The organism is Microbispora triticiradicis, from assembly GCF_005864065.1.
Classification (GTDB): Bacteria; Actinomycetota; Actinomycetes; order Streptosporangiales; family Streptosporangiaceae; genus Microbispora; species Microbispora triticiradicis.
On the sequence record NZ_VANP01000002.1, the window covers coordinates 343,660 to 574,345 of the forward strand.

The following is a 230,686-nucleotide window of genomic DNA, read 5'->3' on the forward strand; positions in this document are numbered from 1 at the left end:
AGGATGTCGCGGATCTCCTTGGCGCTGGAGGCGTTGAACAGCTCCGCCTGGGCGCCGGCGGATTTCTTAGCAGGGGGCATTGGGGTGGCCTTCTTCCTTCAGACAGTGCGGGGTGCGGGCAGAAGCGTGAGGGTGCCGTCGGCGAGGCCGGCGGCGGTAAGGCGGTCCATATCCTCCAGGGCGCTGACCTGCGCCCGCAGGATCGAGTCGCGCCGTCCGATCTCGCTGAGCAGAGTGTCGTATCTTTCCGCCTCGTCCGAGGTGAGATCTGGAATAAGCAGGTCTTCGAGGCGCCGGGAGGCTCGTACGGCTCCGTTGACGCGACCGTGTTCGGCGGCCGCAGCCCGCAGTAGCGCAGCCAGCACCCGGGGACGCACCGGACGTTCGGCGTCGGGCCGAGCCCGCAGGATGCGCGCCGGGTAGGCGACCACGCAGAGCCCTTCCTCGTCGACGTACACCCCGAAGTCGGGGCTGGTCGTGACGATGACGTCTCCGGGCCGGGTAAGGTTTGCATGCTCGTACGCCGCCGTGAACAACAGGGGGTCGATGCGCCGACGGCCGACGGTCGCTACACCGAGAACCTCGGCGGGGCCCAGGACGGCATAGCCGCTGTCGGTGTCGGAGATGAGGTGCTCGTCCCTGATGCGGTGACCGGGAAGCCGGCGTAGACGGCGGTCCTGCAGCATGCGCCCGATCCTGGTGCGCCGTACAGGCTGATCCTCCGGACGCAGAACCGCGTGCGCACGTAGCCCGGCATCGCCATCGATATCCCGTCGGACCTGCTCGGCCAGCTCGCTCAGGCGGATCTCCAGCTGGGAGATGCGCTCGGGCCGCTCCATCACGGCACGGGTGTAACGGCTCTCGTGCGGCCGGTGCTGCGGGGTGAAGGCGGTGCCGGGCCGTTCGTCGAGAACCTTGACCGGCAGGATCACCGCGTGCCGTGGGGCGTGCCGGCGGTCCTCCTGCCAGCTCGCTGATCGGAAGATCTGCACATCTTCGACGAGCGCGTCGAGAGTCTGCTCGGTGAGTGGCTGGGCGGAGAGGTCGGCGAGCAAGACCAGGCCGTGCCGCTCCTTGTGCGGTGTCCGGTTGAGCACCCACAGGGCAGTGCGGTAGCCCGGGCGGTAGGGGAACGTTCCGTCCGGCAGACTAATCGCCGCCTTGAGCAGGCCGTCTGTCAGGAACGATCGGCGAAGCCGGTCCGCGTCGCTGTGCGGAGTGAGCGGGCGGACCAAGGCGTCGGCCGGGCCGAGAACGACCGCGGTGCGGCCCGCGTCGAGCAGGTCGGTGAGTGCCTGGACCCGATCGAGCACGCTCTGCGCGTCGCGAATCTCGGCGGGTTCGTACGGCAGTGCGCACAGCACGACATCGGGGTCGCCCCAGTCGTTGAGGGCGAGTTCCGACCCCACCGTCACGTCCAGCTGGAACTCGTAGACCTCGCGCACGAGCATCCGGCGACGTACCAGGCGGGCGAGATTCACATCGGGGTCGGCGGCGAGGTAGGTGTGCCCGGCGCCGGATGCGGCCTGCGCGTGCATGGCGGCCAGCAGATCACCGCTGCGCGCGTACGGCGTGGCGAGAATCGCGCCGTCTTCCATCTCGGAGATCCCGCAGAGCCCGGGAAGCGCGCGGGTGAGCACGGGCGCGGGCTCGTCAGCGACCAACTGGTCGGCGCCCAGGCGGCGGCGCGCGTCTAGCACCCACTCGAAGGCTTCGGCGGGCGTGTACGCCGCCTCGACCAACTCATCGGCGAGTGCCGAGAGAGCCGTACCGACGCCCTCCGCGTCAGGCACCGCGCGCAGTTCGGCCAGGAGGAAGGTGTCATCGGCGTCGAGACGGGCGGCCTGCCGCAGCAGGGACAACCAGTCGAAGCCGGAGAGCGGGGCGTCCTGCTGCTGCCGCAGGCAGATGAGCGCGGTGAGTCCGCCTATCAGGAGGTGAGAGGGAAGCCGGTCGCGCCAGCCCGTCAGGGTGTGCAGCGCGAGTTCCGAGCGGAGCTTGCGGGCATCCGCGTTTCCAAGCCCGGTGGCCAGCAGCCAGGCGACCACCGCTGACCCGTCGAAGAGCGGGCGCCCGCCCTCTCTCGCCACCGGCTCGGGGAAGGTGTCGGCGTGCCGGCGAGCCCATGTGGTGGGCACCGGCCGCTTGACTCCGGCGAGCGCCGCGATCTCGGCGTAGGAGATCCGCCAATGGACGTCCTCGGGCACTGGCACAACCTCCTCCCCACCATTTGCACTGCGGCTGGTTGTGAGCCGACGTGATCGACACCCTAGCGGCAGAGAAGGAGTCATAGATAAGAAATGCTGATAAGGGAAGTTATCAAGCATCTCTATCTCTGAAGCCCGGCAACTTTGTCATAGTCCTCCACCAGCGGCCCGCCGAACTCAGCCCCGCCGAGGGGAGTCAGGCCGCTGGCTTCCCCTACCGCGAGAGGACGACAGTCATGTCTCATCCCGGTCCGACCCCGCCCTTCGGCCCGCAGCCCCGCCCGCCGTATCAGCCGCATCCCCCTGTGCACCTGAGAGGCCAGATGCCCGGCGGCAACAGCTCCGGTGGGTGGCACCCCGCGGCCGCTCACATTCCCCAGCCTTCCAGAGGTGGCAGGCGCTGGCTGTCGTACGGCGTGACGGCCCTGGTCGCGCTGGTCGTCGGCATCGGTATCGGCGCTGGCGGCAGTGCGGAGACGAAGGGTGCCGCCGGGCCGCAGCCCGCCGTGACGGTGACCGAAGCAGCCGACCCCGCGCCCACGGTTACGATCACGGAGACGGTGACCTCGGAGGCCGAGCAGCCGCAGGAGACGGGGGAGAGCGGCCCCGCAACGACCATGGCAGGTGACGGCCAGTACCTCGTGGGGGAGGACATCAAGCCCGGCACGTACAAGACGGCGGGCACGGACGGCGGCTTCGCCTGCTACTGGGCCCGGCTGAGGAACGCGTCGGGCGAGTTCAGCGCGATCACCGCTAACGACAACATCAAGGGCCCAGCGCGCGTGACGCTCAAGAAGGGCGAGTACTTCGAGACCAGCCGTTGCCACCCCTGGAAGCGTGTCGGGTGAGTTCCGTCATGATGCCGATCCTGCTTGCCCTCGCCTTCGCCGCGGTCGCCTACCTCGTTGCCCGCAGCCGTACCGCCTCCGAGCGAGCCGACCTGAAGGTCGTCCAGGAGCAGCATCGCCAGGCCCAGATGCAGATGGACGATCTCCGTTCGGAGCGCGACAAGGCGCAGAAGCGCGCCGCAGACCTCGAACGGGAGCACACCGCCACCCTGACCGAGCTCAAGACTCTCGGAGAGCGCTCCGCCGGGCTGGAGACGGCCCTGGACGCGGCTCGTATGGAGCTGCGGCGTCACGAGGTTGAGGGCGAGGGCATGAGGCTGTCTCTCGAGGCCGAGCGGAAGCGGTTCGCCGAGACCGACCGAGCGCTCCGCGAGGCCCAGTTGCTGATCGCGTCGCTGGAAGCCAAGGAGACCGAGCTTCGAGACGAGATTCAGCGGCTCAAGGAGCAGCTCAGCGAGCTCTCGGCGCAGAAGCAGAGCCTCCAGGAGCAGGCCACCCGGCTGGAAGCCGTACGCAAGGAGCTCGATGAGACGCGGGAGCAGAACAACCGGCTGCTGGAGGAGACGCTCCGCGCCACTGCCGCTGACATGCTCAAGCAGTCCCAGGACGAGCTGGTGACGCGGGCGGAGGCGACGCTCGGCGCGGTCAGCAAGCCCGTCAAGGACCAGCTGGCCCAGATGGACCAGCAGCTCAGGGACTTCGGCACCACCAGGGCCACCGCCGAGGCCAAGCTCGACCAGCAGTTGGTCACCCTGACCGAGGAAGGAATCCGGACGCGCCAGGAAACCCGCAAGCTGGTCGAGGCGCTGAAGAAGCCGCAGGTCCGCGGGCAGTGGGGTGAGATGCACCTCAAGCGGGCTGCGGAGCTGGCCGGCCTCGTTGAGCACTGCGACTTCGACCTGCAGGTCCACATCGTCGATGAGGACACGCGGCAGCGGCCCGACATGCTGATCCACCTGTCCGGTGGCAAGCACGTGATCGTGGACGCCAAGGTCCCGATGGACGCGTTCATGAGGGCGATCGAAGCGAGCGACGAGGCTGAGGCGGGCAGGCACTGGGCTGACCACGCACGGCAGCTGCGCAAGCACGTGGATGCCCTCGGGAGCAAGGAGTACTTCCGTAACGTCGCCTCGCCGGAATTCGTCGTGCTGTTCGTGCCGAGCGACGCCTTCCTCCAGCCGGCGCTGGACCACGACCCGACCCTGCTGGAATACGCCGTCAACAAGCAGGTCCTGATCGTCACGCCTACCTCGCTGATCGCCATGCTGCGCACGGTCGCCTACGCCTGGACCCAGGCCGCGCTGCAGAACAACATGAAGCAGGTGTACGAGCTCGGCCGTGAGCTCTACGACCGGCTGGCGGTCATGGGCGGCCACCTCGACAAGCTCGGCAGGGCGCTCGACCGGTCGGTCAAGACGTACAACGAGGCCGTGGGTTCGATCGAGGGCAGGGTCATGGTCACCGCCCGTAGGCTCCACACGCTCAAGCTGGTGGAGACCCAGTTGCTCGAACTCCGCGCTGTCGAGCAGACGACGAGGCATCTCGGCAGCCCCGAACTGATCGAGTCCGCGGCGGCCGAGCGGTCCGTCCGCGCTCTCCCCGTGTCAGCTACCGATGACGCTCCTGACGTGGACGCTGTCCTCTGATCATTCCGACATTGGACAGGCCGTATCCGGGGATCTAGGGCGACATCGAAGCGCTCGCCGTTGGCGCGGCGTGCTCGGCTCGTTCCGCGGAACCGGCCCTGGCGGCTCACCGCGCACCGGCTTGTTCGCGGGGCGTTCTCGTTCTCCGGAGTCGCCCGCTGAAAGCGAACACCCCTTTTCCGGGATGATCTCCGTGAATATGGTGGGCTCGACGTTGCGACGGAGGCTGTTCGGGTGGAGTCGGGGAAGCGGTTCGGACGGCGGCCGCGGCGAATGCGGCCGGAGGCGGAACCCGCTGCGCCGAGCTCCCCTCCGGCGCCTCCGGAGGCCGGACCACCTCGCCGCCGGGGAGACTGGCTGCGGCTGTACGGCTGGCTGGCCGCCATCATGGCCGCGGTTCTCGTCGGCGGTTACCTCCTCTTCGCCGCTGGGCCGCCGACCGAGGCCGAGTTACGCGACCAGGCCCGGCTGACGGGGAAGAAGAAGCTCCTGATCGGGGTGAAGGACGACACCCCGGGCATCGCGGTGCGCGACAGGACCGGCGCCTTCTCCGGCTTCGACATCGACATCGCCTACATGATCGCCGGTGAGCTCGGTTTCCGGCCCGATCAGGTGGAGTTCCTGTCCATCGAGACCGAGGACCGGGCCCGCCGCCAGGCCACCGACGCCGACGGGAACTTCGTCACCGTCGACCTCGTGGTGGCGACCTTCAGCATCACCGCCAAACGGCTGCAGGATCCGTCGGTCGGCCTCTCCAGCCCCTATCTGTTCACCGAGCAGTCGGTGGTGACACGGGCCGATCACGCCCGGGTGACCTCACTCGGCCAGCTCGCCGGCGAGAAGGTCTGCACGCTCGGCACCTCGACCTCGGAGGGCCCGCTGGCCGAGAGCGGCGCCAGGGTGACCGCGGAGAACAAGATCAGTGCCTGTTTCGAGGGGCTGGAGGACCACCTGTACGACGCCGTCAGCACGGACGCCGCGATCATGGCGGGATTCGTCGCCAAGTCCGGCGGGAAGCTGAGACACCACGACATCGGGCTGGAGACGACCGAGATGTGGGCGGTGAACACGGGCACCAACACCGCCCTGCGCACCCTGGTCGAGCTTGCGTTGTACCGCTCCTACGCCGACCCGCAGAACAGGATGTGGGAGGACGCCTACGACCGGCACATCCGTCCGCTGCTGGCGGCCAATCCCGGGGTGAACGTGGCCCAGAGCACCCAGCCGTGCCTGAAAGCGCCGCAGGTGCGCCGGTGGCCGTGGGAGCGAGCCCTTTCCGCCGATGGCTGCTGAGGCCGGGGGGACGCCAAGGGTCCGCGCGCCGCAGCGCAACCAGGAGTGGGTGCTGACGCTCCTGCCCGCCTTCCCGCTGGTGCTGCTGGTGATGCGGCTCTGGTACGCCAGCAGGCAGGACACGCAGACCCTGCTGCTGCTCGTGCAGTACGTCAGCCCGCTCGGCCTGCTCACCACGGTGCTGCTGACGCTCGTGTGGGTGCTGCCCGCCGTGGTGCTGGCCGGCCGGGTGCTCGGGCCGCTCTACCGGCTCAGCACCCGTCGCTCCTTCTGGGTGGCGCGGGCCGCCGACCGGGTGCCCGACTGGGTGGTCGCGGTGGCCGTGGGCGTCGGGCTGCTCGGCTGGCAGCTCCGTTTCTTGCCGACCCTGCTCATGCTCACGCTCGCGGTGGCCGGGCTGACCGTGCGGGAACGCCGCCCGCTGGACCGGACGTGGATCCGGGCCGTCTGCCTGGTGGTGCCGGTGGTCTCCGGCGTCCTCGTCCTCCTGCTGTTCCGCCCGGCGATCATGCAGGCGCTGGCGCAGCGTGACGTCGCCACGCTGATCCTGCTCACCGCGCCGCCCGTGCTCGCCCCGCTGGTCACCGGGCCGGTCCCCGCATCCGCCGCGCCGTTGGTGGTGCACGGCCTGACCTGGACGCTCGCCGTGCTCTTTCCGCTGGTCGCCGGAGTGGTGGTGCTTCGGTCGCCGATCCTGCCGCTCACGGCCATGGAGATCGCCACCAAGCCGAACGGCGGGGCCGAACAGGTCACGATCGGCTACGTGATCGCCAGCGACGACCGTCTCGTCACCATCCTCGAACGCTCCGGCGCGGTCCGTTTCGTACGCAACGACCTGCTGGTCTCCCAGGTGCTCTGCCCGGAGCCGGGCGCGGTCCCGCACACCACCGTCGACCTCCACCAGTGGAACGTCGAGCGGAGCGCCCTTTCCTGGCTGGCTCCCGCGCCTGTGCCGATCCCGCCCGACTCCCGCTGCGAGGGCCGTCCGGCGTCACCGGCCGACCTCGCCCCCGGCGAGGCCGCGGACTCCGGGGCAGGCCCGCGCCGCTGACGACACCTCAGGTGATCGCGGGTGCGCCAAGAGTCCGGCGGACGGCGTCGCGGAGCCAGCGGTGGGCTCCGTCGGCGGCGTGACGGGGGTGCCAGGCCATGCCGATGGTCAACGGCGGCAGCGGGAGGGGAATGTCGAGGAGGCGGAGGCCGAGGGCGCCGGCGGGGTCGGTGAGGGGCGAGGGGCCGGCGCCGGGGGGTGCGGTGGGGATGAGGCAGACGACGTCGCTACGGGCGGCGAGGGTCATCGCCGCCAGGTGGCCGGGAAGGACGGCGACGACCCGCCGGTGGAGGTTCCGCTCGGCCAGGGCGGTGTCGAGGGGGCCGGTGAACCGGCCGCGGCGGCTGACCGCGACGTGCTCGGCGGCGGCGAGCCGGGCCGGGGTCAGGGTTCCTTCGGTGAGGGGATGACCGGGCCGGACGGCCGCCGCCATCCGGAGGGTGACCAGCTCTTCCACCCGGGTTTCGGGGTCGACGTGGTCGATGGATCCGATCTCCAGGTCGATGCGGCCGTCGCGGAGGGCCGGCCCGGCCTCCAGCTCTTCGGCCCGGAACCGCAACGAGACCCCTGGCGCCTCCTGCCGGGCCCGTCGCAGCAGTCCCGGAGCCAGCGCCGCGCCGACGAGGTCGGCGGTCTGCAGGGTGAAGGTGCCGCGCAGGGTGGCGGGATCGACGTCGGCGCCGGGGGTGAGCAGTGCTTCGAGGCGGCGCACCACCGCGGCGGCTTCGTCGCGCAGGGCCTGGGCGCGGGGGGTGGGGACCATGGCCTGCCCGGCCCGGACCAGAAGCGGGTCCTGGAGGATGCGGCGGAGGCGGGCCAGGGTGCGGCTCATGGCGGCGGGGGAGGTGCGCAGGCGGGCGGCGGCGCGGGTGACGCTCTGCTCGGCCAGCAGGGCGTCCAGCGCGACGGCGAGATTGGCGTCGATGATCGGCTCTGAGCTGTTCACCAGCGTAATTCCATTTCAGGCAATGATTCCATGCTGAAGTTCCCATTGTGGCAACACTGCGGCCCTCCGCAGGATTGGAGGCGTTCCGATCCGACGCGACCCACGAGGTTCTCATGATCGTCATTACTGCTCCGACCGGGAACATCGGCCGCCGGCTGCTGTCCCTGCTCCTGGAGTCCGCCCCCGCCCGTGGTGAAGAACTGCGCGTGGTCGTGCGCGACCCCGCCAGGCTCCCCGGCCCGGTACGCGAACGCGTCGAGGTGGTCACCGGCTCGCACGGCGATGCCGAGGTCGTCGACCGGGCCTTCGAGGGCGCCGACGCCGTCTTCTGGCTCGTCCCCCCGGACGCCTCCCTGACCCCCGCGGACGCCTACTGCGGCTTCACCCGCCCCGCCGCGAAGGCGCTCGCCGCCCACGGTGTCGGCCATGTCGTCGGCGTCTCCGCGCTCGGCCGCGGCACCCCGGTCGCCGGGCGCGCCGGACTCGTCACTGCGTCACTCGACATGGACGACCTCATCGCGGGCACCGGCGTCGCCTACCGGGCCCTGGCCTGCCCCTCCTTCTTCGAGAACCTTCTGGAGGAGGCCGGCTCGATCCGCCAGAAGGGCGTCTTCACCGACGTCGTCGCCGCCGACCGCAGGGCCCCCCTCGTCGCCGTCGCCGACATCGCGGCCGTCGCCGCCCGTCTGCTGCTGGACCGCTCCTGGACCGGCACCGGCAGCGTCCCCGTCCTCGGGCCGCGGGACCTTTCCCCGAACGACCTGGCCCGCATCATGACCGAGCAGTTCGGCCGTCCCGTCCGTTACGAACGCCAGTCCCTCGACGACCTGCACGCCACCCTCGCCGGATACGGCCTCAACGAGGCGTTCGTCCAGGGCGTCGTCGACATGAAGCGGGCCAAGGACGACGGCCTCGACGCCGGTGTCACCCGTACGCCGGACACCGCCTCCCCCACCACCTTCGAGCAGTGGTGCGCCCGGACCCTCAAGCCCGCCGTCCTCGCCTGCCGCCTGCCGGCGCATCCGTGATGCCCACCAGACCGAGACCACCTGCCACCACAAAGGGAGCACATCATGCCCGCTGAGACGACCGAACCGCCGATCACCGCGTTCATGCTCGTCAAGACCACGCCCGAATGGCTCGCCATGACCGTCCGGGAACGGGCGGACGCCTTCGCCACCCAGGTCGTCCCCGCGATCGAGGCCAGGACCACCGGCGTCCGGTCACGCTTCTACGACACGGAGTTCTACTCCGCGCGCGTCACCGACGTCTGGGTCTGGGAGGCGGACGACCACCACGCCTATCAGCTCCTCATCGACGCGCTGCGCGAAACACCTTTCTGGGACCGCTACTTCGAGGTCGTCGACCTCCTCGTCGGCGTGGAGAACGGCTACGCCCGCACCTACGGCCTCGACCCCGTCGCCACCGTCACCACCTGACACACCGGCACAGCCGCGTGTTCACACGAGAGCGAATCCGAGTGCTTCGGCGGCCTGCGCCTGAAAGCGATCGCGGCTGGCGAAGCCGAGCTTGTCTCCCTCTTCCTCCAGAAGAGGAATCGCCGCGATCTCGGCCATGGCGAGGTGAATCGCGTCGAGCGCACGCAACGCATGGGCATAGACGATCTCGGTGGCGCGCTGTTCGACCGCCTCACGTGGAGCGGCGAGCAGCGTGACAGGACCGTCTTCGCCAAGGTCGGACGACAGAACCGCGAGAGTTCCGTCCAGGTCCATCAGCCGTTGCGTGCGTGCCGCGCGCACCAGAACGCCGGTCACTTCAACCACCGTCAGCGTTCCTGTCACCAATAGATGATCAGGATCGTCCAGAAGCTCACGAGCCCGGCCATGACCAGGCTCGTCACGAAGGTAGGCGCAGGCGAGGACGGAGGAGTCGACGTAGGTGAGCATGGTGGCGGTCAGCGACCTTCGGCCCAGAGCCGGTCGAGTATGGGGCCGATACCCTCGGTCGTCTCCAGAGCGCGCTCGCGGTCAGCGCTGGTCACCCGTTGCGTCTCAGGAACACAACCTTCCGCGAGGACGCCCAGGCGGCGGGCCCGGGCGCGCAGTTCCGCCCGTGCGTCGAGCGTCTCATCGGCGACGCCCTTCGCGAGGATCTCTGCGGCGGTCGCGTTGATGGATCGGCCGGTGCGGTGAGCTCGGCGCGTGATACGCCGATGAAGGTCGTCATCGATCCGAAGCAGTAGTTGTTTCACCCTTCGATGCTATCAATGATGGTCGCAGTAGTGATATCACTTGCCCCTGCCTGACTCCGCTTGTTTTCTGCTGGTCGCGGCACTGCCGGCGGGCCGTGAGCGCGGTTCCGGAGCGTCATGGACATCAAGGGTGGGTTCTCATGCGGCGTTAATCGAGGGCTCAGGGCGGTCCCATCAGGGGTCGCGAGCGTGGGGCCATGAGCGTAACGATGGTGTCCGGGCCGGAGGCGGGGTCGGCCCGCCGGACCCGGCTGGTCGAGGTGGTCGTCCCCGTCCACAACGAGGAGCGTGTGCTGGCCGCGAGTGTGCGGCGGCTGCACGGCTACCTCGCCCGCGAGTTCCCGTACGGCTTCCGCGTGACGATCGCGGACAACGCGAGCACCGACGCCACGTGGCGGATCGCCGGGCGGCTGGCGGGCGAGCTGCCCGGGGTGCGGGCCGTGCACCTGGACCGCAAGGGCCGGGGCCGGGCCCTGCGGAGGGTGTGGGAGGCCAGCGAGGCCGACGTCGTCGCGTACATGGACGTCGACCTGTCGACCGACCTGGACGCGTTCCTGCCGCTCGTCGCGCCGCTGCTGAGCGGGCACAGCGACCTGGCGATCGGCACCCGCCTTTCTCCCTGGGCCAACGTGGTGCGCGGCCCGAAGCGCGAGATCATCTCGCGGGTCTACAACCTGCTCCTGCGGTCGCTGATGGGCGTGCGCTTCTCCGACGCGCAGTGCGGCTTCAAGGCCGTCCGCACGGAGGTGGCGCAGGCGCTGCTGCCCGCGGTGCGCGACGAGGAGTGGTTCTTCGACACCGAGTTGCTGCTGCTCGCGGAGCAGCATGGCCTGCGCATCCACGAGGTGCCGGTCGACTGGGTGGACGACCCCGACAGCCGGGTGGACATCGTCAGGACGGCGGTCGGCGACCTGCGCGGCATGTGGCGGGTCGCCCGCGCGAGCCTGCGCCGTCCGCCGGCCCGCCCGGTCACCACGTCCATCAGGAGGCAGATCCCGGCGTTCGCGGTGATCGGTCTGATCAGCACGGCCGCCCACCTCGCGCTGTTCTGGACGCTGCGCGCCGTCCTGCCCGCCGTGATCGCCAACGCGGTCGCGTTGCTGGTGACCGCGGTGGCCAACACCGCCGCCAACCGGCGCTTCACCTTCGGCGTACGCGGCCGGGCGGGGGCCCTGCGGCACCACCTGGGCGGGCTCGTCGCCTTCGTCGCGGGGCTCGCGCTGACCAGCGCGGGCCTGACCGCGCTGCCCGCCGGGGCGCCGCGGGCGGCCGAAATGGCCGCCGTGATCGTCGCGAACGGCCTCGCCACGCTGCTGCGCTTCCTGCTCCTGCGATCCTGGGTCTTCGCGCCCGGCAAGGACTCCCGATGACCGTGCTCGCCACCATGACCCCGATCGGACACCGGGCCTCCGCCGGCCGTGTGCCGCCGCTCCTGCGCTGGGGCAGGTGGGCCGTCCTCGTCCTCGCGGCCGTCCTCCACACCTGGGCGCTCGGTCGCAACGGGTACGCCAACGACTACTACGCGGCCGCGATCTACTCCGGCACCCGAAGCTGGAAGGCGTTCTTCTACGGCGCGCTGGACGCCGGGTCGTTCATCACCGTCGACAAGCCGCCGTTCGCGCTGTGGGTCATGGGCCTGTCGGCCCGGATCTTCGGCTTCGGCACGTGGAGCATGCTGCTGCCGCAGGCCGCGGCCGGAGTCGGGTCGGTGGCCCTGGTCGGCTCGGCCGTACGGCGGTCGCTGCGCGGGCTCGGCGAGCGCGCGGCCGGGGTGGCGGCCCTGCTGGCGGCGCTGGTGATGACGCTGACGCCGATCACCGTCGCCATCAACCGGGACAACAACCCCGACACGATCCTGGTGCTCCTGCTGGTGGCGGCCGGGTGGTTCTGCCTGGAGGCGACCCGCACCGGGCGCCTGCGCACGCTGCTGATGGTCGCCGTGCTGGTGGGCCTCGCCTTCAACACCAAGATGCTGCAGGCCTACCTGGTGCTGCCCGCGTTCGCCCTCGCCTACCTGTACGCGGCGCCGGGGCGGCTCGTACGGCGGATCGGGCGCCTGCTCGCCGCCGGAGCGGTGCTCGTCGTCTCCAGCGGATGGTGGATGGTCCTGGTCGACCTGACCCCGGCCTCCTCCCGGCCGTACATCGGGGGCAGCACCGACAACAGCGTGTGGGACCTGGTGATCGGCTACAACGGCCTCGGCCGCGTCTTCGGCGGCGCGGGCGACGGCGGGCCGGCCCGGCTCCCCGCGGCGGCGTCCGGCGACCTGCCCGAGGGCCTCACCCGGGCCTTCGGCGGCGGCCCGGGAGGCGGCCCGGGAGGCGGGTTCGGCGGCACGGCGGGCGCCGGGCGGCTGTTCAACGACGTCATGGCCGGGCAGATCTCCTGGCTGCTCCCGTTCGCCGCGGTGGCGCTCGTCTGCGGCCTGCTCCTGGCCGCCCGGCACACGTACGGACCCGCGACCCGGCCCGTCCGCGCCGCGCTGCTGCTCTGGGGCGGCTGGCTGCTGGTCCACTACGCCGTGTTCAGCTTCTCCAGCGGCACCTTCCACCCCTACTACACGACCGCGATGGCTCCCGCGATCGCCGCGCTGACCGGCGCCGGCGGCGTGCTGATGTGGCGGGCGGCCCGTACGTCCCGGGCCTGGCGACCGGTCCTGGCGGCGGCCGTCGCCGCGACGGGCGCCTGGTCGTTCGCCGTGCTGCGCCGTACGCCGGAGTTCGTGCCCTGGCTCGCCTGGACGATCGCGGGCGTGACGGCGATGGCCGTGCTCGCCCTGGTGGCCTCGGCGTTCGTCCCCGTGAAGCGAGACGCGGACCCCGACGCCGGGCGCGGACGCCGTGCGGCCACGTGGGGCGCGGCGGTGGCACGGGTCACGGCGCTCGCATCGGCCGCGGCGGTCCTGGCCGGGCTCGCCGGACCGGCGGCGTACGCCGTGACGCCGCTCGGCACGGCGGTGAACGGCACCAACCCCACCGCAGGCCCCGCGACCGGGAGCGGCGGGGGCCCCTTCGGCGGGCGCGCTGGCCTCTCCGGTGGCCCTCCCGGCCAGGGCACACCGCCCGGGCGGCCGGAGGACGGGACGGACGGACGGCTGGGCGGGCGGATGGGCGGACCTGGAGGCACGGGCGGGGCCGTGGACGCCGAGATGGCCGCCTACCTGAAGCGGAACAAGGGCGGTGCCACCTGGCTGGTCGCCGTGGGGAGCGCGCAGAGCGCCTCCTCGCTCATCCTGTCGGCCGGAGAGCCGGTCATCGCGATGGGCGGCTTCACCGGCTCCGATCCCGCGATGACCGTGGACCTGCTGAAGAGGTACGCCGCGGACGGCAGCCTGCGGTACGTCCTGCTCGGCGAGGGACGCGGACCCGGCGGCGGGGCCGACTCGTCCGTCACCGCCTGGGTGAAGGCCAACGCGACCCTCGTCCCGGCGTCCGAATACGGGGGAACCGGGACAAGCACCCTCTACCGCCTGAGCTGAGCGCGTACGAGCACCGATACCCAGGGCCGATATCGGGACCGGACGCGTTCGGCCGCCACCTTCGCGGGTACGGGAAGGGCCTCTCGATGACGAAAGGACGATCACCCATGGACACGGAGGCCTTCATCGCCCTCCTGAACGAGGACCTGGAGAGCGAGTACCGCTCGATCGTGCAGTACGTCCAGCACGCGGCGACGATCAAGGGCGCGCAGTACCTGTCGATCATCGAGGAGCTCAAGCAGCACCTCGGCCAGGAGCTCAACCACGCGAGCACGCTGGCCGAGCAGATCGACTTCCTCGGCGGCGTGCCGAGTGTCCGCGTTCCCGAGATCCCGGTCGCGACCGACAGCGCGCAGGCGTTGCGGCTCGACCTCGAACTGGAGCAGGAGCAGCTGCGCCGCTACCGCGAGCGGGTGGAGCAGGCCCAGCAGCTCGGCCTGAGCGACGTCGCCGAGGCGCTGCGCCCGCTGCTGCAGCAGACGCAGGACCACGTCATGGACCTGCAGACCGTGCTGGGCGAGTGACGGACGGCATACCGGCGGATGAGGCGCGCGGGCTCGCGGCCGGGACGGGTCGCGTCGCCCGTGCGTCCGGCGCGTCCGCCAGGGCGGCGGTGCCTCGGCGAGGGGTCACGAGGTGTGCGCATCCGCAGGGGCGGCCCCTCCGCCGAACATCGTGACCGCGGTCTCCCGGCCTGTCGCCTGGTTCTCCGCGACGTAGGGCCGCAGTTCCTCCTCGTACGCGGCGAACGCGGTCGTGTGATCGCCGCCGGCCGAGGCGAGGGCGCGCGCCAGGGTCCGGGCACCGATCAGCGCCTGTGAGGTGCCCATGCCGCTGGTCGGCGCGGCGCAGTACCCCGCGTCGCCGACCAGCGCGACCCGGCCCGCCGACCAGTGGTCCAGATGGACCTGGCAGGTCGAGGAGAAATAGAAGTCGTCGGCCTCGCTCATCGCCTCCAGCAGCCGGGGCACCTCCCAGCCGCGCCCGGCGAAGGCGGCGCGCACCGCCTGCTCCTGCTCGTGCCGGGGCCGCCGGTCGAGCGCGGGAGAGGCGGTGGAGAAGGAGAGGCTGACTGTGAGCCGGTCTGCGTCGCCCGTGCTCAGCAGGAAGATCGCCCGGTCCGCGCCATGCTGCAGTATTCCGCTCCGGCGGAGTCCGAGGTGGTTGACGGTGCTGAAGCCGGCACCGGAGAGGCCCAGGTGCCGCAGGGCGCCGGGGGGCGAGCCGAAGGCCAGCCGTCTGACCTTCGAGTGCACGCCGTCGGCGCCGAACACGAGGTCGAACTCGCGGGTGGCGCCGCGTTCGAACTCGGCCGTGATCCCGGACTCGCGCTCGGTCAGCGCGCTGATCGAGTCGTCGAACACGTACGTCACGTCGCCCGCCGTGACGCGGTGCAGGATCCGGGTCAGCTCCCTCTTGGGCACCTCCAGCTCGCCGGCGAAGGCCTCGGCGGGCAGCCGCCCGATCTCGGTGCCCTCCTCGTCGACGAGGAGGGTGCCGCTCATCCTGGTGTCGTGTTCGCGGAGCTCGGACAGGATGCCCATCTCGTCGAGAACCTCGAACGCCGCGCCCCGGAAGTCCACGGCGTACCCGCTGTCGCGGAGGTCCGGTGCGCGCTCGACCACGGTCACCTCGTAGCCGTCGCGCCGCAGGAAATAGGCGAGGGCGGGTCCGGCCACGCTCGCCCCGGAGATCAGAACCTTCGTCGCTGTCATGGCACGACCGTAGCCGGGTCTTGTCCATTTGGTCAAACCATTTGGATAAGCCAAATGGGCAATCGATCTCGTATGCTGCTCGGCATGGGAAACCGAGAGGATCTGCTGGCCGGCGCCAAGCGGTGCCTTGTCGAACGCGGCTGGGCGCACACGACCGTCCGGGACATCGCCTCGGCCGCCGGAGTCAGTCACGCCGCCATCGGCTACCACTTCGGCTCCAAGGACGCCCTGCTCACGCAGGCTCTGGTGGAGGCGGTCGACGAGCTCTCCGAGGAGCTGGCCTCTCGCACTCCGTCCGACAGGCCCGAACAGCGCTGGCAGGCGCTGATCGACAGCTTCACCACGCACCGGGCGCTGTGGGTGGCCCAACTCGAGGCCGCGGTGCGGGCCGAGCGGTCACCGGAGGTACGCGAACACCTCGCCAGGGGGCAGCGGGAAGGACGCGAAGGGCTCGGCGGCTCGGTGCCGCTCGCCCTGTTGAGCGGTCTGATGCTGCAGTGGCTGGTGGATCCGGATCACGCGCCCGGCGGCGCGGAGGTGATCGCCGGGCTTCGCTCGCTCGCCACTCAGCTCTGAAGGGCTCCGGGCGCCTGACGCGGCGCCACGGGGCGCGCGGCCCGGCGGGCGGGAACGCGATGCGTGGGTCCGCGCGGCGGGCGGGTGGCGTGGAGTGTGGGTCAGCGCGGCTGGTGGAGGGTGTAGTCGTCGAGGGCGCGGACGATCAGCGCCCTCGCGTCGTCCCTGAAGGCCGCCGCCTCCCAGAACTCCTCGAACGCCCGGGCGTAGAAATCCACCTCGCCGGCGTCGCGCAGCAGCAGGTCCCTGGTGCCGGTGGCCACCCCCACCAGGGCGTTGTCGTAGATCCAGAACGAGTTCGTCAGCGCGGACGGCAGCGGCGCCTCGAACGGCAGCAGGCCGAACTCCACGTTCGGCAGCGTCGTCACCGCGATCAGCCGGTCGAGCTGGCCGCGCATCACGTCGGGCGGCGCCAGCCGGTAGCGCAGCACCGACTCGGGCATGACGAACCGGAACCGCCGCGCCGGGTCGTACAGGATCTCCTGGCGCCGCATGCGGACCCGGATCGCGTCGTCCACGTCGGCGGTCGACTTGTACAGCCGCCTGAGCTTCCCGAAGACGTGCCGGGCGTACTCGGTGGTCTGCAGCAGCCCGATCACCGCCCCGGGCTCGAAGGCCCGGAACAGGAGGGTGCGCGTCTCCAGGTCGCGGATGTCCTCCTGCAGGGCGGCCAGGCCGTTCCGGTGCCGCTGCCGCCAGGAGTCCTGCCGCTCCTGGAGCCCGGCCGCCTGCCTGACCAGCGCGTCGATCGTCTGCGGGTCGGCCTCCACGGCCTTCCCCCACGCGGCCACGTCGTCCTCGGAGGCGGTCTGGCGGGCGTTCTCGATGCGCGAGACCTTCGACGGCTGCCAGTGGAGCCGCTCGGCGAGGTCCTTCCCGGACAGGCGGGCGTTCTCCCGCAGCCGGCGTAGCCGGACCCCCAGGTCCATGCGGGCTTGATGGAAACCGCTCACTTCCACCTCCGCATGCGGGCGGTCCTGCGATTGCGCAATCCTAGTGCGGGAGCGGCACGAGGCAGTTCAGGGCGGGACCGGCACGCGGACCGCGCGCAGGCGTTCCCCGAGCGCCTTGGCCTGCGCGTCGAGGAGCGGGCTCGCGGCCACGCCCCTGCCCAGCAGACCGTGGATCACGAAGTTGAGCGCGTGCAGGTTGGGCAGCGCGAACCGCTCCACCGGCAGCCCGCCGATCTCCGGCAGCAGTTCCCTGAGCCGCTCCACGGTCAGGAACGCCGCGAGCCACGGGTAGCGGGCGGGGTCGCGCACCCAGACGCCGAGATTGGCGTCACCGCCCTTGTCGCCCGACCGCGCGCCCACGACCCGGCCCAGCGGCCGGACCGGCCCGGCCGTGAGATCACCCGCGTACGGCGGTGCCGCCTGGTGATCCGTGACGCCGCCGGTCGGGCCGTACGCGTCAGGGGAGACCAGCGGCCCGGGCGGCGCGTACGGCACCTCGATGCGGACCCCGCCGACGGTCACGACCGGGAGCACGGCACGGGCGTCGACCGAGGAAGGCCAGTAGACGCCGTAGGGGGAGGCGTCGGCGGGCGGCGTCAGCCCGAAGAAGCCGGGGTAGCTCGCCAGGCCGGTCTCCACCACCGCCGAGGAGAACGCCCGTCCCGCCTTGCGGGCGTCGGAGTCCATGACCGTGATCCGCAGCAACGCGGTCCCACCTGTGTCCGCGGCCGTGCCCGGCTCGTACGCGTGCGGGCCGAGGGGGGTCAACTCCACGTGGACCTGGTCGAAGGAGTCCCGGGGCACGCGGGCCCAGATCGCCTCCTGCGCGGCCCGGGCCTTCGCGGCGATGTCGAGGCCGGTCAGCACCAGCGTCATCGTGTTGCGGTAGCCGCCGACGTAGGTGACCGCCACCTTCAGCGTCTCCGGCGGGGCCTCACCGCGTACGCCCGTGATCCTGACCCGGTCGGGCCCCTCCTGCTCCAGGTGGACGGTGTCGAACCGGGCCGTCACGTCGGGGCCGAGGTAGCGGGGCGAGGCGATCTCGTAGAGCAGTTGCGCGGTCACGGTGCCGGTCGAGACCAGCCCGCCGGTGCCCGGGTGCTTGGTGATGACGCTCGACCCGTCCGCGTACAGCTCGGCGATGGGGAAGCCGCAGTCGGGGAGGCCGGGCACCTCCTCGAAGAAGGCGTAGTTGCCGCCGGTCGCCTGGCAGCCGCACTCGATGACGTGCCCGGCGACGACGGAACCGGCCAGCGGGCCGAGGTCGCCGGGCCGCCAGCCGAACCACCACATGCCGGGCCCGGTGACCAGCGCCGCGTCGGTGACCCGCCCGGTGACGACGACGTCGGCGCCGTGCTCCAGCGCCACCGCGATCGGCCGTCCGCCCAGGTAGGCGTTCGCGGTCAGCGGAGTCTCCCGCAGGATCTCGCCGGTGCCGGCGTTGACCGGCGGCCCGGCGAGCGGCATGAGATCGTCGCCGGTGACGTGGGCGACGCTCGCGCGCAGCCCCAGCCGGTCGGCCAGGGCGGACACCGCCTCCGCGCAGCCGGCCGGATCGAGGCCGCCCGCGTTGGAGACCACCCTGATGCCCCGGTCGAGGCAGGTGCCGAGGACCTGCTCCATCTGGGTGAGGAAGGTGCGGGCGTAGCCGGGGCGGCCCTTGAGCCGGTTGCCGGCGAGGATCGACATGGTGAGCTCGGCGAGCCAGTCGCCGGTCAGGACATCGATCGGCCCGCCCTCGACCATCTCCCGCGCCGCCGAGAGCCGGTCGCCGTAGAAGCCGCCGCAGTTAGCGATCCGCAGCGGTCCCGGTCGCCCGGCCCCGGCCGTCATCGCGCGGCTTCCGCGCCCGCGATATCGGAGGGGACCCAGGCGGCGGGGCGTTTCTCGGCGAAGGCCCGGATGCCCTCCCGCCCCTCCTCCGAGGTGAACCGCTCGGCCGACAGCGCGGCCATCTCCCGCAGGCCCTCCTCGATCGGCATCAGCGGCACCTCGCGGACGAGCCGCTTGGTGATCGCGAGCGCCTCGGGGCCGCCGCGCAGCAGCATGCCCGTGTAGTGCGCCACCGTCGCGTCGAGGTCCTCCTCGGGTACGGCCCGGGTGAGCAGCCCGATCTCCACCGCGCGAGCGGCGGTGAAGACCTCGCCGGTGAGGAGGTACTCGGCCGCGGCCCGGGGCTCCAGGCGGCGCAGGCAGGTGGCCGCGATCATCGCGGGGACCACCCCGAGCCGCACCTCGGTGAACGCGAACGACGCGCTCGCCGGGGCGATCGCGAAGTCGCACGCCGCCACCAGGCCGAGGCCGCCCGCCCTGGCCGTGCCGTTGAGGCGGCACACGACCGGCTTCGGGCTCTCCCAGATCCGCAGCATGACGCCGGGGAACGACGTGGTCACCGGCGCCCCGCCCGCGCGCTGCTCCTTCAGGTCCGCCCCGGCGCAGAACACCGGCCCGGCGCCGGTCAGCACGATCACCCGTACGGCGGGCTCGTCCAGCGCCCGGGACAGGGCCTCGTCGAGCTGCGCGAGCAGCCGGGACGACAGGGCGTTGCGGTTGTGCGGCGAGTCGAGCGTGATCGTGGCCACGCCACCCGCCTGCTCCCACCGCACGAGATCCCCCGGCGCCCCCGCACTCGCCGACGCCCCTGCCGACGACTCCGTGCTCGCGGGGGCCGCCGCATCCGCTGTCGCCTCCATCCCCTCCGGGGGCCGCGCGCCCGTGGGCGCACCCGCTGCGATCTGCGGGTGTCGCGACGGCTCGCCGGTCGCGTTCATCGCTGCTCCGCCTCCCCCCGCGGAGCCGCGCCCGGATCTGAGCCCGAGTCCGGGCCGGGAGCCACGACCGCACCGCCACCCGCGGCCGTGCCCGGGTCCACGCCCGAAACCGTGCCGCTCAGAGCCGCGCCGCTCGGAGCCGTGCCCGAGTTCGCGCCTGGGTTCGCGCTTGGGTCCGCGACCGGAGCCGCGCCGCCCGGAGCCGTGCCCGTGCCCGGCTCCGGGCCGCCGGCGTCCGGCGGGAGGTCGCCCCACGTGTCCGTCTGGGCGTTCTCCCCGGTGCCGTCGCGGCCCGCCGCCAGGCCGCCCGCCGGGTCGGTGGCGGCCACAGGTGTCTGGCCGGGGGCCGGGGCGCCCGTAGTGTCCGCAAATGCATCCCACGGCTCGACGCCGGCCGAGTTGTGATCCTCGTTGCGGGCCTCGGCGGGGGCTCCCTCGCGGGCCTCGACATCGGGCCTGGTCTCGGGCCTGGTCTCGGGCCTGACATCGGGCTTGGTCTCGGGTGCGGGTTCGATGTCGGCGAGGGGCACGCCCGCCTCGACCCGCGCGCCGGGCACCACGTGCAGGGCGGCCACGGTGCCGGAGGCGGGGGCCACGATCAGGTGCTCCATCTTCATCGCCTCCAGCACGACCACCGGCTGCCCGGCCTCGACCACGTCGCCGGGCTTCACCTCGACACGCAGGACCGTACCCGGCATCGGGGCGGGCAGTGCTCCCGGCGACACCCGCGCCGCGGGCTCGGGCAGCCGCTCCACCGGGGTGAGCCGGACCGGCCCGAGAGACGAGTCGACGTGCACCACGCCCGGATAGACCGCCACCTCGAACGCGTGCCGCAGGCCTCCCGTCTCCAGCACCACCCGGCCGGGGTCGGCGGACACCAGGGCGACGTCCTCGAAGCCCTCGGCCCGCAGCCCGTCCCTGCTCAGCCGGTAGGTGATCTCCAGGCGGCCGCCGTCCTCCGTGTCGTACGCCGTGCGCCGGGGCTGGGAGGGCACGTTGCGCCAGCCGCTCGGCAATCCGCCGAGCACCCCGTCGCGCCGCGCTTCCGCCCGGTTCGCCGCCGCCCCGGCGAGCGCCGCCGCGAGGGCCGACAGCCGTACGGCCCCGGGCCCGGCGAGCGACGCCGGAACGGGCCGCCGGTCGAGGAACCCGGTGTCGAGCGCGCCGGACAGGAAGTCCGGATGCCGCAGCACGCCCACGAGGATGTCGCGGTTGGTCGTCAGCCCGTGGATGCGGGCCCGCGCGAGCGCGTGCGCCAGCCGCCGGGCCGCCTCCGCCCGGTCCCCGCCGTACGAGACGACCTTGGCGAGCATCGGGTCGTAGTGGACGCCCACCTCGCCGCCGGAGACCACGCCGGAGTCGAGCCGCAGCCGGGCGCCGAGGCCGAACTCCCCGTCCACGCCGGGGATCTCGAAGCGGTGCAGCACGCCGCTCTGGGGGCGTCCCTCGGCGTCCTCCGCGTACAGGCGGGCCTCGATCGCGTGGCCCACCGGGCTCGGCGGCAGCGCGGCGAGCCGCGCGCCCTCGGCCACCTCGATCTGCAGCCGGACCAGGTCGACCCCGTACACGCACTCGGTCACCGGGTGCTCCACCTGCAGGCGGGTGTTCATCTCCAGGAAGAAGAAGCCCTCGTCCGACACGAGGAACTCGACGGTGCCCGCGCCGGTGTAGCCGATCGCGCGGGCGGCCCGGATCGCGGCGTCGCTCAGCTCCCGGCGCAGTTCGGGGGTGACGGCGGGGGAGGGGGCCTCCTCGATCACCTTCTGGTGACGGCGCTGGATGGAGCACTCCCGCTCGCCGAGGGCCCAGACCGTGCCGTGCTCGTCGGCGAGGATCTGCACCTCGATGTGGCGGGCGCCCTCCTGCAGCGGTTCGGCGAACAGCGTGCCGTCGCCGAAGGCCGACAGGGCCTCGCGGCGGGCCGACGCGACCGCCTCGGCGAGCCCGGCCTGGTCGCGCACCACCCGCATGCCCCGCCCGCCGCCGCCCGCCGACGCCTTGACCAGCACGGGAAACGTGAGCTGAGGCGGGGCGTCCGGGGACAGCGGGATGGTCGGCAGGACCGGCACCCCGGCCTCGGCCATCAGCGCCTTGGCCTCGATCTTCGTGCCCATCGCGGCGACGGCCTCGGGTGACGGGCCGATCCAGGTCAGACCGGCGTCGAGCACGGCGCGGGCGAAGCCGGCGTGCTCGGACAGGAAGCCGTACCCGGGATGCACCGCGTCGGCCCCCGAGCGGCGGGCCGCCTCGATCACGCGGTCCGGGTCGAGGTACGCCAGCGGGGCGCCGAGCCGTACGGCCTGGTCGGCCTCGGCCACGTGCGGCGCGTCCGCGTCGGCGTCGGAGAAGACCGCGACGGTCTCCACACCCAGCTCACGGCAGGTGCGGAACACCCTGCGGGCGATCTCCCCGCGGTTCGCCACCAGCAGCCGCCCGATCATGACCCACCCCCATGGAAGCCGAAGAGCATGCCCGTCACATCCGGAAGACGCCGTAGCCGGCCCGCCCGGGGTCAGGAGCCCCCGCGACCGCCGACAGGCACATCCCGAGCACCGTGCGGGTGTCGCGCGGGTCGATGACCCCGTCGTCGTAGAGGCGGCCGGACAGGAAGAAGGCCGCCGACTCCGCCTCGATCTGCGTCTCGACCGCCGCGCGCATCGCCGCGTCGGCCTCCTCGTCGTAGACCTGCCCGCGCGCCTCGGCCGCGGCCCGGCCGACGATCGACATCACCCCGGCGAGCTGGGCCGGGCCCATCACGGCCGACTTCGCGCTCGGCCAGCTGAACAGGAAACGGGGGTCGTAGGCCCGCCCGCACATGCCGTAGTTGCCCGCGCCGTAGGAGGCCCCCATCACGATCGTGATGTGGGGCACGGTCGAGTTGGCCACCGCGTTGATCATCAGCGAGCCGTGCTTGACGATGCCGCTCTGCTCGTACTCCCTGCCGACCATGTAGCCCGTCGTGTTCTGCAGGAAGACGAGCGGCGTGCGGGTCTGGTTCGCGAGCTGGATGAACTGCGCGGCCTTCTGCGACTCGGCGCCGAACAGCACCCCCTGGGCGTTGGCGAGGATCCCGACCGGGTGACCGTGGACGCTCGCCCAGCCGGTGACCAGGCTCGGCCCGTAGAGCGGCTTGAACTCGTCGAAGTCGCTGCCGTCCACCACCCGGGCCAGGACCTCGCGGGGGTCGAAGGGGACCTTCAGGTCCTCCGGCACGATGCCCAGCAGTTCGTCCTCGTCGAACAGGGGAGCCGGGTAGTCGCGGGCGGCGGCGTGCCCGGCCTTACGCCGACCGATCCGCCGCACGATCCGCCGGCCGATCCGGAGCGCGTCGTGCTCGTCGGCCGCGAGGTGGTCGGCCAGGCCGGAGGCGCGGGCGTGCATCTCCGCCCCGCCCAGCGACTCGTCGTCGGACTCCTCGCCGGTCGCCATCTTCACCAGCGGCGGGCCGCCGAGGAAAACCTTGGCGCGCTCCCGCACCATCACGACGTGGTCGCTCAGACCGGGGACGTAGGCCCCGCCGGCGGTCGCGTTGCCGAAGACGAGCGCGATCGTCGGAATCCCGGCGGCCGACAGCCGGGTCAGATCGCGGAACACCTGCCCGCCGGGGATGAAGATCTCCTTCTGCGTCGGCAGGTCCGCGCCGCCCGACTCCACCAGGTTCACGTACGGCATGCGGTTGCGCAGCGCGATCTCGGCGGCCCGCAGCGTCTTGCGCAGCGTCCAGGGGTTGGACGCGCCGCCGCGCACGGTCGGGTCACTGGCCGTGATCACGCACTCGACGCCCTCGACGACCCCGATCCCGGTCACCACGCTCGCGCCGACGGGGAACTCGGTGCCCCAGGCGGCCAGCGGGGACAGTTCGAGGAACGGCGCGTCGGGGTCGACCAGCAACTCGATCCGCTCCCGGGGGAGCAGCCCGCCGCGCTCGCGGTGCCGCTCGACGTACTTCGGCCCGCCGCCCGCGACGGCCTTCGCCTGCTCGGCCTCCAGTTCGGCGAGCTTCGCCAGCATGGCCTCGCGCCGCGCGCCGTACTCGGCGCCGGAGGGGTCCAGCCGGCTCACGAGCACGGTCATGGCGCCACCGAACCGACTTGTGTCACGGTGAGAACCTCCGGTTGGTCCGCGATCACGTCAACGAGCCGAGTCTGCCACCGGGCGGTGACATTCGTGCCGCACACTCCTGGCCGGCCGTGGTTCGGCCGTGGTTCAGCCGCGGTTCCGCGGGGTCAGCCGCAGTGGGACCACGCGCTGCTCCAGGAGGCGCCCCCGTACCCGCCGCCCCAGATGACGCACCTGCCCTTGGCGGGCAGCCGGAGCGGCCCCGCGTACACGGTGTAGGCGCCGGCGTCGGCGGCCGACGCGCCCCCCTTCACCTTCAGCACCACGCTCATTCTGATCTTAGCGGGCATCGTGTAGCGAGAGAGCGTGATCACACAGTTGCGGCCGGTGGAGGCGTTGTAGAGCAGGTACGTCGTCGCCTGCCCGCCGTACGAGTGGGAGTCGACGACGGCGAAGCCGGTCCCGCACACGCCCTTGGCCGTGTACGGGTTGGGTTTGGGCGCGGCGGTCTTCGTGGGAGTCGCCTTCGCCGTCGGGCTGGGTCTGGGCGTCGCGGTGGCCTTCGTCGGGGCCGGACTGGCCTTCGCCGTCGGAGGGGCCTCCGTGGGCTCCGCCGCCGGTCCGGTCGCCGTGGGCGACGGCCGCGCCCGGCGGCCGTGCGCGGGCGAGGCGGCGGGCTTCGCGGTCGCACCGGGTCTCGCATCGGGTCTCGAACCGGGCCTCCGGGTCGCGGAACCCGGCGACGGACTCCCGGTCCGGTGTCCCGAGGGAGTCGCCAGGTCGGACGGCGGCGGGATCGGCGGTTCGGCGGGCGCGGACGCCGCCTGGCCGGGCGCCTCCGTCGCGGTGGTCTCGCTCCCGGCCGCCCGCAGGGAGACCCAGGACGGCGCCAGGAAGGCCGCGGCCACCAGAGCGGGCACCCCGATCCCGGCCGCCGTCCAGGTCAGCACCGTACGCCGGGGTCTCCTCGCCGCCGCGGGCACGGTGACGTGCCCGGGGGGAGCCGCGGCCCGCGCAGGGGGCAGCGGGGGCGGCGGGGGAGTGAGATGGGCCTGCCCGGTGAGGCGCGAGACGACGTCCTGGGCGGAGGGCCGCGGCGCGGGGTCCTTCGACAGGCAGGCGGCGACGATGTCGCGCAGGGGTGCCGCGAGGTCGCCGAGGTCGGGCTCGTCGCGCAGGATGCGGGTGATGACCGAGGGGATCGAGTCCGCGCCGAAGGCGGGTCTGCCGGTGGCGGCGAACACCATCGTGACGCCCCAGGCGAAGATGTCGGCCGGGGCGCCCGCCGTGCCGCCCGACAGCACCTCGGGGGCCAGGTAGGCGGGAGTGCCGATGGACGCGCCGGTCGCGGTGGCCTGCGGCGAGTCGAACGCCCTGGCCACCCCGAAGTCGATCACGACCGGCCCCTCCGGGCCCATCAGCACGTTGGCCGGCTTGAAGTCGCGGTGGGTGATGCCCGCGCGGTGGATGGCGGCCAGCGCCGTCGCCGTGCTGATGGCGAGCCGTTCCAGCGCCGCTCCCCGGCGCGGGCCCTCCCGGTCCACCAGTTGCCGGAGCGACGGGCCCGGCACGAACTCGCTGACGATGTACGGCTGGTTGCCGGCGAGGTCGGCGTGCAGCACGGGGGCGGTGCAGAACGGCGCGACCCGCTGCGCCAGCGCCACCTCGCGCAGGAAGCGCTCCCGCGCCTCGGGATCCGCCGCCAGCCGCGTGTGCAGCAGCTTCACCGCGACCTGTTCGCCCTGCGGGCCGTGGCCCAGGAAGACGACCCCCTGGCCGCCCTCCCCGAGCCGGTCGACGAGCGTGAACGGGCCCAGGCGGGCCGGGTCCCCAGCCTCCAACGCCACCATCGCCCCCGATTACCCCGATAACCCCACCAACGGTGCCAAACGCTACCGGATCGGGAACGGCCGTCAGATGGCCTTGCCGGGGTTGAGGATGTTCAGCGGGTCGAAGACCTGCTTGATGCCCTGGTGCAGTTCGGCGGCCACCGGGCCGGTCTCCAGGCCGAGCCAGCGCTTCTTCAGCAGCCCGACGCCGTGCTCGCCGGTCAGCGTCCCCCCGAGGGCGAGCGCGGCGCGGAACACCTCGTCGGCCGCGGCCCAGACCTCGGGCGGCGGCTCGGCCAGGCCGCGGTCGAACACGAACACCGGGTGCACGTTGCCGTCCCCCGCGTGGGCGACCGTCGAGATCAGGACGCCGTGCCGGGCGGCGGTCTCCTCGATCGCGGTGATCATCTCGGGGAGCGCCGACCGGGGCACGCACACGTCCTCCACCAGGCACTGGCCCAGGCGCTCCTTGGCCGGGTAGGCGAGGCGCCGGACGCCGACGAGCTCGGCGGCCTCCTCCGGCGTGGACGACACCGCGACGAACGACGCCGCGGCGCACAGCTCCGCCATCCGGGCGGCGGACTCGTCGGCCGGGCCCTCCGCCTGCGCGATGAGCATGGCCCTGGTGGACGGCTCCAGCCCGATGTTCTTCCAGTCGTCGATGGCCCGCAGGGTCGTACGGTCGAGCAGTTCGAGCATCGACGGCTGGCAGCCCTCGGCGATGATCGCGGCGACGGCCGCGGCGGCGTCGCGCAGCGAGGTGAACTCGGCCGCGACGGTGGACAGTTCGCGCGGCGCCCGCCGCAGCCGCAGCGTGGCGGCGGTGATCACGCCGAGCGTGCCCTCCGAGCCGACGAACAGGCCGGTCAGGTCGTAACCGGTGACCCCCTTCATGGTGCGGCGGCCGGTGTTCAGCACCCGCCCGTCGGCCAGCACCACCTCCAGCCCGAGCGCCGAGTCGCGGGTCACGCCGTACTTGACGCAGCGCAGGCCGCCCGCGTTGGTCGCCAGGTTGCCGCCGATCGTGGAGATCTCGTACGACGAGGGGTCGGGGGCGTACATCAGCCCGTGCGCGCGGGCCGCCCGGTCGAGGTCGGCGGTGATGACCCCGGGCTCCACGACGGCGATCTCGTCCTGCGGCGACAGCTCCCGAATCGCGGTCATCCGCGCGAGGGAGAGGACCACGCAGCCGTCCACGGCCGTCGCCCCGCCCGCCAGGCCGGTGCCGGCGCCGCGCGGGACCACCGGCACCCGGTGCGCGCTCGCCCAGCGCAGCGTGGCCACGACGTCGTCGCGCGACTGCGCGAGCACCACGCCGAGCGGCTTGCCCGGCGGTGCGAACGTGCGGTCCCGCGCGTAGGCGTCCATGACGTCGGGGTCGGTGAGGACGAGCCCGTCCGGCAGCGCGGAGGCCAGCCCGGAGGCCGGCGCGGAGGTCGCTTCGGTCACGTCTGGACTGTACGACATGACCGGATATTGGGTCGCAACCGGAATTACTAACGGATATTGGTACACATCACATTTTGACAACCATGCATGGCGGCTCTTTACGATCCCTTTACCCCCTCGTCTAAGGTCCCGCATGCGCGCTCATCCCGGCGCGCTGTGCATGGTGTCCGGGGAACCCGGACGGGAAGGGATCTCGTTGTCCAAGAGAATCCGGCGTCTCGCCGCGATCGTGCCCGCGCTCGGGCTGGCGGCAGGAGGTCTGGCCGCGGCCGGTGCGGCGGCGGCGCCTACGGCGGGCTACCAGCCGTCGGCCACCGACCATTACATCAACTACGCACCGCCGCGTGTGCAGGGCGACTTCACCACCACCGAGGAGAAGGTCCCGCCGAAGGGGGCCAAGCGCACCGCCGCCCTCGCCGCGGCGATCGACCACAAGTTCGCGGCCGGCAACCCCGTCGCGGCGCGCGTGCTGGCGCAGCACGAGAAGCAGGCGATCAGGACCGGCAAGAACCCCTTCGACTTCATCTACAAGAAGGCGAAGACGACCCGCACCGCCAAGCTGCTCACGCTGCTGGTCGAGTTCAACGACCAGGCCAACGACGACTTCTCCGGCTGGTCGCACCCGAAGACGACCGACGACGTCAACGACTGCGTGACCGAGCCGGCCGGCACCAAGCTGAACGGCCCGCTCCACAACCACATCCCCAACCCGGCGACGGCCGGTGGCGGGGGCAAGGACAACAACTCGATGTGGGTGGCGGACTTCAACACCGCTCACTACAACAACATGCTCTACACCTCCAAGGGGATCACGACCCGGGTCCGGCCGGACCTGAAGGACCCCCGGGACGGCAAGAAGGGCATCGACATCTCCGGCTCCACCATGAAGAACATGTACGAGGAGCTGTCGAAGGGCGCCTACACCGTCACCGGCGAGGCCGTCGGCTGGCTGAAGGTCCCGCACTCCGAGGCGTGGTACGGCGCCGGCAAGTGCGGCACCTACCCCCAGGACATGACCGGCCACCCGGACAACCCGCGCGGCGCCGCCCAGCTCGCGGTCGACGCGGTCGACACCCTGGTGAAGACGAACCCCTCGTTCCCCTGGGCCGACTACGACGTCGAGGACGTCTCCGACGCCGACGGCGACGGGAACTTCGACGAGCCCGACGGCGTCATCGACCACCTTGTGCTGATCCACGCGGGCGAGGACAAGTCCGGCGGCGGCGGCAACGAGGGCACGTTCGCCCTGTGGGCCCACTCCAGCGACGTGGCGGGCGGCTACACGATCCCCGGCACGAGCAAGAAGATCTCCAACTACATCCTCCAGCCCGAGGACTCCGGCGTGGGCGTGTTCGCCCACGAGTACGGCCACGACCTCGGTCTGCCGGACCTGTACGACACCACCGGCGCGGGCGACTCCGACGTCGACTTCTGGGACCTGATGTCGAGCGGCTCGCACTCCGGGCCGATCTTCCAGTCCCTGCCGACGCACATGAGCATCTGGGACAAGTGGGTGCTCGGCTGGGCCAACCCGAAGATCATCGAGCCGGGCGCGGCCAAGCAGCTCGCCGTGATCGGGCAGGCCTCCCGGACGCCGAAGGGCACCGAGGACGGCGTACGGATCAACCTGCCGGACAAGCTGAACATCATGTCCACCCCGCACAGCGGGTCGAACATGTGGTGGTCCAACAGCGACCAGAACTGGGCCGACCAGAAGCTCGTCCGCACCGTCGCCGTGCCGGCCGGCTCGGACGTGAAGTTCCGCTGGTGGAGCGACTGGGGCATCGAGGCCGACTGGGACTACGGCTTCTTCGAGGTCTCCGCCGACGGCGGCGCCACCTGGGCCGAGCAGAAGATCTTCGACGAGGACGGCACGCTCGTCAGCACCGGTGACGACTACACCGACCCCAACGGCCGCATGAAGGACTACGGCGGCAAGAAGTACGGCCTGACCGGCGAGAGCGGCGGCTGGCACCACCTGTACGCCGACCTCGCGCCGTTCGCCGGCAAGACCGTGCAGATCCGCTTCCGGTACAACACGGACGCGGCCTCCGTGGAGCGCGGCTGGTTCAACGACGACTTCTCGGTCACCAACGGCGCCACGGCGGTCTGGACCGACGACGTCGAGGGCGGCGCCAACGGCTGGACGACCGTCAAGGGCACGTTCACCGACACCACCGGCGGCGGCTGGATCATCCACCCCGGCCGGGTGCAGGCGGCGCAGTACTACCTCGCCGAGTGGCGCAACTTCGACGGGTTCGACCAGGGCCTGAAGTACGCGTACGACACGACCTGGCTGCGCGACGGCGCGTGGAAGGTCGAGAAGATCGCCTACAACGCCCCGGGCCTGCTCGTCTGGTACCGCGACACCTCGCAGGGCAACAACAACGTGTCCGACACGACGTTCGACCTGCCGTCGGTGGGCCCGAAGGGCCAGCTGCTCCTCGTCGACTCGCACTACGAGCCGCTGCGCCGTACGGGCGAGGCGGCGGCGCACGACCCGAGCACGCTGAAGAACCTCCCGTCGCGCCCGCAGTCGTCGAACGCCGCGTTCAACTTCGCCGGAACGTACCCGTTCAAGGAGTGCGTCGAGGGCGAGCCGTTCACGGAGTACTGCACCTCGTTCGGCAAGCAGCCCGCGGTGAAGGAGTTCACGGACGCCAAGGGCTGGTACCCCGGCCTGGAGCTTCGCGACGGCAGCCTGTACTACCGCCACCGCGACGCCTCCGTGGTCATCCCGTCCAAGGACAACCAGCCGTACTCGACCAGGATCGTCAACCCCGACGGCACGCCGGCGACCGACCTCTACGGCACCGACATCGGCGGCGCGATCCTCGGCAGCGGCAACCCCGGTGACGAGGGCAAGCAGCTCGGTGTGCAGATCAAGCTGGTCAGCCCGCTTCCGCTCAACCTGGGTGCGGTCGTCCAGATCACTCCCGCCAAGAAGTAACGGCCGCCGGGTGGCGTGACGCCACCCGGCAGCCCGTGGTGTGGCCACAGTGCATGGTCACAGTGCATGGTCACGAGCCCTGCCACGGTGCATGGTCACGGTGCCCGGCCGCCGTCCGTTCATGGACGGCGTGCCGGGCACGTCCATGCCGGGGGGCGTCCCGGCGTCCCGATCCGGGGCCGGGAACGGCCGGCGGCGATGCGCGCCCGCGCCCGGCGGCCCCTAGCATGTCAGCGTGCGGAGCAAGGCGGATCACACCGCGGCCATCCACCGGGACCGGAAGGCCGCCGTCGTCGTGAACACCAGGTCCAGGCGAGGCCGCCGCCGTTACGCGGAGGTGCTGCGGCTGCTGAAGGACGGGGACTTCCGGCTCACCGGCGTCCATCCGGTGACCGACCCCTCCCGGCTGCGCGACGTGCTCACCCGCGCGCTCGACGCCGGGCCCGACCTCCTCGTGGTCGGCGGCGGAGACGGCACGCTGAGCAGCTCGGTCAGGCACGTGGCCGGCCGCGACGTCGCCCTCGGCGTGCTGCCCCTCGGCACCACCAACAACTTCGCCCGCAGCCTCGGGCTGCCGCTCGATCTCGCCGGGGCGATCGGCGTGTTCAGCGGAGGCAAGGTGGCCGACATCGACCTCGGGATGTGCGGCGACCGGCCGTTCGCCAACCTCGCGAGCTTCGGCGTGTCGGTCGAGGTGGCCGGCACCGTCAGGCCATGGGTCAAGCGTATGCTCGGCCGGGCCGCCTACCCGCTGACCGCGCTCACGATCCTGCCGGGGCACCGGCCGTTCCGCGCGTACATCACCGTTGACGGCAAACGCCACGAGCTGCTGACCCACCAGCTCAACATCGCCAACGGGCGGTTCCACGGCGGCTGGCAGATCGCCAGGGACGTCAGCATCGACAACCGCAGGCTGGTGGCCTACCAGCTCGGCTCGGGCAAGCGGCTGCGGCTGCTCGGGGAGACGCTCGTACGGGCGACCACCGGCAAATGGACCAGCCTCGCGGGCGGCCCGTTCGTCACCGGCCAGGAGATGCTGCTGGAGACCGACCCGCCGCTGGCCGCCGACATCGACGGCGAGGTGCGGCTGCGTACCCCGCTGGTGCTGAAGAGCATCCCCAACGGACTGCGGGTGATGGTCCCGCAGGACTTCGTGGACACCTGATCCGCTACGCGTCCTCCTCGGCGGCGAAGGCCCGGTAGGCGGGCCGCAGCAGGTCGAGCAGCGGGATGTGCCTGGCCTTGACCGGCGGCGGGTCCAGCGCGCGCAGCAGCAGGTCGGAGGGCGAGCCGGGATCGGCCGGCGGGCCGAGGCGGGCCGGCGAGACGCCCGAATCGTAGAAGTCGCCGACCCGCTCCGCGAACGGGACGTCGGTCACGTCGAGAGGCGCCGGCGTCCCGCCGCCCGTCCCGCCGCCCGTCCCGCCGGTCTGCCCGCCGGTGTGGCGGAGGGCGTCGAGCAGCGTGTCCCTGGCCATGCCCCGCCAGGCCAGCACCAGGAACGGGTCCGCGTCGAACGCCTCGGCCAGCAGGTAGAGCACCGCGGACAGGTGCTTGCAGGGGAACCCCCAGTCGGGGCAGGAGCACTCCATGTCCAGCCCGCGCTCGCCCGGGAAGAGCGGCAGTCCGCACTGCTCGAAGACGTCCTCGATCTCCGGCGGCATCTCCCCGGCGAGCAGCTTGGCGCGGTGCACCGCCCGCGCGCCCAGCGCCCCGGTCAGCTCCGCCCAATCGTCCGCGCCGTACGCTGTAATCCGCACGCGCACGTCGTACGGCTCCGGGCGGGAGCCCTGCACCCTGGCCTTCACCAGGCCGGGACCGAGGTCGAGGTCGAGCACCTGGCCCCGCCGCGCGTACGCGCGCCCCCGGCTCAGCCTGCCCGCGTCGCAGATGAGCTCGAGGACGTCGACGAAACGCCGCGACCACCACTGCTCGCCGATGGATCCCCGCTTCGAGCGCGCCCTGATGCCGCCGTCGACCCTGATGGGCCGCGCGGCCTCGAACCAGCCGTCCCGTCCGGCGGGCACTCAGCTCACCGCCTCGGGGGACAGGCGGAACAGCTCGCGCAGCTCCGCCGTGGACAGCCCGGCGATCCAGTCCTCGCCCGTCCCGACGACGCTCTCCGCCAGGGCCTGCTTGCGCTCGATCATCTCGTCGATCCGCTCCTCCAGGGTGCCCGCACAGATGAACTTCCTGACCTGCACGTTCCGGGTCTGCCCGATGCGGAACGCCCGGTCGGTCGCCTGGTTCTCCACGGCCGGGTTCCACCACCGGTCCACGTGCACGACGTGGTTGGCGGCGGTCAGGTTGAGCCCGGTGCCCGCCGCCTTGAGCGAGAGCAGGAAGATCATCGGCTCGTCATCGGTCTGGAACCGCTCCACCAGCGCGTCACGCGTCTTCTTCGGCAGCCCGCCGTGCAGCCACAGCACCGGGCGGTCGAGCCGCGCCGCCAGGTAGGGCTGCAGCATCGAGCCGAACTCGGCGTACTGCGTGAAGACCAGCGCCTTGTCGCCCTCGCTCACGATCTCCTCGGCCAGTTCCTCCAGCCGGGCGAGCTTCCCCGACCGCCCGGCCAGCCGCGAGCCGTCCTTGAGCAGGTGGGCTGGGTGGTTGCAGACCTGCTTGAGCCGGGTCATCGCGGCCAGCACGTTCCCGCGCCGTTCGATGCCCTCGCTGCCGGCGATCCGGCCCATCATGTCCTCGACCACCGCCTGGTAGAGGCTCGCCTGCTCCGGGGTCAGCGTGCACCAGACCTTCATCTCCATCTTGTCCGGCAGGTCGGAGATGATCGTCTTGTCGGTCTTGAGGCGCCGGAGCACGAACGGTCCCGTGGCCCGCTTGAGCGCGGCGGTCGCCGCCTCGTCGCCGTGCCGTTCGATCGGCTCCTGGTAGCGGTCGCGGAAGGCCCTCGCCGGTCCGAGCAGGCCGGGGTTGCAGAACTCCATGATCGACCAGAGCTCCGCCAGATGGTTCTCGACCGGCGTGCCGGTCAGCGCCAGCCTCGTCCGCGCCGGGAGGGAGCGTACGGCCTGCGCCTGCCGGGCGGCAGAGTTCTTGACGGCCTGCGCCTCGTCGCAGACGACCCGGGCCCAGGTGAACCCGGCGAGGACGTCGCGGTCGCGCAACGCCGTGCCGTAGGTGGTGAGGACGATGTCGGCCGCGGCGACCCGCTCGGCCAGCTCCGCGCCGCGCAGGCGGCCTGAGCCGTGATGGAGGTAGACCTTCAGCGACGGTGCGAACCGGGCGGCCTCCTTCTGCCAGTTGCTGAGCAACGACATTGGGCACACCAGCAGCGTCGCCCCCGCCCGCTCTTCTTCCTCGCGTTCGCGCAGAAGAAGGGACAATGTCTGAAGAGTCTTACCAAGTCCCATATCGTCCGCGAGAATGCTGCCGAGTCCGATTTGGGACATGAAGGTGAGCCAGGCCAGACCCCGCTCCTGGTACGGCCGGAGCGTGCCGTGGAAGGCGGCGGGGGTCGCCACGGGTTCGAGACGGCGGTCGGCCTCGCCGGAGAGCAGGTCGCCGAGCAGGCCGTCGGCGTCCACCCCGACCAGAGGGAGGTCGTCGTCCCCGCCGTGCACCACCTCGCGGACGACCTCGCCGACCGTCATCTGGCCCGATCCGCGCCGCTCCACCGCCTTCAACGCGGCCCCGAGCTGCCGGGCGTCCAGCTCGACCCACTGCCCCCGCAGCCGGACCAGCGGCACCTTGAGCCGGGCCAGCTCGGCCAGCTCCGCCTCGCTGATCGTCTCGTCGCCGACGGCCAGCTCGGCCCGGAAGTCGACGAGCTGCGCCAGCCCGAACCCCTGGTCGGCGGCGGCGCCCGGCCCGGAGCGCGACCGGGCCGTCAGTTTCAGGCCCAGCCGGGCGCGGCCCGCCCACGCGGGGAGCTGCACGCCGAACCCGGCCGACTGGAGGAGCGGCGCGGCGTGGCGCAGGAAGTGGAAGGCGCCCTCGACGTCGAGGTCGACGTGCGCCGGCCGGGCCTCCCGGAGCGCGTCGTCGATCCTCGGATAGAGGCGGGCCGCCCGGCCCAGACCGGCGAGCAGCGTCTCGTCCGGCCGCCCGGGAAGGCCCGGCAGACCGGGCAGGGTCTCGCCCGTCCAGACGAGGGAAGCGGGCAGGTAGAGGCTGGGGTCCTCGGCCGACTTGAGCGCGAACTCCACCCGCCACCTGCCGCCGTCCGCGTGGGCCGCCGTGTCTGTTCCGGTCGCAGCGCCCGTGTGGGCCGCGGCGTACCCGGCGGCGACGGCCGGGCCCGCGACCGGTGCGGAGCCGGGCCGGGGACCGGACACGGGCTCGAACTCCGGCTCGAACTCCGGCTCCGGCTCGGGCTCGTGCTCAGGTTCGGGCTCGACGAGCCGGAAGCACACCCTGACCGGGCCGTCGAGCTGGTGGGCCGCCCGGAACCACTCCTGCAGCGGCCGGGCCAGCGCCTCCGCCTCCTCCCGGCCGGCCCCGGGCAGGTCCGCCTCATCGCCGGTGAGGGCCACCGTCCACCGGTCGGCCAGGGGGGCGCGCCGCCCCGGACGGTGCCCGCCCAGCAGGCGCTCCGGCAGCGCCTGCCGTACGGCGGCGTCGGCCAGGCCCGCCAGCGCCTCCATCAGCACGTGGGCGGACGGGCGCTCCTCCTCCACGGCCCGGCAGACCGGCGGCATCGCGGCGGCGAGCTCGCGGAAGCGGTCGGCGTGCGGGCCGGTCAGCACCGGCCGCCAGCGGGCCGCGTAGCCGCCGTGCTCGGTGACGAGCTGGGGCAGCACCCTGCCCCGCCGCACCAGCTCCCTGGCGTGGGCCGCGACGACCGCGAGATAGCGCAGGGACGGCCCGGGGAGCATGTCGGCGAGGCGGTCGTCCGGTTCCGGCGACTCCGCCGGTGTGTGGGCCGCCTCGCCGAGCGTGGTCAGCAAGCGCATCGCCGCGCCGGCGTCGGCCAGCAGGGCGGGCACCCGCCACGGCCTGATCCCGGCCCGGCGCGCGCGGACCTGCAACCCGGTCTCCGGTGAGGGCAGGGGACCGGACGCCGAACCGGGCAGGAGCAGCACCACCTCACCCAGCGCGGCCTTTCCGGCCGCCTCGGCCGCCGCCTCCCCCCAGCCCGGCAGCGCGGCGACGAGGGCGCTCGCCGGGGCGGCGAAGGGATGGGGCCGGACCTTGGCCCTGGAGGTCACCGGCTCCGCGCCGGCCGTCTCCTCCGCCCAGAGCACAAGCCGCCCGCCGTCCCAGGCCGCGTGTAGCACGAGCACACCGTCTCCTCCCGCCACCCCGGAACGCTAGCAGCGCCTCCGGCGCCGTACGTTCGCTGGAACCTGAGCGTCCAGCGACGACCGGCGACCGGAAATTCCTTGATTACTGATGATCTGTGACGGTTTGTCGTACTGCTGGGGCCGGCCGTCAACCGGGGGGAGTGCCGTCGACCGTGGTGTAGCGGCGCAGGGCGTCGGCGTCGAGCGGAGCCCCGGGAAGGGGTGATCTCCGGTCGGCGCGCAGGCCGTCCAGCATGATCTCCACCATCCGCGCCATGGCCTCCTCGCCGAGCACGGCCGGTGGCGTGTAGACGTGCAGGGTCATCAGCAGGGCGATGTCGCCGGGACCGATGTCGGCGCGCAGTGCGCCGTCCGCCTGCGCCCGCTCGGTCAGCCGCAGGACCGCGGCGGCGACCCCCTGCCGGATCTCCCGCAGGTCGGCGCCGACGCGCAGCCGCTGGTGCAGGAGGGGATCGAGCTTCGCGGCGAGCACGCCCAGCCGCAGGGCGACCGCGCCGCGCAGGAAGCGGCACAGCGCGTGCCACGCGTCCGGCTCCTCCCGCCCGGCGGTCTCCGCCAGGTCCGCCAGGCGGCGGAGGCTCTCCTCGCCGACGGCGCGCAGCAGCGCGTCCCGGTCGGGGAAGCGGCGGTAGAGCGTGCCGACGCCCACGCCCGCCCGGCGGGCGACCTCCTCCAACGGCACGTCGACGTTCTGCTCCAGGAACAGCTCACGGGCCGCGGCGACGATCAGATCCCGGTTGCGGCGCGCGTCGGCGCGCAGCCCTTTCTCCACGGTCACCTCAAGAGGATCTGGACGATTTTCCTCCGGTTAGGATACCGTCATCATGCGGAGGAAATTCCTCCGGTTAGGGGGTGTGTCATGAGCGCGGTGCTCATCTCGGGGGCCGGGATCGCGGGGCCGACGCTGGCCTACTGGCTGGCCAGGAACGGGTTCAAGGTCACGGTCGTGGAACGCGCGGGAGAGGTGCGGTCCAGCGGCAACCCCGTGGACGTCAGGGGAGCCGCCGTCGCGGTCGCCGAACGGATGGGCGTCCTGCCCCGGCTGCACCAGGCCGCCACCGGCACGACCGGGGTCAGCTTCGTCGACGCGGCGGGCAGGCGGGTCGCCCGGATGGACATGCGCGCCGTACAGCGGCCGGGCGAGGTCGAGGTGCCGCGCGGCGACCTCGCGTCGATCCTGTACGAGGCGAGCCGCGACGACGCCGAGTTCCTCTTCGACGACTCCGTCACGGGGCTCGCCCAGGACGAGCACGGCGTGGACGTCACCTTCGAGCGCGCCGGCTCCCGCCGCTTCGACCTGGTGATCGGCGCCGACGGCCTGCACTCGGTGACGCGGCGCCTGACGTTCGGCCAGGAGAACGGCTTCGTGCGCCACATGGGCCTGTACGTCGCGACGACACCGCTCGGCGTCGAGGCGGTGGCCGGGTCCGGCCGGGACATCCTCATGCACAACGCCCCCGGCAAGGCGGTCGCCGTCAGCCCCATGTCCGCGGGCGCGTTCTTCCTCTACCGGAGCCCGGCGGAGCCCGGGTTCGACCACCGCGACACCGGGCAGCACAAGCGGATGCTGACCGCCGCCTTCGCGGACGTGTCCTGGCGGGCGCCGGAACTGCTCGAACGGGTGCGTACGGCCGACGACCTCTACTTCGACTCCGTCAGCCAGGTGCGCCTGCCCCGCTGGTGGAAGGGCAGAGTCGCGCTTCTCGGCGACGCCGCCTCCTGCGTGTCGCTGTTCGGCGACGGCTCCACGCTGGCGATGACGGGGGCGTTCACCCTCGCCGAGGCGCTGGCCGCCCATCCCGGCGATCCCGGCGCGGCCTTCGGCCGGTACGAGGCCGTCCACCGGCGCCTGGTCGAGCCCAGGCAGCGCGCCGTCGGCCAGGCGTCGGCGCTCCTGGCCCCCGCCACGCGAGGCGGCATCCTCGCCCGCAACCTCGCCACCCGCCTGTGGCCCGCCGTGGTCGCCGCCACCCGCCTCAAGCAGGCCCTCGCCCGATGACGCGGACATCCTGAGTTCGCGTACCTTCTCGCCGTCGATGACGGCGGGCGTGCGGCGACGGCGCACCGAGGTCAGGTCGTGGTCAGGCCACGGCTCCGGGGGTGGAGGCCGGAGGTGCGCCAGGTGGCACCGGAGGAGGTGACGGCGAAGGCCTCGTAGCCGTGCAGGCCCTCCACCCAGTCTCTGGCCGCGGCGCCCATGGCGAAGGCGCTCGTGGCGTACGCGTCGGCCAGGGTGAGATCGGGCCCGACCACCGTCACCGAGGCCAGCCCGGCCGCCGGTCGGCCCGTGTGCGGGTCGACGACGTGCGCGCCGCGTTCGGCGGTGCCCGAGGTCGCCACGGCGAGGTCGGTCCCCGACACCACGGCGGCGAGTTCGCCCGGCCGGAGCGGGTGGGCGACGCCGACCCGCCAGGACCGGCCGGGCGCGGGCGAGCCGGACAGCCGGACGTCCCCGCCGCCGTTCACGCAGTGGTCGGCGGCGCCCGCCGCGCGAAGGATGGCCGAGGCGCGCTCGACCGCCCAGCCCTTGACGAGGGCGGAGGGATCGAGGCGGCCCCGGGGATGGAGGGTGAAGTAGCCGTGGGAGACCAGCACGACCGACTCGCAGAGGCGCAGGACGTCCGCCACCTCCGCCGGGCAGCCGGTCAGGGTGATCTCGCCCCGGCTCAGGCGGCTCACCGCGCTGTCCGGCTTGTACGTCGAGAAGACCTCGTCCACGTGGTGCAGCCAGGCCACCGCCTCCGCGACGTACGGCCCGGGGTCGGAGTGGCGCCCGTCGGAGTCGCGGATGTCGAAGGAGAAGACGGTGCCCATGACGTGCTCGATGTGACGCATCAGCGGCCGGCCTTGTCGAGGGCGCTCTGCAGCGAGCGGATGTAGCCGTCGCTGGTGTAGGTGGCGCCGGAGACCACGTCGATCTGGGCCGACCGGGCCGACAGCGCCTCCTCGTCGAGGATCGGCAGCGCCTCGTTGTTGATCTCGATGTCCCGGTGGTTGTTCTGCGGGGCCACCAGCACCCTGATCCCGGCCATCCTCCCGCCGGAGATCACGATCTCCACCTGCACCGGCCCCCACCGGGTGTCGGCGGCGTCACCGGTGACGGTCTTCTCCCCGCTGGTGGCGCCGGCGGTGGCTCCCGCCCCGCTCCAGCCGCCCTGTGTCTCCTGGGACTGTGTCTCCTGGGACTGGGTCTCCTGGGTCTGCGCATCCCGGGGCCCGGAGGAGTCCGGGAATCCCCGGCCGAAGCGGCCCCCGTCCTCGCCCCTGTCCCCGTCGCCGTCGCCGTCGTCGGCCCCGGGGCCGGTCCCCTCGGCCACGGCGGCGGGGCGCGCGGCGGGCGAGATCACCTCATGGGGCTTGAACGACAGCAGCAGCACGAGGCCGACGGCGGTCGCGAGCACGGCCAGAATGGCTCTGCGCATGGAACTTCCAATCCGGGGATGGTTCAGAACTCGAACGATTCGTGGTGGACGCGGCGGCGGGGGACTCCGGCGGCGCGCAGCGCGGCGACGACGGCGGTGGTCATCCCGTCGGGCCCGCAGACGTACGCCTCGTGGTCGCGCAGGCCGGGCACGAGCGCGGCCAGCGTCTCGGGCCTGAAGGGGTCGCCGACGAGGGCGCGGGGGCCGACGCAGTAGTGCAGGGTCGCGCCCCGCGTCGCCGCGATCTCCTCCAGTTCGGCGCGGAGGACGAGGTCTCCCGCGTCACGGGCCCGGTAGAGGAGGGTCAGGTCGCCGGGGGCGGCGGGCAGGGCCTCGAACAGCGCGCGCAGCGGGGTGATGCCGATGCCGCCCGCGACGAGCAGGACCTTGCGCGCGCGGCGCGCCCGCCCGGTGAGGGCGCCGTACGGCCCCTCGGCGAGCACGCGGGTGCCCGGCCGCAGCCCGGCGAGCGAGCGGCTCTGGTCGCCCAGGTCCTTCACGGTGATCCGCAGTTCGCCGTTCCGCGGCGGGGCCGACAGCGAATAGGGGTTGGGGGACCACCACAGGTCCCGGGTCAGGAACCGCCAGCGGAAGAACTGGCCCGGCTCTGCCCGCAGCCGGTCGAGCCGCCGTCCCGTGACGTGGACGCTGACGACGCCGGGCGCCTCCCGCACCACCCGCGCGACCCTGAGCCGGTGGCGCAGGGCCAGCCGTACGGGCGTGAGGAAGCGGTACCAGACCAGCAGCGCCGCGACGCCCAGATAGAGGGCGTACCACGCGACCTGCGCGGGCCGGTCGCCGATGAACTCCTCGCCGGTGGCCAGTTGGTGGCCGAAGGCCAGCCAGGTGGCCAGATAGGTGTAGAAGTGCAGGTGGAACCACGTCTCGTAGCGCAGCTTCGGACGGATCCGGCGGGCGGAGACGACGCCGACGCCCGCCAGGAGCAGCAGCGCCACCGTGGCCTTGAGCACGTCCGGGTAGGTCAGGTTGAGCGTGACCGTCTCGCGCACCACGTCGGTGTGCTCGGTCACCGCGTAACCCCAGGTGATCAGGAGCATGTGGGCGACCGACAGGCCGACCACGTAGCGGCCGCCCATCGAGTGCCAGCGGGCGAGCCGGTCGGCGCCGACCCCGCGCTCCAGCGCCGGGACGCGGGCCATCAACGCCAGCAGGACGGCGATCGCGTACGCGGCGAGCAGCCCGGTGACCCGGCCCGCGTTGGTCAGCCGGCCGTCGAGGCCGGCGACCGCGGGCGTGTGCGCCCACCACAGGCCGGCCACGGCGACCGTCCCCGCGGCGACGACCGCCAGGACCGCCTCCGGGCGGGCGCGCACCCCTCGTGGCGGCGGCTGCGCGTGGCCCGTGGCCGCCGCCCGGCCGGCGAAGGTCGTGGTCAAAGGTGCCTCCCCTTCCTCGTACGCGACTCACGGTGCCAACCGAACCTCTTGTTTTCCTATGAACAGGGGCACGCCGGGAGCCTTCATAGGATTCTCAGAACGTTCTCAGAGGAAGCGCCGGAGCAGTGGGGAGGACCCTGGCATCATCATGCGTACGACATCGAACGGCCTGCCTGATCTGGTCCGCCCCGACGGGACGCCCGTGCGCGTCCTCGTGGTCGACGACGAGCCCGACCTCGTCGAGGTCCTGGGCGCTGTCCTGAAATACGAGGGGTGGGACGTGCGCACCGCCGGCGACGGCGCGTCGGCGGTGCGCACCGCCCGGGAGTTCCAGCCGGACGCGGTGCTGCTGGACGTGATGCTGCCCGACTTCGACGGGCTGGAGGTGCTGCGCCGCCTCCGGACGGAGGCCCCGGACGTCTGCGTGCTGTTCCTCACCGCCCGTGACTCCGTCGAGGACCGCATCGCGGGGATCACCGCGGGCGGGGACGACTACGTGACCAAGCCGTTCAGCCTGGAGGAGGTGCTAGCCCGGCTGCGCGGGCTGCTGCGCCGCGCCGGGATGGCGCGTACGGCCGAGGGTGACCGGCTCACGGTCGGCGACCTCGTGATGGACGAGGACGCCCGCGAGGTGACCCGGGGTGGAGAGCTCGTCGAGCTCACCCCGACCGAGTTCGAGCTGCTGCGCTTCCTCATGCGCAACCCCCGGCGGGTGCTCAGCAAGGCGCAGATCCTCGACCGGGTCTGGTCGTACGACTTCGGCGGGCAGGCGCACGTGGTCGAGCTGTACATCAGCTATCTGCGCAAGAAGATCGACGCGGGGCGCCCCGCCCTGATCCACACCGTGCGGGGCGTCGGATACGTCCTCAAGCCGTGAGAGTACGGGTGGGGCCGCCGCGCACACTGCGGGCCCGGCTGGTCGCCGGGACGCTGGTGCTGCTCGTGCTGGCCTGCGCGGCGGCGGGCACCGCGTCCTCCCTGCTGCTCGAACGGTTCATGGTGGACCGGGTGGACCAGCAGCTCGGCATGCAGGCCGGCCGGTACGCGGCCAGCCTGGAGCACGAGGAGCGCGAGGAGCACCCCCACGGGTACGACGGGCGGAACCCGTTCGCCGAGCGCGGGGACACCCGGGGGCAGGCGCCCGGCACGCTCGGCGTCCGGGTCGTGAACGGCCAGGTGGGCACGCCCGCCGTGGTAGGCCGGGCCGACCCGTCCCTGCCGGCGGCCGACGAGAGGGCGCTGGCCTCCGTGCCGCCCGACGGCGCCGGGCACACCCTGGACCTGTCGCGGCTCGGGCGGTATCGCCTGATGGCCGTGCGGAGCTCCGGCGGGGACGTCCTCCTCACCGGCCTGCCGCTGGCGGACGTGCACGACACGGTCCGCCGCCTGCAACTGGCCGAGATCGCGGTGTTCGCCGTCGTCGTGCTCGTGACCGGCGTCGCCGGGGCCGTGTGGGTGCGGCTCTCGCTGCGCCCGCTGGACCGGGTCGCGGCCACCGCCCGGCGCGTCGCCCGCCTGCCGCTGTCGGACGGCGAGGTGGCGCTGCCCGACCGGGTGCCCGACGAGGACCCCCGTACGGAGATCGGCCAGGTGGGGCTGGCCTTCAACCGCATGCTCGGCCACGTCGGGCAGGCGCTGGCCCACCGCCACGCCAGCGAGGAACGCATGCGCACCTTCGCCGCCGACGCCAGTCACGAGTTGCGCACACCGCTCGCGACCGTCCGCGCCCACGTCCAGCTCGCCCGGCGCGACCCCGCGGAGGTGCCCGGGAGCGTGCGCCACGCCCTGGAGCGCGCCGACGCGGAGTCGTCCCGCATGGGCAAGCTGGTCGACGACCTGCTGCTGCTGACCCGGCTCGACGCGGGCCGGCCGCTCGCCCGTGAGGAGGTGGACCTGACCCGGATGGTGATCGACGCCACCGGTGACGCCCGCGTCTACGCTCCCGGCCACCACTGGCGGCTGGACCTGCCCGAGGAACCCGTGACGGTCCCCGGCGACCCCGACCGGCTGCACCAGGTGGTCGTCAACCTCCTGGGCAACGCCCGCGCGCACACCCCGCCCGGCACGACCGTCACCGTGGCGCTGCGTGATCGGGCGGTACGTGAAGGGGCGGTACGTGAAGGGGCGCCGGGCGGGTCCGGCCCCGGTTCCGGACGGGTCGAGCTGACCGTGACCGACGACGGCCCGGGCATCCCGGCGGACCTCCAGGGCGAGGTCTTCGAACGGTTCGTCCGCGCGGACAGGGGACGCTCGCGCGCCTCCGGCGGCAGCGGCCTCGGGCTCGCGATCGTCCGGGCGGTCGTGGCCGCCCATGGCGGGACGGTCGACGTCGAGAGCCGCCCCGGACGCACCGTCTTCCGGGTGAGCCTGCCCTCCGCGTGACACCCTGCTGACCTCGAACCCCCATTCGAGGGGGTCGTATGAAACATATGTTGCATATGAGGAATACTTGGATGAATGGGGGGCAGGGGGGTCTTTCTGAGCGGGGGTCCCCGCGATAAGAGAGGTGTGCAATGACCGCGACCGCTATCGAGCGCCGCAACCTGGACGGGCTCGCCCATCCGTGGCCTGACGACCGTTACGAGGTCAGGTGCGACAGGGAGAGCCCGTACACCGGTAGCCGTGACCGCTACCACTACGCGAAGAACGCGGTGGAGTCCGCGAAGGCGCTGGAGAGAGCGGGGCTGGCCCGCCGTGTGGTGGTCGTCAGGCTTGCGGACGAGACCGTGATCTACGACCGTGTCGGCGACGTGAACCTGCCGCCGGAGGCCTGGTGACGGGGCCGGCGGACGTGGCTTGGTGAACCGTTTCCGACGTGTCACACGACACAGCGCATGACGACGATCCCCCCGGGAGGAGGCCTCCCGGGGGGATCGTCGTGTGGTTGCCGCCGTCAGGCGCCGGTCATGAGGGCGTGCAGGTGACGGCGGGAGCGGCGCCTCCGCCCCCGCTGGTCAGGAGGCTGAAGACGGTCGAGCCGCCCACCGGGAGGGCGCCGTTGTAGCTCTCGTTGCCGAACGCGTAGATGCCCGGCAGGCCGATCACCGGGAGTGACACGGCTCCTCCGACCCGGTTGACGACGGTGCCGTCGGTGTAACGCACCGACACGCGCCAGCCCTTCATGGCCGACGACCCGCTGTTGCGCACGGTCACCTGCGCGAGTGCGCCGTAGCTCTGCGAGCCACCCCACACGCTGCTGATCACGTAGGTCGCCGTGCAGCCGAGCGAGTCGGCGGCGGCCGGAGCGGCCGTGGCCGCCGCGGTCCCCACGGACGCCAGGGCCAGCGCCGCCGCGGCGATTGTCGTCCTGATCATCGTGCTTTCCTTCCCTCGGTCATGTCCGTATGGATGGTGCCGACTTGCCAGGAGAAAGGTGGATGCCCGCCTTCCCCAGAGAGGGGTCCGACTGGGGAAGGCGGGCGACTGTGGGCGAGCCCGTGGGAGGGGCTACGCGGCTGAGCAGTTGACGGAGGACGGGACGACGCCGGTGCCGTTGCCGGTGAAGCCGAAGCTCGTGGTGGCGCCGGCGGCCAGGTTTCCGTTCCAGGAGAGGTTCTTCACGTTGACGATCGAACCGCTCTGGCTGACGGTGCCGCTCCACAACTGGGAGATGGTCTGGCCGTTCGGGAACGCCCAGGTCACCGTCCAGCCGGAGATGGCCGTGGTGCCGGAGCTCTTCACCGTGACGTCGGCCTGGAAGCCGCCCTGCCAGGAGCTGGTGAGCTTGTACGTGGCGGTGCACGCCTTGTACAGGCTCGGGCTGGGCGACGGCGACGGCGACAACGGCGGCTCGCAGTCACCGGTGTTCGACGGCGGGCAGGTCGGCGTCGGGCTGGGCGACGGGGACGGGGACGGGGACGGGGACGGGGACGGGGACGGGGAGACCGACGGGCTCGGCGAGGGGGAGGGGCTGGCGGACGGGCTCGGCGACGGGGACTGCTCCGTGCCGGGCGCGTTGCCCCAGATCTTGTTCGAGCCCGAGTAGAGCGTGATGTTCTCCACGGTCACCGGCGTGGACCCCGGCGTCGTCGCGACGCCCTTGTACGACCAGTCGTTCGACGGGTCCCACGAGCCCGAGCTGGCGATCCGGAACTGGACCTCGCGCCGCGACTGCGACTGCCCCTGCGGCGCGACTACCTGGCCCGAGCAGTCGATCGTGACGTAGTAGATCTTCCCGGAGAACTGCGTCGGGCCGGTCGGCTGCTTGCACTGGGTGTAGGCCGAGCTCAGCGTGATCTGGCCGGGCGTGGTGTCGCCATCGAGGGTGAAGTAGTAGCGGAACGACCCGTCGCTCAGCGCCCGCGCCGGCCAGGCCGAGTGGTTGACGACGAGCGCCTTGATCTCGGTGAAGGTCGAGCCCGTGGCGTTGACCGACGCCTGCAGGTAGATCTCCGGTCCGTCCGGGGTCTCCGTGCCGGGGAAGCCGGCCAGCGGAGTGCCGCCGTACTCCTTGACCAGCCGGACCAGCGCGCTGGTGAAGCCGGCGTTGTAGTCGGTGGCGACCTCGTTCATCGTGTAGTCGCTGCGGCTGTCGGTGTAGGCGTCGTTGGCCGACGTCGGGCCGCCGACGAGCGCGCCGTACAGGATGTGGCGGCTCTGCGCCGGCTCGCTGAGGTTGTCGGACCAGGAGCCGTGCGCGGTCCGGTGGTGCGGGTTGCGCGGCGGGTTCGCGCCGAAGCCCACCACGAACGATGACTTGCGTGGGTTGTCACCGAGCGCGTAGTTGATCTGGCGGACGGCGAAGTCGTGGTAGCGCGCCTTGCGGGTGGCGTCGGTCAGCCAGTCGCTGTAGACGAGGGCGACGAAGGCGGTGTTGGCCGCGTAACGCAGCGACCCCCACTGGTCGAGCACGGCCTGGCCGCCGGGGGAGTAGGCGACCTTCTGCCCGTTGACGCCGACCGTCCACCAGTCGAGCCAGCGGTTGGCGTCGTCGGCGTACTGCTGCTTGCCGGTCAGCTTCGCGAGCAGCGCGTAGCAGCCGTACGACTTGTCGTCCCAGGCGATCGTCCACTTGTACGACTTGGTCGTCGACTGCGGCTCGGTGCCGAGGTTGGCGTAGTACGACTCGGCCTTCGCGAGGTAGGAGGAGTCGCCGGTGGCGCGGTAGAGCCAGATGGCGCCCCAGACCAGCTCGTCGTTGTACCCGCTCCAGGACTTGTAGTAGCCGGCCGCGTCGGTGATGCAGTCGCTGTACTTGCCCCGCACGGTGTCGGCGAAGGTGTAGAGCTGCTTGGCGTGTGTCAGCAGCTTGTCGGCGTACGTCGCGTCGGTGGGCCGGAAGACCATCGAGGAGGCGGCCATCGCGGCGGCGGTCTCGCCGGCCAGGTCGGAGCCGCCACAGGAGGAGTCGATCTTGTAGGCGGGCCGGGCCATCGGCAGCACCTCGGCCGGTCCCCACCACTTGTGGTCGTCGCCGCCGTTGCCGACCTGCCCGTACAGGACGTTCGGGGAGGGGTGGGCCTTGACGAAGTAGTCGTTGACGAAGCGCAGGTTGTTGAGCAGGTAGGAGATCTGCCCGGACGAGGTGTAGGCGTCGCGGTACTCGACCGCGCCCCACGCCAGCATCGTCGTGCTCGCCGCCATCGGCAGGCCGAACTTGACGTGGTCGCCCGCGTCGAACCAGCCACCGGTCAGGTCGAGGCCGACGTCCTTGCCGTCGTTCAGGGCCGAGTCGCCGCGCCAGGAGACGCGGTTCGTGGACGGCAGCTTGCCGGACTGCTGGGCCTCGTAGAAGAAGAGCGACTTCTGCAGGGCCTCCGCGTAGTTGTACGCCGGGGCCGCCGCGGCGGTGGAGGGGACGGCGGCCGGGACGACCGCCGAGGAGATGATCAGCGCCGCCAGAGCCGGGAACGTACGCCGCATGAAGGTGTGCCTCGCATAGGTGGGGGGGTCGAGGGCGCGGCGGCGGGTCAGGCGCCGCCGCGCCCCGGCTTACTGGGGGTGCGGTGAAGGGTCAGGCGACACCGCACCCCGGCCTACACGGCGTGCTCAGCCATTCGGGAAGAGCAGGCCGTACTGTCCGAGCGCGGTGGCCACGTCGGTCTGCGCCCAGAAGCGGTGGTAGCGGAAGACCGGCGCGGAGCCGCCGTTCAGGTACGACTGGACCTTCGGCCAGTCCGGGTCGTTCTTGTACCAGGACCGGATGGAGATGAAGGTCGAGTTGCTGTTGATCGGGTCACCGTTCGGCATCTTGCCGCTCCAGCCGGACGGGACGTAGATCGGGTCGTCGAGGCGGTTGTAGTCGGTCTTGGTCTCGTTGACCGACACGCCCTTGGCGTCCTGGTTGTTCTTCCAGATGCCGTCCAGGAGAGCCTTGGCCGTGGCCTTGGCCTGGGCGTTGCCCGACTTGGCCGCGTAGAACATCAGGACCTTGGCGTACGAACCGGCCACGCCGATGTCGTCGGTGTAGTCCCGGATGCTCACGTGCAGGCCGGTGTTGGCCGGCGGCATCCCGGTGCCGCTGAAGCTGGCGTCCGGCTGACCGGTCCACACCAGCGTCGAGGGGATCTGGTAGGTGCCGTCGGAGTTCACCGTGGTGCCCGCCAGCGCCCAGGCGACCCACTTGTCGAGGATGGCCTTGGCGTCGGTGTTGCCGCTGGCGTAGTAGAGCTCCGCCACGCGCTCCATGCTCCAGGCCTGGAAGCCGAACCACTGGTTGGACGGCGGGTCGTGGTAGACCGGCTGCCAGTCGTAGGCCATGCCGAAGAACTTCGGCAGGCTGGACGGCGGGGCGGCGTAGTGGCCCTCCCAGCTGTTGGTCGCGCCGCCGGCGATGCCGCCCTCGGCCGACTGCAGCCACTTGTAGAACTGCAGCTGCCGGGTGAGGCTGGTCGACCAGTCGGTGACCGCGGTCGAGCCCTTGGGCTTCAGCGCGTTGACGTTCGACAGCGCCCAGGCCGCCAGCGGGTTCTGGTAACCCGAGTGGTTGTGGCTGGAGCCGATGCGCCACGCCCATCCGGCCGACGTGTCGGTCGCGCCGCCCCAGGCGTAGTACCAGGACAGCAGGTAGTTCGACGCGTTCTTGCCGGTGCCCGCCGGGCAGGAGGTGCTGGTGCAGTTGGGCTGCTTGAAGTACTTGTCGTACATCGAGTAGCGCAGGTAGTCGCCCATCTTCGCCGCGTTCGAGACGGAGGTGGAGATCTGCGACTGCTTGCCCTGCTCGGTCGCCCAGGTCAGCGCCCAGTAGGCGGCCTGGACGGCGCGGGCGTCGGCGTCCGGCGCGTTCGTGTACTTCCACTGCTTCGCGTACGACGCGTCACCGGTGAACAGGTCGAGGAACCCGTTGGGGCCGCCGAACTTGAAGGTGTCGCAGGACGGCTGCGGGATGGTCTCGAAGACCGACTCCTCGGGGCCGCGCTGGTAGGTGTTGATGTACGCCGGCTTGGTGGTGCCGTCGCCGCAGCGGCCGAAGCCGTAGGTGTTGTCGACGTCCAGCAGCCAGTGCATGCCGTAGATGTCGGAGGTGCCGTACGCGCTCTTCAGCTCGTTCGCGATCGGGTCGGTGCCGACGCTGACGCCGCTGTCGAGCTTGGACGGGTACCCCGAGATGTCGTTCCACTCACCCGCGTACGTCGCCGGCTTGCTGGGGTCGTACTTGTCGTTCGTCGGCTGGTCGGCGCGCGCCGGGATGATGTACTTCTCCATCGACTGCCACGCGGTGTTGAACTTCGACCAGTCGCCGGTGACCTTGCCGTACATCGCCTCCAGCCACAGGTAGTAGCTGTAGGCCTCGGACGTCGTCTCGTGGCCCTGGTCCGGCGCCTCCACGAGCAGCGTCTCGACCGAGTGGTACGGCACGCCCTGCGGCGAGAAGTACCCGTTGGCCGGGTCGTGGATCTTGTTGTACATCGTCAGGAAGTTCTTGACGTACTGGTTGTCCGGCCCGGTGCTGGGGCTCGTCGACGGCGACGCGGAGGGGCTCTGCGACGGCGACTGCGAGGGCGACTGCGACGGGGACTGGGACGGGGACTGGGACGGCGACTGCGAGGGCGACTGGGACGGAGACTGGGACGGGCTCACGACGGCCCCGCAGGTCACCCCGTTGACGGAGAACGAGGCGGGCTTGTTGTTGCTGCCGGTCCACGTTCCCTGGAACCCGACGTTGGTCATCGCGCCGGATCCGAGGTTGCCGTTCCACGACATGTTCGTGGCCGTGACGGTGGCGCCGCTCTGGCTCCAGTTGGCCGACCAGCCGTTCGACAGCTTCTGCCCGTTCGGGAAGTTGAACTTCAGCGTCCAGCTGCTGATCGGGTCGCCAAGGTTCTTGATGTCCAGGCTGGCGGTGAAACCGCCGGAGCCCGAACCCCAGGAGTTGAGCGCGTATTGGACATCACAGGCCACGGCGGCGGACGCAGGCGTCTGCGTCAGCCCGACGAGGAGGCCACCGGACACGGTGGCGGCCGCCAGCAGGGCGATCCGTCTCCGCGATCGTGGGAGCGCTCCCGTGCTAAGAGCTCTCGTTCGCATTTGCGGGGGGTCTCCAAAAAGAATAGGGGTGGGAAGCATCGGCTGAAGAAGTGCCAGGTAGCGGATTCGACAGCCGATGCGGGCAGGGGTGGATCTGAACCGATACGATGGGAGCGCTCCCACATCAGGATTGTGGATTGGGCCCCCGGTATGTCAATGACGCGTTGCCGGAGCCTCACCCCGTGGCCGTACGGTGCCGTGAGCCGAGGCCCCTTGCTGGCCTTTTGCCCGCCTGTGACAAAAAACGTGTGCGTACTGAACTGAAACTTTCATCTGTTCCGGTCTCTCCGTTCACCCCGGGGACGGTGGTGGTTAGGGCTCTTGGCTGCGGGTAGGCGCTTCCCAACCTGGAAGGGAGGCAGGCCATGACCATCCAGAAGGAGTCGCCGTCCACGGGCGATCTCGTCCGCCGGCTGTCCGAGGACGTCTCCCGGCTGATCCGCGACGAACTGCGACTGGCGCGGCTGGAGATGACTCGCAAGGGCAAGCGCGCCGGCATGGGCGCCGGCCTGCTCGGCGCCGCCGGCGTCGTCGCGTTGCTCGGCGGGGGTGCCCTCGTGGCCACGGCGATCCTGGCGCTCGCGTTGATCCTGCCGGCCTGGGCCGCCGCGTTGATCGTGGGCGCCGCGCTGCTGGCGATCGCCGGGCTGCTCGCCCTGGTGGGCAAGGAGCAGATGTCCCGGGCGGCGCCGCCCACTCCCGACGAGGCGATGCGCAGCCTCAAGGCAGACATCGACGTCATGAAGGAGAGTGCGCGCAGATGACCGAGACCGACCCCGGTGCGGCCCGGCCCAACGCCGGGACCGTGGGAGTGCACAGACAGGACGTGTCAGAGCCGGTCACCGACACCGAGTCGCTCAACGCCGTACGGCAGGCCAGGCCCGGCCCGGAGCCCGTCGCCGCGGCGCGGGACACGACGGGGGGCACCGAGACCGAGACCGGGAGGAGAGGCGGCGAGCACGACAAGGGCCACGACGAGATCTCGGAGGTGCGCCGGGACATCGAGCGCACCCGCGACGATCTCGGGGACACGATCGAGGCCCTGGCCGCGAAGGCGGACATCAAGGGCCGGGCGCAGGAGCGCATGCACGCGACCATGACGGCGGCGCGGGCAAGGGCCACCGGAGTGGCCGGGCGGGTGCGTGAGGCCGCCCCGACGCACATGCGTGAGGCGGCCGGCCGGGCCGGCGAGCAGGTCAGAACCGGTCCGGGCCTCGTGGCCGCCGCCGGCGCGGTCGCCGCCGCCGGGGGCGCGGTGCTGCTGCTGCGCCGGATGACCGGGGGCAGGGGCCGTACGGCGAAGACCACCGGGCTCGGCGTGCCGATCTTCCTGAGCGGTCCGGGCCTGCTGGGCAAGCGGGGCGTGACGGGCAGGCGGAGCCTCTCCGCGAAGGCCGGCCTGCCCGCGCGGATCCGCCTGTACGGCAGGACCGGCATGCGCGGCCGCCGGGCGATGTCCCGCATGGGTATGCCCGGCAGGAGCATGTTCGGCGGGAAGGGCATGTTCGGCCGCGGGGGTGTCTTCGGCGGAAAGGCCATGTCCGGCCGGAGCGCGTTCGGCAAGGGCATGTTCGGCGGAAAGGGCAAGTTCGGCGGCGCGAGCATGTTCGGGAAGAGCATGCCGGGCAAGGGCATGGCGGGAAAGAGCGCGTTCGGCAAGGGCATGTTCGGCGGGACCCGCGCGATGCGCGGAGGCCGGGTGTTCGCGACCGCGAAGCACAACACGTTCACCCGGAGGTTCGCCCACCGATGACCGACCCCGAGGACGAGCAGGGGCCGCTGGAGAGGCTGTCGCGCCGCGACTGGATCGGAGTCGCCAAGCGCACGGCCAAGGAGTTCAAGGAGGACAACGTCCAGGACTGGGCGGCGTCGCTGACCTACTACGCCGTCCTGTCGATCTTTCCCGGTCTGATCGTGCTGGTGTCGATCCTCGGCCTGCTGGGCCAGGACGCCATCGGTCCGCTGCTCGACAACGTCAAGTCGCTGACGCCGGGGCCGGTCCAGGAACTGCTGCAGACCGGCCTCGCCAACGTTCAGCAGCACCAGGGCACCGCCGGGGTGTTCGCGATCACCGGTCTGCTGCTCGCGCTGTGGGCCGCCAGCGGCTACATGGGCGCCTTCATCCGGGCGACCAACGCCATCTTCGACATCCGGGAGGGCCGTCCGTTCTGGAAGGTCACCCCGCTCCGGGTCGGCCTGACGCTCCTGCTGGTGATCCTGATGGCGGCCTCCGTGCTCGCCGTGACCTTCACCGGCCGCCTCGCCGAGATCGCCGGGGGGATGCTCGGCCTCGGGCCCGCCGCGGTCACGGTCTGGAGCATCGTGAAGTGGCCGGTCCTGGTGCTGCTCGCGGCGGGCATGATCACGCTGCTCTACTACGCCGCGCCCAACGTGCGCCAGCCCGGTGTGCGCTGGCTCAGCCCGGGCAGCCTGCTGGCCGTCGTGGCCTGGGTCGTGGTCTCCGCGGGCTTCGGGCTGTACGTCGCGCGGTTCGGGTCCTACAACAAGACGTACGGCACGCTCGCGGCGGTGGTCGTCTTCCTCATCTGGCTGTGGCTGTCGAACATCGTCATCCTGACCGGGGCCCAGCTCGACGCCGAGCTCCAGCGCGGGCGCAGGATCGCCGACGGCGAGTCCCCCGCGGAGCCGTACGTCGACCCCCGGGACCCCCCGAAGGAGCCCGCCCTCGAAGAGGGCCTGAGCGAGTCCCGCACCGGCTGACGACGCTGCCCATGCCGCGTATGGTTACGGCCGTGGCGGCATGGGGCCGCGCCGCCTGCCGCGTCCTGCCACCGCTGATGGCCGCCGGGCCGCCCGGCCGTGACCTGGGGGAGTGGGCGTGACCGGATCGTGGGCGTGGGATCTGCTCATCGGCGTCGCAGTCGCGCTGCTGGTCACCTGGATCGCTCTGATCGGCATGCTGGCGGTCGTCCGGCCGCGCGGGGGACTGCTGCGTGAGGCGCTGCGGCTGCTGCCCGACGTGCTGCGTCTGGTGCGCCGTCTGGCCGCCGACCCCGATCTGCCCCGCGGTGTGCGCGTGCGGCTCGGACTGCTGCTGGCCTACCTGGCCTTCCCCATCGACCTGGTGCCCGACTTCATCCCCGTCCTCGGATACGCCGACGACGCCATCGTGGTCACCGCGGTCCTGCGCTCGGTCGTGCGTCGCGCCGGTCTGCCCGCCGTACGCCGCCACTGGCCCGGCACCGACGACGGCTTCGCCACCCTGGCCAGGCTGACCGGACTGGACCGGCCGCCCGCCGCCCCGTGACCCGTCACCGGCGTACGGCCCGCGCGTGGCGCGATGCGGCTGACCCGATGCGCGATCCGCGTCATCAGGTCGTTGAGAGTGACGATCTGGCGGCCAGGGTCCACCCTGCGGCCACGGCCATCACGTGATCTCCAGATGTCTTCACAAACTCCAAGTGATCACGTGATGGCCGTTCCATGCCACCTCAACCGCGAAGATCGCTAAGTGTGACTGGAGTACTGAAGGCTGATCTGCCTCCTGAGCAGGGGGCTCTAGAACTCAGGAGACAGGCTGGCCAGCCCCGTGCATGCCGTGCATGAAGCGTCGTAAATGCCAGTTCCTTGAGGGAAAACGGTGCTGGAGTAGCCGTCCGTCTCGGTGGCGTATGCGGCAACGCTCAACAGAGGGTTGCCGCCCGACTGAACCACGCGGTAGCACTTCTTGGATCCGCAGTTATTGTGGACCTTTACGTATCGCACTCCTAGGTTTGTGTTGGTCGACCAGCCCAGAAGCTGAACGCACGATGCAGACCTACTGGTGCTCGCGTTGCCGGTCGCTTCGGCGAGAGCAGGAGCCGCCGCTGCGAGTGATCCCGCAAGTGCTGCGCTTACGAGAATACTTACTGCGAACTTGTTGGGCATTTTTCCCCTTCGAGGATAGATGCAACTGACATCACCCCTTCGGTGATCTCTTCTCTAAATATGCCCCACACCGACCAAAAGGTCGTTGACGATTTGCGTACCCTAGTTGACTACCTCTGCAATGAACGCTTGTGCGAGGCCGGTCCGCACTCGTTGGGCATGGCGTCCGCGCAGTTGATCGCACGCGGAACTCCTCTTGGAGGGCGTTTCGGTGCTCGTGGGCAGACCGCTGGATCACCGAACGCATGGCTGAGGCCGCACCGCAGGCTCGCGGGTGTTCAAATCAGACGCCCTCTCAGTGGCGAGAGCTTCACCAGGCCCGCGTGGGGGTCGGCCGACCGCGATACCTCACCCGGGCGAACAGGCCCGAGTTCATGCGTCAGTGTTCTATTTCGCCATCAAGGCGTCGTTGCCGTTGTCTGCGCGGTTCTTGTCGGTTCATGCACAGCCGTCGTCGTACTGGACGGAATTCCGGTAATCCCGGGGAGACTTGCCGTAGGCGGCGCGGAAGGTCCGGCTGAAGTGCGCTCTGTCGGGGAAACCCCAGCGGGCCGCTATCGAATGGATCGGACGCGAGCGCAGGTGGGGGTCGCCGAGATCGCGCCGGCAGCGCTCCAGCCTCTGCCGGCGTACCCATCCGGCGACGCCGAGGTCCTGGTCGTCGAAGAGTGTGTAGAGGTAGCGGGTCGAGATGTGGTGAGCGGAGGCGATGACGTCCGCCGTGAGGCTGGAATCGCCGAGCCGTCGCTGGATGAAGTCGTGAATCTGCGCGCGCAGAACCTGCCGACGCGTCTCCGGCCCTACGCCGGCGCCGGGCTCGGCATGGAGGTGGTGAGCGCACAGTGCGCCCAGTAGGTCCAGAGTGACAGAGGACAGGCGAGCGGCGTCGGCCGGGGTCAGAGTGCCGGCCTGCCGGGCCGTTTCACGGAGGTGGTTCGACAACAGGGCGCCGATCCCCTCCCGGGCGGGCAGGCGGACCGCGGTGAGCCGGCCGAGCTCGGCGGAGGACTGTGGCAGCGCGTCCCTGGGGATCTGGATGACCATGTGTGAGACGTCGCCGTCGTCGTGGGGGGCGATCCATCCGTGGAAGGGCCGCGAGGTCTCGTAGAACATCAGATCCTGCGGGCCGCATTCGGCTTCCCTGCCGGACTGGGCGAATCGCACTGTGCCGCGGAGCGGAAGCGCCAGGCAGTACGTGCCGGGATCGGACTGCCGGATGCCTTTCCGGGTTCGCTCCACCCGCAACGACGGGTGGGTCAGCGAGGATATCTGTATCGCGCCGAGCTGGAGCACGCGCAGCGTGGCCCGGAAGTCCCTCTCGTGTTCACTGCGGACCATGGTGGGCACATGGGCCTGGCAGGCCATGTCGCGCCACCTCGTGAACCGGTCCGTCACGGGGAGATCCTCACTCCGGAACACCGTTTCCTGCATCGCCGATTCCCTCACCCCGTCAGTCGTGGGCCGCGCCTGCCGGCGACAGTGCCAAAGGCCTGAATCTCCGCGCCGGGCAGGAACACAGCGCCGTCGCCCCGAACGCGGCCATTCTTTTCCGGTGACCCCACACCGGCGCTCCCCCGTTTGCCGATCATCTGATTGACAGCTTCGGCGTGGCACTGGAGCGGTCACAAGGAACGCCGGCCGTCCCGGACACAGCGCGACAGGAGCCCCTGGTCACGGTCGTGTCCGGCGATGGTCCCGGACAGCCCGGACAGGACGCCGCGGTCCGCGGTTGACGCCGACCACAGTCGACCAGAAGCATTGCGGGGATGACTGCGGTAACGGGGGACCCGCGCCAGGCGGGTAGCGCGGCTGAATTCGTCGCTTTACTACGGCAGCTCAAGGAGCGGTCGGGCTTCACGTACCGGCAACTGGAGGAGCGGGCGGCACGCCGAGGAGAGGTCCTCGCGCGCAGCACCGTCGCCGACACCCTGCGCCGGCAGGCGCTGCCACGGACGGAGACGCTGGTCGCCTTCCTCCACGCCTGCGCGCCCGCTGAGGAGGTCGCGATCTGGCTGGAGGCAAGAAGCCGTCTCGCCCGCCAGGCCGCGCCTGCCCGAGGCGACTCGGCCGCCTCGAGCCCGTGCGTGCCGGACGCGTCGCAGCACACGGGGAGAGGTCCGGGCGCCGACCGGCCGGTGGTTCCGCGCCAGCTTCCGGCACCGCCCGCGTTCTTCGCGGGAAGAGCGGATGAGCTCGCTCATCTGGACGAGGCGGCGGAGGACCGGGGTGAGACCGTCGTCATCTCCGCGATCGGTGGTGCCGGCGGCATCGGCAAGACATCGCTGGCGCTGCAATGGGCACACATGCGCCTCGATCGTTTTCCCGACGGGCAGCTCTATGCCGACCTTCGCGGGTTCGGTCCGGAACTGGCGCCGGTGGCGCCACAGGTGACGTTGCGGAATTTCCTTGAGGCACTGGGCGTTCCGCCGGCTTCTGTGCCGAAAGACCTCGACGTGCAGGCGGCGCTCTACCGGAGTGTCGTCGCCGGGCGACGGATGCTGGTCGTCTTGGACAACGCTCGGGACACCACTCAGGTCGTCCCGCTCCTACCCGGCAGCCCCACATGCACCGTGCTGGTGACCAGCCGCCACCGGCTACGAGGCCTCACCGTGACTCACGGCGCGCGCCTGCTGACCCTGGACCTCCTCTCGGCCCGCGAGGCCCGGGACATGCTGGCGGGACATCTGGGCCGACGGCGCGTGGCCGACCAGCAGCAGTCACTTGACACGCTCGTCGAGCACTGCGGCGGCCTGCCTCTGGCGCTGGGCATCGTCGCCGCGAGGGCGGCCGCGAATCCCGCCCATCCCCTTGACGCGCTCGCTCAGGAGCTCCGTGATGCCTCTGCCCGGCTCAGCGCCCTGAGTGCCGGCGAGGCGAGAACCGACCTGCGCGCAGTCTTCTCCTGGTCTTATCACGCGCTGGAGCCCCAGGCTGCGACGGTTTTCGACCTGCTCGGCGCGGTTCCCACCGTGGACCTCGGCCTTGCCGCCGTAGCCGGCCTGACCGCCACACCCTTGGTGACGTGCCGGGAGTTGCTGCAGCAACTGGAGGACACATCGCTGGTGCACCAGTACGTACCGGGCCGGTACCGCATGCATGATCTGGTTCACCTGTACAGCGCGGACGGGGCACAGCCGAGGTCGCGGCGTAAGAGCCGCGACGCGGCGCTGCGCCGGCTGGTCGATCATTACCTTCACACCGCCTACGCGGCGGACCGGCTGCTGGACTCACGCCGTCCACCGGTCGCCCTCGCCCCGCCGTCGGCGGGATGCGCGCCTCAGCCGCTTCGCGACACGGCGGAGGCGATGGCCTGGTTCGACCTCGAACACCCCCGCCTCATCGAGATGCAGCAGGTCGCGATGCGCCGAGGGTGGTATCCGCAGGTATGGCAGCTGGCTCGCACGCTGGTCACCTTTCACGCGCGTCGCAGGCGGAGCCGCGATCAGCTGGCCGTCTGGCAGCTTGCGCTGGAGGCGGCGGAAATAGGAAAAGACCTGGCCATGCAGGCGATGGCGCATCGCTATCTCGGTCAGGCATACACGGCGGAACGCCAGGGCGACGATGCTTTCGAGCAACTTGACCTGGCCCTGGTCTGCGCCAGATCGGGCGGTGTGACGGGGGAGGAGGCCCGAACCCATTACGCGCTCGCGGTGGGGTGGGAACGGTACGGCGACCTGGAACGGGCGCTGGTCCACGCGCGTCAGGCGCTTACGCTCTTCCGGAGTATCTCCGATCTGGTGGAGGAGGCGCGGGCCCTGAACGCGATCGGCTGGATCTGCGCCGGACTCCGGCGCTACGAAGAGGCCGAGGCGAGCTGTCGGCGGGCTCTCGCCCTGTTCCGCCGGCATGAGCATCCGGACGGTGAAGCGGACACCTTGCACAGTCTCGGCCTGATCGCGCAGAGCAATGGGAAACACGCCGAATCCTTGACCTACTACGGTCAGGCATTGACGACGTATCGCGGAGTCGGCAACACCAGAGGGGAGGCGGAATCCCTCGCCAGCCTCGGTGACGTCTATGCCGCGCTCAGCCGATACGCCGACGCCCTCCAGGTCTGGCAGCAGGCACTCGACCTGCTGCAAAGGCAGCAACGGGTCAAGGAAGCTCTCCTTCTGAGGGAGCGCATGGACAACTTCGCCACCCTTGTCTGATCTCCCGTCCATCACGAGGCGGCTCCGGACGTCGCCACTGGCTGAGGGACACTGTGGCCAGGCCGCGTACGCCGAGCCGGGCGCCGACCGCGGGTGCGGACAATGAACAGATCCGGGCCGGCCGGTAAAGGACAGGAGTCCGATTACAAGAATCCATCATTGCTGTAAAGAGCGATTGTTCACGAACGTACGCCGTCATCTCGATTTGGTCTGGCGCGAGAATTTCCGCATGCATGGGCTCATTCTTGGGCGGTGGCAGATTCCTGCCGTGAGAGCACCCCCCACCCAAAGGCAGAGCCCATGGTCAAACGCGCCCTCACCGCCGCCGCCCTGTCCTTCGCCGCGTTACTCGCGTCGCCTCTCCCCGCACACGCCGTGACCCTCGAACAGAAGCTCGCGGCACTGTCCACCTTCACCCAGCCCACCGCCTCCAGCGCCGCCAGCTGGCGCTCGGCCTGGCAGGACCAGGCGGCCTGGGCCGCCTACGCCTTCGACTGGTCGACGGACCTGTGCTCCAGCAGCCCCGACCAGCCGCTCGGGTTCGACTTCAGGATGCCCTGCCGCCGGCACGACTTCGGTTACCGCAACTACAAGGCCGTGAACCAGTTCTCCGGCAACAAGTCGCATGTGGACGACGGGTTCTACTTCGACATGCGGCAGGTCTGCGCGGGCTACTCCGGCGTCAGCAAGAGCACCTGCGACGGCCTCGCCTGGACCTACTACCAGGCGGTCAAGCAGTTCGGCGCGCTGAACGTCACGCAGGACCAGATCGAACGGGTCCAGAAGGACGCTCAGCAGGCCGCGAAGAACGCCCAGGAGTGATCCCCGGCCGGGCTTCCGCCGTACGCCGGCCGCGGGAAGGCGGCCGCGGGAAGGCGGCGGCGGTGCCCGGCCTCCGCGTGGCACGTCCACGGCCCCGTACGTGATCCAGAATGGGTCTCGTGGACGGCTGCGTGTTCTGTGAGATCGTGGCGGGGGAGCGGCCCGCGCGGGTGGTGCTCGACGACGAGGTCGCCGCCGCCTTCCTCGACACCCGCCCGGTGTTCAAGGGGCATGTGCTCGTCGTCCCGCGCGGCCACGTCGAGACGCTCCCGGACCTTCCGCCGGAGGAGGTCGGGCCGTTCTTCGCCCGGGTCCAGGCCGTCACGCGGGCGGTCGAGACGGGCACCGGCGCGGCCGGCACGTTCGTCGCGATGAACAACCGGGTCAGCCAGAGCGTCCCCCACCTGCACGTCCACGTCGTGCCGCGCAACCGCAAGGACGGCCTGCGCGGCTTCTTCTGGCCCCGCGTCAAGTACGACGGCGACGCCGAGATCGCGGACTACGCCGCCCGCATCCGCGCCGCGCTGGACGTCGGCGACTGAGTGAGATGCCGGACCGGACGTTGTCCGTGCGCGCCCTCGCCCGCCTCATCCTGCCGGCCGCTGGCGCACCGTCGACTTCGCCCTGGACGTGCGGCTGTGCGCTCCCGGCCGGTCCGGCTCACGCATCGGTCTGCCTGGGGTGTCCCGCCCCAGCCCGGGTGATCCAGATCGTGCGCTCGCCGTCATCGATCGCGTACCAGATACGTCCACCCGAGGTCGCTTCGTACTGCCACTGCTCCAGCACTACGCCGACCATTTTCACGGTACCGAGGGAGCCCTTGAGCCGGTGCTGACGGCTGTCCACACGACGCGGATTGGCAGTGATGGCCACCCACGCTCGGTCGAGATTCTCGGCGGCGTGGCGAAGGAGATGCGTCCAGCCTTCAGCCGCGCGACGATCAGCGAACCGTACTGTCCAGGGATTCGGCCGCGGGACGTCGTCACCGCGCCCCGGCATCACGAACTCTCGGATGGACGAGGGACCTCGGGACCGTCACCAGGGAAGGGACCCTGCAATTCCCGGGCCAGTTCCGGATCACTCCACACCACGGCAGTCGATCGCCAGGCCGTCAACGCACGCGCGAACGGGAGCAGCTCTCCCGTGTCCGCCCCGGCGATCAGATGGTTGAGCAGCTCGCTCACACAGGCAGGACGCTCAGTGTCCGGAAGCCAGGTGAGCCAGGGGAGTTCCTCGGCCAGAACATCTTCGGCGAGGCTGCTGTTCCGACGCGCGACGATCGCCAAAGCGCGGGCAGCGATGCGCAGGCTGGCCGCACCCGCCTCGAAACGCTCCGCGCGCATCAGTACGAGGTCTTCGTCGTCGCGTCGCTCAAGGATGACGTCGGCGCTGTCGAGGGAGGGAAGCACCTGCGAGGGACCGCGAAGGAAGGCGCTGTAGGGAACAGTTCTCGTACTCATGTGACCAGCATATCTGAAGTAGTTCAGATATGCTGGTCCCCTCCCGGCTCTCGCTGATACCGCACAGCTGGATCTGTAGGACCTGTAGCGCCGGGGCCGACGCTTAAGCCGCGCGGGTGACGGGGGGTAGGCTGCGGCGGCGTGGAACCGGTCGTCACGGCGCTCGTCGTCGCCGTACTCGTCAGTGTGCCGGCCGTCGTGCTCTGGCGGGTCCTGCGCGGGCGGCGCGACCTCGGCAGCAGCCCCGCGGAGCGGGCGACCTTCGAGACGCTGCACACCGCGTCGCTGGCCGCGCCGCCGCTGCGGGCCGGGCTGACCCAGGCCGGCGCGCTCAAGGCGTCGCGGCACCTGCGTGAGCTGCTCGGCTCCCCGGCCATCGCCATCACCAACGGCGAGGAACTGCTCGTGTACGACGGCGCGGGCGACCACCACGCCGCCGACGCGTTCGAGCACGCCGCGGAGACCCTCAAGGACGGCCGCACCCAGGTGCGGGCGCTCGCCTGCGCGCTGCCCGAGTGTCCCGTCCGGCACGCCGTGGTCGTCCCGCTCACCACCGACGACCGGGTGGTCGGCTCGCTCGCGGCGTACGGCGACCACGCCTCGGCCGGGCTGGTGCGGGCGGCGCAGGAGGTCGCGCGGTGGGTCGACTCCCAGCTTGAGCTGGCCGAGCTCGACCGGTCCCGGACGATGCTGATGGAGGCCGAGGTGCGGGCGCTGCGGGCGCAGATATCCCCGCACTTCATCTACAACTCGCTGACCACGATCGCGTCGTTCGTCCGCAGCGACCCCGAGCAGGCCAGGGAGCTGCTGCTGGAGTTCGCCGACTTCACCCGATACTCCTTCCGGCGGCACGGCGACTTCACGACGCTGGCCGAGGAACTGCGGTCCATCGACCGCTACCTCACCCTGGAGCGGGCCCGGTTCGGCGACCAGCTTCTGGTGACGTTGCGCATCGCCCCTGAGGTCCTGCCGGTGGCGGTGCCGTTCCTGTGCCTGCAGCCGCTGGTGGAGAACGCCGTACGGCACGGCCTGGAGGCGAAGCCCGGCGCCGGGCGGATCACGATCATCGCCGAGGACGACGGCGCCGAGTGCGGCATCACGGTCGAGGACGACGGCGTCGGCATGGACCCCGAACGGCTGCGGCGCGCGCTGGCCGGGGAGGACCGCTCGGGGGCGGGCGGCATCGGGGTGGCCAACGTGGACGAGCGGCTGCGCCAGGTCTACGGCGACGAGTACGGGCTGGTCGTCGAGACCGGCCCCGGCGCGGGCACCAAGGTCACCGTGCGGATCCCCAAATACCACCCCGGGGTGTCGGTGCTCTGACACCGTCTCGTGACACGCGCAAACGTTGACTTCCGGTCGTCCTGGTCATCACCCTCTAGAGCATCGGCCGGTGAAAGGGGTGATCGTGAGCGGCCTGCGGGTCCTGGCGGTGGACGACGAGCAGCCCGCGCTGGAGGACGTCGCCTACCTGCTCAGAGCGGACCCCCGCATCGGCGAGGTGCTGACCGCCCGCGACGGCGCCGCGGCGCTCAAACTGCTCGACCGCGCCATCGCGGACGGCAGGCCGGTCGACGCGGTGTTCCTCGACATCCGGATGCGCGGGCTGGACGGAGTGGTGCTGGGCCGGCTGCTGACCCAGTTCACCCGCCCGCCGAAGATCGTGTTCGTCACGGCGTACGACGACCACGCCGTGGACGCCTTCGAGCTCAAGGCCGAGGACTACCTGCTCAAACCCGTACGGCCGGAGCGGCTCGCGGAGGCGATCCGCCGGGTCTGCGGCAGCCGCGGCGAGCCGGGGGAGGGGCCGCAGGCCGACACCATCCCGGTCGAGCTGGGCGGAGTGACCCGGTTCGTGGCCAGCACCGAGGTGCGGTACGTCGAGGCGCAGGGCGACTACGCGCGGCTGCACACCGCGACCGGCAGCCATCTGGTCCGCATCCCGCTGGCGACGCTGGAGGAGCGCTGGGCGTCTGCCGGGTTCCTGCGGGTGCACCGCAGCCATCTCGTCGCGGTCAGGCACATCGACGAACTGCACATCGACTCGGGCAAGTGCGTGGTGCGCGTGGGGGACACGGAGATCCCGGTGAGCCGGCGGCACACCCGGGAGTTACGCGACCTGCTCGTCCGCCGGGCGCGCAAGGGCCAGGCCCGGTGACGGGCAGACCGCGCCGGGTGACGGTGACCAGCCCGCGCACGGCGGCGGCCCGCCGGCGCCGCCATCCGCTCACCCGGGAGATCGACGAGCAGACCCACCTGGGTGAGGTCTACATGCGCTCGCTGGTGCGCACGCAGTTCCGGCTGGCCCTTTTCGTGTGCACGGTGCTGGCCTGCGTGGTGGGCGGGCTGCCGCTGCTGTTCCTGCTGGCCCCGGAACTGCGCGCGGCCGAACTGTTCGGGCTGCCGCTGCCGTGGGTGGTCCTGGCCGGGCTGATCTATCCCGCGCTCGTCGTCGGGGCCTGGCTGTACGTCCGGCAGGCCGAGCGCAACGAACGCGACTTCGCCGACCTCGTGGAGCGCCGGTGAGGACCGTGCGCCGGGTGTGGACCGTGCCGGTGAGCACGGTGCGCCGGTGAGAGAGAACGGAGCGTAGGTGGGCCAGATCGCCGCCGTCGGCGTGGTGCTGCTGGCGACCGTCCTCATCGGCGCGTTCGGCATCCGCATGTCCCGCACCACCTCGGACTTCTATGTCGCCTCCCGCACCGTCTCGCCGCTGTGGAACGCCTCGGCGATCGGCGGGGAGTACCTGTCGGCGGCCTCGTTCCTCGGCGTGGCGGGGCTCATCCTCACGTTCGGCGCCGACATGCTGTGGCTGCCGGTCGGCTGGACCGGCGGCTACCTCGTGCTGCTGGTGCTGGTGTCGGCGCCACTCCGCCGTTCGGGGGCCTACACGCTGCCCGACTTCGCCGAGGCGCGGCTGGAGTCGATGGCCGTGCGGCGGCTGTCGAGCGTCCTCGTCGTGCTGATCGGCTGGCTCTACCTCATGCCGCAGTTCCAGAGCGCCGGGCTGGTCTTCCGTACGATCACGGGGGCGCCGCCGTGGGCGGGCAGCCTGCTGGTGGCGGCGGTGGTGGCGGCGAACGTGCTGTCGGGCGGCATGCGGTCGATCACCTTCGTGCAGGCGTTCCAGTACTGGCTGAAGCTCACCGCGCTGGCCCTGCCGCTGGTGTTCATGCTGATGGCCTGGTGGTCCGGCGGCGCGCCGGGGCTCGCCGCCGGAGACGAGTGGGCGCTGCCGCTGCACGGCCGCGACCACCCGGTGTACGAGACGTACTCGATGATCCTGGCGACGTTCCTCGGGACCATGGGACTGCCGCACGTGCTCGTCCGCTTCTACACCAACCCCGACGGCCGCGCCGCGCGCCGCACCACGCTCGTCGTGCTCACCCTGCTCGGCGCCTTCTACGTGATGCCCGCCGTGTACGGATACCTCGGCCACGTCTACGGCATGCCGGCGGGCGACACCGTGGTCCTCACCCTGCCCGGGCGGCTGGTCGGCGGCCCGGTGGGCGAGTTCCTCACGGCGCTGGTGACGGCGGGCGCGTTCGCGGCGTTCCTGTCCACCTCCTCGGGGCTGACGGTGTCGGTCGCCGGGGTGATCGCGCAGGACATCCTGCGCGGCGGGGTGCGCTCGTTCCGCTACGCGACCGTGCTCGCGGTGGTCGTGCCGTTCGCGCTGGCGGGCGCGGCCAGGTCGCTTCCGGTGGCGACCGTGGTGGGGCTCGCGTTCGCCGTGGCCGCCTCGTCGTTCTGCCCGCTGCTCGTGCTCGGCATCTGGTGGCGCAGGCTGACCACGACGGGGGCGTTCGCCGGACTGCTGGCCGGGGGAGGGCTCGCCTGCGCCGCCGTGGTAGTGACGATCAGCGGCGGCCCGCACACCGGCTGGGCGGGCTCGCTGCTGGCCGAGCCGGCCGCCTGGACGGTGCCCGTGTCGTTCACGGTCATGGTGACGGTGTCGCTGCTGACGCCCTCACGGGTGCCGCGCGGCGTGGCGCGCACGATGGTCCGCCTGCACACGCCGGAGACGCTGAACGTCGACCGCGGCGACTGGCGTCCTCGTCACATGTGACCGGTTTCCCCGCGCCGCCCGGCCGTTGGGCGCGCGCAACCGACCATTCGTCGCATCGTCGCGCCATGTGAACGATCGGGCGGTACGGCTGGGCGACGCGGCGGCCCCCGGGGCTCGTCGGCTGGCGCACCACGCTCCTACGTTGTGGTGATTCAGATCACTTGCCCAAGGAGATCTTGTGACCGTCCAGCACGATCCATCGGTCTATGAACGTATACAGGCGGGTGAGCAGTTCCAGGAGCTGCGTCGCCGCTACCGGTCCTGGGCCTTCCCCATGACCATCGCCTTCCTGGTGTGGTACCTCCTCTATGTGCTTCTGTCCGGCTTCGCCCGGGATTTCATGGGCACCAAGCTGTTCGGCAACATCAACGTCGCCCTCGTCTTCGGCGTGCTGCAGTTCGTCTCGACGTTCCTGATCGCCTGGGCGTACTCGCGGCACGCGGCGGCCAAGCTCGACCCGATCGCCGACGAGCTGCGCGCCGGGGCCGAGAGCCGTGACGAGGTCGGAGAGGGCGCCAAGTGAGTCACGAGACCCTGTCCACGATCCTCTTCGTGGTCTTCGTCGCCGGCACGCTCGGCATCACGTTCTGGGCGAGCCGCAACACCAAGAGCGCGTCCGACTTCTACGCGGGCGGCCGCTCGTTCAGCGGCCTGCAGAACGGCCTGGCGATCGGCGGCGACTACATGTCGGCCGCGTCGTTCCTCGGCATCGCCGGCATCATCGCGCTGTCGGGCTACGACGGCTTCCTCTACTCGATCGGCTTCCTCGTCGCCTGGCTGGTCGCGCTGCTGCTCGTCGCCGAGCTCATGCGCAACTCCGGCAAGTACACGATGGCCGACGTGCTGGCGTTCCGGATGTCGCCGCGCCCTGTCCGCACGGCGGCCGGCGTGTCCACGATCGTCGTCAGCATCTTCTACCTGCTCGCGCAGATGGTCGGCGCGGGCTCCCTGGTCGGGCTGCTGCTGGGCGTCACCTCGCAGACCGGCAAGGTCTGGACGATCATCGCGGTCGGCCTGCTGATGATCGTCTACGTCGTCTTCGGCGGCATGAAGGGCACCACCTGGGTGCAGATCGTCAAGGCCGTCATGCTGATGGTCGGCGCCGCGCTCATCACCCTGCTCGTGCTGGGCAAGTTCGGCTTCAACCTGTCCGGCCTGCTCGGCGACGCGGCCGGCGCGAGCGGCAAGGGTGAGGCGTTCCTCAAGCCCGGCCTCAAGTACGGCACCGAGGCACAGGGCATCTGGGGCAAGATCGACCTGATCAGCCTCGGCCTGGCCCTGGTTCTCGGCACCGCCGGTCTGCCGCACGTCCTCATCCGCTTCTACACCGTGCCGACCGCCAGGGACGCCCGCAAGTCGGTCCTGTGGGGCATCGGCATCATCGGCGTCTTCTACCTGCTGACGCTGGTCCTCGGCTTCGGCGCGGCGGCCCTGGTCCACGGCAAGATCGACAAGTCGGGCAACACGGCGGCGCCGCTGCTCGCGCAGGAGATCGGCACGCAGGTCTTCGGCGACGTCGGCGGCACGGTGCTGCTCGCGGTCATCGCGGCGGTCGCGTTCGCCACGATCCTCGCGGTCGTCGCCGGGCTCACGCTCGCCTCGTCCTCCAGCTTCGCCCACGACCTGTACGCCCACGTGTTCAAGCGCGGCCAGGTGACCGACCGGCAGGAGGTCGTGGTCGCCCGGATCGCCGCCTTCGTGATCGGCGCGGTCGCGATCGCGCTGAGCATCTTCGCCCAGTCGCTCAACGTGGCCTTCCTCGTCTCGCTGGCCTTCGCGGTCGCCGCGTCGGGCAACCTGCCCGCGATCCTCTACAGCCTGTTCTGGAAGAGGTTCAACACCGCGGGTGCGGTCTCGGCCATCTACGGCGGCCTGATCAGCGCCGTGGTGATGGTGATCTTCTCGCCGGTCGTCTCCGGCGCGAAGACGGCGATGTTCCCCGACGTGGACTTCCACCTGATCGCGCTGTCGAACCCCGGCATCTTCTCGATCCCGATCGGCTTCCTGTGCGGATACCTCGGCACGGTCCTGAGCAAGGAGTACAGCGCATCGAAGTACGCCGAGATCGAGGTCCGTTCGCTCACCGGCATCGGCGCCGAGCAGGCCACCGGTCACTGACGCGAGCCACTGACGCGGGTCACTGAGGTGAGCCGCTGAGGTGAGCCGCCGAGGTGACGCACTGACATGGGACGCCGGCCGCACCCCGCCGGCGCCCCCGTACGCCCGGCCGCGAGCCACCCGCCCGCGGCCGGGCGTATGACTGCCCTGTCCCTCGCGTCATGGTGCTGGAGCACCCGCTCTGGTTAGGGTTCGGTCCGTGGACCACCCCCTCCAGACCGCCAAGGCCTGGTCCCGTTCCCGGAGAAGGGCACGCCCGCAGGACGGCGACGCCCGCACCCGCATCCTCGACGCCGCCGAGGAACTGTTCGCGGGCGGCGGCTACGAGGCGACGCCGACGGCGCGGATCGCCGAGCTCGCCGGGGTGCCCAAGGGACTGGTCTTCCACTACTTCCCGCGCAAGATCGACGTGCTGGTCTCGCTGGTGGACGAGCGCACGGTCGTCACGGAGGAGGAGGTCGAGGCCCTGCCCGGCGACGCGGCGGGCACGCTGTCGCGTCTCGCCCGCGGGCTGCCGCTGCGGGCGTCCCCCGCGATGCGGCGCATCCTGTTCCGCGAGGCCGACACCCACCTGTCCGTACGGGAGCGGCTGGGCCGTCTCAACAGCGAGATCATCCGCAGGGCCAGGTTCGCCCTGGAGCTCGCCCTGCCGGGCGGGCGCGGCGACGCCGCCCGGGTGGAGGCCGCCGCCGCCACCTTCGCCGCGGTCCTGCTCTACCAGGAGAGCATCTGCCTGCTCACCGGCCACCACATCGACCCCGACGCGGTGGCGGAGCTGATCGCCAACGCGCTGCACTGATCTGCCGCCGATCCGCCACCGTTCGGCGACCGGTGAACCGTACTCATGAGCCACACCGATGAGCCGCACCGATGAGCCGCACCGCTCGGCGGCGCCGGCTCGCCGGACGTCCTCAGGCGGGCACCTTCTCCTGGCGCCCCTCCGGCTCCTGGCGCTCCTCCGGCGACTCCCGCCCGGGGTTCCCGTGCGGCGGCGCCTCGTCGAGCAGCGCGACGAGCTCGTCCATCGCCTCGCGCAGATGGCCGGTCACACTCCACACGTCCGGCACCCGGGTCGGGCACACGACGACGCCGAAGTCCAGCCGGTCGTCGTACGACGCGCAGGTGATGCTGATCCCGCCGGTGGCGTCGGTGACCACCGACAGCGGGTGGTAGGAGAGCATCCGCGCGCCGCACAGGTAGAGAGGCCGGCGCGGGCCGGGCACGTTCGACACGACGAGGTTCACGCCCGCTCCCGCCACTCCCGCGAGCCGGAACACGAGCGGCGTGGCCAGCGCGGCGAACGCGTTCGGCACCATCGCGCACACGTCGTCCAGCCAGCTGCGGTGGGAGACGGCGAAACGCCGCTTGGCGGCGCCCAGCGCGGCGCGTACGGCCGCGAGGCGCTCCCCGGGACGGGCGACGTCGGTCGCGAGCGGCGTGATCATCGCCGAGATGCGGTTGCCGACCCGCCCGTCCGGCGTGCCGGGCGATGCCGCCGTGGCGCGCAGCGCGACCGGCACGGCGGCGACCAGCGGCCGGTCGGGCAGCGCGTCGTGCGCGAGGAGCCAGCGTCGCAGCGCCGAGGCGCACAGCGTCATGACCACGTCGTTCGGGCCCATGCCGAAGGCCCTGGCCACTCTTCTGACCTCCGCGAGCGGCACCGACCCGAACGCGACCGCGCGCGCCGCCGAGATCGGGCCGTTGAACGGCGTGCGCGGCGCGGCCAGCGGCGGCGTCTCCGGCAGCCGGCGCGGGTCTCCCGCGAGCGCGCGGGCCGCCTGGGCCACCAGCCGCGCGTCGGGCAGCGCCGACAGCACCGGGATCGCGTCCAGGTCGGCGGCGGCGCGGGCGAGCGAGCAGAGCGCCTCCACCGGCTGCACGATCGTCCGGGTGATCGCCCCGGCGAGCATCGCGAGCAGCCCGGGCGGCTGCGGCGGCGCGGGGCTCGGGGACGCGGGTGCGGGCGCCTCCACGAGGCGCGGCTGCGGCGAGGGGTCGAGCAGCGCCGTCAGGATCTCCGACCCCGTCACGCCGTCGATCGCGCAGTGGTGCACCTTCATGTAGAGGGCGACCCGCCCGCCGGCCAGGCCGTGGATGAGGTGCGCCTCCCACAGCGGGCGTCTCCGGTCGAGCCGCCGCGCGTGGACGTCCGCCACGTACGCCGCGAGCTCCCCTTCGCCGCCCGGCGCGGGCAGGGTGGTCTCGTGCACGTGCGCGCCGAGGTCCACGTCCGGGTCGTCGATCCAGTACGGCCGGTCCAGGCCGAAGGGCACGTCGGCCAGCCGCATCCGCAACGGCGCGGCGAGGTGCAGCCGCTCGCGCAGCAGGGTGAGCAGGGCCTCGCGGGTCAGGCCCCCCGAGGGTGAGGAGGACGGGTCGAAGACGGCCACGCCGGCCACGTGAGCCGCGGTCGTCGCCGACTCCACGGACAGGAACTGCGCGTCGAGTGCCGTCAGCTGGCGCATCTCGTCATCCTCCTGGCACTCCTCCCCGGCGCTCGGCGATCACTCGCCTGCGTACCGTGACCATCATGGCAGTGGCGCGTTACCGCCGCATTTCTCCCGGGTGCCGCCGGGGGATGTCGAGGTGTGGCCGTGACCCGGGCCAGACGATCGCGGCCGGTCAGGATTCCCTTGCAACCGGTTACAGCCGCCGCCCCACGAATGGTGATCCGATATGACATGGTTGTTCGAAAGCGCCGGTACAGGCGCATCACTTGGCCATGCGCCACGTGCGGACCGAGGAGAGGACAGAGATGATCTCGGCTGGAGCGGGGACGACCTTCACGGACGGACGACCGGCTCAGCCGCGGGGCGGACCTACGGTCCTGCGCATGATGCTCGGCGGGCAGTTACGCCGCCTCCGTGAGAGCAGGAACATCAGCCGGGACGAGGCGGGGCGGGCGATCCGCGCCTCCAACTCGAAGATCTGCCGGTTGGAGCTCGGCCGCATCCCCTTCAAGCAGCACGACCTGGCCGAACTGCTCACCCTCTACGGCGTCACCGACAGCGCCGAGCGGGAGACGATGCTGGAACTGGCGCGACAGGCCGCCGTGCCCGGCTGGTGGCACCAGTACAACGACCTGCTGCCCAGCTGGTTCGGGCCGTACGTCGGGCTGGAGGAGGCCGCCTCCACCATCCGCACCTTCGAGGCGCAGTTCGTCAACGACCTGTTGCAGACCGAGGAGTACGCCCGCGCGGTCTTCCGCGTGCGCCACAGAAGGGCGTCGATGTCCGACATCGACCGCCGGGTCAGCCTCCGCCTGCGGCGTCAGCGGCTTCTCGACCACTCCGACGGGCCCCGGCTGTGGTCCGTCATGGACGAGGCGGCGCTCCGCCGCCCCGTCGGTGGCCGCGCCGTGCAGCGCGGCCAGATCAAGCGCCTGATCGAGGTCTCCGCGCGCCCGGACGTGACCCTGCAGATCCTGCCGTTCCGGGCCGGTGGTCACGCCGCGGCCGGGGGTTCCTTCACGATCCTGCGGTTCGCCGAGCCCGATCTCTCCGACGTCGTCTACCTGGAGCAGCTGAGTGGCGCTCTCTACCTCGACAAGCAGGAGGACGTCGACGACTACACCGTCGTGATGAGCGAGCTCAGCGTGCAGGCCGAGCCGGCCGCGAACACCGAGTCCCTGCTCCACGCGATACTCCGGGAGATCTGAGGCCGGGGGACCGAGATCTGGTCACCGGCCGCCGAGACGGGCCAGCAGCCGGTCGAGCGGCCAGGTGTTGACGACGTCGTCCGGCGTGAGCCAGGCCCGCTGGGCGATCCCCACGCCGTACCTCTGGTGGGCCAGATGCGGGATGGCGTGGGAGTCGCTGTCGATGGAGAACGTCACGCCGTGGTGGCGCGCGAGCCGCACGAGATCGGAGGGCAGATCGGCTCGGTCGGGATAGGAGTCGATCTCCATGATCGTGCCGGTCCGGGCGGCGGCGCGGAAGACGGCGTCCCAGTCGGCGTCCACCGGAGGCCGCTTGCCGATCTTCCGGGTCGTGGGGTGACCGATGACGTGGACGTGCGGGTTCTCGCAGGCCGTGACGAAACGGCGGGTCATCTCCTCCCGCGACTGGGTGAAGTGCGAGTGCACCGAGGCCACGCAGACGTCGAACCCGGCCAGCACCTCGGCCGGCCAGTCCACCGAGCCGTCGGGGGCGATGTTCAGCTCGCTGCCGTGCAGCAACCGCATGTCCGGATATTTCGCCTGAAGGTCGGCGATGCGGGCCCGCTGGGCGAGGGCCTTGTCGAGCGTCATCCGCTGCATGACCAGGTCGGGCGCGTGGTCGGTCACCGCGTAGTAGGAGTAGCCCCGGGCGGCCGCGGCGGCGACCATGTCCTCCAGCGAGGCGATCCCGTCGGTGAGGTCGGTGTGGGTGTGCAGGTCGCCCCGCAGGTCGCCCAGCTCCACCAGGCGCGGCAGCTCGCCGCGCAGCGCGGCCTCCACCTCCCCGCCGTCCTCACGGAGCGTGGGAGGCACCCACCGCATGCCGAGCGCCTGGTAGATCTCCTCCTCGGTCTCCGACGCGATCAGCCGCTCCCCGTCGAACAGGCCGTACTCCGAGAGCTTCCAGCCCTTCCTGACCGCCATCTCCCGGATGCGGACGTTGTGCTCCTTGCTGCCGGTGAAGTAGACCATCGCGGCGCCCCACGACTCGGCCGGGACCAGCCGCAGATCGACCTGCAGGCCGCGGTCGGTCCGCACCGAGGTCTTCCGCTCGCCCTTCGCGATGACCTCGGTGACGTACGGCTGCCGGGCGAACAGGTCCATCAGGCCGGGGTCGCCGACGGCGAGGACGTCGATGTCGCCGATCGTCTCGCGCATCCGCCGCAGCGACCCCGCGACGGCGATCCTCTCGGCGGGCAGCGAGGCGACGACCCGCTCGGCGAGGTCCGTCGCGATCCCGAGGTGGACCCGGTCGCCCGACCGCTCCATGTGCTCGATGCCCTTGAGCAGGTTCTCCTCGGTCCTGGCGCCGAAGCCGCGCACGCCGCCGAGGCGGCCGGCCCGGATGGCCTCGGCCAGGGCGGCGGGGGAGTCGATGCCCAGCTCCTGGAACAGGAACAGCGCCTTCTTCGGGCCGAGCGAGGGGATCCGGGTCAGCCTGCGCACCCCCTCGGGCACCCGCGCGCGCAGGTCGTCGAGCTGCCGGAAGCTGCCCCGCGCGAGGAACTCCTCGACCTTCTTGGCGATGGCCTCGCCCACCCCGGGGATCGACCGGACGTCGGTCTCGCCGAGGTCTCCGGGGAACCCCGCGATCGACTTGGCCGCCTTCTGGTAGCTGCGCACCCGGAACGCGTCCCCGCCGTTCAGCGCGAAAAGCTCGGCGTACTCCTGCAGCGCCGCGGCCGCCTCGTCATTGGCCCGTCCCATGTCCGCCAGCGTACGGCAGCCGTACGACAGGAACCGGGGCCAGGCGCATGGTCGGAGGGCATGGTCGGAGGCCGGTCACACGCGGGAGAACGGCTCGGCGTACGCGAACGGTCCGCGCGGCGCGGACCGTCCGAAGACGCGCACCTGGAAGAACTCGCCCCAGGACGGGTCCGGCGCCGCGACGCCGTGCGCCGAGGCGGGCTCGAAGCCGAACCGCCTGTAGTAGGCGGGGTCGCCGAGGAGCCCCACCAGCGGCTCGCCGAGCGCCTCCGCCGCCCCGAGCGCGGCGTGCACCAGCGCCGATCCGACTCCCCGCCGCTGGTGGGCGGGATGCACGGACAGCGGGCCGAGGCCGACCACGGGCACGGTCCCCACGTGGGCCCTGGTGCAGAGGACGTGACCCGCGATCCCGCCGTCCGGCGCCGGCGCGACGAGCGACAGCTCCGGCAGCCAGCCCGGGTCCGTACGCAGCTCGTCGAGCAGGACGGCCTCGACCGGCGGCAGGTGCGGCCGGCCCGGGTGGCGGGCCTCCTGGTGCGGAGCGAAGGCGGCGGCGACCACCTCACGCACGGCCTCGGCGTCGCCGGGGTTCTCACGTCGGATCAGCACCCGTACAGCCTGCCGCCCGCCCTCGGCCCCCGGCAACGCATTTCGGTCGTGACCCGCATGCCGCTCCGCGGCGGGCGGCCCGCTAGTACTGCGGCGACCTGGCCTGGTACGGCTCCTGCAGGAAGGCGATCTCCTCCTCGGTCAGCGTGAGGTCCACCGCGGCGAGCGCGTCGTCCACGTGGTGCTCCTTGGTCGCGCCGATGATGGGGGCGGTCACGCCCGGACGGCCGAGCAGCCACGCGAGGGCGACGGTGGCGGGCGAGACGCCCCTGTCGGCGGCGGTCCGCGCCACCCGGTCCAGGATCTCCTCGACGGCCGGTCCACCGTACAGCTGCCGCTGCCGGGCGCCGTCGCCGGTCTGCCGCGCGGTGTCGGCCGCCTGGCCGGCGCGGGCGAGCAGGCCGCGGGCGAGCGGGCTCCACGGGATGAGTCCCACGCCCTGGTCGAGGCACTGCGGGATCATCTCCCGCTCCTCCTCGCGGTCCAGGAGGTTGTAGTGGTTCTGCATCGAGACGAACCGGGTCCATCCGCGCCTTTCAGCGGTGTGCTGGGCCTTGGCGAACTGCCAGGCCCGCATGCTGGAGGCGCCGATGTAGCGGGCCTTGCCGGCCTTGACGACGTCGTGCAGCGCCTCCATCGTCTCCTCGATCGGCGTCTCGTCGTCCCACCGGTGGATCTGGTAGAGGTCGACGTGGTCGGTGCCCAGGCGGGTGAGAGAGGCGTCGACGGCCGACATGATGTGCTTGCGGGACAGGCCCCCGTCGTTCTGACCCTCGCCCATCGGGAAGTAGACCTTGGTGGCGAGCACGTAGTCGTCGCGCCGGGCGAAGATCTTGCGCAGCAGCCGCCCGGTGACCTCCTCGCTGACCCCGGCCGAATACATGTCGGCGGTGTCGAAGAACGTCACCCCGCCCTCGGCGGCCCTGCGGACGATGGGCTCGGCGAGATCCTCCTCCAGGGCCCAGCCGCCCCACTTGGAGGGCTCCCCGTAGCTCATCATGCCGAGGCAGAGCCTGCTGACCTTCAAACCAGTGGTGCCAAGTCGTCCGTATTCCATGTGAGCACCTTATTGCTCCGGCCTGACCTCACCTGGAGGCGTTCCAGGTGTTCGACAGGCCCTGGCCGGTCGGCACAGCCGGGCTGAACCGTACGGGCAGGGCCTCCAGGCTGCGAACCCACAGCGAAGGGCGCCAGCGCAGCGCGTCCGGTTTCACGGCGAGGTAGACGTCGGGCAGCCGGTCGAGGAGGACCTCCACGGCCGTCTTGGCGATGATCCCGCCGAGCTCGGGCGCGGGGAAGGGACAACCGTACTCGCCGTGGCCGAAGGCCAGGTGCGCCCGGTTGGCGCCGGAGCCGGCATGCGCGGCCGGTTGCACCTGCGGATCGGCGTTGGCCGCGGCGACACCGAGCACCAGCATGTCGCCCCGGCGGATGCGCCGCCCGGCCAGCTCGCAGTCCTGCACGGCCCAGCGATTGGGCATGTTCGGCGTGGGCGGGTCCTTCCACAGCACGTCGTTCAGCGCCTCGCCGACGCTGCTGCGGCCGCCCTGCAGGCTCATCGAGAAGTGGTCGTCCATCAGCATCAGCCGCAGGGTGCTGCCGATCCAGTTGGAGCAGTTGTCGTGGGAGGAGATCATCGTCATGATCAGGTCCTGGACGATCTCCTCGTCGGTGACCCGCGCGTGGTGGGCCAGCATGTGCGAGGTGAGGTCGTGGCCCGGCAGGGCGCGCTTGTCGGCGATGAGCCGGCTGAGCTTGCCCAGTATTCGGGTGACCGCCGGGAGGGCCTCCTCGCCCCCGCCCAGCACGTGGTTGACGTCCTCGACCAGCTCCGGCAGGTCGGTCTCCGCCAGCCCGAACAGCCGGGTGATGACCTGAGCCGGAATCCGGTCGGCGTACCGGGAGATGAGGTCGGTCTGGCCGTCCCCGGAGAACTCGTCGATCGCGCGGTCGGCGATCTGCTCGCAGATCAGGGCGAGCTCGGTGCGGTCGACGGTGTCCAGCGCGTCGCTGATGGCGCCGACCCGCCGCTGGTGCTCGGCCCCCTCGGTGTACATCACGGACGGCTGCCATGTCACGTACGGGCGCGCCGGCCAGTCAGGGGGGAGGAGGTCCTGCAGGTTCCAGCGCCTGGGGTCGCGGCTGAACAACCGCGGCTGGCTGGTGACATGGTGCAGCTCGCGATAACCGATCACGTACCAGACGGGCATGCCGTCGAGGAGAACGGGGACGACGGGGCCGTGCTCGCGGCGCATCTCCTGGAACAGCGCGGTCGGGTCGTCGCCGATCAGTGACGCGTGCAGTCGTACGGCATCGGCGTGGTCGGCGTATCCCTCCAGCGGCTCCCGTCTCCGCTCGGCATGCTGCGACGCGGGCGAGGCGGCGGACGGGTCTGTGGGGTCGTGGAGGGGAGGGGAGTTCGTCACGGCATGCTCTCTCGGGCGGGCAGCTGGTCGTAGGTGCGGGTGAGGTGCTCGATGAGCGTGATCAGCACGTGCTTGGACGAGGACCGCTCTCTCGCGTCGCAGTCGATGAGCGGGACCTCGGGCGACAGTGCCAGCGCCTCGCGCACCGAATCCAGGGTGGGCCCGTCGGTGAAGCGGTTGACCGCGACGACGAACGGGGTCCGGTGGTGCTCCAGCCGGTCGATGGAGTACCAGGAATCCTCCAGGCGGCGGGCGTCCACCAGGACGACCGCGCCCAGACTGCCGGCGAACAACTGGTCCCACACGAACCAGAACCGCTGCTGACCGGGCGCGCCGAACAGGTAGAGCACCTTGCTCTCGTTCAGCGTGATCCGGCCGAAGTCGAAGGCCACCGTGGTGGTCGACTTGGTCCGTACCCGGCTGGCGTCGTCGATGCCCACGCTCGCCTGGGTCATGAGCTCCTCGGTGCTCAGCGGGCGGATCTCGCTCACCGAGCCGACCATGGTCGTCTTTCCGGCCCCGAACCCGCCGACGATCACGATTTTCAGGGCGTCCGCGGCGGTCGTGCGTAGCGGCGTACGCGTGGTGGCCGCCATCTGGTCAGAGGTTGTGGAGTGCAACGAGCACCTGCCTGAGGATTTCGGGATCCGGTCGTCCGGCCTGTGCGGCGATCGACGGATGACGGACGGTGATGCGACCGGTGTCCAGCAGGTCGCACAGCAGGATCTTCACCACGCTGACCGGCAGCCGCAGTTCCGCCGAGATCTCCACCACCGCCGTCGGCCGCTGGGCCATCCGCAGGATCTTGATGTGCTCGGACTGCATACCGGGGGTGGGGGCGCACTCGCTGACGATGAGGGAGACGGAGTCGAAGGTCTTCTCATCGGCACTGGTACGCCCACCGGTGACCGTGTAGAGCCGGTCAGGGTCTTCTTGGTCGATGGCTCGCCGTGTCATCCGCGGTCGTCGCTGTTCTCCGCTTGCCGCGGCGCCGCGGTGAGGTACACCCCGATCTGCTCCACCAGTTCGTTCATGTTGTGCGCGATGAGCCCCACCTCGCCGTCCTCCTCGGCCACCACGGCCAGGTGGGCGCCGTCCCCGGCCGGCACGATGAGCAGCAGTCCGCCGGCGAACTCCACCATCGCCTGCCCCGCTCCGATGCCGTCCCCGAACTCGGCGGAGGCGCTCAGCGAGAGGCTCTGGATCCCGGCGGCCAGGGCGGAGAGCTGGTCGGCCCCGTCCCGGCCGAGGCCGGCGGTGAAGCTCATCTTCAGGCCGTCCCTGGTCAGCACCAGCACATGCCTGATCCCCGGGGTCTTCTTCTTGAGGTTCTCCAGTAGCCAGTCGAAGTCACGATCGGTGGTGTGCGAAGCGTCGGTTGTGCTCATAGAAACGACGGGGTGCCCCTTCGGCGCGGGAGGGACGCCCCCTGCCTCCTCATCTGTGAATCCAAAGACGTCCGGTGGTCGGCGGACGCGTGTCAAGAGTCGCCCGGGGCCGGGGGAGGGGCTGAAGGGGAAGTACGCCCACGGCCGCCGGCCTGGCGGAACGCGGCGAACCTCGCAGCCGAGTCGGGCCCCTCGCGCGCGGGCTTGGCCGGCGACGCCTGCCGCGCCCTGGTCGCCTCGGCCAGCGTCTGTCCCCGGCGCCGCCTGGGCAGCAGGTCTTCGGACGCGTCGGCCGGCCCCTCCTGCGCGGGTACGGCCGGTGCCTGCACGGCGGCCTGTACGGCGGCCCGCGCGGGGTGGCGGACCGACGCCTCGGCGTCGGGCGGCACGGTGGCCGACAGGGGCTGCGTGATCAGCAGGCGCGGGATCAGCATCACGACCCCCATGCCACCGCGGGCGGACGACCGGAAGCTGACCGTCAGGCCGTACTTGTCGACCAGGCGTCCCACGACCGCCAGGCCCAGCCGGGTACCGGACAGCGTCCGCAGGTCGAGCGGCTCGGACACGAGCCTGGTGGCGTGCTGCCGCTCGCGCGGGCGCATCCCCAGGCCACTGTCCTCGATCGTGATCACGACGCCTGCGTCCTCCTCGTCCACGTACACGTGGACCTCGGTGCCGTGCGCCGAGAACGTGGCGGCGTTGTCCATCAACTCGGCCAGCGCGTGCATCACGCCCTCGGCCGCGTACCCGGCGACGGCGACGGTGCTGGTGGAGTGCAGCCGGATGCGCCGGTAGGCGCTGATGCGGCCCATCGCGCCGCGCAGGACGCTCTCCATGACGATCGGCCGGGTCCATCGCCGCCCGGAACGGCCGCCGCTCAGCAGCGCGATGTTGTCCGCCAGCCGGCTCATCTGGGAGACGCGATGGTCCAGGTCCAGCAGGTCGGCGAACACCTCCTCATGCTCGCCGTACTGCTCCTCTAGCTCGCGCAGCCGGGCGAGCAGGCTGGTGGCCTGTGCCTGCACCCGGGCCGCGGCCCCGGCGCACGCCGCCATCACGGCGGTGCCCCTGCGCTCGCTCTCGGAGAGCTGCCGCGCCGTCTCGCGCAGCAGGTCGCGTAGCGGGTCCAGCCCCGGCTGGCGGATCTCGGCCAGCGCGGCGCTCACTGACATCCGGTCCGTCTGGATCCGCCGGAACAGCTCCGGCAGCGTGTCGTCGATCAGCCGGGAGATCTCGCTCTCGGTCGCATCGCGGGACACCTCGGCGGCGGCGCGCTCGCGTCCGAGCAGTTCGAGCTCGTGCCCGGCCGCTTCGAGCAGGTGCCGCAGCGGGCCGTCCGGAGGCTGCGGTATCCGGGAGAGCGAGTCGGCGACCGAGGCGCCGTCCCGCACCTGACGTCCCAGCGCGGGCAGCGACTCCTCGGCCGTCCGCAGCGTCTCCCGCTCCAGCCAGGCGAACCGCGCGCCGGCCCACTCGGCCCGCTCACGCAGCCGGCGACCGGTGCCGGCGTAGTGGACGGCGGCCGCGACGGCGCCGGACAGGAGTACGGCCGAGACCCCGCCGACGAGCGCCATAAGCACTCTGGCCTCATAAGGGGCGATGGACATCGCCCACAACCACGCGCAGGCCGTAATGATCACGGTGCCGAGAAAGGCGAGGACCACCAGTTCCCTTGGTGAAAACCTTCTCCGCGCCCGGTGGGGTACATCTACTGACATCGGCGTCCTCGGGGTGGCGGCAGAGCATGACAAGGCCGCGTCGAACCTGCTGTTCTTCCTGTAAGGCGGGACGGCCATGCGGTGCCGTTTCACAGCAGGGCGTGAACAGGCCCATACCGTAGCACCACGTCCACGACTAAGAACAGACAGTCACTCTGGAACCATGTGTTTCAGTTCTAATCAACCACGAGTCAATGCATCCGTTGACTAATACTCACTTTTTGGACATACGTGTATTTATAGTGATGATCTTCCACAGAACATCGAGGCCTCCTACAAGGTACTTTGAGTACCTTAATCGCCGGTCGCAGTGTTAAGGTACGGCGCGTACCCAAAACTGTGACGTACGGAGACCCATGCGTGTGTTCGGCATCAACTACGACGTCGGCTTCTCCACCGGCGGGACGACCACCCACGAACCCTTCGACCCGGACGTCGTGCGCCGCGAGATGCGGATCATCAGGGAGGACCTGCGCTGCGACGCCGTCCGCGTCACCGGAGCGGACCAGGACCGCCTGGAGATCGCGGCACGGCACGCCGCCGAGGCCGGGCTGGAGGTCTGGTACTGCCCGTTCACCAACGGGCCCACCTCCGGCGAACTGCTGGAGCTGCTCGTGGACGGGGCGGGGCGCGCGGAGCGGCTCCGCCGGGAGGGGGCGTCCGTCGTGTACCTCACCGGTTCCGAGATCAGCCTGTTCAACGGCGGATTCCTCCCCGGTGACGATCACGAGGAGCGGCTTCGCGCGCTGGCCGACCCGGAGCGCAGGACGGTCACCATCCCCGAAGCGCGTGCCCGGGTCAACGCCTTCCTCGCCCGGGCCGTCGCCGAGGTCCGCCGCCGGTTCGGCGGCCCGGTGAGCTACGGCTCGCTGCCGTTCGAGGGCGTGGACTGGACCCCGTTCGACGTGATCGCCACCGACGCCGGTTATCTCGACGGGGCCGCCGAGCCCGGCTTCCGTGCCGGGCTGCGCGCGCAGACCGCACAGGGGAAGCCGTTCGCCGTCACGGAGTTCGGGTGCGCCCCCTACCTCGGGGCCGGTGACCGCGCCTCTCGCGGCTACGGGATCGTCGAGTACGACGAGCGCGCGCGCCCGGTCCGCCTCACCGAGGCGGTCGTGCGGGACGAGGACGAGCAGGCGCGCTACGTACGGAGACTCCTCGAGGTCTACGACGAGGAGGGCGTGGACGCGGCGTTCGTCTACACCTTCGCCCGCTGGGACCTGCCGACCTCCGCGGACCCCGAGCGCGACCCCGAGCGGGACTTCGACCTCGCCAGCTACGGCGTCGTCAAGGTCCTCGAAGAGGGCAGCACCGGGACGGCGTACCCGGGACTGCCGTGGGAGCCCAAGGCGGCCTTCCACGCCCTGGCCGAATACGGGCGGGCCAGGGCCGCCGCCCGGGGGACGCGAACCACCTGACGCGAACCGGCCCCGCTGCCGCTCCGCCGGCTCCGTAACGGCGGCCAGGGCGCGCGGGCCGTGACGCTGTCGCGCGTACGGCGCCCACGCATTCGATCTTGCCGCCGGCGGGCGGGGATGACATCGTGAGTGGCATGAACGAGAGAATCGAGTTCGTCTCCGGCCGGTGAGCCTGGCCCGCGAGCGCGGTGCGCTCGACCACCGGCTGTCCCTGTTCGATCACGCGTCCCGCCTGCACGCGCTGACGCCCGACGCGCCCCTTCCCAATGGCGGGCGCCCCTACCCCGACGACGCCGACCACCGAGGTCCCCGGCCTGGCGGCGGCTCCTTCTCCGTCGAGCAGGCCAGAGCCACGCTGGCCGCGGTGCTCCGCGCCCACTTCGACGGCCCCGGTCGCTCCCTCGACGAGCTGCACGAGGACCTCCGCGCCCTGGACGTCCCCGCGTGGGCGATCAGGCCCGACGTCCTGGACGGCCTGCCCTGGCTAGCCACCGAGCCCGCCCGCGAGACGGGCGTCTGGCTGGCCCGGCACGCGAGGGACCGCCGTCCCGCGCTGACCGGCCTGTGCCTGCTGGCGGGCAGGGCAGGCCCGGAGGACGTCCCCCTGGTCCGTACGCTCGGCCTGCTGCGCTGTCTCGGGCCCGTGGCCGTGGCCGTGCTGGAGCCGATCCCCGGCTCTGCCGCGGCGCTGGTGTGGCTGGCGGAGCGGTCGGCACTGCTCACCCTCAGCCGTGCCATCGAGGCGATGTGCCGGGCGGAGGATCCCGTCGCCGTCGCCTGGCTGCTCCGGCACGCCACGGACCAGGATCCCACGGCCGGTGGCCACGCGCTGCGGGTGGCCCAGGCCGTACGCCTCGCGGACGTCCTCGAAGACGACGAGACCGTCGACCAGGCGGTCCTCGTGGCGGGCCGGCTCCTCCAGGCGATGGCCTGGGAGGACTTCTCCACCCTGCGTGATTACGACGACGCCTGCCGGGCCCTCGCGGCCTTCGCCGTACGCGCGGCGGCCGTGCCCCCGGTGCTGGACTCGCTGGCCTCGGCCGCCGCTCTCGCGGAGGACCTGACCAGCGGCCACGCCGCGTGCCTGCCGTGGCGGCCCGGCGTCCGGGAGGCGACGCTGGAGCGGCTGCGCCGCCTGCTCACCTCGGCGCGCGCGGCGGAGGCGCTCGCCGGGGCGGCACGGTCGCCCGACCCGGTGACCCGCCGGCGGGCGGCCTGGGCGCGCCGGGCGATCGCCACCCTGCCGGTCATGCCGCGATTCCCCTCGCGGCTTGCGGGGGACGGGGGAGACCGGCTGGCGGTGCATGTCGTCGTCCCCGATCCGGCGCTGCCGGGCCGCGTGGAGACGAGGCCGCTGGTCAACGGCCGGCCGGTCGTCGCACGGGCGTTCCGCAAGGGCCGGCCCTACCCGCCGGAGCACGTGCTCGGCAGCCTGGAGGCGACCGAGGAGGTCCGGGAGGTACGGCTGGCCGAGGCGTACTGCACCGAGGGGTGCTGTGGGGCCCTCTATGTCACGATCGTCCGTGACGGTGACACGGTCGTCTGGCGCGGCTGGCGCGACCCCGATTCGCCGGCGGTCGAGCTGGAGCCGTTCCGCTTCGGCGCCGGCTCCTACGACGAGGTCGTCGCCCGGGCCGTGGACGATCACGGCTGGGAGTGGCCCGCCCGTACGGTCGCCCGTGAGGTGCGTCGCTCGCTGCGCGAGGATCCCGGCCTCCTGGCGGCGTGGGAGTGCGAAGCGGGCGGAACTTACGCGGAGGCCGACCGGCGGGACGAGATCCAGGTCGTCTTCTGGCATCCGCGTGAGCCGTCGGCCGACGGGGAGGATCAGCCGGACGACGAGCCGTGGGTGCTGCTTCAGTGGACCGTCCTCATCGACGACACGGACGCGGGCGACCAGGCGGCGCGTCTGGTGGACTGGCTGCGCGGCAACGACCCCAGGCCCCACGCCAGGATCGTCGGCGGCAGCCCGGAGTTCGCGGAGAGGCTCGGTCTCCGCTGGCCGGACTGGGACGACGACTACGAGGAGTGAGCGCCGTCCGGGGTGCACCGGTGGGGTGTCAGGTCGGGTGTGGCGGATCCCGGCGAGGCGGCATGGAGCACCAGGTAGCCGTCGTTGTCGTACAGCTGCTCGTAGCCGCAGTCGCGCAGCAGCTGTACGTCGGCCATCTGGGCCGTCCGCGACGAGAACATCGGCTGCGGGCCGCCGGTGTCCGCGATCACCCAGGGAGCGCGTAACGGTATGTCACGCCAGATCACGACCTTGGCGCGGGAGGTGAGGGCTGGGCCGAGCTGGTTGGCGGCCTCGACGAGCGCGCCGTCCGGAATCAGGGCGGCCGCCCCGGCGGCGGCCTCCTGGCGCGGGGTCCCGGAGTAGAACGACGGGCCGAACAGAGTACGCAAGGCGAACTGCGGTATCGACGCGACGGCCGCGATCGCCCCCGTCGTGTGCCCAGTAAAGCGGCCCGAGCAGGGCGAGAATCGGCGAGACGTGGTCACTGAAAATCGGCAGGGGAACGCCGATGTGGTTCCACTGACCCTTGACGAGCGAGCCGGGCAGCATGAATTCCGCGTAGCCGCGCACCACCTGGTCGAAGATGACGAGGTCGTAGACGCCGCTCCGGAAGGTGTGCAGCTCGACGAGCCCGAGAGTGGCGTAGGCGACCCCTGCGATCATTAGCGGGACACGGGACCGTTCACATCGCCGAACAATGCGATTCGTATACGGGCCAGGCTCTTATTCAATTATTAGTAGGACTGATAAGCGTGCCAGGTCAGGTGGCGGTGCAGCTGATCGGGGACGGGACCCGGTTGGCGCCGGACCAGCTCGCGTTGAAGCCGGCCGTCGTCGAGGCGTTCGGGGCCAGCGCACCGTTGTACGTCTCGTTGGCGACCGTCACCGCGGCGCCCGACTGAGTGAAGCGGCCGCTCCAGGACTGCGTGACGCGCTGGCCGTCGGGGAAGGCGAAGGTGACGGTCCACGACGTGATGGCCGCCGTCCCCGAGTTGCGCACCGCGAGCTCGCCCTGGAACCCGCCCTGCCACTGGTTCACGATCCGGTACGTCGCGGAGCACGCGCGCGGGCCGGCCGACGGGCTCGCGGACGGGCTGACGGAAGGGCTGACCGACGGGCTCGGCGACGCGGAGGGGCTGCGCGACGGCGAGGCCGAAGGGCTGGGAGAAGGGCTGGGCGACGAGCCGCCGGCGGGCGGGACGCGGAGGATCCGGTCGTCGTTCGCCGCGGGGGTCCCCCTGCCGTCGCGGTTGCTCGTGCCGACCCAGAGCCACCCGTCCGGCCCGACGGCCACGGCGCGCAGCCGGCCGTACGTGCCCTGGAACTCGGCCACCGGGTTGCCGGTCCTGCTGCCGCCGCTGACCGGCACCGTCCACAGCCGCTTCCCGGCCAGGGCCCCGGCGAAGAGCGTGCCGTTGGCGTACGCCAGGCCGCTGGGCGACGCCTCGGACGTGCTCCAGGTGACGATGGGGTTGCGGAAGCGCGAGTCGGTGCAGACGCCCTCGCAGGTGGGCCAGCCGTAGTTGCCGCCGGGGACGATGTAGTTGAGCTCGTCCCAGGTGTTCTGGCCGAACTCGCTGGCGTACAGCCGTCCGCCCTCGTCCCAGGCGAGCCCCTGGACGTTGCGGTGGCCGTAGCTGTACACGCGCGAGCCGTACGGGTTGTCCGGCGGCACGCTGCCGTCGGGCCGCATCCGCAGGATCTTGCCGCCCAGGCTGTTCAGGTTCTGCGCGTTGGCGGAGGTGCCGGCGTCGCCCGTTGAGAGGTACAGCATGCCGTCGGGGCCGAACGCGATCCGCCCGCCGTCGTGGAACTGGGCCTTCGGCACGCCGGAAAGGAGCACCTGCTGCGTCTGCGGGGCGTTCAGCCTGAACCTGACCAGCCGGTTGTCGGACGCGGCGGTGAAGTAGGCGTAGACCCACTGGTCCTCGGCGTAGGTGGGGGAGACCGCGATGCCGAGCAGGCCCGCCTCTCCGCCGGGCGACACGTTCGGGACGGTCGCCACCCGTACGGGCGACGAACCGGGACGCACCTGCATGATGTTCGCCGTGTCGCGTTCGGAGACGAGGGCGCTGCCGTCCGGGAGGAAGGTCAGTCCCCAGGGCGTCTGCAGGCCCGTGGCGGCGACCTGGGCCCGCGTGAAGTCGAACCCGCCGGTCGCGGCCACCGCCGCCGTCGGGCGGGCCGTGACGAACGCGGCGCCGGCGGCCAGCGCGGCGACGGCGGTCGCGAGCGCCACGGTGGGACGTGCCCTGAGACACGCGCTGAGACGCTCGGTGAGACGCTTGGACATCGATGCTCCCGGGACGGCGGGCCGCCGTGCGGCTCGTGAACCCTGCGGCTGCCTTCGATCGCGTGCAGCCGCCTGCCACTGCGGGACCATGGAATCCACATCGTCGCGCCCGGATCAACCGCGAGGCCGATGTCTTTCGGTGTCGCCCCTCTGATCAGCGCCTACGACGGGCGCCCGCGCGCGGGGCGCCCCGGAGTGCGGGAAACTTTCATGGTGGCACAAGGCTCCGGCAAGTCCCTCACAAGTCACTCAACGTACAAATGCGACGTGAACGACTACGAAATCCGGCGGCCGGCGGTCGCCGACGCGGCGACCGTGCACGAACTGGTCGCCGAGCACGACATCGAGGTGACCGGCAGGCCCGACTGGACGCTCGATGACATCGCCGACACCCTGAAGGAGCTCGACCTGGACCACGACAGCTGGCTGGTCCGCTCGGACGGGCGGCTACTCGGCTGGGGCTACGCCAGGCGCAACGGCGCCAGCGAGAACGTCGACATCGACGTGCAGGCGCGGGAGCCCGGCGCGGCCGCCCTCCTGTGGGACATGGCGCTCGGCCGGGCCGCCGATCTCGCCCGCGAGGCGGGGCACGACCACGCGGTGGTGGACATCAGCCTCTACGAGCAGGACAAGGCCATGCGCGAGGCCGCCGAGCGGCGCGGCTTCGCCCCCGCCACCAGCTTCCACCGCATGCGGGCCGACCACTCCGGCGTACGGCCGGTGTTCCTGCCCGGGGTCGGGGTCGAGGCCGGCGCCCCCGGGCGCGAGGCGGTGCTCCGGACGGCCCATCGGGTGCACCAGGAGGGCTTCGCCGAGCACTTCGGGTTCGTGCCGAAGACGTTCGAGGAGTGGACCGCCGAGATGGAGTCGTCCAGCGCGAACGACTGGGGGCAGCTTCTGCTGGCCCGCGTCCACGGCGAGCCGGCGGCGATGCTGCTCGGGACCGACCATTTCGTGTCCGACGAGAACTGCGGATATGTCCGCACGCTCGCGGTGCGGCCCGGTTTCCGCGGCCACGGCCTCGGGAAGCTGCTGCTCAGCAGAGCCTTCGCCGCCGACGAGCGGCGGGGGCGGGTGGGGACGATCCTGCACGTCGACTCCAACAACGTCACCCCGGCGCTCGGCCTGTACGAATCGGTCGGCATGCGGCCGGTCCTGGTCATTGACGTCTGGCGGGCCGTCGTCCGCCGGTGAGACGGTCTTTCTCACAACTTCGACATCGCTACAGTGAATCAGGAGAAATCGGGCAGAGGCTAGGAGCGATCGAGTGCTGCACGAAAGGCTCGAGGGCGTTTACGACAACATTCTGCGCCGCAACCCGGGGGAGGCGGAGTTCCACCAGGCCGCGCGCGAGGTCCTGGAGAGCATCGGTCCCGCGCTGGGCAAGCATCCGGAATACGCGGAGCAGAAGATCATCGAGCGCATCTTCGAGCCCGAGCGGCAGATCATCTTCCGCGTGCCCTGGGAGGACGACCGGGGCGAGGTGCACATCAACCGCGGCTTCCGGGTCGAGTTCAACAGCGCGCTCGGGCCGTACAAGGGCGGGCTGCGCTTCCACCCCTCGGTCTACCTCGGCATCGTCAAGTTCCTCGCGGTGGAGCAGATCTTCAAGAACAGCCTGACCGGCCTGCCGATCGGCGCGGGCAAGGGAGGCGCGGACTTCGACCCGAAGGGCCGCTCCGACCGGGAGATCATGCGCTTCTGCCAGAGCTTCATGACCGAGCTGTACCGGCACCTGGGCGAGCACACCGATGTGCCCGCGGGGGACATCGGCGTCGGGCAGCGGGAGGTCGGCTACCTGTTCGGCCAGTACAAGCGCATCACCAACCGGTACGAGTCCGGCGTCATCACCGGCAAGGGGCTGAGTTACGGCGGCGTGCAGGTGCGCACCGAGGCCACCGGCTACGGCTGCGCCTTCTTCGTCGAGGAGATGCTCAAGGCGAAGGGCACGTCGTTCGAGGGCAGGCGCGTGGTCGTCTCGGGCTCGGGCAACGTCGCCGTCCACGCGATCGAGAAGGTGCGCGAGATGGGCGGCGTCGTCGTGGCCTGCTCCGACTCCTCCGGCTACGTGGTGGACGAGAAGGGCATCGACCTCGATCTCCTCAAGCAGGTCAAGCAGGTCGAGCGGCGCCGTCTCAGCGACTACGCCGAGCGCCGCGGCGCCGATGCGGCGTACGTCGCCGGGCGCAGCGTGTGGGAGGTGCCCTGCGAGGTGGCGCTGCCGTCGGCCACGCAGAACGAGATCACCGGCAAGGACGCCGAGGCGCTGGTGCGGGCCGGGTGCGTCGCGGTCGGCGAGGGCGCCAACATGCCCACCACGCCCGAGGGCATCCGGGTGTTCCAGGAGGCCGGAGTGGCCTTCGGCCCCGGCCAGGCCGCCAACGCGGGCGGCGTGGCCACCAGCGCCCTGGAGATGCAGCAGAACGCCAGCCGTGATTCGTGGACGTTCGAGTTCTCCGAGCGGCGGCTCCAGGAGATCATGAGCGACATCCACGCCCGCTGCCTCGAGACGGCCGACGCGTACGGCATGCCGGGCGACTATGTGGCCGGCGCCAACATCGACGGCTTCAGGAGGGTGGCGGACGCCATGCTCGCCCTCGGCCTCATCTGAGCACTCACCGAGTGCTCATCGGTTGACCCGGCGGGTGCGCAGGAGGGGAAGCGCGAACCCGCCCGCAGCCAGCGACACCGCGGCCAGCCACAGCGATGTCACCGTGGCGGCGTGCGTGGACGGGGCGAGGCTGAGGAACAGCGTGCCGAAGACGGCCACGCCGACGACCTGGCCGAGCTGGAGCATCATCGCCAGCAGGCCGCTGGCGTCGGCCGCGTCGGCGGGCGCGACCCGGGCCAGCGCCACCGCCATGAGCGGGCTGAACGTGCCCGCCATGCCGGCCCCGATGGCCACGAAGCTGATCTCCAGCAGCGGCTCGCCGTGGCCGCCGCCGGCCAGCGCCGCCGCCAGGGCCAGCTCGCCTGCGGCGGTGACGACGGCGGACGCGACGATCATCGGCCGGTGCAGGCTGGCCGGCAGCCGCTTCCAGTTGAGGCTGGTCAGTCCGAAGGCGGCGGCCGCGGGGATGAACAGGCAGCCCGCCCGCAGGGCGCTGTCGCCGAGGTCGCCCTGCAGGTGGAGGGCCATGGCGAACAGCCAGCCGCCGTACGCCGCCATGACGAGGAAGATGCCGGACGCGGCGACGGCCACCCCGGGGGCGCGCAGCAGGCGGCCGGGGACGAGCGGATGCGCCGCACGCCGCTCCACAAGCAGGAACGCGCAGAACGCGAGAACCGACAGGCCCATCGCGACCCACCCCCACAGCGGCCAGTCCTCCTCGTGGCCGAGCACGAGCGGCACGACCAGCAGGCAGACCGCGAGCGACAGGGTGACCAGGCCGGGCACGTCGAGCCCCTGCTCACGCCGCACGTGTGCGGCGGGCAGCGTCCGGGCGCCGACGGCCAGCAGCGCGAGCCCGATCGGCACGTTGACCAGGAAGACCGGCCGCCAGGCCGTGCCGAACAGGTCGGCGGTCACCAGCAGCCCACCGAGCACCTGGCCGACGACCGCGCCGACCGAGATGACCGTGGCGTAGACGCCGAGCGCCCGCCCCCGTGTGGCGCCGTCGAAGGTGATCTGGATCAGGCTGAGCACCTGGGGCACCATCAGGGCGGCTCCCGCGCCCTGCACCAGCCGGAAGGCGATCAGCACGCCGGTCGACGGGGCGAGCCCGCACATCAGCGACGCGGCCGTGAACACCGCGAGCCCGGTGAGGAACAGCCGCCGGTAGCCGAGCAGCCCGCCGAGGCGTGCCCCGGTGATCAGCAGCATCGCGTACGCCACGGTGTAGCCGGAGATGACGAGTTGCAGTCCAGAGCCGGTGGCCCCGAGGTCGGCGCGCATCGTGGGCGCGGCGACGTTGACGATGGTGGCGTCGAGGACGGCCATGAACTGCCCCGCCAGGATGACGGTGAGCAGCAGACTCGGCGAGGTTCGCCGCGCGGCCGGCGCGCGGGTGGTGACAGTGGTCATGGCGGCAACGATGCGGCCGTCGCGATACCGGTAACGAGAGCCTGCCGATACTGGTACTGACACCACCTGGCAACGCGGGCGCGCACTCGCCAAAATAGGGAGGTGACGACGGGGATTCGCACCAGGAACACCAGGCGTGAGGAGCTCGCGGCCTTCCTGCGCAGCAGGCGCGAGCGGATCCGGCCCGAGGACGTCGGCTTGCCGCCCGGCCTGCGCCGCCGTACACCGGGCCTGCGGCGGGAGGAGGTCGCCCAGCTCGCGGGTGTGGGCGTGACCTGGTACACCTGGCTGGAGCAGGGCCGCCCCATCAACGCGTCGGTGCAGGTGCTCGACGCCATCGCCCGTACGCTGCGGCTGGACGCGGCCGAGCGGGAGCACCTCTACCGGCTGGCGGACCTGCCGGAGATCGCCGATCCGGCGGGCGACGGGGAAGGCCTCGACGCCGAGGTGCACACGATCCTGCGCCAGCTCGACCCGCTGCCCGCGTGCGTCTACAGCGGGCGTTACGACCTGCTCGCCTGGAACGCCGCCTACGGCACGATCTTCGCGTCCGTGGTCGATCGGCCACGGCTCGAGCGTAACGTCCTGTGGCGGGTGTTCACCATGCCGGACTGCTGCTGCCCGCTCGTGAACAAGGACGAGGAACTCCCGCAGATGGTCGCGACGTTGCGGGCGGCCTTCGGCAGGCATGTGGGAGAGCCGGCTTGGACGGGCTTCGTCACCCGGCTGTCGGCGGCCAGCCCGGAGTTCGCCCGAATGTGGGCGATGCATGAGGTGGCCAGACCGGGCGTCCGGATGAAGCTGTTCAAGCACTCGTCGGTGGGTCTGATCCGCCTGACGTCCACCAGCATGGCGCTGGCCGCGCCGCCGGAGACCCGCATCGTGGTCTACACGCCCATGGACGACGAGAGCAGGCAGCGGATCGAATGGCTGGAGGCCCATCCGGAGGTCGCCCACTGCCCGCTGCATGGGGAGCCCGTCCGCGGGTAAAGCCGCAGTCATGGCCTGTCGTATCAGTGAACTCGTCGTCGACTGCCACGACCCCGAGCGGCTCGCCGCGTTCTGGTGCGAGGTGCTCGGCTTCGAGGTCCTCCAGCGCACGGACGGGTGGATCGAGATCGGCCCGCCGGGCGTGGGCTTCGGCGGCCTCCAGCCGACGCTCGTCTTCGCGCCCGTGCCGGAGCGCAAGCGCGGCAAGCTGCGCCTGCACATCGACGTCAACCCCACCGACCGCGACCAGGAGGACGAGCTGGACCGCCTGCTGAAGCTCGGCGCCGTACGGGCCGAGGTGGGCCAGACCGGCGAGGAGCAGTGGCATGTGCTCGCCGACCCCGAGGGCAACGAGTTCTGCCTGCTGCGCCGCCGCCTGTGACCTTCCGGCGGGCCGATGCGGTAGCGTCCGGAGCGTGGCGAGGATCTTCACGCTGGACGAGGCCGGGTCGCTGATGCCCGAGGTGCTGGAGCACGCCCGCGCGTTCGTCGCCGTCCGCGCCGACCTCGCGGAGCTCACCCACGACCTGCGGCAGGCCGGGACCTCCGCTCTGGGCGGCCTCGCCGAGGCCAAGGGCCTGGAGGCGCGGATGGACGAGATCCTGAGCTGGTTCGACGCCGAGGAGATCGAGATCAAGGGCGTCGCCCCGCTGCTCGTCGACTTCCCCGCCGTGCTCGGCGGCGTGTCCGTACGGCTGTGCTGGCTGGAGGGGGAGACCGCCCTCGGCTGGTATCACCGCAGCGACCTCGGCTTCCCCGGCCGCCGCCCGCTGCCCTGACCCCAGGGCTGAGGCGGGCGGCGAGGCTCAGTCCGACAGGTCGTCGAAGCCGTCGAAACCGCCGAAGGCGGCGCCGTACCGGACGCAGACCATGCGGGCCACCGACTCGTGGGCGCCGAGAGGCTCGGCGCAGCCGGCGCCGATGGCCTCGGCCGCCGTCGTGATCCGCTCGCTGTCGGCCTCGGGACCGATGACGTACGGCACCATGGCGAGGCGGTTGGCTCCGATCTTGCGTAGCCGCTCGGCGGCGTCGCGCACCGTCGGCACGCCGTCCAGCGCGGCGGGGACGACGGGAAGCGTCAGGCGGGCGGCCAGCAGGACGGCCGTCGCGTCGGCCCCGCGGGCGGCCTCGTCGCCTCCGGCGGTCGCGACGATGATGCCGTCGACGGGCGAGGAGACGTTGAACAGCCGCATGCGGTCGGCGCGGGCCAGGCCCGCCTCGGACAGCCGTACGTGCAGGGCCTCGGCCAGCAGCGGATGCGGGCCGAGCGGCTCGGTGATCCGCACCGCGGCCCCGCTCTGCGTCACGGCGTCCCGCACGGCGCGCCGGACGCGGGGATGGGGTCCGGTCACGAGCGGCACCACCACCGCCGCCGGTCCGCCGGCCGGCCGCTTGGCCGCGATGTCGGAGAACTCCTTGACGAGATCGGTGCCGCCGTCGGCCAGTGAGACGATGCGAAGGTCGAGTTGCGGATTGTCGATCCGGACGATGGAGGCGACCTCGGCGGCCACGTCCGCGCCCTGGCCCGCCGGATCTCCGGCCCTGCCCGGCACGGCCAGGACCAGGGCGGGCGCGTCGGCCGGCAGGTCGGCCGGCAGCGGCCGTCGGTGGCGGCCGGTCCCGGGCCGGGAGGATCGCTCCCGGGTGGGGAGCTTGGGCGGGTCCTCGTGACCTTCGTTCACATCGGCGGATTCTAGGGCGAAACCGGTCGAAGAGCAGAACCAACGCGCGGCTTGTTGCGGCTTGGTGATCTAGACGTTTACGTCTCGGTTACTTGACGCTGCTGGTGGCCGTCGCTTTGATAAGGGCCGTCCACGCTGAAAACGATTACAGCTCCCCGCGTGCTGCCACGCGTGGACGAGTACACGAGAGTCTTCCCAGAGTGAGGTGGCCGTGACCGAGGGTCCCACGATCACCACGATCGCGCAACGCGCCGGCCTGTCGATCGCATCGGTGTCGCGGGTGCTCAACGGGCTGCCCACACGCGAGGACACGGTGCGCCGGGTCATGCGCGCGGCCGACGAACTCGGCTACGTGCCCAACTCGGTGGCACGTTCGCTGCGCAACCGCCGCACCCACCAGATCGCCTTCGCGCTGTCCGACATCGGCAACCCCGTCTACGTGGCGATGGTGCGGGAGATCCAGGCCGTGCTGAAGGCGGCCGGATACCGCCTGCTGCTCCACTCGACCGAGGGCGACCCGGAGGACGAGGTGTGCGTGCTGCGCGGGCTGCGGGAGCGCTACGTGGACGGCCTCATCATCAGCCCGCTGCGCGGCGTCGGGGCGGAGCACATCGAGGCCGTCACCACGGCGCGGGTCCCCGTGGTCGTCGTCGGCCCGGTGCCGGAGGGCACGCCGGTGGACAACGTGCGGGGCGACTCGCGGACCGGCGTCCTGCTCGCCATGAACCACCTGCACGGCCTCGGCCGGAGGCGGATCGGCCTGCTCAACGGCCCGCTCGGCACCGCGCCGGGCGCGGCCCGCGCCGCCGCCTACCGGGAGGCGCTGGAACTGCTGGGCCTGCCGTACGACGAGAACCTGGTCGAGGTGGGCGACTTCACGCGCGACCGCGGCGCCCGGGCCGCGCGGGCGCTGCTGGCGCGCGCTCCCGGTCTCGACGCGCTGATGTGCGCCAGCGACCTGATCGCGCTCGGCGCCCTCGACGTGCTGCGGGAGCAGGGCAGGGACGTCCCCCGCGACGTCGCGGTGGTCGGCATGGACGACACCGACCTCGCCTCGGTCGCGTGGCCGTCGCTGACCAGCGTCTCGCTCGGCTGGGCCGAGCGTGGCAGGGCCGCCGCGAGGCTGCTGCTCGACCGTCTGCGGGACGGCTCGCTGCCGCCGCGCGTGGTGACCGTGGAGCCGGGCCTGATGGTCCGGTGCTCGACCGGCGGCGGGCCGGCGACCGCGTTCGCCACCCGAGCCCGCGCCCGTGTCCGCGCGCTCGCGCTCGCCGGGGGAGACCGGCCGTGATCTCGGTGTTCGGCAGCGCCAACATGGACCTCGTGGCGTACGTGGCGCAGGCCCCCAAGCCAGGGGAGACCATCACGGGCCGCGCCTTCCGCACGATCCCCGGAGGTAAGGGGGCCAACCAGGCGATCGCCGCCGCGCGGGCGGGCGGGCGGGTCGCGTTCCTCGGGGCGGTGGGCGACGACGCGTTCGGGCCGGGGCTGCGCGCGGCGCTCGCCGGGGCGGGCGTCGACACGCGCGGGGTGCGGACCGTCCCCGGCCCCTCCGGTGTCGCCCACATCGTCGTGCAGGACGGCGGCGACAACTCGATCATCGTCGTGCCGGGGGCGAACGGCGCCCTCACCGGTCCCTCGGCGGAGGACGCGGAGACGATCGGGCGGTCCCGCGCCCTGCTCCTGCAACTGGAACTGCCGATGGAGGCCGTGGTCGCCGCCGCGTGCCTGGCGGGCGCCGTGACGGGCGCCGTGACGGGCACGGAGGTGATCCTCACCCCCGCCCCGGCCGTGCCGCTGCCCGCCGAGCTGCTGGACGCGGTCGGCGTCATCGTGCCGAACGAGCACGAGGCGGCGGTCCTCACCGGCCGGGACGACCCACGCGACGCGCTGGAAGCGCTGCTCGATTTGGTTCCCGAGGTGGTCGTGACGCTCGGCGCCCGGGGCGCGTTGTACGGCTCCCGCGACGGCGTCCGCCTCCACGAGCCCGCCGTACCGGTGCGGGCGGTGGACACCACGGCGGCGGGGGACACCTTCGCCGGCGCGCTCGCGGTGGCCAGGACCGAGGGGCTCGGTCCTGATGGGGCGCTGCGCTTCGCCTCGGCGGCGGCGGCGCTGTCGGTCCGGCGTGAGGGCGCGAGCACCTCGATGCCGCACCGGCCCGAGATCGACCGGCTCGTGCGGGACCGAACGTAAAATCTCCGAATACGGAGTGTGATTGCCGGGTAGCTCTGCGTTGTCATGCGTCAGTGCTTCGCAGAGAAGAGGTATCCGTTGATCAGATCATTGGAGCGCGCCGGGATCGCGGCGCTCGTGACCGCCGCCCTGTTCGCGGCCCCGCTGGTTCTCGCGGCGCCCGCCGCCCACGCCGCCGCCGGACGACCGGCCGGGGACGACGTGTACCGCACCTGGTTCACGAGCCACTCGCGGTGCGTGGCAGAGGGCCAGGGCGGGATCGACCGCGGCCACTGGGAGCACTACACCTGCTCCGAGGGCGACTGGTTCTGGCATCTGTGGACCAACCGCTGAGCTGAGACGCGACCCGGCCCCGGCACCCGTCCGCCGGGGCCGGATCACGGGAGCGGAGATCACAGGGGAGGATGAGGGGCGACCGGCCGACTGATCGTTAGGAGTGCGCATGCAGGTCCACGACCTGTCCGGAGGCGGAGACGTCCTCGCCCGCGTCGAGGGGGTCGCCCGCCGTGCCCTGGAGCGGTACGGGCTGCCCCCGGACGCCGTCGTGACGTTGCTGAACGTGTCGGAGAACGCGACCTTCACCGTGGATGACGGGGAGACGCGGGCGATCCTCCGGGTCCACCGGCTCGGCTACCAGTCCCCGGCCGCCATCGCCAGCGAGCTCGCCTGGCTGGAGGCGCTGCGCGAGGAGGCGGGCGTCGTCACGCCGCGAGTGCTGCCGGCCCGCGACGGGTCCCGCGTCGTCACGGTCGAGGATCCGGGCGCCGAGCCCCGCCGCTGCGTGATGTTCGAGTTCCTGCCCGGCGCAGAACCGGCCGAGGACCGGCTGGTGGAGGAGTTCGAGCGGCTGGGCGCGCTGACCGCCCGCATGCACCGGCACGCGCGCGGCTGGGCGAGGCCGGCCTCCTTCACCCGCTTCCACTGGGACCTCGACGCCGCTTTCGGGCCCTCGCCCCGCTGGGGCAGGTGGCAGGACGGTGTGGGGGTGGACCGGGAGGCGCACGCCGTGCTCGCCCGCCTCGAGGCCGAGCTGCGCCGCAGGCTGGGGCGGTACGGCAGGGGCCCGGACCGGTACGGGCTCATCCACGCCGACCTCCGCCTGGCCAACCTGCTGGTGGACGGTGAGGCGGAGGCGAGCGTGATCGACTTCGACGACTGCGGCCTCGGCTGGTACCTCTACGACCTCGCCGCCGCCGTCAGCTTCATCGAGCACCGGCCCGAGGTGCCGCACATGGCGGAGTCGTGGGTGCGCGGCTACCGCACCGTGCTCGACCTCCCGAAGGAGGACGAGGCCGAGATCTGGACGTTCATCATGTTCCGCCGTCTCCTGCTCGTCGCCTGGATCGGCTCCCACCAGGCCGCCGAGGTGGCCGCCCGGCTCGGCGCCGGCTACACGCGCGACAGCTGCGAGCTGGCCGAGCGCTATCTGAACGGCTCACTGGGCGGGTGACTCCGCGATCACGCTGAGGAAAGTATTCGAAAAGGAACCGGTCAGTTCGGGCGAATTCGGGATCAGAAGGACATTGCGCCGGGTACGGGGAGCGTCGTTCACACATCGTCACCGCGGAGGTGCCAGGTGCTGGACCGGATCGCCGATCCCAGGGGGCGGCGCACGCCGTACGGACCTCCCGACGCGGTGGAACGGCTGGCCGCGGCCCTGCCGGGGCGCATGCGCGACGCGCTTCCCCCGGTCATCCGCCTGGGCAGCCCGTGGCCGGTGCGGGTCGACGTGTTCCTGGAGGACGGCGTCACCGAGGACGAGGTCGAGCGCTGGGTCCCCGCGGCGTCGGCGGCCGGTTCCCACGGGGACGCCGTCGACCTGGCGGTGCGCGGCGGGCGGGTGGTGGGCGTACGCGGCCGGGCCGGTGACCGGGTCAACCACGGGCGGCTGGATCCGCGCGAGTGGCCCGCCTGGCGGCCGCGCCCGGGACGGCTGACCCGCCCGCTCGTACGCGAGGGCGGGCGGCTGGTCGAGTCGACGTGGGACGCCGCGATGGACCGCGTCGTGACGCGGTCGAGGCGACTGCTCGCCGCGCCCGGCGGCTGGGGCCGGATCGCGTTCCACACGGGGCCCCGGCTGTTCCTGGAGGAGCACTACACGCTCGCCGTGATCGGCAAGGCGGGCATCGGCACCCCGCACATGGACGGCGACACCCGGGGGTGCGCGGCGGCGGCAGCGGCCGCCCTCGCGGCGAGCTTCGGCACCGACGGTCAGCCCGGTTCATACACCGACGTGGACCACTGCGACGCGCTCGCGCTGTGGGGCCACGACTGCGCGGCCTGCCACCCCGTGCTGTGGGAGCGGATGCTCGACCGGAGGCTCGGCCCCGGGCCGCCCGCGATGATCGTGGCCGATCCGGACCGGACGCCCGCCGCCAGGGAGGCCGACGTCCACCTCGCCGTGCGCCGCGGCACCAACGTGGCCCTGCTGAACGGCCTGCTGCACGAACTCCTCGCGAACGGCTGGCACGACGCCGCCTACGTCGCCGCGCACACCGTCGGCGTCGAACGGCTGTGGCGGACCGTCGAGGCCTACCCGGCCAAGCGGGCGGCCGAGATCTGCGGGGTGCCGGTCGCGCGGATCGAGCAGGCCGCCGAGATCCTGGGCGCCGCCGAACGGCTGGTGTCCACCGTCGGCCCGGCCTTCCTCGGCTCCAACCAGGCGACGGCCGCGGCCTGCCAGGTCGACAACCTCCACCTGCTGCTGGGCATGCTGGGCCGGCCCGGGGCCGGGCTGTTCCAGCTCGGCGGCCCGGGCTGCGACGCGCTGGAGACGGGCTCGGCGGGAGACCTGCCCGGCCTGCGCAACTGGGCCGACCCGGGACACGTCCGCGAACTCGCCGGGCTCTGGAACGTCGACCCCGCCGTCATCCCGCACTGGGGGCCGTCCACCCACGCGACCCAGATCCTCGGGTACGCCGAGGAGGGCTCCGTCGGGCTGCTGTGGATCACCGCGTCCGACCCCGTGAGCGCGACTCCCGGGCTCGAACAGGTCCTCGCCCGCGAGGACCTGTTCGTCGTCGTCCAGGATCCGTACCTCACCGAGACCGCGCGGCTCGCCGACGTCGTGCTCCCCGCGGCCGCCTGGGGGGAGAAGACCGGTACGGTGACCGGCGCCGACCGGACGGTGCACCTGTGCGAGAAGGCGGTGGAGCCACCGGGGGAGGCGAGGGCGGACCTCGCCGTCCTGCTCGACTACGCGCGGCGGATGGACCTGCGCGACCGCGACGGCCTGCCGCTCGTCGGCTGGACCGACGCCGAGTCGGCGTTCGAGGCGTGGAAGGCCTGCTCGGGGGGCCGCCCCTGCGACCACACCGGCATCACGTACGACCGGCTGAGGACCGGCGGCGTGCAGTGGCCCTGCACGCCGGCCGGCTCCTACGGCGCGGAACGCCTGTACGCCGGGGGGAGGTTCGCCACCGAGCCGGGGCGCTGCCAGGCGTTCGGCGCGGACCTGGCGACGGGCGCGGAGTACGGCGAGGAGCGGTACCGCGCCGACGACCCCCGGGGACGGGCGTTCCTCCACGCCGCCGACTACGAGCCGTCTCCGGAGGTGGCCGACGACGAGCATCCGCTGGTTCTCCTCGTCTGCCGGGCGCAGCGCCGCTCTCCCGCCCCGCCGCACCTGGAGGTCCATCCGGGCGACGCCGCGGCGTACGGCGTGGAGGAGGGCGACCTCGTACGGGCCGAGTCGCCCCGGGGCGCGCTGGAGGCCGTCGCCCGGCTGTCGGGCGTGCGGCCCGGAGCCGTGGTCCTGCGGCTCGACGGCCGGTCCGAGGCCGTGGCGCGGGCGGCGGCCGAGCTCACCCTCACCTCGTGGGACCCGGTGTCGCGGCAGCCGCTGCGCACCGCGGCGGCGGTGCGCCTGGTGCGGGTCGCCCCCAGGCAGGGGGAGCCCGCCGGAGCGCTCACGCCCGTGGAGGGCGTCTGCTCCGCCACCGCGCCCCTCGGGCACGGCGTCGCCGTACGCGAACGCTACGAGGAGGTCTGACGTCCGCGATCACCGGAGAAGGGTGGGGGCCATGGGCACTGACACCGCGCGTACGGCCGGCGGGAAGGCCGTCTCCGGGTGGGCCGATCGGTGACCGTCCACCTGGCGGACTACCTGGAGGTCCTGCTGCGGACGGAGCACGAGCTGTCCGGCGGGTTCCACGCGCTGTGGCGCGGCCATCCCCGGGAGCCCGACCTGTGCGGTGTGTGCGAGCGCCTGGCCGCGCAGTGCCGGGCGCACGCCGAGCGGCTCGAGCCGTTCCAGCGGCGATACCGGGGCCCTCAGCAGATGGAGCATCGGATGGAGCCGTGGGCGCCGGATCCGGCGATTCTGGACGCGACGAGGACGGAGCTCCAGCGGGCGGGCCCCGAGGGGGTGGGCCTCGGGACGGCGGTACGCCTGCGGCTGACGCCCGCACGCGCGGCCGGAGGAAAAGGCGGTAACGGCGGGGACGGCGGTCTGGTCCTGCTGCGCGAGCTGCACCGGTTGTACCTTCTCGCGACCGAATGCGAACTTTCCTGGAGCGTGGTCGCACTGGTCGCCCGCGGGCTCAAGGACGACGATCTCCTCGACCTGGCCGGTCGCTGCACCCCCGAGACGGCCGTTCAATTGCTCTGGCTGCGGACCCGGATGCGCCGGGCCGCGCCGCAGGCCCTCGTCGTCGCGTCCTGGTGAGCCTGCATATCGCGCGGATTCATACAAACGCGGAGAAGAATCGTCCGGAGGGCGCGGCCTCGTTCTCGTCTGTCGCCATTGTCGCAATTCACGACAGGGCTCAGGCAGGGCTGATTCGCCGACAAATGTCGTCATGTAGGCAATATCGAGATCATGTCGCGGGATCGTTGCAGAAAATAGATTGTGCCCGGATGGCGATAATTGATAGAAAATGATTACGACGAGGCGCGTCGCACAGGCCACTACGGATGGGCGTGCCCACAGACGACGCCGGTGCTCATGGCGGGGGCCGCACCGGCGGTGCGGAACGCCGGGGAAAGCGCGTCCGGCACCGCGGTCGTTTTATATATATCGGTGCCGACGCCTGCCGCGGCCGGCGTCGGCACCACCGATTTCCGCACCGTGACCCGTATCGCTGACCTGTGTCGTCGGCTCAGGATCGTCGGCCCGGGGCCGCTGACACGGTGCCGTGTACGCGCGCGAACGCGCGACGTCGTACCCGACGTGCGGTTACCTGTGAGAGGGATGACGGCCATCCGGCCGGTGAGGCACCGCCGCATGGGTGCCTTGACGAGGTGGTGGGCGATACTGGGATTGAACCAGTGACCTCTTCCGTGTCAGGGAAGCGCTCTCCCGCTGAGCTAATCGCCCGTGCCCGGATGTCGTCCGGGCTCCGAGCGGAAGACGGGATTCGAACCCGCGACCCTCACCTTGGCAAGGTGATGCTCTACCACTGAGCCACTTCCGCAGCCATCGCTCGGGTTTCCCCGGCGACGCGTGCTCAACTCTAGCGGATCCCCGGGGGTGCCGGTGCCATCTGTTCCCACCCGGAGAGCGATCCGAGAGCGGCCGAGGTGATCCGGCGTCGCGACGAGCCGTTGACCAGCCGGAGAGGGCGTGCGCAGGATGAGGCGCAACCGTACGCGAAGGGGGTTACCCGCCATGGCGAAAGTGCTCATCATCACGGGCGACGCGGCCGAGGACCTGGAGGTGATGTATCCGTACCAGCGGCTTCTGGAGGAGGGCTACGAGACGCGCATCGCGGCGCCGTCGGCGAAGAAGCTCCAGTTCGTCGTGCACGACTTCGTCGAGGGCTACGACACCTACACCGAGAAGCCGGGCCACACCTGGGCGGCCGACGTGGCCTTCGCCGACGTGGACCCGGAGGAGTACGACGCGCTGGTGATCCCCGGCGGGCGCGCGCCCGAGTACCTCCGCGGCGACCGCGACGTCCAGGAGATCGTGCGGCACTTCGCCGGCGCGGGCAAGCCGATCGCCGCGCTCTGTCACGGTCCGCTGATCCTGGCCGCGGCCGGGGTGCTGAAGGGCCGGGAGAGCAGCGCGTACCCCGCCTGCGCCTCGGACGTCGAGAACGGCGGCGGCACCTGGGTCGACAGCGAGGCGCACGTCGACCGGAACCTGGTGACCGGGCGGGCCTGGCCCGACCACCCCGCCTGGATGCGCGCGTTCATGAAGGTGCTGCGGGCCGCCGCCCCGGCGGACTGAGGATTCGGCCGGCTCGTGGACGTCGCTCCTCCATGAGCCGTGCGGCCCGGCGGAGCCGCTTTCGGGACTGATCCTGCCCGAAAACGGGCAAGAAACTTGTTAGTCGGCATCCGCGCTGCGTTAGGGTCCTGCTCTGTGTCCACGGCACGGCATCCCTTCGAGGATCTGATCGGCCATCTCACCCGGACCACCTCTCTGGGTCCGGGTGAGGCGGCCCGCGTGGTGGCCGACGTCCTGGCGTACTTCGGCGAGCCCGCGGAAGACTACGTGCGGCGCCGCCACGGCGAACTCAAGTCGAGGGGGCTGACCAACGACCAGATCTTCCCCAGGATCTCCGCCGAGCTCGCGGGAAGGCGTGTCGCGGCACCGGAGCTGACCCTGCGCCAGCTCCGGAGGATCGTTTACGGATAGGAGCGGTTATGTGCGGAATCGTCGCTTACGTCGGGCCGAAGGATGCGGCGCCCATCCTGCTCGAAGGTCTCCAGCGGCTGGAGTACCGGGGCTACGACTCGGCAGGCCTCGCCATCGTGAACTCCAGGAGTCTCAAGACGCGCAAGGTCAAGGGCCGGGTCGCCGACCTGGCGGCGGCGGTGCCCGCGAAGTTCAAGGGCACGATCGGGATCGGGCACACCCGGTGGGCCACGCACGGCGCGCCCAGTGACGTGAACGCGCACCCGCACCTCGACCAGGAGCAGCGGATCGCCGTCGTGCACAACGGCATCATCGAGAACGCCGACGAGCTGCGCCGCCGCCTGGAGGGCGAGGGCGTGAAGTTCGAGAGCGAGACCGACAGCGAGGTGCTCTCCCACCTCGTCGGGCGGATGGTCAAGGAGACCGACTCGCTGCGGGAGGCCGTGCTGCGGGCGCTGAAGAGCGTCGTCGGGACGTACGGCATCGCCGTCGTCGACGCGCAGCGCCCCGGCGAGATCGTGGTCGCCCGCAACGGCAGCCCGATCGTCCTCGGCCTCGGCGAGAAGGAGATGTTCGCCGCCTCCGACGTCGCCGCGCTCATCCGCTACACCCGGCAGGTCGTCCACCTGGAGGACGGCGAGCTCGCGGTCATCAAGGCCGACGGGTTCAACACGTTCACCAGCGACGCCCGGGAGACCGCCAAGGAGCCGTTCACGGTCGACTGGGACGCCGGCCACTACGACAACGGCGGCTACGAGCACTACCTGCTCAAGGAGATCTCCGAGCAGCCCGACACGGTCGCCCGCACCCTGCGCGGCCGCATCGACGACCGGTTCCACATCGCCCACCTCGGCGGCCTCAACATGGACGCCCGCGAGACCCGGTCCTTCCGCCGCGTGAAGATCATCGGCTGCGGGTCCGCGTACTACTCCGGGCAGATCGGCGCGCAGCTCATCGAGGAGCTGGCCCGCATCCCCGCCGACGCCGAGCCGGCCTCGGAGTTCCGCTACCGCAGCCCGGTCGTCGAGCCCGACACGCTGTACGTCGCCATCAGCCAGTCGGGCGAGACGTACGACACGCTCGCCGCGGTTCAGGAGCTCAAGCGCAAGGGCGGCCGGGTGCTCGGCATCGTCAACACGGTCGGCAGCGCCATCGCCCGGGAGACCGACGGCGGCATCTACCTGCACGCCGGGCCCGAGGTCTCGGTGGCCTCCACCAAGGCGTTCACCTCCACCGCCGTGGCGTTCGCGCTGCTCGCCCTGCACCTCGGCCGGGTACGGGACCTGTCGCCGGCCGACGGGCGCAGGATCTGCGACGGCCTGCGGCGGCTGCCCGAGCAGATCAAGGAGATCCTCACCCTGGAGGACCGGATCAGGGAGCTGGCCAAGAAGTACGCCGACGCGCCGGGCATGATGTTCGTCGGCCGGGTCCGCGGCTACCCGGTGGCCCGCGAGGGCGCCCAGAAGCTCAAGGAGATCTCCTACGTCCACGCGGAGGCCTACCCGGCGAGCGAGCTCAAGCACGGCCCGCTGGCGCTGATCAGCCCCGAGCTGCCGACCGTCGCGGTCGTGCCGGACGACGAACTGCTGGACAAGAACCTCACCACGCTCGGCGAGATCCGGGCGAGGCACGGCCGCATCCTCATGGTCGGCCACCGCACCTCCGAGGCGGCCGACGACTGCATCGTGGTGCCCAGGAACGAGGTGGAGCTGGACCCCATCCTGCTCACGATCCCGCTCCAGCTGTTCGCCTACCACGCGGCCGTCGCCCTCGGCCGCGACGTCGACCGCCCCCGCAACCTCGCCAAGAGCGTCACGGTCGAGTAGCTCCTCCACGTCCCGTCCGGCTCGCGTCGCGGACGCGAGCCGGACGGTGCGCATCTGTCACCGCGCCTCCGATCGGCACCGACGACATGAGCGGCGCGCTCGCCGATCCGCCGATCGCCACATCCGTAACGTCCGTTATGTCATGACATGGGGTGGTTGCTCATAGTCTGTCCGCATAAGGGGCTCTTCGGGGGGAGGGTGCCGGCATGCGACGCCGTACGGTTCTCGCACTGGGGGTCCTGGCCCTGGCGGGCGGATGCGGCACCCCGGCGCCTCCGTACCGCGGGGAGCTCTCCCTCCTCGTCCCCGGCCCGCCGGAGTGCTGGGGGGACGGCGTCGCCCGGAGCCTGAAGTCCCTCATCGAGGCCCGCCGCTGGGCCGGCAGAGTGCTGGTCACGCGGGACGCTGGGGGCGGCGGCGCGTCGGCCGTCGGACGCTTCGCCGTCGGACGGCCGGACCGGCTGATGGTCGCCGACCCCCTCCTGCTGGCCGACTGCGCGCTCGGTCGCGCGCCCGGCGACGCGGGGCCGTTCGCCGCCCGGACGGTGCCGCTGGCCAGGCTGGCGGGGGAGTGGCAGGTGCTGGTGGCCTCCCCCGATTCGGGTTACCGCTCGTTCGAGCAGGTCGCGGCGGCCCTGCTGCGCACCCCGGAGCGGGTGAAGGTGGCGGGCGGGCCCGACCGCGGGCCCGGCCACCTGCTGCTCGGCCTGACCGCCCGGGGTCTCGGGGCCGATCCGCGGCTGGCGGCGTACGAGGCCTTCGACAGCCCCGCCCGGGCCGTCGCGGCGGTGGCCGAGGGGACGACCGCGCTCGCCTTCGGCGGGCGCGGCGACGTCGCCGCCCACGTCAGGGCCGGGCGGCTGCGCCCGCTCGCCGTCTCCGCTCCCGAGCGCCTGCCCGGCCTGGACGCGCCCACGCTGACCGAGTCGGGGGTGCGGGTGGCGTACGCGAACTGGACCGGCCTGCTCGCCCCCCTCGGGGTGGCGGCCCGCGAGCGCGACGCGCTGATCGGCCTGTGCCGGGCCGTCGCGGACTCGCCCGCCTGGCTCCGCCTGTGCGAGCGCAACGGCTGGACGCCGATGTGGCTCGCCGGCGAGGAGTTCCGGCAGTGGCTCACGGGCGAGGCGCGTCGTACGGCCCTGCTTCTCGATGATCTCGGAATCCGGTGAGCAACACAACTTGTAGGGCCGCTTGCGAGATCGCCCACTAGATGTAGGATCCATCGCGTCGCTGGTTCACCTCGGTGAGGCAAGAGGGAACCCGGTGTGAATCCGGGGCTGCCCCGCAGCGGTGAGCGGGAACGACCGCCGTCACAGAGCACTGGTGCGTGAGCGCACCGGGAAGCGACGGCCAGTAGGTCCGGCGGGCGTGTGTCCCGCCGGCCGCCCGCGAGCCCGAAGACCTGCCCGCGACCGCGCGCGGAGTCACCGCGCGCGCCCGCGCCGTGCCCCGAGGGAGGGCCCGCCGCCCGCAGGCCGTGCCGTCGCACGCGTGCGCCGCGGCGTCCCCTCCCCTCCGGCCGGCCGGGTCAGGAGACGAGGAGGAGAGGGCGACCGATGACGATCACCGACCCGGTCTCCGCGCCCGCGCGCCCCGGCACGGGGCCGCGCGGCGCGGGGGAGACCGCGGATGTCTGGCGGGCCATCGAGGAGGCGGCGGCGGGGGTCGTCGCCGACCCGGAGAACTCCCGGCGGGCGGCGCGGCTGCTCGCCCGGGTCATCGAGGAGGAGACGGCGGGCCAGGGGGTGCGCGCCTTCTCCGAGTCGGTCGCGGCCGCCCACGCGGCCGGGCTGCTGGGCGACGCCGTCGCCGCGTTCGTGGCCGACGAGGCCGAAGCGCTGGACGCGCTGATCGACCCGGCGGCCGACGACCGGTTCGAGTACTTCGGGCTGCGCACGGTCTACGACCGCTACCTGCTGCGGCATCCGGTCACGCGGCGGGTGCTCGAACGCCCGCAGCACTTCCTGCTGCGCGTGGCCTGCGGCCTGTCGGCGAGCGTCGGCGAGGCGGCCGAGCTGTACCGGCTGATGTCCGCGCTCGCCTATCTGCCCAGCTCGCCGACGCTGTTCAACTCCGGGGCGCGCCGCCCGCAGCTCTCGTCGTGCTTCCTGCTCGACTCGCCGCGCGACGAACTGGAGAGCATCTACGAGCGGTACGGCCAGGTGGCGCGGCTGTCGAAGTACTCCGGCGGGATCGGCGTCGCCTGGACCCGGGTGCGCTCGCGCGGGTCGCTGATCCGGGGGACCAACGGCCTGTCCAACGGCATCGTCCCCTGGCTGCGCACGCTCGACGCGTCGGTGGCGGCGGTGAACCAGGGAGGCAGGCGCAAGGGAGCCGCCTGCGTCTACCTGGAGACCTGGCACGCCGACATCGAGGAGTTCCTGGAGCTTCGCGACAACACGGGCGAGGAGTCGCGCCGCACCCACAACCTCAACCTGGCCAACTGGGTGCCCGACGAGTTCATGCGCCGGGTCGAGGCGGACGGCGTGTGGTCGCTGTTCGACCCCAAGGAGACCCCCGAGCTGACCGACCTGTGGGGCGAGGCGTTCGACGCCCGGTATCGCGAGCTGGAGGCTTCCGGGCGGTACGTCCGGCAGGTGCCCGCCCGCACCCTCTACGCCCGGATGATGCGCACCCTCGCCCAGACCGGCAACGGCTGGATGACCTTCAAGGACGCCGCCAACCGCGCCTCCAACCAGACCGCGCTGCCGCGCAACGTCATCCACCTGTCCAACCTGTGCACCGAGATCCTGGAGGTCACCAGCGACGGGGAGACCGCCGTGTGCAACCTCGGCTCGGTCAACCTCGCCGCCCACCTGACCCCCGAGGGAGACGCCGTCGACTTCGGCCGGCTGCGCGCCACGGTCCGCACCGCCGTACGGTTCCTCGACCGCACGATCGACCTCGGCTTCTACCCGACCCCCGAGGCGGAGGCGGCCAACCAGCGGTGGCGGCCGGTGGGCCTCGGCGTCATGGGCCTCGCCGACGTCTTCTTCGCGCTGCGCCTGCCGTTCGACTCGCCGGAGGCGCTGGCGCTGTCCACCCGGATCGCCGAGGAGATCGCGCTCGCGGCGTACGGCACCTCGGCCGACCTGGCCGCCGAACGCGGGCGCCACCCCGCGTACGAGGAGACACGAGCGGCGGGCGGCGTCCTGCACCCCGACCACTACCCGTGCGCCCCGGCGCACCCGGAGGAGTGGGCGGCGCTGCGCGCGAGGATCGCGGAGACCGGGCTGCGCAACTCCCTGCTGGTCGCGATCGCGCCGACGGCCACGATCGCCTCGATCGCGGGCTGTTACGAGTGCGTCGAGCCGCAGGTGTCCAACGTCTTCAAGCGCGAGACGCTGTCGGGGGAGTTCCTCCAGGTCAACCGGTATCTCGTCCGCGACCTCCAGGCCCTCGGGCTGTGGACGCGGGCGATCCGCGACGCGATCAAGCTCCACGACGGCTCGATCCAGGACATCCCCGCGATCCCCGGCGAGCTCAAGGCGCTCTACCGCACCGCCTGGGAGCTGCCGCAGAAGGCGCTCGTCGACCTCGCGGCCGCGCGGCAGCCGTACGTCGACCAGTCGCAGTCGCTCAACCTCTTCATGGCCGCGCCCACGATCGGCAAGCTCTCGTCGATGTACGCCTACGCGTGGCGGTCGGGCCTGAAGACCACCTACTACCTGCGCTCGCGCCCGGCGACCAGGATCGCCCAGACGACCGTGCCGGCCGTCACCCCCGCGGAGGCCGTCACCCCCGCCGAGGCGGTCGCCTGCTCCCTTGAGAACCCCGAGATCTGCGAGGCGTGCCAATGAGAACGATGCTGCTCGACCCGGGCATGGACCTGACCCTCCGCCCGATGCGCTACCCCGGGTTCTACGAGAGGTACCGCGCGGCGATCAGGAACACCTGGACCGTCGAGGAGGTCGACCTCGCCTCCGACCTCGCCGACCTGGCGACGCTGGAGCCGGGTGAGCGGCACCTGATCAACCGGCTGGTGGCGTTCTTCGCGACCGGCGACTCCATCGTGGCCAACAACCTCGTGCTGAACCTCTACCAGCACGTCAACGCGCCCGAGGCCCGGCTCTACCTGAGCCGCCAGCTGTTCGAGGAGGCCGTGCACGTCCAGTTCTACCTGACCCTGCTGGACACCTACCTGCCCGACCACGACGAGCGGGTGAAGGCGTTCGCCGCCGTGGAGCACATTCCCTCGATCCGCGACAAGGCCGAGTTCTGCTTCCGCTGGATCGACTCGATCAGCGAGCTGTCGCGGCTGGAGACGCGGGAGGACCGGCGGGCCTTCCTGCTCAACCTCGTCTGCTTCGCCGCCTGCATCGAAGGGCTGTTCTTCTACGGCGCCTTCGCCTACGTCTACTGGTTCCGCTCCCGGGGGCTGCTGGGCGGCCTCGCCACCGGCACCAACTGGGTGTTCCGCGACGAGTCCATGCACATGGAGTTCGCCTTCGAGGTGGTGGACACCGTACGCCGGGAGGAGCCGGACCTGTTCGACGACGAGCTGGCCGGCCGGGTCGTGCGGATGATGGAGGAGGCGGTCGCCGCCGAGCTGGCCTTCGCCCGCGACCTGTGCGGCGACGGCACCGGCGGGATGACCGCGGACAACATGCGCCGCTACCTGGAGTACGTCGCCGACCGCCGGCTCGCCCGGCTCGGCCTGCCCGCGCGGTACGGCACGGCCAACCCCTTCCCGTTCATGGAGTTCCAGGACGTGCAGGAGCTGGCGAACTTCTTCGAACGGCGGGTCTCGGCCTACCAGGTGGCCGTCGAGGGAGAGGTGGCCTTCGACGAAGCCTTCTGATCCCGTTTAAGGGGGTTCCATTCCCGGGCAAAGGGAACCCCATGACGACGAACGGGGGCGCCGTCACAGCGGCAGCGTGGAACTGGGCGACATTGGCGATCGCGGTGGGGACGGCGATCGTGGCGGTGGAGCTGGTCCGGCGGGTGCTCAGGTCGCGGCTGATCGGCGACCGATGGGCGCTCGCCGGGCCGTTCGCGCGCCGCTGCACCTGGCCGGGCTTCGCCTCGGCCGTGGTGGGCACCGTCAAGGCCGCCTACGACCCCGACATGCCGGGATCGGGCTCCCACGGCTTCCAGCGGGTGCTGTCGCTGCTCCTGATCGCCTGCGTGACCTGGCTGCTGATCCAGGCGGCGTACGCGGTGACCGACGTGGTGCTCGACCGGCTCACGCGGATCGAGGGCGAGCGCAACCGCCGGGCCCGGCGCATCCGCACCCAGATCGCGCTGGTGCGCCGGGTGTCGGCGGCGGTCGTCGTGGTGATCGCGCTGGGCGCGATGCTGTTCACCTTCCCGCAGGTGCGGGCCCTGGGCGCGGGGCTGCTGGCCTCCGCCGGGATCGCCGGCGTGGTGGGCGGCATCGCGGCCCAGTCCACGCTCGGCAACCTGCTGGCCGGGCTGCAGCTCGCCTTCAGCGACGCCCTGCGGCTCGACGACGTGGTCGTGGTGGAGGACGAGTGGGGCCGCATCGAGGAGCTGACCCTCACCTACGTGGCGCTGCGCCTTTGGGACGAGCGGAGGCTGATCCTGCCGGTGTCCCACTTCACCAGCCATCCCTTCCAGAACTGGACGCGGCACGAGAGCCGCATCCTCGGCAGCGTGTACCTCCTGGTGGACTGGTCGGTGCCGGTGGAGGAGGTGCGGGCCGAGCTGTACCGGGCGCTGCGCGACAACCCGCTGTGGGACCAGAAGGACTGGACGCTCCAGGTCACCGACATCACCGCGAACGGGCTGGTCGAACTGCGCGCGCTGATGAGCGCGGCCGACTCGGCCAGCGCCTGGGACCTGCGGTGCGACATCCGCGAGCACCTCGTGACGTTCATCCGCGAGAAGCACCCGGAGAGCCTGCCGCGCCTGCGCGTCGAGACCCCCGTACGCTGAGTGCCCGGCATGACCTCGGCCGGCGAGCGTCCGGGCCGGGGTCAGGGGGCGTGGGAGCCGCGCAGGACCCGGGTGCCGCCGGCGATCAGCGCGGTGGCGAGGATCCATCCCGCCGCGATCAGCCCGTACGCCAGCCACTGGGTCCAGCCGACCGGCTCCCAGGCGCCGCGCTGCTCGAACAGGCTCACCGGGACCAGCAGGTCGAGGGTGTAGACGAAGGCGCTGAAGTGCCGTGACTCGTCCAGCCCGATCTGGTGCGGTTGCCAGCGCGCGAACACGGCCGTGCCGGCCGCGAGGAGCAGCACGGCCCACACACCGGCCAGCCAGGGCCGGTATCCGTACCCGACCAGCCCGTCGAGCAGCCGGCCCCACAGCCGCCCGGGGAACCGCAGCGTCCGGCGCCGCGCCCGCTGCCGGGCCAGCAGCACCCGGCGGGCGTCGGACTCGTGCCCGATCCTGCGGTAGTAGGCGGCCAGCTGCTCGTACGGCTGCGGCCGGTAGCCTCCCGGGTCGCGCCGCAGCCAGGTCAGCCGGTCCGCCAGGGTGGCCGGGCCACGCAGCGACTCGTACGTCAGCCCGTTCAGCCGGACCCCGGCGGGATAGCTCTCCGGCCGGTCGAACAGCACCCCGAAGCGGGAGTAGCCGAGGTTGACCTCTCCCTCGACCGACGTGGGCAGCAGGATCAGCTCGTCGGCCTGCAGGTGGCTCAGATGCAGCGCGCGGCCCGGTGCCCGGACGACGGCGCCGTGGAAGGACAGGACCCCGCCGATGCGCGCGCCGCGCAGCCGTACGGTGCCGTCGGAGGTGAAGCCCGCCCCGAGCTCGGCCGCGGCGGCCTGCAGGTGGTCGGCGTGCACGGCGGGCGTGGCGTCCGCCGCGACGGCGGCCCCTTCGAGGTAGATGCCGCTGGCGAAGCGGGCGCCGATCAGCCGCAGCCCGCCCGTGGCGCGCAGGTCGCGCAGGAAGGCCCCGCCCTCGACGGCGAGCCCACCGGCCCACAGCGCGACCGACTCCCACACCCGCGGCTCCTCCGAACCCTCCGGTCCGTTCCAGCGGGACGACTCGGGCGGCGAGGTTCCCGGCTGCCCGCCCCGGTACGGCGCGGCGCCGGGCGTGCCCAGACGCAGGCCGGAGAGCCGGAGCTGCCCGGTGATCCGGGCGTTGTCCAGGCGCACCCCCGCGTGGACGGCCGACCGGTCGAGGTCGAGCAGCCCGTCGACGGTGGCCCGGCTCGCCCGGAAACGGTAGATGTCACAGTGCCGCAGCCGTACGCCCCGGGTCTTCGCGTCGTTCAGCGAGACGGTTCCCGCGATGTGGCAGTCCAGCAGGTGGATCTTCGCCTCGACCGTCGCGTCGGACAGGTTGAGGTCGCCGACGATCCGGGCGCCGGCGAGGCGGACGCCCGGCACCCAGGCGGAGCCGTCGTCCCGCCTGCTCAGCAGCAGAGCGGTGATCACCTCGGCCCGGACGATCCGGGAGCGGCCCCAGGAGCCGCCCGAGCCCGCGTCCACGTCGCGGCCCTCGCGCAGGTCGACCCAGGCTCCGGTGGGATAGGCCTGCCACAGCCGCCGCTCGGCCGGGGTGAACCGGTGGAAAGGCCGTGATCTTCCCATGCGCCGACCCTATCCCGTACGTGATCGCCGAAGGGCTGCCACGCCCCGCGAGGCCGCTCCTGACGCCGGTGGTGTCAGGCTCCGCAGTCGCAGCAGCAGCCGTCCCCGCAGGAGCACCCGTCGCCGCAGCACCCGTCGCCCGAGCAGCAATCGCAGCATCCCGAGCAGTCGGGGCAGTCACAGCCGTCGCAGAAGCAGCGGTCGGTCCACGGCGCCTGCCGGTAGGGGCTCCACGGCGGCCGGTAGAGCCCGCACGTGACGAAGGTCGTCGCCCCGGCCACCGCCGTACACGTGATGCCCGGCGACTCCGTGTGCCGCGCGGCGGGCGCCGCGAGGTGGTGCGGGCGGGCGGGACCGTGCCGGCGCGCGGCCGCCTTCGGGGAAGCCCCGAAGGTACGGGTGACGGCGCGGCGGGTCTCGCCGCACAGCAGCGCCTCGACGAGATGGCGCTCCTCCAGGTCGAGGTCGGCCACGGCGAGGCGCAGCCCGTGCAACGCCTCCTCGCACACCCGCCGCGCCTCGTCCGGCGAGGTGCCGGTCGCGTCGAGGGGGTTGAACGCCCCGCGCGCCCGGTCCTCGGCGAGGTCCTCCACCGCGTCGAGCACGTGCGCGAGGCGGCCGAAGAGACGGCCGGCCTCGCGCAGGCTCTCGGCGTTGCCCGGCCGCCCCGCGAGGACGGCCGTGTGCGCGAAGGCCGCCGCCGCGGCGGTCTCGGTGGGCTCGGTGAGGCCGAGCAGCGTACGTCCGGCGGACGCCTCCAGCAGCGCCTGGCGCCCGGCGACCTCGGTCAGGACGGCGGTGTCGAAGCCGATCGCCTCCCCGCCGCGCCGCGCGGCCGAGGTCCAGGAGGCGGCGGCGGCGCGCAGCGGGGCGCCGCGCACACGCCGGCCGGCGATCCCGTCCCCGTCGGCCGCGTGGTCGCGGATCTTCTCCGCGGCGAGGGCCAGGGAGACCACCGCGGCCAGGCGGGCGCCCCGGTCGGCCGACGGCACCACCTCCGCCGGTCGGAAGCCGCGCAGCGCGCAGGGCCCGGCGGTCCGCCGGCTCGCCCCGGGGCGTACGCCCGTCTGCGCCTCGGTCAGGACGGACAGGACGAGACCGTCGTAGTTGGTGGCAGTCCGGGCCAACTGCCCATGGCGGTCCCTCAGCGTCAGGCACAGGCCGCACAGGTGCGCGCGCCACGCCTCGTGGACCGACGGGCAGGAGTGCCGGGCACACGGCCGGAGGATCCCGAACACCCATACTCCCTGAGATCGCGTGTACGGGGTCGTCCCGTCGCGCGGTGATTATGCCATCAGGGGGCGGACCCCGATGGCAGGCGGAAGGGGGCGACCCGCACAATCGAGGAGTGGACGCTACCGACGGGTACGAACTCGGTCTCGACGAGCATGTGGCCACCCTGACGATCAACCGGCCGGAGAAGCGCAACGCCATGAGCGCCGCGATGTGGCGGGCCCTGCCGGCCATCCTGGCGGACCTGGCGGCGGATCCGAAAGTCCGGGTCCTCATCCTTACCGGGGCAGGCAAAACTTTCTGCTCCGGTGCCGATATTTCGGAAATCAATGAGCTTGGAGATAACGGTGATGACACTGGCCTGACCATCCTCGCGGAACGCGCGTTGAGAGCCTTTCCGAAACCCGTCATCGCGATGATCGAGGGCTACTGCGTCGGCGGCGGATGCCAGCTCGCGCTCGCCTGCGATCTGCGCTTCGCCTCTGCCGAGGCCCGTTTCGGCGTCACCCCCGCCAGGTTCGGGGTCGTCTACCCGTTCAGCTCCACCCGGCGGCTGGCCGAGATCGCCGGACCCGCCACCGCGAAGCTGCTGCTCTTCTCCGCCGAGCTCATCGGCGCGGACCAGGCGTTGCGTACCGGCCTCGTGGACGAGGTCTGCCCGTCCGGCGGGCTGCTGCGCGAGCGCGTGTACGGCCTGGCGGCCACCATGGCGGCCCGGTCCCGGCTGACGCTGGCGGCGGCCAAGCGGGTCGTCGACGGCCTGGCGGACGAGGCCGAGGTGCTCGCCTGGCAGCGGGAGGCCCGGGAGAGCGGCGAATTGGCCGAAGGTCTCCAGGCATATCGGGAGGGGCGTTCCCCTGGATTCTCTTGGGATGCAAAATAGGCATAAACGGGACTCGCAGTGGTAATGACCCTGTGAGGTGTGAGATGTCGCAGAATCCATTCGCCAGGTTCGCCCGATGGCTGGGCCTCGACAGGAATCCGCTCCGACGCCGGTGCGACCGGGTCGAAGCGGTGGTCCGGCTTGCCGCGGTGCTGGGCGTCGTGGCCGCGGTCGTGTTCGGCGTGCTGCTGGGCATGCGCGAGTACGGCGACGGGCTGAAGACCGAGGCCCGGCAGGCGCACGACCGATACCAGGTGGTGGCCACGCTGAGCGGCGACGTGGCGACGCCCCGGCTGTCGGTGGCCGGAGCGGCGGTGGGGCACGCCCAGGCCGCGTGGCAGGCTCCCGACGGCACGCCCAGGTCCGGAGTGATCGAGGTCTCGCCGAGCAGGCGGGCCGGCGAGACCGTGCGCATCTGGACCGACGCCACCGGCGTGATCACCCCCCGGCCGCAGGACAGGGAGACCACGGTGGTCGCCGCGATGACCGTCGGCACGGGCGTGCCGCTGGCCGCCGCGGCCTTCCTCGCGCTGCTGGTGACCTGCACCCGCATGGTCAACCAGAGGCGGGCCCGCCGGGCGTGGGAGGCCCAGTGGACCGTCGTCGAGCCCATGTGGCGCATCAACGGCCGCTGAACAGACCCGGCCGGGCTCCGGCCGGCCCGCGCGTCAGCGGTCGACGATCTCGTTCTTGCCGATGACCACCACGCCCTCGCGCGTCACCGTGAAGCGCTGGCGGTCGTACTCGGGGTCGAACCCGATGCGCGCGCCGTCGGGGATGACGACGTTCTTGTCGATGATGGCCTTGCGGACGATCGCGCCCCTGCCGACCTTGACGCAGCCCATCAGCACCGAGTCCTCGACGTGCGAGTGGGAGTGCAGGACCACGCCGGGGGAGAGGATCGAGCGCAGCGCCGTGCCACCCGAGACGATGACGCCGGGCGACACCAGCGAGTCCAGGGCGTGCCCCACCCGGTCGCCCTCGTTGTGCACGAACTTGGCCGGGGGCAGCGGGTCGTGGCCCGAGTAGATCGGCCACCGGTCGTTGTAGAGGTTGAAGACCGGCTGGACCGAGACGAGGTCCATGCTGGCCTCGTAGTAGGCGTCGAGCGTCCCCACGTCACGCCAGTAGCCGCGGTCGCGCTCGGTGGACCCGGGCACCTTGTTGTGCGCGAAGTCGTACACCTCGGCGCCGCCGCTCTTCACGAACATCGGAATGATGTTGCCGCCGAGGTCGTGCTTGCTGCCGGGGTCGAGCGCGTCCTCGCGCAGCGCCTCGATCAGCGCCTGGGTCCTGAAGACGTAGTTGCCCATCGAGGCGAAGATCTGGTCGGGCGCGTCGGGCAGGCCCACCGCGTCCTTCGGCTTCTCGCGGAACGCCGCGATCCGGCGGCCCGAGGCGTCGGCCTCGATGACCCCGAACTGGTCGGCCAGTTCGATGGGCTGGCGGATCGCGGCCACGGTCACGTCCGCGCCCGAGTCGATGTGCTGCTCGACCATCTGGCGCGGGTCCATGCGGTAGATGTGGTCCGCGCCGAAGACGATCACGTGGTCCGGCAGTTCGTCGTAGATCAGGTTGAGGTTCTGGAACAGCGCGTCGGCCGACCCGGAGAACCAGTGCGGCCCGAGCCGCTGCTGCGCGGGGACCGGCGTGACGTAGTTGCCGAGCATCGACGAGAGCCGCCAGGTGCGGGAGACGTGCCGGTCGAGGCTGTGGTTCTTGTACTGGGTGAGCACCACTATCTGCAGATAGTGGGCGTTCGCCAGGTTCGACAGCACAAAGTCGATGAGGCGGTACATCCCGGCGAAGGGCACGGCGGGCTTGGCCCTGTCCGCGGTAAGCGGCATGAGCCGCTTCCCCTCACCACCCGCCAGCACGATCGCCAGGACCTTCATAGGCAGGACCTTAACCCGCCGAACGCCCAACAAACACCATGCGCACCGGCAAATAGTGAACATTTCGGTCGAGGCCGGGCATCGCATGACCTCCCGGGCGCCGTGCCCGGCGGTGCCCGGCCTAAGCTCCTCGTATGCGTGTCGATCTGCTGAGCCGTGAGTATCCGCCCGAGGTGTACGGCGGCGCCGGAGTCCATGTCGAGTACCTCGCGCGGGAGCTTCGCCGGCTGGCCGACGTCCGGGTGCGGTGTTTCGGCGCGCCGCGCGAGGAGCCGGGCGTCCGGGCGTACGAGGTGCCCGGCGGCCTGACCGGCGCCAACGCCGCCCTCCAGGTGCTAGGCGTGGACGTCGAGATGGCGGCCGGCTGCGAGGGCGCCGACGTCGTGCACAGCCACACCTGGTACGCCAACTTCGCGGGTCACGTCGCGAAGATGCTGTACGGCGTGCCGCACGTGGTCACCACGCACAGCTTGGAGCCGCTGCGCCCGTGGAAGGCCGAGCAGCTCGGTGGCGGCTACACGCTGTCGTCGTGGGCGGAGCGGACCGCGCTGCACGCCGCCGACGCGATCATCGCGGTCTCCGAGGGCATGCGCCGCGACGTGCTGACGGCCTACCCGGACGTCCCCGCGGACCGCGTACAGGTGATCCACAACGGCATCGACACCGAGGAGTACGCGCCCTCGCGCGGCACCGGGGCCCTGCTGCGGCACGGCATCGACCCGGCCGTGCCGTACGTCGTCTTCGTCGGCCGGATCACCCGGCAGAAGGGCCTGGTCCACCTGCTCCACGCGGCCCGGTCGTTCGCCCCCGACGCGCAGATCGTGCTGTGCGCGGGCGCGCCGGACACGCCGGAGATCGCCGAGGAGGTCACCGGGCTGGTCCGCGAGCTGTCGGCCTCCCGCAAGGGCGTGGTCTGGATCTCCGAGATGCTGCCCCGGCCCGAGGTGATCGAGATCCTGACCCACGCGGCCGTGTTCGTCTGCCCCTCGGTGTACGAGCCGATGGGCATCGTGAACCTGGAGGCGATGGCGTGCGAGACCGCCGTCGTGGCGACCGCGACGGGCGGCATCCCCGAGGTCGTCGCCGACGGCGAGACGGGCCTGCTCGTCCCGATCGACCAGGGGCGGGACGGCGAGCCGCGCGACCCCGAGGCGTTCGCCGCGGCACTGGCCGAACGGGTGAACGCGCTGCTCGGCGATCCCGGCCGCGCGACCTCGATGGGCGAGGCCGGTCGCGTGCGCGCGGTCGAGCACTTCTCCTGGGCCCGCATCGCCGAGCGGACCCAGGCTCTCTACGCCGGTCTGGTCTGACCGCCGTCTAGTAGGTGTAGGGCAGGAGGCCGTCCAGCCGGCATCCGTCGGTGGTCTTGCCGTTGTTGCAGTGGTTGAGCTGCAGGCTGTCCAGCACGTAGGCGAAGGTCTGGCCGGACGGGCTCACCACGGAGAGTCGCGCGGTGGCCGCGCCGCTCGGAGCGACCGCCGAGACGCTGTACTCCTGCCAGTCGGAGTTGAGGGCGTAGGTCGAGCTGTCGCTGTTGGAGATCAGCGTGTTGGAGGAGTTGTACCAGGACAGCCGGAGTTTGACGTTGCCGGAGGTGGCGGTCGTCACCCGGGCGAAGAACTTGTACCGCTGTCCCGCCGTCACCGCCGGCTTGCGGCTGAGCGACAGGACCCCCTCAGACCACGACTGGACGTTCATGGTCAGGGACCGGCGGCCGTCGAAGTACCTGGCCGACACCTGGGCGTCCGACCCCGGTGGGGTGACCTGCATCCAGCCGCCGCCGGAGAGGGTGAAGCTCGCCGGGTAGCCGGACGGCGCCACGGACTCGATCCCGCGTTCCTCGGCGGTGAGCAGGTCGTTGCTGTAGCCAACGTCGCAGCAGACGGGCGAGGTGAACCACGGGGTGGTGGCCACGTTCACCGCGAGGCCGTAGTTGGGGAACCTCGCGGTGAGCTCGCTGGGGTCGTAGTAGCTGTTGAACTCCTGGTCCAGATTCCAGTTGTCCCACTGGCTGGACATGACGTCGGAGACGTCGACGGTCTCGGGCACCTCAGTGGCCTTGGCGTGATCCGCGTCGGACAGGTGGACCAGTTCGTGCAGTATGGTGCCGCTGTCCCATTCGTCCGCGGTGGCCAGGCAGACCTGGCCGCAGTGCCCCTGCGCCGTACCCTCGCTGAAGTCTTCGAAGACCACGTACCGGCGGTTGGCGTTGTCGTAGCCCGCCGCCGCCAGGTCGTCGGCGACGACGTCGGCGGCGATCTCACTGCCGATCGTCCCGCCCTCGATCTTCTCCGGGATCACCAGGGCCTGGGCGTAGCCGGAGTAGGTGCTGGTGTTGTAACCGGTCCGGCAGCTGAAGTTGATGTGCTGGTCGTAGTCGGTCGACTCGTCCACCGACCAGTCCATCCGGTCGACGATCTTGGCGATCTGCTCGACGACGTCGTTGTAGCGGTTCCCGTACCCCTCGTGCCAGGCGTAGATCACCTGAACCGCTGGGATGCTCGCACTGGCGTTGGTGGGGTCGGACAGTGTCGTGGCGCAGCCTCGCTTCGGGACGTTCGCGTCCACCGGCTGGGCGTAGGGGTAGGCGGGCTCGGTGCCGGTGGTGGCGAAGTCGGCGTGCGCCGGCCCCGCCGTCAGAACCACGAGACCCGCCGCGACCACCGCAGACGCCAAGCGACCAAGCCGTGATAACGACAAAGAAGTTCCCTTTCCTAGATGACCGGACGGCGAACCCGGCCACGAGCCGTGGAAGTTATCCGGGAATCGCCCGCCGCGCTTACTGACGCGACTTTCGGTGACTTGTCGATGAGGAGGCCCGGCCCCGGCGGCATGGCCGTTCGGCGGGAACGGGACGTGCCCGACACTAGGGTCGGACGGGGTGTTCAGGTTCGCCCTCGGCGCCTGAACAACTAACCACGAACAACGAACATCGGCTCTGGTGCTCGCGTGTTCACGGAAGGTGAGATTTCGAGGTCTCGCCGGCTGCGGTGAAGAATGCCGAGGGCGATATCGGGGTGGGAAAGGGTGGCGATGCCACGTCAGGAACGCCCGCTGGGCGCTGAGGACACGCCGTTGCTCCGGTTCGCCGGCGACCTGCGGCGATTACGGCAGCAGGCCGGGCAGCCGCCGTACCGCGAGCTGGGTAGGCGGGCCCGCTATTCGGCGGCCGCGCTGTCGGAGGCCGTGGCCGGGCGGAGGCTGCCCAGCCTCGCGGTGACGCTGGCCTTCGTCGCGGCCTGCGACGGCGACGTCGACGCGTGGCGGGACCGGTGGCGGGACCTGGCCGCGTCCGACGCCACGGTGGACGAGCAGGCGCCGTCGCCGTACGTCGGGCTGGCGGCCTACCAGGTCGAGGACGCCGACCGGTTCTTCGGCCGGGAGGCGCTGACCGAGGCCCTGGTGCGCCTGGTCGACGAGCGGCCGTTCGTGGGCGTCTTCGGCGCGTCCGGCGCCGGCAAGTCGTCGCTGCTGCGCGCCGGGCTGGTCGCCAAGTCCAAGCGCACCGCCCTGGTCCTCACCCCCGGACACGACCCCGTGACGGAGGTGTCGACGGTCGTGGCCGGGCTCGTCGACGAGCCGCTGGCCCCCCTGCGCGAGCAACTCGCCGCCGACCCGCACGCCCTGCGCCGCCGGCTGTCCGAGGTGCCGGGCGAGCTGCTCCTCATCGTCGACCAGTTCGAGGAGGTGTTCACTCTCTGCGCCGACGACGACCGGTCGTGGTTGGTGCGGGCGCTGACGGCCGCGGCCTCTCCACGCAGCAGGGTGGTGCTGGGCGTGCGCGCCGACTTCTACGGCCACTGCAGCCGCCACCCCGAGCTGGTCGCCGCCCTCTACCGCGCTCAGCTGCTGGTCGGCCCGATGTCGGCCGACGACCTGCGCCGCGCCGTCACCGAGCCGGCGGCGCGAGCGGGTGCCTCCGTGGAGGGCGCCCTGCTCGCCCGGCTGATGTCCGATGTCACCGGGCAGCCGTCGGCGTTGCCGCTGGTATCGCACGCGCTCGCCGAGACGTGGCGGCGTCGCCGCGGGATGACGCTGACCCTGGCCGGGTACGAGGACGTCGGTGGCGTGGAGCACGCCCTGGCACGCACCGCCGAGCAGACCTTCCAGCAGCTCGCGGGCGAGGAACGGGACGCCGCCCGGCTGATGTTCCTGCGCCTGGTCACTCCCGGCGACGGCACCGAGGACACCAAACGGAGGATCCGGCGTGACGAGCTGGCGGAACCGCACGGCCCGCTCGAGCGGTTCGCCGCGGCTCGGCTGGTCAGCCTCGACGACCACGGCGCCGAGCTGGTCCACGAGGCGCTGCTGCGCGCGTGGCCGCGGCTGGCCGCCTGGATCGCCGAGGACCGGGACATTCTCCGGTCGCACCACCGGGTCATCGAGGCGGCCGCGGCCTGGCAGGGGCATGGACGCGACCCCGACCTCCTGTGGCGTGGGGAGCACCTGGCCCTGGTCCACCGCCTGCGCGACCGGCTCAACCCGATCGAACACGACTTCCTCGACGCCGGTCTGACGGCGCAGGTGCTCCGCGCGACCGAGCTCCGCCGGCGGCAACGCCGGCTGAGGATGCTCATCGCGGCCCTTTCCGCGCTGGTCGTCCTGCTGGCGGGAGCCGTCGGCCTGGGCGTTACGGCGAAACGCGAAGCCGACCGCCAGAGGAACGACGCCATAGGACTGCGCGCCGCGGATGCCGCCCGTACCCTCCTGCTCACCAGGCCGCGCGATGCGGCGGCGCTCGCCCTGGCCGCCTACCGGATCAGCCCGACGCCCGAGACCCGTGCAGCGCTGATCCTCGCCGATGCCGCGACGGGGGCGAGCATCCTCGGTGAGGGTTACATCGACTCGCCGGGCCGGATCGCCGTCACCATACGGGCCGACGAGTCCGCGGCCCCCCCTGGCTATCGGCTCTGGCGTCGGGACGGCACCGGCTGGCGGCCCGCCGGTGTGCTGCCCAGCGGCTTCTTCTACTACGCCACCAGCGCCGACGGGAGCCACGTGGTCACCTGGAACGGGACGGCCTTCACGTCCCACCTGTGGGACGTCTCGGACCTGGACCATCCACGCGAGATCGCCCTTCCCGCCGGCCTCCCGATGGTGAGAGGCATCACCCGGGACGGCAGCATGGTGATGGCCATGGGAACGGACCGTACAGCCGTGGTGTGGCAAGTCGCCGGAGGAGCGGTCCGCCGGCTCTCGGCCGGCGATGTGGAGGACGCGTCGGTGGTTCCGGACGGTTCGGAGGGGGTGCTGACCCGACGCGACAGCGGGGCGTACGCCACCGAGCTGTGGAGACTCGACGGTGTGCGGATCGCGACCCTGATGCGCACTCCGGACGTGGTGTACCCGATCGCCGGTCCCGCCGGCACGGTGGCCGTGCTCGGCAGAACGTCGGGCAACCTGACCCTGCTGAAGGCCACCGACCCGAGCTCTCCGCGTACGGTGGTCGAAGCCGGCGGCGTGAAGTTTCCCGCCAGGGTCGCCTTCGACCCGCAGGGCCGGATGGCCGCCGTGGTGGACGACGCCTCGATCCGTATGTGGGATCTCGCCTCGGGAGCGGAAGTCATGTCCCTCCGCGTCGAAGGCCTGGGCCTCACCAACCCCCGGTTCCTTCCCGAGACCGGCGAACTGCTCCTCATCAGCATCCAGAAAGGCGCGCTGTGGCGGTTGGACCCTGACGTGCCCCGCGTGATCGACGACATCTGCGCCGGCCCGGTGGAACTGGACTGGGATCGCTACCTGCCGGACACGCCGCGGTTCCCGCTGTGCCCGACCACCCCGAGCGCCACCGCCCGGCGACGTTGAGCCGCCGGGCGCCCCGCACATCGAGCCATGCACCCGGACAGTCATGGAATTCACGACTCAGGACACCAGGTCGCCCTGGCGGGCTGCGGGAGGATCACCGTCACACCGGCGGACGTCCCGGGCCGGGTCAGCACCTCCGGGGCGTCCTCCAGGCCGATCGTCCGGGTCACGAGCAGGTCGGGCCGGAGCACGCCCTCAGCGATCAGCTCCAGCATCGGGGGATAGGCGTGGGCGGCCATGCCGTGGCTGCCCACGATCTCCAGCTCGTGCGCGATCACCCGGCCCATCGGCAGCGCGGTCTCCCCGGGCAGCAGGCCCACCTGCACGTGGCGGCCCCTCCGGCGCAGGCCCGCGATCGACGCGGCGCACGTAGCGGCGTCGCCCAGGGCGTCGACGGAGACCTCGGCCCCGCCGCCGGTCGCCGCCCTGACCAGGGCCGCCGACTCCTCCGGGGTGGAGCCGCCGCGGAGCTGGACGCACTCGGCCGCGCCGAACCGCCGGGCCAGGTCGAGCGCGGCAGGCGAGACGTCCACGGCGACGACGCGCGCCCCCACGGCGGCGCCGATCATCACGGCGGAGAGCCCGACCCCGCCGCAGCCGTGCACGGCGAGCCACTGGTCGGCCCGCACCCCGCCCTGCTCCACGACGGCCCGGAACGCGGTGGCGAACCGGCAGCCCAGGCTCGCCGCGGTGGCGAAGGACATGCCCGCGGGCAACGGGACGAGGTTCACGTCGGCGTGGTCGATCGCAACCAGTTCGGCGAACGATCCCCAGTGGGTGAAACCGGGCTGGGTCTGGCGCTCGCACACCTGCTGGTTCCCGCTCAGGCACTCGCGGCAGCTCCCGCAGGCGCAGATGAACGGCACCATCACCCGGTCGCCCGGCCGCCAGCCGGTCACCTCCGGGCCCGCCGCCTCCACCACGCCTGCCAGCTCGTGGCCCGGCACGTGCGGCAGCACGGTGATGTCCGCGTCATGTCCCATCCACCCGTGCCAGTCGCTGCGGCACATCCCGGTCGCCTCGACCCTGATCACCACGCCGTGCGGCGGCGCGACCGGGTCCGCCACCCGGCGCACCTCGGGCCGCCCGCCGAACTCCTCGTACACAACCGCGCGCAATCCCGGCTCCTTCCGTCGGCCGCAAACGTACTGCCACGTTCCAAGATCCCTACCGGCGCGTCCCCCCGGAGCGGGCGCCGGCCGTACGCTGAAGCCGTGATTGCGATCGACCGGGTCAAGATGGCCTTCACCGACCGGCACGGCGGCGTGAGCACCGGGCCGTACGGCACGCGCAACCTCGGCGGGGCGGTGGGGGACGACCCGGCGGCGGTCGCCGAGAACCGCGCGAAGACCGCCGCCGGGTTCGGGCTGGACCAGGTGGTGTTCATGCGCCAGGTCCACGGGACGGACGTCGCCTACGCGGGCGCGCCGTTCGGGGCGGACCCGCCCGCCCTGGACGGGGTCTTCACCGACCGGCCCGGGCTCGGGCTGGCGGTGCTGGTCGCCGACTGCGCGCCCGTGCTCCTGGCCGACCCGGTGGCCGGCCTGGTGGGCGGCGCGCACTCGGGACGGCCGGGCACCGAGGCGGGGGTGGTGCCCGCCCTGGTCGAGGCGATGGCGGCCGGCGGCGCCGAGCCGGCGCGGATGATCGCGGTGATCGGGCCCTCGGCCTGCGGGCTGTGCTACGAGGTGCCGGAGGACCTGCGCGAGCGGGTGGCCGCCCGGGTGCCCGAGACGTGGTCGCGGACCCGGCGGGGGACGCCCGCGCTCGACATCCGGGCCGGGATCGCGGCCCAGCTCACCCGCGCGGGGGTGGCCGACGTGCGGCACGACGCCCGGTGCACGATCGAGACGGCCGATCTCTACTCCTACCGCCGGGAGCGGGTCACCGGCCGCTTCGCCGGATACGTCTGGCTCACCGGCTCCTGACGGCCGTCCGGCCCGGTCGGTCCCGTGCCCGGCTGGTCGTATGCCCGATCGGTCGTGTGCCCGTTTGGTCCCGTGCCCGGTCAGTCCCGGGCCCGCGGGTCCAGGCCGCCGTACGCCTTGCGGAGCAGCGCGTGCAGGGTCGCCCGCTCCTCCTCGTCCAGCGCGGCCAGCAGGTCGTCGCGCACGGCCCCGGCGTCGCGCAGGGCTGCCTCCAGCGTGGCCCGGCCCGCGCGGCTGACCGCGACCCGGTAGCGCCGCCGGTCCTCCGGGTCGCGGTCACGCTCCACGAGGCCGAGCGGGACGAGCGTGTCCATGACCGCGACGAGGTCGCTGGGGTCGATGCCCAGCCGGGCGCCGAGCTCGCGCTGCGACGCGGGGCCGAAGTCGCGGAGCGCCGCCAGCACGGCCAGGTCCCACAGGCCGATGCCGTGCCCGCGCAGCCGGTCGCCCATGCGGCGACGCCCGGCGACGCCCACCTTCGACAGCAGGAACGCGGTTATCCCGAGCAGGGAGGGGGGAAGTTGCGGCACCTCGCTCACGAGAGCAGGATAGGGCGCCTCCAATAGTTGGTACTACCCAAGGGATTCGCCGTGGACGCTCTCTACCCCCGTGTGCTCGCCTCCCGGTTCGCCGAGTGCTTCCGCTTCTACGACGGCATGCTCACCGCGGTGGCGGGCGCGAGCCTCGTCAAGGGCGACGAGGCGGGGCCGTACGCCAACTGGGACCGGGACGGGGAGGCGGTGCTGGCCCTGCTCGACCGGGAGATGCTGGCGCGGGTAACCGGCATCGCGCTCGGCTCCGCTTCCGAGGGCGAGGGCGGCGGCGAGAGCGGCGGTGGGCGCGACGGGACGATGCTGGTCCTCACGGTGGACGACGTCGACAGGGCCGCCGCCGTCGCGGCCGCCGCCGGAGGCCGGGTCGTGGCGCCGCCGGTCGCCAGGCCCGAGTGGGGGCCGACCTGCCGCACCGCCCACCTCCGCGACCCCGACGGCAACCTGCTGGAGATCCAGTCCTACTGAGCACTTCAGGGGGCGCTCCCGGGACACTTCCGGGGGCGCTTGCGGGCCACTTGCGGTGGCTTGCGGCAAGCGGGTGTCAAGAGACGTGCAGGCGGGCCCGCCTATCACTGAGTTGCACCCTCCCGGCGGCGACGGCCGGACCGGGAGATCCGAACAGCACCCGCACCCGGATACCTCAGGAGATCGTCATGAAGCGCACCCTGCTCGGTCTGGCCGCCGCCACGATCGCCGGTCTGGCCGTCACCGCCCCCGTCACGCTCATGGCCGGCCCGGCCGCCGCGACCGGCGACTTCGGCCCGGACACCTGCATCCAGGGCTACGTCTGGCGCGAGGCCCGCACCGGCGACGTCGTCTGCGTCACGTCGGCGACCCGGACGCAGACCCGGGCCGACAACGCCGCGAAGGCCTCCCGCTGGACCTCCGGCGCGTTCGGCCCGCACACCTGCACGACCGGTTACGTCTGGCGCGAGGCCTTCAGCGGCGACGACGTCTGCGTCACCCCGGCCGTCCGGTCGCAGGCCGCCGCCGACAACAGCAGGGCCGCCGACCGCAAGGTGTCGGCGCGGCTCTGGATCAGCCGCTACACCGTGCCGCCGGTGGACAACGGCGACGGCACCTCCACCAGCACCTCCGTCGACGACATCCCGCGCCTGAAGATCAACGGCGACCACTACAACCTCGGCCAGGTGCGCCTCTACATCCGGTACAACACCGGCAGGCTCTACTGGAGCGGCACGGTGAACGCGAGCGCCCACAGCGGCTACGCCGGCGGCAGCTTCGGCAAGAAGACCGGTGTGTTCGACTGCGCCGCGGCCGGCCGGCCGGCCAACGCGTACGCCCAGGCGCAGGACGTGATCTCCGGGCGCTGGTCGCCCCGGGTCGCCGTCCGGGTGGGCTGCGCCGTTCTGTGAAGGTACGCCCGCCGCGGCGGATGATGTTCCGAGCGCCGTGATCGGGGTAGTCGGTGGGCCTGCGGGGACCGCCGGAGGCCGGCCCGCGACCCGGCCCCCGGTGGTCCCCACCCCCTGACGACGTGAGGACTCACATGGGAACCGCGACCCCGGTACCGGAGACCCGGAGCATGAGCGGCGAGGAGTTGTCGGCCGACGACGCCTACGTCACGTTACGGCGGTATGGCGGCTGGCACCTGATCCGGGACTCGTTCGTGCGGTTCAGGTACGGCGACGGCACGAGCAGCGCCCGCGCGCTGGCGTTCCAGGTCTGCCTTGCGATCATCCCCGGCGCCATCGCGATCGTGGGGCTGAGCTCGGTGGTCCACCAGGAACGGCTTGGACGATTGCTTGAGCTCACCCTGCGGAGGCTGACCCCCGGTGCCGGCTCGCAGGTGATCCGGGAGACGCTCGACCAGAGCCACCACGCCTCGGGCGCCGGGGGGAAGCTCGCGCTGTGGTTCGGTCTGCTGACCGCGTTGGTGGCGTTGACCACGGCCATGGGCCAGTTCGAGCGCGGGGCGAACCGCATCTACGGCATGGAGCGCGACCGGCCCTTCAAGGCCAAGTACGGCCGGGCGCTGCTGATGGCGGTCACGGCCGGTGTCTTCATGAGCGTCGGGTTCGTCATCCTGGTCGGCGGCGGGGCCGTCGGCGACGCGGCGGCGCAGGTGTACCACTGGAGCGACACGACGCAGCGCCTGTGGGGCTGGCTGCGCTGGCCGATCGGCTTCCTGCTGGCCGTCCTGTCGATCTCGGTTCTCTTCGGCTCCTCGCCCCGGCGCAAGCAGCCCGGCCACACCTGGCTGGCGGTCGGCGCGACCGTCGCGGTTCTGCTGTGGACCCTCTTCACCTGGCTGCTGGCCCTCTACACCGCGAGCAGCGGCACCTTCGGCGCGACGTACGGCCCGCTCACCGCGGTCATGGCACTGCTGCTCTGGTCGTTCCTGAGCTCGATGGCCCTCTTCCTCGGCCTCGCCTTCAGCGCGCAACTGGAGGCCTGCCGGGCGGGCTGCGGCGAGCCGGCCGCACCCGACCCCGGCACCGCCGCCCCGGTCCAGGCGCGTGAGCGGCAGCCGGTGGGGAGCGGCCGATGAACTGGTTGCGCAGGCGGTTCGACCCCCAGAGCAGGCTGGGCCTGCGGCTCACGGTGGCGGTCGCGGCACTGGCGCTGATCGGCGTGCCGTTCACGGTGCTGCTCGTCTTCGTGAAGACCTCCTTCGGCCCGCTCACCCGCATCGACGAGGGCGCGGCGCACAACCTGCACGCGTACGCGTACACGAACCCGGCTTTCGCCCAGTTCATGCGGCTGGTCAGCGACGTCTTCCAGCCGTGGACCTGGCGGATCGCCGTGGGCGCCGCGGTCGCGTGGCTGGTCTGGCGCCGCGCCTACCACCTGGCCCTGTGGGCGGGCACCACGATCACGGTCGGCGGGCTGCTCGGCCTCGCGCTGAAGATCGTGGTCGCGCGGGCCAGGCCGCACCTGCCCGACCCCGTCGCCATCGCCCCCGGCGCGTCGTTCCCCTCGGGGCACACGGTCAACGCCACGCTCGGGGCCGGGATCCTGCTGCTGCTCGTCCTGCCGCTCGTACGGCAACGCGGGCGCGTGATCGCGTGGACGCTCGCGGTGCTGATCCCGCTGCTGGTCGGTTTCAGCCGGATCGCGCTCGGCGTCCACTGGTTCAGCGACGTCGTGGCCGGGCTGGTGGTCGGTGTGGCCGTGGTCGCGGCGACCTGCGCCGCTTTCGAGACCTGGCGAAGAGAGGTCGGACGCCGCCCCGCCCAGCCGCTGCGGGAAGGCGTCGGGCCGGAGACGAAGAGTGAAGTAGCCCCCCAAGGAGGACGAGTTGGTCACCGTTCGTGAACGCCGCCCCGCCGCTCATACGCCGTCGTCCTCGACGGTGGCCGTGGTGGCGCGGCGCATCCTGCTTCCGCTGACGCTCATGGCTCTTGTCACCCTCGGGCTGGGACTGTTGTTGACCCGGGTCCTGGAGCACTCGTCGCTCATCGCCCAGGACGAGGCGATCAGTCGTGAGATCGCCCAGGAGCGCACGCCGTTCTGGAACACGGTCACCCATTACGGCTCGATGCTGTCCGACACCCCGGTGATCATCGTGATCACGGGGATCATGGTCGTCCTCTTCCGGCTCGCCTACGGGCGCTGGCGGGAGGCGGCCTTCCTGGTGGCGGCCGTCTGCGCGCAGTCGGCGATCTTCCTGCTCGCCACCGTGTTCGCGCAGCGGGCCCGCCCGCACGTGCAGCACCTCGATCCCGCGCCGCCGACGTCCAGCTATCCGTCCGGTCACACCAGCGCGGCGGTGGCGTTCTACTGCGGGGTCGCCCTCGTGCTGACCCTGCACACGCACCGGCACACGATCCTCAAGGCGCTGTGGTGGCTGCTCGGCGCGGGGGCCGCCCTGACGGTCGGCCTGTCCCGGCTCTATCGGGGCATGCACCACCTGACCGACGTGAGCTGGGGCTGGGTGCTCGGGATCTTCTGCGTGTTCGTGCTCGCCCAGGCCCTCCTGATCCGGCCGGTCATGGCGTCGCGGCGGTCGTCGTCGAAGCGGACCGCGAACGACCCCGCCCCGGCCTGAGCCGGTCAGCGGGGCAGATCGGCAGGACCGGCCCGCCGGGCCGATCGAGCCGGGTCGCCGGAGTTTCGCCGGTCAGGCGGACGGCCCCGCCGGTCAGGCGGACAGGCCGGTGAGGCGGCAGGCGTCCGCCCACCGGCCCGGGTCGACCGCCGGCACGGTGACCGGCCCGGCCGGCTCGGCGCCGCCGCGCAGCAGTGCCCAGCAGTCCTCGACCGCGCCGGCCAGCAGGTCGCGCAGCAGCGTGTCGGGGTCGGGCACGCACGCCTGCGCGATGCCCCGGACCGCGAGCTGCACCGTGTTCGGCGCGGCGTACCTGCGGAAGCCCTTGGGCGAGACGCGGACCCCGCGCCCGAAGTCGCGGGCCCAGCGGGCGGCCTCCGGCACCTGCGCCAGGGCCTCCCTGCTGCGCGGGTCCAGGTCGCGGGGCGACCGGCCCTCCACCTCGGCGAGCACGTGCTCGGCCGAGAAGATCGAGACGGCCATCGCGAGCTGGCGCTCGTGCGCGACGACGGGCAGCGCGGCCGTGGCGGCGCACAGGGCGATCCGCGCGTCGAGGCGCGGATCGTCGCCCGTCAGGCCGATGACGGACGGGATCAGCCCGGCCAGCCGCGGCCGGGCGGCGTCCGAGGTGTGGTCGTTGACGAGGCGGGCGAGCCCGGCGAGCAGCGGATGCGTGCACGACGGGTGGTCGCTCCACCGTTCACCGGCGAGGTAGGACGCGAACTCCATGAAGCAGGCGCCCTTGCTGGGATTGCGATGCTTGCCACGAGACAGCATGGGCATCGCTTCGGGCATGTCACCGTGCACGGCTACTCCACCGAAATCGCCTGTCGTGTCTCTTTCAGTGTGCGCCCGGCGCCGTGCGTTGAGAAGAACCCGGCCCGGACTGTCTGGATAGGATCAGAGTCCGGGTGGGTCAGGTCGGAACCAGAGGTGGAGACGGGATTTGAACCCGTGTAGACGGCTTTGCAGGCCGTTGCCTCGCCTCTCGGCCACTCCACCAGAGTGAGGCCCGGATGTGCGGCCCCTCGGAGCGGAAGACGGGATTCGAACCCGCGACCCTCACCTTGGCAAGGTGATGCTCTACCACTGAGCCACTTCCGCGTCCGCCTTACGGCGACGTCGCTACTGTACCGGGTTTTCCGCTCGTGTGCGTACTCAGAACGGCCGTGCCGCCGGTCTGCGGAACGCGCGGTCGGCTCCGCGCTCGATCGCGGGGAGGGTCAGGAAGATCTCCAGGATCCGGGTGAACCGGTGCACCTCGTTGCGGTGGAAGGCCGGTCCCTCGGCCCTGGCGAGCATCAGCGTGAGCGCCAGCGGAGGCAGCGGCGCGACGACCACGTGCAGGCCGGACGGCAGCGTCGAGGCCGCCGGCCGCGACGGCGTCTCCTCGGGGAAGGGCACCTCCTCCGGCGCCCGCCAGCTCGAGTAGACGGTGACGCGCGGGTCCCCCTCCGTCGCCGCGGCGGCCCAGTCGGCGCTGAACAGGACCGGCATGGAGTCGATCAGCGTGGCCAGCGCGCGGTCGCCCGCGGTGCTGAGAAACTTGAGGATCTCCAGCTCCGGGTAGGTGCCCGGGGCCTCCCGCGTGCTCCAGACCCCCTCGATCCGAACCCCCTCGACGTCGTCGAGGGCGCGTACGAGGTCGTCCCGGGGCGCGGCGTCCGGCCAGTAGACGGTGAAGTCGTCGAGAGCGCGCCCGTCGCCCCGATCGAGAACGGTCACCTGGGTGATGTCGGCGCCCGCGGTTCCGAGGGCCCCGGTCACCTGGCCGAGCGAGCCCGGCCGGTCCGGCAGGGCGATTCTCAGGCGCAGCAGCATGACGACCTCCCCACGATTGGTCCAGGTCAGATTAACCGGGACAAAAGCCCCCCGTCCACGATCTTGTACGGCCCACGGCCGGCGGCGGGGAGAATGTATGGGTGAGAATCGGCGCACTCGAGGTCTGGCCTCCCGTGGTGCTCGCACCCATGGCGGGCATCACGAACATCGGTTTCCGCACCCTGTGCCGGGAGCAGGGCGGCGGCCTGTTCGTGTCCGAGATGATCACCTCGCGGGCGCTGGTCGAGCGGGTGCCGCTGACGTTCCAGATGATCCGGTTCGGCCCGCACGAGTCGCCCCGCAGCATCCAGCTCTACGGCGTCGATCCCGCGATCATCGGCAAGGCCGCGCGCATGATCGCCGAGGAGGATCTGGCCGATCACATCGACCTGAACTTCGGCTGCCCGGTGCCCAAGGTCACCCGCAGGGGCGGCGGCTCCGCACTGCCGTACAAGCGGAACCTGCTGCGCGCCATCCTGCGGGAGGCGGTGGCCGGCGCCGGGCCGCTGCCGGTGACCATGAAGATGCGGATGGGCATCGACGAGGACCATCTGACGTACGTGGAGGCGGGCCGGATCGCGGTTGAGGAGGGCCTCGCCGCCGTCGCCCTGCACGCCCGCACGGCCCGCCAGCACTACGGCGGCACCGCGCACTGGGACGCGATCAAGCGGCTGAAGGACGCGGTGCCGGAGATTCCGGTGCTCGGCAACGGCGACATCTGGAGCGCCGACGACGCGTTGCGGATGGTCGCCGAGACCGGCTGCGACGGCGTGGTGATCGGCCGGGGCTGCCTGGGCCGGCCCTGGCTCTTCCGCGACCTCGACCTGGCCTTCGAGGGGTCGTCCGAGCGGACCCGGCCCGCCCTGGGCGAGGTCGGCGCGATGATGCTGCGCCACGCCGAGCTGTTGTGCGAGGTCATCGGCAGCGAGCGGCACGGCCTGGCCGACTTCCGCAAGCACGTCGGCTGGTATCTCAAGGGCTTCGTCGTCGGCGCCGAGACCCGGCGTGCCCTCACCTCGGTCGCCGGACTGTCCGAGATGGCCGAGCGGGTCGCCGAGCTCGACTCCGCCCAGCCCTGGCCGGACGAGGCAGACGGCCCGCGCGGCAAGAGCGGCGAGAGGTCCAAGGTGTCGCTGCCGCACAACTGGCTCGACGATCCCGACGACATGACGATCCCCGGCGCCGGCGCGGAGGACTCCACCTCCGGCGGCTGAGCCGCCGGGCGGGAGCGAGTGGTTCAGAAGCCGGACAGGTCAGGTGCCCCGGCGACGGGCCGCAGCATGCGGGGGAGGACGGCGCGCAACTCGGCGGCCGACTCCGGCGGCAGTTCGAGGCGGATCTCGAACACCTGCTCGGTCTCCAGCAGGTCGGCGGCCTCCGGGGTCAGCTCCAGCCGGAGCGTGGAGCCGTCCAGCGTGACGGCCCGCACGCCCTCGCCGGCCCCGCGCATGCCCTCGCGGCCGACGTACCAGGTGTCCCGGGAACTCGTCACCATGAGGAACCCGGATTCCGGATCGCCGTCCCGCTCCGTGAGATAGACCAGATGACTGCCGCGCTCCCGGTCGTAGGCCATGGCACGGGCGGTCATGGCCCTGTCCGGCACGTAGGTCACCTCTCCGCTGATCGGCAGCGGCCGCCGCGGGCGGCGGTCACCGAAGTCGTGGCGGCTCCAACCCTCGTACCGTTCGCCGTGGCCGAAGGGGAGCGGGAGGGGCGGGGCGGTCGGCAGCGCGGCGAGCAGCCAGCCGGGCGGAGTCTCGCGGAAGAACGTGGTCAGCTCCGCCAGCGCCGCCGCCGCGGGCACGTCCACGAACGGCGGCTCCGCGGAGCCGGCCCGGCAGGTGTATCGCCTGCTGCCGGGCTCGAACGCCAGCTCGCAGGTGAACCAGGTGCCGGTGTCGGCTTGATAGGACAGCTCACGCAGCCGCCGGAACGGCTCCCGCATGCCCTCTGCGGAGATCTCCCGGCCGTCGCGGAGCAGGGTGGTCACGGCGTGCGAGCCGACCTCGGCATGTCGTGCGACGAGCCGTGTCCACTCCGGAGCGGCGGCGGCACGCGCGAGGTCGCCGATCGCCATGCGCAGGGCGTGGCCCTCGTCGTGGCGGGTGGACCAGTTGCCGGTCTTCATGTCATCCCTCCTGGCCGGTGCCGTCGGTGCCCTCGGTGAGCCGGTCGTGGAGCCGGCGGATCTCCCGGAGCAGGCCGCTGTTCCCCTTGCGTGCGGCCACGTCGCGCACCTCGGGGATCTCGCCGCGGGCGTCGCACCACTCGGCCGCCATCCTCGCGAGTGTGACGAACCCGGTCAGGCCACCCCGCGGGCGCTCGCCCGGCGCGGGCAGCAGCGCGGGCAGCGCCGCGGCGGCGATCCGCCACACCTGATCGTGCCCGCCCCGCCTGGCCGCCTCGTCGAGCGCGGCGACCATGTCGATCATCCTCACCTCGCCGCTGACCAGCAGCAGCCCGGCCTGGCGGCCGATCTCAGCCGCGGGCAGTTCGTCCCGCGCGGCGACCTCCAGCAGCACGTCGACCGGCTCCCGCGTATTCCGGTCGCCAAGGGCACGGGCGAGGACCGCGGAGAACGCCGGCCCGGCGGGTCCTTCGGCCCGGGCGAGGTGGCGGGCCTGCGCGCGGACGACGGGCCCGTACCAGTAGTGCTGCAGCAGGTGCGGCGTGAGGTACGCGGCGGCGACCTCGCGGTGTGAGGGCAGCGTCGAGGGCCACCAGTGGACGTGCTCGGGCTCGGCCCAGTGGCCGGGCACGCTCAGCACCAGGTCGATCAGCGGCAGGCCGGTGGGCGCGGCGACGGCCGCGGGGGCCAGGCGGACATGGTGGGCGTGACTCCGGTCGCGCCAGTCGTGGGGGCCCTGGTGGCCCCATTCGCAGGTCCACTCCATCGTGACGTGCGCCTCTGGGCAGGTCCACCCGGCGACGATCCCGCCCGCCGCCGACGTCAGCCGGGCCGCGCGCTCGGCCGCCTCGGGGTCGGGGGTGCGCGGAAGGCGCAGCAGCGCCTGCTGGAGGTCGGCGGCGAGCGGCTTGGCGCCGGCCGCTTCGATCACCTCCAGCCGCCGGACCAGCTCGGCCGCCGCCACGTGCCCGGTGTCGTGCGTGGGCGTGGCCAGCAGCACCGGGGGCAGGGTGTCCTCCTCGACGGCCCGCAGGATCTCTGCCCCGCGATGCAGCAGGAGCAGGTCCGGGCCGGCCAGGCCCCTGCCGGGCAGGAAGCGCCGCCAGGCGTGCCGGGTCCGGGCGTCTCCGTTCAGGGCGGTGGCGGCGCCCCTGAGCCACTGTTCGGCCCGGGGCCAGGTCTCCTGCGCGTAGGTCCAGGCGTGCTCGGCGGTCAGCCGGTCACGCGTCGCGGCCACGAGTCCCGGCCGGTCGCGGCCGGCGAGCACGACGAACCCGGCGAGCAGCCGCTCCCACGACTGCCAGGAGTCCGTCCACTCCGTGATCGTCTGGCTGAGCTCCTCCGCCGACCGGATCGGGGGCTCGACGGCACGGGCGCGTTCGGGCGCGGGAGGCGGCGACGGCGGCGTGAACACGGCCTCGGCCTCGGCCACCGCGCCGCCCGCGAACGCCGCGGCGGCCCGTCTGCCGAGCGCGGGCGGGAGGAAGCCGATCGCCTCACGGAGGGCGGCCCGGCCCTCCTCGGGCATGTCGTCCGCGTACGTCATGGCCAGCCCGGCGGCCGTCTCCTGCAGCTCCGCCGAGTCGGCGGCGAACGCGCGGGCCAGCGGCGCGGCGATCACCTCGGCCAGCGCCGGAGTGCGCTTCACGGAACGGGCGAGCCACGACAGCCCGGCGCGCACCAGAGTGCGTTCGGGGCGGAACAGCAGGCAGTCCCACGCCTCGGCGAGGTCGTCGGCGGGGAGCTCGGCACAGGACCGCAGGCGCTTCACGGCCAGTTCGGCGACCGGTCCGGGCGCCGCGGGCAGCAGATGGAGGTAGTCGCGGACGTGGCAGGAGGCCTCGGCGGGCGAGGGGGCGAGCGCCTCGTGCAGGCGGACGAAGAACCGCAGGTCGGTGGGCGTGCCACCACGGAGGAAGCGGCGCACGCAGCCGTCGATGAGCGCCTCGCGCTTCACCCGGCCGGCCTCGGCCAGATTCGGCAGCGCGCCCAGCCAGCCCCTCCCCGGTTCCCTGTCCCACTGCAGCGTCCGGCCGACGCCCTCGGCCTCGAACAGGCGCGGCAGCAGGTGATCGAGCAGCGGGTCCTCGCCCAGGCGCGCCGGGCCCCGATCCACCCATCCGGCCACCAGCGGATCGTGCGGGGGCGGTTCGATCCCGGTCTCGCGGAGCAGGGCCAGCGCGAGCTCCACGCCGCGGTCGTCGGCGGAGCGCAGGCGGAGCACCAGCCGCTCGGCCAGATCGGCGCGCCAGGCGGCGGGCCGGTCGGCGAGCACCGCCAGGACGAGGTCGACGTCGTTGTCGGCGCCGCCCCACCGGGGCGCGAGGTCGCGCCGGTACAACCAGGACGTCACGGCCGCCGCGCCGCCCAGGCAGCCGGCGCCGGCCACACGCAGGCCGACCCGGTAGCCGGACAGGCCGTCGTCCCACCGATCGACGCCGCGCAGTTCCTTCAGCAGCCCCGGCAGCCTGACCGCGACCTCCCTGCGGCCCTCGTCGCCCAGCGTCCTGACCCTCTCGGCCAGCCGTTCGGCGCGCCTCGCCTCGATCAGCTTCCTGATCTCGCCCCAGTGATCATCCATGCCTGGGGACACTAGACAGCCGTACCGACATATCCCCGGTCCCGCCTCCGCGGGGTCACCGGAGACCCCGATGCTCGGCAACGGCGACAGGTCCTGACTGACGGACGGGGCGAAGGTCAGAGGCGGGCGGGGTCAGAGGCGGGTGAGGCCGGTGACGTGGAGGACGGCATGGCCCTCCTCGTCGGAGGCGGCGAGGTCGACCTCCGCGGCGATGCCCCAGTCGTGGTTGCCGGCCGGGTCGTCGACGATCTGGCGCACCCGCCACAGCTCCTTCTCCTCCTCGATGAGCAGGAGGGCCGGGCCGCGGGCGTCCGGGCCGGTGAGGACCTCGTCGTGCTCCTCGTAGTAGGCGTCGAGGGCCGCGCCCCAGTCGACGTCCGGATAGAGCTCGGTCAGCTCCTCCTCCCGGTCGAGCGCGGCCAGCTCCACCAGGCGGAACATCGCGTTGCGGACCAGCACCCGGAAGGCGCGCGGGTTGGCGGTGACCGGGCGGGTCCTGGTCTCCAGCTGCTCCTGCCCGGCGGCCAGGGCCTCGGCCGGGTTGGCCAGCTTCTCCCACTCGTCGATGAGGCTGGAGTCGACCTGGCGCACCAGTTCGCCCAGCCATTCGATGAGGTCCACGAGGTCGTCGGTCTTCAGGTGCTCGGGCACGGTCTTCGACAGCGTGCGGTACGCGTCGGCCAGGTAGCGCAGCACCGTGCCCTCCGAGCGGGCCAGCTCGTAGAACTGGATGTAATCGGTGAAGGTCATCGCCCTTTCGTACATGTCGCGCACGATCGTCTTGGGGCTCACGACGTGGTCGCCGACCCAAGGGTGCCCGCGCCGGTAGGTCTCGTACGCGCCGAAGAGCAGGTCGGCCAGCGGCATCGGGTGGGTGATCTCCGCGAGGCGCTCCATCCGCTCCTCGTACTCGATGCCGTCGGCCTTCATCTGCGCGACCGCCTCGGCCCTGGCCTTGTTGAGCTGGGCGTGCAGGATCTGCCGGGGGTCGTCCAGCGTCGACTCGACGATGGAGACCAGGTCCAGCGCGTACGTGGGGGAGGCGCGGTCGAGCAGTTCGAAGCTCGCCAGCGCGAACGTGGCCAGCGCCTGGTTGAGCGCGAAGTCCTCCTGCAGGTCCACGGTGAGCCGGGCCATGCGGCCGTGCTCGTCGGGCTCGGCGAGCTTCTCGACGATGCCGCCGGCCAGCAGCGAACGGTAGATCGCGATGGCGTGGCTGATGTGGCGGCGCTGGGCCTTGCGGTCCTCGTGGTTGTCGGTCAGCAGCCGCTTCATCGCCTGGAAGCAGTCGCCGGGACGGTTGATGATCGACAGCAGCATGGCGTTGCTGACCTTGAAGCGGGAGGTCAGCGGTTCGGGCTCGGCCGTCTGGAGCTTCTCGAACGTTTCCTCGCTCCAGCCGACGAACCCCTCCGGCGGCTTCTTGCGGGCGTAGCCGCGGCGCCGCTTGGGATCGTCGCCGATCTTCGCCAGCGCCCGCTCGTTCTCGATCACGTAGTCGGGGGCCTGGCAGACGACGTAGCCGACCGTGTCGAAGCCCGCCCGCCCGGCCCGGCCGGCGATCTGGTGGAACTCCCGCGCCCGCAGCCGCCGCACCTTCGTGCCGTCGAACTTCGACAGCGCGGTGAACAGCACGGTCCTGATCGGGACGTTCACCCCCACGCCGAGGGTGTCGGTGCCGCAGATGACCTTCAGCAGCCCCGCCTGCGCGAGGCGCTCCACCAGGCGGCGGTACTTCGGCAGCATCCCGGCGTGGTGCACGCCGATGCCGTGCCGTACGAGCCGGGACAGGGCCCGGCCGAAGCGGGTGGTGAACCGGAAGTTCCCGATCAGGGCGGCGATCTGTTCCTTCTCGGCCTTGCTGCACATGTTGATGCTCATGAGCGCCTGGGCGCGCTCCATCGCCGCCGCCTGGGTGAAGTGGACGACGTACACGGGGGCCTGCTGGGTGGACAGCAGCTCCTCCAGCGTCTCGTGCAGCGGGGTGACCCGATAGGAGTAGATGAGCGGCACCGGCCGCTCGGCGTGCTTCACGACGGCGGTGTCGCGCCCGGTGCGGCGCGTGAGGTCGGTCTTGAAGCGCTCGACGTCGCCCAGGGTGGCCGACATCAGCACGAACTGCGCCTGCGGCAACTCCAGCAGCGGCACCTGCCACGCCCAGCCGCGGTCGGGTTCCGCGTAGAAGTGGAACTCGTCCATGATCACCGTGCCGACGTCGGCGTCCGCGCCGTCGCGCAGCGCGATCTGGGCGAGGATCTCGGCGGTGCAGCAGATGATCGGCGCGTCGGCGTTCACCGTGGCGTCGCCGGTCATCATCCCGACGTTCTCGGTGCCGAACAACGCGCACAGGTCGAAGAACTTCTCCGACACCAGCGCCTTGATCGGCGCGGTGTAGAAGCTGATCTCGTCCCGGGCGAGCGCCGCGAAGTGAGCTCCGGCGGCGATCAGGCTCTTGCCCGAGCCGGTCGGGGTCGAGACGATCACGTTGTTGCCGGAGACGACCTCGATGAGGGCCTCCTCCTGAGCGGGGTACAGCGTGAGCCCCCGCTCCGCGTTCCACGACGCGAACGCGTCGAACAACGCGTCGGGGTCGGAGCCGGAGGGCAGGCGGCGGAGGAGGCTCATGCTTTCGGTCACGCTTCTTATCCTGCCCAAGCCGCGTGACTGTTTCGACCGGCACGTGGTACGGCAAGCTGCGGCACAACTACGTCAAAGGGGCGTGGCGCAGCCAGAATCCGCAGGTCAACCCCACAAACTGGTCGCGTGGGGGAGAATTTGGCCGGGCTCGTCGCGCGGCGCCGGGATGCGCTCGGCGACGTGCTGCTCGCGCTCGCCGTGCTCGCCTTCGCCGTTCCCGCGATCCTCACCGGCCGTTCCTTCTCGCTGATGCCGGTGCCGGAGGCCGTACGGCTGGCCGTGACGTCGGCCGCGGCGGCGGCCGTGCTGGCGCGGCGCCGCACCCCGTGGCCCCTGGTCACCGGCACGTCCGCGTGCGCGCTGTTCGCGGGCCAGCTCGTGCCGCTGACGCTCGCCGCGTACGCGCTGACGGCCGAGCGCGGGGGACGCCATCGGCTCGGGGCGGTCGCCGCGCTGGCCGGGGTGTACGTCGTGGTCGACCGCGTCAACCCCTACAGCGATCACGCGCCTCTCCTGGCGGTCGTCTGGGCGGTGGCGCTGGTCTGCCTGCCCGCGCTGGCGGGCCACTGGGTGTCGCGCTACCGCGCGATGATCCGGGAGCTGCGGGAGAGCGCGCGGGCGGGCGAGGAGCAGGCGGCGGCGCTGGAGCGCCGCCGCATCGCCTGGGAGCTGCACGACACGGTCACGCACGCCGTCACCGTGATGGTGCTCAACGCGGGCCTCATCCAGGACGCCGACGACCCCGGGGAGATCCGCAAGCTGGCCGGGAGCATCGAGGACAAGGGCGTGCGGGCGCTGACCGAGCTGCGCGAGCTGCTCACGGCGCTGCGCAGCAGCGACCTGCCGCCCTCGGCGGAGAGCGTGGAGGGGATCCCGCGCCTGGTCGAGGAGGGCCGGGTCACCGGTCTGCGCGTCGCGCTGCACTACGAGGTCCCGGAGGAGGCGTTGTCCCGGCAGGCCGGGCACACCTGCTACCGGGTGGTCCAGGAGGGGCTGAACAACGTGCGCAAGCACGCCCCCGGGGCCGACGTGCAGGTGGTCTGCGAGGCGCGCGGCGACACGCTCAACGTGTCGGTGGTCAACAGCGGGGGGGCCGTCGCCGCCGGCGGCGGGGACCGGGCGGCGCCGGCCCGGGCGCCCGCCCACGAGGGGTCGGGCTACGGGCTGACCGGCCTGAGCGAGCGGGTGGCCCAGCAGGGCGGGCGGCTCACGTACGGGCCCACCGCCGAAGGCGGATTCGCCCTCAACGCCAGCATCCCCTACCGCCCGCCGGAGCGGCCGGCGAACTGAGCCGACGCACTGAGCCGACGCACGGGCAGACACACCGGGCCGGCGCGCTGGGCGGGGGCGCTAGAGGCCCAGGTCCTCGATCTCCTTCAGCAGGGCCGGCCGGGAGCCGCCGGGAGGGGTGCCGCCGGGCTCCTTCTCCACGCTCCGTGCCCCGCGGTCGCGGAACAGGTAGCCGCCGAGGATGCCGCCCACGAACCCGAAGACGTGTGCCTGCCAGCCGATGCCCTCGGCCGGCAGCAGACCGGTGAACTGGTAGGCGAAGCACAGGCCCATCACCAGGCCGATGACGATGTCGATCAGGTGCCGGTCGAAGGCGCCGCGGACGAGCACGTACCCGAAGTAGCCGAAGACCAGGCCGCTCGCGCCCGCACCGACGGTGGCGGCGTCGGCGGTGAACCACGAGCCGAGCCCGCTGGCGACGGCGATCAGCCCGGTGACGCCGAGGAAGCGCCGCACGCCCCGGTAGGCCGCGAGGAACCCGAAGATGAACAGCGGCCCGGAGTTGCCCTCGATGTGCGCCCAGCTCCAGTGCAGGAGCGGCGCGGAGACGATGCCGGGCAGCCGTTCGACGTCCCACGGCCGGATGCCGAAGCTGTAGCTCAGCGAGTAGCCGGAGGCCCAGTTGGCCACCTGCACGGCCCAGATCACGGCCAGGAAGCCGACCATGACCCAGAACGCCTTCCGGGCCTCGGCGACCATGATCTCCGCGGTGCGGCCGTCGCTCACGGAACCCTCCCTGTGCTGGGGATCACGCTACTGGGGACCACCACGGTACTGGGGATCATGGGAAACATACCGCCGACGGCCGCGCGAGTCACCGGGTGCGGGGGCCGCGTCGTGACGCGGCCCCGCCGGAAAGGGTCAGGCGCGTTCGATCACGACGACCGGGATCTCCCGGCTGGTCCTGGTGGCGTACTCGTCGTACGCGGGCCAGGCGGCGGCCATGGTCCGCCACATGTCCGGCCGTTCCGCCGCGGTCGCCGTACGGGCCCGGGCCCTGAACCTGTCGCCCTTGATCTGGAACTCGACCTCGGGATCGGCCTGGAGGTTGAGGTACCACAGCGGGTGCTCGTCGGCCCCGCCCTTGGAGGCGACCACGAGATAGGCGTCGCCGTACGGCTGGTAGATCAGGGGGGTGCTCCGGGGCTGCCCGGACTTCCGGCCCCTGGTGGTGAGGATGGCCGTGGTGGTGCCCTCCCAGTCGTGGCCCTCCTCACCCGCGGTCTCGACGTAACGCCTGACGTGTTCCTGTCCGAAGAGCATGAGGTCACCTTCCCACAGGGCCGGGGTCAACCGCCGGAGGCGTCCGCCAGTTCCAGGGCGACCTCCAGGCCGGCCCCGGTCCGCTGCTCGTCGGTCGTCGACTCCTCGCGGATCAAGAACCACGCGGCGTGTATCGCGAACAGCGCCATGGAGCGCTTGAGCCGCACCGGCAGCGGATCGTCCGGCCCGTACAGGGACTGCATCAGCGCGCCCATGCGGTCGCGCATCAGGTCGACCTTGACGTGCCCCTGCAGCGCCGTCTTGTTACGGTCCATGAACTGCATGACCTCGTGGTGGCGCCCTCGGGTCATCTGCGCGGAGTAGCGCAGGATCAGCTCCCGGCGGGTCTCCGCCGTGGGGGGACGCCCGGCCGCCCACGCGATCAGCTCGTCCAGCGCGGCGATGCGGTCCTCGACCAAGCTGGCGACGATGTCCTCTTTTGTCCGGAAGTGGTAGTACAGTGCCGCCTTGGTCACGCCGAGGGCCTCGGCTATCTCCCGGAGCGACGTCGCCTCGTACCCCTGCTCGGTGAAGAGCCCGATCGCGACCTCCTGGATGCGGCTGCGTGTGTCGGTCTGAGTGCCCATGTCCTGCTGACCCCTAATTAACTTGACGGCCGGCAAGTAAGGACAATACCTTAAGTCCGCACTAGCCTGTCGGCAAGTAAGTAACCTATCCCGATCCTTTACTCATGGGGGCACCACGATGACCGAGGCTCCGCCCGCGCCGGGGCGGTCCAAAGAAGTGATGGCCGTACTGCCCGGCCTGATGCTGGCGATCATGCTGGCGATGCTCGACAACATGATCGTCGGTACCGCGATGCCGAGGATCGTCGGCGAACTGAACGGCCTGGAGTACTTCACCTGGGTCACCACGTCGTACGTCCTGGGCACCACGGTGTCCACGCCGATCTGGGGCAAGCTCGGCGACCTCTACGGCCGCAAGAACATCTTCCTCGGGTCCATCGTGCTGTTCCTGGTCGGCTCCGCGCTGTGCGGCATGGCGGGCTCGTCGCTGTTCGGGGGCACCGAGCACGGCATGGCCGAACTCATCGCGTTCCGCGCGCTGCAGGGCCTCGGGGCCGGGGGCCTCATGGTCAACGTCATGGCGATCATCGGTGACCTCGTGCCGCCCCGCGAGCGCGGCCAGTACCAGGGCATCATGGCCGCGATCATGTCGCTCGCGATGATCGCCGGGCCGCTCGTCGGCGGCTTCATCACCGACCACCTCGACTGGCGCTGGGCGTTCTACGTGAACCTGCCCCTCGGCGGCGTCGCGCTGGTCTGGCTGTTCTTCCGGCTGCACCTGCCCAAGCACCGCACCGAGCACCGCATCGACTGGCTCGGCGCGACCGTCCTCACCATCGGCATCACCGCGATCGTGCTGATCACCTCGTGGGGCGGGCAGGCGCACGGCTACCCGTGGGGCTCCTGGCAGATCCTGTCGCTGGCCGGGCTCGCGGTGGTCTCGCTCGCGCTGTTCATCCCGATCGAGCGGCGCGCGGCCGAGCCGATCATGCCGCTGCACGTGTTCGCCAACCGCAACTTCTCGCTCATCTCGGCGCTCGGCTTCCTGCTGGGCTTCGCGATGTTCGGCGCGATCAGCTTCATCCCGCTGTTCCAGCAGATCGTGCAGGGCTCCACGGCCACCAACTCCGGCCTGCTCCTGCTGCCGATGATGATCACATCGATGATCGTGTCGCTGTTCGTCGGCAAGGCGATCACCCAGACCGGGCAGTACCGGATCTATCCGGTCATCGGCGGGGCGATCATGGCGGTCGGCATGTGGCTGCTGTCGCTGCAGGACGTCAACACGCCGTCCTGGCAGACCGGCGCGTTCATCGCCGTCTTCGGCCTCGGCATGGGCTTCCTGATGCAGACGACGATGCTCATCGCGCAGAACAGCGTCGAGCAGAAGGACCTCGGCGTGGCCAGCAGCGCCTCCACGTTCTTCCGGTCCATCGGCGGCTCGTTCGGCGTCGCGATGTTCGGCGCGATCTTCAACAACCGGCTCACCGACACCCTGAGCGACAAGCTCGGCCCGGTGGCGGCCAAGCAGGTCGGCAGCGGCGGCGCGGGCATCACCCCCAAGGCCCTCGAGCAGCTTCCCCCGCAGGTCAAGGGGTTCTTCCTGGACGCCCTCGCCACGGCCATCGGGTCGGTCTTCCTCTGGGCGGCCGTGGTCGCCGTGCTCGTCCCGGTGCTCGCCGCGTTCGTCAGGCACGTCCCGCTGCGTACCGGCGCTCCGAGCGCCGCCGCCCCCGACGGCGAGAAGGCGGAGCCGCTGACCGCCGCCTTCGAGTGAGCGGCTGACAGCTGGAAGCTTGAGTCGAGCTTGAATCCGAGCTGAGATCCGGCCGGTACGGCCCTCGCCCCCGCGCGGGCGGGGGCCGTACCAGGTTCCGGGGCCGGTCAAGCGGACCGGTCAAGCTGACCGGTCGGGCGGACCGGTCAGGCGGAGTGCTCGGCGCGGTCCGCCGACCAGTCGGTGTGGAAGACGCCCTCCCGGTCGGTGCGGCGGTAGGTGTGCGCGCCGAAGAAGTCGCGCAGCCCCTGCAGCAGCGCCGCCGGCAGCCGGTCGCGGCGCAGCCCGTCGTAGTAGGCGAGCGCCGAGGAGAAGCCCGGGGTGGGCACCCCGATCGTCGCCGCCGTGGCCACGACCCGCCGCCACGACTCCTGAGCCTCGTCCAGGGCCTGCGCGAAGGTGGGGTCGACCAGCAGCGTCGGCAGGTTCGGGTCCGCGTCGTAGGCGGCCCTGATCCGGTCGAGGAAGCGCGCCCGGATGATGCAGCCGCCCCGCCAGATGGTGGCCATGTCACCGAGCCGCAGGTTCCAGCCGTACTCCGCACTAGCCGCGGCCATCTGGTCGAACCCCTGGGCGTACGCGACCACCTTGGAGGCGTACAGGGCCCGCCGCACGTCCTCGACGAGGCCGGAGTCGCCGGCGGTGCCGGACGGGCCGGTGAGCGAGCGGGCCGCGGCCCGCTGCTCCGGGTGGCCCGACAGGGCCCGGGCGAAGACCGCCTCGGCGATGCCCGTCACCGGGACGCCGAGGTCGAGGGCGCTCTGCACGGTCCAGCGGCCGGTGCCCTTCTGCTCGGCCTGGTCGACCACCACGTCCACGAACGGCTTCCCGGTCGCGGCGTCGACGTGGCCGAGCACCTCGGCGGTGATCTCGATGAGGTACGACTCGAGGTCGCCCCGGTTCCACTCGCGGAAGACGTCGGAGAGCTCCTTGGGGTTCAGCCCGAGGGCCTGCCGCAGCAGGTCGTACGACTCCGCGATGAGCTGCATGTCGGCGTACTCGATGCCGTTGTGCACCATCTTCACGAAGTGGCCGGCGCCGTCGGGGCCGATGTGCACGCAGCACGACACGCCGTCCACCTTGGCCGCGATGTCCTCCAGCAGCGGGCCGAGCGTCGCGTACGCCTCGGGGTCGCCGCCGGGCATGATGCTGGGCCCGTTCAGGGCCCCCTCCTCGCCACCGGAGATGCCGGTGCCGACGAAGTGGATGCCCCGCTCGCGCAGCGCGGCCTCCCGGCGGCGGGTGTCCAGGTAGTGGGCGTTGCCACCGTCGATGATCATGTCGCCCGGCTCCATGACGGCGGCGAGCTCCTCGATCACCGCGTCCGTGGGGGCGCCGGCCTTGACCATGATGATCGCCTTGCGGGGCCGTTCGAGCGCGGCGACGAACTCCTCGATCGTGCCCGCCGGCACGAACGCGCCCTCGTCCTTGTGCTCCTCCATGAAGCGGGTGGTGCGGCTCTCTGTGCGGTTGTGGACCGCGACGACATGACCGTGGTGCGCGAAGTTGCGGGCGAGGTTGCGGCCCATGACCGCGAGGCCCGTCACTCCGATGTCTGCCTTGTTCATGGCTAAAGTCATACCGCTCCCGGGTGGGGGTGCTCGGCCGCGGGGTGGCGTGTCCGCGGCCAAGCGTCGTGAGCTGGGCTTTCGTCCTGATCCTCAGTAGCTGTAGCCGCTTCCGGCGCCGCTTCCGTGGCGGTGCGCGGCCGAAGGCGAGGGTGAGGGGGAGGGCGCCGCCGAGGGGGAGGCGGCGCCGCCGGCGGTGGCGGGGCGGATCAGGCCGAGCAACCCGTGCCGCGCCTTCGAGACCCCGGCCGAGAACCACACCGCGTCGGTGCCGCCGTTTCCGGCCGTGCCCGGTTCGAGGTCCCACAGGCCCTCCAGGGCGATCGCCCCGCCGTCCGCGCGGCGCAGCGGGCCGAGGTAGCGGCAGGTCCGGGGGTTGTACGCGTTGATCCACCCGTCGCCGAAGTTGCCCACGAGCAGCGCCCCGGCGTACGCGCCGAACCCCTGGGGGGCGAGGGTCATCGCCCAGGGCGCGTTGAGCGGGCCGCGGGAGGCGAGGCGCCGTACGAAACGCCCGTCGGCGGTGAACACGCTGACGAACCCGTTGCCCCGCCCCGCGACCGGCTTGCCGGTGCCGGGATCGCGCCGCGCGTACGCGACCATGACGGAGTCGCCGACGATCTCCACGTTGAAGGGGGAGTAGCGGACGGGCAGCGACGGGTCGCGGAACTGGCGGTTCGACAGCCGCACCCGCCGGAAGTCCTCGTCGAAGACGTGGACGCGGCGGTGGGAGAACGACGGCGCGAGCAGGAACGTGCCGCGGTTGGTGTTCATCAGCGCCAGGCCCTTGTAGTCGGCGCCGCGGGTGAACGCGGCGATGACCGCGTTGCCGGGGTCGGCCTTGGCGCTCCAGGCGGTGATGGCGCCGCTCGGGCTCGAGAAGATGAACGAGGCGGGCGCGGTCCCCGCCCTCCCCTTGATCGTGAAGGCGTTCCCGGTGTACGCCACCTGCCCGGTGGGGGTCCCGCCGGGGATCGCGACCGTGGTGGGGGCCTTTTTGACCGCGCCCGCGCCGCCGGTGTAGACGGTGGCGGTGCCGGTGCCCGCGTTGGACACCCACAGGGTCGCGCCCATGGCGAGGCCCCAGGGGTTGACCAGCTTCGGGTCCGTGACGGCGGCCTTGCCCGCCACATCGGAGACCAGGGGGACCTCGGCGAACCGGGTGGACGTGCGCGCCGCCTGAGCGGGCGGTCGGGCAAGGGGACGGGCGAGTGGGTGGGCCTGGTGGCCGGGACGGCTCTCCGCGTGGCGCGAGGCGCCGGCGGCCGAGGCGGGATGGGCCGGGGCCGCGCCGGCGAGCGCCAGCGTGAGCGGCACGGCACAGAGCGTGACGATACGTGCCCGCATGGGGCCTCCTGAAAGTGGGTCAGACCTGCGAGGGGTCGGACTGCGAGGGGGTCGGAACGGTGTCGGCATGCCCTTACGCCCGGAGATACGCCCCCCTGCCGCTCCGGGTTCAGTCCCTTTTCCGTCGCAGGTGGGGGCGCGCGCATCGGGGTTTCTGGCCTATCCTGACAAAACCCGCAAACTAAGCGGGTTTTGTATAGAGATGGCCGTCCGATGGCGAGGACGCTTGGCCTCCTCGTCGGGCCGCTGGTAATTGAGGACAGCCAGGAAGGGACGGCGTCCAGCCGCCCACCGTCGTCGCGCACCCACGGAGAAGAGACGTGTTCGCACCGAAGCCGGAACGGTCAGTCGTCGCGATCCCGCCACCCGGAGACGGGCCCGGCTACTGGGCGGGCGCGCCCAGCGCCGTGAGCCGGGACGGGTGGATCTATCTGGCCTACCGGCTGCGCCGCCCGATCGGCTCCGGCCGGGGGTACGCCGTGGAGATCGCCCGGTCGGCCGACGGCGAGCGGTTCGAGCGGATCCTCACGATCACCAAGGACGAGATGAAGACCGAGTCGCTGGAGCGGCCCACGCTCGTGGCGACGCCCGACGGGTCGTGGCGCCTCTACCTCAGCTGCGCCACGTACGGCACCAAGCACTGGCGGGTCGAGATGATCGAGGCCGCCGACCCGGCGGAGTTCGATCCCGCCGACGCGCGGGTCGTGCTCCCCGGCGACCTCAAGACCGGCGTCAAGGACCCGGTCATCCTGCACCACGGCGGCGTGTGGCACCTGTGGGCGTCGTGCCACCCGCTGGAGGACCCCGACGAGGCCGACCAGATGGTGACCGACTACGCCACCAGCGCGGACGGGATCGCCTGGACCTGGCAGGGGACCGCGCTCGACCGGCGGCCCGGCCAGTGGGACTCCCGAGGCGTACGGGTGAGCGCGGTCACCTTCAGCGGGGAGACCGTCATCGCCTACTACGACGGCCGCGCGTCGGCGGCGGAGAACTACGAGGAGCGCACGGGCGTGGCGATCGGCCCCGACCCGTCCACCCTCACCGCGACCGGGACCGCGCCCGTCGCCCAGTCGGAGCACGGGGCGGGCGGGCTGCGTTACCTGTCGGTCGTGCCCGTGCCCGGCGGCCACCGGCTGTACTACGAGCTGACCCGCGCCGACGGGGGCCACGAGCTGCGTACCGAGCTGCGCTGACCACCGACGGCTGACCACCGCCGCCGACCACCTCCGCCGAACACCGCCGGGCGGGTCCGGGGGCGTCGGCGGACGGCCGGGCGGGGAGGCCGGGGCCGCGGGAGCCGGGTGGCGCGCGCCGGGTGGTGGGAGCCGGGTGTGGGAGCCGGATACGGGAGAGGTGGCGGCCGGAGCACGAGCGGGGCTCGCGCTCCGGCCGGGTGTCACCGCCCGGCCGGCGGGCCGTCCACGCCTCTGACGCGGCCGTTGCGGGCCTGCCGCTGGCCGTCGGGCCGGGCGCCCACCAGGCCGCCCGACCGCTCCCGGGGGCGCAGCCAGTCGCTGAAGTCCTCCTCCAGCAGGTCGCGGAGCAGCGCGATGTCGGCGGCGAAGTAGGCCAGCAGCTCCTGGCGCTGCTCCCAGGTGAGCGGCCGCCGGGGTTGCGCGTCGCGCTGCAGCATCCGCTCCAGCGGACTGGTCAGCCGCTGGCCCAGGAAGGGATCCCCGAGCCGGGCGATCCGGGCGAGGACACGGTGCCTGCGGCTCTGCCGCGGATGGGCGGTGACGTTCTCCCTGGGCACCTCGCCGACGAGCCCCTGCTCCACCCCCAGAAAGGCGCAGATGCGGTCCAGCGTGTCGGCGGGCCGGTCGACCAGGTCGCGGTAGCGGAAGACCAGCACCTGCTCGCGGGGGAACAGCGTGAACAGGTGCGCGAGCTGCTCGCCGTACCGGCCGAGGCCCACGTAGTGCCAGAACGGCGACCAGCCGTCCGCGACGCGCCGCCTCTCGGCGGCGCACGCCTCGATCACGTCGCCGATCGGCTCCAGGCCGGCCGACCACAGGTGCGTCCAGTTGGAGTGCGCCCGTTCCACCGGGTCGCGCAGCGAGACGATCAGCTTCGCGTCGGGGACGGTCTCCCTGATCCGCCGCTGGGCGTCCAGGTCGTACAGGTAGAAGGGGGTGGACTCGCCGGCGAGCGTCCCGGGCGGCGCGTCCGCGAAGAGCGCCTCGTAGTCGGCGCGCCGCCACACGTGCTCGCGGTAGGTCTCCGCGTCGCCCGGCCCGCCCTTGGCCGGCGGCGGGCCGTCGGTGAGGAAGAACTTCGGTTCCTTGACGGGTGACATGAAGAGCCCCGGGTGGCGGGCGAGCGCCGCATGCAGGGCGGTGGTGCCGGCTTTCGGCACACCGATGACCAGGAAGTCGGGCAGAGCCATGGAAAAGTCCTCCTACTTTCCCGATTAGATTAGTTGGTTTTTGCCCCTTCCCAACGTGAAATCACCACAAATGGGTGTACCCGCTCAGCCGGCGACGAGCCGGATGCGGGTCGCCGGCCACCCGCGCCGCAGGGCGGCGGGGCGCCGCCCGCCGTCGAACCAGATCTCGAACCACACCTCGTTGCGTCCGCCCTCCCGGACCAGTCCCCACCGGTCGGAGAGCATGTCGAGCAGCGGCATGCCGCGCCCGCCCTGGCTCGACGCGTTCGGCAGCGGGTGGCCGGCGCAGGGCGGCCCGGCGGAGCCGTCGTCCTGCACGCCGATGCGCACCCGGTCGGGCAGGCACGACACGGTGAGGGTGAACGTGCCGCCGTTCCCCGAGCGGGAGTGGACGACGGCGTTGGTCGCGATCTCGCTCGTGAGCAGGACGCAGTCGTCGTGCCGGGGGTGGCCGCGCCCCAGGGCGGCCGACACGAGCCTGCGCGCCCGCCCCACCTGGTCCCGTCCGCCCGCGAGCCGCGCCACGCGGTTTCCCTCGCCGTCCCCCGAGATCTCCATAGCACTCCTTCAGCGTGGGAGCCGAGTCAGTCGCCGCAGAGTTGACGTCCGCGCGGCCGCCCGCGATGTCACGGGAAAGTAGGAGTGTCCTTGCCCGAGTCGCCGGAAAGTGTCCGGTATCGGGGGGTGGTAAGCGTCCGGGAAAGCGGCCCGGAAAGACGCCGCCTGGCGAAACGGCCGGTCGCGGGACCGCGCCGATTCCGGAAGCGTGCCGGTTCCGAAAAACACAGGGCGGCGGGACCGGTTCCCCGGCCCGCCGCCCTGCGACGCGTACGGTCAGGTCAGGAGGCGTCGTGCGCCGCTCCGGCGGAGCCGTTGACGACGAGCACGCGCTCGCGCTCGGGCACCTCGATGGCCGGGAACGTGCCGGTGTCGACGATTCCGTGCTCCCGGTAGGCCGCCTCGATCAGCGCGTACGCCTGGGGTTCGAGCTTCCACAGCGCCCGCCACTCCTTCGCCACGAGGAGCGGGATGCCGACCTCCTTGGCGATGTCGGCGGCCCGGGGGACGTACTTGCGCGCGATCTGCTGGTCCCAGTACTGCCGCGCGGTGCGCAACTGGGTCGCGCGCTGGGCGGTGTCGACGACGGGCGCCGGCTCGGCCGGGAGGTCCTCCTCCTCGTCGTCGATCAGCTCCGCGATGGTCGCGGCGGGCAGCGCCACCGGGGCGGGCGGCTCGGGCTCCGGCCCCCACGGCACCGGCGGGGCGAGGTCGATCAGCGCCGAGGTGTTGTAGAGGGCGCCGATCTGCGACAGCAGCGCCTCCTGCCGCTTCTCGTCCACGGCCAGCCCGGTGTACTCGACGGCCTGGTCCATCGCCTTGTCGAGCCTCGCCATCGCGGCGCGCATCTTGCGGTCCGGCGCCCCGGCCTCGCGCAGCGCCCGGACCCGCTTGGCGGCCAGCGCCACCCGGGTGAGCCTGCGGTGCGCGTCCACCTCGCTCGCCGTACGGTCGCTCACCTCGGCCAGGCCGACCCGGACCAGGATCCGCTCGGGGGTCAGCCGCCAGTTGATGCGGCCGCGGCCGGTGATGCGGACCCGCTCGATCGCCATGCCGCGTTCCCACAGCCAGGCGGCCACGAGCGGGGCGGCGAGCCGGAACACGGCCTCGGCGACGCTGCGGGCGTCCATGCTCGACAGGACCGCCGACAGGCAGGTGAGCGCCCAGACGGCGACGCCGTCGATGCCGGCGGAGTAGTTCTCCCGCATGTTGCGCCGGGCCCGTACGGCGCTGGTGATGACGGCGACCTCGATGAAGGCGAACAGCAGGAGCCGCAGCGGCCCGTCGAAGCCGAGCACGTCGCCGGAGAAGCGCCACATGCCCTGCGCGGACACGCCGGTCGCGATGCTGGCGGCGACGATGGTGAGGACGTCCTCGGTGGGACGGCCGGCCGCCCAGCGGCGGAACAGGCGGATGAGGGCGCGGAGCGCGAAGAAGGCCAGGACCAGCAAGACCAGGGCGATGACGCTGATGATGACTGTCTCGACCGGATGGGCCGACACGAAGGCGGTTAGTTGGTCAATGGGGGGCATCAGTCACGGTCTCTCGATGTCCGATGGTTTTTCCCGAGATCATCCCAGAAGGGCAGGCCTCCGCGGGGGGAAACACGCCTGACTCCCGCCACTTGGCTCATGTCCTGTCACAGATACGCCTTTTTATTCACCGTCGTCCGCCCGGCATCACTGGACCTCAGGAGGCGGGACCGGCGAGCCAGGCGTCCACGTCGCGGCGCAGCGCCCGCTTCGCCGCCTCCGGCGCGAAGGACGCGTCCACCGAGGCGCGGGCGAGCCCGGCCAGCGCCGCGTCGTCGTAGCCGAAGACCTCCCGGACCCTGGCGTACTCATCCGTCAGGGTGGTGCCGGTGACGGACGGGATGTCGGTGTTCAGCGTGACGGCGAGCCCCGCCTCGCGTAGCCGTGGGAACGGGTGGGCCGTGAGGCCGTCCACCAGGCCGAGCGCGACGTTGGACGACGGGCACACCTCCAGGGGGATGCCCCGCTCGCGTACCTCGGCGGTCAGATCCGGGTCCTCCAGCACCCGGACGCCGTGGCCCAGCCGCTCGGCCCGCCCGACCGTGATCGCCTCGCGGACGCTGCCGGGGCCCTCGATCTCGCCCGCGTGGTGCACGACGTGCAGGCCCGCCTCCGCCGCGTCGGCGAAGACCTCGGCGAATGGCGCCAGCGGGTAGGACTCCTCACCGGCCACTCCGACGCCGAGCACGCCGTCCCCGGCGTACCGGGTCGCGAGCTCCACGGTGCGCCGGGCCCGCTCGACCGGCCGCCGCCGCGAGTGGTCGAGCAGCACCCCGCACTCCACGCCGTACGCCGCGCGCCCCTCGGCGAGGCCGGCGAGCACGGCCTCCAGCGGCATCTCCGGGGCGCCGAGCCGTTCGCCGTGCGAAGCCGCGGTGAAGGTCACCTCCGCCCACCGGGTGCCCTGCGCCGCCTCGTCCGCGCAGAACTCCACGGCGATCCGGTGGAAGTCCTCCGGCCGGACCAGGCACTCCCGTACGAGCGAACCGTGGTCGGCGAACGCGCGGAAGCCGGCGAAGGGCCCGGCGGGGCGGGCGGGCACGGGCAGGCCGTTGGCCGCCGCGATCTCGGCCAGCGTGTCCGGCCGGACCGTGCTCTCCAGGTGGACGTGCAGGTGGGCCTTGGGCAGCAGGGCGAGATCGCGCACGGCGGCAGCGTAGGCGCGCGGGCCCCGCCGCCGCACCCCGGTTTCCGGCCGCACCCGGATACCGATGCCCAGGTGCCGGTGGTCAGGTGCCGGCGCTCAGGTGCGGGTGCCCGGGTGCCGGTCCTCAGGCGCCGGTGCTCAGATGTCGGTGCTCAGATGTCGGTGCTCAGATGTCGAGGCCGAGGCGGGAGATGGGCTCGACGAGCTCCTCCTCCTCGTACCGCAGGTGCGACAGCAGCACGTCCGACAGCAGGTCCACCTGCGCGCGGACGCCGTCGAGCCGGTCCGGGTCCTCGATCATCGCCACGAGCGCGGCGTCCAGGCCGGTCAGCACCTCGGCGATCACTTCGTGCTCCTGCTCCAGCCGCTCGACCACCGGCGCCAGCGACCCCTGCGCCGCCGCCAGCATCGGGAACATGTGCTCGTCCTCGATCGTGTGGTGGGTGGTCAGCAGCCGGCAGTACGACGCGCAGAACGTGCCCAGCGTCCAGTAGTTCTGCCGCATGGTGAGCTCGTTGATCATCGAGCGGAGCGCCGCGGCGTCGGAGCGGCCCGCGGCGACCTGCTCCAGCGCGTCCCTGATCTGGGTCAGCTCGCGGCGCAGGTGATCGTGGATGAGCACGAGCCGCTGCCCGGCCGCCCGCTGCTGCGGCGTCAGCGCGGCGGGATCCCGCTTGGGCAGCCGCGGCCGGGTGGCCTCGTCCAGGGCGGCCGGCACCGAGGCCGTCGCCCGGTGACCGGCGGGGGCCACCGCGTCCTCGTCCGCCCGTCCGGCCCGTCCGCGCTCCCGTGCCACCGCCTCGCGTACGGCGGGGGCGACCTCCTCGGCGAAGACCTTGAGGTCCCTGTCGTCGTCCACCGCGAGCACGAAGACGCTCATGCCGTGGTCCCGCACGAGACCGGCGAGCCGCTCGGCCCACACGCCGGGCGGCCCGTTCAGGAACCCCTCCCCGGCGGCGCCGGAGAACCGTCCCTCGATGTTGTAGACGCGGCGGATCCCGGCGGGATCGCGCCCGGCCCGTTCGGCGGCGGCGTCCAGGATCGCCGTCATCGCGCCCAGGTCGTCCGGCGCGGCGTACCCCGACGAGGGCACCCAGCCGTCGCCGAGCCGCCCGGTCAGCTCCAGCATGCGCCGCTTGTACGCGCCGATCCACAGCCCGATCGGATGCGGGGGGAACGGCCCCGGCCGCGCGCCCTCCAGCCGGTAGTGCCGGCCGTCGAGCCGTACGCCCTCGCCGGGCGTCCACAGCGCGCGCAGGACCGCGACGGCCTCCTCCAGCGCCTCGACCGCGTCGCCGGGGTCGCGGCGCGGGCCGCCCATGGCCGCGACGCCGTCCCAGAACGCCCCGGCCCCGAGCCCCAGCTCCACCCGGCCGCCGCTGAGGATGTCGAGCGACGCGGCGGCCCTGGCCAGCACCGCGGGTGGCCGCAGCGGGAGGTTCACCACGTCGGGGAACAGCCGCACCCGCTCCGTGCGCGCCGCCAGCACCGACAGCAGCGTCCAGGTGTCCAGGAACGACGGCTGGTACGGGTGGTCCTGGACGCCGATGACGTCGAGGCCCAGCTCGTCGGCCAGCACGGCCTGCCGCACGATCCGGTGGTGTCCCGCCGCGTCCGGCCTGAGGAAGGCCCCGAACCACAGGTCATGCCCAAAATCGGCCATTATTCGCTACCTTTCCGCGTCCCGACCCGGGAGCCTACCTTTGTGGAAAGATCCGGCGACATGACCCCGGCGGCCCCCGCGGGCAGCATCCTGTCCGTCGTCGCCGGCTCACGCGCGTACGGGCTGGAAACGGGGGAGTCGGACGTCGACCGGCGCGGCGTGTTCGTGACGCCCACGGCGAGGTTCTGGCGGCTCGACAAGCCGCCCGACCACGTGGAGGGACCGCTGCCCGAGCAGTTCTCCTGGGAGGTCGAGCGGTTCTGCGTGCTCGCGCTGGAGGGCAACCCGGCCGCGCTGGAGTGCCTGTGGTCGCCGCTCGTCGAACTGGTCACCCCGCCGGGGGAGCGGCTGCTGGCGATTCGCCGCGCGTTCCTGTCGCGCCGGGCGGCGCGGGCCTTCGCCGGCTCCGCGGACCGGCAGTTCCGCCGCCTCCGCCCGGACGACCCGCCGCGGCCCGGCGGCGACGCGAGGCGGTGGAAGATGGCCATGCACATGATCCGGCTGCTGCTCGGCGCCTCGTCTCTGGCCCGGCACGGGGAGCCGCTGGTCCGTGTGGGCGCCCACCGCGACCGGCTGCTGGCCGTACGGCGGGGGGAGACGCCCTGGCCCGAGGTGCTGGAGTGGCGCGGGCGCCTGCTGGCGGAGCTGGCTCGGCTGGACGACCGGTCCGGAAGCGCGCTGCCGGACCGGCCGGACCGGGCGGCCGCCGAGGAGTTCCTGATCGAGGTGCGGAGGTCTGCTCTGTGACCGTCCCGAAGCTGACCGTCCCGAAGCTGATCGTCCCGAAGGTGAGCGTGACGAGAAGAAACCGTGACCAGAGGGGACCGTGGCGAGAGGTGAGCGTGACGAGAGGGGAGGCGCCGTGACCGCCGTCCTGCCGTCCTGGCTGCCCGAGGTGGCCGCGGGCGAGCGGCATCCGCTCGCCTTCGCCACCGTGAGCGGCGCGCACCTCTACGGATTCCCCTCGATGGACTCCGACGTCGACCTGCGGGGCGTGCACGTGCTGCCCGCCGAGGAGGTCGTCGGCCTGCGCACGGGCGAGGAGACCGTGATCAGGTCGTGGGTGCGCGAGGGCGTGGAGGTCGACCTCGTGACCCACGACCTGGCCAAGTTCTGCCGCCTGCTGCTCGGCCGCAACGGGTACGTGCTGGAGCAGCTCCTGTCGCCCCTGGTCGTGCGGACGTCCCCGCTGCACGAGGAGATGCGCTCCCTCGCGCCCGGCTGCCTCACCCGGCACCACGCGCATCACTACCTGGGCTTCGCCCGCACCCAGCGGCGGCTGTTCGACCGTACGGGGGAGCTGAAGCCGCTGCTGTACGCGTTCCGGGTGCTGCTGACGGGCATCCGCCTGATGCGCACGGGAGAACTCGTCGCCGACCTGACCCTGCTCCTCGACGGCGCGCCGTCCTACCTCGCCGGCCTGATCGCGGCCAAGCGCGCGGCGGAGCACGGCGCGCCGCCGGACGACGCGCCCGGCCGGGAACGTCTCGCGGCCGACCTCGACGCCCTCACCGCGGCCCTGGAGGACGCCGGGGCCTCCTCCGCGCTGCCGGACGCCCCCTCGGCCCACGACGCCCTGCACGATCTCGTCGTACGGACCCGACTCGCCGGGCGGTGAGAAGGGCCAGAGAAGGCCGAAAAAGCCGGAGAAAGGCCGCCGAAACGGGACGGGACACGCGAACAATGTGGGGTGCCGCCCCGCGTCGCGGACTCATCACGGATAATGGGCCAAGCCGCCATCACACCAGGAGAACGCTTTGACCACCCAGACCGGCAAAGACAACCTCGACCTGGCCGCGAGCGCGGAGGCACTGGCCGACAGCGCGCCCACCGGATCGCTGCGTCACGCGGCCGCCAAATCGGTCGCGATCACCTTCGCCACGACCCGCGACGCCGCCCAGGCGCGCGACACGCTGAACGGCCTGGCTCCCGACGACGTACGGCGGGCCGCGCTGGAGCTCTTCGACGAGCTCTTCGCCCGGGCCGACTGACTCGCGGGCCTTGGGAGAGCGACCGTCCGGGGCCCGGCCGGTCGTCCCGTCGCCGTGCCCATGGCCGCCCTCCGGCTGACGGAGGCCGCGCGTGCGAGACCACATCGTCACGAGCCGGCCGGCGCCGGGGAGCGCCGCCGAGGGCGAGCCGGCCCGTGCCCCCGTGACGCTGCTGACCTTCGGGCACGGCACCGCGCCGCGTGCGGAGTTGATCCCGCTGCTGCGCGGCGCGGGCGTGCGGCAGGTGGTGGACGTCAGGACCGCCCCCGGCAGCAGGCGTAACCCCGACGCCGCCCGCGCGGCGCTGGCGGGCTGGCTGCCGGACGCGGGGATCGGCTACCGCTGGGAGAGCCGGCTGGGCGGGTTCCGCAGGGCCGCTCCGGACTCGCCCGACGTCTTCTGGGAGAACGCCTCGTTCCGGGGATACGCCGGATACACCCGGCAGCCGGAATTCCTGGCCGCCGTCGCCGATCTGCTGGCGGGGGCGCGCACGGCCCGGACGGCCGTGATGTGCGCGGAGAGCCTGTGGTGGCGCTGCCACCGGCGGATCATCGCCGATTTCGTGATCCTCGTGCGGGGAGCCCGGGTGCTGCACCTGTCGCATGACGGACGGCTCACCGAACACGTGCCGACCTCCGGCGCCCGCCTCCGCGACGACGGCCTCCTCGTCTACGACCAGGTCTGACCCGCCGGCCCCGATCCGCTCCCCGTACGCGGGGCGGCGGGATCGTCAGGTGTGCGGCCCGGATACGCCGATGGCCTCCTCGATCGAGGAGGCCATCGGCGGTGGTGGGCGATACTGGGATTGAACCAGTGACCTCTTCCGTGTCAGGGAAGCGCTCTCCCGCTGAGCTAATCGCCCTTGGTGAACCAAGAGGTGGAGACGGGATTTGAACCCGTGTACGCGGCTTTGCAGGCCGCTGCCTCGCCTCTCGGCCACTCCACCGGGTTGATCTCCGAGCGGAAGACGGGATTCGAACCCGCGACCCTCACCTTGGCAAGGTGATGCTCTACCACTGAGCCACTTCCGCGTCCCGGCTCTCGGCCGGACTCACGCGAAGCACTTTATCCAATCTCCGGCGACTCCCCAAATCAGCGGTGTTCGCCCTGCTCACGCCGTGAGTCCGGGTGACCCTCGGGCGTCGTGGGAACCGGACTCCGGCTGACGGGGCCGGGACGGGAGGGGCTGGAGGGGATCCTCGGATGTAAGGACCTAATCTAAAATACGGTGGTTACCAAACGAAGGGGTGGGACGATGCACGACGACGAGGTCGTGGCCGTCGGTCCCGGGCCGCTCGCCTTCGCCGACGTGGTCCGCGTCGCGAGGGACGGAGCGCCGGTGCGGCTGACGGACGACGCGATCGCCGAGATGGCCGCGTCGCGGGGGAGGATCGAGGAGCTGGCCGAGGCCGACACCCCGGCGTACGGCGTCTCCACCGGCTTCGGCGCGCTCGCCACCCGGCACATCGACCCCTCGCTGCGCGCCCGGCTCCAGCGCAGCCTCGTCCGCTCGCACGCGGCGGGCTCCGGGCCCGAGGTGGAGACCGAGGTCGTCCGGGCCATGATGCTGCTGCGCCTGCGCACGCTCGCCACCGGGCACACCGGCGTACGCCCGGTCACGGCCCGGGTGCTGGAGTCGCTGCTGAACGCCCGGCTCACCCCGGTCGTCCACGAGTACGGCAGCCTCGGCTGCTCGGGGGATCTCGCGCCGCTCTCCCACGTCGCCCTGACGATCATGGGCGAAGGGGTCGTGCGGGACGCCGGGGGACGCCTGCGGCCGGCCGCCGAGGCGCTCAAGGAACACGGCGTCGAGCCCGTCGAGCTTGCCGCCAAGGAAGGGCTGGCCCTGGTCAACGGCACCGACGGCATGCTCGGCATGCTCGTGCTGGCGCTGCACGACCTGTCCACGCTCCTCACCACCGCCGACATCGGCGCGGCCATGAGCGTGGAGGCGCTGCTCGGCACCGATTACGTGTTCGCGGCCGATCTCCAGGCGTTGCGGCCCCACCCCGGCCAGGCCCTGGCCGCGGCCAACATGCGGGCGCTGCTCGCGGGATCGGGCGTGATGGCCTCGCACCGCGACGGCTCGTGCACCCGCGTCCAGGACGCCTACTCCCTGCGCTGCGCGCCGCAGGTCGCCGGGGCCGCCCGGGACACCCTCGCCCACGCGTCGGCCGTGGCCGCCCGGGAGATGGCGAGCGCGATCGACAACCCGGTGGTGCTCGCCGACGGCCGGGTGGAGTCCAACGGCAACTTCCACGGCGCTCCCGTGGCGTACGTGCTGGACTTCCTGGCCATCGCGGCGGCCGACCTCGCCTCGATCTCCGAGCGGCGCACCGACCGCATGCTCGACGTGGCCCGCAGTCACGGCCTTCCTGCGTTCCTCGCCGACGATCCGGGCGTCGACTCCGGCCACATGATCGCGCAGTACACCCAGGCGGCGATCGTGTCCGAGCTCAAGCGGCTGGCGGTCCCGGCGAGTGCGGACTCGATCCCGAGCTCCGCGATGCAGGAGGACCACGTCTCGATGGGCTGGTCGGCCGGGCGCAAGCTGCGCCGCGCCGTCGACGGGCTCACCCGCGTGCTCGCGATCGAGGTGCTCACCGCCGCCCGGGCGCTCGACCTGCGCCGGCCGTACGAACCGGCGCGGGGGACGGGCGCGGTCGTCGCGGCGCTGCGCGAGGCGGTGGCCGGGCCCGGGCAGGACCGCTTCCTGGCGCCGGAGATCGAGGCGGTCGTCCGGCTCGTCGCGAGCGGCGCCGTGGCCGCCGCCGCCGAGTCCGCCGTCGGCCCTCTCGCCTGACCGGCCCCTACCGGAAGGCCGTCACGCCTGCCCGGGCGCGGAGCCCGCGCTCGCCGCGAAGGGGAAGACGGCCGTGAGATCCTCGCCCGCCAGGCCTGCCGCGACCGCCTCCGCCAGCCGGTCGCGGGCCGCGGCGGCCACCGACTGGACCACCCCCGGCCCCTCGGTCGCCAGCCGCAGGTCCTTGGCGGCCAGCCCCAGGGCGTACCGCGTCTCGAACGGGCCCGACTCGGCCACCGGTCGCAGCCGCTCCGCCAGCGCGGCCAGCGGGGTCGCCCCGAGGACGTCCAGCAGGGCGGTCCGGCCGACGCCCAGCGCGTCCGCGTACGCCAGGGTCTCGGCCAGGTTCACCTGGGCGGTCACCACCATGCTCATCACCGCGAGCTTGGTCGAGGCCCCCGCTCCCGGCCCGCCCGCCTCGTGCACCGTGCCGAAGACGGGCAGCACGTCCGCCACGCGGTCGAGATCCTCCCGCCGGCCGCCGGCGAGCACGACCAGCGTCCCTTCGGCGGCGGGCCCAACGCTGCCGAGCACCGGCGCGTCGACCAGCCCCACGGCCTCGGGGAGCAGCCCGCGCAGCCGCCGCACCGCGTCCGGGCCGATCGTGGACATCTCCACCAGCACCGACCCCGGCCGAAGCCCTGGCAGCGCCGCCCGCACCACCTCGAAGACGGCGTCGGGATCGCTCAGCATGGTGATCACGATGTCCGCCCCCGCGACGGCCTCGGCCGGGGAGGGGGCCGCCTCCGCGCCCGGCACGTCCCGTGGCGTACGGTTCCACACGGCCACCTTGTGACCGGCGGTGACGAGGCGTCCGGCCATTGGGACGCCCATGCGTCCCAGCCCCAGAAAAGCAATCATGTCCTGGGACGTTATGGGAGGAACAATCCATTCCACCAGCGACTAGATTGCATGGCACTCATCTCCCTCGCTCATGGATCGGAGCATGTTCGACACCGACGCGCTTGTGCTGCTCGACGTCGTGGCCCGCACCGGGTCGTTCACCGCGGCCGCCCTGCAGCTCAACTACACCCAGTCAGCCGTGTCCCGGCGCATCGCCACCCTGGAGGCCCAGGCGGGCGGCCCGTTGTTCGCGCGGCTGCCCCGGGGGGTACGGCTGACGCCGGCGGGCCGGACACTGCACCGCTACGCCCGTGAGGTGCTCGAACGGCTCGGCCGGGCGGGGGAGGAGCTCGCCGCGATCCACCAGGGCACGGGCGGGCGGCTGCGCGTCGGAGCCTTCGCCACCGCGAACGCCGTGCTGGTGCCCGCCGCCCTGCGGGAACTGCGCGCGGCCCGCCCGGAGGTGACCGTCACCATGGTCGAGGGCCTCAGCACCCACCTCATGGACGGCCTGGGCCGCGCCGAGATCGACATCGCGGTGGTCAGCGACTACCCCTCCGGCCTGGGAGCCGGGCCGGAGGTCGAGGTCACCCGCCTGATGGAGGACGAACTGCTCGTCGCGCTCCCCGGCGACCATCCGCTGGCCGGAAGGGGGACGGTCGACCTGCGCGACCTGCGTGACGAGAGCTGGATCGAGGGCGCCCCTCCCGGCACGGTGACCATGCTCGGCGCCGCCTGCGCCCGGGCGGGCTTCGCGCCGAGGGTCGACCTGCGGATCGCGGAGTGGACCGGCAAGCTCGGCTACGTGGCGGCCGGGCTCGGGGTGACGCTCGTCCCGGCCATGGCCGCGCCCGCCGTACGGCCCGACGTGGCGCTGCGCTCGCTCGGCGAGTTCGCCCCGCGGCGGACGGTCTACGCGGCCCTGCCGCGCACCGCGCCCCTGCCCGCCGCGTCCGCGCTGCTCGGCCTGCTGGGCGAAGGGGCCGGCCTCCGGGCGGTGGGACGCGCCTGACGGACGACGGCCCCGCCGCCGAGGGGTCCGGACACGGGTGAGGGATTGCGACAATGGACGCGTGCACGACCCCTTCGCCCACATCGGGGGACGCCTCGCCACCGGCCTGCGTGAGGTGACCACCGATCTGGCCGCCCTCGACGGCTCCGGCTGGTGGGCGGTGGTGGTGTCGTACGAGGGGAAGGTCGTCTGCGCGCGGTTCGACTCCGTGCGGCCCGCCCCGCTCCCGGCGCCGGACGGCCCGTGGCGCGGCCCCGCCCGGGACGCCTGGACGACCTCGCTCGACCGGGAGGGCTACGAGCGGGGCGTGCGGCGCATCAGGGACCACATCGAGCGGGGGGAGGTCTACCAGGCCAACCTGTGCCGCGTCCTGTCCGCGCCGCTGCCGGTCACGGGCGCCGACCCCCTGGCCCTCGCCGTACGGCTGGCCGAGGGCAACCCGGCGCCGTACGCGGCGGTGGTCGACGTGCCGGGCCTCACGGTGGTGTCGGCCTCGCCCGAGCTGTACCTGTCCCGGCGCGGTGCGATGATCGAGTCCCGGCCGATCAAGGGGACCGGGGTGACGGCGGACGACCTGCTCGACAAGGACTACGCCGAGAACCTCATGATCGTCGACCTGGTCCGCAACGACCTCGGCCGGGTGGCCGAGGTAGGCTCGGTGACCGTGCCCTCGCTGTACGCGGTCGAGGAGCACCCCGGGCTCGTCCACCTGGTGTCCACGGTGCGGGCGCGGCTGACGGGCGGCGCCGGCTGGCCGGACCTGTTCGCCGCGACCTTCCCGCCCGGTTCGGTGACCGGCGCGCCGAAATCCTCCGCGCTGCGGATCATCGGTGAGCTCGAACCAGAGCCCAGGGGGCCGTACTGTGGGGCCGTGGGCTGGGTCGACGCCGACCGGCGCGAGGGGGTGCTGGCGGTGGGCATCCGCACCTTCTGGGCGGAGCACGAGACGATCCGGTTCGGCACGGGGGCGGGCATCACCTGGGGTTCCAACCCACGGCGGGAATGGCACGAGACGGAGCTGAAGGCCGCGCGGCTCATCGGTCTCGCCTCGGGTGACGGCGACAGCGGCTAGGAACGAACGGAGCGGGGAGATGGCTGTACCGATCTGGGTGAACGGGGACCTGTACGAACCCGACAAGGCCGTGGTCTCGGTCTTCGACCACGGGCTCATGGTCGGCGACGGCGTTTTCGAGACGATCAAGGCGGTGAACGGCGAGTCCTTCGCGCTCACCCGGCACCTCGACCGGCTCGCGCTGTCGGCGAAGCGGATGGACCTGCCCGAGCCCGACCTGTCCGCGATCGCCGACGGGGTGCGCCGCGTCCTCGCGGCCGCGCCGAAGTGGGCGCTGGCCCGGATCAGGATCACCTTCACCAGCGGGCCGGGGCCGCTCGGCTCCGACCGCGGGACCGCCGGGACGAACGCGATCGTCATCGTCGGCGAGCAGGCGCCGTTCCCCGCCACCGCCGACGTCACCGTCGTGCCCTGGCCCCGCAACGAGCGCGGCGCGCTGGCGGGGGTCAAGAGCACGTCGTACGGCGACAACGCCAAGGCCCTGGCGTACGCCAAGGAGCGCGGCGGCGCCGAGGCGATCTTCGAGAACCTCGCCGGGAACCTGTGCGAGGGCACCGGGAGCAACATCTTCGTCGTCACCGGCGGCCGCCTGGTCACGCCGACGCTCGCCTCCGGCTGCCTCGCCGGGGTCACCCGCGCGCTCACGCTCGAATGGTGCGGCGGCGAGGAGGCCGACCTGCCGATCTCGGCGCTGTACGAGGCGGATGAGGCGTTCCTCACCTCCACCACCCGCGACATCCAGCCGATCAGGGCCGTGGACGGCAGGGTGCTGCCGCAGGCGCCCGGACCGGTCACGCTGGAGGCCATGAAGGTCTTCGCCGAGCGCGCGGCGGGCGACCTCGACCCGTGACGGGTGACGGACGTGGACGGCGTGACGGCGTGACGGTCAGTAGGACCGCTGGCTCTGCGCGTTGAACTCGGTGAGCCGCACCTTCTCGGCGGGATCGGTCAGCGGATCGTCGAGGCGCAGGACGTCCAGCCCCTTGGTGATGTCGCTGGAGTACACGTAGCCGTTGTAGTAGTAGGCCGACCACGACCCGCCGAGCTGGAGCTCCGGCGCGAGCGGGCCGCGCTCGAAGTAGGCGATCTCCCGGGGACGGGCGGCGTCGGTGAAGTCCCAGACCGAGACGCCGCCCATGTACCACGCCTGGACCATCACGTCCCGGCCCGGCACGGGCACCAGCGCGCCGTTGTGGGCCACGCAGTTCTCCTTGGCGCCCTGCGTCCGGGGGATCTTGAAGTAGCCCCGGCGGACGAGCCTGCGGTCCGTGGTCAGCGTGTAGACCGCGTCCGCGCCCCGGGTGGGGCTCACGGAGGACAGGCAGGTGGGGGCCATGCCGCCGCCCATCTCGTCGCTGAAGACGACCTTGGTCCCCGCGTTGTCGAAGGTGGCCGAGTGCCAGATGGAGAAGTTCGCCTCGTCCCGTACGGTCTGGAGCACCTCAGGGCGTACGGGGTCGGAGATGTCGAGCAGCACGCCGTCGCCGAAGCACGCCGCGGCGGCCAGGCCCTTCTCCGGGTAGGCCGTGATGTCGTGGCAGCCGCCGGCGAGGTCGTCGTCGTCCGCGCCGCCGGGCTCGCGGGCGGCGAACAGTTCGGGTGTGGCCACCACCCGCGCCTTGCCGGGGTCGTCGACGGGCACCCTCACGATCGAGATGTTCCGGTGCGGCGGAGGGCAGTTGGCCGAGCCCGGCTCGGGGCCGGGGGAGGAGACGTAGAGGTACAGCGTGCCGGCGTCGCGGCCCGGAACGATCGTGTGCGTGTGCGACCCGCACTCGGTGCGTACGGCCTTCAGGTATCGCGGGTGGGCCTTGTCGGAGATGTCGAAGACGCGGATGCCCTCCCACTCGTCCTCGGCCATCGGGTCGCCTGCCTCGCTCTCGCAGGTGTCGTCCGTACGGGCCTGGTCGACGGACAGGAAGAGCAGGTCGCCGGAGACGGAGATGTCGTTCTGCCCGCCGGGGCACACGACCCGTGCGACCACCTTGGGATGCGCCGGATCGCCGATGTCGTGCACCGTGAAGCCCCTGTAGTTGCCCACGAAGGCGTACCGGCCCTGGAAGGCCATGTCGGTGCCCCAGTCCTCCGGCCCGTCGAACGGGGCCGTCAGGGGGACGTTCGCGACCACCTTGAGGTTGGGACTGTGGCGGATCTCGTCCTGGCCCGGAAGCGTGGAGGGAGCCGCCTGCCCGGGCCCGCCTCCGCCTGTGCAGGCCGCCGTCAGGAGGAGGGCGGTCGCCGCCAGCACGGCCATCGGCCGTGACGCCCGTACGGCGTCCTTGAACCCGCGGTAGATCTCCACGTATGGACGCTATGTCGTACGGGCGGCCCGTGCGGACCGCTTCGGTAACGGTTGGGGTGAGTCAGAGGGCCTCGCGTGCCCCGGGGTGGTTCAGGAACTCCAGAGCATGTTGGTGAGCTCCTCGTCCAGGTCCATGAAGTCGGTCTCACGGCCGGCCGGGACGAGTTCGTAGGTGCGGTGCAGGAACTCGGTGAGGGGGGCCAGGGGCACCTCGAAGAGGGCCTGCCCGAAGGGCGAGGTGAGGCTGATGTTGAGCGTGCGCTCGCCGTCCGACCGGGCCGGCCACACCTGGACGTCCCCGTCTCCGACGCGCCGCACGATGCCCACGGTCAGCAGCTCGCGGGCGAAGATCCACTCGACCGGCTCGTCATTCCCCACATGGAAGGCCATCCGGATGGCGTACGGATCTTCAGCCGTGTAGCTCAGTCCGGCGAGCAGGGGGACGGTCGTACGGTCGGGGACCACGAGCCGAAGGCCCAGCTCGGCAGAGACGGTGGTGCTGTTCATCGTCAGCCAAACCTTTTCGTCGTCGGGTCCCCTGTCAGGGGCTATCACTGCGTCTCACTGTTGATGCGGGGCTCCACCGCGCGCTCGCGCTACGAGGACGAACGAAGAGACCCGTAGGAAAGATTCCGCCTCCAGGCCCTTCTGTAACGCACATCACAGCTTGACATTCGGTCATCTACCAGCTCAAACATCACCAACAGGCTCGTCCTTACCTCTGCTTTGCGTGTCGGCGGGACCGCGCAGGCGATGCCGTTGCGGGCGATTGATCTCAGGTCGTGCGTATGGGTCGAGCATGGAGCATCACGATGCTATGACACCACACCCCCACGCTGGGGATGGTCTGGCGAACCTTTCGAAGGTGTTGACGAAGGCGGGACGATCCGGCTCGCCCGGGCTCGGCCGTCCCGTCCTTTCGCCATCACCCCCTCGGGTGCGGTATGGTTTTCCCCGTCGGCGCCGCGAGGCGCGGATGATCCCGGGCGATTAGCTCAGCGGGAGAGCGCTTCGTTCACACCGAAGAGGTCACTGGTTCGATCCCAGTATCGCCCACCACGTTCGTGCAGCTCAGAAGGCCGGGCCGCTGTCCAGCGGGTCGGCCTTTCGTCTTGTCTGAGTGACTACCGTTCCGCGGACCCGGCATTCCTGGATCGGGTCGCGGCGTCAGTCCATCCAGTGGAACCAGACGTCGAAGATCGGATAGTGCGGCCCGTCGCCGAGGTTCGTGTCGATCTTCAGGTGGGGCAAGGCCGGCCGGCTGAGGAGGCGAGGTCCGACGAGAGCGATGCGGTGCCAATCCAGGACCCGGGAGATCTGTTCGCAGCCTTCCTCCCATCCGGGGACCGGCATGTCGGCGACGGCATCGAGCCATGGCATGGAGTGGCATCCGTGACCGTCGGGGTGATGGGAGCGCTCGCCGGGCGACAGGATGCAGGCGATCGGGGCGAGGCGGCACAATGCCACTGACAATCCATGAACCGTCGTAAGGCCGTCTGGATCGACGCGACGCGCGGATCCGTCTCGCCGGGTCAGGAAGACGTCCACAAATGAGGCGTAGCCGGAGCCGTAGTGTCCGAACTCCGCGTGCTCAACCACCAGTCCGCGGACTCGATTGAGATGGGCGACCACCTGGCGCAGGTAGCCCTCCACGGCCTCGGCCCCACCCGCCCAGGCGCCCTCACCGCATGCCGACTCGTCCTGTGAGGCGCGGATCCGCGAGTCGGGATCGAGGAGGAGGGCCACGACGTCTGCAGGGTGATCGTCCTTGCGCATGCCGACAGTCTGCCGGTATGAGGTGAGTTGATGGATGTGGCGGAACATTCGGTATGCCCAGGCAACGGCGGTGGGCTTCTTTCGTGTCGGTGGAGAACCTGGGAGATCGCGGTGGGTGGCTTGTTTCTACCGGCGGCTCCGGCGAAGCGCGCTGGCGTACGCTAGCGGCATGAGCCAGACCGTCTCCTTGACCGCGACCGTCACTCCCGACGAAGAGGGTTGGTACGTCGCGCGCTGCGTCCAGGTTGAGGTGGCCAGTCAGGGCCGGACGGTTGACGAGGCCCTGGCCAGCCTCCGCGACGCCCTGGAGCTCTACTTCGAGGACGAGCCCCTTCCCCAGACCCCGCAGCAGCCGATCGTGGCGCCGATCGAGATTCGTCGCTCGGCATGAGCCCGCGCCAGTTTCCGGTCTGCTCCGGCACTGACGTCGTGCGCGCGCTGGAGAAATGCGGTTATGAGGTGGTGGCCACCAGGGGCAGCCATTGCAAGCTGCGCCAGCTCGCGATAGACGAGACTCGCACAGTGATCGTGCCATTGCACGACACCCTGGCCGTCGGCACGCTTGCCTCAATCGTGCGGCAGGCCGGCCTCACTTCCGAGCGCCTACGCGATCTGCTCTGATCATGCGGCCGCCGCCGCGTTCCGTCGGCAGTCCCTGTCACCTGTGCACGACGGACCATTGGGTGACGAACTGAGTGACAACAACCACGGACGCCCGTAGAACCGTACGGACGTCCGCGGACGGTCGGCCCAGGTCATGGCCGCTTCAATGGCACGTCGGCGATGTGGCCGATCTGCTTCACACCGAAGAGGTCACTGGTTCGATCCCAGTATCGCCCACACAGCTCAGAGGCCATTCGCGACCACGCGGGTGGCCTCTTTTGATCTTCCAAGCGGCCCGGGGACGGCCGCGGTGCTGGTTGATAATTAGCGACTTGGACGGATGCTCCTCCTTGCCCTGGGAGCCGACCGGCGGCCACACCACGTGATCAAGGCTCACGCGCCTGCCAACGGCAAAACTCGGGTGTGTCTCCGGCCCGCCAATGTCAGGGCGGTACGGAGTCGAGATCAGCGGGTGTCGATGCATGTGCCTTGACACCGAACTCAACTGAGTTGACCATCGTTGTGTTAAGCCTTCACGCGGATCCTGGCCGTCGGCTCGGTGGAGTATCGAGCCCGCCAACGCCCCGGGAGACGGTAGCGGGGCGTCGCCTGATCGACTCAAGGAAGTGGGAGCGACCATGATCACCCCGTTTGACGACGAGAATGGCACGCGGGAAACCTGAGCAAGGCCGGGCCGTTCCGCGCGCACGCCGTACGGCTGTCAATCGCGCCCCGTTCGCCAACGGCGAGGCACTCGTGGTCGCCGATCATGCCTGGCGAGCCCTGCCCGCTGAGCGTGGTCGGCGAGATCCGACCGGCTGGCGACCACGTCACACACAGATACCGGTGCGACCCGCGGGCCGCCGCAGTCACCGCGCACCTACTCACCCGTCCGGGCCTGACCTTCCCGGGCATCGGCGCCCCTCGTAGGCATGTCTTCACCGCCCCGAACAGTTCGCCGCCTCCGCGGCGTACGCCCCTCCAGCCGGCTCTTCTGAGAGCTCCGGCCGGTGGAATCACCCACCCATCACTCCGGGAGAGACCAGTGGACATCGTGAGGGCCAACGACCTGCGCGTGCTGGGCGACGACGGGCTGGAGCTGTACGCCCCGGTCGAGCACGAGGCGAATTTCCAGTACCAGGAGATCTTCGAGCACGAATGCTACGACCAGTTCTCCCTCTCAGAGAGCCCCACGATCGTCGACGTCGGCGCGAACATCGGCATGTTCACGGTCTTCGCCAAGCGGCAGTGGCCGGGCGCCTCCATCCTTGCCTTCGAGCCGGTGCCGCGGACCGCCGACTACCTGTGCCGCAACATCGAGCTGCACGGGCTGTCCGGGGTCCGCGTCGTCCGGGAGGCCATCGGTGAGCGTGTCGAGGACACGTCCTTCGTGCACTACCCGAACATGCCGGGCAACTCCACGCGCTATCCCGAGGACAAGGCGTTGCAGGTCAGCGTGGTCAAGGAGCGGCATCCCGACTGGGATGTGACCGCGCAGTACGAGCCCGAGTACCTGACCGTGCCGGTCCGCCGCCTGGAGAGCCACCTGTCCGGCCTGGCGCACATCGACCTGATGAAGGTCGACGTGGAGGGCGCCGAGCTGGAGGTGCTGCGCGGCATCGCCGACGACCAGTGGGACCGCATCGACAACGTGGTGATGGAGGTCCAGGACCTGCACGGCCGGATGGCCGAGATCAGGGAGCTGCTGGAGGCGCGCGGCTTCCGCTGCGAGATCCAGCCGTCCCCGATGGTCTACCCGGAGATCTTGACCTATCTGTTGCTGGCGCAGCGCGGCGCCTGACCCGGTACGTCCCGGTTGCCCCTCCACATGGATCAGTCCATCCAGTGGGGCGGTGAGGCCGTGGAGAGAGCCCGCAGCCGGGCGGCCCTGGCCCAGAGCGCGGGCCATCCGCCGTTGCCCAGCCACCGTTCGTGGGCGCAACCCGCCCACGGCGACGTGATCCCAGAACGCTTCGATGTCGGCACCCAGCTCGCGGGCATCGGGCAACGCGCGCTGCCAGGGGCCGTCGGCGTCGGCCATGTCGCTGCCGGGGAACCCGGGCACGTCGGTCCTGCCGGGCAGGGTGACGCGGGTCGTGCGCGACGCGGCACCCCAGGAGGTGACCGCGACGACGAGCGCGCAGAGCAGCGCGGTGTCGGCCTGCAGGGTGACACTTCGGGCGAGTGCGGGGTCCCCGTCTCGGGCAAGCCGGCCGAGAGCCGCGCGGATCCTGTGCGCGACCAGCTCCGCCGAGCGGGCCGGTGCGATCACGGGGTGGCGGGCGAGCGTGCGCAGGAGGCCGGGCCCAGGCGCCGTAAGGCTGTCGCCGCGGACAGGCCGCCGTGAAGGACTTCCAGGGTCCGGGCCGCCTGGACGGCCTCGGGGGCGGCCATCGCGTCCTGGACGAGCCGGATCAGGGGCTCGCCGGCCTCACGGAGTGCACGGTCGTGCGGCCGCCTGCCCGGCGGGCGGCCCGAGGGGGCCCGGGCCGCCCTTACCGTGGGCTCGGGCTCGGGTACGGCGGGCGGCGGGATCCGCGCCGCCCAGTGCCGGACCCGCTTGTCCAGCGCCGCTTCGGGGTCGGTGTTGAACCTGGCCTGGAGTTCCGCGACGCGCCAGCCACCGCGCACCGGCCGGACCTCGAGGTTGGCGATGATGCGGCCCTCCCGGTCGCGCAGCGCCGCCAGGCCGCACCGGCCCTTGGCCGCGTCGCCGACATAATGCGGCCCGGCGATGCAGTTGCCCATGTAGGACGCCCAGTCGGCGAGCGTGCGAGGGTCGCGGGCCCAGTCGATCCTGACCTTGGTGTCGGGGACCAGGAGCCCGTCCCAGGCGGCCAGCGGCGCCGGCACCCGGAACGTGCCGGTCGTGGCCACTGCGATTCCGACGCTGTCGACGAGCCCGTTGACCAGCTCGGTCCAGTCGCGGCAGAGCTGCGGTGGGGGCGCGCCGAGCGAGACGAGCTGGGCGGCGCCGGCGACCGCCAGAGGGAGGGAATCCAGGCGCGGGACGAACGGTTCGGGGCGGGCGGGTCGCGCGTTGTAGTCGACGCCGGGAACGGTGTCGGTGTAGTCGATGACGGCCGCGTCATGCCCGTGCAATCGGGCGAGGGCGTCGGCCAGGTCGGCGTACCAGAGCAGATCGCGTCCGGTCTCGCTGTCGGCGGGCCGGCCCGCGAGCGGGTCGCCGCCGAACAGCGGGGGCTGCTCCCACCGGTCGGGCGGGCGGGTGTATCCGGCCGCGGCCCGCCACTCTCGCAGACCCCACCCATCCCACTCACTCATCGAGTCGGGGACCGCGTGCAGGAGCTTCGTGACGGCCTCCATGACCACGATGCCGTAGTCGCGCGCCCTGGCCAGCCGCTGGCCGATCAAGTCGTCCGACCGGCCGCGGAGCAGGTCCCGGACAAGGCAGCCCGGGCGGGCCGGAAGCCCCGTCAGCCCGGGTACGCGGCGGGCGGCGTGCCCTGCTGTCCAGTCACTCATCAGGGAGGCGGCGGCGGTGAGTTCGGGCTCGCACCGGGCCAGCCCTTCGTGCACGCCGTGGTCGGCCACCGCGGTGGCGGCGCGCAGCAGCGCAGTGGCGGCGATGGCGTCGTGCAGCGCCTTGTCGAGATACTTGTGCCAGTGCCAGGTCTGCGGGATCCAGCGGGCCGCCTCGGCCAGTGACGGTTCGTGGCCGATGTCCAGGCGGACGTCGGAGAGCAGCAGGTCGTCCTCATGGCGGGTGTACCGCTGAGACAGGTCGTCCACCCGGCTCTGGCGGGCCTGGGTCGCCAGGATCCGCTCGCGGCGGCGCGCCGCGTCCCGGTGCGCAGCGACCTGCGTCCACAGGTCGAGCAGGAGGTCCAGCCGCCGTCTCGGCGGGGACGATCCCAGTGCCCTGCCCAGATGATCGGCCAGCAGGGACGGCCTGACCCGCGACCTCCACCCCGCCCAGCTCCACCAGCCTGGCCAGTTCCGTGACGGCACATCCCGGATCAGCCCCCACCGACCCCACCACGACCGGCGCCCCGATCGCCGGCTCTGGACCCGGACCAACGGACCACACCCGTTGCCCGCGCCCGGTCACCACTCCATGTGCAAGCCGCACCACACCCACATGATCCGGAGAACGCCCCGCGTCGGGCAACGCATTAAGGACCAGCACCGCCACCGCGTTCAAGACTTGGACGGTACGGGGACGTTGCGGATGACCAGGTCGTGATCCCCCGGCCAGAGGTGGTCGTGCATGGTGATGTTGATGTGCGTCGCTCTTGGCTTGGTGTCCCAGACGACGCTGACCAGAAGGCTCCGTTGGCGGACCGGTGGATCACCGTCGCCGCCGCCCTGAAAGGGCACGTCTTCCAAGACCGCCCCGTTTCCCGCGTTGCTGAAGCGGTACTGCATCGAGTCGTACTTGCTCTTGGTGGTGCGCGTGGCATAGCCGACGATGGTGATCGACGGTCGGACCTCGTTGGCCCACTTGCTGTTCGTGCGGATGGTCCTGATCACCTCGTACGTGAACCCGTTGCCCTTCACCGTTCGAATCGGCTTACCGGTGGTCTTGGCGTCCCGCCAGTCGTCGGGGGCGGGCTGATCGAGCCTGAGCACGTCCGGGATCTTGGCGATCAGCGGGCTGATCTGTGGCCAAGCGATGATCAAGACCGCGACGGCGGCCCCGGAGAACGTGAGCCGGACGACGTTCCACAGCAATGGCATGATCGACGGCCGTGGTGTAACGGGCCGGTACGGCGTTCGCGCGGGACGAATCACCCGTCCGGTGATCGCCGCGTCAGTCGAGGGCGCTGTGGCGGTTTTCGCCGGGGTGTGCATCCGAGTGATCGCCGTCGAAGTACGCGACGGATCCGGATCAAGGACATCGTTCAGGAAATCATGTTGCCCGCCGCGAATAGAGGACGAATCGCCCGCAGCACCTGACGGATCTGTGGCATCTGGAGACTCTGGAAGAGAGGGCGGCAAGGCTGGCGCGCCAGGCCCCCGACGCGGAGTTCGATTGCGGACCAGGGCGATCGCGTTTCCCAGCTCACGATTGACGATACCGGGGGTCGGTGGCCGTTCGGCGGGTGGCAGGCCTCTGGCCTGCTGAGCGAGGTCGTACTTGACCCATTGGTACAGGGTGCTCATGTCGAGCAGTTCCGGTCCATCCGGAACGCCCTCGTTCATCCGGCGCAGCAGTTCGCCGGTGAAGGCACTGTTGCGGTGGCCGGGCAGGGCCAGAGCCTGGCGTGTCGGCGGGGTGGCGGTGAGCACACAGGTGCCCTCGATCATGAACTGTGGGGCAGCGGCAACGGCGCTCATCGGGCCGCGCAGCGCGAGCCCGCTGTAGCAGCAGTCGAGGATGACGACCTTGCGCTGCGCCCGAGATTCCTGCATGCGCTTCGCCATGGCGTTGTACCGCAGTGTGTTGACGTATATCTCGTTCGGATCCACCTGCGGCAGCCCCAGGAACAGTTCGGGATCACTCTCGGTGGGTTCGGTGAGTCCATGGCCGGCGAAGTACACCAGCAGCCCGTCGCTGGCCTCGGTCGCCGCGCGGCGGATGGCGCGCAGTACCGTTCCCCAGGCGTCCGGGCCGGCGAGGTCGCCGGTAGCGAGAGTGGTCACATGGTGGTCGGGCAGGCCCCACAGTTCGGGGTCGGTGATGACACGGCGCAGGTCGGTGAGGTTGTTGTCCACTGCGGGGAGGTCATCGAGGTGGGCGTACCTGGAAACGCCGATCAGCAGCGCCCGCGAGTTGGCCGGGTTGGGCTGGTGCACCGTGTCATTCCCGATCGAGAGCGTCCACGATCGCCTGTACGGTCTCGGGCGTGGCCGAAGAGACATCGATGGTGATGTCTCCGTTGATCACCGTGATCACCGACGGCCTGCCGTTTTGACCGCCGTCATCTCCGCGGCGGACGCGGCGGGAGTCACGCCAGCCCATGTACGCCAGCAGCAGATTACCCAGACCGAGCGTTCCGCTGACCACGGCGTTGATAATGTCAAGCGTTTCTCCCATCCGCCCCGGTGTATGTGACCCCGCCGTTCCCAGCGACAGTTCGACGTCCCGCACCACATCGGGATCCTGCCGAAGCCACCGGTATAACGAGCCCACATCGTCTTGGTCGTCGTATCCGCTGTCGATCGCGATCTGGATCTTCACCGTTGTCGCCTCATCCACGTCACACCGAAACAGGCCGATTCTATTTCTGGCGTACGGCGTCGGCGAAGCATTTCCGGTAGCCATTCGCTGCGTCCTAAAAGCGTGTGGTGGACGGAACCGGCGGCGCGAACTCCCGGTTCGGCTTGGAGGCGGATGTGCCGGTCGCAGCGCCGTGGCGAAGCGTTGTCCCCCCTTCGTGCCGAGGTACGGATGAATATTCATTTGCCCTGAGTCGTCGGTGAGCAGCGAGGTAGCGGCGGGGTTGTCGGCCGCTACCGCAGCAGATCACGGAGCGTGGGGAAATTGAGACGACCACTTCATGGCGGGGGGTGTGTCCACATGTATCGTGCCGTTGCCTCGCGGCCGGTGCGGTAGGACGTTGTGCGCATGCTGAGCGCTGTGTCGAGGCGGTTGGGTGTGGCCGGTGTCGCGGCCGCGCTCGCGATCGTGGTGACTACGGGGTGGCCGGGCGGTTTCGCCACGGCCAGGGCCACGGCCGGGCTTCTCGCCAGTCCGTCGCCGTACCCCACCGCGAGTCCGTCGCCGTACCCCACCGGCGGTCCGGAGTTCGTCTACGTGGCGAACGCCCACGGTCCGGTGACGGCCTATCCGACCGGTAGTACGGGCGCCGTGTCTCCGGTGCGGCAACTGGCCGACCCGGGCGACCCGAACACCTACTGGGGGCCGTGGGGGATCGCCTTCGACATCAGCGGGAACGCGTACGCGCAGAGCTTCCTGTCGGACGCGACCACCTTCGTCTACTCACCGGGCGCCACGACGCCGGGCCGGATCTTCCGTGTCGCGGGGCCGGACTCCCGGGCGGTGGCCGTGGACAGCGCGGGGTACGCGTACGTGACGACCGGCCAGGCCGAGGCGGTGATCGCGGTGGCCGCGCCGGGTGCCAGGGGCACGGCCGCGAACCTCTACACGGTGCCCGCGGTACGCCAGATCCCGCTGGACGAGACGTTCCACCCGTGGCCGGGCGTACTGACCACGGACACGTCCGGACACGTGATCGCCGGAGTGGTGCGTGCGAACGGCAACGCGGTGGAGTTCTTCAACGGGGGCCCGTCCGGCAGCGCCACACCGGTGCGGGTCATCGCCGGGCCGCACACCGGCCTGGGCACCTGCTCCAGTACCTGCGACCAGCTCGCGGTCGCCTACTCCGCCTTCACCGGCCGGCTCTACGTTGCCGTCAGCCAGGGCCAGCAGACCCGCATCAACGTGTACGCCGGCAACGCGAGCGGGGACGCCGCACCGGTACGCGTGATCTCCGGGCCGGCGACCGGCCTGGCCGGAAAGGTGATCACGGGCATCGCCGGCAGCCAGGTCGACGGCACCATCTACGTGCTCACCAAAGCGGCCCCGTTCAGCAGCCCCGGCAGCATCCTGGCCTTCGACCGGCTGGCCAGTGGAAATACGCCGCCGCGGCGTACCTTCACCGACAGCGGCACCGGGCTGGCCGACGGACTCGGCATCGCGGTGTCGTTCGTCCACTGACCCCGGCCCGATCCAGCCCGGGCGACCTGCTCCGGCGGCCGGGATCAGCAGGTGATGGTGTAGACCCCGGTCGTATAGGTGGTGTAGTCCCCGTAGCCGGAGGTGCTGTACGCCTGGAACTGGGCGGAGGCCTGGTAGGAGCCGGACTGGCAGGCGACCCCGGCGTCGCAGGAGACCGACCAGTCGGTGGTCCCGCAGACGTTGCTCGCCACGTTGCTGCCGGAGCGGCGGAGCTGGACATCGGCCTGGAGGTAGTCGACCGATGAGGAGCAGGTGATGGAGGCGTTCACCGCGACGGCGGCGCCACCGGTCTGGGTGAAGTAGAGGCTGGGCGAGCAGCTGCCTCCGAGCAGGTTGGCGGATGCGACGGATGGCGTGGCGGCCCCGGCGGGCGCGCCGGGCATCACGCCGAGCAGCGTCGCGACGACGGCGGCGAACAACACGCCTGCTGGCTTCATGGAGCTCTCCTGACGTAGAGGGGAACGGGCGGACAGCTCCGCCGTCAGGAGCACGCGGAGGAACCGGGTGTCACCGCGTGGCATGGGTGATCGTCTCCAGCGTGAGGCGACGGGCTGTGCGCCCGGCGCCGTGGTCGGATCCCCGCGCGGGCGCCGTTGCCCCAACACTCGGCGATCATCCCGCCTGTGTACATATGCGAGGGAGAAGGTAATCCCCATTTCCCAACCGGCCGGCCGGAGCCCGGCGGCACCTGGGCGGACACCGTACGGAGACCTTCCGTCGGCGGCGAACCGCTGAAAATTGCAGAGCCCACCGGCCGGAATCCGAGGTGTGAAAAAGGCCGGTCCGTCGTGAGGCGGACCGGCCTTCTTCAGATGGGTGACGTCATCGGCACCCGATCAGGTGATGGACTCAGACGCGGGTCCACTTCTGGTTGTTGCCGCCGGTGCACGACCAGATCTGGACCCGGGTGCCGTTGGCGGTGCCGCTGCCGGACACGTCCAGGCACTTGTTGGCGCCGACCGCGGTGATGGTGCCGTCGGAGTTGAAGCGCCACTTCTGGTTGTTCTGGCCGTTGCAGTCCCAGATGATGACCGCGGTGCCGTCCGCCGTGCCCGCACCGTTCACGTCCAGGCACTTGTTGCCGTAGACGCGAAGCTCGGACGCGCTGGTGGAGGTCCACTTCTGGTTGTTCTGGCCGTTGCAGTCCCAGATCAGCACCGTGGCGCCGTTGGTCTGCGAGGCGCCGTTGACGTCGAGGCAGCGGTTCGACGCCACGCCCCTGAGGGAGTTCGTGCCGCCCGAGGGGCCCGTCGGAGTCGAAGAGGGCGTCGAGCTGGGAGTCGTGCTGGGAGTCGCCGAAGGCGTCGAGTTGCCGCTGAACTGCGTGAAGAAGTTCCACGTCACCGATCGGGTCCAGGAGTTCTCACCCGGCTCGAAGTCGCCGGACTTCCCGTCCACCGGGTTGGGCGTGTGGCCCGCGTCGAACGCCGCCCACGCGACGGGATAGCCGGCCCGGCACCCCGAGTAGTAGGTGACGATGTGCGTCAGGCTGCCCTGCGCCGGCTCCGGCGGGTTCTGGGGCGTGCAGCCGTTGTTCCTGACGAACCTGTCCCGCAGCGACCGGCCCTGGGAGATGTTGAGCACCGGGTCGCGGAGGCCGTGGAAACCGAGGTACGCGACGGGCTCGGTGCCGCCGCTGCACCCGCTGAGCTGTCCGCCGGAGTAGACCGCCACCGCGCGGAACACGGTGGGCCGGGAGCAGGCGAGCGAGTAGCTCATGCCGCCGCCGTAGCTGAAGCCCATGGCGAAGCGCTGGGTGGTGTCGATGCACAGGTCCGACTCGAGCCGCCGGATCATGTCGTCGACGAAGGTGACGTCCTCGCCGCCCGAGTTGGCCCAGCCGTTGTTGAAGCCCTGGGGCGCGACGAAGATCGTGGTGTTGTTCGACAGCGCCCTGGTCCCGTAGTAGGACCAGACGTACCCGCTGGTGCCGCCCGAGTCGACGTCGTTGGCGGTGCCGCCGTTCCAGTGGAACCCGAAGACCAACCGGTACGGGTTGGTGTTGTTGTAGTTGTCGGGGATCCTCAGGATGAAGCTGCGGTTCTTTCCGCTGGTCGTGATCGACTGCGTGCCGCTCCTCAGCGTCGGAGTCTTGCCGCAGCCGGCCGTCGCCGCGGCGGCGACGGCGCTGTGGGTGGTGGACGCGGTGCCGCCGAGTGCCACACCCGCCGTTCCCAGGGTGAGAAGCGCCGCCGCGGTGACCGCGGTGAAGATGGATTTGTACCTCAAGTCACGCAACTTTCTGTGCTGTGTCGAGTGTCGGATGAGGTGTCCCGGAGCCTCAGGCACATTACGGTCCCAGTCAACAAATCAGTCAAGAGCATAAGAATGCTCTTTCGTCGCCTACGGCGCCGGATCTCCCGGGTCGCAGGCCGCGATTTTCGGCTTCGCAGCCGGTTGAGCTGGTGATTCTGGCCCCTCGTGTGATTCCACCGTGATCGCGATGAGTGCTACTCATCTCCGCAGTCATCCGCGAAAAGACGGCCGTTCGGTGAAACTAAGTCGTACTCTTTCAGGCCGCTGCGAGGGTGGCCCGCCGCCGCGGCCCGGGGTCCGGGCCGCGGCGGGACGGGGTCTAGCGGTAGCCGGCCGCCACGATCTCGGCCTGGATCGCGTTCTCGGTGGCGTCGGAGGGGTAACCCGCGACCATCGCGCCTTCGTAGAAGGTGCCGGCGCTGAGGTTGGCGCCGCCGTCGGGCTTGCAGCAGTCGCCGCCGCTGCCGAGGATGATCGCGCCCTGCTTCTTCATCGGGCTGTAGCCGCCGGGGAGCGAGCCGTCGTACAGCGTGTAGAGGCTGCCGGACTGGGCGTTGCTGCCCTTCATCGCGAACCGGGACGTGCCGTTGTTCTTCAGGGTGGCGGTGACGAACTTGCTGGTGAAGGCGCGCTGGTTGGGGTTCCACGACTGGCTGCCGCCCGGGAACAGACCCCATTCGAGGTCGGCCTGGACCCACGGGCCGCTTCCGGAGCAGCCGCCGAACCAGCACTGCTTGCTGAAGTTGATGGCGTCCATGGCTCCGGCGGCGTCGGCCTTGCGGGTGGTCTCGCTGTTGCCGTAGTCGAAGCAGCAGCCGCTGTTGACGTGGGTGCCGCTGGTCACCATGTACATGCCCTCGGGGGCGCTGCCGGTGGGGACGCCGGTCAGGTGGCCGTCCCGCCAGTAGCTGTTGCCGGGGTTGATGTACAGCGAGTACGCCTTGTTGCCCCCGACGGTGAGCGACTCGGTCGTCGCGACCGCCGGCTTGCTCTGGGGAGAGCCGGGGACCACGCTGGATCCCTGGTACCACAGGTCGTTGCCCCGCCCGGACTGGTCGTACACGACGGTGACGACGCAGGTGGTGCCGGAGCAGAACGAGTCCTGGGCCGCCGCGTTGGCGACGCCGCCCGCGGTCAGGACGGCGATGTTGCGGGTGGTGTTGTCCGAGGAACGCCGCACCTGGTACAGGTTGCCGTTGTAGGCGCCGTACAGCGCCCGCGTCGTGCTGTGCGCGGCCACGCACGGCGTGCCACCCGAGGCGTAGATGTCGCACGGGCGCGCGCCGGGCGGCGGCGGTGTGGGCGATGTGGTGGGGGTCGCGCTCGGCGAGGCGCTGGGCGACGTGGTGGGCTGCCCCCCGGTGGTCCACTTCTGGTTGTTGGCGCCGGTGCACGACCAGATCTGCACCTTCGTGCCGTTGGCGGTGCCGTTGCCGGACACGTCCAGGCACTTGTTCGCGCCGACCGCGGTGATGCTGCCGTCGGAGTTGAAGCGCCACTTCTGGTTGTTCTGGCCGTTGCAGTCCCAGATGATGACCGCGGTGCCGTCCGCCGTACCCGCACCGTTCACGTCCAGGCACTTGTTGCCGTAGACACGCAGCTCGCTGGCGCTGGTGGTCGTCCACTGCTGGTTGTTCTGCCCGTTGCAGTCCCAGATCAGCACCGTAGCGCCGTTCGACTGCGACGCGCCGTTGACGTCAAGGCACCGGCCCGATCCCGTGCCCACCAGTGGCGTGGTCGCCGCCGAGGCCGGCGCCGACCAGCTCAGGGCGGCGGCCAGGAGGGTGGTCAGCACCGCGACGGCAGACGAGATGACGGCCGCCCGGGAGCGCCGTCCGTGCGGCGCGCGGTCTGGTAAGGGAACGGATGAGGGTTCCATCGTGGGTACTCCTTGGGGGGATAGGGCCGGTGCGGCCCCGCGCTCGGAGAACCGCGGGGCCGCACCGGAGACCGCGTGAGCAGGGAGCAGAGATCGGGGAGCAGCGGACAGGGCGGGATCCGCCCGCAGGCCGTCGGCGTCACGACGGATGCGAAGCGGCGTATGCGAATCGATTCGCCATCGCACCGGATCCGCTGCGAGATGGTGCGGTGTACAGCGAAGCACACACGACACACGGACCGCCTGTCAAGGCCGGTCCGGGCGGCCCATGGCCTGCCGGGGTCAGTCGGACGAGAAGAGGCGCTGCTGGATTTCCCTGCGGTAGTCGTCCAGGGTGTTGTCGATGTGCGTCGCGGCGGCGTGGGCCGCCGCTTCCGCGTCACCGGCGCGAATCGCCTGGTAGATGGCGTCGTGTTCCTCGACGGCCTTGGCGGCGTGCCCGCCGACCGAGCCGCGCAGCCCGATGAGGCTCGACTGGGCCTGCAGCCGCCGCGCCTCGCGTACGGCGATCTGGAGGAACATGTTGTGCGAGGCCGTGGCGATGGCGGTGTGGAAGGCGTCGTCGCCCTCGTCGAACAGGTCCTGGCGCCCGGTGTCGAAGCCGTGGCGGCACACGGCGGCGGCCTCCTCGACGGCTCTGAGCTCGGCCGGAGTGGCGCGGCGGGCGGCCAGCCGGCTGGTCTCCATCTCCTGGGCGCGCCGGAACTCGAACAGCATGTAGACGTGGTCGAGGTCGGTGGGGAGGAAGAACGACGCCAGCCGCCCGGCCCCGAGCATCCCCTCGTCGTCGGCGACGTACAGGCCCCGGCCCTTCTGGGCGCGCACCCGGCCGAGCGCCGACAGGATCTTCACCGCCTCGCGCACGACGGTGCGGCTGGTGCCCAGCTGCCCGGCCAGGTCGTTCTCCGTCGGCATGCGGTCACCCGGACGCAGGCCAAGCCGGGCGATCAACTCCAGCACCTGCTCCGCGGCCACCTCGTAGCCCGGCCGGTATCCGCCCTCACGCGGGGTGTCGGTCACCGCGCCTCCTCCTCGCCGTCCCTGCAGAAGTATGACCGATCGGGGCGCCCCTCCCGCCCTTCCGGAGACGGATCCGATCAGTACGACACATGTGAACGGTTCATTTTCGGCAGCCAGGAGCGGGACGCGCGCGTGGAGGGCGTTACCGCAGGTGAGTGATGGAAAACGGCTCACCGTACCCCGGACCTGAATGTGCGCTGTGTGAAATGAGTGGGCTTAAGGTCTTGACGGGTCCTTGGTGCTCCGATCGTAATTGGTCCGGATCCGCACAGCCGGCCGTCGTCGTACACCTCCGCGTCCGACGACGGTCTCCTCCTCAGGAGGGCGTCACCTGCCGGAGGAGGGCGTGACCTGACCGCACCCCTACCCCCCAAGGAACCACCGTGCAACGATCTTCGCCCGTCACGGCGCTGAGGCCGGTCCTGACCGGCGTCGTCGCCGCGGCGCTGGCCGCGGCGTTCGCCCTCGTCGCCCCGGCCGCCTCGGCCTTCGCGGCCACCACGACCCTCTACGCGTCCCCTTCGGGCACCGGCACCGCCTGCACCTCGGCCGAGCCGTGCTCGCTGCCCGCGGCGCAGACGGCGGTGCGGTCGTTGAACGGCTCCATGTCCGGCGACATCGTCGTCCAGCTGGCCGACGGGGTGTACCGGCTCTCGTCCCCGCTCCGGCTGACCTCGGCCGACTCCGGAAACAACGGCTACACGGTCAGGTGGCAGGCGGCGGCGGGCGCCCATCCCGCCATCAGCGGTGCCCGGGCGGTCACGGGCTGGTCACAGGCGGACGCCGGGAAGAACATCTGGCGCGCCAACGTCGGCACGGGGATCGACACCCGGCAGCTGTACGTCAACGGCGCCCTCGCCACGCGCGCCCGTACCCAGGTGAACCGGAACGACTTCACCGCGACCACCACCGGGATGAGGTTCAGCAGCAGCGCGCTGAGCTATCTGAACAGTCTGGCCAACCAGAACCGGGTCGAGATGGAGAGCGTCGGCTCTTTCACCGACCGGTACGTGACGGTGCAGAGCATCAGCGGCAACTTCATCACGATGCAGCAGCCCGGCTGGAACAACAACACCTTCGGGTACGACACCTTCAGCCAGCCGCACCGGGCGGGCGCGCTCTACCTGGAGAACGCGTACGAGTTCCTGGATTCCCCGGGTGAGTGGTACATCAACCCCGGGACCGGCGTCCTGTACTACATCCCGGCGTCCGGGCAGAACATCAACAACGTCAGCGTCGAGCTGCCGGTGCTGCAGTCGCTGGTCGACGTCGGCGGCACCTACGACTCGCCCGCGCACCACATCACGTTCAGCGGCATCACGTTCACGGGTACGACCTGGCTCGGGCCCAGCAGCAACCAGGGCTTCGCGGACCAGCAGACCGGCTCCTACATCGCGGGCAACTACAACTGGCCCGCCGACAGGCTGACCTCCTGCCAGGAGGGCTGCCAGGCGTTCGAGTCCGCGCGGCCGAACTGGTACCAGATGCCCGCCGCGGTCCAGGTCTCCGCCGCCAACAACATCACCTTCACCGACTCGCAGTTCGTCAACCTGGGCCAGACGGCCATCGGCATCGGCAACGACGCCAACGCGCACGCCAGCGGTGTGGGCCTGGGCGCGAGCGACATCACGGTCACCCGGTCCGAGATCGCCCGCAACTCGGCCGGCGGCGTCGTGGCCGGCGGGGTGCGCGCCGACGCCCACCACCCGAGCGACCAGCGGATGGTCAACCGGAACATCACGGTCAGCAACAACCGGATCCACGACCTCGGCCTGGACTACCGGGGCATCGTCTCGGTCCTGACCACCTACGTGACCACCTCGGACGTGTCGCACAACGAGGTCTACAACCTGCCGTACACCGGCATGTCGATCGGCTACGGCTGGGGCGCCAACGAGCCCGGCGGCAACAACAGCTACACCAACCGCGGGCTGTACAACTACCAGCCGCGGTACACCACGGCCACCACCGCGTCCGGCAACAAGCTCGTCGGCAACTACGTGCACGACGTCATGCAGCAGATGACCGACGGCGGGTGCATCTACACGCTGTCCTGGAACCCCGGCGCTGTGATCAGCGACAACTACTGCCTGCGGACCAACGGCTATTTCGGCGTCTACTTCGACGAGGGCTCGAAGTACTACACCGTCAGGAACAACGTCCTGTCGAACACCGGCACCTGGGCCACCGCCAACTACTGGGGCGGTGAGAACATGGGGAACTTCACCGTCACCGGCAACTGGTCGACCAACAGCAGCACCAACATCACGAACGGTGACCGCGGCAACGTCGTCAACAACAACCTCGTCGTCTCCGGCGGCAACTGGCCGTCCGGTGCGCAGGCCGTGATGGCGGCCGCCGGGCCCCAGAGCGGCACGTCGTCGCCGTCGGCCTCCCCGTCGGCCTCGCCCACTCCGCCCGCGGGGAGCACGAGCTCGCTGAAGGGCGTGGCGTCGGGCCGCTGCCTGGACGTCAACGGCGCCTCGCAGAGCAACGGCGCGACCGTGCTGATCTGGGACTGCAACGGTCAGAACAACCAGAAGTGGACCTCCACCAGCGCGACCGAGCTGCGCGTCTACGGCAACAAGTGCCTGGACGTGAACGGCGCGGGCACGGCGGACGGCACCGCGGTGATCATCTGGGACTGCAACGGCCAGAACAACCAGAAGTGGCGCCTGAACTCCGACGGCACCATCACCGCCGTCGGCGCCAACAAGTGCCTGGACGTGTCCGGCAACGGCACCGCCAACGGCACGAAGGTGCAGATCTGGTCGTGCACCGGCGCCAACAACCAGAAGTGGACCCGGGTCTGACGCGCGCGACGCTCCCGGAGAGCTTCCGACGCATGTGACCTTCGAGGCTCCGCCGGGGTGACCCCTCACCCCGGCGGAGCACGGCACGGCGGCCGCCGCCGACTCCCATCCCGCAGGAGCAGAAGTGTCCCCACCGCAAGCCCCGGAGCCGGCCTCCCGCCGGGCCGTTTCCGCGTACGACACCGGACCGAGGCGCTTCGCAGCCGCCGTCCTCGCCGGGATCGTGGCCGTTCTCCTGGCGACGGCCGGCGCGGCGGGGTGGCCGTCCGCCGTGTCCGCCGCCGACAACCCCTACCAGCGCGGGCCCGCGCCCACCGCGGCGAGCATCGCCGCGGACCGCGGTCCCTTCGCCACCGCCCAGGTGACCGTGCCCAGGGGCAACGGATTCGGCGGCGGGGTCATCTACTACCCGACCGACACCAGCCAGGGCACCTTCGGCGCCATCGCGATCGCCCCCGGCTTCGGCACCGCCTGGAGCTACTACGCCTGGCAGGGCCCGAGGCTCGCCTCGTTCGGGTTCGTCGTGATCGGGATCGAGACCAACACCCTCAACGACTACGCCGACGCCCGGGCCGCCCAGTTGCTCGCCGCGCTGGACTACCTGGTCAACAGCAGCTCCGTACGGGACCGGGTCGACCGCAACCGGCTGGCGGTGGGCGGCCACTCCATGGGCGGCGGCGGGGCCATCCTCGCGGCCAACCAGCGGCCCTCGCTGCTGACCGCGGTCGGGCAGGCGCCGTACGTGCCCGACGGCAGCCTGTCGGGCATCAAGAGCCCCACGATCATCTTCGCCGGCCAGGCCGACGGAACGGTGACCCCGCAGTACGCGCAGAACGCGTACAACACGATCCCCGGCAGCGTGGAGCGCGCGTACGTCGAGATCGCGAACGAGGGGCACGGTTTCCCCGCCGGGGGCGGCGGCGGCAACTCGGGCGCCTTCGCGCGCACCATGATGGTCTGGCTGAAGCTGTTCGTCGACAAGGACACTCGTTACGCGCCGTTCCTGTGCCCGTCGCTGACGAACGCGAACGGCATCTCGAAGTACATGGCCAGCTGTCCGCTCGACCCGCCCGGCGGTGGTCCGACGGCCAGCCCGACCTCGACCCCGACCTCCACACCCACCTCGACGCCCACCTCGACTCCGACGGGCACTCCGCCCGCGGGGGGCACGAGCGCGCTCAGGGGTGTGGCGTCGGGCCGGTGCCTGGACGTCAACGGCGCCTCCCAGGCCAACGGCGCGACGGTGCTGATCTGGGACTGCAACGGCCAGAACAACCAGAAGTGGACCTCCACCAGCGCGGGCGAGTTGCGGGTGTACGGCAACAAGTGCCTGGACGTCAACGGCGGCGGCACCGCCGACGGCAGCGCGGTGATCATCTGGGACTGCAACGGCCAGAGCAACCAGAAGTGGCGGCTCAACTCCGACGGCAGCATCACCGCCGTCGGCGCGAACAAGTGCCTGGACGTGTCCGGCAACGGCACCGCCAACGGCACCAGGGTCCAGATCTGGTCGTGCACCGGCGGCACCAACCAGAAGTGGACCCGCGTCTGACCACGAACCGAACCGGAGGCGGCACCCCTCCCGAAACCCCGTCCACCGGCAACAGCGCGGCGGCGCGCGCCTTTGCCCGACTGCATCTCTCATGTCAGGAAGGAACCCCCCTTATGTCCCGACGTCCGTGGCCGGTGATGCTGGCCACGCTGGCGCTGCTGGCTCCTCTGCCGATGGCGCTCAATGTCCCGGCGGCGAACGCGCTGACGATCCCGGCCTCCGACTACCAGCAGGTCGCCCTGGCGACCGGTGGCGGGGAACTGGGTGAGGCGATGTCGCTGGCGGTGCTGCCGAACCGGTCGGTGCTGCACACCGCCCGTGACGGCACGCTGCGGATCACCGACGTCAACGGCACCACGAAGGTGGCCGCCAAGCTGAACGTCTACACCCACGACGAGGAGGGGTTGCAGGGGGTCGCGGTCGACCCGAACTTCGCGACCAACCGCTACGTCTGGCTGTACTACTCGCCGCGGCTGAGCACCCCGTCCGGCGACGCCCCCTCCAGCGGCTCACAGTCGCAGTTCGACCAGTGGAAGGGGCACCTGAACCTCTCCCGCTTCACGCTCAAGTCCGACGACACGCTGGACCTGAGCAGTGAGAAGGTCGTGCTGGAGGTGGCCAACGACCGGGGCATGTGCTGCCACGTGGGCGGTGACATCGACTTCGACGCGGCCGGGAACCTCTACCTGACCACGGGCGACGACAGCAACCCGTTCGAGTCGGCCGGATACTCGCCGCTGGACGAGCGCACGGACCGCAACCCGCAGTACGACGTGCAGCGCACCGCGGCCAACACCAACGACCTGCGCGGCAAGCTGCTGCGCATCAAGCCGCAGCCGGACGGGACGTACACGATCCCGAGCGGCAACCTGTTCCCGCCGGGCACGGCCAAGACGCGGCCGGAGATCTACGCGATGGGGTTGCGCAACCCGTTCCGGATGAGCGTGGACAAGGCCACCGGGGTGGTCTACCTGGGTGACTACGGGCCGGACGCGGGGTCGACCAACTCCAACCGCGGGCCGCAGGGGCAGGTGGAGTTCAACCGGATCGCCAGCGCCGGGAACTACGGGTGGCCGTACTGCACCGGGTCCAACAGCACGAACGAGACCTACAACGAGTGGAACTTCGCCACCAACAGCACCGGCCCGAAGTACAACTGCTCGGGCGGGCCGACCAACAACTCCTTCCGCAACACCGGGCTCACCACGCTCCCGGCGGCCAGGCCGGCCTGGATCCGGTACGGAGGGGACGCCGGTTCGCCGCCGGAGTTCGGCGGCGGGTCCGAGTCGCCGATGGGCGGTCCGGTCTACCGGTACGACCCGAACCTGAACTCCTCGGTGAAGTTCCCCCAGGCGCTGGACGGACGGTTCTTCGCCGGTGAGTACGGCCGCAAGTGGATCAAGGCCATCGAGGTCCGCTCCGACGGCGGGTACGGCGAGATCAGCGCGTTCCCCTGGTCGGGGACGCAGGTGATGGACATGGCCTTCGGCCCGGACGGCGCGCTGTACGTCCTGGACTACGGCACCGGCAGCAACAACCAGGCGCTGTACCGGGTCGAGTACATCGGCAAGGCCAACCGCAACCCGATCGCCAAGGCCTCGGCGGACAAGACCTCCGGCGCGGCGCCGCTGACGGTCAACTTCTCCTCCTCGGGCAGCTCCGACCCAGAGGGCGGCGCGCTGAGCTACTCCTGGGCGTTCGGGGACGGGACCACCTCCACGGCGGCCAACCCGAGCAAGACCTACAACACCAACGGCACCTACACCGCGACGCTGACCGTCCGTGACCCGCAGGGGCTGACCGGCACGGCGAGCGTGACCGTGAACGTGGGCAACACCGCGCCGTCGGTCACCTTCAACTCGCCGGTGGAGGGGCAGTTGTTCTCCTTCGGTGACACGGTGCCCTTCCAGGTCACCGTGTCCGACCCCGAGGACGGGACGATCGACTGCTCGGGTGTGACGGTCACCTACTTCCTCGGGCACGACAGCCACGCCCACCAGATCACCTCGAAGTCCGGGTGTTCCGGGTCGATCGCGGTGCCGGTCGACGGTGAGCACGACTCGGCGGCCAACATCTACGGGGTGCTGCAGGCGACCTACACCGACAAGGGCGGCCTGACCACCACCGTCGTCCGGACGCTGCAGCCGCGGCACCGCCAGGCCGAGCACTTCGGCGCCCAGCAGGGCGTGCAGACGGCCGACCACACCACCGCCGAGGGCGGCAAGACCGTCGGCTTCACCGACGACGGCGACTGGATCTCCTTCACCCCCTACAACGTCTCCAACGCCACGCGCATCACCGCGCGGGTGTCGTCCGGTGGCGTCGGCGGCCGGCTGGAGGTGCGGGCGGGCTCCGCGACCGGCACGCTGCTGGGCACGGTGAACGTGTCGCCCACCGGCGGCTGGGAGACCTTCGCCGACGTGTCGGCGAACCTCAGCGGAGCGCCGGCCGGGACCACCACGCTGTATCTGGTGTTCCGCGGGGCGACCGGGCAGGGATACCTGTTCGACCTGGACGCCTTCACCCTCGACACCGGCACCTCCAGCTCTCCCTCTCCGTCGCCGTCCCCGTCCGCGTCTCCGTCGGCCTCGCCGACTCCGCCCGCGGGTGGGACGACCTCGATCAAGGGCGTGCCGTCTGGCCGGTGCCTGGACGTCAACGGCGCCTCGCAGACCAACGGCGCCACGGTGCTGATCTGGGACTGCAACGGCCAGAACAACCAGAAGTGGACCTCCACCAGCGCGACCGAGCTGCGCGTCTACGGCAACAAGTGCCTGGACGTGAACGGCGGCGGCACGGCGGACGGCACCGCGGTCATCATCTGGGACTGCAACGGCCAGAACAACCAGAAGTGGCGCTTCAACTCCGACGGCACGATCACGGCGGTCGGGGCGAACAAGTGCCTGGACGTGGCGGGCAGCGGCACCGCCAACGGCACGAAGGTGCAGATCTGGTCGTGCACCGGCGCCAGCAACCAGAAGTGGACCCGCGTCTGACGCCGTCTCGCAGGCCACTCCCCATCAACCGATCCACCACCTGATGCGACGCCCGGCACGGCCCCGCCCTCGACGAGGAGGGACGGGGACCGCGCCGGGCGCCGCGACGAAAGGACATCCATGCTGCGACATCTGACCCCCGCCGCGCCCGGGCGCGGTGCGGGAGGCGACCGGAAGGCGTCGGTGCTGCGACGCCTGTCGGCGACCGCGGTGGCGTTCACCACCGCCGCCGCCGCGATGGTGGTCCCCGCCACCCACGCCCAGGCCGCCGCCTTCAAGGTGCTGGTGTTCTCCAAGACTGCCGCGTTCCGGCACGACTCCATCCCCGCCGGCATCCAGGCCATCCGTGAACTCGGCGCCGCCAACGACTTCGCCGTGGACGCCACGGAGGACGCGAACGCGTTCACGTCGGGCAACCTCGCGCAGTACAAGGCCGTGGTGTTCCTCAGCACCACCGGCGACGTCCTCAACGCCACCCAGCAGACCGCCTTCCAGTCGTACGTCGACGGCGGGGGCGGTTACGTCGGCGTGCACTCGGCGTCCGACACCGAGTACGACTGGCCCTACTACGGGCAGCTGATGGGCGCCTGGTTCAAGGACCACCCGGCGATCCAGCAGGCCACCCTCAAGGAGGAGGACCGCGCGCACGCGGCCACCGCCCATCTCGGCCAGACCTGGACGCGCACCGACGAGTGGTACAACTACCGCACAAACCCGCGCGCCAACGTGCACGTGCTGCAGAGCCTCAACGAGAGCAGCTACAGCGGCGGGAACATGGGCGACCACCCGGTCACCTGGTGCCACCCGCAGGCGTCCGGCCGGTCGTTCTACACCGGTCTCGGGCACACCCAGGAGTCGTACGCCGATTCCAACTTCCGCACCCTGCTGCTCGGCGGCATCCGCTACGCGGCCAAGGCCACGAACGCCGACTGCCGTCCGGAGACCGGCTACACGACCCTGTACAACGGGTCGACCTCCGGCTGGACGCAGGCCGGGCCCGGCTCGTTCACCAACAGCGACGCCACGCTGACCTCCCAGGGCGGCATGGGCATGCTGTGGTACAACGCCAAGGAGTTCGGCTCCTACTCCCTCAAGCTCGACTGGAGGATGACCGGCGACTCCAACTCCGGCGTGATCGTCGGGTTCCCGCCCACCAGCGACCCCCAGACGGCCCTCGACACGGGGTACGAGGTCCAGATCGACGCCACCGACACCGCGGACAAGACGACCGGGGCGATCTACGGCGTCAAGTCGGCCGACCTCGCCGCACGTGACGCGGCGCTGAACCCGCCGGGTCAGTGGAACACCTACGAACTGCTCGTCGAGGGCGAGCGGCTGCAGGTCTTCCTGAACGGCAGCAAGATCAACGACTTCACCAATACAAACCCGGCGCGATCCCTGCAGCAGGGATACATCGGCATCCAGAACCACGGGTCCGGCAACGTGGTGGCCTACCGGAACATCCGCATCAAGGAACTGAGCGGCCCGTCGCAGTCCCCCTCGCCCTCCCCGTCCCCCTCTCCGTCCGCTTCTCCGTCCGCTTCTCCGTCCGCGTCGCCGACTCCGCCCACGACGAGCACGACCGCGCTGCGGGGTGTGGCGTCGGGCCGGTGCCTGGACGTCAACGGCGCCTCGCAGTCGAACGGCGCGACGGTGCTGATCTGGGACTGCAACGGCGGGAACAACCAGAAGTGGACCTCCACCAGCGCCACTGAGCTGCGGGTCTACGGCAACAAGTGCCTCGACGTCAACGGCGGCGGCACCGCCAACGGCACCGCGGTCATCATCTGGGACTGCAACGGCCAGAACAACCAGAAGTGGCGCTTCAACTCCGACGGCAGCATCACCGCCGTCGGCGCGAACAAGTGCCTGGATGTCAGCGGCACCGCCAATGGAACAAAGGCGCAGATCTACACATGTAACGGTCAGAACAACCAGAAGTGGACTCGCGTCTGAGGTCATCCGTCCACCCGGGGAACGGCGAGGTATCCGGAGTCCCACTCTGCCTCGCCGTACCCGGCGCGACTTCCGGCGCGGCCCTGATCGGGGCCGCGCCGGTTTTTTGGTAAGGCGGAGGCATGTGCTGATTCGGGGGATTTTCTCCCGATAGTGCCAGGAGTCCCTTTTCCCATGTCAGGAGCGCGCGGCTGTGCGCCCCGGGGGCGGGTCCGCAGGTATGAAAAGGGGTCCGGCACGGCCTCGGCATGAGCGTGAAAGTTTCATACTCATTTCGTCCACGACCCTGACGGAAGATCTCCGATGGCTGTGGAGTGGGGGTCCCCGGTCGCCATGACATGGTCATTGTCCTGTGAAAGGGCAACTTCCGCAGGAAGGTGGCGAAACTCTGGTGCGGAACGGGAGAAGAAGTCTCCATGGCACGAAAATAAGCGTGCTTGACAACAGAAGTTTGGTAGACCTATTTTCTTCCCGAATCGGTTCGTCCGCTCCCTGTGACCAGGCTGAATCCCTTCCCGAGTCACCCGTCGTCCACCGGAGCGGAACGCGCGCCGGCCGGTCGCCGGGTCCTCCTCCCCGGTGGCCGGCCGGGTGAACCGTGCGCCCGGCCCGGCACGACTCCCACCCCCCGCTTAGGAGATCCCCGTGCATGACTCTCCACCCCGTACGGCACGGGGGCTCGTCCCGGCCGGCCCGGCACGACGTCCCGGAGGGCGGGCCGCGTGCTGAGGATGACCGGCATCGGCAAGAGCTTCCTGGGCGTCCGGGTGCTCGGCGGTGTCGACCTGGAGGTGTCCGCCGGCGAGGTCCACGCGGTGGTGGGGGAGAACGGCGCGGGCAAGTCGACGCTCATGAAGATCCTCGCCGGCGTGCACGCGCCGGACGAGGGGACGATCGAGATCGACGGCCGGAGCGTGACGTTCGGGCACCCGATCGAGGCGCAGCGGGCCGGGGTGGCGATCATCTACCAGGAGCTCACCCTGCTGCCGGAGCGGACGGTCGCAGAGAACGTCTTCCTCGGCCGGGAGCCCGTCCGGCGGGGACTGGTCGACCGGGCGGCGATGGAGTCGGCGACCGACGAGCTGCTGAAGTCTCTCGGCGAGGAGTCGTTCGGGCCGCGCGATCTCGTCCGGCGGCTCTCGGTCGCGCGGCAGCAGGTCGTCGAGATCGCCAAGGCGCTGTCGCTGAACGCCCGGATCGTGGTGATGGACGAGCCGACAGCCCCCCTCGCCGACCACGAGGTGGAACTGCTCTACACGCTGGTGCGGCGGCTCACCGCGCGCGGCATCGCGGTCCTCTACGTCTCCCACCGGCTCCGCGAGATCTTCGACCTCGCCGACCGGATCACCGTGCTCAAGGACGGCGCCCGGGTCACCACCGCGGAGGCGTCGAGCCTGGACACCGCGGGCCTGGTCCGCCTGATGGTCGGCCGGGAGCTCGACTCGTACTATCCGCCCCGCGCGGCCGGACCACCCGGAGAGGTGATCCTGAGCGTACGCGGCGGCGGCAACGCCCGGCTCCACGACATCGACCTCGACCTGCGCGCTGGGGAGATCGTGGGGGTGGCCGGGCTGCAGGGCTCGGGGCGCACCGAGCTGGCCAAGGCGCTGTTCGGCGCGGAGCCCTTCACCAGCGGCGAGATGACGCCCCGCCGCCCGCGCTCGGTCCGCGAGGGCATCGCCGCGGGGATCGGCCTGGTCACCGAGGACCGCAAGGCCGAGGGACTCCTGCCCAACCAGCGGGTGCGCGACAACGCCCTGCTCGTCGCCCGGGCCACCGGAGCGCCTCGCACCGGGGTCGAGCGGCTGCTCGAACGCGTGCGGCTCAGCCCGCCCCGGCCCGCCCAGGAGGTCCGGCTGCTGTCCGGGGGCAACCAGCAGAAGGTCGTGCTGGCCAAGTGGATGACGGTGGCGCCGCGCGTGCTGCTGTTCGACGAACCCACCCGCGGCGTCGACGTCGGCGCCAAGGCCGCCATCCACGACCTGATGCGTGAGCTCGCCCGGGACGGCATGGCCGTCCTGATGATCTCCTCCGAGCTGCCCGAGCTCATCGGCATGAGCGACCGCATCGTGGTGCTGCGGGACGGCCGCCTCGTCGGAGAGCTGCCCGCGGGCTCCACCGAGGAGGCCGTGATGCGCCTGGCGGCCGCGTCATGACCCAGCAGCTGAAACTCGGGCGCGTGCCCGCCGGAGGCTCCTTGCTCCGCAGAATCTCGGCCGACCGGCCCGCGCGGCCCGTCTACGTCGCGCTGGTCCTGCTCGTCGTGCTCGGCTGGCTGGTCTTCGCCCTGGACGGCGGGACGTTCCTCGGCCAGGAGAACATCGTCGGCATCCAGCAGCGGTCGGCGGCGCTGGGCATCGTCGCGGTCGGCCAGACGCTGGTGATCCTGGCCGGCAGCCTGGACCTCTCGGTCGCCTACCTGATCAGCCTGACCTCGCTGGTCACCGCCGAGATCATGGCGGGCGCCGACTCAGGAGTCCCGGCCGCGGTCGCCGCGGCGCTGGCGGTGAGCGCGCTGATCGGGCTGGTGAACGGCCTGATCGTCACCCGGCTCCGGGTGCACGCCTTCATCGCCACCCTCGGGGTCGCGCTGGTCGTCAGGGGCGCGCTGGACGCGCGGTACGACGGACCGGCCGGCAGCGTGCCCGAGTCCTTCCAGCATCTCGGGTACGACCGGATCGGGCCGCTGCCGGTGTCGGCTCTGCTGTGGGCCGCGGTGGCGGCGGGCGCGTGGCTCCTGCTCAGCCGGACCCGGCTGGGCTACCGGATCTACGCCGTGGGCGGGGACGCCGAGGTGGCGCGCCTCTCCGGGGTGCGCACCGAGCGGGTGGTGGTCATCGCCCACGTGCTCTGCTCGGTCTGCGCCGGGATCGCCGGGCTACTGCTCGCCTCCCGGCTCGGGGCGGGCGCGCCGACGGTCGGCACCGACGGCGGGTACGACCTGGAGTCGATCGCGGCGGTGGTGCTCGGCGGGACCGCGCTGGCCGGAGGCCGCGGCGGGGTGGCCGGGACCGTCGGAGGAGTCCTGCTCCTGGCCGTCCTCGACAGCATCTTCAACCAGCTTGAGGTCAACTCCTTCGCCAAGGACGTCGTACGGGGCGTGATCCTGGTGGCCGCCCTGGCGATCTACGCCCGCGGAAGGCGGACCAGATGAGACGAGCGCTACCGATCTTCGTGGTGCTGGCCGGGCTGCTGGTCGCGATCGCGGTCGTCAACCCGTACTTCCTGGAACCGACAGCCTTCCTCGCCTTCGTCAAACGGGCCGCGCCGCTGGTGATCCTCGCGGCCGGGCAGTACTTCGTCATCGTGTCCGGCGAGTTCGACCTGTCGGTCGGCTCCCTCGTCACCGCCGAGGTGGTGATCGCCGCCCGGCTCATCGACGGCTCGGCGGAGGCGACCTGGCCCGTGCTGGCCCTGATGATCGCGTTCGGACTGATCGTCGGGCTGGTCAACGGGGCCGTCACCACCCTGCTCCGCGTCCCGTCGTTCATCACGACGCTCGGCATGCTGCTGATCCTTTCGGGAGCGGTCTTCCTCTGGACGGGCGGGTCGCCCCGGGGCGCGCTGTCCGAGCAGTTCCGCCAGCTGGGCCGGGGGAGCCTCGGCCCGGTGCCCTGGTCGGTCCTGATCCTCGTCGCGGTGGCGGCGGCCGCTGTCTGGGCGACGCGCGCCCGGTTCGGCCACACGCTCGTCGCGGCCGGGGACAACGACCGCGCCGCTGCGCTGTCCGGGGTCCGGGTCGCCCGGGTCCGGACGGTGGCGTTCATGATCTCCGGGCTGTCCGCGGCGGTCGCCGCGATCCTGCTCGGCGGCTTCGCGGGAGTGTCCGCGCAGGTCGGCAAGGGCCTGGAGTTCCAGGCCATCACCGCTGTGGTGCTCGGTGGCGTGGTCCTCGGAGGCGGCCGCGGCTCCGTGGCCGCCGCGATGGCGGGCGCCTTCACTCTGGAGGCGCTGTTCACCCTGCTCAACCTGTACGGCATCTCGGGGGCGCTGGAGCCGGCCGTACAGGGCGTGATCATCATCGCCGCGGTGGCGCTGGGAGCAGTGCGCTTCCCACGCGCGAGAGCCGCGGCTGCCTCATAAGGGAAGGAAGACGATGCTTTCATATTCGCGGCGGTTCCTCGCCGCCGCCGCGCTCGCCGTGCTGACGCTGCCGGTGGCGGCGTGCACCAGCGACAAACCCGCGCCCTCCGCCTCCGGGGCGCCTTCCGGGGCGCCGGCCGGATCCGCCGGACCGGCGGACAAGGGCACCGGGGAGCAGTCGAAGTTCTTCGTGCAGGCCGACTACGACGCCCAGATGGCGATGCGCAAGGCCCAGCCGACCGGCCCGTCGGACAAGCCGTGGGAGCAGAGCATCGATCCCCAGCTCATCGACACCGCCAAGTACAAGAAGGCCGGGCCGTACCACCTGTGCTTCTCCAACGCCGCGGTCGACAACCCGTGGCGGCAGGTCGGCTGGAAGACCATGCAGGCGGAGGTCGCCCAGCACAAGGAGATCACGAAGTTCACCGCCCTGGACGCCGAGGGCAAGGACGACAAGCAGATCTCCGACATCGCGGAACTGACGGGGAAGGGCTGCGACGCGCTGATCGTCTCGCCCAACACCACGGCCACGCTGACCCCCGCGGTGTCCGGCGCCTGCCCGAAGGTGCCGGTCATCGTGTTCGACCGGGGCGTCCAGACCGACTGCCCGGTGACCTTCATCAAGCCGATCGGCGGCTACGCCTTCGGCGCCGCGGCGGCCGAGTTCCTCGTCGACAAGGTGCCGGCCGGCGGGAAGATCCTGGCGCTGCGCATCCTGCCCGGCGTGGACGTGCTGGAGACCCGGTGGTCGGCGGCGAAGGTGGCGTTCGACAAGAGCGACCTCCAGGTCGTCGGCGTGGAGTTCACCGACGGCGACGCCGCGAAGACCAAGAGCGTGGTCAGCGACTACATCCAGCGGTACGGCAAGCTCGACGGAGTCTGGATGGACGCGGGCGCCACCGCCGTCGCGGCCGTCGAGGCGTTCGAGGACGCGGGCCAGCCCGTGCCGCCGATCAACGGCGAGGACCAGCAGGACTTCCTGAAGAAGTGGAGCGACGCGAAGCTGACCGCGATCGCGCCGACCTACCCGACGTACCAGTGGCGCACCCCCGTCATCGCGGCGCTCAAGATCCTCAAGGGCGAGCAGGTGCCGAAGGTCTGGAACCTGCCGCAGCCGGCGATCACCCAGGAGAACCTCGCCACCTACCTCAAGCCCGGCATGCCGCCGCTGCACTACGCCCTCTGCGGCTGCGAGGACCTGCCCGGCTACCCCGAGAAGTGGGGCGGCACGTCGTGATCGGGGTGAACACCTGGGTCTGGGTCTCGCCGCTCACCGACGAGGCCCTGGCCCGCCTCGCGCCGAGGATCGCGGACTGGGGGTTCGACGTCGTCGAACTGCCGGTCGAGCATCGCGGTGACTGGGACCCGGAGCGGGCGGCGGCCCTCCTGGACGGGCTCGGGCTCGGCGCGTCGGTCGTGCTCACGATGCCGCCGGGACGTGAACTCGTCGACGCCTCGCCGCAGGTCGTCCGGGAGACCCAGGACTACCTGCGGCACTGCGTGGACGTGGCGGTGACCGTGGGCGCGCCGGCGGTCAGCGGGCCCGCGTACGCCTCGGTCGGCCGGGCCTGGCGGATGAGCCCGGACGAGCGGCGCGCGATCTACGGCGAGCTGCGGGAGAACCTGAAACCGGTCGTCGCGTACGCGGCCGAACGCGGGATCAGGATCGGCGTCGAACCGCTCAACCGGTACGAGACCAGCGTCATCAACACGGTGGAGCAGGCACTCGACGCGCTCCCGGAGGAGTGCGGGCTCGCCCTCGACACCTACCACCTGAACATCGAGGAGAAGGACCCCCTCGCGGCCGTCCGCCTGGCGGGCGGCAGGATCGCGCACCTCCAGGTGTGCGGGACCGACCGCGGCGCCCCGGGCGCCGACCACTTCGACTGGCCGGGCTTCGCCGCGGCCGTCCGCGACGTGGGCTACGCCGGCCCGCTCGTGATCGAGTCCTTCACCGCCGACAACAAGACCATCGCCACCGCGGCGTCCGTCTGGCGTCCCCTGGCCCCCAGCCAGGACGCCCTCGCCACCGACGGCCTCGCCTTCCTCCGCACCCTCACGACCTGACCGGAGGACCCGACTGGAGAACCCCACGACCCCCCGCAACTCCGACCCCTTCCGGTAACCCCCCAGGAGATCCTTCATGCGAAGATCACGCCTGATCCCCGCACTGGCCGCGGCCATGCTGGGGCTGCTGCTGTCCGCGGTGCCACTGGTGGCACACGCGGCGGCGCCACAGTTCAAGGTGCTGCTGTTCAGCAAGACCGCGAGCGGCGCCTACCGGCACGACTCCATCGCCGCCGGCATCGCGATGTTCCAGCAGCTGGCGACGGACAACAACTTCCAGCTGGACGCGAGCGAGAACTCCTCCGTCTTCACCACGTCGAACCTCAACAACTACGACGCGGTGATCATGCTCCAGACGTCGGGCATGGTGTGGGACACCGACGCGCAGCGTCAGGCCATGCAGGCCTACGTGCGCAGCGGCCGCGGCGTCGTGGCGATCCACAACGCCGTCGACATGAACATCGAGTCGCAGTTCCCCTGGTGGGACCAGACCGTGCTGGCCGGCGCGCACATGACGCAGCACTCGTCGATCGTGCAGGGCACCGCCAAGGTCGCCGACAAGGTCCACCCCTCGACCAAGGGCCTCCCGGACCGGTGGACCCGCACCGAGGAGTGGTACAACTTCGACAAGAACATGCGCGGCTCGGTGCACGTCCTGGTGACCGCGGACGAGACCACCTATGACGCGGGCTCGTACAAGATGGGCGCCGACCACCCGATCTCCTGGTGTCACAACCCGGAGGGCGGCCGGGTGTGGGCCACCGCGATGGGCCACAACGCGTCCTCCTACTCGGAGCCGCTGTTCAAGCAGCACCTGCTGGGCGCGGTGAAGTGGGCGGCGGGCGCGGAGCCCGGCGACTGCGGCGGCACGGTCACGGCCCGCTTCCAGAAGGTGACCCTCGACGGCGCGCCGGACCAGCCGATGGAGCTGGACGTGGCGGCCGACGGCCGGGTCTTCTACATCTCGCGCTCGGGCAAGGTCAACCTGATCCCCGCGGGCGGCGGCAGCACTCGCGTCATCGGCACCCTGTCCGTGTACGATGGCGGCGAGGACGGCGGCATCGGGATCGCGCTCGACCCGAACTTCGCCAACAACGGCTGGATCTACATCAACTACTCGCCCTCCAACGGTGGCGAGGTGAACCGGGTCTCCAGGTTCACCTTCAACGGCACCAGCCTCGACCTGAGCAGCGAGAAGAAGATCATCGAGGTTCCGGCCTTCCGCAACGTCGACGAGCCGGGCCACACCGGCGGCTACATCACGTTCGGCCCGGGCGGCAACCTCTACATCGCCCCGGGTGACGACACCAACCCCAACGCCTCCAGCGGCTACGCCCCGATCGACGAGCGGCCGGGCCGGGAGCACTACGACGCCCAGCGGTCCGCGGCCAACACCAACGACCTGCGCGGCAAGATCCTGCGCATCCACCCCGAGTCGGACGGCACCTACACGATCCCGTCGGGCAACATGTTCGCTCCGGGCACGGCCAAGACGCGGCCGGAGATCTACGCGATGGGCTTCCGCAACGCGTTCCGCTTCTCGGTCGACAAGGTCACCGGCTGGATCTCCATGGGTGACTATGGGCCGGACGCGGGCAGCGCCAACTCCAACCGCGGCCCCGAGGGCACGGTCGAGTGGAACCTGATCAAGCAGCCCGGTTTCTACGGCTGGCCGTACTGCACCGGCAACAACACGCCGTTCAACGACTTCAACTTCTCCACCAACACCTCGGGGGCGAAGTTCAACTGCTCGGCGCCGGTCAACGACTCGCCCAACAACACCGGCCTGACCAACCTGCCGGCCGCCAAGCCCGCGACCGTCTGGTACAACTACCACGCCTCGGCGGAGTTCCCGGAGATCAACTGCTGCGGCGGCGCGGCCCCCATGGGCGGCCCGTTCTACCGTTACGACGCGGCCAGCACCTCCGACCGCAAGTTCCCCGAGTACTTCGACGGCGGGACCTTCCTGTACGAGTGGAGCCGCAACTTCGTCAAGGAGATGCGCCTCGACTCCTCCGGCAACCTCCTGAAGATCAACCCGTTCGTGGCGAACATCGCCCCGCACGCGCCGATCGACATGAAGTTCGGCCCGGACGGCGCGCTCTACATGGCCGACTGGGGCAACGGCTTCGGCCACGCGAACACCGACGACGCCATCTACCGGATCGACTACGTGGTCGGTAACCGCGCCCCCATCGCCAAGGCGAGCGCCAGCCCCGACTCGGGCGCCGCGCCGCTGACGGTCGCGTTCTCCTCGGCCGGCTCGTCCGACCCCGACGGCGAGGCGATCACCTACAGCTGGGACTTCGGCGACGGCACCACCTCCACCGCGGCCAACCCGACGAAGACCTACAACTCCAACGGCACCTACACCGTCAAGCTGACCGTACGGGACTCGAGCGGGAAGACGGGCAGCATCACGCTGACCATCGCCGTCGGCAACACCCGTCCCAAGGTCGTCTTCTCGGCGCCGCCGGACGGCGGGTTCATCAACTTCGGCGACCGGGTGTCCTACACGGTCAACGTCACCGACCCCGAGGACGGCACCGTCGACTGCTCCAAGGTCAACGTGTTCACCGCGCTCGGCCACGACCAGCACGCCCACGACACCGGCCAGTTCACCGGATGCTCCGGGACGGTCACGACGACCGCCTCGGGCCACGACGAGGCGGCCAACGTCTACTACGTCCTGGGCGCGTCCTACACCGACAAGGGCGGCCTGAAGGGCGACGGCGGCATCACCCTGCAGCCCAAGCACAAGCAGGCCGAGCACTACAACGGCTCCAGCGGCGTCCGGGTCGTCGACGAGGCCGGAGCCGAGGGCGGCAGGCGCGTCGGCGACATCTCCAACGGTGACTGGATCTCCTACACGCCGGTCAACCTGTCGGGGATCGACTCGGTGTCCTTCCGCGTGTCGGCGCCGTCCAGCACCGGGGCCTCCATCGAGCTGCACGCCGGCTCGCCGACCGGGACGCTCGTCGCCTCCAGCTCGGTGCCGTCGACCGGGGGATGGAACAACTACGTCTCCCTCCCGTCGGTGGCGGTCACCAACCCGGGTGGCACCGGCGACCTCTACGTCGTGTTCAAGGGGTCGACGGCGAACTCGTTCGACTTCGACTCGCTGACCTTCAACGGCAAGGGTGTCGGCCAGGACGGGGGCACCTCCTCGCCCTCTCCGTCGCCGTCGCCCTCCGTCTCGCCGTCCGCTTCTCCGTCCGCGTCGCCGACCCCGCCCGCGGGTTGGACGAACTCGCTGCGGGGTGTGGCGTCGGGCCGGTGCCTGGACGTCAACGGCGCCTCGCAGACCAACGGCGCTACGGTGCTGATCTGGGACTGCAACGGCGGGAACAACCAGAAGTGGACCTCCACCAGCGCCAGTGAGCTGCGCGTCTACGGCAACAAGTGCCTGGACGTGAACGGCGGCGGCACGGCGGACGGCACCGCGGTCATCATCTGGGACTGCAACGGCCAGAACAACCAGAAGTGGCGCCTGAACTCCGACGGCACGATCACCGCGGTCGGGGCGAACAAGTGCCTGGACGTGGCGGGCAGCGGCACCGCGAACGGCACGAAGGTGCAGATCTGGTCGTGCACCGGCGGCAACAACCAGAAGTGGACCCGCGTCTGATCGCGGAGTGACCTTCGAACCCTGACAGGAGCGGGGCCGGCCGATTCGGCCGGCCCCGCTTCTGTCTATGAGGGGTCACACGGGTTCGGTCAGGCGCAGCTGATCGCGTTGTAGGCGGCCTCGTACGAGGTGGTGCCCTGCTTGCCGCCGATCGTGGCGGTCCCGGTGACGGTCACCGTGCCCGCCGCGAGCTGCCCGGCCCGCGAGTTGAAGGACTGGTAGGCCTGCTTGGCCGGGGCCACACCCTCGACCGTCTTGGCGCCGAACGGGGTCGTCAGGGTCACGGTCGCCGGCACCTCGGCGTCGTTGACGGCCGTGACCGCCACGTACGCCGACGTCCCCACGCAGCGGGAGGAGGCCGTCACGGTCAGCGGGACGCGCGGAGCGGGCGTGGCGATGGTCAGCTTGACCGTCCTGGCCTCCTCCACGTTGCCGGCCTTGTCGGCCGAGCGGTACCGCAGCTCGTGCTCACCAGGGCCGGAGACGGTGACCGGGCCGGTGTACGGCGTCCAGTCGCCGGCGTCCAGCGCGTACTCGGTGCGCGCCGTGCCGGACGTCTCGTCCGTCGCGGACAGGGTCACCTGCACATCGCCGTCGTGCTCGCCGCCGTCGTTCGCCGGCGGGACCGTCGAGGTCGTGACCGGCGCCGTGGCGTCGATCCTGGCCGTGACGGTCCTGATCTCCTCCACGTTGCCCGCCTTGTCGGCCGAGCGGTACGCCAGCGCGTGCGCGCCGTCGCCGGACAGGACGACCGGAGCGGTGTACCGCGTCCAGGCGCCGCCGTCCAGCTTGTACTCGGTGCGGTCGAGCCCGCTGCCCTTCGCCTCGTCGGCGGCGGTCAGCGTGACCTTGACCTGACCGGTGAACCAGCCGCCGGCCGGCCGCGCCGGGTCGGTCGTCACGCTCGTCACCGGGGCGGTCCTGTCGGCCGGCTGCTTGGCGATCAGGGCCTTGGCGAGGTCCTTGAGCGCCTGGATCAGCGCGGCCTGCTCCGGGTCCGACTTCTTCAGCGGCAGCGTGGCGGCGCCCAGCAGCAGCGCCGAGGCGGCCTGCCACTGGGACTTGCGGCTGAGCTGCTCGGCCAGGTCGATCGCCGCCTTCACCGAGGTGGCGGCGCCCTTGCTCATCTTGCCCGTGCGCGACGCCTGCGCGTAGCGGGCCCGGACGAGGTCGAAGCTCGGCTCCCAGGTCAGCTTCGGCTGGGCCTGGGTGTTGAACTTGCCGAGCCGCACGCTCGCGGCCGCGTTGATCTCGGCCTGGTCGAGGAACTGGCTCGGCGTCAGCTTGAAGGCGTCGAAGCCGCGGGCGATCTCGTTGCCGTAGATGTGGCCGTTGTACCAGTAGGCCGACCAGTATCCGCCGAGCGCCAGCGACGTGGCGCTGATCGGGCCGCGGTCGAAGAAGGCGATCTCCTTCGGGTTGCGGGAGTCGGTGAAGTCGAACGCCGACAGCCCGCCCTGGTACCAGGCCTGGACCATGATGTCGCGCCCGGGGACCGGGACCAGCGAGCCGTTGTGCGCGACGCAGTTCTCCGTGGTCGTCTGCGGCGCGGGGAGCTTGTAGTAGCTGCGGAACTGCAGCTTGCCGCCGACGATGTCGTAGATGGCGTTGGCGCCCCACGACGGCTCGTCGGTGACCCGGCACCGCGCGCCCGAGCCGCCGCCCCACTCGTCGGTGAAGACGACCTTGGTGCCGTCGTTGTTGAAGGTGGCGGAGTGCCAGTAGGCGTAGTTCGGGTCCGAGACCGCGTCCAGCCGCTTCGGGTTCGACGGGTCGGAGATGTCGATCAGGATGCCGTTGCCCGCGCAGGCTCCGGCGGCCAGCCCGATCTCCGGGTACGCCGTGATGTCGTGGCAGTGGTTGGTGACCGGCTGCGGAGACCAGTTGGTTCCCGACGGGTGCTGCTGGGTGGGCGGGGTGTTCTGCAGCCCGTTGACCGCCCCGGTGGCCGCGTCGGCGAACAGCCGGGGCTGGCTGACGACCGCCGCGTTCTGCGGGGCGGCCAGCGGCACCCGGATGACGTCGATCCTCCACAGCGACGTGCCGGGGTCGGTCGCCGCGGTGTTGGCGCAGCCCGCGAGCTCCTGACCCGAGCGCACGCCGGCCGTGCCGGAGACGTAGACGTAGACGTTCTCCGGCTCGTTCTTGCTGGTCACCAGCGAGTGGGTGTGCGAGCCGCGGCAGGTCTGCACCGCCGCGACCTGCACCGGCCGGCTGATGTCGCTGATGTCGAAGACGCGTACGCCGCGGAACCGGTCGGGGTTGACCGTGCCGCTAGCGCCCTGCGTGCCGCAGTCGACGCGACCGCGGGTCTCCTCCACCGACATGAACAGCAGGTTCCCGTACACCGACAGGTCGCCCTGCCCGCCGGGGCAGATGACCGACGTCTTCAGGACGGGGCTGCCGCCGTTGGAGATGTCGTAGATGTTGAAACCCTGGTAGTTGCCGGAGAAGGCGTAGTCGCCGGCGAAGGCCAGGTCGGAGTTGGCGTAGGAGGCGTTCCCCGGGTTGGAAGGCTGGACGAACCCTTCCGGTTTGTCCAGGTGGGTCAGCAGTTGAACGTTGCTGGCGGCCTCCTGGGCATCCAGCCAGCCCGCGCCGAGACCGACGCGGGGGTCGGTGTCGGCCGCGGCCGCCGTCGTGGTGGTGGACGCCAGCCCCAGGAGCATCGCTCCCGTAGTGGTGATGATTCCCAGCCTGCGTAGTCGAGCGCGTCCCCCACGCGCCAAACGGCTACTCGTCACGGGCCGTTTCCCTTTCTTTACGGCACCTCCTCCCCTGAGCCGGCGTGTGGCCGGTGGACGACCAGGGACCTGGCCGGTGCCTCCGTACGAGGCCGGCGTGGGGGGAAGATCCCATTGGTGGTTCCCGCGAACTGTAACGGAAAGGATTTTGATGTTCCATAGGACGACATATCTGATTATTCCGGACACGCAGCTCACGGCATTTGAAAGCGGTTACCGTGACGCATTCGTTGCATAAGTTGCGGTATCTGACCAGGGCTGTGGGGGTGCGAACATCCGGCACGGACCGGGGGGTGACGAGGTGGGACGCGTCGTCCGCGCGCCGCCGCGCCCGGCCGGACCTGATCGGCTTCGCGGCGCCGGGCGGTAAATCTTGGTATGTGAAACCCCCCTCCCGAAGAGGTTGAACCGTAAATTACAGTGATCGCGCAGTCAACTCCCAGACACAAGAAGTCAGGAGGTCCTGTGAAATCACCCCATCGTGCCGTCAGGCTGGCGCTCGGCCTGACGACCGGACTGGCGCTGACGCTGGCCGGCGCCCCGCCGGCCTCGGCGGCGACGTGGACGCTGAACGACATCCATCAGCAGACGTGCGTCACATCGCGCTACGGCCACCCGGGCACGTACTTCCTGGCCCAGGTCACCGGAACCTGGTCGGCGAACATCACGCTCGGACTGAGCGACCTGCCCTCCGGTTCCACCGTCATGGGCGGCTTGATCGGCGGCCCGGGATCGAACAGCGACCCGACGCTCGTGAACGGTTTCGTCGGGGTGTCGATCGCGCCGGCTCCCGTCGGCACCTACACCGCGCACCTGGTGGCTTCGGACGGAACGGTGACCCAGACCAACCCGATCACGATCCACGTGAAGGACAGCTGCCCCTGACTCGCGGAGGACGTCCAGGCCGCGCGGGCCGCCGGAGCAGTCCGCTGTCTCCGGCGGCCGGCCGAGGACCGTCGCCGGGTCGCCGTCGGCGGGCCGTGACCTCCCCTTATCCCGATCGTGGATCCGGCCGCCCGGAACTTCTTCGCCGAACCGGACGGCGCGGTCGGAGGTTTCCCTTCCCCACCTGCGGGTATGCGCGCGGATCTGCTCATCGCCGCTCGGGGAGGAACGCGCCGCATGGATGCCAGCAAGCCCGCCAAGGTCGTCAAGGACGTCGTGGAGAACGCCGCCGAGAAGGTCGCCGAGTTCCTGACGCCGGACGTTCCCGGTTCGCCGGGCAGCGCCCCCGCGCCCCTGGAGGAGCCGACGACGCCGCACGACCCGCTGCCGCCCAAGAAGGAGCAGGGCGCTCCCGCGACCGTCACGCCGACCGGGGCGGAGACCGGCACGCCCGCCGCCGCCAAGGCCCAGCAGGGCGCCCACCTCACCACCGCGCAGGGGGTGCGGCTGCGCGACACCGACCACTCGCTGAAGGCGGGCGAGCGCGGCCCGACCCTGCTTCAGGACCACCACCTGCGCGAGAAGATCACCCACTTCGACCACGAGCGCATCCCCGAGCGCGTCGTCCACGCCCGGGGCGCCGGCGCCCACGGCGTGTTCGAGGCGTACGGCACCGCCGAAACGGTGACAAAGGCCGGTTTCCTCAAGAAGGGCAGGAAGACCGACGTCTTCGTGCGGTTCTCCACCGTCCTCGGCTCGCGCGGGTCGGCCGACACGGTCCGCGACACCCGGGGCTTCGCGACGAAGTTCTACACCGACGAGGGCACCTTCGACCTCGTCGGCAACAACATCCCGGTCTTCTTCATCCAGGACGGGATCAAGTTCCCCGACGTCATCCACGCGGGCAAGCCCCACCCGGACCGGGAGATCCCCCAGGCGCAGAGCGCGCACGACACGTTCTGGGACTTCGTCTCCCTGCACACCGAGGCGCAGCACCACACCATGTGGAACATGTCCGACCGCGCGATCCCGCGCTCCTTCCGGACGATGGAGGGCTTCGGCGTCCACACCTTCCGGCTCGTGAACGAGGCGGGGGAGACCGCGCTGGCCAAGTTCCACTGGAAGCCGAAGCTCGGCGTGCACTCCCTGACCTGGGAGGAGGCGCAGATGCTCGGCGGGATGGACCCCGACTTCCACCGCCGCGACCTCTACGACGCGATCGAGGCCGGTGCCTTCCCCGAGTGGGAGCTCGGCATCCAGGTCTTCCCGGACACGCCGGACGAGACCTTCGAGGGCATCGACCTGCTCGATCCCACCAAGATCGTGCCCGAGGAGCTCGCGCCGGTGCAGGCGATCGGGAGGATGACGCTCACCCGGACGCCGACGAACTTCTTCGCCGAGGTCGAGCAGGTCGCCTTCCACCCCGGCCACCTGCCGCCGGGCATCGACGTCACCAACGACCCGCTGCTGCAGGCGCGGCTGTTCTCCTACCTCGACACCCAGATCACCCGGCTCGGCGGGCCGAACTTCGCGCAGATCCCGGTCAACCGCCCGCGCTGCCCGGTCAACGACATGCTCCGGGACGGCTTCCACCAGCACGCCGTCCACGCCGGCGTCGCGCCGTACCGGCCGAACTCCCTCGACGGCGGGAACCCGTTCGTCGCGGGTGACGCCGAGAACGCGTTCACTGACACGCCCGTCCAGGTCGCCCAGGCGCGGAAGGTCCGGGCGAACCCCGCGTCCTTCGGCGACCACTACAGCCAGGTGCGCCTGTTCTGGCTGAGCATGTCGCCGGTGGAGAAGGAGCACATCATCCGCGCCTACACCTTCGAGCTGGGCAAGTGCTACGAGCAGGCGATCAAGGAACGTCAGCTCCAGTGCCTGGCGAACATCGACCCGGTGCTCTGCCGGGAGGTCGCCACCGGGCTGGGCCTGCCCGTGCCGGAGCCCACGCTGCCGCTCGCCGACCCGGCGCCCAGCGCCGCGCTGTCGCAGGTGGGCAAGGAGTGGCCGGCCGACGGCCGCATGGTCGGCATCGTCGCCGACGCCGCCGCCGACCTCGGCGCCGTACGCGAACTCCGCACGGCCGTGTTCGCGGCGGGCATGGTGCCGCTGGTGATCGCCCCGCACGGCGGCATGCTGGACGACGTGCCGGTGCAGCGGACCTTCGCGACCGCCCGGTCGATCGAGTTCGACGCGCTGCTGCTGGCGACGGCCCCGGCGCCGGCGCCCGACGCCCTGCCCGCGCGCGATGCCAAGGCGGGCGCGGACGGGTCCGCCGCGGTGGACCCGCGCGTGACGCTCCTGGTCGACGAGTGCTGGCGGCACGCCAAGGCCATCGGCGCCTGGGGCGCCGGCGCGGCCGTGCTCACGCAGGCCGGGATCACCGGCGCGCCGGGAGTGGTGACCGGTGACTCCGCCACGGAGGTTCTCTCCGGCGTGCGGCGGCTGATGGCCGCCCACCGGGTCTGGGAGCGGTTCCCGGCCTCGGTCGCCTGACGCCGCGCCCACGGCGCGTCCGCCCGCGGACACCCGGGACGACGAGGCATGTCCCGTCGTCCCGGGGGCAATCTGCGTTCCATGAACGTCGCAGCAGATCCCGTCCTGCAGGCCCTGGTCTTCGCCGTCGACACGGCCAGGGGACAGATGAGCGTCACCCTCGCCGTGAACGGCGCGGTCATCACCGGCATCCTCGTCTCCGCCGAGGAGTACGCCGCCACGGTCGTCGCGCAGATCCGCCGATCGCGCGCCGGGAACGGCGAGGGGGAGGGACTGGAGGACTTCTTCACGCCCGTCGCCGAGCAGGCGAGGGAGCGCCGCGAGCGCCACGCCGCCGCCGTGCTCGCCGGCGGGAGCGCCCCGGAGCCGGAACTCCCGGCCTACCTGCACCTCATCGACGCCTTCACGGTGACCGGAGACCATCTGCCGCAGGGCCCGGGAGCGACCTGGCGGATCCGGGTCGACGACGTCGGCGGATGGAGCGTCAACCCGATCAGCGCCCCCGGCCGGCGCGACTCCTGACCTCCCGGATCTCCAGCCTCCCTGTCTCCCCGCCACCGGCGCCGGGCCACGCGTACTCGCGTGGTCCGGCGCCGGTCGGCTGTCCGGCCTGCCTGCCAAGGCGTGACGGCACTTCCCAAAACCGGGTAAACAGACTAATTTAGTAGGGAATGTAACGCTGCTCCGCCCACGCGACGGGGGGTTCCCGGCAGCGGTGAACACGCATGGAGGTCCCATGACGCAGACTCTGCCCGGCCCCGCTCTGAACGCCGACGGCTTCAGGCGCGCGCTCGCGGTGCACGCGGCGGGCGTCGTAGTGATCACGGCGCAGAGCGGAGGGGTTCCGGTGGGCCTGACCGCCACCTCGTTCTCCTCGGTGAGCCTGGACCCGCCACTTGTCTCCTTCTACGTGGATCAGGCGTCCACCACCTGGCCCTCGCTGCGCGAGGCGGACCACTTCGCGGTGAACGTGCTGACCAGCGACCAGGCCGATCTCGCCGCCCGGTTCGCGCGCAAGGGCACCGACCGGTTCGCCGAACCGACCCGGTGGCGTTCCGGACCGCTCGGGGCGCCGTTGCTGGAGGACGTCTCCGCGCACCTGATCTGCCTGCCGTACGAGCGGGTCGGCATGGGCGACCACATCCTCGTCGTCGGCCTGGTCACCCAGGCCGACCTGCACGGGCCACGGCGTCCTCTCCTCTACCATCAGGGCCGCTTCGGCCGGTTCGTCGAGCACTCGTGATCACCCGGGGACTCCCGGCCCCCTCTTCCTCTGGAGGATCATCCATGGTCTACGGCAACTCCCGTCCGGACGCCCCCGTGGTGGCGTCATGAGCTCTCTTGTGGCACTGGTCGGCAATCCACGCGGTGGCTCCCGCACGCGCCTCGCGGCGGTGGCGGCGGCCGAGGCGCTGGGGTCACGGATCGGGTACGGCGCGCCGCCCGAGGTCGTGGATCTGTCCGCGCTCGGGCCGCACCTGTTCACCCCCGGCCCTTCGCCCAGCGTGGAGGTGGCGCTGGAACTGGTCGCGGGATCGAGTGTGCTCGTGGTGGCGAGCCCCACCTACAAGGCCACCTACACCGGGCTGCTCAAGGCGTTCCTCGACCGTCTCCCGGGTGGCGCGCTGACCGGGACGGTGGCCCTGCCGCTGCTGGTCATGGGCGACGCCCGTCACTCGCTGGCCGTCGAGCTGCACCTGCGTCCCGTGCTGGTCGAACTGGGCGCGCTCGTGCCCACCCCCGGCCTGGCGCTGCGGGAGTCCGAGATCCCCGACCTCGACCGGGTCCTCGGCGAATGGGCGGACCGGGTCGCGCCGCAGGTGACCGCACAGCTGGCCGCGCAGGCGCCGCCGGCGGTGCGGGGGAAGGTCACGGCGTGACGGTCCCGGCCGGCGCCCTGGGGGACGCGGTGGGAGATGCGGTGGGCGACGGTCTGAGAGACGGACTGGGAGGCGGGCCGGGGGACGCCGCGGAGGCGCTCCCTGACCGCTATCCGGGTGACACCCACTGGTACGACCTGCCCGACGACGACGCCGCGCCCGAGGAGGGCGAGCGCGAGACCGGAGCCCGGTGGCTCCGGTGGCGCTCCGGGCGCTGACCCGGGCGGGTAAGAAAAATTGGTATTACCTACTGGGTTTGTGGGATAGTAAACCCCATGGGCAGGGACCCGATCCGCTCGTCGAGTGAGCGGGCAGAGACTCCGCTGACGGCGGCCATCATGGCGGGACGGTGGATTCGCGCGGCCGCCGTGGACGACGAGCGCGGAAGGCGGTGGCGGGCCAACCCCGACCCGTACGGCAGGCCGGCGACGGCCGGCGGGCCGGTGTCCCTGCACTCCGGGGCGGCCGGGATCGTGCTGTTCTTCCTGGAGCTCGCCGCCGGAACCGGGCACGAGGCCTACCTGGAGGACGCCCGCGCCGGCGCCCGCTACCTCGCCGCGACGTGTCCGGAGCAGGGGGACATGTCGCTGCACCACGGCCTGGCGGGCGTCGTCCTCGCGCTGGCCGAGGCCGGCTGGGCCCTCGGCGAGGAGCGGTTCGAGGCCACGGCGGTCGCGGTGGCCGACCGGATCGTGCGGAGCGCCCGCGCGTTCGACGGCGGCGGGATCGGCTGGTCGGGGGATCCCACCCTGCGGGGCGACGGCGGCGTCGTCCTCGGGCTGCTGCGCGCCGCCACCGCGCTCGGCGTGCCCGCCTACGAGGAGATGGCGGTCGAGGCGGGCCGGCGGATCGCGCGGCTGGCGGGACCCCGCGAGGAGACCGCGACGTGCCCGGTCCTTCCCGGCGAGGCGGCGGCGCCCGGCTTCCTGACCGGCGCGGCCGGAACGGCCTTCCTGCTCGCCCGCCTGTACGCCGCGACGGGCGACCGGTCGTTCCTCGACGCGGCGTACCGCGGCGCGGGCGTCGTCAGGGCCGCGGGCGTGGCGACGGGACACGGCGCCGTGGTCGGCGACTACCTGGGCTACTGCTCGGGGTCCGCCGGAGTCGCGCGCATGTTCTACGAGCTCTACCGGGTGACCGGAGACAGCGGCGAGCTCGAATGGGTGAGGCGGCTCGCCGCGGGGGTCAGGGAGTCGGGCGCGCCCTTCCGCCAGACGGCGGGCCTGTGGAACGTCGCCTGCCAGTGCTGCGGCACCGCCGGGCTGATCGAGCTGTACGTGGGCCTGTGGGCGGCGACGGGGGAGCAGGAGCACCTGGAGTTCGCCCGCAGGCTCGCCGACCACCTGATCGGCAGGGCTACGGGCTACGACGAGCGGGGATACCGCTGGTACCAGGCGTACCGGCGGCAGCGCCCCGGCGAGGTGTCGGCCGACACCGGCTACCTGACGGGGGCGGCGGGGATAGGGGCGGCGCTGCTGCACCTCGACGCGGCGGGGCAGGCGGACCGGCCGCGCCGGGTCATCCTGCTGCCCGACAACCCGTTCCCGCCCATCCCCCTGCCGGCCGTCGCCCTGCGGAGGCCGGCGAGCTAGCGGAGTGTCCGAGGCGCCGACAGCGCGGAGGTGACGTGTGAATCCACGCTTCCCGACCACGACCACGACCACGACCACGACGGACGACCGGGCGCCGGGCGACCGGGCGCTGGGCGACCAGGGGACGGGCCGCCCGGCGCCCGGCATCCGCAAGCCGCTGCCGGCCCGCCTGTTCGCCGTGCACGGCACCAACGCCGAGACACGGTGGGAGGCCCTGCGGGGCGAGGGCGACCTGACGCCCGAGCGGCTGTTCTTCGTCCGCAACCACACGTCGACGCCACTGATCGACGCGGCCTCGTGGCGGCTCACCCTGTGGGGGAGCGGGCTGCGCCGTGGCCCGGTCTCGTTCACCTACCGCGACCTGCTCGCCATGCCGGCGGAGGAGGTGACGGCGTTCGTCGAGTGCGCGGGCAACGGCCGGAGCCTGTACGGGGAGCAGCAGAGCCAGGACGTGACCGGCACCCCCTGGAGGCTGGGAGCGGTGGGGGTGGCGCGCTGGCGGGGCGTGCCGCTCGCGGCGCTCCTCGGCAGGGCGGGGATGACCGGCGACGCGGTGGCGCTGATGCCGCGCGGGCTCGACCCCGACTACGTCGACGCCGGGGAGAACCTCGGCCGGGTACGCCGCCCGCTTCCCGTGACCAAGGCGCTGGACGACGTCCTCGTGGCGTACGAGATGAACGGGCGGCCGCTGCCGCCCGACCACGGTTTCCCGGCGCGGCTGGTCGTGCCGGGGTGGGCGGGGATCGCCTGGATCAAGTGGCTGGGAGACGTCGAGGTGTCGGCCGAGCCGCTGGAGTCGCCGTGGAGCAGCCGCCTCTATCGCATGCACGGCCCCGGCCACCCGCCGGGGGGAGGTCCCCCGCTGACCCGGACGGGGGTGAAGAGCGCCTTCGAACTCCCCTGGCCGGCCCGCCTCCGCGCGGGACGCGGCCATCTGCTGCACGGCCGGTCGTGGTCGGGCAACGGCCGCGTGGTCCGGGTGGACGTCAGCGACGACGAGGGCGTGTCGTGGCGGTCCGCGCGCCTGCACGGCGACAGGAGCCCGCACGGGTGGGTCAGGTGGACCTTCCGCTGGGCGCCGCCCGGCGTGGGCGAGGCGCGGCTGCTGGCCCGGGCCGTGGACGAGACGGGCGCCGTGCAGCCGGAGCGGGCGGCGTACAACCACCTGGGGTACGCGTTCGACGCGGTGGTGCGCCACCCGGTCGTCGTGACCTGACCGGCGGCGGGGGAGGCCGCGGCCGGGCCGCGCGAAGATCTACTGACAGGGGGCGTGGGTGCCCGCGTAAACGGGCAAAGAATCGTATATGTGGCGAAATCTGGCGCAGATTCGCACGTCACATGGCGCGGTGCTGGTCGACCTGTTGCTCGCCGCCGCCGTCATCGCGTTCACGATCCCGCCGACGGTGATGGGCCACTCCTTCTCGCTGTGGGACGGAGTGCCGCAACCGGTGGAGCTCGCCGTCGGGTCGGCCACCGCCGCGACGATGCTGCTGCGGCGTTACACCCCCTGGCCGGCGATCGTCGCCGGCGTGCTCTGCGCCTGCCTCGTGGGTGAGACGGTGCCGATGGTCCTCGCCGTCTTCTCGCTGACGGCGGAGCACCGCGCGCGCTCGTGGACGTACGTGGCGCTGGCGCTCATGGCGGTGTATCTCGTGGTCGACTACCAGAACCCCTACACGGACCGGATCTTCTACCTGAGCGTGGTACGCGCGGTGACGCTCGTCTACCTGCCCGCGCTGGTCGGCACCTGGGTGTACGACCACCGGCGGAGGATCCGCGAGCTGAGGGCCGGGGTCCGTGAGCGCGAGGAGTCGGCCGTCCTGGAGGAGCGGCGCAGGATCGCCCGGGAGCTGCACGACACGGTGACGCACGCGGTCACCGGCATGGTCCTCAACGCCGGTCTCATCCGGGATCCGGTGGATCCCGCCGACATCCCCGATCTCGCCGAGGGGATCGAGGACAAGGGCGTCGAGGCGCTCGGCGAGCTGCGGCAGCTGCTCACCATGCTCCGCCGGGAGGACGTGCCGGTGGTGGAGGGGGCCGAGGCGATCGCCCGTCTGGCCGAGGACGCGAGGGCCGCCGGGCTGCGGGTCGACGTCCGGCTCGACGTCCCCCCGGGGGCGCTGCCGCCGGAGGTGACGCACGTGTGCTACCGGCTCGTCCAGGAAGGGCTGACCAACGTGCGCAGGCACGCCCCCGGCTCCGAGGTCCGGATCGCCGGCGCGGTCGAGCAGGACCATGTGGACATCTCCGTGGTCAACACCGCGGGCCGCCCGGTGGGCGGCACAGGGGGTGGCGCAGCGGGCGGCAAGGGCGGCCCGGCGGGCGGTGCGGGGCCCGGCGGGCGGGCGGCGACCAGGACGCCGCTGCTCGGCGGAGGCTACGGCCTCGCCGGCATCAGGGAGCGCGTCACCCTGCTGGGCGGCAGCCTCACCGCGGGACCGACCCCCGACGGCGGCTTCGTCCTCGCGGCCCGGCTGCCGCTCGAACCCCCCGGGAAACAGGCCGCCCTCCGCCAGAGACGGACCGTCCGCGGCTGACCGCGCCTACCGGCGGCCTTCACCGGAGAGGCGATCTCCCCGCGCCCTTCCTGTGCGCCCGGACGCGCCACACGACCAGGGCGATCACGACGGCCCCGGCGACCACGGCCGCGGCAACGCCGCCGACGGCCGACTCCACCCGCCGGTACGCCGCGCCGGCGAAGTAGCCCAGGAGGGTGTAACCGACTCCCCACAGCACCCCGCCCACCACGTTGAACAGCAGGAATCGCCGGTACTCCATCCGCGAGACCCCGGCCAGCGTGGGAATCAGGGCACGCAGGAACGCGACGAACCGGCCGAGGAGCACCGCCTGGGGCCCCCACCGGCGGACCATCTCCCGGGCTCGCTCCACCCGCTCCCGGCGGCGGCGCAGCGGACGCGCGCCGAGGACGCCGGGGCCGATGCGCCGGCCGATGGCGTACCCCACGCTGTCGCCCGCGACGGCGGCCAGCACCGCCACGAGCGCCAGCCAGTACACCGAGAGCCTGCCCTGGCCGGCCAGCACGCCCCCCAGCACGACGGCCGTCTCACCCGGGATAACGAACCCCACGAACAGCGCGTCCTCGGCGAAGACCAGAGCGGCCACGACCCCGTAGACCGCGATGCCCGACAGGCCCGAAAGCCAGTTGATGATCGCATCCACGTGTCCTCCAGACGGCCCCCAACCGACATGGTCACACGGTCGTGCTCAGGGGGCCGTCCTCCGCCCGCGCGTCGGCGAGGCGCCGCCGCCCGGCGCGGGCCTTCTCAGGCGACCGGCACGTCGGCGGGCACGCGGACGGCGGTGAAGGTCGTCCGGCGGCGGAGGCGGAAGCCGAGTGCCTCGTACAGGCGGATGGCGTCGGTGTTGCTCTCGGCGGCGTGCAGGAACGGGATCTCGCCGCGGGCCCGGATGCCGGCGGCGACGGCCAGCACCAGCCGGGCCGCCAGGCCCTGCCGGCGGAAGGCCGGGTCGGTGCAGACGGCGCTGATCTCCGTCCAGCCGGGCGGGTGCAGCCGTTCCCCGGCCATCGCTACCAGCGCGCCGCGGCGGCGGATGCCCAGGTAGGTGCCGAGTTCGATGGTGCGCGGCCGGAACGGGCCGGGCTGGGTGCGCTCCACGAGGTCCAGCACGTCGGGCACGTCGGCCGCCCCCAGGCGGACGGCCTCGTCGTCCCGGACGGGCACCACGCCGTCGCCGACCAGTTGCACGCCGGCGCCCTGCGCCACCACCTCCCACCCCGGAGGAGGGGTCACGCCGGTGACCGGGATCGTCGCGCCGGGCCCGGCGAGCACGGCGAGGTCGTTCCAGTCGCCGGGGCCGGGATCGTCGGGCAGGGTGTGGAAGGGGGAGACGTCGCCGGGGTAGCGCAGCGCGTTGCCGTGCCGTTCGGCGAGGTGGGCGTGGGGTCCGGTGAGCGACGCCCAGACGGGGTTGTCGAGGGGGTGCCGGTCGCTCATCGCGCCTCTCCCCGTGTCACGCCGGTTCCTGCCGTGCCGTGCTGATGGGGGGACAGGTATGCCTTCGCCATCGGACCTCCCGCCGTTCGTGCGTCTGACGATGCGAGCATAAACCTACTAAACAAGTAGGTCTTGACGGTATATCCGGCTTGCCCCCAAGATGAGGACGAGATCAGGCGCGGCCGCCGCGAGGGCCGATCCCGGCCCCGGGCCCCGCGCCGTCGGCAGACATCCATCCACTCGCCACCCCGGAGGCACGATGACCGCTCCTGTCGTGCTGGAGGAGACGACGGCGGAGTCCGCCGCCCTGACCGTGGTCAGGGCGCGTCACCCCGGACGCTGGATCGCCGGCGCCGCGGTGGCGGTGCTGCTCGCGATGGCGGGCAACGCGCTGGTGACCAACCCGGCCTGGGACTGGCCGGTGGTCGGCGAATACCTGTTCCATCCCTCGGTGCTGCACGCGGTGCTGTTCACCGTGGAGCTGACCGCGCTCGGCATCGCGCTCGGCTTCCTGCTGGGGACCGTGCTCGCGCTGATGCGGCTGTCGCGCGTCCCGCTGCTCGCGTCGGTGGCGTGGGGCTACGTGTGGCTGTTCCGCTCGGTGCCGCTGATCCTGCAGCTGCTGTTCTGGTACAACCTCGCCGCCCTGTACAAGCAGATCTCCTTCGGGGTGCCGTTCGGGCCGGCCTTCCTCTCCGTCGGCACGATGGACCTGATCGGGCCGGTGACGGCCGCCGCGCTCGGCCTCGCGCTGCACCAGGCGGCGTACGCCGCCGAGATCGTGCGCGGAGGCTTCCTGTCGGTGGACCCGGGCCAGCTGGAGGCGGCCGCGGCGCTCGGCATCCCGAGGGCCCGGCAGATCCTCCGGATCCAGCTTCCGCAGGCCATGCGGTCGATCGTGCCGGCGGCCGGCAACGAGATCATCGGCCTGGTCAAGGGCACCTCGGTCGTCTACATCATGGCGCTGCCCGAGCTCTTCTACCAGGTGCAGGTCATCTACAACCGGAACGGCCGGGTGATCGCGATGCTGCTGGTGGCCGCGATCTGGTACCTCGTCCTCACCACGGTGCTCTCGGTCGGGCAGTACTACGTGGAACGCAGGTTCGGCAGAGGCCTCGCGCGGCCGGGGCCCTCGGCGCGGATGCGGCTCCTGCGCCGGGCCCTCGCCGTACGGCGGGCCGCCCCCCGGCGCGGCGGCGAAGGGGGACCGCGATGAGCGGCGAGTTCATGGTCGACGTGCGCGGCGTCCACAAGAGCTACGGCCCGCTGGAGGTCCTGCGCGGCGTGGACCTGCGGGTCCGGCCCGGCGAGGTGACGGTGATCATCGGCCCCTCCGGGTCGGGCAAGTCGACGCTGCTGCGCGGCATCAACCACCTGGAGAAGATCGACCGCGGGTACATCGCCATCGACGGCGAGTTCGTCGGCTACCGGCGCTCGGGGAACCGCCTGCACGAGCTGAAGGAGCGCGAGATCCTCCGCCGGCGCACCCACATCGGCTTCGTCTTCCAGAACTTCAACCTGTTCCCCCATCTCACGGTCCGGCAGAACGTGACCGAGGCCCCGATCTCCGCCCAGCGCCGCCCCCGTGACGAGGTCGAGGCGCTGGCGGCCGAGCTGCTGGAGCAGGTGGGGCTGTCCGGCAAGGCCGACGCCTACCCGCGGCAGCTGTCCGGGGGACAGCAGCAGCGCGTCGCGATCGCCCGGGCGCTCGCCCTGCGGCCCAAGGTGGTGCTGTTCGACGAGCCCACCTCGGCGCTCGACCCGGAGCTGGTGGGCGAGGTGCTGGAAGTCATGAAGGCGCTCGCCCGCGGCGGCACCACCATGATCGTCGTCACGCACGAGATCGGCTTCGCCCGCGAGGTCGCCGACACCGTGGCCTTCATGGACGCGGGCCGGATCGTCGAGCAGGGCCCGCCCCCGCGGGTGCTCGACCGGCCGGAGCACGACCGCACCCGTGCCTTCCTCGGCAGGGTGCTCTGACCTTCGCGGCGAGCCCCGCGAAGAGGCGATGCGTAAAAGCCCTCAAGAAGCCCCGAGAAGCCCCGAAGGAAACCGCATGTCATCCGCACCCCGGTCAGCCGTACTCGCCGTGTCCGCACTGCTGCTGCTCGCGGCCTGCGGCACGGACTCCGAGAGACCCGCGACCGGCGCCGCCGCCGCGGCCGCCGAGGCGGCGCCGGACGGCTTGACGATCAACACAAGCCCGCGGCAGGACCGGATCCGGGCCGCGAAGGTGGACGCGATCGCCGCGGAGGTTCCCGCCGCCGTCCGGGCCAGGGGAGAGTTCCTGGTCGGCACCTCGACGTTCGAGCCGCCGCTGTCCTTCGTCGCCGACGACAACGTCACGCCGATCGGGGTGGAGGAGGACATCGCCTCCCTCGTCGCCGACGTGCTCGGCCTCAAGCCGCACATCGAGCCCACCTCGTGGGAGAACCTGTTCCTCGCGGTCAGGTCCGGCAAGTACGCGGCCGGGTTCTCCAACGTCACCGTGACCGAGGAGCGCAAGGACGTCTACGACTTCGCCACGTACCGGCTGGACCAGCTCGCCTGGGAGGTGCCGAAGGACAGCCCCGTCACCTCGATCACCAAGCCGGCCGACGTCGCCGGGCTCACCGTGGCCGTGGGATCCGGCACCAACCAGGAGAAGATCCTGCTGAGCTGGGACAGGCAGAACCGCGCCGCCGGGCTGAAGCCCGTCCGGATCCAGTACTACAAGCAGGCGGCCGACACCTACCTGGCCCTCAGGTCCGGCCGGATCCAGGCGTACTTCGCGCCCAACCCCACCTCCGCGTACCACGCCGCGGTGAGCGGCGAAACCAAGATCGTCGGCACCTACTCCGGTGCGGGCCCCACGCTCCAGGGGCTCATCGCCGCCATGACCCAGAAGGGCAACGGCCTGGCCAAGCCGATCAGCGACGCTCTCAACGCCCTGATCAAGGACGGCTCCTACGGCAAGGTCCTCGCCCGCTGGGGCCTGTCCACCGAGGCCGTCGCCGAATCCCAGGTCAATCCGCCCGGCCTGCCCCGCGAGCAGTAGGCACCCGTTCCGTCCCGCCGGTGTCCGTCAGGAGGGTCCCGCGGCGGGGGCTACCGCCGCGGCGGCCGGTTCGGCGGCCCGGAGGCGGGGGAGGACGTACTCGCCGACCCGGTACGCCTCCTCGAGGTGGGGCCAGCCGGACAGGACGAACTCGCCGACGCCCAGCGTCGCGTACTCGCGGAGCAGCGCGGCGACCTCGTCGTAGGAGCCGACGAGGGCGGTTCCGGCGCCCTCGCGCACCAGGCCGACGCCGGCCCACAGACCCGGGTGGATCTCCAGGTCGCGCGTGTCCCCGCGGTGCAGGTCGACCATGCGGCGCTGTCCCACCGAGTCGTAGCGGGCGAAACGCCGCTGTGCCTCGGCGACGCGCGCCGGGTCCATCCCGGCCAGCAGCCGCTCCGCCTCGGCCCAGGCCTCGGCGCCGGTGTCGCGGGCGATGACGTGCACGCGCAGGCCGTACCGCAACTCGCGGCCCGCCGACGCCGCGAGGTCGCGCAGCCGGGCGATCCTCTCTCCGATCGCCGATGGCGGTTCCCCCCACATGAGGGCCACGTCGGCGTGGCGGGCGGCGACCCGTTCGGCGGCGGGGGAGGCGCCGCCGAAGTAGACGTCCGGCGCCGGGTCGAGCGGCTCGGCGAGCCCGCCTCCCTCGACGCGGTAGTGCTCGCCGTGGTGGTCGAAGGGGGCGCCCGCCCAGGCGCGGCGCAGCACGTCGAGGAACTCGCCGGTCCTCGCGTAGCGGGCGTCGTGGCCGAGGAAGTCGCCGTACGCGCGCTGCTCGACCGGATCTCCGCCCGTGACGACGTTCAGCAGCAGCCGCCCGCCGGAGACGTCCTGGAACGACTGCGCCTGCTGGGCCAGCAGGGTGGGCAGGGCGTACCCGGTGCGGAAGGCGACCAGCGTCTTGAGGCGCTCGGTGTGCTGGGTCAGCGCGGCGCACACGATCCAGGGGTCCGGGCAGCCCGCGCCGACGGGGGTGAGCGCGGCCTCGAACCCGGCGTGCTCGGCGGCTCTGGCCACCTGCGTCAGGTACGCGACGGTGGCGGGACGAGCGGCGGGGCGGAAGCCGTCGGTGGTCATGATGGCGGAACGGACGTCGTGGCCGTCGCCGGTCGTCGGCAGGAACCAGTGGAAGCGCATCAGGTCACCTCGTCAGCGGATGAGGACCGGCGTACGGCATCGATCGAAAACCAGGTCAAACAGACCGATTTAGTCGGGAATGCTACCGGATCCGCCTGGTGACGGTGACCGTCCTCTGATCTTCCCCGAACGTGTGTCGCGAACGTATCGGGAAGCGCATACGCCGCCGCAACGGCCCGGCCCTTTCAGTGGGAGCGATACGCGGCGCGTCGCTGGGAGCGCCGGTTCCCCACCGGAAAGGACCGTGTGCATGGACTCGGATTCGGTACGTGATGTCGGCCGGCGGCAGCTGGTCAAGTGGAGCGGTCTGGCGGCCGCCGGTGTGGTCGCGGCCGGCGGAGCGCCGGGAACGGCCACGCCGCCTCGGCACCGGCCGGGTCGTCCCACGGCGGCCCAGGACGGGCGCGACCGGATCCCGCCGGACACCCTGCCCGGCGGAGCCTACGACCGGTACGTGGCCCGGCTCGCCGCCGAGGGCAGGTTCTCCGGCGTGGTGCTGCTGTCACACCGGGGCCGGACGGTGCTGTCCCGCGGCTACGGCATGGCCGACGAGAAGAGGAGGATCCGCAACCGCGAGGACACGGCGTTCGCCCTCAGTTCGGCGGGCAAGCCGTTCCACGCGGTGGCCATCCTGCAGCTGGCCCAGCAGGGCAGGCTGAAGCTGACGGACACGGTGGGCGCCCACCTGAAGGGCTTCGCCGAGGACATCGCCGATCAGGTGACCATCCACCACCTGCTGTCCGGCACCTCCGGGCTGGACATGCCCGAAGAGGACGTGCGACGCGTCTTCCGGAGCCGGGACGAGGTGCACGAGTATCACGAGCGGCGGGTCCGGCAGGCGAGACTGACCGGCGTCCCGGGCCTTCCCAGCACCGGCCACCAGGAGGCGGAGACCACCATCCCCGCGCTGATCGTGGAGGCCGTGTCCGGCACTACGTACTGGGACTACGTCCAGGAGAACATCTTCAGGCGCTGCGGCATGACCGGCTCGGCGTTCCACACCAGGCCGCAGTGGCTCACGGGCGGGCACATCGCGCACCCGTACATGGAGGTGGCCGGCGGCGGCGTCGTGGACGCCCTCGGCAACCTGGACAAGGGCAGTCCGTACCCGTACATCCTGGGCAAGAACCCGGGCCGCGCCTTCATCGACGCCCCCGGGGACGGCGGCTTCGCCACGGCGCCGGATCTGGTCCGGTTCGCGCGGGCGCTGAGCGACGGCACGGTGCTGGACCGGCCCTGGGCCGACGTGCTCACCGCGGCCAAGACCCCCCTCGGGCCGGCGTCGTTCGCCGCGTACGGGATCGCGATCGACATCGTCGAAGGCCAGTGGGCGTACCAGCGCTCCGGCGGCAACCCCGGTGTCGGCGCCAACTGGAGCATCTACCCCGGCACCGGCTGGGTGGGCGTCATCCTCACCAACCGCGACGGCGCGCCGCTGGTCGACATGATCGGGCAGGAGCTGCGGGCCGTCACCGGGGCCTCGCCCGGCGGCGGGGCGGGCGGCGGGGCGGGCGGCTGAGGCGCCGGGACGACGCCGGCGTCCCGTGTATCGCGGGCGTATGCGGAATCGCATACGCCACCGCAACGGCTCTCCGTCTCCAATGGAGGGCATGAACCACCACGCATCCCCGTCAGCGTCGCCCCGCCGCACGCGCCGGATCGTGCTCGCCGGCCTGGCGATCCTCGGCCTGGCGAGCGCCGTGTTCGCCGTGCGGCGGCCGCTCGTGATGACCGCTCCGGCCTGCCTGGCCGGACGGTGGCACGGCTGCCTCGACACGGAGAACGGCGTGCTGCTCATGACGCTGGCCGGGCTGCCGGCGGCCGCTCTGGTGACGTGGGGTCTGGCGCTCCTCCGGCAGGCCGCCGGCGTCACCTCGGCGTGGCGGAGGTCGCTGGCCGAGGTGGGGATGGTCTACGGGACGGTGCCGTTCGTGTGGCTCACCCTGATGCCGGGCCCGGGGGCCGGCACCGTCCCCGGCCGGGTGAGCCTGGTCCCGCTGCGGGACCTGGTGACGATGGGGCCGATCGGGATCGGCGGCAACCTGCTGATCTTCGCGGCGCTGGGGTTCTTCGCGCCGCTGCGCTTCGCGGCGCTGGCCTCCGTGCCGCGGATCCTGGCGCTCGGGGCGGCCTGCTCGGCCGTGGTCGAGACTTTGCAGTACGTCCTGCGGCTCGACCGGGTGTCGTCTGTGGACGACGTGCTGGTCAACGCCGCAGGCGCCGTGCTCTTCGGGCTCGTGTCGCGCCGCTGGTGGCGCGCCGCGGCGGAGGCGTCACCGGACCGGCCTCGCCCCGCGCCGGCACGGGCGCCCGCACCGGCAGACTGAGCCGTATGCGCGTGCTGATAGTGGAGGACGAGCCCTACCTGGCCGAAGCCGTCCGGGACGGTCTGCGGCTGGAGGCGATCGCCGCCGACATCGCCGGCGACGGCGACGCGGCCCTGGAACTGCTCAGTGTCAACTCCTACGACATCGCGGTCCTCGACCGCGACATTCCCGGCCCCTCCGGCGACGAGGTCGCCCGGCACATCGTCGCCTCCGGCAGCGGTATCCCGATCCTCATGCTCACCGCCGCCGACCGGATCGACGACAAGGCCTCCGGGTTCGGGCTCGGCGCCGACGACTACCTCACCAAACCGTTCGAGCTCCGGGAGCTCGTCCTGCGGCTGAGGGCGCTCGACCGCAGACGCGCGTACGCCCGGCCCCCGGTTCGCGAGATCGCGGGCCTGCGGCTCGACCCCTTCCGCCGGGAGGTGTTCCGCGGCGAACGCTACGTCGCGCTCACCCGCAAACAGTTCGCCGTGCTGGAAGTCCTCGTCGCCGCCGAGGGCGGGATCGTCAGTGCCGAGGAACTGCTGGAACGAGCGTGGGACGAGAACGCCGACCCCCTCACCAACGCCGTGCGCATCACCGTCTCCGCACTGCGCAAACGGCTCGGCGAACCATGGGTCATCGCCACGGTGCCCGGTGTCGGCTATCGGATCGACACCGGCATCGCCACGGGAACGGGCCCCGGCAGCACGCATGGATAGGCGCCCAGGACTCAGCACCCGGCTGAAACTCACCCTCAGCTACGCCGGATTCCTTCTACTCGCCGGCGCCCTCCTGCTGGCCGTGGTGTGGGTGTTCCTGCTGCGCTACGTGCCCGACGGCGCGCTCGGCACCGGGGCGGGGGCCGCCCCGCCCGGGGCGGCGCCCCTGCGGTTCATCCCCAACCGCACCGACCTCCAGCGCGCCTTCGTCCCCCGCGCGGGCCAGGCACTGGCCTTTCTGCTGGCGTTCGGCCTGCTGGGCGGATGGCTCCTCGCCGGCCGGATGCTCGCGCCGCTCACCCAGATCACGGACGCGGCCCGGCGGACGACCGCGAACGGGTCGCTGTCCCACCGGATCCGCATGAAGGGCCGCCGGGACGAGTTCCGGGAGCTCTCCGACGCGTTCGACTCGATGCTCGACCGGCTCGAGTCCCACGTCGCCGAGCAGCGGAGGTTCGCCGCGAACGCCTCCCACGAACTGCGCACGCCGCTGGCGATCTCGCGGACGCTCCTCGACGTGGCCCGCCGGGACCCCACGCGGGACCGGGACGAACTCCTCGACCGCCTGCACACCGTCAACCAGCGGGCGATCGACCTCACCGCGGCCCTCCTGCTGCTCAGCCGCGGCGACCGCGGCGACTTCACCCGGGAGAGCGTCGACCTCTCCCTGGCCGCCGAGGAGGCCGCCGAAACGCTGCTTCCGCTCGCCGAACAACGCCGGATCACGCTGAACGTCACCGGCGGGGCGGCCCGGACCGAGGGCTCCGCCGAGCTCCTGGCGCGGATGGTGACGAACCTCGTCCAGAACGCGATCGTCCACAACCTCCCCGCCGGCGGCACCGTGACGGTCCACACCGAGGCGTACGGCGGCACCAGCCTGCTGCGGGTCGAGAACACGGGCCGCCCCCTCCCGCCGGAACTGATACCGACCCTCATCGAACCCTTCCAGCGCGGAACGGAACGCGTGCGCACCGACGAGCACGCCGGCGCCGGTCTCGGCCTGGCCATCGTGCACAGCGTCGTCCGCGCCCACAACGGGACCCTCGATCTCGCCCCCGGCCCCCACGGCGGGCTCCTCGTCACCGTACGGCTTCCCGGCGCGCCGTAGGCACGGCCGCCCGGTTCACCCCCGGCCGCGGCCGCGCGCCGGGGCCGCTCGTCGTCACCGGACCGCCCCTCGTCGCGAAAAGGCCGAAATCCCCGGCGAAAGCGTGTTGACAGCTTATCCGAGTTTTCCTACTTTGTTTGTAGGTATTGAGCGCCGACGCCAAGCCCCGGCTCGTCGGCCGGCAACCCTCGCACCGCGCGGGGTGCCCCGGGGAAAACCTGGCGGCGTGGCAGTCGCGCCGCAAGCGCGGGCCCCATCGGGGCTCCTGGTCATGGGGGCGTGCGCGGCACGCTCTCCGGGAGGCGGCATGGCCACTCACGGGGAGTTTCGGGCGGGCACAGGCCGGGACACGCCGCCTCCCCACTCCGCCGTCCCGTCTTGAACACCGAAAGGCTCTCCCCCGATGTCCACGAACACACGCTTATCCATCGGCGTCTCGCTTCTGGGGGTCCTCGCCCTCGCCGCCTGCGGCACGACGGGCAGGGACACCGCGGCGGGCAAGGCCCCCGCCGGGCCGGTCAAGGGCGGCACGCTGACGTTCGCCGTCAACACCGAGCCCTCCACCTGCCTCGATCCCCACCAGAGCCCCGCCGACGTGGCCGGCCTGTTCACCCGGCCCGCCCTGGACTCGCTCGTGTCCCTGGACGGCGAGGGGAGGATCCACCCGTGGCTCGCCACCAAGTGGACCGTCTCGCCGGACCAGAAGACCTACACGTTCACCCTGCGCGACGGCGTGAAGTTCTCCGACGGCACGGCCTTCGACGCCGAGGCGGTCAAGGCCAACCTGGACCACATCGTCGACCCGGCGACCAAGTCCCAGCTGGCCGCGGGATACATCGAGCCGTACAAGGGCAGCGAGGTCGTCGACCCGCACACGGTGAAGGTCCACTTCAGCAGGCCGTACTCGCCGTTCCTGTCCGCCCTCGCCACCGCGTACTTCGGCATCGAGTCGCCGCGGTCGCTGAAGCAGCCGCAGGACGCGCTGTGCAAGAAGGTCGTCGGGTCCGGGCCGTTCGTGATCGACGAGTACGTGGTGCAGAAGGGCATCACCTACCACCGCAACCCCGGCTACGCCTGGGCGCCTGAGGGCGCCGCGCACACCGGGGAGGCGTACCTGGACAAGCTGGAGATCAAGGTCATCACCGAGGACTCCGTCCGGCTCGGCGCGCTGACCAGCGGGCAGGTCGACGGGATCGCCAGCGTGCCGCCGGTGAACGTCAAGCAGGTGCAGGGCGACCCCCGGCTGACCGTCACCACGCGGCAGGCGCCGGGCGGCAACTACAACTACTACCCGAACACGACCTCCGGGCCGTTCGCCGACAAGCGGGTCCGGCAGGCGTTCCGCGACGGCATCGACTTCGCGACGATCGTCAAGAACCTCTACTTCGGGGCGTTCCAGCCCGCGGCGGGCCCCATCTCCCCGTCGACCGACGGGTACGACAAGACGCTCGAAGGAAAGACGAAGTACGACCCCGCGGCGGCCGCCCGGCTGCTGGACGAGGCCGGCTGGTCGGGGAAGGACGCCGAGGGCTACCGGACCAAGGACGGCAGGCGGCTGACGATCCGCTGGGGGTTCCTCAAGGCGTTCGCCCGTGAGCAGCGCGACACGCTGGCCGAGCAGATCCAGGCCGAGGCCAAGAAGATCGGCTTCGAGATCCAGTTCGTCTCCGGCACGGTCAACGAATGGCTGGAGAAGTATCCCAAGGGCGACTACGACCTCATCGACTTCAGCTGGCAGCGCGCCGACGGCGACACCCTGCGCAACCTGTTCGACACCTCCGCCATCCCCACGGCCGCCAAGTTCGGCCAGAACGCCGCCCGCCTGTCCGACAAGGACGTCGACGGCTGGCTGAGCGACGCGCTGGACACGACCGACCAGGCCAAGCGGGCCGAGCTGTACGCCAAGGTGCAGCAGCGGGTCACCGACGAGGCCGCGGTCTTCCCGGTGTACGTGTTCAACTACCTGCTCGGGACCGGCAAGAAGGCCCACGGCATCGGCTGGGAGCCGCAGGCGTACCCGACCTTCTACGGCGCCTGGGTCGAGCAGGCATGACCGCCGTCGCCGTACCGGCCACCCGGGCCCGCGCCCGGGTGGTCCGCCCGGTGCTGGTGCGGCTGGGCACGTCCGTCCTGGTGCTGTGGGGCGCGGTGACGGTCGCCTTCGCCGGCCTTCACCTCACCCCGGGCAACGTCGTCGACCTGCTCATCGGCAGTAGCACCGTCACACCCGAGGTCCGCGCCCGGATCATCGCCGACTACGGGCTGGACCGGCCGCTGCCCGCCCAGTACGCCGCCTACCTGGGCCGGGTGCTGCACGGCGACCTGGGCCAGTCGTACCAGCTGCACCAGTCGGTCGCCTCGGCGATCGGCGAGCAGGTCGGCTCGTCCGTCCAGCTCATGCTCTCGTCGTTCGTCCTGGCGGTCGTGGTCTCGGTCACGGTCGCGGTGCTGACCGCGGGCCGCCGGTGGGCGCGGGCGGTGTTCTCCGGCATCGAGCTGGTCGGCATCTCCATCCCGTCCTTCTGGGCCGGGATCCTGCTGCTCACCGTCTTCTCGTTCGGGCTGGGGATCTTCCCCGCCACCGGCGGGGACGGGCCGGAGAGCCTGGTCCTGCCGTCCGTCGCGATGGCGATCCCGGTCGTCGCGACGCTGAGCCAGGTGCTGCGCGAGGGACTGGAGCTCACGCTGGAGGAGCCGTTCGTGCTCACCGCCCGCTCGCGCGGCATGTCCGACCTGGGCGTGCGGCTGCGGCACGCGCTGCGGCACGCCCTGCTGCCCACGGTCACCCTGGCCGGGTGGATGGTCAGCTTCCTGTTCGGCGGGGCCGTGATCATCGAGTCGGTCTTCTCCCGGCAGGGCATCGGGCGGCTGACCCTCGCGGCCGTCGGCAACAAGGACCTGCCGGTCGTGATGGGCGTGGTGCTGATCGCCTCGCTGCTCTACGTCGTCATCAACATCCTGCTCGACCTGCTCTACCTGGCCATCGACCCGCGACTGCGAGGTGCCTGAGTGACCACGTCCACCTTTGCCGCACCCGCCGTGGTCGTGGGGCGCGGACGGCGGCGCCGGGTGCCGCGGGCCGGTGTCTGGGCCGCCTCCGCGTTCCTGCTGGCCGTGACCGTGGTCGCGGTGGCGCCCGGCCTGGTCGCGCACGGCTCGCCCGACCTCACCGACGCCGTCGCGGCGCTCCGGCCGCCGGGCGGCGGGCATCCGCTCGGCACCGACGCCAACGGGCGCGACATCTTCACCCGGATCGTGTACGGAACGAGGCCGTCGGTGCTGGCCGGGCTGGCCGCCACCGCGATCGCGGTCACCGGCGGCACCCTCGTCGGGCTGCTGGCCGCGCTCGGCGGGCGGGTGCTCGACGAGGCCGCCATGCGCCTCGTCGACATCCTGCTCTCGCTGCCGGGACTGCTGCTGGCCCTGCTGGTCATCGCCGTCGTCGGCCCGGGGACGCTCAACGCGGTCTTCGCCATCGCCGCCTACACGCTGCCCGGGTACGCCCGCCTGGTCCGCGCCCAGACCATGGTCATCCGCAGGTCCGGGTACGTCGAGGCGGCCGTCTCGCTCGGGCTGACCAGGGCCGGGATCGTCACGCGGCACGTGCTGCCCAACGCGTTCGCGCCCCTGCTGGTGGTGGCCACGATCGAGGTGGGCACCGCGCTGGTCGCGGCGTCGTCGCTCAGCTTCCTGGGGCTCGGCCCGAAGCCGCCCGCCCCGGAGTGGGGGGCGATGCTGTCGGCCGGGCGCGACTACTTCTCCGTCGCCTGGTGGGTCGCGGTCTTCCCGGGGCTGGCCATCACGCTCACCGTCCTTTCCGTCACGGTCGTCGGCCGCCACCTGCAGCGGCGCGTCGAAGGGAGACTGTCGTGACCGAACAGCGGGTCACCCCGATCGTCGAGGTGTCCGATCTGCGGGTCTCGTTCGGCCAGGTCGAGGCCGTCCGCTCGATCTCCTTCACGGTGCGCCCGGGGGAGTGCGTCGCCATCGTGGGGGAGTCGGGCTCGGGCAAGAGCGTCACCGCCCGCACACTGATCGGGCTGACCGGCCCCGGCGCCGAGGTCACCGCCCGGTCGCTCGTGGTGGCCGGCCGCGACGTCACGGCGTACGGCGAACGGCAGTGGCGGGCGGTGCGGGGCGGCGAGGTCGGCTATGTCCTGCAGGACGCGCTGGTCTCGCTCGACCCGCTGCGCCCGGTCGGCAGGGAGATCGCCGAGACCCTCCGGCTGCACCGGACCGTGCCGCGCGCGGACGTGCGGCGGCGGGTGGTCGAACTGCTGGCCGAGGTGGGGGTGCCGGAGCCGGAACTGCGGGCCGCGCAGTATCCGCACCAGCTCTCCGGCGGGCTGCGGCAGCGGGCCCTGATCGCCTCGGCGGTCGCCTGCGCGCCCCGGCTGCTGATCGCCGACGAGCCGACCACCGCCCTGGACGTCACCGTGCAGGCACAGATCCTGCGGCTGCTGGCCGAGCGCCGGCGGGCCGGGGCGGGGCTGCTGCTGATCAGCCACGACCTCGCCGTGGTGGCCGAGCTCGCCGACCGGGTGCTGGTGATGAAGGACGGCGTGGTCGTCGAGGAGGGCGTCACCCGGGACGTGCTGGGCGCCCCCCGGCACGCCTACACCCGCCGGCTGCTGGCCGCGGTGCCCTCCGCGCACGGCAGGGGCACGAGGCTCACCGTGCCCGAGGACGGCTCGGCGCCGCGTCCGGCGCCGGCCGTGCTGCCCGGCGGGGTGGTGGTCAGGGCGTCCGGGCTGGCCAAGTCGTTCACCGGGCCGGACGGGCTGCCCCGGGCGGCCGTGGACGGGGTCTCGTTCGAGCTGCGGGCCGGGGAGACGCTCGGGCTCGTCGGCGAGTCGGGCTCGGGCAAGACCACGACGGCCCGCCTGGTGCTGGGGCTGGTGGAACCCGACGCGGGCGAGGTGGAGGTCGACGGGAGGTCCTGGCGGGGGCTGGGGCCCGCCGGGCGCCGCGCCCTGCGGCGGCACATCCAGGTGGTCTACCAGGACCCGCTGAGCTCCTTCGACCCCCGCTTCACCGTACGGCGGATCCTCGGCGAGGCGCTCGCCGTGGGCGGCGAGCCGCGCCGAACCCGGCGCGACCGGGCCGTCGAGCTGCTCGCGCGGGTAGGCCTGGACGAGTCGATCCTGGACCGCAGGCCGCTGCGCCTGTCGGGCGGGCAGCGGCAGCGGGTGGCGATCGCCCGGGCGCTGGCCCCCCGGCCCCAGGTGATCGTCTGCGACGAGCCGGTCTCCGCGCTGGACGTGTCGATCCAGGCGCAGGTGCTCGACCTCCTCGCCGACCTGCAGGCCGAGCTCGGCGTGGCCTACCTGTTCATCTCCCACGACCTCGGCGTGATCCACCACGTCAGCGACCGGGTACTGGTGATGAAGGACGGCCGGGTGGTGGAGTCCGGCGACGTCCGAAAGATCTTCACCCAACCGGCCGCGCCGTACACGCGGGAGCTCCTGGCCGCGATTCCCCGGCTGGACCGGACACCCCGGCCGGACGAGGCCCCGCAGCCGGACCAGACGGCCCGGCTCGATCATCGGGCGCACGACCGGGAGGCCGTGGCATGACGTACGACATCGCGATCGTCGGGGCGGGCGTGCACGGCGCGGCCGCCGCGTTCCACCTCGCCCGGCGCGGCGTCTCCGTCGCCGTGTTCGACCGGGGCCCGGTCTCGGGCGGCCCCACCGGGCGGTCGGGCGGCATCTGCCGGGCCTACTACACCGACCCGTTCCTGGCGGAGACGGCACGCGACGGCATCGCGTTCCTCGCGGGCTTCGAGGAGCGCACCGGCGGGCACCAGTCGGGGTTCCGCCGGACCGGCGCGTTCTACCTGCACGGCCCCGGCGACGCCGGGGCGGCCGCCGAGACCGCCGCGCGGCTCGGCGAGCTCGGCGTCCGCAGCGAGCTGGTCGGCGCTGGGGCGCTGCCCGCCCGGCTGCCCGGCCTGGACCTCGACGGCGTCGCCGTCGCCGTCTGGGAGGCGGACGCCGGGTACGCCGACCCGTACGCGGCGACGGTCGGGCTGGCCGCCGCGGCACGGCGGCACGGCGCGGTGTTCCACCCGCACCGCCCGGTCGTCGCGCTCGCCGAGGAGAGCCGCGGAGCGGCGGTGACCACCTCCGACGGCGTGGTCCACCGGGCCGGGCGGCTGCTCGTGGCCGCCGGGCCGTGGACCGCCGCCCTGCTGCGACCGCTCGGCGTGGACCTGCCGCTGACCGTGGAGCGGCACGTCGTGGCGGTCTCCGAGCACGAGCCCGCCGACGCCGGCGGGCTCGTGCCGCACGTCCTGATCGACCTGCCCGGCGGCTACTACACGACCCCGCAGCCCCGCACGCAGTACCTCACCGGCGGGGTCGTCCCGGCCTCCGCGGCCGATCCGGACGACGTCCCGGGCCCGCGCCCCGACGAGCTGGAGGCGCTCGCCGCGGCCTCCGCCGTACGCTCCGCGGCCCGCCGCCGCGCCCGGGTGACCGGCGGCTGGGCCTCGCTGTACGACGTGAGCCCCGACTGGCAGCCGGTCACGGGCCAGGTCGGCGAGCACGTCTACGTCGACGCCGGCACCAGCGGTCACGGTTTCAAGCTCGCGCCCGCCTGGGGCGACCACGTCGCCCGGCTGCTGCTCGGCGACCCCGATCCCCGCCTCGCCGCCTTCGGCCCCGGCCGCTTCGCCACCGGCGCGAAGCTGGCCGCCGGGTTCGGGACGGCCAGGATCCTCGGCTGACATCCACGACAAGGAGCCAACCCCCATGACCACCCACGCGCCCGCTTACGCGAGCCCCGCTGACGTCGCAGCCCACGGGCCGTACGGACCGGGCCGGACCGACCGGCCGGGACCCCTCTATCCGTTCCAGGGCCGGATCACCGCCGGCGGGTCCGGCGAGTACCCCGCCGAGCCCGGCCGCTACCACCTGTACGTCTCCTACACCTGCCCGTGGGCGCAGCGCGTCGCCATCGTGCGCGACCTCGCCGGGCTGCGGGACGTCGTGTCGCTGTCGTACGTGGACGACGACCGGGACGCGCGCGGCTGGGCGTTCCGCGAGCGGCGCGGCCCCGACCCGGTCAACGGCTTCACGCTCCTGTCCGAGGCCTACGACGCCACGGAGCCCGGATATCCGGGCCACATCTCGGTGCCGGTGGTGTGGGACCGGCGGACGAACCGGATCGTCAGCAACGACTACGCCGTGATCCCCGCCGACCTCGGCACCGCGTTCGCCGAGTGGGCCGGCTCGGGCGCGGACCTCTACCCGGCGGACCTGCGGGACGAGATCGAGGCGCTGGACGAGGAGATCGCCCGTGACCTCAGCCAGGGCGTGAACCTGGTCGCAAGGGCCTCCACGCAGGAGGAGTACGAGTGGCGGCGAGAGCAGGTCACCGGCGCGCTGGACCGGCTCGACGCCCGCCTGGCCGACCGGCGGTACCTGTTCGGCGACCGCCTCACCGAGTCCGACGTGCAGCTGTGGGTGGTGCTGGTCCGGTTCGACCTGCTGCACAACCCGCTGGCCGGGATCGGCGAGCGGCCGCTGACCGGCTACCCCAACCTCTGGGCGTACGCCAGGGACCTGTACGGCATCCCGGCGTTCCGCGAGACCACCGACTTCGCCGCGTTCCGGCTGCCCGGCCGGCCCACCGGCTCCGGCGATGGGCCGGTGCGGATCGAGGTCGCGCCGCACGAGGCGGACTGGGCCGAGCCGCACGGCCGCGAGGCGCTCGCCGGGGAGCACGTGTGAGCACCCCGCGCGCGGCGACGTCCGGAGAAGACGACGCCGGGGCCTCTGGAGGCGCCGGGGCCGGGCCGCCTGCGGGCGCGGTGCGCTGGGGAGTCACGCTGCCGCTGGCGGGGCTCGGGCTGCACCGGCATCGGGAGATCGTCGAGGCGCTGCCCTCCCTGGGCTACGGCGACGTGTGGACCGGGGAGGGCGGCGGTTACGACGGCCTCACCGCGCTGACCGCGGCCCTGGCCTGGTCGCCGGGCCTGCGGGCGGGCACGGGGGTCCTGCCGGCCCAGACCCGGGGCCCCGGCGTGCTCGCCCAGACGGCCGCCTCCATGGCCGAGCTGGGCCAGGCCGAGGTGCTGCTCGGCATCGGCTCGTCCGTCCCCGCCCACGTCACGGCGCTGAACGGCCGCCCGCACGGACGGCCGTACGCGCACGTGCGGGACCTGCTGCGGTTCCTGCGCCGGGCCTTCGACGGGGAGCACGTCGTGGAGACGTACGAGACCTTCTCGATCGACTTCGAGCTCCGGCGGCGTCCCCCGGTGCGGCCGAAGGTCATCGTGGGCGCGCTGCGGCCCGGCATGCTGAAGCTGGCCTTCACCGAGGGGGACGGCGCGATCACCAACGTGCTGGCCGCCCACGAGGTGCCAAGGATCGTCGAGGCCGCCGGGCCGCCCGCCGACGGGCAGGAACTGGTCGTCAAGATCTTCGTGACGCCGACGGACGACGCGGCGTACGCCAGGGCGGCCGGACGCGCCTTCCTCGGCTGGATCCTCAACCAGCCGCCCTACCGCGCGTTCCACGACTGGCTCGGCCGGGGCGACGCGCTGGCCGCGTCGCGGGCCGCCTGGGACGCGGGGGACCGGCGGGGCGCGGCCGAGGCGCTCCCGGACTTGGTCGTGGACGAGCTGTGGGTGCACGGCTCGCCGGAGGAGTGCCGCGCCCACATCGCGCGGTACCTGCACCCGGGCGTCACCGCGGTCGAGCTCCACGTCACCCCGTCCCCGGAGCTGGACGCGGCCCCCGGCGCGCTGCCGGAGGTGCTGGCCGCCCTGCGGGTCCCGGACGACCACGCCGTGTCTCCAGGACGGAGCTGATCGGCGGGTTTGTTAGGGTGCGCGGATGCCCTCCCAGCGCACCCTCCTGCCGCGCTCGACCCCGGCCGCCTCGGGGATGTCGTCCCGCGCGGTCGCCGCGCTGCTGGACCGGCTGGAAGCACGATCCGCCGAGTGCCACTCCGTCATGGTCGTGCACCACGGTCACGTCGTCGCCGAAGGCTGGTGGGCGCCGTACTCGGCCGGACGCCCGCACCTTCTCTACTCGCTGACCAAGTCGTTCACCTCGATCGCCGTGGGGCTCGCGATCGCCGACGGGCTGCTCTCGCCGGACGACCGGGTGGTGGACGTGCTGCCCGGCCACGTTCCGGCCGGCATCAGCGAGCAGGCACGCCGCCTCACCGTTCACCACCTGCTGTCCATGACGGCCGGACACCGCACGGACAGCCTCGCCCAGGCCTGGGAACTGGAGCCGGGCGACCTGGTGAAGGGCTTCCTGCGCGTGCCGTTCACCGAAGCCGAGGGAACCCGGCACACCTACGACAACACGACCACCTTCGTCCTGGCCCGGATGGTGGAACGGGTCACGGGCCGCGGCCTCCCGGAACTGCTCGACGAGCGCCTCTTCGGGCCGATGGGCGTGGACCACGCCGAATGGGACCGGGTGGCGAGCGGTGCCGCCTTCGGATTCCACGGACTGCACCTCACGACCGAGGCCGTCGCCGCCTTCGGTGAACTGCTGCTGCGCGGAGGCCTCTGGGGCGACCGGCGGCTCGTCCCGCGCGAATGGGTGGAGCTCGCGACCGGACGGCACGTCGACACTCTGCCGTTCGAGGACGGACCGGGGGACGCCGACTACCTCTGCGGTTACGGTTACCAGTTCTGGATGTCGCGTCACGGATACCACGGTGACGGCTCCTTCGGCCAGCAGTGCGTGGTCGTGCCGTCGCACGATCTCGTGGTCGCCGTGACCGGGGCCCATACGCAGGCGCAGGCGGTGCTCGACGCGATATGGGAGTGCCTGCTCCCCGGCACCGGCCACGCGGGAAGCGCCGGGGACGACGAGATCCTCGCCGACCGGCTGCGGCGGCTGTCACTCGCGCCGGTGCCGGGTGCGGCCGCCCCTGAGCGCTCCGCCGAGGCGAGAATCGACGCCTCCGCCGAGGGTTCGGCTCTGCCCGGCGGAACCACGGTGATCGTCGATCCGGTGGACGGAGGATGGCTCCTGCGATTCGGGTCGTTCCTCGACGTCGAGGCCGGCCACGGCGAATGGCGGGAGAGCTCGCCGCTCGGCCGCCCCGTCGTCGCGACCGGCGCCTGGCAGGGCGACACGTTCGTCGCCGACCTCTACGTCATCACCACCCCGCACCGGGTCCGGCTGGTGGTCGACGCCGGCGCGGGGACGGCGGTGGCGACGTGGAACATCGTGCCCCTGACCAGCCCCGATCTGGTGACGCATCTGCGGTCGCCGCTGATGACGCGGCCCGACGTGGCGTAGGAGGCGCCGGCCGGGCTCGACGTCACCGATGGCCGCGGCCGGCGACCCCGGTGCTCAGACGCCGGCGTCCGCCCACGCCTCGGCGAGCAGGTCCTGGGAGCGGACGCGGTCGGCGTGGTCGTGCGTGATCGTGGTCACCAGGAGCTCGTCCGCGCCGGTCGCCTCCTTCAGCACGCGCAGCCCCTCCACCACCTTCTCGGGGGTGCCCGCGAACCGGGTGTCCACCCGGTCCGCGACGAGTGCCCGGTCCTCCTCGCTCCACTCGTGCGCGTACGCCTCCTCGGGAGAGGGGTACCGGACGGCGCCCCCGCCGGACCGGATGCTGCGCACCCACAGCCCGTACGGCTCGCCCGCGCGGCGGGCCTCCTCCTCGGTGGGCGCGACCAGGACGTCGGCGGACACCATGACGTGCGGCTCGGGATAGTCCCGGGACGGCTTGAAGGCGTCGCGGTAGGCCTCGACCGCCTCCAGCACGGTGGCCGGGCTCACGTGGTAGTTCGCGGCGAAGGGCAGCCCGCGCTCGGCCGCGACCTGCGCGCTCTGGCCGCCGCTGCTGCCCAGGACCCACAGCTCCACCTCGGCGCCCTCCCCGGGCTGGGCGTGCGCCTCGTGCCCCTCGTCGGACCGGTAGCGGCCGGCGAGCAGCGCGATGATCTCGTCGACCTGGACGGCGAAGTCGGGCGTCTGCGCGCCGGGCTGCTGCAGCAGCGCGCCGGCCAGGGCGAACAGCGGGTGCTTGGCGAGCGCGGCGAACGAGAACGGAGGCGGGATCAGCAGTCCCCGGACCGTCCGCGCCCCCGGGGCGGGCGGGTCGGTGGGCCGAGGATCGGCGGGCTGGGGCGCGGCCGGCGGGGTGGTGAGCAGCTCCCGGGCGCGCTGGCCGGAGCGGCCGAGGCCCAGGTCGATGCGGCCGGGATGCAGCGCGTCCAGGGTGCCGAACTGCTCCACCACGGTGAGCGGGGTCTGGTGGCCGAGCTGGACCGCGCCGGAGCCGACCCGGATGCGGCGGGTGGCCGCGGCCACCGCGCCGATCAGGACCGCGGGCGCGGAGCTCGCCACGCCGGGGGTGAGGTGGTGCTCGGCCAGCCAGTAGCGGTGATATCCGGCGTCCTCCGCCCGGCGGGCGAGGTCGACGGTGTTGCGCAGGGCGTCCCGCGCGGTGGCTCCTGAGGAGATCGGAGCGAGGTCGAGGATGGACAGGCGGGTCATGCGGGTCCTCCGGTGGGGAAAGGCCTGCTGGGGATCTCCGCACGCAGGACGGGAGCGATCTCGCTCTGGAACAGTTCGAGCGACGCCCGGTGCTGCGCGCCGGTCAGCCCGTCGGCCTCCGCCTGCACGTGCAACACCTCGTGGCCGAGCCGCTCGTGGTAGCGGTGCACCTTGTCGATGATCTGCTGGGGGCTGCCGACGAGGATGGAGCTGCGTTCGACGGCGTCCTCCAGCGTGTGGAACACCGGGTCGAGCCCCCGCTTCTCCAGGAACGCCACCCGGGCGTCGAAGATCGGCCGGTAGGTCTCGACGGCGTCCTGCGATCTCGGCGTGGCGTAGTAGCCAGCGCTGCCCGCTCCCACCAGCGCGCCGGCCGGGTCGTGGCCGTAGTGCTCCCACCGCTCCCGGTAGTACCGCACCAGTTCCGCGTACGGCTCGACGGGATTGGTGACGTTGGCGGAGAAGAGGGGGTCGCCGTATCGGGCGGCGAGGTCCACCGACTCCCTGCTGGTGGCGCTGCCGTGCCAGACCCGCACCGGCCGCTGGAGCGGCCGGGGGAGCACCTCGGCCTCGGCCAGGGGCGGCCGGAAACGGCCCGACCAGGTCACCCGGTCCTCCCGCCAGAGCCGCCGGAAGAGCTCGTAGCCCTCGCGGTTGCGGTCCCACTGGTCCTCGCCGGTGACGTGGAACAGCTCCGCCTGGGCGGTGCCGTTGCCCTTGCCGATCATCAGCTCCAGGCGCCCGCCGGACAGGTGGTCAAGGGTCGAGTAGTCCTCGAACGCCCGCACGGGGTCGAGGAGGCTGAGCGTGGTCACCGCGGTGAACAACCTGATCCGGCGGGTCAGCGCCGCGACGTGGCTCAGCACCACGGGCGGGGACGAGGACAGGAACGGCCGCTCGTGCCGTTCCCCGAAGGCGAAGCCGTCGAAGCCCAGTTCCTCGGCGAGCACCGCGCTCGCCACGATCTCGCGGAAGCGCTCCGTCGGAGACCTGAGCTCGCCGGTCAGCGGATGCGGCAGGTGGAACCCGAGCGTCATGGCCAGGAACTTCACGCCCGGACCACCTCCCCGCCCGCGAGCCGCGCAGGGCCGCCCGGAGCGGTGACGCCGCTCACGACGCCGTCGCGTAGCGGTTGGCGGGGCGCGGCAGGCCGAGCCGCCCGCGCAGGTCCCCGGTGTCGTACGCGGTGCGGAACGCGCCCGCCGCCCGCAGTTCGGGCACCAGGCCCCTGGTGATCGCCACCAGGTCGCGGGGCAGCTCGCCCGGCCGGAGGCGGAATCCGTCCAGCCCCGCCTCCCGCCAGCTCAGCAGCAGGCGGGCGAGCGCCTCCGGGGTGCCGGTGAAGATGTGGGCGTCCGAGGCGAACTCGCCCCCGTCGAGGTCGTCGAGCCGCGCCTTCCGGTCGGCCGCGCCGCCGGTCTCCAGGAAGACCACCAGGTCCGCGAAGATCTTCAACGGCGGCCCGGCCCGGCCGGTCGCGGCCTCCGCGGCGCGCACCTGCTCGACGATCGCGGAGGCGTCCTCCCGGTCCCGCGGCGTGACGTACACGACGTCGGAGGCCCGGGCGGCGAACTCGTACGGCTGCCTGTCGTGGGCGAGGGAGGTGACCAGCGGCTGCCCCTGCGGCGGGCGCGGCGTGATCGAGGGGCCCTTCACGCTGAACCAGGCGCCGCGGAAGTCGATGTAGTGCAGCTTGTCGCGGTCGACGAACCGGCCGGTCGCGACGTCCCTGATCTCGGCGTCGTCCTCCCAGCTGTCCCACAGGCGGCGGACCACCTCCACCGCGTCGGCGGCCTCGCCGAGCAGGTCCGCCACGTGCCGGGTGAAGGCGGGATCGGCGCGGTCGGAGAAGTCCAGCGGAGGCAGGACCCGGCGGCCGAAGTGCGCGGCGTGGTCGGGGCGGCCCGAGACCTGGGGCCGCCAGCCGGCCCGGCCGCCGCTGATGTGATCGAGGGAGGCGATGCCGATCGCGACGTGGAACGGCTCGGTGTGGGTCGTGCCGGTGGCCGGCACGAGGCCGATCCGCGAGGTCAACGGTGCGACGGCGGAGGCGATCAGCACCGCGTCGAGCCGTCCGCGCACCTGGTCGAGCCGCTCGTCGGGTTCGTTCAGGCGGGTCGACTGCAGGCCGAGCGCGTCTTCGAAGGTGACGAAGTCGAGCAGACCGCGCTCGGCCTCCGCGGCGAGGTCCGCCCAGTAGGCGAGGGTGAACAGCCGGTCCGGTCGCGCGCCCTCGGCCCGCCAGGCGGCCGGGTGCCAGCCGGCCCCGTCCAGTGCGACGGCGAGGTGCAGGGTCATCGGTTCTCCTTCGTACGGGGGGCCGGCACGGGGGCGGCCGGGTCGCGGAGGGGCAGGTCGCGGAGGGCGGAGTCACGGGTGCCCAGGTCACGGAGGGCGGAGTCACCGGAGGCCGGGTCGCGCGGGGCGAGGCCGAGGTGGTCGCGGAGGGTGGGCCCGGTGTATTCGGTCCGGAAGACGCCCTTCTCCTGCAGCAGCGGGACGACCTTGTCGACCAGGTCGTCCAGCCCGCCCGGGGTCAGGTGGGGCACGAAGATGAAGCCGTCGGCGGCGTCGGTCTGCACGAAGTGGTCGATCTCGTCGGCGACCGCGCGCGGCGTGCCGATGAAGGTCTGCGGCGAGGAGACCTCGATGGCGAGCTCCCGGATCGACAGGTTCTTCTCCTCGGCGAGGGCGCGCCACTTGGCCACCACCTCGCCGCGGTCACGGCGGAAGGCCGCGTGCCCCCTGGTCACGCCCTCCTCCAGGTCGGGCTCGATGTCGGGCAGCGGGCCGTCCGGGTCGTACGCCGACAGGTCGCGCCCCCAGACGGCCTCCAGGAAGTAGATCGCGGTCTGCGGGCCGACCTGCGCGCGGCGGATCTCGGCGGCCCGTTCCGCCGCCTCCGCGTCGGTGTCGCCGAGCACGTACGTCACCGCGGGGAGGATCTTCAGGTCCTCCGGCCGCCGGCCGTACGCGGCGAGCCGGCGCTTGACGTCCCGGTAGAAGGCGCGGCCCTCCTCCAGCCTGCTGTGCCTGCTGAAGATCACGTCGGCCGAGGACGCGGCGAACTCGCGGCCCTCGTCGGAGTCACCGGCCTGGATGATCACCGGGTGGCCCTGCGGGCCCCTGGGTACGTTGAACAGCCCCGAGATGTCGAAGTGCCGGCCCTGGTGCCGGAAGGCGGTGACGCCGCCGGGCCGCAGGAACCGCCCCGCCTCCGGGTCCGCGGCCACCGCGTCGGGGGCCCAGGAGTCCCAAAGCTCCCTGGCGGTCTCCAGGAACTCCTTCGCCCGGCTGTACCGGTCGGACTCGTCCAGGAAGCCGCCGCGGCGGAAGTTCTCGCCGGTGAAGGCGTCGAAGCTGGTCACCACGTTCCACGCGGCCCGGCCGCCGCTCAGATGGTCGAGCGACGCCAGCCTCCTGGCCACCTCGTACGGTTCGTTGAAGGTGGAGTTCACCGTCGCGGCCAGTCCCAGGTGGGTGGTGACGGCGGCCAGCGCGGCGAGGACGGTCAGGGACTCCGGACGGCCCACGACGTCAAGGTCGTGGATGCGGCCCTTCGCCTCGCGCAGCCGCAGTCCCTCCGCCAGGAAGAAGAAGTCGAACTTGCCCCGTTCGGCGGTCCGGGCCAGGTGGCGGAACGACTCGAAGTCGATCTGGCTGCCCGACGCGGGATCGGACCAGACGGTCGTGTTGTTCACGCCCGGGAAGTGCGCGGCGAGATGGATCTGCTTGGTCATCGGGCGCTCCAAGTGATGGAAACCTAGTAACACAGTAGGGATTAAGGGTTTTTGCGTCAATCGTCACCGTCGAACTGATGGGGGGAGCGGGGCCTCGCCGGCCGCGAACGGCGTCCCGGCCGTCCGGAAAGAGACCCCGGTTGGCCTCTTGACGGGCGGTTGACCTATCCTCTCCGTCACGTCATCGAACTGCTCCGGGGTTGGGCGGCCATGAGACGCGGTGACGGACGCGGCGACCGCGACCGGGCGAGCAGTGGCCGGGCGAGCAGCGGCCGGGCCGGCGCTAACGAAGGGGTGGCGTAGTGGCGCTCAGTGACGACGCCGAGCCGGTGACGGCGACCGGCGCCGACGTGTTCACCGCCGACGAGGAGATCGGCCGGGACCTCGCGAAGGTGGACTGGCGGGCGACCCCCCTCGGGCCGCCGGACGAGTGGCCGCAGAGCCTGCGGACCGCGGTGAGCATCCTGCTGTCGTCCCGGTTCTCCATGTGGATGGCGTGGGGCCCGGAGCTCACCTTCTTCTGCAACGCCGCCTACCGCCGTGACACCCTGGGGCGCAAGTACCCGTGGGCGCTGGGCCGGCCGGCCCACGAGGTGTGGGCGGAGATCTGGGACGACATCGGTCCCCGGATCGGCACCGTGCTCGCCACGGGGCAGGCCACCTGGGACGAGGCGCTGCTGCTGTTCCTCGAGCGGTCCGGATATCCGGAGGAGAGCTACCACACGTTCTCCTACAGCCCGCTGCGCGACGACTCCGGCGCCGTTGTCGGCATGTTGTGCGTCGTCAGCGAGGAGACCGAGCGGGTCGTCGGCGAGCGCCGCATGGCCACCCTGCGCGACCTCGGCTCCGACCCCAGAGTGGTCCGCACCGAGCAGGAGATGCTGGCCTTCACCTGCCGGCAGCTCGGCCACAACCGGCACGACCTCCCGTTCACGCTGACCTATCTCTTCCAGGAGGACGGCGGCGCGCGGCTGGCCGGAGTGACCGGCATCTCCGCCGGGCACCCGGCCGCCCCCCTGACCCTGCCGGCCCGCGACCCGGACGGGACGGTGTGGCCGATGGCGGCGCCGGCTCGGGGGGAGTCGGTGCTCGTGGAGCTCGACGCCGCCGGGTTCGCCGGCCTGCCGTCCGGTGGCTGGCCGGAGCCGCCCACCCAGGCGCTGCTGGTGCCGCTGCTCCAGCAGGGCAGCGCGCCGTACGGGTTCCTGGTGGCCGCGCTCAACCGGTACCGGCTCCTCGACGAGGGCTACCGGGGGTTCCTGGAACTGGCCGCCGGGCACGTCGCCGCGGGCATCGCGAGCGCCCGCAGCTACCAGGCGCAGCAGCGGCGGGCCGAGGAGCTGGCCGAGCTCGACCGGGCGAAGACCGTCTTCTTCTCCAACATCAGCCACGAGTTCCGCACCCCGCTGACCCTGATCATGGGCCCGGTGGAGGAGCTGCGTAACCGCCTGCAGGGAGCCGACCCGCAGGTGCGCGAGGAGCTCGAGGCCATCCGCCGCAACGGGTTGCGGCTGGGCAAGCTCGTCAACACCCTGCTCGACTTCTCCCGCATCGAGGCCGGCCGGATGCAGGCCAGCTACGAGCCCGTCGACCTGGCCGCGGTCACCGCCGAGCTGGCCAGCCTCTTC

General features: G+C 71.8%; 190 protein-coding genes, 8 tRNA genes, 1 pseudogene and 2 riboswitches (2 of these 201 running past the window's edge). Of the genes and pseudogenes, 114 read left to right on the plus strand and 85 right to left on the minus strand.

Annotated features, from left to right (window positions below):
- Both FED44_RS06600 and FED44_RS06605 read right to left on the minus strand, forming a co-directional pair.
- A protein-coding gene (locus FED44_RS06600; protein ID WP_138460081.1) for a class I SAM-dependent DNA methyltransferase crosses the window boundary here: on the minus strand, window positions 1-80 show its start. The gene continues 1,534 nt to the left of window position 1, outside the view; the window shows 80 of its 1,614 coding nt (coding positions 1-80); it begins with the start codon at window positions 78-80; its stop codon lies beyond the left edge, outside the window.
- An 18-nt stretch (window positions 81-98) separates the two neighbouring features.
- Window positions 99-2,213: a hypothetical protein gene (locus FED44_RS06605; RefSeq protein WP_138460082.1), complete on the minus strand. Its 2,115-nt coding sequence runs from the start codon at window positions 2,211-2,213 to the stop codon at window positions 99-101.
- 299 nt (window positions 2,214-2,512) lie between these two features.
- Between FED44_RS06605 and FED44_RS06610 the strand changes: the two genes are divergently transcribed.
- From FED44_RS06610 to FED44_RS06625, 4 genes are all read left to right on the plus strand, one after another.
- Window positions 2,513-3,055: a hypothetical protein gene (locus FED44_RS06610; protein WP_138460083.1), complete on the plus strand. Its 543-nt coding sequence runs from the start codon at window positions 2,513-2,515 to the stop codon at window positions 3,053-3,055.
- Between the two features lie 8 nt (window positions 3,056-3,063).
- Window positions 3,064-4,701 carry a DNA recombination protein RmuC gene (locus FED44_RS06615; RefSeq protein ID WP_244301756.1) on the plus strand — a complete coding sequence of 546 codons (1,638 nt, stop codon included), beginning with the start codon at window positions 3,064-3,066 and terminating at the stop codon, window positions 4,699-4,701.
- A gap of 273 nt (window positions 4,702-4,974) precedes the next feature.
- The gene (locus tag FED44_RS06620) at window positions 4,975-5,994 is read left to right on the plus strand and encodes a transporter substrate-binding domain-containing protein (RefSeq protein WP_138460085.1); all 1,020 of its coding nucleotides are present in this window, start codon (window positions 4,975-4,977) and stop codon (window positions 5,992-5,994) included.
- Window positions 5,984-7,045 carry a hypothetical protein gene (locus FED44_RS06625; protein WP_138460086.1) on the plus strand — a complete coding sequence of 354 codons (1,062 nt, stop codon included), beginning with the start codon at window positions 5,984-5,986 and terminating at the stop codon, window positions 7,043-7,045. Before FED44_RS06620 ends, FED44_RS06625 begins: the two co-directional genes overlap by 11 nt.
- A 7-nt stretch (window positions 7,046-7,052) precedes the next feature.
- On the opposite strand, the gene FED44_RS06630 is transcribed toward FED44_RS06625, so the two are convergent.
- Window positions 7,053-7,991: a LysR family transcriptional regulator gene (locus FED44_RS06630; RefSeq protein WP_191909951.1), complete on the minus strand. Its 939-nt coding sequence runs from the start codon at window positions 7,989-7,991 to the stop codon at window positions 7,053-7,055.
- 113 nt (window positions 7,992-8,104) lie between these two features.
- On the opposite strand from FED44_RS06630, the gene FED44_RS06635 reads away from it, so the two are divergent.
- Together FED44_RS06635 and FED44_RS06640 are read left to right on the plus strand one after the other, a co-directional pair.
- Window positions 8,105-9,019, plus strand: coding sequence for an NAD(P)H-binding protein (locus FED44_RS06635; RefSeq protein ID WP_138460087.1), 915 nt, complete (start codon window positions 8,105-8,107; stop codon window positions 9,017-9,019).
- Window positions 9,020-9,064: 45 nt separating this feature from the next.
- Entirely contained in the window at window positions 9,065-9,430 is a 366-nt protein-coding gene (locus FED44_RS06640) for a darcynin family protein (protein ID WP_117409552.1), read from the plus strand.
- Window positions 9,431-9,451: 21 nt separating this feature from the next.
- Here the strand turns inward: FED44_RS06640 and FED44_RS06645 are convergent, their stop codons facing one another.
- Together FED44_RS06645 and FED44_RS06650 are read right to left on the minus strand one after the other, a co-directional pair.
- The gene (locus tag FED44_RS06645; protein ID WP_117409553.1) at window positions 9,452-9,898 is read right to left on the minus strand and encodes a type II toxin-antitoxin system VapC family toxin; all 447 of its coding nucleotides are present in this window, start codon (window positions 9,896-9,898) and stop codon (window positions 9,452-9,454) included.
- 8 nt (window positions 9,899-9,906) lie between these two features.
- On the minus strand, window positions 9,907-10,203 hold the full coding sequence (locus FED44_RS06650) for a FitA-like ribbon-helix-helix domain-containing protein (protein ID WP_117409554.1): 297 nt from the start codon (window positions 10,201-10,203) through the stop codon (window positions 9,907-9,909).
- A 197-nt stretch (window positions 10,204-10,400) separates the two neighbouring features.
- On the opposite strand from FED44_RS06650, the gene FED44_RS06655 reads away from it, so the two are divergent.
- The 3 genes from FED44_RS06655 to FED44_RS06665 all read left to right on the plus strand — a co-directional run bounded on the left by FED44_RS06655 (window position 10,401) and on the right by FED44_RS06665 (window position 14,205).
- Entirely contained in the window at window positions 10,401-11,573 is a 1,173-nt protein-coding gene (locus FED44_RS06655) for a bifunctional glycosyltransferase family 2/GtrA family protein (RefSeq protein ID WP_138460088.1), read from the plus strand.
- Entirely contained in the window at window positions 11,570-13,681 is a 2,112-nt protein-coding gene (locus FED44_RS06660; RefSeq protein ID WP_138460089.1) for a glycosyltransferase family 39 protein, read from the plus strand. The genes FED44_RS06655 and FED44_RS06660 overlap by 4 nt, the downstream gene beginning before the upstream one ends.
- Before the next feature lie 107 nt (window positions 13,682-13,788).
- A complete protein-coding gene (locus FED44_RS06665; protein WP_117409557.1) occupies window positions 13,789-14,205 on the plus strand; it encodes a ferritin-like domain-containing protein in 417 nt (138 codons plus the stop codon).
- Window positions 14,206-14,310: 105 nt separating this feature from the next.
- Here FED44_RS06665 and FED44_RS06670 read toward each other — a convergent pair whose 3' ends face one another.
- Window positions 14,311-15,396 (minus strand): FAD-dependent monooxygenase, encoded by a 1,086-nt coding sequence (locus tag FED44_RS06670; RefSeq protein WP_138460090.1) that lies wholly within the window; start codon window positions 15,394-15,396, stop codon window positions 14,311-14,313.
- Between the two features lie 84 nt (window positions 15,397-15,480).
- On the opposite strand from FED44_RS06670, the gene FED44_RS06675 reads away from it, so the two are divergent.
- Window positions 15,481-15,972, plus strand: a complete 492-nt coding sequence (locus FED44_RS06675) for a TetR/AcrR family transcriptional regulator (protein WP_165900869.1) — start codon at window positions 15,481-15,483, stop codon at window positions 15,970-15,972.
- 101 nt (window positions 15,973-16,073) lie between these two features.
- Here FED44_RS06675 and FED44_RS06680 read toward each other — a convergent pair whose 3' ends face one another.
- From FED44_RS06680 to FED44_RS06710, 7 genes and pseudogenes are all read right to left on the minus strand, one after another.
- On the minus strand, window positions 16,074-16,901 hold the full coding sequence (locus FED44_RS06680; RefSeq protein WP_220502238.1) for a helix-turn-helix domain-containing protein: 828 nt from the start codon (window positions 16,899-16,901) through the stop codon (window positions 16,074-16,076).
- A gap of 90 nt (window positions 16,902-16,991) precedes the next feature.
- Window positions 16,992-18,758, minus strand: coding sequence for an acyclic terpene utilization AtuA family protein (locus FED44_RS06685; protein WP_138460092.1), 1,767 nt, complete (start codon window positions 18,756-18,758; stop codon window positions 16,992-16,994).
- Complete coding sequence (locus FED44_RS06690) at window positions 18,755-19,696, minus strand: enoyl-CoA hydratase-related protein (RefSeq protein WP_244301757.1); 942 nt, start codon at window positions 19,694-19,696, stop codon at window positions 18,755-18,757. The genes FED44_RS06685 and FED44_RS06690 overlap by 4 nt, the downstream gene beginning before the upstream one ends.
- A 509-nt stretch (window positions 19,697-20,205) precedes the next feature.
- A pseudogene (locus tag FED44_RS06695) lies at window positions 20,206-22,137 on the minus strand (acetyl/propionyl/methylcrotonyl-CoA carboxylase subunit alpha); the annotation flags it as partial.
- 34 nt (window positions 22,138-22,171) lie between these two features.
- Window positions 22,172-23,770, minus strand: coding sequence for an acyl-CoA carboxylase subunit beta (locus FED44_RS06700; RefSeq protein ID WP_138460094.1), 1,599 nt, complete (start codon window positions 23,768-23,770; stop codon window positions 22,172-22,174).
- A 152-nt stretch (window positions 23,771-23,922) separates the two neighbouring features.
- A complete protein-coding gene (locus FED44_RS06705) occupies window positions 23,923-25,605 on the minus strand; it encodes a serine/threonine-protein kinase (RefSeq protein WP_138460095.1) in 1,683 nt (560 codons plus the stop codon).
- A gap of 63 nt (window positions 25,606-25,668) precedes the next feature.
- Window positions 25,669-27,033, minus strand: coding sequence for an FAD-binding oxidoreductase (locus FED44_RS06710; protein ID WP_316246859.1), 1,365 nt, complete (start codon window positions 27,031-27,033; stop codon window positions 25,669-25,671).
- 196 nt (window positions 27,034-27,229) lie between these two features.
- On the opposite strand from FED44_RS06710, the gene FED44_RS06715 reads away from it, so the two are divergent.
- Entirely contained in the window at window positions 27,230-29,983 is a 2,754-nt protein-coding gene (locus FED44_RS06715; protein WP_244301758.1) for an immune inhibitor A domain-containing protein, read from the plus strand.
- A 235-nt stretch (window positions 29,984-30,218) separates the two neighbouring features.
- Window positions 30,219-31,148: a diacylglycerol/lipid kinase family protein gene (locus FED44_RS06720; protein WP_117409566.1), complete on the plus strand. Its 930-nt coding sequence runs from the start codon at window positions 30,219-30,221 to the stop codon at window positions 31,146-31,148.
- Window positions 31,149-31,152: 4 nt separating this feature from the next.
- On the opposite strand, the gene FED44_RS06725 is transcribed toward FED44_RS06720, so the two are convergent.
- The 3 genes from FED44_RS06725 to FED44_RS37130 form a co-directional block, all read right to left on the minus strand.
- A complete protein-coding gene (locus FED44_RS06725; RefSeq protein ID WP_138460097.1) occupies window positions 31,153-32,010 on the minus strand; it encodes an SWIM zinc finger family protein in 858 nt (285 codons plus the stop codon).
- Entirely contained in the window at window positions 32,011-35,226 is a 3,216-nt protein-coding gene (locus tag FED44_RS06730) for a DEAD/DEAH box helicase (RefSeq protein ID WP_244301759.1), read from the minus strand. It abuts the gene before it with no gap.
- A gap of 148 nt (window positions 35,227-35,374) precedes the next feature.
- Window positions 35,375-36,025, minus strand: coding sequence for a TetR/AcrR family transcriptional regulator (locus FED44_RS37130; protein WP_117409568.1), 651 nt, complete (start codon window positions 36,023-36,025; stop codon window positions 35,375-35,377).
- 81 nt (window positions 36,026-36,106) lie between these two features.
- Between FED44_RS37130 and FED44_RS06740 the strand changes: the two genes are divergently transcribed.
- Complete coding sequence (locus FED44_RS06740; RefSeq protein ID WP_138460098.1) at window positions 36,107-37,246, plus strand: FAD-dependent monooxygenase; 1,140 nt, start codon at window positions 36,107-36,109, stop codon at window positions 37,244-37,246.
- 71 nt (window positions 37,247-37,317) lie between these two features.
- On the opposite strand, the gene FED44_RS06745 is transcribed toward FED44_RS06740, so the two are convergent.
- From FED44_RS06745 to FED44_RS06755, 3 genes are read right to left on the minus strand one after another with little or no spacing between them, the layout of a single operon-like run.
- Window positions 37,318-38,082 (minus strand): FAD:protein FMN transferase, encoded by a 765-nt coding sequence (locus FED44_RS06745; RefSeq protein ID WP_208758861.1) that lies wholly within the window; start codon window positions 38,080-38,082, stop codon window positions 37,318-37,320.
- A complete protein-coding gene (locus tag FED44_RS06750) occupies window positions 38,082-38,669 on the minus strand; it encodes an FMN-binding protein (RefSeq protein WP_138460099.1) in 588 nt (195 codons plus the stop codon). The genes FED44_RS06745 and FED44_RS06750 overlap by 1 nt, the downstream gene beginning before the upstream one ends.
- A gap of 23 nt (window positions 38,670-38,692) precedes the next feature.
- Window positions 38,693-40,066, minus strand: a complete 1,374-nt coding sequence (locus tag FED44_RS06755) for a ferredoxin reductase family protein (RefSeq protein ID WP_138460100.1) — start codon at window positions 40,064-40,066, stop codon at window positions 38,693-38,695.
- A gap of 148 nt (window positions 40,067-40,214) precedes the next feature.
- Between FED44_RS06755 and FED44_RS06760 the strand changes: the two genes are divergently transcribed.
- The 3 genes from FED44_RS06760 (at window position 40,215) to FED44_RS06770 (ending at window position 42,843) form a co-directional block, all read left to right on the plus strand.
- Window positions 40,215-40,943 (plus strand): response regulator transcription factor, encoded by a 729-nt coding sequence (locus FED44_RS06760; RefSeq protein ID WP_117409572.1) that lies wholly within the window; start codon window positions 40,215-40,217, stop codon window positions 40,941-40,943.
- Window positions 40,940-42,448, plus strand: coding sequence for a sensor histidine kinase (locus FED44_RS06765; protein WP_138460101.1), 1,509 nt, complete (start codon window positions 40,940-40,942; stop codon window positions 42,446-42,448). Before FED44_RS06760 ends, FED44_RS06765 begins: the two co-directional genes overlap by 4 nt.
- Before the next feature lie 131 nt (window positions 42,449-42,579).
- Window positions 42,580-42,843: a hypothetical protein gene (locus FED44_RS06770; RefSeq protein ID WP_117409574.1), complete on the plus strand. Its 264-nt coding sequence runs from the start codon at window positions 42,580-42,582 to the stop codon at window positions 42,841-42,843.
- Between the two features lie 127 nt (window positions 42,844-42,970).
- On the opposite strand, the gene FED44_RS06775 is transcribed toward FED44_RS06770, so the two are convergent.
- The 3 genes from FED44_RS06775 to FED44_RS06785 all read right to left on the minus strand — a co-directional run bounded on the left by FED44_RS06775 (window position 42,971) and on the right by FED44_RS06785 (window position 48,457).
- On the minus strand, window positions 42,971-43,381 hold the full coding sequence (locus FED44_RS06775; RefSeq protein WP_138460102.1) for a cellulose binding domain-containing protein: 411 nt from the start codon (window positions 43,379-43,381) through the stop codon (window positions 42,971-42,973).
- A 132-nt stretch (window positions 43,382-43,513) separates the two neighbouring features.
- A complete protein-coding gene (locus FED44_RS06780; protein ID WP_138460103.1) occupies window positions 43,514-45,928 on the minus strand; it encodes a glycoside hydrolase family 9 protein in 2,415 nt (804 codons plus the stop codon).
- A gap of 126 nt (window positions 45,929-46,054) precedes the next feature.
- Window positions 46,055-48,457, minus strand: coding sequence for a glycoside hydrolase family 48 protein (locus FED44_RS06785; RefSeq protein ID WP_244301760.1), 2,403 nt, complete (start codon window positions 48,455-48,457; stop codon window positions 46,055-46,057).
- A gap of 440 nt (window positions 48,458-48,897) precedes the next feature.
- Between FED44_RS06785 and FED44_RS06790 the strand changes: the two genes are divergently transcribed.
- The 4 genes from FED44_RS06790 (at window position 48,898) to FED44_RS06805 (ending at window position 51,800) form a co-directional block, all read left to right on the plus strand.
- Window positions 48,898-49,296, plus strand: a complete 399-nt coding sequence (locus FED44_RS06790; protein WP_117409578.1) for a phage holin family protein — start codon at window positions 48,898-48,900, stop codon at window positions 49,294-49,296.
- Window positions 49,293-50,285 carry a DUF3618 domain-containing protein gene (locus tag FED44_RS36280; protein WP_208758862.1) on the plus strand — a complete coding sequence of 331 codons (993 nt, stop codon included), beginning with the start codon at window positions 49,293-49,295 and terminating at the stop codon, window positions 50,283-50,285. The genes FED44_RS06790 and FED44_RS36280 overlap by 4 nt, the downstream gene beginning before the upstream one ends.
- Window positions 50,282-51,253: a YihY/virulence factor BrkB family protein gene (locus tag FED44_RS06800; RefSeq protein WP_117409579.1), complete on the plus strand. Its 972-nt coding sequence runs from the start codon at window positions 50,282-50,284 to the stop codon at window positions 51,251-51,253. The genes FED44_RS36280 and FED44_RS06800 overlap by 4 nt, the downstream gene beginning before the upstream one ends.
- A gap of 118 nt (window positions 51,254-51,371) precedes the next feature.
- Window positions 51,372-51,800: a YkvA family protein gene (locus FED44_RS06805; RefSeq protein WP_138460104.1), complete on the plus strand. Its 429-nt coding sequence runs from the start codon at window positions 51,372-51,374 to the stop codon at window positions 51,798-51,800.
- 1,058 nt (window positions 51,801-52,858) lie between these two features.
- On the opposite strand, the gene FED44_RS06810 is transcribed toward FED44_RS06805, so the two are convergent.
- The gene (locus tag FED44_RS06810; RefSeq protein ID WP_244301761.1) at window positions 52,859-53,815 is read right to left on the minus strand and encodes an AraC-like ligand-binding domain-containing protein; all 957 of its coding nucleotides are present in this window, start codon (window positions 53,813-53,815) and stop codon (window positions 52,859-52,861) included.
- A 371-nt stretch (window positions 53,816-54,186) separates the two neighbouring features.
- Between FED44_RS06810 and FED44_RS06815 the strand changes: the two genes are divergently transcribed.
- From FED44_RS06815 to FED44_RS06825, 3 genes are all read left to right on the plus strand, one after another.
- The gene (locus tag FED44_RS06815; RefSeq protein WP_138460106.1) at window positions 54,187-56,571 is read left to right on the plus strand and encodes an ATP-binding protein; all 2,385 of its coding nucleotides are present in this window, start codon (window positions 54,187-54,189) and stop codon (window positions 56,569-56,571) included.
- Window positions 56,572-56,871: 300 nt separating this feature from the next.
- A complete protein-coding gene (locus tag FED44_RS06820) occupies window positions 56,872-57,393 on the plus strand; it encodes a phospholipase (RefSeq protein ID WP_138460107.1) in 522 nt (173 codons plus the stop codon).
- 119 nt (window positions 57,394-57,512) lie between these two features.
- Window positions 57,513-57,935, plus strand: coding sequence for an HIT family protein (locus FED44_RS06825; protein ID WP_138460108.1), 423 nt, complete (start codon window positions 57,513-57,515; stop codon window positions 57,933-57,935).
- A gap of 118 nt (window positions 57,936-58,053) precedes the next feature.
- On the opposite strand, the gene FED44_RS36285 is transcribed toward FED44_RS06825, so the two are convergent.
- Entirely contained in the window at window positions 58,054-58,266 is a 213-nt protein-coding gene (locus FED44_RS36285; RefSeq protein WP_208758863.1) for a hypothetical protein, read from the minus strand.
- A gap of 125 nt (window positions 58,267-58,391) precedes the next feature.
- Window positions 58,392-58,853, minus strand: coding sequence for a hypothetical protein (locus FED44_RS06835; RefSeq protein ID WP_138460109.1), 462 nt, complete (start codon window positions 58,851-58,853; stop codon window positions 58,392-58,394).
- Between the two features lie 141 nt (window positions 58,854-58,994).
- On the opposite strand from FED44_RS06835, the gene FED44_RS06840 reads away from it, so the two are divergent.
- The 7 genes from FED44_RS06840 to FED44_RS06870 all read left to right on the plus strand — a co-directional run bounded on the left by FED44_RS06840 (window position 58,995) and on the right by FED44_RS06870 (window position 65,839).
- Window positions 58,995-60,176 (plus strand): sensor histidine kinase, encoded by a 1,182-nt coding sequence (locus tag FED44_RS06840; protein WP_117409583.1) that lies wholly within the window; start codon window positions 58,995-58,997, stop codon window positions 60,174-60,176.
- An 85-nt stretch (window positions 60,177-60,261) separates the two neighbouring features.
- Window positions 60,262-61,011 carry a LytR/AlgR family response regulator transcription factor gene (locus FED44_RS06845; RefSeq protein WP_117409605.1) on the plus strand — a complete coding sequence of 250 codons (750 nt, stop codon included), beginning with the start codon at window positions 60,262-60,264 and terminating at the stop codon, window positions 61,009-61,011.
- Window positions 61,008-61,379, plus strand: coding sequence for a DUF485 domain-containing protein (locus tag FED44_RS06850; RefSeq protein ID WP_117409584.1), 372 nt, complete (start codon window positions 61,008-61,010; stop codon window positions 61,377-61,379). The genes FED44_RS06845 and FED44_RS06850 overlap by 4 nt, the downstream gene beginning before the upstream one ends.
- Before the next feature lie 67 nt (window positions 61,380-61,446).
- On the plus strand, window positions 61,447-62,922 hold the full coding sequence (locus FED44_RS06855; RefSeq protein WP_244301762.1) for a sodium/solute symporter: 1,476 nt from the start codon (window positions 61,447-61,449) through the stop codon (window positions 62,920-62,922).
- A 178-nt stretch (window positions 62,923-63,100) separates the two neighbouring features.
- On the plus strand, window positions 63,101-63,445 hold the full coding sequence (locus FED44_RS06860) for a DUF485 domain-containing protein (RefSeq protein ID WP_138460110.1): 345 nt from the start codon (window positions 63,101-63,103) through the stop codon (window positions 63,443-63,445).
- A complete protein-coding gene (locus FED44_RS06865; protein WP_117409586.1) occupies window positions 63,442-65,040 on the plus strand; it encodes a solute symporter family protein in 1,599 nt (532 codons plus the stop codon). The genes FED44_RS06860 and FED44_RS06865 overlap by 4 nt, the downstream gene beginning before the upstream one ends.
- 199 nt (window positions 65,041-65,239) lie before the next feature.
- Window positions 65,240-65,839 carry a TetR/AcrR family transcriptional regulator gene (locus FED44_RS06870; protein WP_117409587.1) on the plus strand — a complete coding sequence of 200 codons (600 nt, stop codon included), beginning with the start codon at window positions 65,240-65,242 and terminating at the stop codon, window positions 65,837-65,839.
- A 112-nt stretch (window positions 65,840-65,951) separates the two neighbouring features.
- Here the strand turns inward: FED44_RS06870 and FED44_RS06875 are convergent, their stop codons facing one another.
- Window positions 65,952-67,505 carry a WS/DGAT/MGAT family O-acyltransferase gene (locus FED44_RS06875; RefSeq protein WP_138460111.1) on the minus strand — a complete coding sequence of 518 codons (1,554 nt, stop codon included), beginning with the start codon at window positions 67,503-67,505 and terminating at the stop codon, window positions 65,952-65,954.
- 368 nt (window positions 67,506-67,873) lie between these two features.
- Here FED44_RS06875 and FED44_RS06880 point away from each other — a divergent pair, with 368 nt between their 5' ends.
- Complete coding sequence (locus FED44_RS06880) at window positions 67,874-68,698, plus strand: helix-turn-helix domain-containing protein (protein ID WP_244301763.1); 825 nt, start codon at window positions 67,874-67,876, stop codon at window positions 68,696-68,698.
- A gap of 21 nt (window positions 68,699-68,719) precedes the next feature.
- Here the strand turns inward: FED44_RS06880 and polX are convergent, their stop codons facing one another.
- The 8 genes from polX to FED44_RS06920 form a co-directional block, all read right to left on the minus strand.
- Window positions 68,720-70,405: a DNA polymerase/3'-5' exonuclease PolX gene (gene polX, locus FED44_RS06885; protein ID WP_138460113.1), complete on the minus strand. Its 1,686-nt coding sequence runs from the start codon at window positions 70,403-70,405 to the stop codon at window positions 68,720-68,722.
- 75 nt (window positions 70,406-70,480) lie between these two features.
- A complete protein-coding gene (locus tag FED44_RS06890; RefSeq protein WP_138460114.1) occupies window positions 70,481-71,014 on the minus strand; it encodes a GNAT family N-acetyltransferase in 534 nt (177 codons plus the stop codon).
- 82 nt (window positions 71,015-71,096) lie between these two features.
- On the minus strand, window positions 71,097-72,071 hold the full coding sequence (locus FED44_RS06895) for an aldo/keto reductase (protein WP_117409592.1): 975 nt from the start codon (window positions 72,069-72,071) through the stop codon (window positions 71,097-71,099).
- A 28-nt stretch (window positions 72,072-72,099) separates the two neighbouring features.
- On the minus strand, window positions 72,100-73,440 hold the full coding sequence (locus tag FED44_RS06900; protein ID WP_138460115.1) for a cytochrome P450: 1,341 nt from the start codon (window positions 73,438-73,440) through the stop codon (window positions 72,100-72,102).
- Window positions 73,437-74,036, minus strand: a complete 600-nt coding sequence (locus FED44_RS06905) for a GTP-binding protein (RefSeq protein ID WP_208758864.1) — start codon at window positions 74,034-74,036, stop codon at window positions 73,437-73,439. The genes FED44_RS06900 and FED44_RS06905 overlap by 4 nt, the downstream gene beginning before the upstream one ends.
- 4 nt (window positions 74,037-74,040) lie before the next feature.
- A complete protein-coding gene (locus FED44_RS06910) occupies window positions 74,041-74,397 on the minus strand; it encodes a DUF742 domain-containing protein (RefSeq protein WP_117409594.1) in 357 nt (118 codons plus the stop codon).
- On the minus strand, window positions 74,394-74,828 hold the full coding sequence (locus tag FED44_RS06915; protein ID WP_117409595.1) for a roadblock/LC7 domain-containing protein: 435 nt from the start codon (window positions 74,826-74,828) through the stop codon (window positions 74,394-74,396). Before FED44_RS06915 ends, FED44_RS06910 begins: the two co-directional genes overlap by 4 nt.
- 92 nt (window positions 74,829-74,920) lie before the next feature.
- A complete protein-coding gene (locus tag FED44_RS06920) occupies window positions 74,921-76,402 on the minus strand; it encodes a sensor histidine kinase (RefSeq protein ID WP_138460261.1) in 1,482 nt (493 codons plus the stop codon).
- A gap of 25 nt (window positions 76,403-76,427) precedes the next feature.
- Here FED44_RS06920 and FED44_RS37135 point away from each other — a divergent pair, with 25 nt between their 5' ends.
- From FED44_RS37135 to FED44_RS06935, 3 genes are all read left to right on the plus strand, one after another.
- Complete coding sequence (locus FED44_RS37135) at window positions 76,428-76,610, plus strand: hypothetical protein (protein WP_138460116.1); 183 nt, start codon at window positions 76,428-76,430, stop codon at window positions 76,608-76,610.
- 292 nt (window positions 76,611-76,902) lie between these two features.
- Entirely contained in the window at window positions 76,903-77,964 is a 1,062-nt protein-coding gene (locus FED44_RS06930; protein WP_138460117.1) for a hypothetical protein, read from the plus strand.
- 166 nt (window positions 77,965-78,130) lie between these two features.
- Window positions 78,131-79,996, plus strand: a complete 1,866-nt coding sequence (locus FED44_RS06935) for a hypothetical protein (RefSeq protein ID WP_138460118.1) — start codon at window positions 78,131-78,133, stop codon at window positions 79,994-79,996.
- On the opposite strand, the gene FED44_RS06940 is transcribed toward FED44_RS06935, so the two are convergent.
- Window positions 79,984-80,367, minus strand: coding sequence for a hypothetical protein (locus FED44_RS06940; RefSeq protein WP_138460119.1), 384 nt, complete (start codon window positions 80,365-80,367; stop codon window positions 79,984-79,986). The two genes, FED44_RS06935 and FED44_RS06940, sit on opposite strands and share 13 nt — an antisense overlap.
- Window positions 80,368-80,738: 371 nt before the next feature.
- The gene (locus tag FED44_RS06945) at window positions 80,739-82,271 is read right to left on the minus strand and encodes a PQQ-dependent sugar dehydrogenase (RefSeq protein WP_111700672.1); all 1,533 of its coding nucleotides are present in this window, start codon (window positions 82,269-82,271) and stop codon (window positions 80,739-80,741) included.
- A gap of 267 nt (window positions 82,272-82,538) precedes the next feature.
- Between FED44_RS06945 and FED44_RS06950 the strand changes: the two genes are divergently transcribed.
- Together FED44_RS06950 and gdhA are read left to right on the plus strand one after the other, a co-directional pair.
- Window positions 82,539-83,465: a GNAT family N-acetyltransferase gene (locus FED44_RS06950; RefSeq protein WP_244301764.1), complete on the plus strand. Its 927-nt coding sequence runs from the start codon at window positions 82,539-82,541 to the stop codon at window positions 83,463-83,465.
- Between the two features lie 73 nt (window positions 83,466-83,538).
- A complete protein-coding gene (gene gdhA, locus FED44_RS06955) occupies window positions 83,539-84,882 on the plus strand; it encodes an NADP-specific glutamate dehydrogenase (RefSeq protein WP_138460121.1) in 1,344 nt (447 codons plus the stop codon).
- A 15-nt stretch (window positions 84,883-84,897) separates the two neighbouring features.
- Here the strand turns inward: gdhA and FED44_RS06960 are convergent, their stop codons facing one another.
- Complete coding sequence (locus tag FED44_RS06960) at window positions 84,898-86,295, minus strand: MFS transporter (protein ID WP_165900666.1); 1,398 nt, start codon at window positions 86,293-86,295, stop codon at window positions 84,898-84,900.
- A gap of 102 nt (window positions 86,296-86,397) precedes the next feature.
- Between FED44_RS06960 and FED44_RS06965 the strand changes: the two genes are divergently transcribed.
- From FED44_RS06965 to FED44_RS06975, 3 genes are read left to right on the plus strand one after another with little or no spacing between them, the layout of a single operon-like run.
- Window positions 86,398-87,285: a helix-turn-helix transcriptional regulator gene (locus tag FED44_RS06965; protein ID WP_111700676.1), complete on the plus strand. Its 888-nt coding sequence runs from the start codon at window positions 86,398-86,400 to the stop codon at window positions 87,283-87,285.
- A 10-nt stretch (window positions 87,286-87,295) separates the two neighbouring features.
- Entirely contained in the window at window positions 87,296-87,667 is a 372-nt protein-coding gene (locus FED44_RS06970) for a VOC family protein (RefSeq protein ID WP_138460122.1), read from the plus strand.
- Between the two features lie 34 nt (window positions 87,668-87,701).
- On the plus strand, window positions 87,702-88,064 hold the full coding sequence (locus FED44_RS06975; RefSeq protein ID WP_244301765.1) for a DUF2203 domain-containing protein: 363 nt from the start codon (window positions 87,702-87,704) through the stop codon (window positions 88,062-88,064).
- A gap of 27 nt (window positions 88,065-88,091) precedes the next feature.
- Here the strand turns inward: FED44_RS06975 and FED44_RS06980 are convergent, their stop codons facing one another.
- Entirely contained in the window at window positions 88,092-88,967 is an 876-nt protein-coding gene (locus FED44_RS06980) for a sirohydrochlorin chelatase (protein WP_167521409.1), read from the minus strand.
- A 211-nt stretch (window positions 88,968-89,178) separates the two neighbouring features.
- Here FED44_RS06980 and FED44_RS06990 point away from each other — a divergent pair, with 211 nt between their 5' ends.
- The 6 genes from FED44_RS06990 to FED44_RS07015 all read left to right on the plus strand — a co-directional run bounded on the left by FED44_RS06990 (window position 89,179) and on the right by FED44_RS07015 (window position 95,829).
- The gene (locus FED44_RS06990; RefSeq protein WP_111700681.1) at window positions 89,179-90,258 is read left to right on the plus strand and encodes a LacI family DNA-binding transcriptional regulator; all 1,080 of its coding nucleotides are present in this window, start codon (window positions 89,179-89,181) and stop codon (window positions 90,256-90,258) included.
- Window positions 90,255-91,163: a ribokinase gene (locus FED44_RS06995; protein WP_111700682.1), complete on the plus strand. Its 909-nt coding sequence runs from the start codon at window positions 90,255-90,257 to the stop codon at window positions 91,161-91,163. Before FED44_RS06990 ends, FED44_RS06995 begins: the two co-directional genes overlap by 4 nt.
- Window positions 91,164-91,241: 78 nt before the next feature.
- The gene (locus FED44_RS07000) at window positions 91,242-91,496 is read left to right on the plus strand and encodes a hypothetical protein (RefSeq protein WP_138460125.1); all 255 of its coding nucleotides are present in this window, start codon (window positions 91,242-91,244) and stop codon (window positions 91,494-91,496) included.
- 109 nt (window positions 91,497-91,605) lie between these two features.
- Entirely contained in the window at window positions 91,606-92,613 is a 1,008-nt protein-coding gene (locus FED44_RS07005) for a phosphotransferase enzyme family protein (RefSeq protein WP_138460126.1), read from the plus strand.
- Between the two features lie 126 nt (window positions 92,614-92,739).
- On the plus strand, window positions 92,740-95,154 hold the full coding sequence (locus FED44_RS07010) for a molybdopterin oxidoreductase family protein (RefSeq protein ID WP_138460127.1): 2,415 nt from the start codon (window positions 92,740-92,742) through the stop codon (window positions 95,152-95,154).
- A 90-nt stretch (window positions 95,155-95,244) separates the two neighbouring features.
- On the plus strand, window positions 95,245-95,829 hold the full coding sequence (locus FED44_RS07015; protein WP_138460128.1) for a hypothetical protein: 585 nt from the start codon (window positions 95,245-95,247) through the stop codon (window positions 95,827-95,829).
- A 576-nt stretch (window positions 95,830-96,405) separates the two neighbouring features.
- Here FED44_RS07015 and FED44_RS07020 read toward each other — a convergent pair.
- Together FED44_RS07020 and FED44_RS07025 are read right to left on the minus strand one after the other, a co-directional pair.
- Window positions 96,406-96,480, minus strand: a tRNA-Val gene (locus tag FED44_RS07020).
- Window positions 96,481-96,505: 25 nt separating this feature from the next.
- A tRNA-Gly gene (locus FED44_RS07025) sits at window positions 96,506-96,577 on the minus strand.
- A gap of 194 nt (window positions 96,578-96,771) precedes the next feature.
- Here FED44_RS07025 and FED44_RS07030 point away from each other — a divergent pair.
- The 7 genes from FED44_RS07030 (at window position 96,772) to FED44_RS07060 (ending at window position 105,470) form a co-directional block, all read left to right on the plus strand.
- Window positions 96,772-97,335 carry a DJ-1/PfpI family protein gene (locus tag FED44_RS07030; protein WP_138460129.1) on the plus strand — a complete coding sequence of 188 codons (564 nt, stop codon included), beginning with the start codon at window positions 96,772-96,774 and terminating at the stop codon, window positions 97,333-97,335.
- A gap of 135 nt (window positions 97,336-97,470) precedes the next feature.
- Window positions 97,471-97,746: a hypothetical protein gene (locus FED44_RS07035; RefSeq protein ID WP_138460130.1), complete on the plus strand. Its 276-nt coding sequence runs from the start codon at window positions 97,471-97,473 to the stop codon at window positions 97,744-97,746.
- 8 nt (window positions 97,747-97,754) lie between these two features.
- Complete coding sequence (gene glmS / locus FED44_RS07040; RefSeq protein WP_111700693.1) at window positions 97,755-99,572, plus strand: glutamine--fructose-6-phosphate transaminase (isomerizing); 1,818 nt, start codon at window positions 97,755-97,757, stop codon at window positions 99,570-99,572.
- A 206-nt stretch (window positions 99,573-99,778) separates the two neighbouring features.
- Window positions 99,779-100,741 (plus strand): Bug family tripartite tricarboxylate transporter substrate binding protein, encoded by a 963-nt coding sequence (locus FED44_RS07045; protein ID WP_111700694.1) that lies wholly within the window; start codon window positions 99,779-99,781, stop codon window positions 100,739-100,741.
- Window positions 100,742-100,786: 45 nt separating this feature from the next.
- A riboswitch (cobalamin riboswitch) is annotated at window positions 100,787-100,996 on the plus strand.
- A gap of 132 nt (window positions 100,997-101,128) precedes the next feature.
- Window positions 101,129-103,372 (plus strand): ribonucleoside-diphosphate reductase subunit alpha, encoded by a 2,244-nt coding sequence (locus tag FED44_RS07050; protein WP_138460131.1) that lies wholly within the window; start codon window positions 101,129-101,131, stop codon window positions 103,370-103,372.
- Entirely contained in the window at window positions 103,369-104,373 is a 1,005-nt protein-coding gene (locus tag FED44_RS07055; protein WP_244301766.1) for a ribonucleotide-diphosphate reductase subunit beta, read from the plus strand. The genes FED44_RS07050 and FED44_RS07055 overlap by 4 nt, the downstream gene beginning before the upstream one ends.
- A 41-nt stretch (window positions 104,374-104,414) precedes the next feature.
- Window positions 104,415-105,470 (plus strand): mechanosensitive ion channel family protein, encoded by a 1,056-nt coding sequence (locus FED44_RS07060; RefSeq protein WP_111700697.1) that lies wholly within the window; start codon window positions 104,415-104,417, stop codon window positions 105,468-105,470.
- 41 nt (window positions 105,471-105,511) lie between these two features.
- Here the strand turns inward: FED44_RS07060 and FED44_RS07065 are convergent, their stop codons facing one another.
- Complete coding sequence (locus FED44_RS07065; RefSeq protein ID WP_138460132.1) at window positions 105,512-107,083, minus strand: hypothetical protein; 1,572 nt, start codon at window positions 107,081-107,083, stop codon at window positions 105,512-105,514.
- 74 nt (window positions 107,084-107,157) lie between these two features.
- Window positions 107,158-108,321 (minus strand): DUF5685 family protein, encoded by a 1,164-nt coding sequence (locus FED44_RS07070; protein ID WP_138460133.1) that lies wholly within the window; start codon window positions 108,319-108,321, stop codon window positions 107,158-107,160.
- A gap of 110 nt (window positions 108,322-108,431) precedes the next feature.
- Between FED44_RS07070 and FED44_RS07075 the strand changes: the two genes are divergently transcribed.
- Together FED44_RS07075 and FED44_RS07080 are read left to right on the plus strand one after the other, a co-directional pair.
- Window positions 108,432-109,199 (plus strand): enoyl-CoA hydratase/isomerase family protein, encoded by a 768-nt coding sequence (locus FED44_RS07075; RefSeq protein ID WP_244301767.1) that lies wholly within the window; start codon window positions 108,432-108,434, stop codon window positions 109,197-109,199.
- 44 nt (window positions 109,200-109,243) lie between these two features.
- The gene (locus tag FED44_RS07080; RefSeq protein WP_138460134.1) at window positions 109,244-109,834 is read left to right on the plus strand and encodes an Rv1733c family protein; all 591 of its coding nucleotides are present in this window, start codon (window positions 109,244-109,246) and stop codon (window positions 109,832-109,834) included.
- Window positions 109,835-109,867: 33 nt separating this feature from the next.
- On the opposite strand, the gene glgC is transcribed toward FED44_RS07080, so the two are convergent.
- Window positions 109,868-111,181, minus strand: coding sequence for a glucose-1-phosphate adenylyltransferase (gene glgC / locus FED44_RS07085; protein WP_310738008.1), 1,314 nt, complete (start codon window positions 111,179-111,181; stop codon window positions 109,868-109,870).
- 47 nt (window positions 111,182-111,228) lie between these two features.
- Here glgC and glgA point away from each other — a divergent pair, with 47 nt between their 5' ends.
- Window positions 111,229-112,404: a glycogen synthase gene (glgA, locus tag FED44_RS07090; RefSeq protein WP_111700261.1), complete on the plus strand. Its 1,176-nt coding sequence runs from the start codon at window positions 111,229-111,231 to the stop codon at window positions 112,402-112,404.
- A 7-nt stretch (window positions 112,405-112,411) separates the two neighbouring features.
- On the opposite strand, the gene FED44_RS07095 is transcribed toward glgA, so the two are convergent.
- Window positions 112,412-113,770, minus strand: coding sequence for a hypothetical protein (locus FED44_RS07095; RefSeq protein WP_138460135.1), 1,359 nt, complete (start codon window positions 113,768-113,770; stop codon window positions 112,412-112,414).
- Window positions 113,771-114,127: 357 nt separating this feature from the next.
- On the opposite strand from FED44_RS07095, the gene FED44_RS07100 reads away from it, so the two are divergent.
- A complete protein-coding gene (locus FED44_RS07100) occupies window positions 114,128-116,899 on the plus strand; it encodes an nSTAND1 domain-containing NTPase (RefSeq protein WP_341868634.1) in 2,772 nt (923 codons plus the stop codon).
- Between the two features lie 50 nt (window positions 116,900-116,949).
- Here the strand turns inward: FED44_RS07100 and FED44_RS07105 are convergent, their stop codons facing one another.
- Window positions 116,950-118,017 carry a zinc-dependent alcohol dehydrogenase family protein gene (locus tag FED44_RS07105; protein ID WP_138460137.1) on the minus strand — a complete coding sequence of 356 codons (1,068 nt, stop codon included), beginning with the start codon at window positions 118,015-118,017 and terminating at the stop codon, window positions 116,950-116,952.
- A gap of 120 nt (window positions 118,018-118,137) precedes the next feature.
- Between FED44_RS07105 and pgeF the strand changes: the two genes are divergently transcribed.
- Window positions 118,138-118,827, plus strand: a complete 690-nt coding sequence (pgeF, locus tag FED44_RS07110) for a peptidoglycan editing factor PgeF (RefSeq protein WP_111700276.1) — start codon at window positions 118,138-118,140, stop codon at window positions 118,825-118,827.
- Between the two features lie 80 nt (window positions 118,828-118,907).
- Here the strand turns inward: pgeF and FED44_RS07115 are convergent, their stop codons facing one another.
- The gene (locus FED44_RS07115; protein WP_208758866.1) at window positions 118,908-119,366 is read right to left on the minus strand and encodes a MarR family winged helix-turn-helix transcriptional regulator; all 459 of its coding nucleotides are present in this window, start codon (window positions 119,364-119,366) and stop codon (window positions 118,908-118,910) included.
- A 51-nt stretch (window positions 119,367-119,417) separates the two neighbouring features.
- Between FED44_RS07115 and FED44_RS07120 the strand changes: the two genes are divergently transcribed.
- From FED44_RS07120 to FED44_RS07140, 5 genes are all read left to right on the plus strand, one after another.
- Window positions 119,418-119,846: a VOC family protein gene (locus tag FED44_RS07120; protein ID WP_138460138.1), complete on the plus strand. Its 429-nt coding sequence runs from the start codon at window positions 119,418-119,420 to the stop codon at window positions 119,844-119,846.
- Between the two features lie 188 nt (window positions 119,847-120,034).
- Entirely contained in the window at window positions 120,035-120,757 is a 723-nt protein-coding gene (locus FED44_RS07125; protein ID WP_138460139.1) for a hypothetical protein, read from the plus strand.
- 134 nt (window positions 120,758-120,891) lie between these two features.
- Window positions 120,892-121,893: a YihY/virulence factor BrkB family protein gene (locus tag FED44_RS07130; RefSeq protein ID WP_138460140.1), complete on the plus strand. Its 1,002-nt coding sequence runs from the start codon at window positions 120,892-120,894 to the stop codon at window positions 121,891-121,893.
- The gene (locus FED44_RS07135; RefSeq protein ID WP_138460141.1) at window positions 121,890-122,660 is read left to right on the plus strand and encodes a phosphatase PAP2 family protein; all 771 of its coding nucleotides are present in this window, start codon (window positions 121,890-121,892) and stop codon (window positions 122,658-122,660) included. The genes FED44_RS07130 and FED44_RS07135 overlap by 4 nt, the downstream gene beginning before the upstream one ends.
- Window positions 122,644-123,393, plus strand: coding sequence for a phosphatase PAP2 family protein (locus FED44_RS07140; protein ID WP_138460142.1), 750 nt, complete (start codon window positions 122,644-122,646; stop codon window positions 123,391-123,393). Before FED44_RS07135 ends, FED44_RS07140 begins: the two co-directional genes overlap by 17 nt.
- A gap of 93 nt (window positions 123,394-123,486) precedes the next feature.
- Here FED44_RS07140 and FED44_RS07145 read toward each other — a convergent pair whose 3' ends face one another.
- The 4 genes from FED44_RS07145 to FED44_RS07160 all read right to left on the minus strand — a co-directional run bounded on the left by FED44_RS07145 (window position 123,487) and on the right by FED44_RS07160 (window position 125,214).
- On the minus strand, window positions 123,487-124,188 hold the full coding sequence (locus FED44_RS07145; protein WP_111700273.1) for a hypothetical protein: 702 nt from the start codon (window positions 124,186-124,188) through the stop codon (window positions 123,487-123,489).
- Between the two features lie 136 nt (window positions 124,189-124,324).
- Window positions 124,325-124,395 (minus strand) — tRNA-Cys (locus tag FED44_RS07150).
- 30 nt (window positions 124,396-124,425) lie between these two features.
- Window positions 124,426-124,497, minus strand: a tRNA-Gly gene (locus tag FED44_RS07155).
- A 54-nt stretch (window positions 124,498-124,551) separates the two neighbouring features.
- Window positions 124,552-125,214: an ACT domain-containing protein gene (locus FED44_RS07160; protein ID WP_111700252.1), complete on the minus strand. Its 663-nt coding sequence runs from the start codon at window positions 125,212-125,214 to the stop codon at window positions 124,552-124,554.
- Window positions 125,215-125,315: 101 nt separating this feature from the next.
- On the opposite strand from FED44_RS07160, the gene dusB reads away from it, so the two are divergent.
- Window positions 125,316-126,428 (plus strand): tRNA dihydrouridine synthase DusB, encoded by a 1,113-nt coding sequence (gene dusB / locus FED44_RS07165; protein WP_244301768.1) that lies wholly within the window; start codon window positions 125,316-125,318, stop codon window positions 126,426-126,428.
- Window positions 126,429-126,451: 23 nt separating this feature from the next.
- Here the strand turns inward: dusB and FED44_RS07170 are convergent, their stop codons facing one another.
- The 3 genes from FED44_RS07170 to FED44_RS07180 form a co-directional block, all read right to left on the minus strand.
- Window positions 126,452-127,342 (minus strand): hypothetical protein, encoded by an 891-nt coding sequence (locus FED44_RS07170; protein ID WP_138460143.1) that lies wholly within the window; start codon window positions 127,340-127,342, stop codon window positions 126,452-126,454.
- A gap of 1 nt (window position 127,343) precedes the next feature.
- Window positions 127,344-129,923 carry a DUF7824 domain-containing protein gene (locus FED44_RS07175; RefSeq protein WP_138460144.1) on the minus strand — a complete coding sequence of 860 codons (2,580 nt, stop codon included), beginning with the start codon at window positions 129,921-129,923 and terminating at the stop codon, window positions 127,344-127,346.
- A 132-nt stretch (window positions 129,924-130,055) separates the two neighbouring features.
- The gene (locus FED44_RS07180) at window positions 130,056-132,548 is read right to left on the minus strand and encodes a DEAD/DEAH box helicase (RefSeq protein WP_138460263.1); all 2,493 of its coding nucleotides are present in this window, start codon (window positions 132,546-132,548) and stop codon (window positions 130,056-130,058) included.
- Window positions 132,549-132,686: 138 nt separating this feature from the next.
- On the opposite strand from FED44_RS07180, the gene FED44_RS07185 reads away from it, so the two are divergent.
- Entirely contained in the window at window positions 132,687-133,850 is a 1,164-nt protein-coding gene (locus tag FED44_RS07185) for a sensor histidine kinase (RefSeq protein ID WP_133305968.1), read from the plus strand.
- 60 nt (window positions 133,851-133,910) lie between these two features.
- On the opposite strand, the gene FED44_RS07190 is transcribed toward FED44_RS07185, so the two are convergent.
- From FED44_RS07190 to FED44_RS07200, 3 genes are all read right to left on the minus strand, one after another.
- Window positions 133,911-134,576 (minus strand): rhomboid family intramembrane serine protease, encoded by a 666-nt coding sequence (locus tag FED44_RS07190; protein ID WP_208758867.1) that lies wholly within the window; start codon window positions 134,574-134,576, stop codon window positions 133,911-133,913.
- A gap of 135 nt (window positions 134,577-134,711) precedes the next feature.
- On the minus strand, window positions 134,712-135,113 hold the full coding sequence (locus FED44_RS07195) for a nitroreductase family deazaflavin-dependent oxidoreductase (protein ID WP_111700247.1): 402 nt from the start codon (window positions 135,111-135,113) through the stop codon (window positions 134,712-134,714).
- A 26-nt stretch (window positions 135,114-135,139) separates the two neighbouring features.
- Window positions 135,140-135,700, minus strand: a complete 561-nt coding sequence (locus FED44_RS07200) for a TetR/AcrR family transcriptional regulator (RefSeq protein WP_111700246.1) — start codon at window positions 135,698-135,700, stop codon at window positions 135,140-135,142.
- A 118-nt stretch (window positions 135,701-135,818) separates the two neighbouring features.
- On the opposite strand from FED44_RS07200, the gene FED44_RS07205 reads away from it, so the two are divergent.
- The gene (locus FED44_RS07205; RefSeq protein WP_138460145.1) at window positions 135,819-137,417 is read left to right on the plus strand and encodes an MDR family MFS transporter; all 1,599 of its coding nucleotides are present in this window, start codon (window positions 135,819-135,821) and stop codon (window positions 137,415-137,417) included.
- 146 nt (window positions 137,418-137,563) lie between these two features.
- Here FED44_RS07205 and gndA read toward each other — a convergent pair whose 3' ends face one another.
- Both gndA and FED44_RS07215 read right to left on the minus strand, forming a co-directional pair.
- Window positions 137,564-138,985: an NADP-dependent phosphogluconate dehydrogenase gene (gene gndA, locus FED44_RS07210; protein ID WP_111700244.1), complete on the minus strand. Its 1,422-nt coding sequence runs from the start codon at window positions 138,983-138,985 to the stop codon at window positions 137,564-137,566.
- 93 nt (window positions 138,986-139,078) lie between these two features.
- Window positions 139,079-140,332: a TIGR03118 family protein gene (locus FED44_RS07215; RefSeq protein WP_167521410.1), complete on the minus strand. Its 1,254-nt coding sequence runs from the start codon at window positions 140,330-140,332 to the stop codon at window positions 139,079-139,081.
- Window positions 140,333-140,652: 320 nt separating this feature from the next.
- Between FED44_RS07215 and FED44_RS07220 the strand changes: the two genes are divergently transcribed.
- Window positions 140,653-141,528, plus strand: coding sequence for a hypothetical protein (locus FED44_RS07220; RefSeq protein ID WP_111700242.1), 876 nt, complete (start codon window positions 140,653-140,655; stop codon window positions 141,526-141,528).
- A 203-nt stretch (window positions 141,529-141,731) separates the two neighbouring features.
- On the opposite strand, the gene FED44_RS07225 is transcribed toward FED44_RS07220, so the two are convergent.
- The 5 genes from FED44_RS07225 to FED44_RS07245 form a co-directional block, all read right to left on the minus strand.
- On the minus strand, window positions 141,732-142,721 hold the full coding sequence (locus FED44_RS07225) for a sulfotransferase family protein (RefSeq protein WP_111700241.1): 990 nt from the start codon (window positions 142,719-142,721) through the stop codon (window positions 141,732-141,734).
- 84 nt (window positions 142,722-142,805) lie between these two features.
- Entirely contained in the window at window positions 142,806-143,279 is a 474-nt protein-coding gene (locus FED44_RS07230) for an ATP-binding protein (protein WP_111700240.1), read from the minus strand.
- 281 nt (window positions 143,280-143,560) lie between these two features.
- Window positions 143,561-144,811 (minus strand): hypothetical protein, encoded by a 1,251-nt coding sequence (locus tag FED44_RS07235; protein WP_111700239.1) that lies wholly within the window; start codon window positions 144,809-144,811, stop codon window positions 143,561-143,563.
- Between the two features lie 157 nt (window positions 144,812-144,968).
- Entirely contained in the window at window positions 144,969-145,958 is a 990-nt protein-coding gene (gene add, locus FED44_RS07240) for an adenosine deaminase (RefSeq protein ID WP_138460147.1), read from the minus strand.
- A 166-nt stretch (window positions 145,959-146,124) separates the two neighbouring features.
- Window positions 146,125-147,621 carry an LLM class flavin-dependent oxidoreductase gene (locus FED44_RS07245; protein ID WP_138460148.1) on the minus strand — a complete coding sequence of 499 codons (1,497 nt, stop codon included), beginning with the start codon at window positions 147,619-147,621 and terminating at the stop codon, window positions 146,125-146,127.
- Between the two features lie 60 nt (window positions 147,622-147,681).
- On the opposite strand from FED44_RS07245, the gene FED44_RS07250 reads away from it, so the two are divergent.
- The 4 genes from FED44_RS07250 to FED44_RS07265 all read left to right on the plus strand — a co-directional run bounded on the left by FED44_RS07250 (window position 147,682) and on the right by FED44_RS07265 (window position 150,297).
- Entirely contained in the window at window positions 147,682-148,368 is a 687-nt protein-coding gene (locus tag FED44_RS07250; protein WP_138460149.1) for a nucleotidyltransferase domain-containing protein, read from the plus strand.
- A gap of 115 nt (window positions 148,369-148,483) precedes the next feature.
- On the plus strand, window positions 148,484-149,239 hold the full coding sequence (locus FED44_RS07255; RefSeq protein ID WP_138460150.1) for a nucleotidyltransferase domain-containing protein: 756 nt from the start codon (window positions 148,484-148,486) through the stop codon (window positions 149,237-149,239).
- Between the two features lie 139 nt (window positions 149,240-149,378).
- A complete protein-coding gene (locus FED44_RS07260) occupies window positions 149,379-149,612 on the plus strand; it encodes an RNA-binding protein (protein ID WP_138460151.1) in 234 nt (77 codons plus the stop codon).
- A gap of 91 nt (window positions 149,613-149,703) precedes the next feature.
- Window positions 149,704-150,297 (plus strand): DUF488 domain-containing protein, encoded by a 594-nt coding sequence (locus FED44_RS07265; protein ID WP_208758868.1) that lies wholly within the window; start codon window positions 149,704-149,706, stop codon window positions 150,295-150,297.
- A gap of 102 nt (window positions 150,298-150,399) precedes the next feature.
- Here FED44_RS07265 and FED44_RS07270 read toward each other — a convergent pair.
- The 3 genes from FED44_RS07270 to FED44_RS07280 all read right to left on the minus strand — a co-directional run bounded on the left by FED44_RS07270 (window position 150,400) and on the right by FED44_RS07280 (window position 150,643).
- A tRNA-Val gene (locus tag FED44_RS07270) sits at window positions 150,400-150,474 on the minus strand.
- Window positions 150,475-150,487: 13 nt separating this feature from the next.
- Window positions 150,488-150,558: transfer RNA gene (locus FED44_RS07275), tRNA-Cys, on the minus strand.
- A 13-nt stretch (window positions 150,559-150,571) separates the two neighbouring features.
- Window positions 150,572-150,643, minus strand: a tRNA-Gly gene (locus FED44_RS07280).
- Between the two features lie 224 nt (window positions 150,644-150,867).
- On the opposite strand from FED44_RS07280, the gene hutH reads away from it, so the two are divergent.
- The gene (gene hutH / locus FED44_RS07285; protein WP_138460152.1) at window positions 150,868-152,415 is read left to right on the plus strand and encodes a histidine ammonia-lyase; all 1,548 of its coding nucleotides are present in this window, start codon (window positions 150,868-150,870) and stop codon (window positions 152,413-152,415) included.
- Between the two features lie 21 nt (window positions 152,416-152,436).
- On the opposite strand, the gene FED44_RS07290 is transcribed toward hutH, so the two are convergent.
- Window positions 152,437-153,276: an NAD(P)-dependent oxidoreductase gene (locus tag FED44_RS07290; RefSeq protein WP_138460153.1), complete on the minus strand. Its 840-nt coding sequence runs from the start codon at window positions 153,274-153,276 to the stop codon at window positions 152,437-152,439.
- An 85-nt stretch (window positions 153,277-153,361) separates the two neighbouring features.
- Here FED44_RS07290 and FED44_RS07295 point away from each other — a divergent pair, with 85 nt between their 5' ends.
- The 3 genes from FED44_RS07295 to FED44_RS07305 all read left to right on the plus strand — a co-directional run bounded on the left by FED44_RS07295 (window position 153,362) and on the right by FED44_RS07305 (window position 156,192).
- Window positions 153,362-154,270, plus strand: a complete 909-nt coding sequence (locus FED44_RS07295) for a LysR family transcriptional regulator (RefSeq protein ID WP_111700233.1) — start codon at window positions 153,362-153,364, stop codon at window positions 154,268-154,270.
- 61 nt (window positions 154,271-154,331) lie between these two features.
- Window positions 154,332-155,342 carry a chorismate-binding protein gene (locus FED44_RS07300; RefSeq protein ID WP_138460154.1) on the plus strand — a complete coding sequence of 337 codons (1,011 nt, stop codon included), beginning with the start codon at window positions 154,332-154,334 and terminating at the stop codon, window positions 155,340-155,342.
- 19 nt (window positions 155,343-155,361) lie between these two features.
- Window positions 155,362-156,192 carry an aminotransferase class IV gene (locus FED44_RS07305; protein ID WP_111700231.1) on the plus strand — a complete coding sequence of 277 codons (831 nt, stop codon included), beginning with the start codon at window positions 155,362-155,364 and terminating at the stop codon, window positions 156,190-156,192.
- 36 nt (window positions 156,193-156,228) lie between these two features.
- On the opposite strand, the gene FED44_RS07310 is transcribed toward FED44_RS07305, so the two are convergent.
- The gene (locus FED44_RS07310) at window positions 156,229-157,596 is read right to left on the minus strand and encodes an LVIVD repeat-containing protein (protein WP_138460265.1); all 1,368 of its coding nucleotides are present in this window, start codon (window positions 157,594-157,596) and stop codon (window positions 156,229-156,231) included.
- Window positions 157,597-157,734: 138 nt separating this feature from the next.
- Window positions 157,735-158,151, minus strand: coding sequence for an SsgA family sporulation/cell division regulator (locus FED44_RS07315; RefSeq protein WP_036329836.1), 417 nt, complete (start codon window positions 158,149-158,151; stop codon window positions 157,735-157,737).
- 477 nt (window positions 158,152-158,628) lie between these two features.
- On the opposite strand from FED44_RS07315, the gene FED44_RS07320 reads away from it, so the two are divergent.
- Window positions 158,629-158,703 (plus strand) — tRNA-Val (locus FED44_RS07320).
- A gap of 108 nt (window positions 158,704-158,811) precedes the next feature.
- On the opposite strand, the gene FED44_RS07325 is transcribed toward FED44_RS07320, so the two are convergent.
- The gene (locus tag FED44_RS07325) at window positions 158,812-159,420 is read right to left on the minus strand and encodes a hypothetical protein (RefSeq protein WP_138460155.1); all 609 of its coding nucleotides are present in this window, start codon (window positions 159,418-159,420) and stop codon (window positions 158,812-158,814) included.
- A gap of 169 nt (window positions 159,421-159,589) precedes the next feature.
- Here FED44_RS07325 and FED44_RS07330 point away from each other — a divergent pair, with 169 nt between their 5' ends.
- The 3 genes from FED44_RS07330 (at window position 159,590) to FED44_RS07340 (ending at window position 161,824) form a co-directional block, all read left to right on the plus strand.
- Window positions 159,590-159,811, plus strand: a complete 222-nt coding sequence (locus tag FED44_RS07330) for a type II toxin-antitoxin system HicB family antitoxin (protein WP_076433812.1) — start codon at window positions 159,590-159,592, stop codon at window positions 159,809-159,811.
- Window positions 159,808-160,041, plus strand: a complete 234-nt coding sequence (locus FED44_RS07335; protein WP_138460156.1) for a type II toxin-antitoxin system HicA family toxin — start codon at window positions 159,808-159,810, stop codon at window positions 160,039-160,041. Before FED44_RS07330 ends, FED44_RS07335 begins: the two co-directional genes overlap by 4 nt.
- A 1,027-nt stretch (window positions 160,042-161,068) precedes the next feature.
- A complete protein-coding gene (locus FED44_RS07340; RefSeq protein ID WP_165900619.1) occupies window positions 161,069-161,824 on the plus strand; it encodes an FkbM family methyltransferase in 756 nt (251 codons plus the stop codon).
- Between the two features lie 467 nt (window positions 161,825-162,291).
- On the opposite strand, the gene FED44_RS07345 is transcribed toward FED44_RS07340, so the two are convergent.
- From FED44_RS07345 to FED44_RS07355, 3 genes are all read right to left on the minus strand, one after another.
- Window positions 162,292-163,995, minus strand: a complete 1,704-nt coding sequence (locus tag FED44_RS07345) for a hypothetical protein (RefSeq protein WP_138460158.1) — start codon at window positions 163,993-163,995, stop codon at window positions 162,292-162,294.
- Window positions 163,996-164,184: 189 nt separating this feature from the next.
- The gene (locus tag FED44_RS07350; RefSeq protein WP_167521411.1) at window positions 164,185-165,783 is read right to left on the minus strand and encodes a caspase family protein; all 1,599 of its coding nucleotides are present in this window, start codon (window positions 165,781-165,783) and stop codon (window positions 164,185-164,187) included.
- A 4-nt stretch (window positions 165,784-165,787) separates the two neighbouring features.
- Window positions 165,788-166,168: an effector-associated constant component EACC1 gene (locus tag FED44_RS07355; protein WP_138460160.1), complete on the minus strand. Its 381-nt coding sequence runs from the start codon at window positions 166,166-166,168 to the stop codon at window positions 165,788-165,790.
- Window positions 166,169-166,567: 399 nt separating this feature from the next.
- Here FED44_RS07355 and FED44_RS07360 point away from each other — a divergent pair, with 399 nt between their 5' ends.
- Window positions 166,568-167,668 carry a hypothetical protein gene (locus FED44_RS07360; RefSeq protein WP_138460161.1) on the plus strand — a complete coding sequence of 367 codons (1,101 nt, stop codon included), beginning with the start codon at window positions 166,568-166,570 and terminating at the stop codon, window positions 167,666-167,668.
- Between the two features lie 44 nt (window positions 167,669-167,712).
- Here FED44_RS07360 and FED44_RS07365 read toward each other — a convergent pair whose 3' ends face one another.
- The 4 genes from FED44_RS07365 to FED44_RS07380 form a co-directional block, all read right to left on the minus strand.
- Window positions 167,713-168,126 carry a hypothetical protein gene (locus FED44_RS07365; RefSeq protein ID WP_138460162.1) on the minus strand — a complete coding sequence of 138 codons (414 nt, stop codon included), beginning with the start codon at window positions 168,124-168,126 and terminating at the stop codon, window positions 167,713-167,715.
- Between the two features lie 412 nt (window positions 168,127-168,538).
- Window positions 168,539-169,918, minus strand: coding sequence for a lectin (locus tag FED44_RS07370; RefSeq protein WP_244301770.1), 1,380 nt, complete (start codon window positions 169,916-169,918; stop codon window positions 168,539-168,541).
- Window positions 169,919-170,264: 346 nt separating this feature from the next.
- Entirely contained in the window at window positions 170,265-171,824 is a 1,560-nt protein-coding gene (locus tag FED44_RS07375; protein ID WP_138460163.1) for an arabinofuranosidase catalytic domain-containing protein, read from the minus strand.
- A gap of 282 nt (window positions 171,825-172,106) precedes the next feature.
- Window positions 172,107-172,844, minus strand: a complete 738-nt coding sequence (locus FED44_RS07380) for a FadR/GntR family transcriptional regulator (RefSeq protein ID WP_208758869.1) — start codon at window positions 172,842-172,844, stop codon at window positions 172,107-172,109.
- Between the two features lie 383 nt (window positions 172,845-173,227).
- Between FED44_RS07380 and FED44_RS37140 the strand changes: the two genes are divergently transcribed.
- The 10 genes from FED44_RS37140 to FED44_RS07430 all read left to right on the plus strand — a co-directional run bounded on the left by FED44_RS37140 (window position 173,228) and on the right by FED44_RS07430 (window position 191,939).
- Complete coding sequence (locus tag FED44_RS37140; RefSeq protein ID WP_138460164.1) at window positions 173,228-175,657, plus strand: RICIN domain-containing protein; 2,430 nt, start codon at window positions 173,228-173,230, stop codon at window positions 175,655-175,657.
- 124 nt (window positions 175,658-175,781) lie between these two features.
- Window positions 175,782-177,209: an RICIN domain-containing protein gene (locus FED44_RS37145; protein ID WP_167521412.1), complete on the plus strand. Its 1,428-nt coding sequence runs from the start codon at window positions 175,782-175,784 to the stop codon at window positions 177,207-177,209.
- A gap of 113 nt (window positions 177,210-177,322) precedes the next feature.
- Entirely contained in the window at window positions 177,323-180,205 is a 2,883-nt protein-coding gene (locus FED44_RS07395) for a lectin (protein ID WP_138460165.1), read from the plus strand.
- Window positions 180,206-180,325: 120 nt separating this feature from the next.
- Window positions 180,326-182,161, plus strand: a complete 1,836-nt coding sequence (locus tag FED44_RS07400) for a ThuA domain-containing protein (protein ID WP_208758870.1) — start codon at window positions 180,326-180,328, stop codon at window positions 182,159-182,161.
- Between the two features lie 731 nt (window positions 182,162-182,892).
- On the plus strand, window positions 182,893-184,317 hold the full coding sequence (locus tag FED44_RS07405) for a sugar ABC transporter ATP-binding protein (protein ID WP_208758890.1): 1,425 nt from the start codon (window positions 182,893-182,895) through the stop codon (window positions 184,315-184,317).
- 41 nt (window positions 184,318-184,358) lie between these two features.
- Window positions 184,359-185,315: an ABC transporter permease gene (locus FED44_RS07410; protein ID WP_244301771.1), complete on the plus strand. Its 957-nt coding sequence runs from the start codon at window positions 184,359-184,361 to the stop codon at window positions 185,313-185,315.
- Complete coding sequence (locus FED44_RS07415; protein WP_111700202.1) at window positions 185,312-186,244, plus strand: ABC transporter permease; 933 nt, start codon at window positions 185,312-185,314, stop codon at window positions 186,242-186,244. The genes FED44_RS07410 and FED44_RS07415 overlap by 4 nt, the downstream gene beginning before the upstream one ends.
- Window positions 186,245-186,257: 13 nt before the next feature.
- Window positions 186,258-187,481 (plus strand): substrate-binding domain-containing protein, encoded by a 1,224-nt coding sequence (locus tag FED44_RS07420; protein WP_111700201.1) that lies wholly within the window; start codon window positions 186,258-186,260, stop codon window positions 187,479-187,481.
- Window positions 187,478-188,311: a sugar phosphate isomerase/epimerase family protein gene (locus tag FED44_RS07425; RefSeq protein WP_111700263.1), complete on the plus strand. Its 834-nt coding sequence runs from the start codon at window positions 187,478-187,480 to the stop codon at window positions 188,309-188,311. The genes FED44_RS07420 and FED44_RS07425 overlap by 4 nt, the downstream gene beginning before the upstream one ends.
- A 76-nt stretch (window positions 188,312-188,387) precedes the next feature.
- Window positions 188,388-191,939: a lectin gene (locus FED44_RS07430; RefSeq protein ID WP_138460166.1), complete on the plus strand. Its 3,552-nt coding sequence runs from the start codon at window positions 188,388-188,390 to the stop codon at window positions 191,937-191,939.
- 89 nt (window positions 191,940-192,028) lie between these two features.
- Here FED44_RS07430 and FED44_RS07435 read toward each other — a convergent pair whose 3' ends face one another.
- Window positions 192,029-194,608 (minus strand): LVIVD repeat-containing protein, encoded by a 2,580-nt coding sequence (locus FED44_RS07435; protein ID WP_138460167.1) that lies wholly within the window; start codon window positions 194,606-194,608, stop codon window positions 192,029-192,031.
- A gap of 540 nt (window positions 194,609-195,148) precedes the next feature.
- On the opposite strand from FED44_RS07435, the gene FED44_RS07440 reads away from it, so the two are divergent.
- The 9 genes from FED44_RS07440 (at window position 195,149) to FED44_RS07480 (ending at window position 204,079) form a co-directional block, all read left to right on the plus strand.
- Window positions 195,149-195,568: a DUF5980 family protein gene (locus tag FED44_RS07440; protein WP_111700198.1), complete on the plus strand. Its 420-nt coding sequence runs from the start codon at window positions 195,149-195,151 to the stop codon at window positions 195,566-195,568.
- A gap of 237 nt (window positions 195,569-195,805) precedes the next feature.
- Window positions 195,806-198,067 carry a catalase gene (locus tag FED44_RS07445; protein ID WP_138460168.1) on the plus strand — a complete coding sequence of 754 codons (2,262 nt, stop codon included), beginning with the start codon at window positions 195,806-195,808 and terminating at the stop codon, window positions 198,065-198,067.
- 81 nt (window positions 198,068-198,148) lie between these two features.
- On the plus strand, window positions 198,149-198,589 hold the full coding sequence (locus FED44_RS07450; protein WP_111700196.1) for a hypothetical protein: 441 nt from the start codon (window positions 198,149-198,151) through the stop codon (window positions 198,587-198,589).
- A 214-nt stretch (window positions 198,590-198,803) separates the two neighbouring features.
- Window positions 198,804-199,310, plus strand: a complete 507-nt coding sequence (locus tag FED44_RS07455) for a flavin reductase family protein (protein ID WP_111700195.1) — start codon at window positions 198,804-198,806, stop codon at window positions 199,308-199,310.
- A gap of 88 nt (window positions 199,311-199,398) precedes the next feature.
- A complete protein-coding gene (locus FED44_RS07460; protein ID WP_111700194.1) occupies window positions 199,399-199,947 on the plus strand; it encodes an NADPH-dependent FMN reductase in 549 nt (182 codons plus the stop codon).
- Complete coding sequence (locus tag FED44_RS07465; protein ID WP_138460169.1) at window positions 199,944-200,165, plus strand: hypothetical protein; 222 nt, start codon at window positions 199,944-199,946, stop codon at window positions 200,163-200,165. The genes FED44_RS07460 and FED44_RS07465 overlap by 4 nt, the downstream gene beginning before the upstream one ends.
- A 57-nt stretch (window positions 200,166-200,222) precedes the next feature.
- On the plus strand, window positions 200,223-201,539 hold the full coding sequence (locus FED44_RS07470) for a lanthionine synthetase LanC family protein (protein WP_111700192.1): 1,317 nt from the start codon (window positions 200,223-200,225) through the stop codon (window positions 201,537-201,539).
- Between the two features lie 37 nt (window positions 201,540-201,576).
- On the plus strand, window positions 201,577-202,755 hold the full coding sequence (locus FED44_RS07475; protein WP_138460170.1) for a sulfite oxidase: 1,179 nt from the start codon (window positions 201,577-201,579) through the stop codon (window positions 202,753-202,755).
- Window positions 202,756-202,843: 88 nt separating this feature from the next.
- A complete protein-coding gene (locus FED44_RS07480) occupies window positions 202,844-204,079 on the plus strand; it encodes a sensor histidine kinase (RefSeq protein WP_138460171.1) in 1,236 nt (411 codons plus the stop codon).
- A 19-nt stretch (window positions 204,080-204,098) separates the two neighbouring features.
- On the opposite strand, the gene FED44_RS07485 is transcribed toward FED44_RS07480, so the two are convergent.
- Both FED44_RS07485 and FED44_RS07490 read right to left on the minus strand, forming a co-directional pair.
- The gene (locus tag FED44_RS07485; protein ID WP_138460172.1) at window positions 204,099-204,722 is read right to left on the minus strand and encodes a DedA family protein; all 624 of its coding nucleotides are present in this window, start codon (window positions 204,720-204,722) and stop codon (window positions 204,099-204,101) included.
- A gap of 104 nt (window positions 204,723-204,826) precedes the next feature.
- Window positions 204,827-205,519: a GNAT family N-acetyltransferase gene (locus tag FED44_RS07490; protein ID WP_111700188.1), complete on the minus strand. Its 693-nt coding sequence runs from the start codon at window positions 205,517-205,519 to the stop codon at window positions 204,827-204,829.
- Window positions 205,520-205,778: 259 nt separating this feature from the next.
- On the opposite strand from FED44_RS07490, the gene FED44_RS07495 reads away from it, so the two are divergent.
- From FED44_RS07495 to FED44_RS07505, 3 genes are all read left to right on the plus strand, one after another.
- Window positions 205,779-206,735: an amino acid ABC transporter permease gene (locus tag FED44_RS07495; RefSeq protein ID WP_138460173.1), complete on the plus strand. Its 957-nt coding sequence runs from the start codon at window positions 205,779-205,781 to the stop codon at window positions 206,733-206,735.
- Entirely contained in the window at window positions 206,732-207,499 is a 768-nt protein-coding gene (locus tag FED44_RS07500; protein ID WP_111700186.1) for an amino acid ABC transporter ATP-binding protein, read from the plus strand. Before FED44_RS07495 ends, FED44_RS07500 begins: the two co-directional genes overlap by 4 nt.
- Before the next feature lie 76 nt (window positions 207,500-207,575).
- Window positions 207,576-208,556, plus strand: coding sequence for an ABC transporter substrate-binding protein (locus FED44_RS07505; protein ID WP_111700185.1), 981 nt, complete (start codon window positions 207,576-207,578; stop codon window positions 208,554-208,556).
- A gap of 27 nt (window positions 208,557-208,583) precedes the next feature.
- On the opposite strand, the gene FED44_RS07510 is transcribed toward FED44_RS07505, so the two are convergent.
- Window positions 208,584-209,696 (minus strand): LLM class flavin-dependent oxidoreductase, encoded by a 1,113-nt coding sequence (locus FED44_RS07510; RefSeq protein ID WP_111700184.1) that lies wholly within the window; start codon window positions 209,694-209,696, stop codon window positions 208,584-208,586.
- Window positions 209,697-209,946: 250 nt separating this feature from the next.
- On the opposite strand from FED44_RS07510, the gene FED44_RS07515 reads away from it, so the two are divergent.
- From FED44_RS07515 to FED44_RS07570, 12 genes are all read left to right on the plus strand, one after another.
- Window positions 209,947-211,215 carry a serine hydrolase domain-containing protein gene (locus tag FED44_RS07515; protein ID WP_138460174.1) on the plus strand — a complete coding sequence of 423 codons (1,269 nt, stop codon included), beginning with the start codon at window positions 209,947-209,949 and terminating at the stop codon, window positions 211,213-211,215.
- Between the two features lie 91 nt (window positions 211,216-211,306).
- On the plus strand, window positions 211,307-212,023 hold the full coding sequence (locus FED44_RS07520; protein ID WP_138460175.1) for a VanZ family protein: 717 nt from the start codon (window positions 211,307-211,309) through the stop codon (window positions 212,021-212,023).
- Window positions 212,024-212,028: 5 nt separating this feature from the next.
- Window positions 212,029-212,727, plus strand: coding sequence for a response regulator transcription factor (locus tag FED44_RS07525; protein ID WP_117408503.1), 699 nt, complete (start codon window positions 212,029-212,031; stop codon window positions 212,725-212,727).
- Window positions 212,720-213,835: a sensor histidine kinase gene (locus tag FED44_RS07530; protein ID WP_117408504.1), complete on the plus strand. Its 1,116-nt coding sequence runs from the start codon at window positions 212,720-212,722 to the stop codon at window positions 213,833-213,835. The genes FED44_RS07525 and FED44_RS07530 overlap by 8 nt, the downstream gene beginning before the upstream one ends.
- A gap of 142 nt (window positions 213,836-213,977) precedes the next feature.
- Window positions 213,978-214,088: riboswitch (SAM riboswitch) on the plus strand.
- A 150-nt stretch (window positions 214,089-214,238) separates the two neighbouring features.
- On the plus strand, window positions 214,239-215,888 hold the full coding sequence (locus FED44_RS07535; protein WP_117408505.1) for an ABC transporter substrate-binding protein: 1,650 nt from the start codon (window positions 214,239-214,241) through the stop codon (window positions 215,886-215,888).
- On the plus strand, window positions 215,885-216,844 hold the full coding sequence (locus FED44_RS07540) for an ABC transporter permease (RefSeq protein WP_117408506.1): 960 nt from the start codon (window positions 215,885-215,887) through the stop codon (window positions 216,842-216,844). Before FED44_RS07535 ends, FED44_RS07540 begins: the two co-directional genes overlap by 4 nt.
- Window positions 216,845-217,708, plus strand: a complete 864-nt coding sequence (locus FED44_RS07545) for an ABC transporter permease (protein ID WP_167521413.1) — start codon at window positions 216,845-216,847, stop codon at window positions 217,706-217,708.
- Complete coding sequence (locus FED44_RS07550) at window positions 217,705-219,411, plus strand: dipeptide ABC transporter ATP-binding protein (protein WP_138460176.1); 1,707 nt, start codon at window positions 217,705-217,707, stop codon at window positions 219,409-219,411. Before FED44_RS07545 ends, FED44_RS07550 begins: the two co-directional genes overlap by 4 nt.
- A complete protein-coding gene (locus FED44_RS07555; protein WP_138460177.1) occupies window positions 219,408-220,565 on the plus strand; it encodes an NAD(P)/FAD-dependent oxidoreductase in 1,158 nt (385 codons plus the stop codon). Before FED44_RS07550 ends, FED44_RS07555 begins: the two co-directional genes overlap by 4 nt.
- 25 nt (window positions 220,566-220,590) lie before the next feature.
- On the plus strand, window positions 220,591-221,571 hold the full coding sequence (locus tag FED44_RS07560; protein ID WP_138460178.1) for a glutathione S-transferase C-terminal domain-containing protein: 981 nt from the start codon (window positions 220,591-220,593) through the stop codon (window positions 221,569-221,571).
- Window positions 221,568-222,653: an LLM class F420-dependent oxidoreductase gene (locus FED44_RS07565; protein ID WP_208758872.1), complete on the plus strand. Its 1,086-nt coding sequence runs from the start codon at window positions 221,568-221,570 to the stop codon at window positions 222,651-222,653. The genes FED44_RS07560 and FED44_RS07565 overlap by 4 nt, the downstream gene beginning before the upstream one ends.
- Before the next feature lie 25 nt (window positions 222,654-222,678).
- Entirely contained in the window at window positions 222,679-224,109 is a 1,431-nt protein-coding gene (locus tag FED44_RS07570; protein WP_187406073.1) for a serine hydrolase domain-containing protein, read from the plus strand.
- A 54-nt stretch (window positions 224,110-224,163) separates the two neighbouring features.
- On the opposite strand, the gene FED44_RS07575 is transcribed toward FED44_RS07570, so the two are convergent.
- Genes FED44_RS07575 through FED44_RS07590 form a run of 4 tightly spaced genes read right to left on the minus strand, consistent with a single transcriptional unit; the run spans window position 224,164 to window position 229,058 of the window.
- Window positions 224,164-225,318 carry an LLM class flavin-dependent oxidoreductase gene (locus tag FED44_RS07575; RefSeq protein WP_111699776.1) on the minus strand — a complete coding sequence of 385 codons (1,155 nt, stop codon included), beginning with the start codon at window positions 225,316-225,318 and terminating at the stop codon, window positions 224,164-224,166.
- On the minus strand, window positions 225,315-226,370 hold the full coding sequence (locus FED44_RS07580) for an LLM class flavin-dependent oxidoreductase (protein WP_111699777.1): 1,056 nt from the start codon (window positions 226,368-226,370) through the stop codon (window positions 225,315-225,317). The genes FED44_RS07575 and FED44_RS07580 overlap by 4 nt, the downstream gene beginning before the upstream one ends.
- A 58-nt stretch (window positions 226,371-226,428) precedes the next feature.
- A complete protein-coding gene (locus FED44_RS07585; RefSeq protein WP_138460179.1) occupies window positions 226,429-227,616 on the minus strand; it encodes an LLM class flavin-dependent oxidoreductase in 1,188 nt (395 codons plus the stop codon).
- A complete protein-coding gene (locus FED44_RS07590; RefSeq protein ID WP_138460180.1) occupies window positions 227,613-229,058 on the minus strand; it encodes an NtaA/DmoA family FMN-dependent monooxygenase in 1,446 nt (481 codons plus the stop codon). Before FED44_RS07590 ends, FED44_RS07585 begins: the two co-directional genes overlap by 4 nt.
- A gap of 302 nt (window positions 229,059-229,360) precedes the next feature.
- On the opposite strand from FED44_RS07590, the gene FED44_RS07595 reads away from it, so the two are divergent.
- Window positions 229,361-230,686: the 5' end (the start) of a SpoIIE family protein phosphatase gene (locus FED44_RS07595; protein ID WP_138460181.1), read on the plus strand. It continues 2,844 nt past the right edge of the window; the window shows 1,326 of its 4,170 coding nt (coding positions 1-1,326); its start codon is at window positions 229,361-229,363; the stop codon falls past the right edge of the window.

Bases quoted from the DNA above. Each gene is read 5' to 3' on its own strand.
- FED44_RS07570 (WP_187406073.1), top strand. From the start codon at position 222,679: ATGCCCTCCCAGCGCACCCTCCTGCCGCGCTCGACCCCGGCCGCCTCG.
- FED44_RS07435 (WP_138460167.1), bottom strand. From the start codon at position 194,608: ATGCTCCTGGGGCTGGCGTCCACCACCACGACGGCGGCCGCGGCCGAC.
- FED44_RS07575 (WP_111699776.1), bottom strand. From the start codon at position 225,318: ATGACCCGCCTGTCCATCCTCGACCTCGCTCCGATCTCCTCAGGAGCC.
- gndA (WP_111700244.1), bottom strand. From the start codon at position 138,985: ATGAACAAGGCAGACATCGGAGTGACGGGCCTCGCGGTCATGGGCCGC.
- FED44_RS06820 (WP_138460107.1), top strand. From the start codon at position 56,872: ATGGTCAAACGCGCCCTCACCGCCGCCGCCCTGTCCTTCGCCGCGTTA.
- FED44_RS07030 (WP_138460129.1), top strand. From the start codon at position 96,772: ATGGCGAAAGTGCTCATCATCACGGGCGACGCGGCCGAGGACCTGGAG.
- FED44_RS06800 (WP_117409579.1), top strand. From the start codon at position 50,282: ATGACCGACCCCGAGGACGAGCAGGGGCCGCTGGAGAGGCTGTCGCGC.
- FED44_RS06960 (WP_165900666.1), bottom strand. From the start codon at position 86,295: ATGACCACTGTCACCACCCGCGCGCCGGCCGCGCGGCGAACCTCGCCG.
- FED44_RS07080 (WP_138460134.1), top strand. From the start codon at position 109,244: ATGTCGCAGAATCCATTCGCCAGGTTCGCCCGATGGCTGGGCCTCGAC.
- FED44_RS06780 (WP_138460103.1), bottom strand. From the start codon at position 45,928: ATGCGGCGTACGTTCCCGGCTCTGGCGGCGCTGATCATCTCCTCGGCG.
- FED44_RS07415 (WP_111700202.1), top strand. From the start codon at position 185,312: ATGAGACGAGCGCTACCGATCTTCGTGGTGCTGGCCGGGCTGCTGGTC.
- FED44_RS07055 (WP_244301766.1), top strand. From the start codon at position 103,369: ATGAGAACGATGCTGCTCGACCCGGGCATGGACCTGACCCTCCGCCCG.
- FED44_RS06945 (WP_111700672.1), bottom strand. From the start codon at position 82,271: ATGTCCAAGCGTCTCACCGAGCGTCTCAGCGCGTGTCTCAGGGCACGT.
- FED44_RS06770 (WP_117409574.1), top strand. From the start codon at position 42,580: ATGACCGCGACCGCTATCGAGCGCCGCAACCTGGACGGGCTCGCCCAT.
- hutH (WP_138460152.1), top strand. From the start codon at position 150,868: ATGCACGACGACGAGGTCGTGGCCGTCGGTCCCGGGCCGCTCGCCTTC.
- pgeF (WP_111700276.1), top strand. From the start codon at position 118,138: ATGGCCTTCACCGACCGGCACGGCGGCGTGAGCACCGGGCCGTACGGC.
- FED44_RS07585 (WP_138460179.1), bottom strand. From the start codon at position 227,616: ATGACCCTGCACCTCGCCGTCGCACTGGACGGGGCCGGCTGGCACCCG.
- FED44_RS07515 (WP_138460174.1), top strand. From the start codon at position 209,947: ATGGACTCGGATTCGGTACGTGATGTCGGCCGGCGGCAGCTGGTCAAG.
- FED44_RS06880 (WP_244301763.1), top strand. From the start codon at position 67,874: ATGATGCTCGGCGGGCAGTTACGCCGCCTCCGTGAGAGCAGGAACATC.
- FED44_RS06625 (WP_138460086.1), top strand. From the start codon at position 5,984: ATGGCTGCTGAGGCCGGGGGGACGCCAAGGGTCCGCGCGCCGCAGCGC.
- FED44_RS07500 (WP_111700186.1), top strand. From the start codon at position 206,732: ATGAGCGGCGAGTTCATGGTCGACGTGCGCGGCGTCCACAAGAGCTAC.
- FED44_RS06660 (WP_138460089.1), top strand. From the start codon at position 11,570: ATGACCGTGCTCGCCACCATGACCCCGATCGGACACCGGGCCTCCGCC.
- FED44_RS07525 (WP_117408503.1), top strand. From the start codon at position 212,029: ATGCGCGTGCTGATAGTGGAGGACGAGCCCTACCTGGCCGAAGCCGTC.
- FED44_RS07510 (WP_111700184.1), bottom strand. From the start codon at position 209,696: ATGCGCTTCCACTGGTTCCTGCCGACGACCGGCGACGGCCACGACGTC.
- FED44_RS06815 (WP_138460106.1), top strand. From the start codon at position 54,187: ATGACTGCGGTAACGGGGGACCCGCGCCAGGCGGGTAGCGCGGCTGAA.
- FED44_RS07365 (WP_138460162.1), bottom strand. From the start codon at position 168,126: ATGAAGCCAGCAGGCGTGTTGTTCGCCGCCGTCGTCGCGACGCTGCTC.
- FED44_RS07520 (WP_138460175.1), top strand. From the start codon at position 211,307: ATGAACCACCACGCATCCCCGTCAGCGTCGCCCCGCCGCACGCGCCGG.
- FED44_RS07560 (WP_138460178.1), top strand. From the start codon at position 220,591: ATGACCACCCACGCGCCCGCTTACGCGAGCCCCGCTGACGTCGCAGCC.
- FED44_RS07480 (WP_138460171.1), top strand. From the start codon at position 202,844: ATGTGGCGAAATCTGGCGCAGATTCGCACGTCACATGGCGCGGTGCTG.
- FED44_RS36280 (WP_208758862.1), top strand. From the start codon at position 49,293: ATGACCGAGACCGACCCCGGTGCGGCCCGGCCCAACGCCGGGACCGTG.
- FED44_RS07230 (WP_111700240.1), bottom strand. From the start codon at position 143,279: ATGGAGATCTCGGGGGACGGCGAGGGAAACCGCGTGGCGCGGCTCGCG.
- FED44_RS07215 (WP_167521410.1), bottom strand. From the start codon at position 140,332: ATGCGGGCACGTATCGTCACGCTCTGTGCCGTGCCGCTCACGCTGGCG.
- FED44_RS06690 (WP_244301757.1), bottom strand. From the start codon at position 19,696: ATGAACGCGACCGGCGAGCCGTCGCGACACCCGCAGATCGCAGCGGGT.
- FED44_RS07460 (WP_111700194.1), top strand. From the start codon at position 199,399: ATGAGCTCTCTTGTGGCACTGGTCGGCAATCCACGCGGTGGCTCCCGC.
- FED44_RS07395 (WP_138460165.1), top strand. From the start codon at position 177,323: ATGTCCCGACGTCCGTGGCCGGTGATGCTGGCCACGCTGGCGCTGCTG.
- FED44_RS07375 (WP_138460163.1), bottom strand. From the start codon at position 171,824: ATGGAACCCTCATCCGTTCCCTTACCAGACCGCGCGCCGCACGGACGG.
- FED44_RS07175 (WP_138460144.1), bottom strand. From the start codon at position 129,923: ATGGATGATCACTGGGGCGAGATCAGGAAGCTGATCGAGGCGAGGCGC.
- FED44_RS06835 (WP_138460109.1), bottom strand. From the start codon at position 58,853: ATGAGTACGAGAACTGTTCCCTACAGCGCCTTCCTTCGCGGTCCCTCG.
- FED44_RS07065 (WP_138460132.1), bottom strand. From the start codon at position 107,083: ATGGGAAGATCACGGCCTTTCCACCGGTTCACCCCGGCCGAGCGGCGG.
- FED44_RS07315 (WP_036329836.1), bottom strand. From the start codon at position 158,151: ATGAACAGCACCACCGTCTCTGCCGAGCTGGGCCTTCGGCTCGTGGTC.
- FED44_RS07160 (WP_111700252.1), bottom strand. From the start codon at position 125,214: ATGCTGCTGCGCCTGAGAATCGCCCTGCCGGACCGGCCGGGCTCGCTC.
- FED44_RS07540 (WP_117408506.1), top strand. From the start codon at position 215,885: ATGACCGCCGTCGCCGTACCGGCCACCCGGGCCCGCGCCCGGGTGGTC.
- FED44_RS07225 (WP_111700241.1), bottom strand. From the start codon at position 142,721: ATGGCTCTGCCCGACTTCCTGGTCATCGGTGTGCCGAAAGCCGGCACC.
- FED44_RS07430 (WP_138460166.1), top strand. From the start codon at position 188,388: ATGCGAAGATCACGCCTGATCCCCGCACTGGCCGCGGCCATGCTGGGG.
- FED44_RS07335 (WP_138460156.1), top strand. From the start codon at position 159,808: ATGAGCCCGCGCCAGTTTCCGGTCTGCTCCGGCACTGACGTCGTGCGC.
- FED44_RS07250 (WP_138460149.1), top strand. From the start codon at position 147,682: ATGACCCCGGCGGCCCCCGCGGGCAGCATCCTGTCCGTCGTCGCCGGC.
- FED44_RS07450 (WP_111700196.1), top strand. From the start codon at position 198,149: ATGAACGTCGCAGCAGATCCCGTCCTGCAGGCCCTGGTCTTCGCCGTC.
- FED44_RS07100 (WP_341868634.1), top strand. From the start codon at position 114,128: ATGCCACGTCAGGAACGCCCGCTGGGCGCTGAGGACACGCCGTTGCTC.
- FED44_RS06675 (WP_165900869.1), top strand. From the start codon at position 15,481: ATGGGAAACCGAGAGGATCTGCTGGCCGGCGCCAAGCGGTGCCTTGTC.
- FED44_RS06790 (WP_117409578.1), top strand. From the start codon at position 48,898: ATGACCATCCAGAAGGAGTCGCCGTCCACGGGCGATCTCGTCCGCCGG.
- FED44_RS07590 (WP_138460180.1), bottom strand. From the start codon at position 229,058: ATGACCAAGCAGATCCATCTCGCCGCGCACTTCCCGGGCGTGAACAAC.
- FED44_RS06670 (WP_138460090.1), bottom strand. From the start codon at position 15,396: ATGACAGCGACGAAGGTTCTGATCTCCGGGGCGAGCGTGGCCGGACCC.
- glmS (WP_111700693.1), top strand. From the start codon at position 97,755: ATGTGCGGAATCGTCGCTTACGTCGGGCCGAAGGATGCGGCGCCCATC.
- FED44_RS07330 (WP_076433812.1), top strand. From the start codon at position 159,590: ATGAGCCAGACCGTCTCCTTGACCGCGACCGTCACTCCCGACGAAGAG.
- FED44_RS07130 (WP_138460140.1), top strand. From the start codon at position 120,892: ATGGGAACCGCGACCCCGGTACCGGAGACCCGGAGCATGAGCGGCGAG.
- FED44_RS06910 (WP_117409594.1), bottom strand. From the start codon at position 74,397: ATGACACGGCGAGCCATCGACCAAGAAGACCCTGACCGGCTCTACACG.
- FED44_RS07180 (WP_138460263.1), bottom strand. From the start codon at position 132,548: ATGAGCCTCCTCCGCCGCCTGCCCTCCGGCTCCGACCCCGACGCGTTG.
- FED44_RS06700 (WP_138460094.1), bottom strand. From the start codon at position 23,770: ATGACCGTGCTCGTGAGCCGGCTGGACCCCTCCGGCGCCGAGTACGGC.
- FED44_RS06775 (WP_138460102.1), bottom strand. From the start codon at position 43,381: ATGATCAGGACGACAATCGCCGCGGCGGCGCTGGCCCTGGCGTCCGTG.
- FED44_RS07305 (WP_111700231.1), top strand. From the start codon at position 155,362: ATGGCTGTACCGATCTGGGTGAACGGGGACCTGTACGAACCCGACAAG.
- FED44_RS07290 (WP_138460153.1), bottom strand. From the start codon at position 153,276: ATGATTGCTTTTCTGGGGCTGGGACGCATGGGCGTCCCAATGGCCGGA.
- FED44_RS07455 (WP_111700195.1), top strand. From the start codon at position 198,804: ATGACGCAGACTCTGCCCGGCCCCGCTCTGAACGCCGACGGCTTCAGG.
- FED44_RS07420 (WP_111700201.1), top strand. From the start codon at position 186,258: ATGCTTTCATATTCGCGGCGGTTCCTCGCCGCCGCCGCGCTCGCCGTG.
- glgA (WP_111700261.1), top strand. From the start codon at position 111,229: ATGCGTGTCGATCTGCTGAGCCGTGAGTATCCGCCCGAGGTGTACGGC.
- FED44_RS07125 (WP_138460139.1), top strand. From the start codon at position 120,035: ATGAAGCGCACCCTGCTCGGTCTGGCCGCCGCCACGATCGCCGGTCTG.
- FED44_RS07535 (WP_117408505.1), top strand. From the start codon at position 214,239: ATGTCCACGAACACACGCTTATCCATCGGCGTCTCGCTTCTGGGGGTC.
- glgC (WP_310738008.1), bottom strand. From the start codon at position 111,181: ATGCGATGCCCGGCCTCGACCGAAATGTTCACTATTTGCCGGTGCGCA.
- FED44_RS07200 (WP_111700246.1), bottom strand. From the start codon at position 135,700: ATGGGCACTCAGACCGACACACGCAGCCGCATCCAGGAGGTCGCGATC.
- FED44_RS06905 (WP_208758864.1), bottom strand. From the start codon at position 74,036: ATGGCGGCCACCACGCGTACGCCGCTACGCACGACCGCCGCGGACGCC.
- polX (WP_138460113.1), bottom strand. From the start codon at position 70,405: ATGGGACGGGCCAATGACGAGGCGGCCGCGGCGCTGCAGGAGTACGCC.
- FED44_RS06895 (WP_117409592.1), bottom strand. From the start codon at position 72,071: ATGGAATACGGACGACTTGGCACCACTGGTTTGAAGGTCAGCAGGCTC.
- FED44_RS07050 (WP_138460131.1), top strand. From the start codon at position 101,129: ATGACGATCACCGACCCGGTCTCCGCGCCCGCGCGCCCCGGCACGGGG.
- FED44_RS07555 (WP_138460177.1), top strand. From the start codon at position 219,408: ATGACGTACGACATCGCGATCGTCGGGGCGGGCGTGCACGGCGCGGCC.
- FED44_RS06635 (WP_138460087.1), top strand. From the start codon at position 8,105: ATGATCGTCATTACTGCTCCGACCGGGAACATCGGCCGCCGGCTGCTG.
- FED44_RS07405 (WP_208758890.1), top strand. From the start codon at position 182,893: ATGACCGGCATCGGCAAGAGCTTCCTGGGCGTCCGGGTGCTCGGCGGT.
- FED44_RS07325 (WP_138460155.1), bottom strand. From the start codon at position 159,420: ATGCGCAAGGACGATCACCCTGCAGACGTCGTGGCCCTCCTCCTCGAT.
- FED44_RS06875 (WP_138460111.1), bottom strand. From the start codon at position 67,505: ATGCGCCAGCTGACGGCACTCGACGCGCAGTTCCTGTCCGTGGAGTCG.
- FED44_RS07490 (WP_111700188.1), bottom strand. From the start codon at position 205,519: ATGAGCGACCGGCACCCCCTCGACAACCCCGTCTGGGCGTCGCTCACC.
- FED44_RS06760 (WP_117409572.1), top strand. From the start codon at position 40,215: ATGCGTACGACATCGAACGGCCTGCCTGATCTGGTCCGCCCCGACGGG.
- FED44_RS07245 (WP_138460148.1), bottom strand. From the start codon at position 147,621: ATGGCCGATTTTGGGCATGACCTGTGGTTCGGGGCCTTCCTCAGGCCG.
- FED44_RS06680 (WP_220502238.1), bottom strand. From the start codon at position 16,901: ATGGACCTGGGGGTCCGGCTACGCCGGCTGCGGGAGAACGCCCGCCTG.
- FED44_RS06685 (WP_138460092.1), bottom strand. From the start codon at position 18,758: ATGACGGCCGGGGCCGGGCGACCGGGACCGCTGCGGATCGCTAACTGC.
- FED44_RS37135 (WP_138460116.1), top strand. From the start codon at position 76,428: ATGGACATCGCCCACAACCACGCGCAGGCCGTAATGATCACGGTGCCG.
- FED44_RS07170 (WP_138460143.1), bottom strand. From the start codon at position 127,342: ATGAAGACCGGCAACTGGTCCACCCGCCACGACGAGGGCCACGCCCTG.
- FED44_RS07295 (WP_111700233.1), top strand. From the start codon at position 153,362: ATGTTCGACACCGACGCGCTTGTGCTGCTCGACGTCGTGGCCCGCACC.
- FED44_RS07005 (WP_138460126.1), top strand. From the start codon at position 91,606: ATGCAGGTCCACGACCTGTCCGGAGGCGGAGACGTCCTCGCCCGCGTC.
- FED44_RS06930 (WP_138460117.1), top strand. From the start codon at position 76,903: ATGCGTGTGTTCGGCATCAACTACGACGTCGGCTTCTCCACCGGCGGG.
- FED44_RS07495 (WP_138460173.1), top strand. From the start codon at position 205,779: ATGACCGCTCCTGTCGTGCTGGAGGAGACGACGGCGGAGTCCGCCGCC.
- FED44_RS07505 (WP_111700185.1), top strand. From the start codon at position 207,576: ATGTCATCCGCACCCCGGTCAGCCGTACTCGCCGTGTCCGCACTGCTG.
- FED44_RS06655 (WP_138460088.1), top strand. From the start codon at position 10,401: ATGAGCGTAACGATGGTGTCCGGGCCGGAGGCGGGGTCGGCCCGCCGG.
- FED44_RS06640 (WP_117409552.1), top strand. From the start codon at position 9,065: ATGCCCGCTGAGACGACCGAACCGCCGATCACCGCGTTCATGCTCGTC.
- FED44_RS07060 (WP_111700697.1), top strand. From the start codon at position 104,415: ATGACGACGAACGGGGGCGCCGTCACAGCGGCAGCGTGGAACTGGGCG.
- FED44_RS06915 (WP_117409595.1), bottom strand. From the start codon at position 74,828: ATGAGCACAACCGACGCTTCGCACACCACCGATCGTGACTTCGACTGG.
- FED44_RS06920 (WP_138460261.1), bottom strand. From the start codon at position 76,402: ATGGCGCTCGTCGGCGGGGTCTCGGCCGTACTCCTGTCCGGCGCCGTC.
- FED44_RS06745 (WP_208758861.1), bottom strand. From the start codon at position 38,082: ATGCGTCACATCGAGCACGTCATGGGCACCGTCTTCTCCTTCGACATC.
- FED44_RS06705 (WP_138460095.1), bottom strand. From the start codon at position 25,605: ATGGTGGCGTTGGAGGCTGGGGACCCGGCCCGCCTGGGCCCGTTCACG.
- FED44_RS07235 (WP_111700239.1), bottom strand. From the start codon at position 144,811: ATGCCCCCCATTGACCAACTAACCGCCTTCGTGTCGGCCCATCCGGTC.
- FED44_RS06615 (WP_244301756.1), top strand. From the start codon at position 3,064: ATGATGCCGATCCTGCTTGCCCTCGCCTTCGCCGCGGTCGCCTACCTC.
- FED44_RS07445 (WP_138460168.1), top strand. From the start codon at position 195,806: ATGGATGCCAGCAAGCCCGCCAAGGTCGTCAAGGACGTCGTGGAGAAC.
- FED44_RS07530 (WP_117408504.1), top strand. From the start codon at position 212,720: ATGGATAGGCGCCCAGGACTCAGCACCCGGCTGAAACTCACCCTCAGC.
- FED44_RS06740 (WP_138460098.1), top strand. From the start codon at position 36,107: ATGAGCGCGGTGCTCATCTCGGGGGCCGGGATCGCGGGGCCGACGCTG.
- FED44_RS07145 (WP_111700273.1), bottom strand. From the start codon at position 124,188: ATGCCCGAAGCGATGCCCATGCTGTCTCGTGGCAAGCATCGCAATCCC.
- FED44_RS06750 (WP_138460099.1), bottom strand. From the start codon at position 38,669: ATGCGCAGAGCCATTCTGGCCGTGCTCGCGACCGCCGTCGGCCTCGTG.
- FED44_RS07195 (WP_111700247.1), bottom strand. From the start codon at position 135,113: ATGCTCTTCGGACAGGAACACGTCAGGCGTTACGTCGAGACCGCGGGT.
- FED44_RS07045 (WP_111700694.1), top strand. From the start codon at position 99,779: ATGCGACGCCGTACGGTTCTCGCACTGGGGGTCCTGGCCCTGGCGGGC.
- FED44_RS07310 (WP_138460265.1), bottom strand. From the start codon at position 157,596: ATGGCCGTGCTGGCGGCGACCGCCCTCCTCCTGACGGCGGCCTGCACA.
- FED44_RS07470 (WP_111700192.1), top strand. From the start codon at position 200,223: ATGGGCAGGGACCCGATCCGCTCGTCGAGTGAGCGGGCAGAGACTCCG.
- FED44_RS06665 (WP_117409557.1), top strand. From the start codon at position 13,789: ATGGACACGGAGGCCTTCATCGCCCTCCTGAACGAGGACCTGGAGAGC.
- FED44_RS07205 (WP_138460145.1), top strand. From the start codon at position 135,819: ATGACCGAGGCTCCGCCCGCGCCGGGGCGGTCCAAAGAAGTGATGGCC.
- FED44_RS06645 (WP_117409553.1), bottom strand. From the start codon at position 9,898: ATGCTCACCTACGTCGACTCCTCCGTCCTCGCCTGCGCCTACCTTCGT.
- FED44_RS06970 (WP_138460122.1), top strand. From the start codon at position 87,296: ATGGCCTGTCGTATCAGTGAACTCGTCGTCGACTGCCACGACCCCGAG.
- FED44_RS07400 (WP_208758870.1), top strand. From the start codon at position 180,326: ATGCTGCGACATCTGACCCCCGCCGCGCCCGGGCGCGGTGCGGGAGGC.
- FED44_RS06620 (WP_138460085.1), top strand. From the start codon at position 4,975: ATGCGGCCGGAGGCGGAACCCGCTGCGCCGAGCTCCCCTCCGGCGCCT.
- FED44_RS07135 (WP_138460141.1), top strand. From the start codon at position 121,890: ATGAACTGGTTGCGCAGGCGGTTCGACCCCCAGAGCAGGCTGGGCCTG.